General features: G+C 60.3%; 217 protein-coding genes, 2 tRNA genes, 4 rRNA genes and 1 riboswitch (2 of these 224 only partly in view). Of the genes, 74 read left to right on the plus strand and 149 right to left on the minus strand.

Going from position 1 to position 229,042, the window contains the following annotated elements:
* Positions 1-437: the 3' portion of a 3-oxoacyl-ACP reductase family protein gene (locus tag SSARUM_RS21515; RefSeq protein ID WP_039569629.1), read on the plus strand. It extends 313 nt beyond the left edge of the window; the window shows 437 of its 750 coding nt (coding positions 314-750); its start codon lies beyond the left edge, outside the window; its stop codon occupies positions 435-437.
* Between the two features lie 63 nt (positions 438-500).
* Here the strand turns inward: SSARUM_RS21515 and ssb1 are convergent, their stop codons facing one another.
* The gene (ssb1, locus tag SSARUM_RS21520; RefSeq protein WP_004936793.1) at positions 501-1,031 is read right to left on the minus strand and encodes a single-stranded DNA-binding protein SSB1; all 531 of its coding nucleotides are present in this window, start codon (positions 1,029-1,031) and stop codon (positions 501-503) included.
* Between the two features lie 277 nt (positions 1,032-1,308).
* Between ssb1 and uvrA the strand changes: the two genes are divergently transcribed.
* Entirely contained in the window at positions 1,309-4,137 is a 2,829-nt protein-coding gene (gene uvrA, locus SSARUM_RS21525; RefSeq protein WP_033636192.1) for an excinuclease ABC subunit UvrA, read from the plus strand.
* A 229-nt stretch (positions 4,138-4,366) separates the two neighbouring features.
* Complete coding sequence (locus tag SSARUM_RS21530) at positions 4,367-5,419, plus strand: NAD(P)-dependent alcohol dehydrogenase (RefSeq protein WP_049232849.1); 1,053 nt, start codon at positions 4,367-4,369, stop codon at positions 5,417-5,419.
* A 30-nt stretch (positions 5,420-5,449) separates the two neighbouring features.
* Here the strand turns inward: SSARUM_RS21530 and maa are convergent, their stop codons facing one another.
* The 5 genes from maa to SSARUM_RS21555 form a co-directional block, all read right to left on the minus strand.
* Positions 5,450-6,007: a maltose O-acetyltransferase gene (maa, locus tag SSARUM_RS21535; protein ID WP_041036886.1), complete on the minus strand. Its 558-nt coding sequence runs from the start codon at positions 6,005-6,007 to the stop codon at positions 5,450-5,452.
* Positions 6,008-6,156: 149 nt separating this feature from the next.
* Complete coding sequence (locus SSARUM_RS21540; protein WP_019453210.1) at positions 6,157-6,510, minus strand: MmcQ/YjbR family DNA-binding protein; 354 nt, start codon at positions 6,508-6,510, stop codon at positions 6,157-6,159.
* Between the two features lie 4 nt (positions 6,511-6,514).
* Positions 6,515-6,931 carry a secondary thiamine-phosphate synthase enzyme YjbQ gene (locus SSARUM_RS21545; protein WP_016930264.1) on the minus strand — a complete coding sequence of 139 codons (417 nt, stop codon included), beginning with the start codon at positions 6,929-6,931 and terminating at the stop codon, positions 6,515-6,517.
* Positions 6,932-7,057: 126 nt separating this feature from the next.
* Positions 7,058-8,251 (minus strand): amino acid aminotransferase, encoded by a 1,194-nt coding sequence (locus tag SSARUM_RS21550; protein WP_033636195.1) that lies wholly within the window; start codon positions 8,249-8,251, stop codon positions 7,058-7,060.
* An 86-nt stretch (positions 8,252-8,337) separates the two neighbouring features.
* Positions 8,338-8,805, minus strand: coding sequence for an Lrp/AsnC family transcriptional regulator (locus SSARUM_RS21555; protein ID WP_004936775.1), 468 nt, complete (start codon positions 8,803-8,805; stop codon positions 8,338-8,340).
* Between the two features lie 215 nt (positions 8,806-9,020).
* Between SSARUM_RS21555 and SSARUM_RS21560 the strand changes: the two genes are divergently transcribed.
* Positions 9,021-9,788, plus strand: coding sequence for a transporter substrate-binding domain-containing protein (locus tag SSARUM_RS21560; RefSeq protein ID WP_033636197.1), 768 nt, complete (start codon positions 9,021-9,023; stop codon positions 9,786-9,788).
* Between the two features lie 44 nt (positions 9,789-9,832).
* Here SSARUM_RS21560 and alr read toward each other — a convergent pair whose 3' ends face one another.
* Complete coding sequence (gene alr / locus SSARUM_RS21565) at positions 9,833-10,912, minus strand: alanine racemase (protein ID WP_039569648.1); 1,080 nt, start codon at positions 10,910-10,912, stop codon at positions 9,833-9,835.
* A gap of 17 nt (positions 10,913-10,929) precedes the next feature.
* Positions 10,930-12,354: a replicative DNA helicase gene (gene dnaB / locus SSARUM_RS21570; RefSeq protein WP_025160134.1), complete on the minus strand. Its 1,425-nt coding sequence runs from the start codon at positions 12,352-12,354 to the stop codon at positions 10,930-10,932.
* Positions 12,355-12,521: 167 nt separating this feature from the next.
* Here dnaB and SSARUM_RS21575 point away from each other — a divergent pair, with 167 nt between their 5' ends.
* A complete protein-coding gene (locus SSARUM_RS21575) occupies positions 12,522-13,505 on the plus strand; it encodes a quinone oxidoreductase (RefSeq protein WP_060430934.1) in 984 nt (327 codons plus the stop codon).
* A gap of 301 nt (positions 13,506-13,806) precedes the next feature.
* On the opposite strand, the gene pspG is transcribed toward SSARUM_RS21575, so the two are convergent.
* The 3 genes from pspG to SSARUM_RS21590 form a co-directional block, all read right to left on the minus strand.
* Positions 13,807-14,025 carry an envelope stress response protein PspG gene (gene pspG / locus SSARUM_RS21580; RefSeq protein WP_033636200.1) on the minus strand — a complete coding sequence of 73 codons (219 nt, stop codon included), beginning with the start codon at positions 14,023-14,025 and terminating at the stop codon, positions 13,807-13,809.
* Positions 14,026-14,182: 157 nt separating this feature from the next.
* Positions 14,183-15,193, minus strand: coding sequence for a tRNA dihydrouridine(20/20a) synthase DusA (gene dusA / locus SSARUM_RS21585; RefSeq protein WP_033636201.1), 1,011 nt, complete (start codon positions 15,191-15,193; stop codon positions 14,183-14,185).
* A 110-nt stretch (positions 15,194-15,303) separates the two neighbouring features.
* Positions 15,304-15,876, minus strand: a complete 573-nt coding sequence (locus SSARUM_RS21590) for a sugar O-acetyltransferase (RefSeq protein ID WP_033654715.1) — start codon at positions 15,874-15,876, stop codon at positions 15,304-15,306.
* Positions 15,877-16,121: 245 nt separating this feature from the next.
* On the opposite strand from SSARUM_RS21590, the gene zur reads away from it, so the two are divergent.
* On the plus strand, positions 16,122-16,634 hold the full coding sequence (gene zur / locus SSARUM_RS21595; protein ID WP_015379223.1) for a zinc uptake transcriptional repressor Zur: 513 nt from the start codon (positions 16,122-16,124) through the stop codon (positions 16,632-16,634).
* Positions 16,635-16,736: 102 nt separating this feature from the next.
* Here the strand turns inward: zur and SSARUM_RS21600 are convergent, their stop codons facing one another.
* The 4 genes from SSARUM_RS21600 to SSARUM_RS21615 all read right to left on the minus strand — a co-directional run bounded on the left by SSARUM_RS21600 (position 16,737) and on the right by SSARUM_RS21615 (position 19,781).
* The gene (locus SSARUM_RS21600; protein ID WP_033636203.1) at positions 16,737-16,946 is read right to left on the minus strand and encodes a CsbD family protein; all 210 of its coding nucleotides are present in this window, start codon (positions 16,944-16,946) and stop codon (positions 16,737-16,739) included.
* A 315-nt stretch (positions 16,947-17,261) separates the two neighbouring features.
* A complete protein-coding gene (gene dinF / locus SSARUM_RS21605) occupies positions 17,262-18,599 on the minus strand; it encodes an MATE family efflux transporter DinF (protein WP_033636205.1) in 1,338 nt (445 codons plus the stop codon).
* A 102-nt stretch (positions 18,600-18,701) separates the two neighbouring features.
* Complete coding sequence (lexA, locus tag SSARUM_RS21610; RefSeq protein ID WP_004936736.1) at positions 18,702-19,310, minus strand: transcriptional repressor LexA; 609 nt, start codon at positions 19,308-19,310, stop codon at positions 18,702-18,704.
* A gap of 102 nt (positions 19,311-19,412) precedes the next feature.
* A complete protein-coding gene (locus SSARUM_RS21615) occupies positions 19,413-19,781 on the minus strand; it encodes a diacylglycerol kinase (RefSeq protein WP_015379225.1) in 369 nt (122 codons plus the stop codon).
* Between the two features lie 148 nt (positions 19,782-19,929).
* On the opposite strand from SSARUM_RS21615, the gene plsB reads away from it, so the two are divergent.
* A complete protein-coding gene (gene plsB, locus SSARUM_RS21620; RefSeq protein ID WP_033649708.1) occupies positions 19,930-22,395 on the plus strand; it encodes a glycerol-3-phosphate 1-O-acyltransferase PlsB in 2,466 nt (821 codons plus the stop codon).
* Between the two features lie 65 nt (positions 22,396-22,460).
* Here plsB and ubiA read toward each other — a convergent pair whose 3' ends face one another.
* On the minus strand, positions 22,461-23,333 hold the full coding sequence (ubiA, locus tag SSARUM_RS21625; protein WP_033636207.1) for a 4-hydroxybenzoate octaprenyltransferase: 873 nt from the start codon (positions 23,331-23,333) through the stop codon (positions 22,461-22,463).
* Between the two features lie 17 nt (positions 23,334-23,350).
* Positions 23,351-23,866, minus strand: a complete 516-nt coding sequence (gene ubiC, locus SSARUM_RS21630; RefSeq protein ID WP_033636208.1) for a chorismate lyase — start codon at positions 23,864-23,866, stop codon at positions 23,351-23,353.
* A gap of 392 nt (positions 23,867-24,258) precedes the next feature.
* On the opposite strand from ubiC, the gene SSARUM_RS21635 reads away from it, so the two are divergent.
* The 3 genes from SSARUM_RS21635 to SSARUM_RS21645 are packed head-to-tail and all read left to right on the plus strand — an operon-like array spanning position 24,259 to position 27,672.
* Positions 24,259-25,641, plus strand: a complete 1,383-nt coding sequence (locus tag SSARUM_RS21635; protein WP_033654718.1) for an MFS transporter — start codon at positions 24,259-24,261, stop codon at positions 25,639-25,641.
* 24 nt (positions 25,642-25,665) lie between these two features.
* Positions 25,666-26,667 carry a LacI family DNA-binding transcriptional regulator gene (locus SSARUM_RS21640; protein WP_033649706.1) on the plus strand — a complete coding sequence of 334 codons (1,002 nt, stop codon included), beginning with the start codon at positions 25,666-25,668 and terminating at the stop codon, positions 26,665-26,667.
* Positions 26,668-26,688: 21 nt separating this feature from the next.
* Entirely contained in the window at positions 26,689-27,672 is a 984-nt protein-coding gene (locus SSARUM_RS21645; protein WP_039569666.1) for a nucleoside hydrolase, read from the plus strand.
* Positions 27,673-27,727: 55 nt separating this feature from the next.
* Here the strand turns inward: SSARUM_RS21645 and malM are convergent, their stop codons facing one another.
* The 4 genes from malM to SSARUM_RS24605 form a co-directional block, all read right to left on the minus strand.
* Complete coding sequence (gene malM, locus SSARUM_RS21650) at positions 27,728-28,633, minus strand: maltose operon protein MalM (protein ID WP_060430932.1); 906 nt, start codon at positions 28,631-28,633, stop codon at positions 27,728-27,730.
* Positions 28,634-28,733: 100 nt separating this feature from the next.
* On the minus strand, positions 28,734-30,023 hold the full coding sequence (locus SSARUM_RS21655; RefSeq protein WP_033649704.1) for a maltoporin: 1,290 nt from the start codon (positions 30,021-30,023) through the stop codon (positions 28,734-28,736).
* A 32-nt stretch (positions 30,024-30,055) separates the two neighbouring features.
* On the minus strand, positions 30,056-31,165 hold the full coding sequence (gene malK / locus SSARUM_RS21660; RefSeq protein ID WP_033636214.1) for a maltose/maltodextrin ABC transporter ATP-binding protein MalK: 1,110 nt from the start codon (positions 31,163-31,165) through the stop codon (positions 30,056-30,058).
* Positions 31,158-32,129 (minus strand): alpha-amylase family glycosyl hydrolase, encoded by a 972-nt coding sequence (locus SSARUM_RS24605; protein WP_033638605.1) that lies wholly within the window; start codon positions 32,127-32,129, stop codon positions 31,158-31,160. Before SSARUM_RS24605 ends, malK begins: the two co-directional genes overlap by 8 nt.
* 358 nt (positions 32,130-32,487) lie before the next feature.
* Between SSARUM_RS24605 and malE the strand changes: the two genes are divergently transcribed.
* Genes malE through malG form a run of 3 tightly spaced genes read left to right on the plus strand, consistent with a single transcriptional unit; the run spans position 32,488 to position 36,218 of the window.
* On the plus strand, positions 32,488-33,681 hold the full coding sequence (malE, locus tag SSARUM_RS21675) for a maltose/maltodextrin ABC transporter substrate-binding protein MalE (RefSeq protein WP_033636215.1): 1,194 nt from the start codon (positions 32,488-32,490) through the stop codon (positions 33,679-33,681).
* Between the two features lie 57 nt (positions 33,682-33,738).
* Positions 33,739-35,316, plus strand: coding sequence for a maltose ABC transporter permease MalF (malF, locus tag SSARUM_RS21680; RefSeq protein ID WP_033649703.1), 1,578 nt, complete (start codon positions 33,739-33,741; stop codon positions 35,314-35,316).
* An 11-nt stretch (positions 35,317-35,327) separates the two neighbouring features.
* A complete protein-coding gene (gene malG, locus SSARUM_RS21685; protein ID WP_021505147.1) occupies positions 35,328-36,218 on the plus strand; it encodes a maltose ABC transporter permease MalG in 891 nt (296 codons plus the stop codon).
* A gap of 88 nt (positions 36,219-36,306) precedes the next feature.
* Here malG and psiE read toward each other — a convergent pair whose 3' ends face one another.
* Positions 36,307-36,714 carry a phosphate-starvation-inducible protein PsiE gene (gene psiE, locus SSARUM_RS21690; RefSeq protein WP_033636217.1) on the minus strand — a complete coding sequence of 136 codons (408 nt, stop codon included), beginning with the start codon at positions 36,712-36,714 and terminating at the stop codon, positions 36,307-36,309.
* 225 nt (positions 36,715-36,939) lie between these two features.
* On the opposite strand from psiE, the gene SSARUM_RS21695 reads away from it, so the two are divergent.
* Positions 36,940-38,373, plus strand: a complete 1,434-nt coding sequence (locus SSARUM_RS21695) for a capsule assembly Wzi family protein (protein ID WP_033636218.1) — start codon at positions 36,940-36,942, stop codon at positions 38,371-38,373.
* 61 nt (positions 38,374-38,434) lie between these two features.
* On the opposite strand, the gene pgi is transcribed toward SSARUM_RS21695, so the two are convergent.
* Positions 38,435-40,081, minus strand: a complete 1,647-nt coding sequence (gene pgi, locus SSARUM_RS21700) for a glucose-6-phosphate isomerase (protein ID WP_033636219.1) — start codon at positions 40,079-40,081, stop codon at positions 38,435-38,437.
* Positions 40,082-40,309: 228 nt separating this feature from the next.
* Between pgi and SSARUM_RS21705 the strand changes: the two genes are divergently transcribed.
* The 5 genes from SSARUM_RS21705 (at position 40,310) to SSARUM_RS21725 (ending at position 51,754) form a co-directional block, all read left to right on the plus strand.
* The gene (locus tag SSARUM_RS21705) at positions 40,310-42,118 is read left to right on the plus strand and encodes a cation:proton antiporter (protein ID WP_033636220.1); all 1,809 of its coding nucleotides are present in this window, start codon (positions 40,310-40,312) and stop codon (positions 42,116-42,118) included.
* Between the two features lie 52 nt (positions 42,119-42,170).
* Positions 42,171-42,365: riboswitch (Lysine riboswitch) on the plus strand.
* A 108-nt stretch (positions 42,366-42,473) separates the two neighbouring features.
* Positions 42,474-43,841, plus strand: a complete 1,368-nt coding sequence (gene lysC / locus SSARUM_RS21710; protein WP_033649702.1) for a lysine-sensitive aspartokinase 3 — start codon at positions 42,474-42,476, stop codon at positions 43,839-43,841.
* Positions 43,842-43,983: 142 nt separating this feature from the next.
* A complete protein-coding gene (gene panS / locus SSARUM_RS21715; protein WP_025304471.1) occupies positions 43,984-44,901 on the plus strand; it encodes a ketopantoate/pantoate/pantothenate transporter PanS in 918 nt (305 codons plus the stop codon).
* 385 nt (positions 44,902-45,286) lie between these two features.
* Positions 45,287-46,966, plus strand: a complete 1,680-nt coding sequence (locus SSARUM_RS21720) for a ShlB/FhaC/HecB family hemolysin secretion/activation protein (RefSeq protein ID WP_033649701.1) — start codon at positions 45,287-45,289, stop codon at positions 46,964-46,966.
* A gap of 45 nt (positions 46,967-47,011) precedes the next feature.
* On the plus strand, positions 47,012-51,754 hold the full coding sequence (locus SSARUM_RS21725) for a hemagglutinin repeat-containing protein (protein WP_140926758.1): 4,743 nt from the start codon (positions 47,012-47,014) through the stop codon (positions 51,752-51,754).
* Positions 51,755-51,802: 48 nt separating this feature from the next.
* Here SSARUM_RS21725 and SSARUM_RS21730 read toward each other — a convergent pair whose 3' ends face one another.
* The 6 genes from SSARUM_RS21730 to SSARUM_RS21755 form a co-directional block, all read right to left on the minus strand.
* A complete protein-coding gene (locus tag SSARUM_RS21730) occupies positions 51,803-53,452 on the minus strand; it encodes a Na/Pi cotransporter family protein (protein ID WP_060430928.1) in 1,650 nt (549 codons plus the stop codon).
* 240 nt (positions 53,453-53,692) lie between these two features.
* Complete coding sequence (locus tag SSARUM_RS21735) at positions 53,693-54,685, minus strand: ABC transporter ATP-binding protein (protein WP_060428822.1); 993 nt, start codon at positions 54,683-54,685, stop codon at positions 53,693-53,695.
* A 4-nt stretch (positions 54,686-54,689) separates the two neighbouring features.
* Positions 54,690-55,475 (minus strand): ABC transporter permease, encoded by a 786-nt coding sequence (locus tag SSARUM_RS21740; RefSeq protein ID WP_033649697.1) that lies wholly within the window; start codon positions 55,473-55,475, stop codon positions 54,690-54,692.
* A 17-nt stretch (positions 55,476-55,492) separates the two neighbouring features.
* Positions 55,493-56,338 (minus strand): ABC transporter permease, encoded by an 846-nt coding sequence (locus tag SSARUM_RS21745; RefSeq protein WP_033649696.1) that lies wholly within the window; start codon positions 56,336-56,338, stop codon positions 55,493-55,495.
* Entirely contained in the window at positions 56,335-57,144 is an 810-nt protein-coding gene (locus tag SSARUM_RS21750) for an alkaline phosphatase family protein (protein ID WP_033649695.1), read from the minus strand. Before SSARUM_RS21750 ends, SSARUM_RS21745 begins: the two co-directional genes overlap by 4 nt.
* Positions 57,145-57,155: 11 nt before the next feature.
* Positions 57,156-58,217 (minus strand): ABC transporter substrate-binding protein, encoded by a 1,062-nt coding sequence (locus tag SSARUM_RS21755; protein WP_060388478.1) that lies wholly within the window; start codon positions 58,215-58,217, stop codon positions 57,156-57,158.
* A gap of 193 nt (positions 58,218-58,410) precedes the next feature.
* Here SSARUM_RS21755 and SSARUM_RS21760 point away from each other — a divergent pair, with 193 nt between their 5' ends.
* Positions 58,411-59,121, plus strand: coding sequence for a UTRA domain-containing protein (locus SSARUM_RS21760; RefSeq protein ID WP_060388477.1), 711 nt, complete (start codon positions 58,411-58,413; stop codon positions 59,119-59,121).
* Positions 59,122-59,158: 37 nt separating this feature from the next.
* On the opposite strand, the gene metH is transcribed toward SSARUM_RS21760, so the two are convergent.
* Positions 59,159-62,854 (minus strand): methionine synthase, encoded by a 3,696-nt coding sequence (gene metH, locus SSARUM_RS21765; protein ID WP_089185427.1) that lies wholly within the window; start codon positions 62,852-62,854, stop codon positions 59,159-59,161.
* A gap of 196 nt (positions 62,855-63,050) precedes the next feature.
* On the opposite strand from metH, the gene iclR reads away from it, so the two are divergent.
* From iclR to SSARUM_RS21790, 5 genes are all read left to right on the plus strand, one after another.
* Positions 63,051-63,881: a glyoxylate bypass operon transcriptional repressor IclR gene (gene iclR / locus SSARUM_RS21770; protein ID WP_004936648.1), complete on the plus strand. Its 831-nt coding sequence runs from the start codon at positions 63,051-63,053 to the stop codon at positions 63,879-63,881.
* 253 nt (positions 63,882-64,134) lie between these two features.
* Positions 64,135-64,674, plus strand: a complete 540-nt coding sequence (gene gntK / locus SSARUM_RS21775) for a gluconokinase (protein WP_049211601.1) — start codon at positions 64,135-64,137, stop codon at positions 64,672-64,674.
* Complete coding sequence (gntU, locus tag SSARUM_RS21780) at positions 64,671-66,008, plus strand: gluconate transporter (protein ID WP_033649721.1); 1,338 nt, start codon at positions 64,671-64,673, stop codon at positions 66,006-66,008. The genes gntK (SSARUM_RS21775) and gntU overlap by 4 nt, the downstream gene beginning before the upstream one ends.
* Before the next feature lie 98 nt (positions 66,009-66,106).
* The gene (gene edd / locus SSARUM_RS21785) at positions 66,107-67,921 is read left to right on the plus strand and encodes a phosphogluconate dehydratase (RefSeq protein WP_060430924.1); all 1,815 of its coding nucleotides are present in this window, start codon (positions 66,107-66,109) and stop codon (positions 67,919-67,921) included.
* A 54-nt stretch (positions 67,922-67,975) separates the two neighbouring features.
* Complete coding sequence (locus tag SSARUM_RS21790) at positions 67,976-68,617, plus strand: bifunctional 4-hydroxy-2-oxoglutarate aldolase/2-dehydro-3-deoxy-phosphogluconate aldolase (RefSeq protein WP_033649689.1); 642 nt, start codon at positions 67,976-67,978, stop codon at positions 68,615-68,617.
* Position 68,618: 1 nt separating this feature from the next.
* Here the strand turns inward: SSARUM_RS21790 and aceK are convergent, their stop codons facing one another.
* From aceK to SSARUM_RS21840, 10 genes are all read right to left on the minus strand, one after another.
* The gene (gene aceK / locus SSARUM_RS21795) at positions 68,619-70,373 is read right to left on the minus strand and encodes a bifunctional isocitrate dehydrogenase kinase/phosphatase (protein WP_033649688.1); all 1,755 of its coding nucleotides are present in this window, start codon (positions 70,371-70,373) and stop codon (positions 68,619-68,621) included.
* A 69-nt stretch (positions 70,374-70,442) separates the two neighbouring features.
* Entirely contained in the window at positions 70,443-71,750 is a 1,308-nt protein-coding gene (gene aceA, locus SSARUM_RS21800; protein WP_004936630.1) for an isocitrate lyase, read from the minus strand.
* Between the two features lie 41 nt (positions 71,751-71,791).
* Positions 71,792-73,390: a malate synthase A gene (gene aceB, locus SSARUM_RS21805; RefSeq protein ID WP_060430922.1), complete on the minus strand. Its 1,599-nt coding sequence runs from the start codon at positions 73,388-73,390 to the stop codon at positions 71,792-71,794.
* A gap of 374 nt (positions 73,391-73,764) precedes the next feature.
* Positions 73,765-74,694, minus strand: a complete 930-nt coding sequence (gene metA / locus SSARUM_RS21810; RefSeq protein ID WP_033654730.1) for a homoserine O-acetyltransferase MetA — start codon at positions 74,692-74,694, stop codon at positions 73,765-73,767.
* A gap of 200 nt (positions 74,695-74,894) precedes the next feature.
* A 5S ribosomal RNA gene (rrf, locus tag SSARUM_RS21815) occupies positions 74,895-75,010 on the minus strand.
* A 45-nt stretch (positions 75,011-75,055) separates the two neighbouring features.
* Positions 75,056-75,131, minus strand: a tRNA-Thr gene (locus SSARUM_RS21820).
* Positions 75,132-75,145: 14 nt separating this feature from the next.
* Positions 75,146-75,261, minus strand: a 5S ribosomal RNA gene (gene rrf, locus SSARUM_RS21825).
* Between the two features lie 104 nt (positions 75,262-75,365).
* A 23S ribosomal RNA gene (locus tag SSARUM_RS21830) occupies positions 75,366-78,273 on the minus strand.
* Between the two features lie 239 nt (positions 78,274-78,512).
* Positions 78,513-78,588 (minus strand) — tRNA-Glu (locus SSARUM_RS21835).
* Between the two features lie 88 nt (positions 78,589-78,676).
* Positions 78,677-80,218 (minus strand): 16S ribosomal RNA (locus SSARUM_RS21840).
* Together the 16S, 23S and 5S rRNA genes with 2 tRNA genes alongside form the textbook arrangement of a ribosomal RNA operon.
* Before the next feature lie 506 nt (positions 80,219-80,724).
* Here SSARUM_RS21840 and SSARUM_RS21845 point away from each other — a divergent pair.
* Positions 80,725-81,267 (plus strand): gamma carbonic anhydrase family protein, encoded by a 543-nt coding sequence (locus SSARUM_RS21845; RefSeq protein WP_004929699.1) that lies wholly within the window; start codon positions 80,725-80,727, stop codon positions 81,265-81,267.
* Positions 81,268-81,305: 38 nt separating this feature from the next.
* Here the strand turns inward: SSARUM_RS21845 and aroE are convergent, their stop codons facing one another.
* Genes aroE through dprA form a run of 5 tightly spaced genes read right to left on the minus strand, consistent with a single transcriptional unit; the run spans position 81,306 to position 84,850 of the window.
* A complete protein-coding gene (aroE, locus tag SSARUM_RS21850; RefSeq protein ID WP_033650017.1) occupies positions 81,306-82,124 on the minus strand; it encodes a shikimate dehydrogenase in 819 nt (272 codons plus the stop codon).
* Positions 82,125-82,135: 11 nt separating this feature from the next.
* Positions 82,136-82,705 (minus strand): L-threonylcarbamoyladenylate synthase type 1 TsaC, encoded by a 570-nt coding sequence (tsaC, locus tag SSARUM_RS21855; protein WP_033650012.1) that lies wholly within the window; start codon positions 82,703-82,705, stop codon positions 82,136-82,138.
* A 7-nt stretch (positions 82,706-82,712) separates the two neighbouring features.
* Positions 82,713-83,258: a DNA topoisomerase family protein gene (locus tag SSARUM_RS21860; protein WP_004929705.1), complete on the minus strand. Its 546-nt coding sequence runs from the start codon at positions 83,256-83,258 to the stop codon at positions 82,713-82,715.
* Between the two features lie 25 nt (positions 83,259-83,283).
* Positions 83,284-83,757 (minus strand): DUF494 family protein Smg, encoded by a 474-nt coding sequence (gene smg / locus SSARUM_RS21865; RefSeq protein WP_033650013.1) that lies wholly within the window; start codon positions 83,755-83,757, stop codon positions 83,284-83,286.
* On the minus strand, positions 83,729-84,850 hold the full coding sequence (gene dprA, locus SSARUM_RS21870; protein WP_033636243.1) for a DNA-protecting protein DprA: 1,122 nt from the start codon (positions 84,848-84,850) through the stop codon (positions 83,729-83,731). Before dprA ends, smg begins: the two co-directional genes overlap by 29 nt.
* Positions 84,851-84,983: 133 nt before the next feature.
* Here dprA and def point away from each other — a divergent pair, with 133 nt between their 5' ends.
* The 5 genes from def to mscL all read left to right on the plus strand — a co-directional run bounded on the left by def (position 84,984) and on the right by mscL (position 89,803).
* Positions 84,984-85,493, plus strand: coding sequence for a peptide deformylase (gene def, locus SSARUM_RS21875; RefSeq protein ID WP_033636244.1), 510 nt, complete (start codon positions 84,984-84,986; stop codon positions 85,491-85,493).
* 17 nt (positions 85,494-85,510) lie between these two features.
* Positions 85,511-86,455 (plus strand): methionyl-tRNA formyltransferase, encoded by a 945-nt coding sequence (gene fmt, locus SSARUM_RS21880; RefSeq protein ID WP_033650014.1) that lies wholly within the window; start codon positions 85,511-85,513, stop codon positions 86,453-86,455.
* A 72-nt stretch (positions 86,456-86,527) separates the two neighbouring features.
* Positions 86,528-87,817, plus strand: a complete 1,290-nt coding sequence (gene rsmB / locus SSARUM_RS21885) for a 16S rRNA (cytosine(967)-C(5))-methyltransferase RsmB (RefSeq protein WP_033650015.1) — start codon at positions 86,528-86,530, stop codon at positions 87,815-87,817.
* Between the two features lie 55 nt (positions 87,818-87,872).
* Positions 87,873-89,249, plus strand: coding sequence for a Trk system potassium transporter TrkA (trkA, locus tag SSARUM_RS21890; protein WP_033636248.1), 1,377 nt, complete (start codon positions 87,873-87,875; stop codon positions 89,247-89,249).
* Between the two features lie 137 nt (positions 89,250-89,386).
* The gene (gene mscL, locus SSARUM_RS21895) at positions 89,387-89,803 is read left to right on the plus strand and encodes a large-conductance mechanosensitive channel protein MscL (protein WP_025304493.1); all 417 of its coding nucleotides are present in this window, start codon (positions 89,387-89,389) and stop codon (positions 89,801-89,803) included.
* Positions 89,804-89,861: 58 nt separating this feature from the next.
* Here the strand turns inward: mscL and SSARUM_RS21900 are convergent, their stop codons facing one another.
* From SSARUM_RS21900 to fkpA, 42 genes are all read right to left on the minus strand, one after another.
* Entirely contained in the window at positions 89,862-90,068 is a 207-nt protein-coding gene (locus SSARUM_RS21900; RefSeq protein ID WP_033639242.1) for an alternative ribosome-rescue factor A, read from the minus strand.
* A gap of 75 nt (positions 90,069-90,143) precedes the next feature.
* Positions 90,144-90,575 carry a Zn(2+)-responsive transcriptional regulator gene (zntR, locus tag SSARUM_RS21905; RefSeq protein ID WP_033636251.1) on the minus strand — a complete coding sequence of 144 codons (432 nt, stop codon included), beginning with the start codon at positions 90,573-90,575 and terminating at the stop codon, positions 90,144-90,146.
* A complete protein-coding gene (locus SSARUM_RS21910) occupies positions 90,575-90,949 on the minus strand; it encodes a DnaJ family domain-containing protein (protein WP_033636252.1) in 375 nt (124 codons plus the stop codon). The genes zntR and SSARUM_RS21910 overlap by 1 nt, the downstream gene beginning before the upstream one ends.
* Positions 90,950-91,097: 148 nt before the next feature.
* Positions 91,098-91,487 carry a 50S ribosomal protein L17 gene (gene rplQ, locus SSARUM_RS21915; protein WP_004929726.1) on the minus strand — a complete coding sequence of 130 codons (390 nt, stop codon included), beginning with the start codon at positions 91,485-91,487 and terminating at the stop codon, positions 91,098-91,100.
* 40 nt (positions 91,488-91,527) lie between these two features.
* Positions 91,528-92,517: a DNA-directed RNA polymerase subunit alpha gene (locus SSARUM_RS21920; RefSeq protein WP_002919219.1), complete on the minus strand. Its 990-nt coding sequence runs from the start codon at positions 92,515-92,517 to the stop codon at positions 91,528-91,530.
* A 25-nt stretch (positions 92,518-92,542) separates the two neighbouring features.
* On the minus strand, positions 92,543-93,163 hold the full coding sequence (rpsD, locus tag SSARUM_RS21925; protein WP_004929729.1) for a 30S ribosomal protein S4: 621 nt from the start codon (positions 93,161-93,163) through the stop codon (positions 92,543-92,545).
* 30 nt (positions 93,164-93,193) lie between these two features.
* Positions 93,194-93,583, minus strand: coding sequence for a 30S ribosomal protein S11 (gene rpsK / locus SSARUM_RS21930; protein ID WP_004929731.1), 390 nt, complete (start codon positions 93,581-93,583; stop codon positions 93,194-93,196).
* Positions 93,584-93,599: 16 nt separating this feature from the next.
* A complete protein-coding gene (gene rpsM, locus SSARUM_RS21935; protein ID WP_004929734.1) occupies positions 93,600-93,956 on the minus strand; it encodes a 30S ribosomal protein S13 in 357 nt (118 codons plus the stop codon).
* Positions 93,957-94,104: 148 nt separating this feature from the next.
* Positions 94,105-94,221, minus strand: coding sequence for a 50S ribosomal protein L36 (rpmJ, locus tag SSARUM_RS21940; protein ID WP_002227352.1), 117 nt, complete (start codon positions 94,219-94,221; stop codon positions 94,105-94,107).
* Between the two features lie 33 nt (positions 94,222-94,254).
* A complete protein-coding gene (secY, locus tag SSARUM_RS21945) occupies positions 94,255-95,586 on the minus strand; it encodes a preprotein translocase subunit SecY (protein WP_004929740.1) in 1,332 nt (443 codons plus the stop codon).
* Positions 95,587-95,593: 7 nt separating this feature from the next.
* Positions 95,594-96,028, minus strand: coding sequence for a 50S ribosomal protein L15 (rplO, locus tag SSARUM_RS21950; RefSeq protein WP_004929742.1), 435 nt, complete (start codon positions 96,026-96,028; stop codon positions 95,594-95,596).
* 3 nt (positions 96,029-96,031) lie between these two features.
* A complete protein-coding gene (rpmD, locus tag SSARUM_RS21955; protein WP_048232028.1) occupies positions 96,032-96,211 on the minus strand; it encodes a 50S ribosomal protein L30 in 180 nt (59 codons plus the stop codon).
* 6 nt (positions 96,212-96,217) lie between these two features.
* Positions 96,218-96,718 (minus strand): 30S ribosomal protein S5, encoded by a 501-nt coding sequence (rpsE, locus tag SSARUM_RS21960; RefSeq protein WP_004929747.1) that lies wholly within the window; start codon positions 96,716-96,718, stop codon positions 96,218-96,220.
* 14 nt (positions 96,719-96,732) lie between these two features.
* Positions 96,733-97,086, minus strand: coding sequence for a 50S ribosomal protein L18 (gene rplR, locus SSARUM_RS21965; RefSeq protein WP_004929748.1), 354 nt, complete (start codon positions 97,084-97,086; stop codon positions 96,733-96,735).
* Between the two features lie 9 nt (positions 97,087-97,095).
* The gene (gene rplF, locus SSARUM_RS21970; RefSeq protein WP_004929751.1) at positions 97,096-97,629 is read right to left on the minus strand and encodes a 50S ribosomal protein L6; all 534 of its coding nucleotides are present in this window, start codon (positions 97,627-97,629) and stop codon (positions 97,096-97,098) included.
* Positions 97,630-97,643: 14 nt separating this feature from the next.
* Positions 97,644-98,036: a 30S ribosomal protein S8 gene (gene rpsH / locus SSARUM_RS21975; RefSeq protein WP_004929753.1), complete on the minus strand. Its 393-nt coding sequence runs from the start codon at positions 98,034-98,036 to the stop codon at positions 97,644-97,646.
* 30 nt (positions 98,037-98,066) lie between these two features.
* On the minus strand, positions 98,067-98,372 hold the full coding sequence (rpsN, locus tag SSARUM_RS21980) for a 30S ribosomal protein S14 (protein ID WP_004929754.1): 306 nt from the start codon (positions 98,370-98,372) through the stop codon (positions 98,067-98,069).
* A gap of 13 nt (positions 98,373-98,385) precedes the next feature.
* A complete protein-coding gene (rplE, locus tag SSARUM_RS21985) occupies positions 98,386-98,925 on the minus strand; it encodes a 50S ribosomal protein L5 (protein WP_033636253.1) in 540 nt (179 codons plus the stop codon).
* Between the two features lie 14 nt (positions 98,926-98,939).
* The gene (gene rplX, locus SSARUM_RS21990) at positions 98,940-99,254 is read right to left on the minus strand and encodes a 50S ribosomal protein L24 (RefSeq protein ID WP_004929758.1); all 315 of its coding nucleotides are present in this window, start codon (positions 99,252-99,254) and stop codon (positions 98,940-98,942) included.
* A gap of 9 nt (positions 99,255-99,263) precedes the next feature.
* Positions 99,264-99,635, minus strand: a complete 372-nt coding sequence (rplN, locus tag SSARUM_RS21995) for a 50S ribosomal protein L14 (RefSeq protein ID WP_000613954.1) — start codon at positions 99,633-99,635, stop codon at positions 99,264-99,266.
* A gap of 172 nt (positions 99,636-99,807) precedes the next feature.
* Positions 99,808-100,062 (minus strand): 30S ribosomal protein S17, encoded by a 255-nt coding sequence (rpsQ, locus tag SSARUM_RS22000; RefSeq protein ID WP_004929760.1) that lies wholly within the window; start codon positions 100,060-100,062, stop codon positions 99,808-99,810.
* A complete protein-coding gene (gene rpmC, locus SSARUM_RS22005) occupies positions 100,063-100,254 on the minus strand; it encodes a 50S ribosomal protein L29 (RefSeq protein WP_004929762.1) in 192 nt (63 codons plus the stop codon).
* Positions 100,254-100,664, minus strand: coding sequence for a 50S ribosomal protein L16 (rplP, locus tag SSARUM_RS22010; RefSeq protein WP_004929764.1), 411 nt, complete (start codon positions 100,662-100,664; stop codon positions 100,254-100,256). Before rplP ends, rpmC begins: the two co-directional genes overlap by 1 nt.
* A gap of 12 nt (positions 100,665-100,676) precedes the next feature.
* Positions 100,677-101,375, minus strand: coding sequence for a 30S ribosomal protein S3 (gene rpsC, locus SSARUM_RS22015; protein ID WP_004929766.1), 699 nt, complete (start codon positions 101,373-101,375; stop codon positions 100,677-100,679).
* Positions 101,376-101,392: 17 nt separating this feature from the next.
* Entirely contained in the window at positions 101,393-101,725 is a 333-nt protein-coding gene (gene rplV / locus SSARUM_RS22020) for a 50S ribosomal protein L22 (protein WP_002223844.1), read from the minus strand.
* A gap of 14 nt (positions 101,726-101,739) precedes the next feature.
* Entirely contained in the window at positions 101,740-102,018 is a 279-nt protein-coding gene (gene rpsS / locus SSARUM_RS22025) for a 30S ribosomal protein S19 (protein ID WP_004929772.1), read from the minus strand.
* Between the two features lie 14 nt (positions 102,019-102,032).
* Positions 102,033-102,857, minus strand: a complete 825-nt coding sequence (gene rplB, locus SSARUM_RS22030) for a 50S ribosomal protein L2 (RefSeq protein WP_004929775.1) — start codon at positions 102,855-102,857, stop codon at positions 102,033-102,035.
* A gap of 18 nt (positions 102,858-102,875) precedes the next feature.
* Positions 102,876-103,178: a 50S ribosomal protein L23 gene (gene rplW, locus SSARUM_RS22035; protein WP_004951179.1), complete on the minus strand. Its 303-nt coding sequence runs from the start codon at positions 103,176-103,178 to the stop codon at positions 102,876-102,878.
* Entirely contained in the window at positions 103,175-103,780 is a 606-nt protein-coding gene (gene rplD, locus SSARUM_RS22040) for a 50S ribosomal protein L4 (protein ID WP_004929779.1), read from the minus strand. Before rplD ends, rplW begins: the two co-directional genes overlap by 4 nt.
* Positions 103,781-103,790: 10 nt before the next feature.
* Positions 103,791-104,420 carry a 50S ribosomal protein L3 gene (rplC, locus tag SSARUM_RS22045; protein ID WP_015379265.1) on the minus strand — a complete coding sequence of 210 codons (630 nt, stop codon included), beginning with the start codon at positions 104,418-104,420 and terminating at the stop codon, positions 103,791-103,793.
* A gap of 32 nt (positions 104,421-104,452) precedes the next feature.
* Positions 104,453-104,764 carry a 30S ribosomal protein S10 gene (gene rpsJ / locus SSARUM_RS22050; protein ID WP_001181005.1) on the minus strand — a complete coding sequence of 104 codons (312 nt, stop codon included), beginning with the start codon at positions 104,762-104,764 and terminating at the stop codon, positions 104,453-104,455.
* A gap of 379 nt (positions 104,765-105,143) precedes the next feature.
* Positions 105,144-105,623, minus strand: a complete 480-nt coding sequence (gene bfr / locus SSARUM_RS22055; protein ID WP_033636255.1) for a bacterioferritin — start codon at positions 105,621-105,623, stop codon at positions 105,144-105,146.
* Between the two features lie 73 nt (positions 105,624-105,696).
* Positions 105,697-105,891: a bacterioferritin-associated ferredoxin gene (bfd, locus tag SSARUM_RS22060; RefSeq protein WP_015379266.1), complete on the minus strand. Its 195-nt coding sequence runs from the start codon at positions 105,889-105,891 to the stop codon at positions 105,697-105,699.
* A 131-nt stretch (positions 105,892-106,022) separates the two neighbouring features.
* On the minus strand, positions 106,023-107,207 hold the full coding sequence (gene tuf, locus SSARUM_RS22065; RefSeq protein WP_015376315.1) for an elongation factor Tu: 1,185 nt from the start codon (positions 107,205-107,207) through the stop codon (positions 106,023-106,025).
* A gap of 70 nt (positions 107,208-107,277) precedes the next feature.
* Positions 107,278-109,392, minus strand: a complete 2,115-nt coding sequence (gene fusA, locus SSARUM_RS22070; protein WP_033636256.1) for an elongation factor G — start codon at positions 109,390-109,392, stop codon at positions 107,278-107,280.
* Between the two features lie 93 nt (positions 109,393-109,485).
* Complete coding sequence (rpsG, locus tag SSARUM_RS22075; protein ID WP_004956203.1) at positions 109,486-109,956, minus strand: 30S ribosomal protein S7; 471 nt, start codon at positions 109,954-109,956, stop codon at positions 109,486-109,488.
* A gap of 96 nt (positions 109,957-110,052) precedes the next feature.
* On the minus strand, positions 110,053-110,427 hold the full coding sequence (gene rpsL / locus SSARUM_RS22080) for a 30S ribosomal protein S12 (RefSeq protein WP_004930426.1): 375 nt from the start codon (positions 110,425-110,427) through the stop codon (positions 110,053-110,055).
* A 143-nt stretch (positions 110,428-110,570) separates the two neighbouring features.
* Complete coding sequence (gene tusB, locus SSARUM_RS22085; protein WP_033636257.1) at positions 110,571-110,858, minus strand: sulfurtransferase complex subunit TusB; 288 nt, start codon at positions 110,856-110,858, stop codon at positions 110,571-110,573.
* Between the two features lie 9 nt (positions 110,859-110,867).
* Positions 110,868-111,227 carry a sulfurtransferase complex subunit TusC gene (tusC, locus tag SSARUM_RS22090; RefSeq protein ID WP_033636258.1) on the minus strand — a complete coding sequence of 120 codons (360 nt, stop codon included), beginning with the start codon at positions 111,225-111,227 and terminating at the stop codon, positions 110,868-110,870.
* Between the two features lie 7 nt (positions 111,228-111,234).
* The gene (gene tusD / locus SSARUM_RS22095; RefSeq protein WP_033636259.1) at positions 111,235-111,624 is read right to left on the minus strand and encodes a sulfurtransferase complex subunit TusD; all 390 of its coding nucleotides are present in this window, start codon (positions 111,622-111,624) and stop codon (positions 111,235-111,237) included.
* Positions 111,624-112,346, minus strand: a complete 723-nt coding sequence (locus tag SSARUM_RS22100) for a helix-turn-helix transcriptional regulator (RefSeq protein WP_004930418.1) — start codon at positions 112,344-112,346, stop codon at positions 111,624-111,626. The genes tusD and SSARUM_RS22100 overlap by 1 nt, the downstream gene beginning before the upstream one ends.
* A gap of 373 nt (positions 112,347-112,719) precedes the next feature.
* Entirely contained in the window at positions 112,720-113,559 is an 840-nt protein-coding gene (gene fkpA, locus SSARUM_RS22105; RefSeq protein ID WP_016930330.1) for an FKBP-type peptidyl-prolyl cis-trans isomerase, read from the minus strand.
* Positions 113,560-113,915: 356 nt separating this feature from the next.
* On the opposite strand from fkpA, the gene SSARUM_RS22110 reads away from it, so the two are divergent.
* Positions 113,916-114,143 carry a SlyX family protein gene (locus SSARUM_RS22110; protein WP_033649297.1) on the plus strand — a complete coding sequence of 76 codons (228 nt, stop codon included), beginning with the start codon at positions 113,916-113,918 and terminating at the stop codon, positions 114,141-114,143.
* Between the two features lie 15 nt (positions 114,144-114,158).
* On the opposite strand, the gene SSARUM_RS22115 is transcribed toward SSARUM_RS22110, so the two are convergent.
* From SSARUM_RS22115 to kefG, 7 genes are all read right to left on the minus strand, one after another.
* A complete protein-coding gene (locus tag SSARUM_RS22115) occupies positions 114,159-115,331 on the minus strand; it encodes a MalY/PatB family protein (RefSeq protein WP_060431181.1) in 1,173 nt (390 codons plus the stop codon).
* A gap of 1 nt (position 115,332) precedes the next feature.
* A complete protein-coding gene (gene nhaC / locus SSARUM_RS22120) occupies positions 115,333-116,772 on the minus strand; it encodes a Na+/H+ antiporter NhaC (RefSeq protein ID WP_033649299.1) in 1,440 nt (479 codons plus the stop codon).
* Between the two features lie 122 nt (positions 116,773-116,894).
* Positions 116,895-117,923, minus strand: a complete 1,029-nt coding sequence (locus SSARUM_RS22125; protein ID WP_140926902.1) for a LacI family DNA-binding transcriptional regulator — start codon at positions 117,921-117,923, stop codon at positions 116,895-116,897.
* Positions 117,924-118,015: 92 nt separating this feature from the next.
* Positions 118,016-118,603 (minus strand): peptidylprolyl isomerase, encoded by a 588-nt coding sequence (gene slyD / locus SSARUM_RS22130; protein WP_033654873.1) that lies wholly within the window; start codon positions 118,601-118,603, stop codon positions 118,016-118,018.
* 112 nt (positions 118,604-118,715) lie between these two features.
* Positions 118,716-118,919, minus strand: coding sequence for a YheV family putative zinc ribbon protein (locus SSARUM_RS22135; RefSeq protein ID WP_015379274.1), 204 nt, complete (start codon positions 118,917-118,919; stop codon positions 118,716-118,718).
* A 14-nt stretch (positions 118,920-118,933) separates the two neighbouring features.
* A complete protein-coding gene (gene kefB / locus SSARUM_RS22140) occupies positions 118,934-120,742 on the minus strand; it encodes a glutathione-regulated potassium-efflux system protein KefB (RefSeq protein WP_060423678.1) in 1,809 nt (602 codons plus the stop codon).
* A 2-nt stretch (positions 120,743-120,744) separates the two neighbouring features.
* Positions 120,745-121,296 (minus strand): glutathione-regulated potassium-efflux system ancillary protein KefG, encoded by a 552-nt coding sequence (gene kefG, locus SSARUM_RS22145; protein ID WP_025159909.1) that lies wholly within the window; start codon positions 121,294-121,296, stop codon positions 120,745-120,747.
* 129 nt (positions 121,297-121,425) lie between these two features.
* On the opposite strand from kefG, the gene SSARUM_RS22150 reads away from it, so the two are divergent.
* Complete coding sequence (locus tag SSARUM_RS22150) at positions 121,426-123,339, plus strand: ABC transporter ATP-binding protein (RefSeq protein ID WP_033649301.1); 1,914 nt, start codon at positions 121,426-121,428, stop codon at positions 123,337-123,339.
* 3 nt (positions 123,340-123,342) lie between these two features.
* On the opposite strand, the gene tauD is transcribed toward SSARUM_RS22150, so the two are convergent.
* From tauD to SSARUM_RS22180, 6 genes are all read right to left on the minus strand, one after another.
* Positions 123,343-124,191 (minus strand): taurine dioxygenase, encoded by an 849-nt coding sequence (gene tauD, locus SSARUM_RS22155; RefSeq protein WP_039569235.1) that lies wholly within the window; start codon positions 124,189-124,191, stop codon positions 123,343-123,345.
* Positions 124,188-125,024, minus strand: coding sequence for a taurine ABC transporter permease TauC (gene tauC, locus SSARUM_RS22160; RefSeq protein WP_033631937.1), 837 nt, complete (start codon positions 125,022-125,024; stop codon positions 124,188-124,190). Before tauC ends, tauD begins: the two co-directional genes overlap by 4 nt.
* The gene (gene tauB / locus SSARUM_RS22165; RefSeq protein WP_033649303.1) at positions 125,021-125,788 is read right to left on the minus strand and encodes a taurine ABC transporter ATP-binding subunit; all 768 of its coding nucleotides are present in this window, start codon (positions 125,786-125,788) and stop codon (positions 125,021-125,023) included. Before tauB ends, tauC begins: the two co-directional genes overlap by 4 nt.
* Positions 125,789-125,797: 9 nt before the next feature.
* Positions 125,798-126,793 (minus strand): taurine ABC transporter substrate-binding protein, encoded by a 996-nt coding sequence (gene tauA, locus SSARUM_RS22170; RefSeq protein WP_033649304.1) that lies wholly within the window; start codon positions 126,791-126,793, stop codon positions 125,798-125,800.
* Positions 126,794-126,907: 114 nt separating this feature from the next.
* Positions 126,908-127,690, minus strand: a complete 783-nt coding sequence (locus SSARUM_RS22175) for a PhzF family phenazine biosynthesis protein (protein ID WP_033649305.1) — start codon at positions 127,688-127,690, stop codon at positions 126,908-126,910.
* Positions 127,691-127,700: 10 nt separating this feature from the next.
* Positions 127,701-128,303, minus strand: a complete 603-nt coding sequence (locus SSARUM_RS22180; RefSeq protein WP_033649306.1) for a LysE family translocator — start codon at positions 128,301-128,303, stop codon at positions 127,701-127,703.
* Positions 128,304-128,421: 118 nt separating this feature from the next.
* Between SSARUM_RS22180 and SSARUM_RS22185 the strand changes: the two genes are divergently transcribed.
* The 3 genes from SSARUM_RS22185 to SSARUM_RS22195 all read left to right on the plus strand — a co-directional run bounded on the left by SSARUM_RS22185 (position 128,422) and on the right by SSARUM_RS22195 (position 130,653).
* Positions 128,422-129,402, plus strand: a complete 981-nt coding sequence (locus SSARUM_RS22185; RefSeq protein WP_033649307.1) for a hydrolase — start codon at positions 128,422-128,424, stop codon at positions 129,400-129,402.
* Positions 129,399-129,632, plus strand: coding sequence for a YheU family protein (locus SSARUM_RS22190; protein WP_004930376.1), 234 nt, complete (start codon positions 129,399-129,401; stop codon positions 129,630-129,632). Before SSARUM_RS22185 ends, SSARUM_RS22190 begins: the two co-directional genes overlap by 4 nt.
* 151 nt (positions 129,633-129,783) lie before the next feature.
* The gene (locus SSARUM_RS22195; RefSeq protein ID WP_004930374.1) at positions 129,784-130,653 is read left to right on the plus strand and encodes a phosphoribulokinase; all 870 of its coding nucleotides are present in this window, start codon (positions 129,784-129,786) and stop codon (positions 130,651-130,653) included.
* A gap of 38 nt (positions 130,654-130,691) precedes the next feature.
* Here the strand turns inward: SSARUM_RS22195 and SSARUM_RS22200 are convergent, their stop codons facing one another.
* Positions 130,692-131,099, minus strand: a complete 408-nt coding sequence (locus SSARUM_RS22200) for an OsmC family protein (protein ID WP_033649308.1) — start codon at positions 131,097-131,099, stop codon at positions 130,692-130,694.
* A gap of 382 nt (positions 131,100-131,481) precedes the next feature.
* On the opposite strand from SSARUM_RS22200, the gene crp reads away from it, so the two are divergent.
* Entirely contained in the window at positions 131,482-132,114 is a 633-nt protein-coding gene (crp, locus tag SSARUM_RS22205) for a cAMP-activated global transcriptional regulator CRP (RefSeq protein ID WP_004090925.1), read from the plus strand.
* A 51-nt stretch (positions 132,115-132,165) separates the two neighbouring features.
* Positions 132,166-134,244, plus strand: coding sequence for a YccS/YhfK family putative transporter (locus SSARUM_RS22210; protein ID WP_060431178.1), 2,079 nt, complete (start codon positions 132,166-132,168; stop codon positions 134,242-134,244).
* Positions 134,245-134,284: 40 nt separating this feature from the next.
* Here the strand turns inward: SSARUM_RS22210 and argD are convergent, their stop codons facing one another.
* The 3 genes from argD to SSARUM_RS22225 all read right to left on the minus strand — a co-directional run bounded on the left by argD (position 134,285) and on the right by SSARUM_RS22225 (position 137,808).
* Positions 134,285-135,502, minus strand: a complete 1,218-nt coding sequence (gene argD, locus SSARUM_RS22215; protein ID WP_033649310.1) for a bifunctional acetylornithine/succinyldiaminopimelate transaminase — start codon at positions 135,500-135,502, stop codon at positions 134,285-134,287.
* 131 nt (positions 135,503-135,633) lie between these two features.
* On the minus strand, positions 135,634-136,209 hold the full coding sequence (locus SSARUM_RS22220) for an aminodeoxychorismate synthase component II (RefSeq protein WP_033636278.1): 576 nt from the start codon (positions 136,207-136,209) through the stop codon (positions 135,634-135,636).
* A 72-nt stretch (positions 136,210-136,281) separates the two neighbouring features.
* Positions 136,282-137,808 (minus strand): helicase HerA-like domain-containing protein, encoded by a 1,527-nt coding sequence (locus SSARUM_RS22225; RefSeq protein WP_043148392.1) that lies wholly within the window; start codon positions 137,806-137,808, stop codon positions 136,282-136,284.
* A gap of 210 nt (positions 137,809-138,018) precedes the next feature.
* Here SSARUM_RS22225 and SSARUM_RS22230 point away from each other — a divergent pair, with 210 nt between their 5' ends.
* Together SSARUM_RS22230 and SSARUM_RS22235 are read left to right on the plus strand one after the other, a co-directional pair.
* Entirely contained in the window at positions 138,019-138,288 is a 270-nt protein-coding gene (locus SSARUM_RS22230; RefSeq protein WP_043148391.1) for a hypothetical protein, read from the plus strand.
* Positions 138,289-138,305: 17 nt separating this feature from the next.
* On the plus strand, positions 138,306-138,626 hold the full coding sequence (locus tag SSARUM_RS22235) for a type II toxin-antitoxin system RelE/ParE family toxin (protein WP_225845547.1): 321 nt from the start codon (positions 138,306-138,308) through the stop codon (positions 138,624-138,626).
* Here the strand turns inward: SSARUM_RS22235 and btsR are convergent.
* The 3 genes from btsR to ppiA all read right to left on the minus strand — a co-directional run bounded on the left by btsR (position 138,584) and on the right by ppiA (position 141,720).
* Positions 138,584-139,309 (minus strand): two-component system response regulator BtsR, encoded by a 726-nt coding sequence (gene btsR, locus SSARUM_RS22240; RefSeq protein ID WP_048322006.1) that lies wholly within the window; start codon positions 139,307-139,309, stop codon positions 138,584-138,586. The genes SSARUM_RS22235 and btsR overlap by 43 nt on opposite strands.
* A complete protein-coding gene (locus SSARUM_RS22245) occupies positions 139,309-140,994 on the minus strand; it encodes a sensor histidine kinase (protein ID WP_048322007.1) in 1,686 nt (561 codons plus the stop codon). The genes btsR and SSARUM_RS22245 overlap by 1 nt, the downstream gene beginning before the upstream one ends.
* 156 nt (positions 140,995-141,150) lie before the next feature.
* Positions 141,151-141,720 carry a peptidylprolyl isomerase A gene (gene ppiA / locus SSARUM_RS22250; protein ID WP_033636286.1) on the minus strand — a complete coding sequence of 190 codons (570 nt, stop codon included), beginning with the start codon at positions 141,718-141,720 and terminating at the stop codon, positions 141,151-141,153.
* A gap of 353 nt (positions 141,721-142,073) precedes the next feature.
* Here ppiA and SSARUM_RS22255 point away from each other — a divergent pair, with 353 nt between their 5' ends.
* The 4 genes from SSARUM_RS22255 (at position 142,074) to tsgA (ending at position 146,146) form a co-directional block, all read left to right on the plus strand.
* Positions 142,074-142,412, plus strand: coding sequence for a PTS lactose/cellobiose transporter subunit IIA (locus SSARUM_RS22255; protein ID WP_039569261.1), 339 nt, complete (start codon positions 142,074-142,076; stop codon positions 142,410-142,412).
* On the plus strand, positions 142,409-143,716 hold the full coding sequence (locus tag SSARUM_RS22260; protein WP_060431174.1) for a 6-phospho-beta-glucosidase: 1,308 nt from the start codon (positions 142,409-142,411) through the stop codon (positions 143,714-143,716). The genes SSARUM_RS22255 and SSARUM_RS22260 overlap by 4 nt, the downstream gene beginning before the upstream one ends.
* A gap of 73 nt (positions 143,717-143,789) precedes the next feature.
* Positions 143,790-144,770, plus strand: a complete 981-nt coding sequence (locus SSARUM_RS22265; protein WP_033654859.1) for a LacI family DNA-binding transcriptional regulator — start codon at positions 143,790-143,792, stop codon at positions 144,768-144,770.
* 191 nt (positions 144,771-144,961) lie between these two features.
* On the plus strand, positions 144,962-146,146 hold the full coding sequence (tsgA, locus tag SSARUM_RS22270; protein WP_033636290.1) for an MFS transporter TsgA: 1,185 nt from the start codon (positions 144,962-144,964) through the stop codon (positions 146,144-146,146).
* A 54-nt stretch (positions 146,147-146,200) separates the two neighbouring features.
* Here the strand turns inward: tsgA and SSARUM_RS22275 are convergent, their stop codons facing one another.
* Complete coding sequence (locus SSARUM_RS22275; RefSeq protein WP_033649318.1) at positions 146,201-147,469, minus strand: cytosine deaminase; 1,269 nt, start codon at positions 147,467-147,469, stop codon at positions 146,201-146,203.
* A 303-nt stretch (positions 147,470-147,772) separates the two neighbouring features.
* Here SSARUM_RS22275 and nirB point away from each other — a divergent pair, with 303 nt between their 5' ends.
* The 4 genes from nirB to cysG are packed head-to-tail and all read left to right on the plus strand — an operon-like array spanning position 147,773 to position 152,916.
* Positions 147,773-150,322: a nitrite reductase large subunit NirB gene (gene nirB, locus SSARUM_RS22280; protein ID WP_049196117.1), complete on the plus strand. Its 2,550-nt coding sequence runs from the start codon at positions 147,773-147,775 to the stop codon at positions 150,320-150,322.
* On the plus strand, positions 150,319-150,645 hold the full coding sequence (gene nirD / locus SSARUM_RS22285; protein ID WP_049196116.1) for a nitrite reductase small subunit NirD: 327 nt from the start codon (positions 150,319-150,321) through the stop codon (positions 150,643-150,645). The genes nirB and nirD overlap by 4 nt, the downstream gene beginning before the upstream one ends.
* Before the next feature lie 16 nt (positions 150,646-150,661).
* Complete coding sequence (nirC, locus tag SSARUM_RS22290) at positions 150,662-151,462, plus strand: nitrite transporter NirC (protein WP_033636294.1); 801 nt, start codon at positions 150,662-150,664, stop codon at positions 151,460-151,462.
* A 50-nt stretch (positions 151,463-151,512) separates the two neighbouring features.
* A complete protein-coding gene (cysG, locus tag SSARUM_RS22295) occupies positions 151,513-152,916 on the plus strand; it encodes a siroheme synthase CysG (RefSeq protein ID WP_060431172.1) in 1,404 nt (467 codons plus the stop codon).
* Between the two features lie 51 nt (positions 152,917-152,967).
* Here cysG and trpS read toward each other — a convergent pair whose 3' ends face one another.
* From trpS to pilM, 12 genes are all read right to left on the minus strand, one after another.
* Entirely contained in the window at positions 152,968-153,975 is a 1,008-nt protein-coding gene (gene trpS, locus SSARUM_RS22300; RefSeq protein WP_025304534.1) for a tryptophan--tRNA ligase, read from the minus strand.
* Between the two features lie 2 nt (positions 153,976-153,977).
* The gene (locus SSARUM_RS22305) at positions 153,978-154,676 is read right to left on the minus strand and encodes a phosphoglycolate phosphatase (protein WP_015379295.1); all 699 of its coding nucleotides are present in this window, start codon (positions 154,674-154,676) and stop codon (positions 153,978-153,980) included.
* Positions 154,669-155,346: a ribulose-phosphate 3-epimerase gene (gene rpe / locus SSARUM_RS22310; RefSeq protein WP_004930320.1), complete on the minus strand. Its 678-nt coding sequence runs from the start codon at positions 155,344-155,346 to the stop codon at positions 154,669-154,671. The genes SSARUM_RS22305 and rpe overlap by 8 nt, the downstream gene beginning before the upstream one ends.
* 51 nt (positions 155,347-155,397) lie before the next feature.
* Positions 155,398-156,210 (minus strand): adenine-specific DNA-methyltransferase, encoded by an 813-nt coding sequence (gene dam / locus SSARUM_RS22315; RefSeq protein ID WP_004930319.1) that lies wholly within the window; start codon positions 156,208-156,210, stop codon positions 155,398-155,400.
* An 84-nt stretch (positions 156,211-156,294) separates the two neighbouring features.
* Entirely contained in the window at positions 156,295-157,305 is a 1,011-nt protein-coding gene (locus SSARUM_RS22320; RefSeq protein WP_033636298.1) for an SPOR domain-containing protein, read from the minus strand.
* Between the two features lie 156 nt (positions 157,306-157,461).
* Entirely contained in the window at positions 157,462-158,562 is a 1,101-nt protein-coding gene (aroB, locus tag SSARUM_RS22325) for a 3-dehydroquinate synthase (RefSeq protein WP_033636299.1), read from the minus strand.
* Positions 158,563-158,668: 106 nt separating this feature from the next.
* Positions 158,669-159,190 (minus strand): shikimate kinase AroK, encoded by a 522-nt coding sequence (aroK, locus tag SSARUM_RS22330; protein ID WP_004391482.1) that lies wholly within the window; start codon positions 159,188-159,190, stop codon positions 158,669-158,671.
* 349 nt (positions 159,191-159,539) lie between these two features.
* The gene (gene hofQ / locus SSARUM_RS22335; protein WP_049196112.1) at positions 159,540-160,784 is read right to left on the minus strand and encodes a DNA uptake porin HofQ; all 1,245 of its coding nucleotides are present in this window, start codon (positions 160,782-160,784) and stop codon (positions 159,540-159,542) included.
* Positions 160,781-161,143 (minus strand): HofP DNA utilization family protein, encoded by a 363-nt coding sequence (locus SSARUM_RS22340; RefSeq protein ID WP_060431170.1) that lies wholly within the window; start codon positions 161,141-161,143, stop codon positions 160,781-160,783. Before SSARUM_RS22340 ends, hofQ begins: the two co-directional genes overlap by 4 nt.
* Positions 161,136-161,630, minus strand: coding sequence for a hypothetical protein (locus tag SSARUM_RS22345; RefSeq protein ID WP_060431168.1), 495 nt, complete (start codon positions 161,628-161,630; stop codon positions 161,136-161,138). The genes SSARUM_RS22340 and SSARUM_RS22345 overlap by 8 nt, the downstream gene beginning before the upstream one ends.
* Positions 161,623-162,162: a PilN domain-containing protein gene (locus tag SSARUM_RS22350; RefSeq protein ID WP_033636303.1), complete on the minus strand. Its 540-nt coding sequence runs from the start codon at positions 162,160-162,162 to the stop codon at positions 161,623-161,625. Before SSARUM_RS22350 ends, SSARUM_RS22345 begins: the two co-directional genes overlap by 8 nt.
* On the minus strand, positions 162,162-162,995 hold the full coding sequence (gene pilM / locus SSARUM_RS22355; protein ID WP_060431166.1) for a type IV pilus biogenesis protein PilM: 834 nt from the start codon (positions 162,993-162,995) through the stop codon (positions 162,162-162,164). The genes SSARUM_RS22350 and pilM overlap by 1 nt, the downstream gene beginning before the upstream one ends.
* Positions 162,996-163,116: 121 nt before the next feature.
* On the opposite strand from pilM, the gene mrcA reads away from it, so the two are divergent.
* Positions 163,117-165,675: a peptidoglycan glycosyltransferase/peptidoglycan DD-transpeptidase MrcA gene (gene mrcA, locus SSARUM_RS22360; protein WP_033654851.1), complete on the plus strand. Its 2,559-nt coding sequence runs from the start codon at positions 163,117-163,119 to the stop codon at positions 165,673-165,675.
* Positions 165,676-165,726: 51 nt separating this feature from the next.
* On the opposite strand, the gene nudE is transcribed toward mrcA, so the two are convergent.
* Positions 165,727-166,281 carry an ADP compounds hydrolase NudE gene (gene nudE, locus SSARUM_RS22365; RefSeq protein WP_033636306.1) on the minus strand — a complete coding sequence of 185 codons (555 nt, stop codon included), beginning with the start codon at positions 166,279-166,281 and terminating at the stop codon, positions 165,727-165,729.
* 444 nt (positions 166,282-166,725) lie between these two features.
* Between nudE and SSARUM_RS22370 the strand changes: the two genes are divergently transcribed.
* The 7 genes from SSARUM_RS22370 to SSARUM_RS22400 all read left to right on the plus strand — a co-directional run bounded on the left by SSARUM_RS22370 (position 166,726) and on the right by SSARUM_RS22400 (position 173,629).
* Positions 166,726-168,861, plus strand: coding sequence for an intracellular growth attenuator family protein (locus SSARUM_RS22370; protein WP_060427176.1), 2,136 nt, complete (start codon positions 166,726-166,728; stop codon positions 168,859-168,861).
* Positions 168,862-168,959: 98 nt separating this feature from the next.
* Positions 168,960-169,640, plus strand: a complete 681-nt coding sequence (gene yrfG, locus SSARUM_RS22375; protein ID WP_033636308.1) for a GMP/IMP nucleotidase — start codon at positions 168,960-168,962, stop codon at positions 169,638-169,640.
* Positions 169,637-170,044, plus strand: coding sequence for a ribosome-associated heat shock protein Hsp15 (gene hslR, locus SSARUM_RS22380; protein WP_033636309.1), 408 nt, complete (start codon positions 169,637-169,639; stop codon positions 170,042-170,044). The genes yrfG and hslR overlap by 4 nt, the downstream gene beginning before the upstream one ends.
* A 25-nt stretch (positions 170,045-170,069) precedes the next feature.
* On the plus strand, positions 170,070-170,948 hold the full coding sequence (hslO, locus tag SSARUM_RS22385; RefSeq protein WP_033636310.1) for an Hsp33 family molecular chaperone HslO: 879 nt from the start codon (positions 170,070-170,072) through the stop codon (positions 170,946-170,948).
* A gap of 195 nt (positions 170,949-171,143) precedes the next feature.
* Entirely contained in the window at positions 171,144-172,763 is a 1,620-nt protein-coding gene (gene pckA, locus SSARUM_RS22390) for a phosphoenolpyruvate carboxykinase (ATP) (protein ID WP_039569165.1), read from the plus strand.
* Positions 172,764-172,889: 126 nt separating this feature from the next.
* A complete protein-coding gene (locus tag SSARUM_RS22395) occupies positions 172,890-173,153 on the plus strand; it encodes a FitA-like ribbon-helix-helix domain-containing protein (RefSeq protein WP_004930730.1) in 264 nt (87 codons plus the stop codon).
* A complete protein-coding gene (locus tag SSARUM_RS22400) occupies positions 173,150-173,629 on the plus strand; it encodes a type II toxin-antitoxin system VapC family toxin (RefSeq protein WP_033636311.1) in 480 nt (159 codons plus the stop codon). Before SSARUM_RS22395 ends, SSARUM_RS22400 begins: the two co-directional genes overlap by 4 nt.
* 34 nt (positions 173,630-173,663) lie before the next feature.
* Here SSARUM_RS22400 and envZ read toward each other — a convergent pair whose 3' ends face one another.
* The 4 genes from envZ to cbpA all read right to left on the minus strand — a co-directional run bounded on the left by envZ (position 173,664) and on the right by cbpA (position 177,281).
* A complete protein-coding gene (gene envZ, locus SSARUM_RS22405) occupies positions 173,664-175,034 on the minus strand; it encodes a two-component system sensor histidine kinase EnvZ (protein WP_033636312.1) in 1,371 nt (456 codons plus the stop codon).
* The gene (gene ompR / locus SSARUM_RS22410; RefSeq protein ID WP_004709363.1) at positions 175,031-175,750 is read right to left on the minus strand and encodes an osmolarity response regulator transcription factor OmpR; all 720 of its coding nucleotides are present in this window, start codon (positions 175,748-175,750) and stop codon (positions 175,031-175,033) included. Before ompR ends, envZ begins: the two co-directional genes overlap by 4 nt.
* Positions 175,751-176,007: 257 nt before the next feature.
* Positions 176,008-176,313 (minus strand): chaperone modulator CbpM, encoded by a 306-nt coding sequence (locus SSARUM_RS22415; protein ID WP_033636313.1) that lies wholly within the window; start codon positions 176,311-176,313, stop codon positions 176,008-176,010.
* A 5-nt stretch (positions 176,314-176,318) separates the two neighbouring features.
* Complete coding sequence (gene cbpA, locus SSARUM_RS22420) at positions 176,319-177,281, minus strand: curved DNA-binding protein (protein ID WP_033636314.1); 963 nt, start codon at positions 177,279-177,281, stop codon at positions 176,319-176,321.
* 230 nt (positions 177,282-177,511) lie between these two features.
* On the opposite strand from cbpA, the gene greB reads away from it, so the two are divergent.
* The 5 genes from greB to SSARUM_RS22445 all read left to right on the plus strand — a co-directional run bounded on the left by greB (position 177,512) and on the right by SSARUM_RS22445 (position 183,937).
* Positions 177,512-177,985 carry a transcription elongation factor GreB gene (greB, locus tag SSARUM_RS22425; protein ID WP_033636315.1) on the plus strand — a complete coding sequence of 158 codons (474 nt, stop codon included), beginning with the start codon at positions 177,512-177,514 and terminating at the stop codon, positions 177,983-177,985.
* Between the two features lie 157 nt (positions 177,986-178,142).
* The gene (locus tag SSARUM_RS22430; protein ID WP_039569149.1) at positions 178,143-180,476 is read left to right on the plus strand and encodes a Tex family protein; all 2,334 of its coding nucleotides are present in this window, start codon (positions 178,143-178,145) and stop codon (positions 180,474-180,476) included.
* A gap of 609 nt (positions 180,477-181,085) precedes the next feature.
* Complete coding sequence (gene feoA / locus SSARUM_RS22435) at positions 181,086-181,310, plus strand: ferrous iron transporter A (RefSeq protein ID WP_025304553.1); 225 nt, start codon at positions 181,086-181,088, stop codon at positions 181,308-181,310.
* A 72-nt stretch (positions 181,311-181,382) separates the two neighbouring features.
* The gene (feoB, locus tag SSARUM_RS22440; RefSeq protein ID WP_060420158.1) at positions 181,383-183,698 is read left to right on the plus strand and encodes a Fe(2+) transporter permease subunit FeoB; all 2,316 of its coding nucleotides are present in this window, start codon (positions 181,383-181,385) and stop codon (positions 183,696-183,698) included.
* Entirely contained in the window at positions 183,698-183,937 is a 240-nt protein-coding gene (locus SSARUM_RS22445) for a FeoC-like transcriptional regulator (RefSeq protein WP_033649334.1), read from the plus strand. The genes feoB and SSARUM_RS22445 overlap by 1 nt, the downstream gene beginning before the upstream one ends.
* A 43-nt stretch (positions 183,938-183,980) precedes the next feature.
* On the opposite strand, the gene SSARUM_RS22450 is transcribed toward SSARUM_RS22445, so the two are convergent.
* Entirely contained in the window at positions 183,981-184,265 is a 285-nt protein-coding gene (locus SSARUM_RS22450; RefSeq protein ID WP_004930765.1) for a YdgH/BhsA/McbA-like domain containing protein, read from the minus strand.
* A 270-nt stretch (positions 184,266-184,535) separates the two neighbouring features.
* The gene (bioH, locus tag SSARUM_RS22455; protein ID WP_033649335.1) at positions 184,536-185,306 is read right to left on the minus strand and encodes a pimeloyl-ACP methyl ester esterase BioH; all 771 of its coding nucleotides are present in this window, start codon (positions 185,304-185,306) and stop codon (positions 184,536-184,538) included.
* 40 nt (positions 185,307-185,346) lie between these two features.
* Between bioH and gntX the strand changes: the two genes are divergently transcribed.
* Both gntX and nfuA read left to right on the plus strand, forming a co-directional pair.
* Positions 185,347-186,030 (plus strand): DNA utilization protein GntX, encoded by a 684-nt coding sequence (gntX, locus tag SSARUM_RS22460; protein ID WP_033649336.1) that lies wholly within the window; start codon positions 185,347-185,349, stop codon positions 186,028-186,030.
* Between the two features lie 58 nt (positions 186,031-186,088).
* On the plus strand, positions 186,089-186,664 hold the full coding sequence (nfuA, locus tag SSARUM_RS22465) for a Fe-S biogenesis protein NfuA (RefSeq protein ID WP_004930777.1): 576 nt from the start codon (positions 186,089-186,091) through the stop codon (positions 186,662-186,664).
* Between the two features lie 70 nt (positions 186,665-186,734).
* Here nfuA and malQ read toward each other — a convergent pair whose 3' ends face one another.
* Both malQ and malP read right to left on the minus strand, forming a co-directional pair.
* Positions 186,735-188,825 carry a 4-alpha-glucanotransferase gene (gene malQ / locus SSARUM_RS22470; RefSeq protein WP_060431163.1) on the minus strand — a complete coding sequence of 697 codons (2,091 nt, stop codon included), beginning with the start codon at positions 188,823-188,825 and terminating at the stop codon, positions 186,735-186,737.
* A gap of 9 nt (positions 188,826-188,834) precedes the next feature.
* Positions 188,835-191,240: a maltodextrin phosphorylase gene (gene malP / locus SSARUM_RS22475; RefSeq protein WP_033649338.1), complete on the minus strand. Its 2,406-nt coding sequence runs from the start codon at positions 191,238-191,240 to the stop codon at positions 188,835-188,837.
* Positions 191,241-191,700: 460 nt separating this feature from the next.
* Here malP and malT point away from each other — a divergent pair, with 460 nt between their 5' ends.
* Complete coding sequence (gene malT / locus SSARUM_RS22480) at positions 191,701-194,415, plus strand: HTH-type transcriptional regulator MalT (protein ID WP_033649340.1); 2,715 nt, start codon at positions 191,701-191,703, stop codon at positions 194,413-194,415.
* 3 nt (positions 194,416-194,418) lie between these two features.
* Here the strand turns inward: malT and SSARUM_RS22485 are convergent, their stop codons facing one another.
* Genes SSARUM_RS22485 through ulaA form a run of 6 tightly spaced genes read right to left on the minus strand, consistent with a single transcriptional unit; the run spans position 194,419 to position 198,845 of the window.
* On the minus strand, positions 194,419-195,105 hold the full coding sequence (locus tag SSARUM_RS22485; RefSeq protein ID WP_033649394.1) for an L-ribulose-5-phosphate 4-epimerase: 687 nt from the start codon (positions 195,103-195,105) through the stop codon (positions 194,419-194,421).
* Positions 195,056-195,964, minus strand: coding sequence for an L-ribulose-5-phosphate 3-epimerase (locus SSARUM_RS22490; protein WP_060431161.1), 909 nt, complete (start codon positions 195,962-195,964; stop codon positions 195,056-195,058). Before SSARUM_RS22490 ends, SSARUM_RS22485 begins: the two co-directional genes overlap by 50 nt.
* Positions 195,965-195,973: 9 nt before the next feature.
* Complete coding sequence (locus SSARUM_RS22495; RefSeq protein ID WP_033649343.1) at positions 195,974-196,630, minus strand: 3-keto-L-gulonate-6-phosphate decarboxylase UlaD; 657 nt, start codon at positions 196,628-196,630, stop codon at positions 195,974-195,976.
* 16 nt (positions 196,631-196,646) lie between these two features.
* Positions 196,647-197,114, minus strand: coding sequence for a PTS ascorbate transporter subunit IIA (ulaC, locus tag SSARUM_RS22500; RefSeq protein WP_033649344.1), 468 nt, complete (start codon positions 197,112-197,114; stop codon positions 196,647-196,649).
* A gap of 10 nt (positions 197,115-197,124) precedes the next feature.
* Complete coding sequence (ulaB, locus tag SSARUM_RS22505; RefSeq protein ID WP_033636327.1) at positions 197,125-197,433, minus strand: PTS ascorbate transporter subunit IIB; 309 nt, start codon at positions 197,431-197,433, stop codon at positions 197,125-197,127.
* Between the two features lie 14 nt (positions 197,434-197,447).
* On the minus strand, positions 197,448-198,845 hold the full coding sequence (gene ulaA, locus SSARUM_RS22510) for a PTS ascorbate transporter subunit IIC (protein ID WP_060420152.1): 1,398 nt from the start codon (positions 198,843-198,845) through the stop codon (positions 197,448-197,450).
* A gap of 354 nt (positions 198,846-199,199) precedes the next feature.
* Between ulaA and ulaG the strand changes: the two genes are divergently transcribed.
* The 6 genes from ulaG to glpD all read left to right on the plus strand — a co-directional run bounded on the left by ulaG (position 199,200) and on the right by glpD (position 205,116).
* Complete coding sequence (gene ulaG / locus SSARUM_RS22515; protein WP_060388425.1) at positions 199,200-200,264, plus strand: L-ascorbate 6-phosphate lactonase; 1,065 nt, start codon at positions 199,200-199,202, stop codon at positions 200,262-200,264.
* 112 nt (positions 200,265-200,376) lie between these two features.
* On the plus strand, positions 200,377-201,132 hold the full coding sequence (gene ulaR, locus SSARUM_RS22520) for an HTH-type transcriptional regulator UlaR (protein ID WP_033636329.1): 756 nt from the start codon (positions 200,377-200,379) through the stop codon (positions 201,130-201,132).
* An 84-nt stretch (positions 201,133-201,216) separates the two neighbouring features.
* A complete protein-coding gene (glpE, locus tag SSARUM_RS22525; protein ID WP_060431159.1) occupies positions 201,217-201,543 on the plus strand; it encodes a thiosulfate sulfurtransferase GlpE in 327 nt (108 codons plus the stop codon).
* 171 nt (positions 201,544-201,714) lie between these two features.
* Complete coding sequence (gene glpG / locus SSARUM_RS22530) at positions 201,715-202,551, plus strand: rhomboid family intramembrane serine protease GlpG (RefSeq protein WP_041037039.1); 837 nt, start codon at positions 201,715-201,717, stop codon at positions 202,549-202,551.
* Between the two features lie 50 nt (positions 202,552-202,601).
* Positions 202,602-203,360: a DeoR/GlpR family transcriptional regulator gene (locus SSARUM_RS22535; protein WP_004930797.1), complete on the plus strand. Its 759-nt coding sequence runs from the start codon at positions 202,602-202,604 to the stop codon at positions 203,358-203,360.
* 247 nt (positions 203,361-203,607) lie between these two features.
* Positions 203,608-205,116, plus strand: a complete 1,509-nt coding sequence (glpD, locus tag SSARUM_RS22540) for a glycerol-3-phosphate dehydrogenase (RefSeq protein WP_033654445.1) — start codon at positions 203,608-203,610, stop codon at positions 205,114-205,116.
* A 60-nt stretch (positions 205,117-205,176) separates the two neighbouring features.
* Here the strand turns inward: glpD and glgP are convergent, their stop codons facing one another.
* The 6 genes from glgP to asd all read right to left on the minus strand — a co-directional run bounded on the left by glgP (position 205,177) and on the right by asd (position 216,336).
* Positions 205,177-207,624: a glycogen phosphorylase gene (gene glgP, locus SSARUM_RS22545; RefSeq protein WP_033636332.1), complete on the minus strand. Its 2,448-nt coding sequence runs from the start codon at positions 207,622-207,624 to the stop codon at positions 205,177-205,179.
* Between the two features lie 141 nt (positions 207,625-207,765).
* Positions 207,766-209,196, minus strand: coding sequence for a glycogen synthase GlgA (glgA, locus tag SSARUM_RS22550; protein WP_033636333.1), 1,431 nt, complete (start codon positions 209,194-209,196; stop codon positions 207,766-207,768).
* A gap of 135 nt (positions 209,197-209,331) precedes the next feature.
* On the minus strand, positions 209,332-210,609 hold the full coding sequence (glgC, locus tag SSARUM_RS22555) for a glucose-1-phosphate adenylyltransferase (RefSeq protein WP_004930810.1): 1,278 nt from the start codon (positions 210,607-210,609) through the stop codon (positions 209,332-209,334).
* A 15-nt stretch (positions 210,610-210,624) separates the two neighbouring features.
* Positions 210,625-212,607, minus strand: coding sequence for a glycogen debranching protein GlgX (gene glgX, locus SSARUM_RS22560; protein ID WP_039569110.1), 1,983 nt, complete (start codon positions 212,605-212,607; stop codon positions 210,625-210,627).
* Positions 212,604-214,790: a 1,4-alpha-glucan branching enzyme gene (glgB, locus tag SSARUM_RS22565; RefSeq protein ID WP_060431157.1), complete on the minus strand. Its 2,187-nt coding sequence runs from the start codon at positions 214,788-214,790 to the stop codon at positions 212,604-212,606. Before glgB ends, glgX begins: the two co-directional genes overlap by 4 nt.
* 442 nt (positions 214,791-215,232) lie before the next feature.
* The gene (asd, locus tag SSARUM_RS22570) at positions 215,233-216,336 is read right to left on the minus strand and encodes an aspartate-semialdehyde dehydrogenase (RefSeq protein ID WP_033636337.1); all 1,104 of its coding nucleotides are present in this window, start codon (positions 216,334-216,336) and stop codon (positions 215,233-215,235) included.
* 193 nt (positions 216,337-216,529) lie between these two features.
* Between asd and SSARUM_RS22575 the strand changes: the two genes are divergently transcribed.
* On the plus strand, positions 216,530-217,123 hold the full coding sequence (locus SSARUM_RS22575; RefSeq protein ID WP_033654449.1) for a YhgN family NAAT transporter: 594 nt from the start codon (positions 216,530-216,532) through the stop codon (positions 217,121-217,123).
* A gap of 30 nt (positions 217,124-217,153) precedes the next feature.
* Here SSARUM_RS22575 and gntK (SSARUM_RS22580) read toward each other — a convergent pair whose 3' ends face one another.
* The 4 genes from gntK (SSARUM_RS22580) to SSARUM_RS22595 form a co-directional block, all read right to left on the minus strand.
* Positions 217,154-217,681: a gluconokinase gene (gene gntK / locus SSARUM_RS22580; protein ID WP_033649350.1), complete on the minus strand. Its 528-nt coding sequence runs from the start codon at positions 217,679-217,681 to the stop codon at positions 217,154-217,156.
* A 101-nt stretch (positions 217,682-217,782) separates the two neighbouring features.
* The gene (gntT, locus tag SSARUM_RS22585; protein ID WP_033636339.1) at positions 217,783-219,099 is read right to left on the minus strand and encodes a gluconate transporter; all 1,317 of its coding nucleotides are present in this window, start codon (positions 219,097-219,099) and stop codon (positions 217,783-217,785) included.
* Positions 219,100-219,439: 340 nt separating this feature from the next.
* Complete coding sequence (gene gntR, locus SSARUM_RS22590) at positions 219,440-220,435, minus strand: gluconate operon transcriptional repressor GntR (protein WP_004930833.1); 996 nt, start codon at positions 220,433-220,435, stop codon at positions 219,440-219,442.
* A gap of 290 nt (positions 220,436-220,725) precedes the next feature.
* The gene (locus SSARUM_RS22595) at positions 220,726-221,421 is read right to left on the minus strand and encodes a pirin family protein (protein WP_060431155.1); all 696 of its coding nucleotides are present in this window, start codon (positions 221,419-221,421) and stop codon (positions 220,726-220,728) included.
* A 389-nt stretch (positions 221,422-221,810) separates the two neighbouring features.
* Here SSARUM_RS22595 and SSARUM_RS22600 point away from each other — a divergent pair, with 389 nt between their 5' ends.
* Both SSARUM_RS22600 and SSARUM_RS22605 read left to right on the plus strand, forming a co-directional pair.
* A complete protein-coding gene (locus SSARUM_RS22600; RefSeq protein WP_033649352.1) occupies positions 221,811-222,326 on the plus strand; it encodes a GNAT family N-acetyltransferase in 516 nt (171 codons plus the stop codon).
* On the plus strand, positions 222,319-223,500 hold the full coding sequence (locus SSARUM_RS22605; protein WP_060431153.1) for a P1 family peptidase: 1,182 nt from the start codon (positions 222,319-222,321) through the stop codon (positions 223,498-223,500). The genes SSARUM_RS22600 and SSARUM_RS22605 overlap by 8 nt, the downstream gene beginning before the upstream one ends.
* Before the next feature lie 58 nt (positions 223,501-223,558).
* On the opposite strand, the gene iolE is transcribed toward SSARUM_RS22605, so the two are convergent.
* Genes iolE through iolD form a run of 4 tightly spaced genes read right to left on the minus strand, consistent with a single transcriptional unit; the run spans position 223,559 to position 228,429 of the window.
* Positions 223,559-224,455, minus strand: coding sequence for a myo-inosose-2 dehydratase (iolE, locus tag SSARUM_RS22610; protein ID WP_019455194.1), 897 nt, complete (start codon positions 224,453-224,455; stop codon positions 223,559-223,561).
* Between the two features lie 59 nt (positions 224,456-224,514).
* Positions 224,515-225,399, minus strand: a complete 885-nt coding sequence (locus SSARUM_RS22615) for a sugar phosphate isomerase/epimerase family protein (protein ID WP_060431151.1) — start codon at positions 225,397-225,399, stop codon at positions 224,515-224,517.
* 40 nt (positions 225,400-225,439) lie between these two features.
* On the minus strand, positions 225,440-226,453 hold the full coding sequence (gene iolG / locus SSARUM_RS22620) for a bifunctional inositol 2-dehydrogenase/D-chiro-inositol 1-dehydrogenase (RefSeq protein WP_033649354.1): 1,014 nt from the start codon (positions 226,451-226,453) through the stop codon (positions 225,440-225,442).
* Between the two features lie 35 nt (positions 226,454-226,488).
* Positions 226,489-228,429, minus strand: coding sequence for a 3D-(3,5/4)-trihydroxycyclohexane-1,2-dione acylhydrolase (decyclizing) (gene iolD, locus SSARUM_RS22625; protein WP_060431149.1), 1,941 nt, complete (start codon positions 228,427-228,429; stop codon positions 226,489-226,491).
* A gap of 545 nt (positions 228,430-228,974) precedes the next feature.
* Between iolD and SSARUM_RS22630 the strand changes: the two genes are divergently transcribed.
* Positions 228,975-229,042: the start of a bifunctional 5-dehydro-2-deoxygluconokinase/5-dehydro-2-deoxyphosphogluconate aldolase gene (locus SSARUM_RS22630; RefSeq protein WP_060431147.1), read on the plus strand. The gene runs 1,864 nt beyond the window's last position; only the first 68 of its 1,932 coding nucleotides appear in the window; the start codon lies at positions 228,975-228,977; its stop codon lies off the right edge, out of view.

Below are 229,042 nucleotides of genomic sequence, written 5' to 3' on the forward strand. Positions count from 1 at the left end.
AGCTGGCGCTGGACGATCTGGATCGCATGCTGGCGGTCAACGTGCGTAGCGTGTTCGTCGCCAGCCAGGAAGCGGCGCGCCACATGAACGACGGCGGCCGCATCATTCACATCGGCAGCACCAACGCCGAGCGCGTGCCGTTCGGCGGCGCGGCGGTGTATGCGATGAGCAAATCGGCGCTGGTCGGCCTGACCAAAGGCATGGCGCGCGATCTCGGCCCGCGCGGCATCACCGTCAATAACGTGCAGCCCGGCCCGGTAGACACCGAGATGAACCCGGACGCCGGTGAGTTCGCCGAGCAGCTCAAGCAGCTGATGGCGATCGGCCGCTACGGCAAAGATGAAGAGATCGCCGGCTTCGTCGCCTACCTCGCCGGCCCACAGGCGGGTTATATCACCGGCGCCAGCCTGAGCATCGACGGCGGCTTCTCGGCGTAACCATCCCTGAAATGCAAAAAGCCCCGTGAAGGGGCTTTTTTTTTGGCTGCAAACGGCCGGATATCAGAACGGGATATCGTCGTCGAAATCCATTGGCGGTTCGTTGCTGGTCGCCGGAGCGCTGTTCTGCGCCGGGCGCGACTGCTGCTGGCCGCCGCTGAACTGGTTGCCGCCCTGTGGCTGCTGAGGCTGGCCCCAACCGCCCTGGCCGCCGGCAGATTGACCGGCCGGTGCGCCGCCGCCCTGACGGCCGCCCAGCATCTGCATGGTGCCGCCGACGTTAACCACGATCTCGGTGGTGTAGCGATCCTGGCCGCTCTGATCCTGCCATTTACGGGTCTGCAGGGAGCCTTCGATGTAGACCTGAGAGCCTTTACGCAGGTATTCGCCCGCCACTTCGGCCAGTTTGCCGAACAGCACGACGCGGTGCCACTCGGTCTTCTCTTTCTGTTCGCCGGTCGCCTTGTCACGCCAGCTTTCGGAGGTCGCCAGGGTAATGTTGGCCACTGCGCCGCCGTTCGGCATGTAACGGACTTCTGGATCCTGACCCAGATTCCCGACCAGAATTACTTTGTTTACGCCTCTGCTGGCCATGAGCACTTCTCCCGATGATTGATTTCTACACAGTATAAACGCGTCAGTTTACCACGCTGAGTGCGAAACCACACCCGTGTTGATAAGTGCGAATTGCATTCCAGAATTGTCTTTTCGATCGACCTTGTTGCATTCGCATACTGGATATTCATTCAGGTTTTTTTGTGTCATAATTATGCGTTTCGACCTGGCTGTGCCGGTTTTTTGCGAGATCCATCACAAAATCCCCCGCAAAAATCGCGACAGGCGCGGTGTATCATCAAGACGGGAAGTGTAAATGGACAATATCGAAGTTCGTGGTGCTCGAACCCATAATCTGAAAAACATCAACCTGATTATCCCGCGTGACAAACTGATCGTCGTCACCGGCCTGTCCGGTTCCGGCAAGTCATCGCTGGCTTTCGATACGCTGTATGCCGAAGGGCAACGCCGCTACGTCGAATCGCTCTCCGCCTATGCGCGCCAGTTCCTGTCGCTGATGGAAAAACCGGACGTCGATCATATCGAAGGCCTGTCGCCGGCGATCTCCATCGAGCAGAAATCCACCTCGCACAACCCGCGATCCACGGTCGGCACCATCACCGAAATCCACGACTACCTGCGCCTGCTGTTCGCCCGCGTCGGCGAGCCGCGCTGCCCGGATCACCATGTGCCGCTGGCGGCGCAAACCGTCAGCCAGATGGTCGATAACGTGCTGAGCCAGCCGGAAGGCAAACGCCTGATGCTGCTGGCGCCGGTGGTGAAAGACCGCAAGGGCGAGCACACCAAAACGCTGGAAAACCTGGCCGCCCAGGGCTATATCCGCGCGCGCATCGACGGTGAAGTGTGCGATCTGTCCGATCCGCCGAAACTGGAGCTGCAGAAGAAACACACCATCGAAGTGGTGGTCGACCGGTTCAAGGTGCGCGAGGACATGGCGCAGCGCCTGGCCGAATCGTTCGAAACCGCGCTGGAGCTGTCCGGCGGCACCGCGGTGGTGGCGGACATGGACGACGAGAAAGCGGACGAGCTGCTGTTCTCCGCCAACTTCGCCTGCCCGATCTGCGGCTACAGCATGCGCGAGCTGGAACCGCGCCTGTTTTCCTTCAACAACCCGGCCGGCGCCTGCCCAACCTGCGACGGCCTGGGCGTGCAGCAGTTCTTCGATCCGGATCGCGTGGTGCAAAACCCCGAGCTGTCGCTGGCCGGCGGCGCGATCCGCGGCTGGGATCGCCGCAACTTCTATTACTTCCAGATGCTGCGCTCGCTGGCGGAGCACTATGAGTTCGATGTCGAAGCGCCGTTCAACACCCTGAGCGCCGACGTGCAGAAGGCGGTGCTGAGCGGCTCCGGCAAAGAGTCGATCGAGTTCAAATACATCAACGATCGCGGTGATACCACCGTGCGCCGTCATCCGTTCGAAGGCGTGCTACACAACATGGAGCGCCGCTATAAAGAGACCGAATCCAGCGCGGTGCGCGAAGAATTGGCGAAGTTCATCAGCAATCGCCCTTGCGCCTCGTGCCACGGCACCCGCCTGCGCGAAGAAGCGCGCAACGTGTTCGTCGAAGACACCACGCTGCCGGAGATTTCCGATCTGAGCATCGGCCATGCGATGACCTTCTTCCAGAACATGAAGCTCAGCGGCCAACGCGCCAAGATCGCCGAAAAAGTGCTGAAAGAGATCGGCGATCGCCTGAAATTCCTGGTGAACGTCGGCCTGAACTACCTGTCGCTGTCCCGCTCGGCGGAGACGCTCTCCGGCGGCGAAGCGCAGCGCATCCGTCTGGCCAGCCAGATCGGCGCCGGCCTGGTGGGCGTGATGTACGTGCTGGACGAGCCGTCGATCGGCCTGCACCAACGCGACAACGAGCGCCTGCTGGAAACGCTGATCCACCTGCGCAACCTCGGCAATACGGTGATCGTGGTGGAGCATGACGAAGACGCCATCCGCGCCGCCGATCACGTGATCGACATCGGCCCCGGCGCCGGCGTACACGGCGGCCAGGTGGTGGCGGAAGGCACCGTCGACGACATCATGGCGCAGCCGGACTCGCTGACCGGCCAGTTCCTCAGCGGCAAGCGCGAGATCGCCATCCCCGCGCAGCGCGTGCAGGCCGATCCGACCAAGGTGCTGAAGCTGAGCGGCGCGCGCGGCAACAACCTGAAGGACGTGACGCTGACGCTGCCGGTCGGCCTGTTTACCTGCATCACCGGCGTTTCCGGCTCCGGCAAATCGACGCTGATCAACGATACGCTGTTCCCGATCGCCCAGCGCCAGCTCAACGGCGCCACCATCGCCGAACCGGCGCCATTCCGCGAAGTGACCGGCCTGGAGCATTTCGACAAGGTGATCGACATCGATCAGAGCCCGATCGGCCGCACGCCGCGCTCCAACCCGGCCACCTATACCGGCATTTTTACCCCGGTGCGCGAGCTGTTCGCCGGCGTGCCGGAATCGCGCAGCCGCGGTTATACGCCGGGCCGTTTCAGCTTCAACGTCAAGGGCGGGCGCTGTGAAGCCTGCCAGGGCGACGGGGTGATCAAGGTCGAGATGCACTTCCTGCCGGACATCTACGTGCCGTGCGACCAATGCAAGGGCAAGCGCTATAACCGCGAAACGCTGGAAGTGAAGTACAAGGGCAAGAGCATCCACGAAGTGCTGGAGATGACCATCGAAGAGGCGCGCGAGTTCTTCGACGCAGTGCCGGCGCTGGCGCGCAAGCTGCAGACCCTGATGGATGTCGGGCTGTCCTACATCCGCCTCGGCCAGTCGGCCACCACGCTCTCCGGCGGTGAGGCGCAGCGCGTCAAGCTGGCGCGCGAGCTGTCGAAGCGCGGCACCGGCCAGACGCTGTATATCCTCGACGAACCGACCACCGGCCTGCACTTCGCCGATATCCAGCAGCTGTTGGCGGTGCTGCATCAGCTGCGCGATCAGGGCAACACCATCGTGGTCATCGAGCATAACCTGGACGTGATCAAGACCGCCGACTGGATCGTCGATCTGGGGCCGGAAGGCGGCAGTGGCGGCGGCGAGATCCTGGTGGCCGGCACGCCGGAAACCGTGGCCGAGTGTGAAAAATCGCACACCGCACGCTTCCTGAAACCGCTGTTGAAGCCGTAGTGCCGCCGGCGTGCGGGCCGTCGCTCAGGCGGCCCGCACGCCGGCCCGTTTCGCTGCAATCAAACAGAAACAGGCAAGATTTCGACATTTTCAGGCATTTCCCTCCGCGCTCACCGCTTTTATCATCAATGTTCCCTCGGCGGCCGCCCTGTCTGACTCAGGCCGCGTCTCACCGGCACTCCGCTGCCGGCCAAGCGTTGTCCCCCATACATTGATAACTGGAGCGACCATGAACATTACCCATGCCTATGCCGCGCATGACGCGAAGTCTGCGCTGGTGCCTTTCGATTACCCACCGCGCGCCCTGCGCGACCACGATGTGCAAATTCAGGTGTTGTTCTGCGGCGTGTGCCATTCGGATCTGCACCAGGCGCGCAATGAATGGAGCAATACCATTTACCCGGTGGTGCCGGGCCACGAAATCGTCGGCCGCGTTAGCGCCGTCGGCGACCACGTCTCGCGTTACCGGGTCGGCGATCTGGTCGGCGTCGGGTGCATGGTGGATTCCTGCCGCAGCTGCCCGAGCTGCGATGAGGGGCTGGAGCAGTATTGCGAGAACGGCTTCACCGGCACCTATAACGGTCAGGACCGCCAGACCGGCGCCGTGACCTACGGCGGCTACTCCACCGATCTGGTGGTGGATCAGGACTTCGTGCTGCGAGTGCCGGAGAATCTCGATCCGGCCGGGGTCGCGCCGCTGCTGTGCGCCGGCATCACCACCTATTCGCCGCTGCGCCAGTGGGGCGCGGGGCCAGGCAAAAAGGTCGGCATCGTCGGGCTCGGCGGGCTGGGGCACATGGGCGTCAAACTGGCGCGGGCGATGGGCGCGCACGTGGTGCTGTTCACCACCTCGCCGTCGAAAATCGAAGACGCTAAGCGTCTTGGCGCGCATGAAGTGGTGATTTCGCGCAACCCGGAGGAGATGGCGCAGCACGTCAACAGCTTCGACTTCATCCTCAACACGGTAGCGGCCCAGCACGATCTGAATCCGTTCCTCAACCTGCTGCGCCGCGACGGCACCCTGACGCTGGTCGGCGCGCCGGAGCACGATCATCCGTCGCCGCAGGTGTTCAATCTGATCATGAAGCGCCGCCGCATCGCCGGTTCGCTGATCGGCGGCATCGCGGAAACGCAAGAGATGCTGGACTTCTGCGGCCAACACGGCATCACGTCGGATATCGAGCTGATCCCGATGCAGCAGATTAATGAAGCCTATGAGCGCATGCTGAAAAGCGACGTGAAGTACCGCTTCGTGGTGGACATCGACTCGCTGCGGGTCTGATGACGGCGGGCGCCCAACGGCGCCCGTTTTTTATAGCTGCTTGATGATCCTGGCCGGGTTGCCGCCCACCACGCAATTGGCCGGCACGTCTTTGGTTACCACCGCACCGGAGGCAACGACCGCATTGTCGCCGATGGTCACCCCCGGATTGATCACCGCGCGCCCGCCGATCCACACGTTATCGCCAATCCTGACCGGTTTGCCGAACTCCGCCCCACCGACGCGGGTCTCGGCGTCCAGCGGATGGGTCGCGGTGTAGATATGCACGCCCGGCGCCAGCAGGCAGTTGTCGCCGATATGCACCTCGCACACGTCGAGGATCACGCAGTCGAAGTTGGCGTAGAAGTTCTTGCCCAGATAGATGTTATAGCCGTAGTCGCAGCGGAAGGTCGGCTCGATGGTGCCGCCCTGATAGCCGCCCAGCAACTCGCCCAGCCACTGTTTGCGCAGCTCGCCCTCTTCCGGCGAGGAGTGGTTATAGCGATGCGTCAGCTGGCGCGCGCGCCGACGTTCGCTGCGCAGCAGGTCATCGCCGGCGTCGTACAGTTCCCCGGCGATCATCTTGCGCTTTTCTTCGCTGATGGCCATGTCGGCCTCCTTATTTACCCGCGTTTCTTGAATGCCCAAGCGTAGCCGCTTTAGCCCGGCAATAAAAAGGGAACGTTCCCAACTTAAAACCGCGATCACGCTTTAACATGAAAAAGCAGGAGAAAACGGGCGGCGCCGCCGCCCGGCAATCAGGCGCGCAGTTCCTGGCGCACGTGTTCGGGCAGGCCTTCCACCACCAGCTGATAGGAGCTGTCGATCAGCGTGTAAAACTGCGAGTTCGGCAGGTTGCCGTCAAGAAACACCGTGTTCCAGTGCGCCTTGTTCAGGCCGTCGCAGGCGACGATCTCAGGATGGTGTTCACGCAGGCTTTCCGCCAGCTCCGGGCTGGACTTGACCGCTAGCGCCGGCCGCCCTTCGACCTCGCACACCATGGCGAACATCACGTCGCCCACCTTGATCTGGCTGGCCTGCCACTGGTTCTGGTCGCTTTGCTCCGCGCCCGGCTTCGCCATGCAGTACTCCAGCAATGCACTGTTATTCATTGGGTTATTCCCCCTGTAACGTGGCCACAATACGGCGTGCTCCGCCGTGGATGCGGTGCTCCCCCAGCCAGATGCCCTGCCATGTGCCCAACATCAGCCGCCCGTGCCTGACGGGCAGCGTCAGAGAAGCGCCCAGCAGCGAGGATTTGATGTGCGCCGGCATATCGTCCGGCCCTTCGTAGTCATGCTGATAGGGTGCGTTTTCCGGCACCTGACGCAGGAAATGCTGCTCCATATCGGCTCGCACCGTGGGATCGCAGTTCTCGTTGAGCGTCAGCGAGGCCGAGGTATGCTGCAGCAACAGATGCAACAGGCCGGTTTGCAGGCGGTGTAAGTGGGTTAACTGGTTGGTGATCTCGTCGGTAACCAGATGAAAGCCACGCGCTTTTGCGCTGAGGATTAGCGTTTGCTGATGCCACATGAGTGAGCGCCCCTCAATCAGTATATTCTCTCTCCGGTTTGCGGCAACTTCGGCGGCGCGCCGGCAATAAAAAAGGAGCGATATCGCTATCGCTCCCCGATGAACGTCCGTTCAGACTAACAGGCGTTACTGCACCGCGGCAAACGCCTCGGCCACCTGACGCACGTTGTTGTGGTTCAGGCCGGCCACGCACATGCGGCCGCTGTGGATCAGGTAGACGCCGAACTCTTCACGCAGGCGATCGACCTGCGCCGCGCTGAAGCCGGTGTAGCTGAACATGCCGCGCTGCGCCAGCAGGTAATCGAAGTTGCGCTGCGGCAGCGCGCTCTTCAGGGTGTCCACCAGCGCGTGACGCATCTCGAGAATGCGGGTGCGCATGCTCTCCACTTCGTCCAGCCACTGGGTTTTCAGCTGGGCGTCGTTCAGCACCTTGGCCACCAGCTGCGCGCCGAAGTTCGGCGGGCTCGAGTAGTTGCGGCGCACGGTGGCCTTCAGCTGGCCCAGCACGCGCCCGGCCGCCTCTTCGCTTTCGCACACCACCGACAGGCCGCCGACGCGCTCGCCGTACAGCGAGAAGATCTTCGAGAACGAGTTGCTCACCAGGCACGGCAGGCCGGCCGCCGCGATGGCGCGAATGGCGTAGGCATCCTGCTCCATGCCGCCGCCGAAGCCCTGATAGGCGATGTCGAGGAACGGAATGATTTCACGCTCGGCGATCACCTTGACCACCTCATCCCACTGGGCAGGGGTCAGGTCGGAACCGGTCGGGTTGTGGCAGCACGGGTGCAGCAGCGCGATGCTGTGCTTCGGCAGCTGTTTCAGCGCTGCGAGCATGGCGTCGAACTTCACGCCCAGGCTTTCGCCGTCGAAATACGGGTAGGTATTCACCTTGAAACCGGCGCCGCTGAAGATGGCGACGTGGTTTTCCCAGGTGGGATCGCTGACCCACACCTGCGAATCCGGGAAGTAGCTTTTCAGGAAGTCGGCGCCCACTTTCAGCGCGCCGGAACCGCCGACGGTCTGAATGGTGGCGATGCGCCCCTGCTGCAGCATCGGGTGCTGCGCGCCGAACAGCAGCTGCTGGATGGCGGAACGGTAGGGTTGCAGCCCTTCCATCGGCAGGTATACCGAGGCGCCGTGCTCGACGCTGTTCAACTGCGCTTGCGCCGCGGCGACCGCCCGCATCTGCGGGATGATGCCCTGCGCATCGTAGTACAGGCCGATACTCAGGTTCACCTTGTGTGCGCGCGGGTCTTGTTTGAATTTTTCCATCAGCGACAGAATGGGATCGCCGGCATAGGCGTCAACGTTCTGGAACACGGGGGTTTTCTCCTGGTTTATTTATTGTGGTTTGGGCACAGCGTTACGTTCCTAATATAGACGGAAAACCGCATTCGGTTTTAGCTTTATCTCGCCACCGGCAACAAACCGTTTTCCTTGATGCGATTGAGCACCACCGCCGTTTTGATATGCGCCACGCTTTTGTGCGGCGACAGCGTCTGGCTGATGAACTCGCTCAGCGCCGGCAGGTCCGCCACCGCCACTTTCAGCAGGTAATCGGCGTCGCCGGTGGTCTTGTAAGCGTCAAGGATCGCGTCCACCTCCTCCAGCATCTGATGAAAGCTGTCGATCTGCTCCTGCGCGTGCGTGATCAGGCTGACTTCGATCAGCCCCACCAGCCCCAGGCCGACCGCCTCCGGCGCCAGCCGCGCGTGGTAGCCGCGGATCAGCTGCGCCTGCTCCAGGCTGATGCGCCGCCGCGAACATTGGGAGGCGGAGAGCCCGACCAGCTCGCTCAGTTCCTGATTGGTCAGACGGCCGTTGGCCTGTAACAGCGTCAGGATTTTCATATCAAAATCGTCAATGTTGTACATAGCCACCTGTAAACTGTGTTAATAAATGTTGACGTTACAGCCTACCAGTTTTTTTACCGTTGCCGACGTCACACCCTGGCGCTTAAATCGCGTACAGCAGCAACGCCCGGCGTTTTCGCCGGTAAGCGGCATAAAAAACGGCTAACTCATGCAGGTAAACGACAATTAACGGCGAAGTAACGCATAAAACCACGAATGTATAAAAAGGACGCCAGATGAAAAAGCTACTCCCTCTCGCGCTGCTGCTCGCCGCCGGCGGCGCTGGCGCGCAATCCCACCTGGACAAGGTGCTGCAGCAAAAGACCCTGGAGGTCTGCACCACCGGCGACTACAAGCCCTATACCTTCCTCAAGGAAGACGGCGGCTATGAAGGCATCGACATCGATATGGCGGAGTCGCTGGCCAAGAGCCTGGGCGCCAAAGTGAAGTGGGTGAAAACCAGCTGGAAAACCCTGACGCCGGACTTCACCTCCGGCAAGTGCGATATCGCGATGGGCGGCATCTCCGTCACGCTGGAGCGACAAAAACAGGTGTTCTTCGCCGACAAGCTGGATACCGACGGCAAAATCCCGCTGGTGCGCTGCACCGACGTGAAGAAATACCGCACTCTCGAGCAGATCAACAAACCGTCGGTGCGCCTGCTGGAGCCGGCGGGCGGCACCAACGAAGCCTTCGTGCACGCCTATCTGCCGAAGGCCAAGCTGACGCTGACGCACGACAACATGAGCATTTTCCAGCAGTTGGTAGACCGCAAGGCGGACGTGATGATCACCGACGCCTCCGAGGCGCTGTACCAGCAGAAGCGCTATCCGAAGCTGTGCGCGGTGAATCCGAGCAAACCGATGCAGTACGGCGAGAAGGCTTACATGCTGCCGCGCGACGATCTGAGCTGGAAACTGTATGTGGATCAGTGGCTGCACCTGGCCAAGGCGACCGGCGAGTATCAGAAGATTATCGACAAGTGGTTGGCGGTAAAGAAGTAACCCGCTGAGAAACGGGGCCGACGCACGTCGGCCCCTGCTGCGCATCAGTCGCCGATGTATTCCATCGCCACGCGCTGCGTGAGCTTGGTGATAAGTTCGTAAGCGCTGATGCCGGTGCAGGCGGCGATGCGCTCGACCGGCAGCGCCTGGCCCCACAGCACCGCTTCATCCCCCACCTTATCGGCGGCGTCCGGCCCGAGATCGACCGAAATCATGTCCATCGACACCCGGCCGACGATCGGCACTTCGCGGCCGTTGATCAGGATCGGCGTACCGGTCGGCGCGCTGCGCGGGTAGCCGTCGCCGTATCCCATCGCCACCACGCCCAGCCGGGTATCGCGCGGGCTTACCCAGGTGCCGCCGTAGCCGACCGCTTCGCCGGCCTTGTGCTCGCGTACCGCGATCAGGCTGGATTTCAACGTCATCGCCGGCTGCAGCCCATGCTCGGCGCCGCTGCCGTTATCCAGAGGCGACACGCCGTACAAAATGATGCCGGGACGCACCCACTCATTGTGGGCATCCGGCCACAGCAGCGTGCCGCCGGACGCGGCGACCGAGCGCTGGCCCGGTTTGCCGCGCGCGAACTGCTCGAAGCAGGCGATCTGTTTCAGGGTGGCGTCGGATTCCGGCTCATCGGCGCGGCTGAAGTGGCTCATGATATTGACCGGCTGCGCCACGTTGCGGCAGGCGCACAGGCGCTGATAAAACGCTTCCGCCTGTTCGGGGCGCACCCCCAGCCGATGCATGCCGGTATCGAGCTTCATCCACACCGGCACCGGGCGCGCCAGCTCGGCCTGCTCCAGGGCTTCGAGCTGTTCGATGCTGTGTACCGCGGTTTCGATGTTGTTCGCCACCAGCACCGGCAGATCTTCGGCACAGAAGAAGCCTTCCAGCAGCAGGATCGGTTTGACGATGCCGCCGGAGCGCAGCATCAGCGCCTCGCCGATGCGCGCCACGCCGTAGCAGTCGGCGTCTTGCAAGGTGTGGGCTGTTTCCAGCAGGCCATGTCCATAAGCGTTTGCTTTCACAACGGCAATCAGGCGGCTTTGCGGCGCCTGGCGGCGCACCTGTTGCAGATTATGTCGCAGAGCGCGGCGGTCGATTACAGCGGTTGCCGCTTTCATTTCAGTTCCTTAGCTGATTATTCGTCATCGTATTGTGGCCCCGCGTAGTTATCGAAACGCGACCACTGGCCGTTAAAGGTAAGGCGCACGGTGCCGATCGGGCCGTTACGCTGCTTACCGATAATAATTTCCGCGATCCCTTTCAGATCGCTGTTCTCGTGATACACCTCATCACGATAGATGAACATAATCAGGTCGGCATCCTGCTCGATAGAGCCGGACTCACGCAGGTCGGAGTTGACCGGGCGCTTATCGGCGCGCTGCTCCAGGCTTCGGTTCAGCTGCGACAGCGCCACCACCGGCACCTGCAGCTCTTTCGCCAGCGCCTTCAGCGAGCGCGAAATCTCGGCGATCTCCAGCGTACGGTTGTCGGACAGGGCCGGCACGCGCATCAGCTGCAGGTAGTCGATCATGATGAGGCTAAGCCCGTCGTGCTCGCGGAAAATGCGCCGCGCGCGCGAGCGCACTTCGGTCGGCGTCAGGCCGGAGGAGTCGTCGATGTACATGTTGCGCTTCTCCAACAGGATACCCATGGTGCTGGAAATGCGCGCCCAGTCCTCGTCGTCGAGCTGGCCGGTACGGATGCGCGTCTGATCCACGCGCGACAGCGACGCCAGCATACGCATCATGATCTGCTCGCCGGGCATCTCCAGGCTGAAGATCAGCACCGGTTTTTCCTGGGTCATCGCGGCGTTTTCGCACAGGTTCATGGCGAAGGTGGTTTTCCCCATCGATGGACGGGCGGCGACGATGATCAGATCGGACTTTTGCATGCCCGCGGTTTTCTTGTTGAGGTCTTGATAGCCGGTATCGACCCCGGTCACGCCATCGTGCGGCTGCTGATACAGCTGCTCAATGCGCGACACGGTGTCTTCCAGAATACGCTCGATGCCCTTCGGGCCCTCGTCTTTGCTGGCGCGGTTCTCGGCGATTTGGAAGACGCGGGATTCCGCCAGATCGAGCAGGTCTTCGCTGCTGCGCCCCTGCGGATCGTAGCCGGCGTCGGCGATCTCGTTAGCCACCGAGATCATCTCGCGCACCACCGCGCGCTCGCGCACGATGTCGGCGTAGGCGCCGATGTTGGCGGCGCTCGGGGTGTTTTTCGACAGCTCGGCCAGGTAGGCGAAGCCGCCGACCGAGTCCAGTTCGCCCTTTTGTTCGAGCGATTCGGACAGGGTGATGAGGTCGATAGGCTTGCTCATCTCCAGCAGACGCTGCATCTCGGTAAAGATCAGGCGGTGCGGGCGGCTGAAGAAATCGTTGGCGACCACGCGCTCCGCCACGTTGTCCCAGCGCTCGTTATCCAGCATCAAACCGCCCAACACCGACTGCTCGGCCTCCAGCGAGTGCGGCGGCATCTTCAGCCCTTCCATCTGACGATCTCTGGAACGCTCTCTGGTTTCGTCCGCGTTTGTTTTGTTGGTTGGTTTTTTTCCTGCCATGAAACGTAGTCTTTATCCGGTTGCGAATGAAGGATCCTGACGCGAGAGTATACGTGATTTTTGCGCCATAACCGATGCAAAAAAGGTATTGAACCCCGCACGGGCAAACTGGATCTCCGAGACTAAAAAGAATAGGGTGAAATCAGACACTCCAACGAGGTAACGATATGGCCAAGCGCATTCAATTCTCCGCCACCGGCGGGCCGGAAGTCTTGCAATACGTTGATTTTACACCACTCGATCCGGCTGCCGGGGAAGTGCAGATCGAGAACAAGGCGATCGGCATCAACTACATCGACACCTATGTGCGCAGCGGGCTGTACGCGCCGGCCAGCCTGCCGAGCGGCCTCGGCACCGAGGCGGCCGGCGTGGTGGTCAAGGTCGGCGCCGGGGTCAGCGCGATCAAACCGGGCGACCGGGTGGTGTATGCGCAGTCGTCGCTCGGCGCCTACAGCGAGATCCACAACGTGCCGGAAGAAAAAGTGGCGCTGCTGCCGCACAACCTCAGCTTTGAGCAGGGCGCCGCCTCTTTCCTCAAAGGGCTGACGGTGCACTATCTGTTGCGCCAAACCCACGAAGTGCAGCCGGGAGAAGTGTTCCTGTTCCATGCCGCCGCCGGCGGGGTTGGCCTTATTGCCTGCCAATGGGCCAAAGCGCTGGGCGCGCGCCTGATCGGCAGCGTCGGCTCCGACGAGAAGGCCGCCCTGGCGAAACAGGCCGGTGCCTGGGCCACCATCAACTACCACAAAGAGGATATCGCCCAGCGGGTGGCCGAGCTGACGCACGGCGAGAAGGTTGGCGTAGTGTACGATTCGGTGGGGCAAAGCACCTGGCAGGCCTCGCTCAACAGCCTGAAACGCCGCGGCCTGATGGTCAGCTTCGGCAATGCCTCCGGCCCGGTGACCGGCGTCGATCTGGCGCTGCTCAACCAGAAAGGATCGCTGTACGTCACCCGCCCTTCCCTCAACGGCTACGTCACTAACCGCGCCGAACTGCAGTACGCCAGCAACGAGCTGTTCTCGCTGATCGGCAGCGGCGCCATTCGGGTGGAGGTGAGAAACGAGCAGAAATTTGCGCTGGCCGACGCCCAGCGGGCGCACCAGGTGCTGGAAAGCCGCAGCACCAGCGGCTCCAGCCTGCTGATCCCCTGATAGCGGCAAAAGAAAAGGGCTCCTTGCGGAGCCCTTTCTATTACTGCGTTTTGTAGGGGTAGAGCAGAGTCCGCCAGAGACAGGGGGGTTGCTTCAGCAACACGAATTTTGGTTGTCTCTCACGGTGATGAAATCGGTCGCATCACTGCATCGACCCACATCCTAACAGCCCCGTTCGGCAAAAAACACGCTTTATGTGCCACATCGCCGGGGAAAACTGCCAAGCTGTGATCGTTGCCGCATTCGCGGTGCGAAAAATTGTGCAAGTTTCAGTGTGACTGTCTGATTATTCAGCAAAAAATCAGTAACGCCTGGCCTGCGGTTTCTGCATCGCGCGGTAAATCCATACCCCGACCACCGCCAAAATCAGCCACGGCAGCAGCTTGATGACCACCGCGAACAACCCGCCCACCAGCATGAACGCCGCCGCCGCCAACAGCGCAGCGAAGATCCCCAGCAGCGAGATGCCGGTCACCATCAGCATCACCACAAAGCCAATGAGAAAGAAGATTTCCAACATGATTGCTCCTTTGCAACTCAACGTATCTGCAGAGTGAATTACAAGAAGCGTGCCAGAATGGCGGAAGGGCTAACCTATTGAAAAAACGGGGCAGGCATCCAGCAACGTGCCGAATGCCTGGCGAAAAAGACTAACTGTTGGTCAAAATTTTTGTGGGTTACGCCATTTCGACACGCGGCTGACGCACCAGCGCCAGCGCCTGCTCCACCACCCGCGCATCGGCGCCCGGCTTGTGGGCGTTCTCGCTCAGGTGGCGACGCCACTGGCGCGCGCCCGGCACGCCCTGGAACAAACCGAGGATGTGGCGGGTGATGTGGCCGAGATAGGTGCCGTTGGACAGCTCGCGCTCGATATACGGATACAGCGCTTCGACGATCGCCACGCTGTCCGGCACTGCGGTCTGCGCGCCGAACAGTTCGCTGTCGACCCGCGCCAGGATGCCCGGATTCTGGTACGCCTCGCGCCCCATCATCACGCCGTCCAGATGCTGCAGGTGCTGCCGCGCCTCCTCCAGCGTTTTCACCCCGCCGTTGATGGCGATGGTCAGCGCCGGGAAATCCCGCTTCAGCTGATAAACGCGCGGGTAGTCGAGCGGCGGCACTTCGCGGTTCTCTTTCGGGCTGAGGCCGGAGAGCCAGGCCTTGCGCGCGTGGATGGTGAACATGTCGCACTCGCCGCGCCCGGCGACGGTCTCGATAAAGTCGCACAGGAAGGCGTAGCTGTCCTGATCGTCGATGCCGATGCGGGTCTTCACCGTCACCGGGATCGACACCACGTCGCGCATCGCCTTGATGCAGTCGGCGACCAGCGTCGCCTGCCCCATCAAACAGGCGCCGAACATGCCGTTTTGCACGCGATCGGACGGGCAGCCGACGTTGAGGTTAATCTCGTCGTAACCGCGCTGCTCCGCCAGTTTGGCGCAGTGCGCCAGCGCGGCCGGATCGCTACCGCCCAGCTGCAGCGCCACCGGATGCTCTTCTTCGCTGTAGGCCAGGTAGTCGCCTTTGCCGTGGATGATCGCGCCGGTGGTCACCATTTCGGTGTACAGCAGCGTTTCCTTGGTCAGCAGGCGGTGGAAGTAACGGCAATGACGATCGGTCCAGTCGAGCATCGGCGCGATGGAGAAACGATTGGCGGCGTAGGTTGGGGCGTGGTTGTCTTTCGTCATGCTGAGTTACTGGCTACCTGAGTCTGTCTGGGTTCAACGAACGGCGCGCGGCCGCAAACGGCTATTATAACGACAATCGGCGCCGTTGGGAAAACCGCCTTATCTGCGCCCTATTCCAACGCGCGGATAACCCGGCACGGCTGCCCCAGCGCCAGCACGTTGGCCGGGATGTCGCCGGTCACGATGCTGCCCGCGCCGATAGTGGTGCCGTCGCCGATGGTCACGCCCGGCAAGATCACCACGTTACCGCCGATCCACACATTGCTGCCGATGGACACCGGCTGCGCCGAGGTGCGGAAAGGGAAAGCCGGGTCACCGGTAAAGCGTTCACCGGCCTTCAGCGGATGACTCGGCGTGTAGATTTGCACGTTGGGGCCGATCAGCGTGTTGTCGCCGATGGTGATGGTATTGCAGTCGAGGAACACCGCATTGACGTTGATAAAACAGTTCTTGCCGATGCGGACATGTTGCCCGTAGTCGCACCAGAACGGCGTTTCGATCCAGCTCGCCTCGCCCCAGGCGCCGAACAGTTCGCCGAGCAGACGGTTTTTCTCGTCCGCCTGATGCGAACCCAGCTCGCCCAGGCTTTTGGTCAACGCTCTGGCCCGATGGTACATAGCAATCAATTCTTCATCGCGGCTGTTGTACACCTGGCCGCTTAACAGCTTCTCTCTTTCCGTCATCGCACAAGGCTCCTGCTCATCACGCGGGTGAAGCGCGTTATACCGCTCTCGCCCGCCGCTCTCCAGCGCTAAAACCGGCAATGTTGATTTGTCGCCCTGCGGCGGGGAAAAGTTGTGATGCATCTCTCTTTTAGCGCACTCTGCGCGCCTTTCCCTGCGCAATCCTCAGGGGAAAAGGGGGCAACTCTCGGCGATTCGCCGTAATCATGGTAAAATCGGCTTTTTTACGTACCGGGATATTTGCGATGAACTCAACCACCCAGGAAAAGCTGCTGGCGCAGGCGGAACGCCTCTGCCAGCAACGCAATGTGCGATTGACGCCGCAGCGGCTGGAAGTGCTGCGTCTGATGACTCAGCAACCCGGTGCAATCAGCGCTTATGACCTGCTCGATCTGCTGCGCGTCGCAGAACCGCAGGCCAAGCCGCCGACGGTATACCGCGCGCTGGATTTTCTGCTGGAGCAAGGGTTTATCCATAGAGTGGAATCCGCCAACAGCTACGTGCTGTGCCACCATTTCGAACAGCCGATGCACACGTCCGCACTGTTTATCTGCGACCGCTGCGGCCAGGTGACCGAACGCACCACTGAAGGCGTAGAGGAAACGCTGCAGAAGCTGGCGCAGGAAGCCGGATTTGCGCTGCGCCACAGCGTGGTGGAAGCGCACGGTTTGTGCGCCGGCTGCGTGGAGGTTGAGGCGTGCGACAGCAAGCATGACTGCGCCGAACACGATCACAGCATCGCCATCAAGAAGAAGTAAGACGAAGTCAGGTACCTCCCTGTACCTGCGGCCGGGGCGCCAGAGGATGAGAGCGACGCCGGCCTGCGCTGGGCAAGCCGCCTTCAATGGCGGCCCTGCAAATTACCAGCGGTGTTTGGTGTGTTCTTCCCAGGCTTTCACCTCTTTCTCGGCCGCCTCTTTCTGGTAACCGTAGCGCTCCTGGATTTTGCCGACCAGCTGTTCGCGTTTCCCTTCGATGACCGTCAGATCGTCATCGGTCAGCTTGCCCCATTTTTCCTTCACTTTGCCTTTCAGCTGCTTCCAGTTACCGTCGGCTTGATCTTTATTCATAGTCTCTCCGTTAACCTGTGGTGAATCAGTGATCCCTGTCGCCGGCCGGGGTTAACCAGAAATTTTTCTGGCTGATGCTCCCTTCACCTTAAGGAGCACCGTTCCCCTTCATTTACCAGCCACATGATTCATTCTAGTTAAACATGGAAATAAAAAAGCCAAAACACAGAACAAAAAACCATTAACTGACAAAATAAAAACAAAAAACGCCAGCAAACAACGAACTAACGCGAACGGGACCAGGCTGAAAACATGTAAGCAAACATGACAAAAAACATAAGAAAAACTAACCATTACCCCAACAGAACGCCCGGATTAATGTGCGGTAAACCAGCTGCCGCGCACCTGGTGGCGGTGCCAAATCCAGCCCAACGCCACGCCGCGCAACGTCAGAAACACCGCCAGCGCCAGCCAAAGCCCGTGGTTGCCAAGCAGCGGCACGCTGAACAGCGTCAGACCATACCCTGCCGCAGCCACCGCCATGCTGTTACGCATCTCGGCGCCGCGCGTGGCGCCGATAAACATGCCGTCCAGCAAATAGCACCACACCCCGACCAGCGGCAGAATGACCTGCCACGGTAAATAATGGGCAGCCAACGCACGCAGCTCCGGCAAGGAGGTCAACGCCGCCACGATCTGCTGGCCGGTAACGGCATACGCCAGGCCGAAGGCCAACGCGACCAGCCCCGCCTGCCTGCAGGCCGCGTGCCACACCTTACGCAGTTGGCTATCGTCCCGGGCGCCGTAGGCGTGGCCTGAATGGGCCTCCACCGCATAAGCGAAGCCGTCGAGCGCATAGGCGGTGAACGTCAGCAGATTCATCAATACCGCATTGACCGCCACCACCTCGCTCCCCAGGCGAGCGCCGAAAATGGTCAGCGACGCAAAGCACAGTTGCAGCAACAGTGAACGCAGCATGATGTCGCGGTTGAGCGCCAGCAGGCGACGCAGATCGCCGCGCCAAGCCTGGCGCAGCATCGGCAGGGTAATACCGCGCAGGCGCATCACCCGCCACGCCAGCCACAGGCCGAGCAACAGCGTGGCGTATTCGGCGATGGCGGTGGCCGCCGCCGCCCCTCGCACGTTCCAGCCCAGGCCCATCACCAGCCAGATATCCAGTACGATATTCAGCAGGTTGCCGACGATCAGCAGGATCACCGGCGCCCGCACGTACTGCACGCCGAGCAGCCAGCCCAGCAGCACCAGATTGGCCAGCGCCGCCGGGGCGCTGAGCCAGCGGATCTCAAGAAAACGCCGCGCCTGTTCCAGCACTTCGCCATCGCCACCGACGATCCGCAGCGCCAGTTCGATCAGCGGATAACGCAGCAGGACGATCGCCGCTCCGGCCAGCAGCGCCAACAGCAGCGGTTGCATAAAGGCGCGCGCCAGCGCCTGCGGGTTCTGTGCCCCCAGCGCCTGCGCCGCCAGGCCGGTGGTGCTCATGCGCAGGAACAACAGCAGCATGAACAGGAAGCTGGTCGCCACCGCGCCGATCGCGACGCCCCCCAGATAGATCGGGCTGTCGAGGTGGCCGATCACCGCGGTGTCCACCAGCCCGAGCAGCGGCACGGTAATATTGGAGAAAATCATCGGCAGGGCCAGGCGCCACAGAGCTTTATCGGTGTCGCTGGTAAAGGCGGAAATCAAGCGCATGATGAGAAGTTCCCGTAGCGGTGGCGAATGGCAAGGTCAGAAACAAAAACGCCCCAGAACAGGGGCGATTGATACAAGGAGGCGGCACTGAGGGTGCGACGATTAAATCCAGTCGCCGTTGCGGATCACGCCGACCGCCAGCCCTTCGATAGTGAAATTCTGCTGACGCAGATCGACCACGATAGGTTGGAATTCGTTGTTCTCTGGCAGCAGTTCAACCACGTTGCCGTGCTTTTTCAGGCGCTTGACCGTCACTTCGTCTTCGATGCGCGCCACCACGACCTGGCCATTGCGCACGTCTTGCGTTTTGTGCACCGCCAGCAGATCGCCATCCAGAATGCCGATGTCGCGCATCGACATGCCGTTCACCCGCAGCAGGAAATCGGCGCTCGGTTTAAACAGGGAAGGATCCACCTGGTAGTGCCCTTCGATGTGCTGCTGCGCCAGCAGCGGCTCGCCGGCGGCGACGCGGCCGATCAGCGGCAGACCCTCTTCTTCTTCCATCAGCAGGCGGATACCGCGCGAAGCACCGGAGACGATTTCGATCACGCCTTTGCGTGCCAGCGCCTTCAGGTGTTCTTCGGCGGCGTTAGGCGAACGGAACCCCAGACGCATCGCGATCTCGGCACGCGTTGGCGGCATGCCCGTTTGCGAAATGTGCTCGCGAATCAGGTCGTAGACCTCTTGCTGTCTGGTAGTTAGTGCTTTCATTCCGCCCCCTGTTTGTTTATACAGTCTTGCTGTGAGTATATACAGGTAAGCGCGGATTGGGAACCGAAGATTAAATAAAAATCAGTCAGTAGGCGCTTTTCGTCAGCCGAAGTGCTGCCATAAGACCGTGCCCCAAACGAACAGCGCCAGCACGATCGCCAGCGACACCGCCGCCGATCCCATGTCCTTGGCTCGGCCGGACAGCTCGTGATGTTCGCTGCCGATGCGATCCACCACCGCCTCGATCGCGCTGTTCAGGATCTCGACGATCATCACCAGCGCTACCGATCCGATCAATAAAATGCGCGCTATCGCACCCACATCCAGCCAGACAGCCAGTATGATAGCCAGGAGGGTGACCACCAGTTCCTGGCGGAACGCCGCTTCGTGCTGCCAGGCGGCGGAAAGCCCTTTATAGGAATAGCCGGCGGCCTTGATGATGCGGGTCAGTCCGGTTGCTTGGTTTGCCATGTTTTCGTGCCTTTCTCAGAGGTCGGTCATAATAAAAAGAGTCTAGAACAGTCCGCGCTGACGGCTCTCGGTTTTCGAACACCACAGATCTGCTACCCGGTTTCTGGTATGCTTGCGGCGCATTGCTAACAAGAGGCTTCACGTTGTTATGTCAGGTTGGCGTAAAATTTATTATAAAATATTGAATTTACCACTTAAATTGTTGGTAAGAAGTAAGGTCATCCCTTCAGATCCGGTTACCGAGCTAGGGTTGGATCCCTCACGGCCGATTTTGTATGTTTTACCTTACAATTCCAAGGCGGATTTGCTGACGCTGCGCACCCAGTGCCTGGCGCAGGATCTGCCCGATCCGCTCAACTCGCTGGAGATCGACGGCACCGTGCTGCCGAGCTACGTGTTCATTCACGACGGCCCGCGCGTGTTCCGCTATTACACCCCGAAAGAAGAGTCGGTAAAGCTGTTCCACGACTATCTGGATCTGCATCGCAGCAATCCGGATCTCGACATTCAGATGCTGCCGGTTTCGGTGATGTTCGGCCGCTCGCCGGGCCGCGAAGGCCACGGTACGCCGCACCTGCGTCTGTTGAACGGCGTGCAGAAATTCTTCGCCGTGCTGTGGCTCGGCCGCGACAGCTTCGTGCGTTTCTCCAACACCGTTTCGCTGCGCCGCATGGCCACCGAACACGGAACGGATAAAACCATCGCGCAGAAACTGGCGCGCGTGGCGCGCATGCACTTCTCGCGTCAGCGCCTGGCCGCAGTGGGCCCGAGCCTGCCGGCCCGTCAGGATCTGTTTAACAAGCTGTTGGCGTCCAAAGCGATCGAAAAAGCGGTCGAGGACGAAGCGCGCAGCAAGAAGATCTCACACGAGAAGGCCCAGCAAAACGCCATCGCGCTGATGGAAGAGATCGCCGCCGATTTCTCCTACGAAACCGTGCGCCTGTCCGACCGCGTGCTGAGCTGGACCTGGAACCGGCTGTATCAAGGCATCAACGTCACCAACGCCGAGCGCGTGCGCCAGCTGGCGCAGGACGGCCACGAGATCGTCTACGTGCCCTGCCACCGCAGCCACATGGACTATCTGCTGCTGTCCTACGTGCTGTATCACCAGGGCCTGGTGCCGCCGCACATCGCCGCCGGCATCAACCTCAACTTCTGGCCGGCCGGCCCGATCTTCCGTCGCCTGGGCGCGTTCTTCATCCGCCGCACCTTCAAGGGCAACAAGCTGTACTCGACGGTGTTCCGCGAATACCTCGGCGAGCTGTTCACCCGCGGTTACTCGGTGGAATACTTCGTGGAAGGCGGCCGTTCCCGCACCGGGCGCCTGCTGGAGCCGAAGACCGGCACCCTGTCGATGACCATCCAGGCGATGCTGCGCGGCGGCACCCGTCCGATCACGCTGGTGCCGATTTACATCGGTTACGAGCACGTGATGGAAGTGGGTACCTATGCCAAAGAGCTGCGCGGCGCCACCAAGGAAAAAGAGAGCCTGCCGCAGATGCTGCGCGGCCTGCGCAAGCTGCGCAACCTGGGCCAGGGTTACGTCAACTTCGGCGAACCGCTGCCATTGACGGCTTACCTCAACCAGAACGTGCCGCAGTGGCGCGAGTCGATCGATCCGATCGAAGCCCAGCGCCCAAGCTGGCTGACGCCGACGGTCAACGATCTGGCCGGCCAGATCATGGTGCGCATCAACAACGCCGCCGCGGCCAACGCCATGAACCTGTGTTCCACCGCGCTGCTGGCCTCGCGTCAGCGTTCGCTGACCCGCGAGCAGCTGATCGAACAGCTCGAGTGCTACCTGCAGCTGATGCGCAACGCGCCTTACGCGCGTGACGTCACCGTGCCGACGCAAACGCCGGACGAGCTGCTGGATCACGCGCTGAACATGAACAAGTTCGAGGTGGAGAAGGACAGCATCGGCGACATCATCATCCTGCCGCGCGAGCAGGCGGTGCTGATGACCTATTACCGCAACAACATCCACCACCTGCTGGTGCTGCCGTCGCTGATCGCCAGCATCGTGATGCATCACCGCCGGGTATCGCGCGCCGAGCTGCTGCGCCAAATCGGCATGATCTATCCGATGCTGAAAGCCGAGCTGTTCCTGCATAACGACAAGGAACAGCTGCCGGAGGTGCTGCGGCCGGTGATCGACGAGCTGATCCGTCAACAGCTGATCTGCGACAAAGGCGACGAGCTGGTGCTGAACCCGGCGCGCATTCGCCCGCTGCAGCTGCTGGCCGCCGGGGTGCGCGAAACCCTGCAACGCTACGCCATCACCATGTCGATCCTCAGCGCCAACCCGAGCATCAACCGCGGCGCGCTGGAGAAAGAGAGCCGCATCATGGCGCAGCGTCTGTCGGTGCTGCACGGCATCAACGCGCCGGAATTCTTCGACAAGGCGGTGTTCTCCACCCTGGTGGCAACGCTGCGCGAAGAAGGCTATATCAACGACAGCGGCGATGCGATCCGCGAGCACACCCTCGAGGTATACAACATGCTGAGCGATCTGATCACGCCGGAGATCAAGCTGACCATCGAAAGCGTCAACATGCCGGAAGAGACCAACGCCCTGCCGCAATCCGATGCGGAAGAAGAGAAAGACGAGTGATTTCGCCCGGCGCGGAAACACAAAAGGCACCCTCGGGGTGCCTTTTTTCTTGCGGAAGGGAAGCGTTACGTCGGCAGATAGCTCAGCGCGATGCCGATGAACACCACCAGCCCCACATAGTTGTTCTGCAGGAAGGCCTTGAAGCAGGCCTCGCGCTCGCGGCCGGCGATCTGTTTCTGCTGGTGAATGAACAGCGCGCCCGCCAGCAGCAGTGACCAGTAAAACGCCCCGCCGAGCTGCGCCAGATAACCGACCCACACCAGCAGCAGCAGCGTCGCGAACTGCAGCAGCCCGACGATCAGCTTGTCATAACGGCCGAACAGGATAGCGGTGGATTTGATGCCGATCTTCAGGTCATCGTCGCGGTCGACCATCGCATACAGCGTATCGTAGGCCACCGTCCAGCAGATGTTGGCCAGCAGCAGCAGCCAGCAGCTGAGCGGCAGCGATTCGCTGACCGCCGCATAGCCCATCGGAATGCCCCAGCCGAACGCGGCGCCCAGCACGAACTGCGGCAGGTTGGTCACCCGCTTCATGAACGGGTACGCCCAGGCCAGCGCCAGCGCCGCCAGCGACAGCCAAATGGTCATCGCATTGAGCGTCAACACCAGGCAGAACGAAATCAGCACCAGCACCACGAACAGCACCTTGGCCTCTTTCGCGCTCACCCGGCCGCTCGGCATCGGCCGCCCGGCGGTGCGTTTCACGTAGCCGTCCACCGCGCGATCGGCGTAATCATTCACCACGCAACCGGCGGCGCGCATCAGGAACACGCCGAGCACGAACACCAGCAAAATCGACAGCGGCGGCACGCCTTTCCCGGCCAGCCACAGCGCCCACAGCGTCGGCCACAGCAGCAACAGCGTGCCGATCGGTTTATCAATGCGCATCAAATGGCTGTAAGCCCGCCATTTACTTTGAGTCACGCTTCCCTCCAAGGTCTTGCTCTCCTCTCTTATGCAGGAACCGCTGAATACAGCGGCGAAGCCGGTAAAAACAGTTCGGTCAGCAACAGCGGTTTGCCCGCCAGCCGCAGCCGTGAACGGCGCGCCCACAGCGCGTCCTGCCGGCCGATATGAATATAGTCGCGGGTCAGCTCGCCGCTGCTGAACAGGTAGCGCCCCAGCGGCAGCGTGCCCAGATCCACCAGCGCCTGGTCGGGGCCGGTCAGCGTATTTTCCGGGATCACCGTGCGCCCTAGCAGCCAGGGCTGGTCGTCGCCCAGCAGCACCACTTCGCGCAGCCAGTAGCGCGGGCTGTCGGGCAGGTGCTTCGCCTCGTCGCCCAGCGCCTCGCGCGTGACGAAGCATTCGCGCTGCGGTTCGACGCGCACCTGGGCGCAATGGCGTTCAAATCGGCGGGTCATGGAGCCTAACTCCATCAGCCAGTCGCTGACGGCGGCGGGCGCCGGAGGATCCTGTTCGGACAACCACTCCAGCGGCGGCAGGATGGAATCCCTGATGCCAGACATTGCTTTACTCCTCGCCTGAACCGCAGCCGGTACGGCGCGCCAGACGATACAAACTGTTAACAGGCCCCCATTGTAGCGCAGAAATGCGAAAGCGGCAGGCTGATTCGTGGCGAAAACGGCAGGCCTATCGGCCGGAAAAACCGGGGTTCTGTCATCTTTTTGCCATCCGTATTCTCTATCTTCGTTCCCCGGCACGATGACGATTCTGTGATCGCCTGCAAAGTTTCATCTTTGTCGCGTTGTTTTATCTACGCGCGTAGATACTCTGACACCGCAGCGTTGAATCGCCATGCGTCCGACATCATTTGTCGGCACACCTTTGTTGCCGGCACCAGGGAAACCATCTTTAACCGCGCCCCTCCAGGCGCAGAACAAAAGAGGATAGCACCGTCATGAGCGAAACAACGCTTGCCACTCCACAGACCGCCGACGCCGCGCTGGCGGCCGATGAACGCCTGGCAACCAAAGAGGGGCGCAGCCAATTTTGGCGCGCCACCTTCTCCTGCTGGCTCGGCACCGCCATGGAATACGTCGACTTCGCGCTGTACGGCCTGGCGGCCGGCATGGTGTTCGGCGATGTGTTCTTCCCCGAGGCCACGCCGCTGGTCGCTCTGCTGGCCAGCTTCGCTACCTACTCAGTCGGTTTCGTCGCGCGGCCGATCGGCGCGCTGGTGTTCGGCTGGATCGGCGATCGCAAAGGCCGCCGCGTGGTGCTGATCACCACCGTGGCGCTGATGGGCATTTCTACCACGCTGATCGGCCTGATCCCGTCCTATGCGCAAATCGGCGTCTGGGCGCCCACCTGCCTGGTGATCCTGCGCTTCGCGCAGGGATTCGGCGCCGGCGCGGAGCTGTCCGGCGGCGCGGTGATGCTGGCGGAATACGCGCCGGCCAAGCGGCGCGGGCTGGTGGCCTCGATCATCGCCATCGGCTCCAACAGCGGCACCCTGCTGGCGTCGCTGGTATGGCTGCTGGTGCTGCAACTCGACAAGGAAGATCTGATGAGCTGGGGCTGGCGCATTCCGTTCCTCGCCAGCATTCTGATCGCCGGGGTGGCGCTGTACCTGCGCCGTCACGTGCGCGAAACGCCGGTGTTCGAGCGCGAGCTGCAACAAAACCACCAGCGCATGCTGGACGCCGCTCAGGCCGCGCCGGACTCACGCAGCTACCTGCAGCGCACCAAAGCGTTCTGGGTGATGCTCGGCCTGCGCATCGGCGAAAACGGCCCCTCCTATCTGTGCCAGGGCTTTATCGTCGGCTACGTCGCCAAGGTGCTGATGGTCGATAAATCGGTGCCGGCGCTGGCGGTGCTGATCGCCTCGCTGTGCGGTTTTCTGGTGATCCCGCTGGCCGGCTGGCTGTCCGATCGCTTCGGCCGCCGCGTCACCTACCGCTGGTTCTGCCTGCTGCTGGTGCTGTACGCCTTCCCGGCGTTCTGGCTGCTCGACAGCCGTGAACCGGCGATCGTCATCTCGGTGATCGTGGTCGGCATGTGCATCGCATCGCTGGGGATCTTCGGCGTGCAGGCGGCCTACGGCGTCGAACTGTTCGGCGTGAAGAACCGCTACTCCAAGATGGCGTTCGCCAAGGAGCTCGGCTCGATCCTCTCCGGCGGCACCGCGCCGCTGATCGCCACCGCGCTGCTCTCCGGCTTCGGTCACTGGTGGCCTGTCGCCGCCTATTTTGTTGTAATGGCGGGCATCGGCTTAATCACCACCTTCTTTGCTCCCGAAACCCGCGGCCGCGATCTCAATCTGCCGCAGGATGCCGCGTAGCGAGAAGGCGAACAGGATCTCAATTTGGATAATCACTCCGCGCGACGCGTTACCCGCGCCGACGTGGCCCGCGTAGCGGGCACCTCCGTCGCCGTGGTCAGCTACGTGATCAACAACGGCCCGCGCCCGGTGGCGGAAGCCACCCGGCTGCGCGTGCTGGCGGCGATCGAGCAGACCGGCTACCGGCCGAACGACATCGCGCGGGCGCTGGCCTCCGGCAGCACGCAAACCTACGGGCTGGTGGTGCCGGATATTTCCAACCCGTTCTTCGCCACCCTGGCGCGGGCGCTGCAGCAGGAAGCCTTCAGCCGCGGCCGCGTGCTGCTGCTGGGCGATGCCGGCGACGATCGTCAGCGCGAGTATGAGCTTATCAACAACCTGCTGCGCCGCCAGGTCGATGGCCTGCTGTACACCAGCGTCGATCGCCACCCGTGGTTCGATCTGATCCGCGCTTCCGGCACTCCCTGCGTGATGATAGACACCATCGACAGCCAGGCCGGCGTTTGCGCCATCCGCGTCGACGAGCGCGACGCCGCTTGCCAGGCGACCCGCCATCTGCTGCAGCACGGCTATCGCGACATCGGCATTTTTATCGGTCCGCTGACCATGCTCAACGCGCAGGATCGCCTGAACGGCTGGCGCGATGCGCTGCTGGAGGCGGGCATCGCGCCACGCGACGCGTGGATTTTCGAAGCGCCTTACACCCGCCAGGGCGGTTACCAGGCCACCCAGCGCCTGGTGCAAGGCCCGCGCCCGCGCGCCGTTTTCACCTCCAACGAGCAGCAGGCGCTCGGCTGCCTGTCGGCGCTGGCGGAGCATGGGCTGCGCGCGCCGGACGATCTGGCGCTGATCTGTTTTAACGGCACACAGCAATCCGAATTCAGCGTGCCGCCACTCAGCGCGGTCGAGCAGCCGATCGACGCCATGGCCAAGCGGGCCATCGCCATGCTGGCCGCCGGCGCCGCGCCCGCCGAGCTGCATGAATTCGCTTTTCAACTGCGCATCCGCCGTTCGTGCGGCTGTTAGCGGTTTTTCAGGACACCTTATATGCGTTTAATCATTGATTGCGATCCCGGCAACGGCGTTCCCGGCGCCAACGTCGACGACGGCCTGGCGCTGGCCCTGGCGCTGGCAGCCAAACCGCAGCTGCAGCTGGAGTTGATCAGCATCGTGGCCGGCAACACCCCGCGCGAAGTGGGCTTCGCCGTCGCTACCGACCTGCTGGCGCAGAGCGGCTATCAGGTGCCGGTCGCCCTCGGCGCGGCGCGCGCCCTGAGCGAACCGCCGGAGCCGTGGCGCGCACACCTGGACCGCCCGATCGCCGATCCTAAGCTGGCGGCGCTGTGGCGTGACCTGCCCGCGCCCTCGCTGGCCAACGCGCCCGCGCCGGACGCCGCCATCGCCATCGGCGAACTGATCTGCCGGCATCCCGGCGAGATCACGCTGGCGGCGATCGGCCCGCTGACCAACGTTGCGCACGCCATGCAGCTTTACCCGCAGATGGCGCAGGCGGTGAAAGAGATCGTGATCATGGGCGGCGTGTTCAACGTTGAGGGATATATCAAGGACACCAATTTCGGCCTGGATCCGGAAGCGGCGCGGCTGGTGTTGAACAGCGGCGCCGCTATCACGCTGGCGCCGCTGGACGTCACCACCCAGACCATGCTGACCCAGGCGGATCTGGCCGCGTTGACCCAGCCGGATACCCCGCTGTGCCGCTATTTGCGCGCCACGACGCAGCCGTGGATCGACTATTCGCGCCATACGCGGCGCCTGCCGGGCTGCTGGATCCATGATGCGCTGGTGATCGCCTGGCTGCTGGCGCCGCAGCTGGTCACCACCGAGATGTTTCATGTGGATGTGGCGCTGGAAGGGGCGTTGACGCGCGGCAGCTCACGCCGCTGGCGGCCGGACAGCCTGCGCCTGACGGTCGGCATGCCGGCGCCGCAGGGCAAGCCGGTGCGCGTCATGCAGCAGGTGGACAACGCCCGTCTGCTGGCGTTGATCGGCGCAACGCTGGCCCGCGGATGAAAAAAGGTGCGCCAAAGCGCACCAATCATCGAGCCAGCATCGGCAGCGCCGGGTGTTACCCCTTGCCTTTAACGCTGCTGATAAACGTTTTACGCGCGGTGGCCGAGCCCAGTTTCTCGGCCTCATTCATCAGCTTCAGCGCCTTGTCGATATCGCCCGCCTTCACCGCCTGCTTGATGCCGCTATTGAAGTAGCTTTCGGTATCGTTGAGCATCGGCTCCGCCGGTTTCTCCGGCGCAGGCGCAGGCGCCGCCACGGCGGCCGGTGCGGTCGAGCCCACCACCACCGGCGCCACGGTCGGCGCAGGCTGCAGCATGCCGATCATCACGTTGCCGGTGCCCTGTTCCGCGGTCACCTTAAGCTTCAGCGTGCCGGTCGTCGCGTGGCCGGCGATCGGGTCCGGGATATCCGGCACCGCGTTGCCCACGCCCTGCGCGTAGGCCTTGGCCGGGTTGGTCAGCTGCGTGGTTTTCGCCAAGTCCTGGCGGGTGGTGTACACCAGCAGGTAAATCTGTTTTTGACCGAGCGCCGGCGTCAGTTTCAGCGTGCCTTCGAGGCGATCGGAGGACATCGCCCCCGGCGGCTGATACGGGAAATAGCTGCTCGGGTAATACGCCGCCGGGCGCAGATGCTCATCCAGCACCAGTACGCTCGGCGCGTACAGCGAATTGTTTTTGGCGAGGCTGCTCAGCGTCACTTCCAGCGAACCGCGATCGGCCGGCAGCGTATAGGCGGCGATCGCCCCCTGAATTTCGCCCTGATTGAGCTGCGGGCTGACGGCGTCGAGCTTCACCTCTTGCGACACCGGCGGCTGCAGCGGCTGCCACGGCAGGCTTTGCAGCGTGGCGGCGCTGATGGCCGGCGCGACGGAAACGTTGGCCGGCGTGTCGGCGTTGGCCGCCAAAGGCGCGCCGACGGTCAGCGCCAGCGACAGGCAGAGTGACAGCAGATTCTTTTTCATCGTTATATCCTCTTTCAGCGCCGCGGCGGATCAGGCAAGAGATCCGGCCGCGGCGAATGCGGTTGGGGGAGAGCCGATAGCCCTCCCCGCCCTGTCGTCGTTACCACCAAATTTCCATCTGGGCGCCGAAGGTGACTTCGTCATCCTTGCCGCGGCTGAAGGTATGCATGCTGGTGTCGTTGTAAGCGGTGCCGGTGTTATACCCGGTGTCGTCACCGGTGGCGTAGCCCCACTTCTCATCCCACTTGGCGTAGGTGGCGAACAGACGGATGGCCGGACGCGACCAGATGCTGTTGCCCGCCTGCCACTGCTGCGCCAGGGTCACTTTATACTGGCCGTTGCGATCGCCGGTGCGCTGGGATTTGACGTTGTCATAGCCGGCTTCCAGCAGGGTGCTCATGATTGGCGTCCATTTGTACATCGGGCGCACGCCCACGGTGTACCAGGTGGTGCCGTTGTTGTTATCGCGGTCGATGTCCTGGAACATGGCGACGTACATCAGCGCCCATTGATCGTTGAAGTCGATGGCGCCGTGATCCAGCACGCGGATCATCTTGCCGTTGTTATCGATGGTGGCGCCTTCGTTGCGGCCGTTGTTCTGCGAGGTCATCGAGTCGGTGGCATACTGCAGCACGAATTTGTTGTAGCCGTTCAGGATGCTCTGCGTGTGTTCCGCAGTGAACATCCAGCCGTCTTTGCTGGCGCCGTCGGCCAGGCGATAGTTATCCTGCGCATTGGCGCGGCCGTAGTCCACGCCCAGCTCCAGGGTGCCGCCCGGGTTCAGCTCCAGGCCGGCCAGACGCAGATCGAAGGTGTCGTTGACGGTTGGGCGCTGTTTCCATTCGTTATCCAGGTAGCCGTAAGAGCCGCCGGATTCGGAGTTGCGGGTCACGGCGGCGGACAGCTTGCCGAAGCCCAGATCGATGTTTTCCAGACCGGCGCCCGGGCCGGAGATATCCCAGTAGTAGAAGTCGATCATGTGAACGTCATGACGCTGATAGAAGCGCTTACCGGCCCACAGCGTGGAGCCCGGCAGCCAGTCGATCAGGTTTTTACCCTGCACGTTGACTTCGCGGAAGCCCGGGGTCACGTCTTCCCAGTCGGAACGTTGCGAGACCGAATAGGCCAGGTTGGTGTCGAAATAGAAACTCTTGTCGCCTTCTTTCCACACTTCCTGCCCCAGTTTCAGTTCGGCGTAGGTTTCGCATTCGTTGCCGAGACGGTATTTGCTCGCGGCACCGGTGGCCTTGAAGCACTGTTGCTCACCGCCGCTGCCGGTCCAGCCGATGCCGGAACGGGCATAACCGTGAAAATCCACGGCCAGCGCCTGAGTAGAGAGAACACCGGCGGCGACAGCCAGTGCCAGAGGAAGTTTGCGCAGAGTAGTCATCATTATTCTCCTGTTATACCGACTTTGATGCTTTAAACGCCCGGCTCCTGGTGCAGCCGTTTACATGCCGTACCGTCTTCACGGAACAGGTGGCAACGATGAGGCGGCAGGCCGATGGCGAATGTGGCACCTTCTTCTACCAGCACCACGTCATTCTGGCGGTACACCAGGTTTTGACGGATGGCCGGGATTTGGATGTGGATTTGCGTCTCGTTGCCGAGCTGCTCCACCACCTGTACGTCGCCGGTAAGCCGCACTTCTGAGGCTTCGCCGGGCAGCAGATGTTCAGGACGAATGCCCAGTGACAGGTTGGCGCCGGGCTGAACGCCCTCGCCTTCCACCGGCAGCCAGACCAGCTGGCGGTTGGGCAGTTCGACCTGCACCTGTTGCGGCTGCGCCGCGGTCACCTTGACCGGCAGGAAGTTCATCTTCGGCGAGCCGATAAACCCGGCGACGAAGCGGTTGGCCGGGTAGTGGTACAGCTCCAGCGGCTTGCCGACCTGCGCCACGCGACCGGCGTCTAGCACCACGATCTTGTCGGCCAGCGTCATCGCTTCGACCTGATCGTGGGTGACGTAAATCATGGTGCGCTGCAGGCGCTTGTGCAGACGGGAAATCTCGATGCGCATCTGCACCCGCAGCGCGGCGTCGAGGTTGGACAGCGGTTCGTCGAGCAGGAACACGTCCGGCTCGGCCACCAGCGTGCGGCCGATCGCCACGCGCTGACGCTGCCCGCCGGACAGCGCCTTCGGCCGCCGATCGAGCAGGTGCGCCAGCTGCAGCACCTCGGAAACCTGATTCACCCGTTGATTGATTTCCGCTTTCCTGGCGCCGGCCAGCTTCAGGCCGAACGACATGTTGTCCGCCACCGACAGGTGCGGATACAGCGCGTAGGACTGGAACACCATGCCGATGCCGCGCTCGGAAGGCGGCACCTCATTCATGCGTTTCTCGCCGATCAGCAGGTCGCCGGAGGTGATGTCCTCCAGCCCGGCGATCATGCGCAGCAGCGTCGATTTACCGCAGCCCGACGGCCCGACAAACACCACAAACTCGCCGTCTTCGATGGTCAGATTGACGTCTTTGGAAATCACGGCCTCACCGAAGGCCTTATAAACGCTGCGCAGTGTCACGCTAGCCATGCGTTACTCCCCTGCTTTCGCAGTTAACATGTCGTGTGAAAATGGCGGAAGCAAAGCCCGCCAAAACCCATTGATGACCCTCTTGCTGCGCGCCGTGCTGCCATGCCAACGGCAAGGTCGCCTCAGACGGCGCGGCCGCCTGAGTATAAGGCTGCAGGTTTATCAGCGCTTCAAGGCATTGATCCTGATGGGTAATAAGTAAGCGCACCACGCCGTCCCGCTGGCTGATCGCGTTCAATTCGCCACGCTGGATGAGCGGCGAACGGCGCAGGGCCAACAGCGCCTGGCAGTAACGTAAGGTGGAGTGGCTGTCGTGCTGTTGGCGGCTGATGGCCAATGCGCGGTGTTCGATCGCCACCTGTTGATACCAGCTGATTTCGCCGGCGGTGACCTGTTCGGGGGCTTCATGCCACGGCATCGGCGTTTGCGCGCCGCGCGGATCCTGCAGCCCGGCGGCATGCGGCAGCCCCAGTTCCTCGCCCTGGTACAGGCAGATCGGCGCCGGCAACATCGCCAACAGCGTCAAAAAGGCGGCGGCGGAACGCAGGTCGCCCTGCCCCCAGCGGCTGACCACTCTTGGCTGATCGGCGTCGCCGGTGCTCCACAGGCTGTCCGCCAACGTGGCGCGGCGGGCGTGCAGCACCGCCACCAGCTTCTCCGCGCTGAACGGCATCACGTCCAGCGCCAGCGCGCCGTGGACGAACCGCTGTGGCGCAACGGCATTGCGAACGCGGTTGGCTTCATCGCCATACCACAGCGTCAGCCCTTCGGCCGTCACCGTCGCCTCGGCCTCCGGCGCCAGCGTCTGCGGCAGCAACAGGCCGTCGATCGACAGCGCTTTCAGGTACGGCAGCGCCGCCAGCATGCCGTGCGCGTCGCCCACGCCGTCCCCGTTTCCGTCACGGAAACTGGCCGGATGGATCCGGTACAGGGTGGGCTGAGTGGCGATAGGCATTGACGACATAAATCCGATATCCCTGCTGCGCGTGGCGTTAAAAATCAATGGGCCGATAGTGCGGGAGTCGCCGGAAAGGGTAATCATCCGTAACAGGATTTTTCATGGGGGAGGAGGCGGGAGGATGAGAGAACGACCGCGGCGATGAGAAGTTCCGCGCTTAAGGCAAATCTGTGATCCGTCTGGCAAAAATCGCCCCCCTATTTTGTGCCTGACGCCACAGAATAGAGCGCAACGTTAACTGGATCACACTCCTCATCTCAGGGGCGTAGAGGGGGGGAGGATGAGAATATGTCGCGTTGTGACCCACTATTACCGCGAAACGTCACTCCTTGATTTATGTGCCCACAAAAAGAAGGACTGGATTATGACTCGCAGCATTACCCTCGCCCGCACGCTGGCGCTCTCGGCACTGGCCACCCTGGTGCTCTCTTCTTCCGCCTTCGCCAAGATCGAGGAAGGCAAACTGGTTATCTGGATCAATGGCGACAAGGGCTATAACGGCCTGGCCGAAGTCGGCAAGAAATTCGAAAAAGACACCGGCATCAAGGTTACCGTCGAACACCCGGACAAGCTGGAAGAAAAATACCCGCAGGTGGCCGCCACCGGCGACGGCCCTGACATCATTTTCTGGGCCCACGACCGCTTCGGCGGCTATGCGCAGTCCGGCCTGCTGGCCGAAATCCACCCGTCCAAAGCCTTCCAGGACAAGCTGTTTCCGTTCACCTGGGACGCCGTGCGTTATGACGGCAAGCTGATCGGCTACCCGATCGCCGTCGAGGCGCTGTCGCTGATTTACAACAAAGACCTGGTCAAACAGCCGCCGAAGACCTGGGAAGAGATCCCGGCGCTGGACAAGCAGCTGCGCGCCAACGGCAAGAGCGCCATCATGTGGAACCTGCAGGAACCCTACTTCACCTGGCCTATCATCGCCGCCGACGGCGGTTATGCCTTCAAGTATGAAAACGGTAAATACAACATCAAGGATGTCGGCGTCGCCAACGCCGGTTCGCAGGCAGGTCTGCAGTTCATCGTCGATCTGGTGAAAAACAAGCACATCAACGCCGATACCGATTACTCGATCGCCGAAGCCGCGTTCAACAAAGGCCAGACCGCGATGACCATCAACGGGCCGTGGGCCTGGAACAACATCGAGCAGAGCAAAATCAACTACGGCGTGACGCTGCTGCCGACCTTCAAAGGCAAACCGTCCAAGCCGTTCGTCGGCGTGCTGACCGCCGGCATCAACGCCGCCAGCCCGAATAAAGAACTGGCGACCGAGTTCCTCGAGAACTACCTGCTGACCAACGAAGGGCTGGCGGACGTCAACAAAGACAAGCCGCTGGGCGCGGTGGCACTGAAGTCCTACCAGGAAACGCTGGCCAAAGATCCGAAGATCGCCGCCACCATGCAGAACTCGCAAAACGGGGAAATCATGCCGAACATCCCGCAGATGAGCGCCTTCTGGTACGCCGAACGCAGCGCGGTGATCAACGCCGTCAGCGGCCGTCAGACGGTGAAAGCCGCGCTGGACGACGTGCAGACCCGCATCACCAAGTAACGACGTCGTGCGGGGTGCCACGGTGCCCCGCCGTTGCTTCACAGAAAGGAACGCCCTATGCAATTCGCTCACGCCGGGACGCCTGCGCGTAAAAAATCGAAGTGGTGGCAAAGCGACGCGCTGAAATGGCTGGTAGTCAGCCTGTTCAGCCTGGTGACCTGCTACCTGATTGTGTTGATGTATGCACAGGGTGAATACCTGTTCGCCATCCTGACGCTGATCCTGGTCAGCGCCGGGCTTTACGTCTTCGCCAACCGCCGCGCCTACGCCTGGCGCTATGTGTATCCCGGCGTCGCCGGCATGGGGCTGTTCGTCCTGTTCCCGCTGATTTGCACCATCGCCATCGCCTTCACCAACTACAGCAGCACCAACCAACTGACCTTCGAGCGCGCGCAATCGGTGCTGATGCAGCGCCAGTTCCAGAGCGGCAAAACCTTTACCTTCGGCCTCTACCCGGCGGAAAACCAGCAGTGGCGCCTGCAGCTGACGCCGCCGGACGGCGAAGCACCGCTGATCTCCGAGCCTTTCCGCCTCGACGCCGCCGCGCCGCAAACCCTGAAACTGACGGCACAGAGCGCCGCGCCGCAGGGCGAGCGCGCCACGCTGCGGATGATCACCCAGAACCGGCAGGCGCTGAGCCAGCTGGTGGCGCAGCTGCCCGACGGCGGTGAATTGCGCATGAGCTCCCTGCGCCAGTTCTCCGGCACCCGCCCGCTGTATGCGCTGGACCAAGACGGCAGCACGCTGACCAATAACCAGACCCAGGTGCGCTACCGGCCGAACGGCGACACCGGCTTCTATCAGGCGATCAACGCCGACGGCGGCTGGGCGCAGGAAACCCTGAGCCCAGGCTATACCGTCACCACCGGCTGGAAGAACTTCCTGCGGGTGCTGCAGGACGAGGGCATCAAGAAACCGTTCGTGTCGATCTTCATCTGGACCATCGTGTTCTCGGTGATGACGGTGATCCTCACCGTGGCGGTCGGCATGGTGTTGGCCTGCGTGGTGCAGTGGGAGGCGCTGAAAGGCAAGGCGATCTACCGTGTGCTGCTGATCCTGCCCTATGCGGTGCCGTCATTCATCTCGATCCTGATCTTCAAAGGTTTGTTCAACCAGAGCTTCGGCGAGATCAACATGATGCTCAGCCATCTGTTCGGCATCAAACCGGCCTGGTTCAGCGATCCGCTCACCGCCAAGAGCATGATCCTGATCGTCAACACCTGGCTCGGCTACCCGTACATGATGATCCTGTGCATGGGGCTGCTGAAGGCGATCCCGGACGATCTGTACGAGGCCTCGGCGATGGACGGCGCCAACCCGTGGCAAAACTTCTTCCGCATCACCTTACCGCTGCTGATCAAGCCGCTGACGCCGCTGATGATCGCCAGCTTCGCCTTCAACTTTAACAACTTCGTGCTGATCCAGCTGCTGACCAACGGCGGCCCGGACATGATCGGCACCACCACGCCGGCCGGCTATACCGATCTGTTGGTCAGCTACACCTACCGCATCGCCTTCGAAGGCGGCGGCGGGCAAGACTTCGGGCTGGCGGCCGCCATCGCCACGCTGATCTTCCTGTTGGTGGGCGCGCTGGCGATCCTGAATTTGAAAGCCAGCAAGATGAACTTCGATTAGGGAGAATGACGATGGCCATGGTTCAACCCAAATCCCAGCGCCTGCGCCTGTGGATCACCCATATTTTGATGCTGTGCTTTATCGCCCTGATCATGTTCCCGCTGCTGATGGTGGTCGCCATCTCGCTGCGCTCCGGCAACTTCGCCACCGGCAGCCTGATACCGGAAACCCTCTCCTGGGATCACTGGCGGCTGGCGCTCGGCTTCAGCGTCACCCACGCCGACGGCAGCGTGACGCCGCCGCCGTTCCCGGTGCTGCTGTGGCTGTGGAACTCAGTCAAGATCGCGGCGATCACCGCCATCGGCATCGTGACGCTGTCTACCACCTGCGCCTACGCCTTTGCCCGCATGCGCTTTCGCGGCAAGAGCACGCTGCTGAAAAGCATGCTGATCTTCCAGATGTTCCCGGCGGTGCTGTCGCTGGTGGCGCTGTACGCCCTGTTCGATCGCCTGGGCCAGTACATTCCGTTTATCGGCCTGAACACCCACGGCGGCGTGATCTTCGCCTACATGGGTGGCATCGCGCTGCACGTCTGGACCATCAAGGGCTATTTCGAAACCATCGACAACTCGCTGGAAGAGGCGGCGGCGCTGGACGGCGCCACGCCGTGGCAGGCGTTCCGTCTGGTGTTGCTGCCGCTGTCGGTGCCGATTCTGGCGGTGGTATTCATTCTGTCGTTTATCGCCGCCATCACCGAAGTGCCGGTGGCGTCGCTGCTGCTGCGCGATGTGAACAGCTACACGCTGGCGGTGGGGATGCAGCAATATCTCAACCCGCAGAACTACCTGTGGGGCGACTTCGCCGCCGCCGCGGTGCTGTCGGCGATACCGATCACCGCCGTGTTCCTGCTGGCGCAGCGCTGGCTGGTGGGCGGCCTGACGGCCGGCGGCGTGAAGGGGTAATTTGTGCCACTGCAGTGCGTTTGATGTCTTTCCGCGATAGCGGTAATCCTGTGTCTTTGGCGGCCTCTGGCCGCCATTTTTATCTCCGCTACTCCCGTTTCAGCCGATCGGTGTTTGCCAGATAAAGCGTCACCACCAGCACCAATATCGCCGCGGCGTAGATCAGGGTATCGATGGGGTTTTTGTGATCTACGATAATCAAACGAATAATCGCGGTAATGCCAATGTAAATAAAATAGCGCAGCGGGAAATGATAACCCGACTCAAAATACTTGACGATCAAGGCGATAAATTCAAAGTACAGGAAATAAATCACAATGCCTTCAATCAACAGGTAAGAGGACGACTCTTCGCTGTTGATAAATAACACCTTCGCCAGGTGGAGGGTTTCCTTGACCAGAAACACCACCAGAATGGCCGCCAGCAGCAGCAAGCCCACGTTCAGCACCCGCTGCAGCCCCTTCGCTATCATTATCGAACGCGACGTTTTTGCCATAAAACCTCTCTCTGAATACCGCGTATATGATTCAACCGTGCCAATATAGGCATTGTCCTAAAAATTCCACCCCTTGCGAAAGCACTTTAAACCCCATTTAATTCATCACGTTATAATAAGATGTTTCTGACCTATAGATTTGTAGCAAATCGAAATGTCAACTATCATGGGACACAGAGATCTTTACATAAAACCAATAACCTCGAATTAACAAGGGAATTCTTTATGCGCGCTAAACTTAACGGACTGGTCGCTGCGGGCCTGTTTACCTGTGCATTGTCCGGCCACGCCGCCGGCCTGGTAGCCCCTGACAACGATCTGCGTAACGATCTCGCCTGGCTGTCTGACCGCGGCGTCATCAACGTCAGCCTGTCCACCTGGCCGCTGAGCCAGGAAGAGATCAGCTCCGTTATCGCGCAGGCCAAGCCGGTGACCAACACCGAGAAAAACGTTATCGACCGCGTACAACGCCGCGTCGATGCCCTGAAAGCCAACATTCGCGTCAGCGGTTACGCCTCGACCGATAAACCCGGCACCCCGCAGGGCTTCGGCCAAAACGAATACGCCGACGATCGCCTGACCATCGGCGCCGGCGCCAACGGCGAGTTCTGGGACGTGCGTCTGCAGGGCTCGGTGGAAGGCGATCAGCGCGTCAGCGACGGCTCCAAATTCAACATGAACGGCTCCTACGGCGCGGTGAAAATCTGGAACCAATGGCTCTCCTTCGGCGAGGTTTCCCAGTGGTGGGGCCCGGGCTACGACGGCAGCCTGATCCGCTCCGACGCCGCGCGCCCGGTGGCCGGCTTTATGCTGCAGCGCGCCGACCAATCGCCGTTTGAAACCCCGTGGCTGTCGTGGATTGGCCGCTGGCAATACCAGTTGTCCGCCGGCCAACTGTCGCAGTACGCTGCCGTGCCGGACACCAAGCTGATCGGTGGCCGCCTGACCATGATGCCGACCGACTTCCTGGAGTTGGGCGCTTCGCGCGTCATGATGTGGGGTGGTGATGGCCGTCCGCACTCCTGGAGTTCCTTCTGGGATGGCGTCACCGGCAACGACAATACCGGCGATCCGAAAAACGATCCGGGCAACCAGTTGGGCGGTTTTGACTTCAAACTCAAGCTGCAGCCGCTCATCGGCATGCCGGTCAGCCTGTATGGCCAGATCACCGGTGAAGATGAAGCAGGCATGTTGCCTTCGCATAACGCCTACATGCTGGGGCTTGAAGGCCATCCGGAATGGGGCCCGACCACGATCAACTGGCATATCGAAGGTACTGATACCCGCTCTAACGGCAACGCCAACAACGTGATGTACAACCACTACATCTATCGGGGCGGTTACTACCAGCAAGGTTATCCGCTGGGCCATGCGATGGGCGGCGACGGTCAGATGCTGTCCGGCCGCGTGGAAATGGTGCTGGACGACGGCCAGCGTTGGAGCACCCGCCTGGTGTACGCCAAGGTGAATCCGAACAACCAAACCATCAACCGGGCGTTCCCGCGTTCCGATACGCTGAAAGGCATTCAGCTCGGCTGGGGTTACAGCTTCGATTCTCAGGTTAAATTCGATACCAGCCTGTGGTACACCAACAGCGATCACAGCACCGCCGACGACGTGGGTGCCGGCGTCAGCTTCGAAGTGCCGATCAACCTGTAATTTTTTGCAGACGTAAAAAAACCCGCCGCGGCGGGTTTTTTATTGGCTTCAGCTCAGGCGCTTAGCGCCATTCCTTGAAGCGGTTGATCAGCGCATTGGTCGAGCTGTCGTGGCTGCTGATTTTCTCGCTGCCCGCCAGCTCCGGCAGGATGCGGTTAGCCAGCTGTTTACCCAGCTCCACGCCCCACTGATCGAAGGTAAAGATGTTCAGGATCGCGCCCTGGGTGAAGATCTTGTGCTCGTACAGCGCGATCAGGCTGCCCAGGCTGAACGGGGTGATTTCGCGCAGCAGGATCGAGTTGGTCGGGCGGTTGCCTTCAAACACTTTGAACGGCGCCACGTGCTTGACCTGCTCAGGGGTTTTACCCTGCGCCGCGAACTCGGCCTCCACCACGTCCAGCGACTTGCCGAACGCCAGCGCTTCGGTCTGGGCGAAGAAATTGGACAGCAGTTTGGCGTGATGATCGCCCAGCGGATTATGGCTGATGGCCGGCGCGATGAAGTCGCAAGGCACCAGCTTGGTGCCCTGGTGGATCAGCTGGTAGAACGCATGCTGGCCGTTGGTGCCCGGCTCGCCCCAAATGATAGGGCCGGTCTGATAATCCACCGGATTGCCGTTGCGATCGACGTACTTGCCGTTGGATTCCATGTTGCCCTGCTGGAAGTAAGCGGCAAAACGGTGCATGTACTGATCGTACGGCAGAATGGCTTCGGTTTCGGCGCCGAAGAAGTTGTTGTACCAGATACCGATCAGCGCCAGCAGCACCGGCAGGTTCTTCTCCGCCGGCGTTTCGGCGAAGTGCTTGTCCATGGCGTGCGCGCCGCTCAGCAGCTGCTCGAAGTTGTCATAACCGATGGACAGCGCGATCGACAGACCGATCGCCGACCACAGGGAGTAACGGCCCCCTACCCAGTCCCAGAATTCGAACATGTTGTCGGTATCGATGCCGAACTCGGCCACCGCTTTGCCGTTGGTGGACAGCGCGGCGAAGTGCTTGGCCACGTGTTGTTGATCGGCGGCGCTGCTCAGGAACCAGTCGCGCGCGCTGTGGGCGTTGGTCATGGTTTCCTGAGTGGTGAAGGTTTTGGAGGCCACCAGGAACAGCGTGGTTTCCGGGTTCAGCGGCTGCAGCGTTTCGGCGATATGGGTGCCGTCGACGTTGGAGACGAAGTGCATGTTCAGGTGGTTTTTATACGGGCGCAGCGCTTCGGTCACCATGTAAGGGCCGAGATCCGAACCGCCGATGCCGATGTTCACCACGTCGGTGATCGGTTTGCCGGTGTAGCCTTTCCACTCGCCGCCGATGACGCGCGCGCAGAACTGTTTGATCTTGGCCAGCACCGCGTTCACTTCCGGCATCACGTCTTTGCCGTCGACCAGGATCGGGCTGTTGCTGCGGTTGCGCAGGGCAATGTGCAGCACCGCGCGATCTTCGGTGCGGTTGATTTTCTCACCGGCGAACATCGATTTGATGGCGCCTTGCAGATCGGTTTCTTTCGCCAGCGCCTGCAGCTTCTCCAGGGTTTCCTGCGTGATACGGTTCTTGGAATAGTCCACCAACATTTGGTCGTTGAAGGTCGCGGAGAACCTGGAGAAACGATCGCTGTCCTGGGCGAACAGGTCGGCGATCCGTACGTCTTTCATCTGTGCATAATGTTGCTGCAGGGCTTGCCAAGCAGCGGTTTGACTAGGATTGATATTTTTCATAGCAACACTCTTAGGCTTGAGAATAAAAATGACGCGTTGTCCGATTGTAGCCTGTTCGACTGTGATTATGATCTCTTTTCTTGCGATAGGCGCTAACTGTCAACGCAGTGCCGCCTCGTTTCAGCTTTCACTCTATACTTTTGGCTAACGGCCTGTTATCGGGGTTGCCGAATTGTCATCAGGCTGTGTCATCATTGCTTATTTCGTCATTTGAAAGGGATCTCGCTTATGGAATTATCTGCCCCGCTCATGTTGGTGCTTATCGGCCTGGCGTCGCTGCTGGCGCAGTGGTTGGCCTGGCTGCTGCGCCTGCCGGCCATTTTGCCGCTGTTGCTGTTCGGCATCGTGCTCGGCCCGACGGTGCATCTGGTGCAGCCGGATCTGCTGTTCGGCGATCTGCTGTTTCCGCTGGTGTCGCTGTCGGTGGCGATCATCCTGTTCGAAGGGGCGCTGACGCTGCGTTTCGAGGAGATACGCGGCCTCGGCGGCGTGGTGCGCAATCTGGTCACCGTCGGCATGCTGGTCACCTTTCTGGTCATCAGCCTCGCCAGCTGGTGGCTGCTGGATTTCCCGCCGGAGCTGGCGGCGCTGATCGGCGCGGTGACGGTGGTGACCGGGCCGACGGTGATCGCCCCGCTGATGCGCGTGGTGCGGCCGAACGCCAACATTAACCAGGTACTGCGCTGGGAAGGGATCGTCATCGATCCGGTCGGCGCCATCTTCACCCTGCTGGTGTTCGAATTCATCGTGCTGAAACAGAATGCGGAGTCCTATACCCATCTGTTTTGGACGCTGGGCATGACCGCCGCCGTCGGCCTGATTGCCGGCGCACTGTTCGGCTACCTGCTCGGCCTGGCGCTGCGCCGCGTCTGGCTGCCGCGCTACCTGCAGAACCTGGCGGTGCTGGCGATCATGCTGACCGCCTTCGGCGTTTCCAACGCCATCGCCGACGAATCCGGCCTGCTGACCGTCACGGTGATGGGCATCTGGCTGGCCAACATGCGCGACGTGGACACCAGCGATATTCTGGCGTTCAAAGAGGAGCTGTCGGCGATCCTGATCTCGGCGCTGTTCATCATTCTGGCGGCGCGGCTCGATATCCAGGCGCTGTGGAACATGGGTTGGCCGCTGCTCCTGCTGCTGCTGGTGGTGCAGTTCATCGCCCGGCCGCTGTGCATCGCGGTGTCGACCTGGCGCTCTTCCCTGCACTGGCGCGATCGGCTGCTGCTGTGCTGGATCGCCCCGCGCGGCATCGTCGCCGCGGCGGTCAGCTCGCTGTTCGCGCTGACGCTGCAGCGCAGCGGCTACCAGGGCGCCGACCGGCTGGTGACCGTGGTGTTCGCCATCATCATCGGCACCGTGGTGCTGCAAAGCCTGACCAGCGGGATGATGGCGCGCTGGCTGCGGGTGCAGCAGCAAAAGCCGCGCGGCGTGCTGATCGTCGGCGCCAACAGCGTGGCGCGCATGCTGGCGCAGGCGCTGATCAAGCTGAACGTGCCGGTAATCGTCACCGACAGCAGCTGGGAATACTACCGCCAGGCGCGCATGGAAGGCATCCCGGCCTACTATGGCCACGCCTACTCCGAACACGCCGAGAACTATCTCGATCTGAGCAATATCGCCCAGGTGCTGGCGCTGTCGCCCAATCGCCACCAGAACGCGCTGGCGGTCTACCACTTCGGTCATCTCTTCGGCGAGGATCACGTGTTTGCCATCCGTTCGGGAGCGCCGCTGAAAGGGCGCGGCGCCAGCGCGGAAAGCTCGCGTTTCCGCCGGCATGAAATTTTATTTAATCAGGAAGCCACCTACGGCCGCCTGAGCAGCCTGCTCGCCAGGGGAGCCACCATCAAAGCGACCAAATTGAACGAAAATTTCGGTTGGCTGGAGTATTTGGAGAAACATCAGGGCGTTATTCCGTTATTCAGCCAAAAGGAAGACGGTTCTCTGCAACCGATTGGCGCCGGTTCCACGCCCGCGATGCCCTGTACGCTTATCGCGCTGGTGCAAGATGAAAATCCCTCACCGTCTGTACGTTGACAGAATGGCGATAACCGGCTATTCCTAACAGCCTACTTGCGCACCCGGTGCGCAAGCCAGAAGAGGCGCGTCGCCCAGGTAGAGTGTCAGAGGAGCCGTTTCTCCGTTGACGGCACCCGAGGGGGAGCGACGCCGAGGTAGGGTAATGGCCGGCCATTATCCTATCGACTACAGGGGCTGAATCCCCTGGGTTGTCACCAGGGGATCGCCCGCAGGGCGATCGACAAGGTGGGGCGCTTCTGGGTGTATCGTAGCCTGACCTCTACGCCTGCCCCCTGTTTACCGCTCTCCCCTTGTGCCAAGGCTATGGAATTACAGTGCCCCCAAACGGGCATCCCTGACACGAGGTTTCTAGATGAACCAAGCAGCACCCCAGAATTCCACCGTGGTAGCCAAATTCGGCGGCACCAGCGTCGCCGACTTTGAAGCCATGAACCGCAGCGCCGACGTCGTGCTGGCCAACCCGCAGGTCCGCCTGGTGGTGTTGTCCGCCTCGGCGGGCGTCACCAACCTGTTGGTCGCCCTGGCCGAGGGTTGCGAGGCCGACAAGCGCAACTACCGGCTTGATGAGATCCGCCGCATCCAGTACGCCATCCTCGATCGCCTCACGGCGCCGGCGGTGATCCGCGAAGAGATCGACCGCCTGCTGGAAAACATCGCCATGCTGTCGGAAGCCGCGTCGCTGGCCACCTCGACGGCGTTGACCGACGAACTGGTCAGCCATGGGGAGCTGATGTCCACCCTGCTGTTCGTTGAAATCCTGCGCGCCCGCAACGTGCAGGCCGAATGGTTCGACGTGCGCAAAGTGATGCGCACCGACGATCACTTCGGCCGCGCCGTGCCGGACAGCGCCGCGCTCAGCGAACTGGCCCGGGCGCAGTTGCAACCGCGGCTGCAGGAAGCGCTGGTGGTCACCCAGGGCTTTATCGGCAGCGAGCCGAAAGGCCGCACCACCACGCTCGGCCGCGGCGGTAGCGACTATACCGCCGCGCTGCTCGGCGAGGCGCTCGGCGTTGGCCGGGTGGATATCTGGACCGACGTGCCGGGCATCTACACCACCGATCCACGCGTGGTGCCGGCGGCCAAGCGCATCGACAAAATCGGTTTCGAAGAGGCGGCGGAAATGGCCACCTTCGGCGCCAAGGTGCTGCATCCGGCCACCTTGTTGCCGGCGGTGCGCAGCGACATTCCGGTGTTCGTCGGCTCCAGCAAGGATCCGGCGGCCGGCGGCACGCTGGTGTGCAACACCACCGAGAATCCGCCGCTGTTCCGCGCGCTGGCGCTGCGTCGCAAGCAAACGCTGCTGACGCTGCACAGCCTGAACATGCTGCACGCGCGCGGCTTCCTGGCGGAGGTGTTCAACATTCTGGCGCGCCACAACGTCTCCGTCGATCTGATCACCACCTCGGAGGTCAGCATTGCGCTGACCATGGACACCACCGGCGCCACCTCCGTTGGCGGCAGCCTGCTGACCACCTCGCTGCTGACCGAGCTGTCGTCGCTGTGCCGGGTGGAAGTGGAAGAAAACCTGGCACTGGTGGCGATCATCGGCAACCAGCTGTCGCGCGCCTGCGGCGTGGGCAAAGAGGTGTTCGGCGTGCTCGATCCGTTCAATATCCGCCTGATCTGCTACGGCGCCAGCAGCTATAACCTGTGCTTCCTGGTGCCGGGCGAAGAAGCCGAACAGGTGGTGCGTACCCTGCATCACAACCTGTTCGAATAAGTCATTATCCCCGACTGCGGGCGCAGCACGCTGCGCCCCTGCGTCTAAAAAATCCGTTCAAAACCGGCAGGGGTTCAGCATGTTGAACCCGCAAAAAACACAACCACACCCACCGTTCTCAATCTGGCTAAGGAAAACCTGCATGTTGGCATTACTCACGCGTTTATTCCCCCTGTGGGCGATACTGCTGTCCGTCGCCGCCTATTACACGCCGACCACCTTTACCGGCATCGGCCCCTACGTCAGCCCGCTGCTGATGCTGATCATGTTCGCCATGGGCGTCACGCTGCGGCTGGACGACTTCAAACGCGTGCTGGCGCGCCCCGGCCCGGTGGCGGCCGGCATCTTCCTGCACTATCTGATCATGCCGCTGGCGGCCTGGATCCTGGCGATGCTGTTTCGCATGCCGCCGGATCTGTCCGCCGGCATGGTGCTGGTGGGCAGCGTGGCCAGCGGCACCGCCTCCAACGTGATGATCTATCTGGCCAAGGGCGACGTGGCGCTGTCGGTGACCATCTCTGCGGTCTCGACGCTGGTGGGCGTGTTCGCCACGCCGCTGCTGACCCGTTTGTACGTCGACGCCGAAATCAGCGTCGATATCATGGGCATGCTGCTGAGCATTCTGCAGATCGTGGTGATCCCGATCGGCCTGGGCCTGATCGTCCACCATACCCTGACCAAAACGGTGAAACGCATCGAGCCGCTGCTGCCGGCGCTGTCGATGGTGTGCATCCTGGCGATCATCAGCGCGGTGGTGGCGGGCAGCCAAAGCCATATCGCCTCGGTCGGTCTGGTGGTGATCGTCGCGGTGATCCTGCACAACGGCATCGGTCTGCTGAGCGGCTATTGGGGCGGCAAGCTGTTCGGCTTCGACGAATCCACCTGCCGCACGCTGGCGATCGAAGTCGGCATGCAGAACTCCGGGCTGGCGGCCACGCTGGGCAAAATCTACTTCTCGCCGCTGGCCGCGCTGCCGGGCGCACTGTTCTCGGTCTGGCACAACCTTTCCGGTTCGCTGCTGGCGGGTTATTGGTCCGGCCGCCCCATCAAGAAAAAATAAACCGCCTGTAGGGACGCAAACAATTGCGTCCCTTTTCTTTCCTGAGAAATTTCGTATTTCCCACTGGTCGGATTGTCATAATTCCCCTCATACCCTATCATCCGTGAAAAATAAAAATTCAGATTCTTCCTAGCCATGCCGATAATGTTGGCAAGAGGAAGAAACGTTCTACTTTTTTTAATTAATTAAGTCGCCAGGGTTGCCCGCCATAAAAGAAGCAGCCTAATTATTATTTAGATATATACCCACCGTCTTATTTGCCGCGGCAAATCAAGATACCTCGCAATGTGCATGTCGCTCATTATTTCGGGCCGGCCGTCGGCCGCCCGTGGTTAACCTCATGGATTGGGCTGGCTGCCCCGGCGGCCTCTCATAATGGATTACAATGATAAAAAAAATCACCGCTTTGACGCTGTTGGTCAGCACGGCCCTTTCCGCCGAAACCCTGCCGGACGCCCACATGATGCGGGATATGTCGATGGGGGAGTCGCGCCGCGCGCTGCAAGACAGCACGCGTGAAGTCAACCAGTTGATTGAGCAACGCCGCTACCAGCAGCTGAAGCAGCAACGCTTGCTGGCGGAGCCGGAACCGGCCGCGCCCGCCCTGCCGCAGTCCGCGCAGTGCCTGCCGATCGCCGGCGTTTATCTGCAGGGCGTCACCCTGCTCTCGCCGGCCGATTTATCCGCCCTGAGCGCGCTGCCGGAAAACTGTATCAGCAGCAACGATATCAATCGCCTGACCCGTGAATTAACGCGCCTTTATGTGCAAAAAGGCTATATCACCGCGCGCGTGCAAATTGTTCGCCCTAATTCACAGGGAGAATTGGGATTAAGCGTCACCGAAGGATTTATCGAGAAAATAGAAGGCGGCGATCGCTGGGTCAACAGCCGTTTATTATTTCCAGGGCTGGAAGGCAAACCGTTGAAATTAACCGAGCTCGACCAGGGATTGGATCAGGCCAACCGTTTGCAATCGAATACCACCAAGCTGGATATATTGCCCGGCCGCCAGGTTGGCGGTTCGGTCATTCGTTTGCGCAATCAGCATGCCAAGCCCTGGCTGATGACCGTCGGCACGGATAATTACGGCCAAAAAAGCACCGGCCAGTGGCTGGCGCGCGCCACCGCCACGCTGGACAGCCCGTTCGGCCTGTCGGACTTCGTCAGCCTGAACGCCAACAGCACGCTGGAAAACCCGGCTCATCGCTATAACCGCGCCTATACCCTGCTCTATTCGCTGCCGTACGGCGCGTTCACCTTCAGCGGGTTCGCCAGCTTCTCCTCCTACGAGAACCACCAGCAGCTGCCGCACAACCTGGTCAAACTGCACGGCCAGACCCAGCAGTATGGTCTGCGCAGCGACTACGTGTTTTACCGCGATCGCGACCAGATAGACAGCCTGAGCGGTCAGTTGACCTACAAGCGCATCGACAACTACTTCGAAAGCGTGCGCCTCGAGGTCAGCAGCCCCACCCTGACCCTGGCCGAACTGAGCGCCAGCCACCTGCAAATTCTGCCCAACGGGGTATTCAGCGCCAACCTCAGCGTCGAACAGGGCCTGCCGTGGCTGGGGGCCGGTCGCCACCCAAGCTCGGTGCACCTCGACAGCCAGTTCACCAAAGGCAAGCTGTTCGCCAACCTCAGCCAGCGCCTTCACCTGGGTGACGCCACCTATCAGCTCAACAACCTGTTCTACGGCCAGTACAGCCGCGACCCGCTGCCCGGCGTGGAGTGGCTGAGCCTTACCGATCGCAGCGCCGTGCGCGGCTTCAGCCGCAGCACCCAGTCAGGCGACAACGGCTGGTATCTGCAGAACACGCTGTCGCGCAGCTTCAATCTGGGTGCCACCACGCTGACGCCGCGCCTCGGCGCCGACGTCGGCCGCATTTTGCCGCGCCAAGACAGCTCGGGGTGGCGCAGCAGCGCCGGCCTGAGCAGCGGCGCCACGTTGCGCTATCGGCAGGCGCTGGTCGATCTCGAGGTCAGCCGCGGCTGGATCTTGTCGAATCACACCACGCCGGAAGATCCCGTTCAGGTACTGGCGCGCTTTTCTTACACCTTTTAATCAGCAGTTTTGCAGGACCCCACGGCAATATACGGAGAAACATGGATGAAAAATAATAACTTCAGGCTTTCAGCAGCGGGCAAACTGGCCGCCGCGCTGGCGATTATTCTCGCCGCTTCCGCCGGCGCCTACGCCGCGGAGATCGTGGCGGCCAACGGCGCCAACGGCCCCGGCGTTTCCACCGCCGCGACCGGCGCGCAGGTGGTCGACATCGTCGCGCCGAACGGCAACGGGCTGTCGCACAACCAATACCAGGACTTTAACGTCAACCAGCCCGGCGCCGTGCTGAACAACTCCCGCGAAGCGGGGCTGTCGCAGCTGGCCGGTCAACTGGGCGCCAACCCCAATCTGGGCGGGCGCGAAGCCAGCGTGATCCTCAATGAAGTGATCGGCCGCAACCCGTCGCTGCTGCACGGCCAGCAAGAGATCTTCGGCATGGTGGCCGATTACGTGCTGGCCAACCCGAACGGCATCAGCTGCCAGGGCTGCGGGTTCATCAACACCAGCCGCTCCTCGCTGGTGGTCGGCAACCCGCTGGTGGAGAACGGCCTGCTGCAGGGCTACAGCACCCTGGACAACCGCAATACCCTGAGCCTCAACGGCGTCCTGAACGCCGGCGGCGTGCTGGATCTGATCGCGCCGAAGATAGACAGCCGCGGCGACGTGATCGTGCAAGACTTCACCCATCGCAACGGCAGCGTGACGCCGGCGGCGATCAACGCCATCAGCGGCCATAACCGGGTGGCGCGCGACGGCAAGGTGCTGGCCAGCGTACAGCCGACCACGGCGCTGGACAGCTATTACCTCGGCAGCATGCAGGCCGGGCGCATCAACATCATCAACACCGCGCAGGGCAGCGGCGTGAAGCTGGCCGGCACGCTGGCCGCCGGCGACGAGCTCAAGGTGAAAGCCTACGATATTCGCAGCGAAAGCCGCGTTGACGACGCCAGCAGCAACCGCAACGGCGGCGACAACTACCAGAACTACCGCGGCGGCATCTACGTCAACGATCGCAGCAGCAGTCAGAAGCTGACCCGCACCGAGCTGAAAGGCAAGAACATCAGCCTGGTGGCGGATAACCACGCGCACCTCACCGCCACCGATATTCGCGGCGAAGACATCACGCTGCAGGGCGGCAAGCTGACGCTCGACGGCCAGCAGTTGAAACAGACCCAGGGTCACACCGACGACCGCTGGTTCTATTCCTGGCAATACGACGTCACCCGCGAGCATGAGCAACAACAACAGGCGGGCAGCACCGTCGCCGCCAGCGGCAACGCCACACTCGTCAGTACCCGGGAAAACGTGAACCTGTTGGGCGCCAACGTCAGCGCCGATCGGGCGCTGAGCGTCAAAGCGGCGCGCGACGTGCACCTCGCCGGGCTGGTGGAGAAGGATAAGTCCACCGAACGCGGCTACCAGCGCAATCACACTTCCAGCCTGCGCACCGGCAGTTGGAGCAGCAGCGACGAAAGCGAGAGCCTGAAGGCCAGCGAACTGCGTAGCCAGGGCGAACTGACGTTGAAAGCCGGCCGCAATGTCACTACCCAGGGCGCCAAGGTCCACGCCCAGCGCGATCTGACGATCGACGCAGACAACCAGATCCAGGTCGGGGTGCAGAAAACCGCCAACGCCAAAGAGGTACGCGATGACAAAACCTCCTGGGGCGGCATCGGCGGCGGCGACAACAAAAACAACAGCAACCGCCGCGAGATCAGCCACGCCTCCGAGCTGACCAGCGACGGCACCCTGCGCCTGAACGGCCAGCAGGGCGTCACCATCACCGGCAGCAAGGCGCGCGGCAAGGAAGGCGGCCTGGTCACCGCCACCCAGGGCGGCCTGCGCATCGACAACGCGCTGAGCACCACCGTAGACAAAATCGATGCGCGCACCGGCACCGCCTTCAACATCACCAGCAGTTCGCACAAGGCCGACAACAGCTACCAGAGCAGCACCGCCAGCGAGCTGAAGTCTGACACCAACCTGAAGCTGGTCAGCCGTAAGGATACCGACGTCATCGGCAGTCAGGTCACCAGCGGCGGCGAGCTGAGCGTGACGTCGCAGACCGGCAACATCAACGTCAAGGCCGCCGAACAGCAGCAAAAAATCGATGAGCAGAAGACCGCGCTTACCGTCAACGGCTACGCCAAAGAAGCCGGCGACAAGCAATACCGCGCCGGTTTGCGCATCGAACACACCCGCGACAGCGAGAAAACCACCCGCACCGAAAACCGCGCCTCGACCCTCAGCGGCGGCAGCGTGAAGCTCGAGGCGGAGAAGGACGTGACCTTCAGCGGCTCCAAACTGGTCGCCGACAAAGGCGACGCCAGCGTCAGCGGCAACAAGGTTTCGTTCCTGGCGGCCGACGATAAAACCACCTCGAACACCGAGCAGACCAAGATCGGCGGCGGTTTCTATTACACCGGCGGCATCGACAAGCTCGGCAGCGGCGTGGAAGCCGGCTACGAGAACAGCAAAACGCAGGCGCAGAGCAGCAAGGCGGTCACCTCCGGCAGCGACGTCAAAGGCAACCTGACTGTCAACGCCCGTGACAAGCTGACCCAGCAAGGCGCGCAGCACAGCGTCGGCGGCGCCTACAAAGAGAACGCCGCGGGCGTCGATCATTTGGCCGCCGCCGACACCGCCAGCAGCACCACCACCAAAACCGACGTCGGCGTGAACATCGGCGCCAACGTCGATTACAGCGCCGTGACCCGCCCGGTCGAGCGCGCGGTCGGCAAGGCGGCCAAGCTGGACGCCACCGGCGTCATCAACGACATTGGCGGCATCGGCGCGCCTAACGTCGGCCTGGATATCGGCGCGCAGGGCGGCAGCAGCGAAACACGCAGCAGCAGCTCGCAGGCGGTGGTCAGCTCGGTGAAAGCCGGCAGCATCGACATCAACGCCAAAGGCGAAGTGCGCGATCAGGGCACGCAGTATCAGGCGAGCAAAGGCGCGGTCACGCTGACGGCGGACAGCCACCGCAGCGAAGCCGCGACGAACCGCCAGGAAGAGCAGAACCGCGATACCCGCGGCAGCGCCGGCGTACGCGTCTACACCTCCACCGGCAGCGATCTGACCGTAGACGCCAAGGGCGAAGGCGGCACCCAGCGCAGCAGCAGCAACGCCAGCCAGGCGGTGACCGGCACGATCGACGCGGCCAACGGCATCAACGTCAACGTGAAACAAGATGCGGTCTATCAGGGCACCGCGCTGAACGGCGGCAGCGGTAAAACCGCCGTCAACGCCAGCGGCGATATCCGCTTCGATCAGGCCAGCGATAAGCAGAGCGAAAACCACAGCGGTTTCAACGTCAAAGCCTCCGCCAAGGGCGGTTTCACCGCCGACAGCAAAAACTTCGGCGCCGGCTTCGGCGGCGGCACCCGCAGCGGCGAAAGCAACAGCAGCACCGCGCAGGTCGGCAACGTCAGCGGCCAACAGGGCGTGGAGCTGAAGGCGGGCCGCGATCTGACGCTGCAGGGCACCAACGTCAAGAGCCAGGGCGACGTCACCCTGAGCGCGAGCAACAAGGTTGCGCTGCAGGCGGCGGAATCGACCCAAACGCGTAAGGAAAGCCAACTGTCCGGCAATATCGATCTGGGCGCCGGCAGCAGCGACAGCAAGGAAAAAACCGGCGGCAGCCTCTCCGCCGGCGGCGCCTTCGACATCGCCAAGGTGAATGAGTCCGCGACCGAACGCCAGGGCGCCACTCTCGCCTCAGACGGCAAGGTCACCCTGTCCGCCGGCGGCAAAGGCGATGACGCGCTGCATCTGCAGGGCGCCAGGGTCAGCGGCGGCAGCGCCGCGCTCGAGGCGAAAAACGGCGGCATCCTGCTGGAGTCCGCCAAGAACGAGCAGCACAAGGACAACTGGAGCCTGGGCATCAAAGCCAACGCCAAAGGCGGCCAAACGTTCAACAAGGACGCCAACGGCAAGGTCGATCCGAACACCGGCAAAGACACCCATACGCTGGGCGCCGGTCTGAAGGTCGGCGTGGAACAGCAGGATAAAACCACCCACGCCAACACCGGCATCACCGCGGGCGACGTGGCGCTCAACAGCGGCAAGGATACCCGCCTCGCCGGGGCGCGCGTCGATGCCGACAGCGTACAGGGCAAGGTGGGCGGCGATCTGCGCGTTGAAAGCCGCAAGGACGTCGAGAAAGGCGTGAAGGTGGAGGTGGATGCCGGCCTGAGCCACAGCAACGATCCGGGCAGCAGCATCACCTCCAAGCTGTCGAAGGTGGGCACGCCGCGCTACGCCAGCAAGGTGAAAGAGAAACTGGACGCCGGGGTGAATAAAGTGGCCGACGCCACCACCGACAAGTACAACAGCGTGGCGCGTCGTCTCGATCCGCAGGGCCCGCTGTGGGATCGCGGTGCACGCACCGTCGGCGGCGCGGTGAAAGACAGCATCACCGGGCCGGCCGGTCGCCAGGGGCAGCTCAAGGTCAATGCCGACGTGGTGAACAACAACGCGGTCGGCGAGCAGTCGGCGATTACCGGTAAGCACGGCGTGGCGCTGCAGGTCGGCGGCCAAACCCAACTGACCGGCGGCGAGATCCGCAGCCAGCAGGGCAAGGTGGAACTGGGCGGCAGCAAGGTCAGCCAGCAGGACGTCAGCGGCCAACGCTATCAGGGCGGCGGCCGCGTCGATGCGGCGGCTACGGTAGGCGGGCTGTTAGGCGGCGCGGCGAAGCAAAGCGTCGACGGCAACGTGCCGTTCGTCAGCGGCCATGCCTCAACAAAACAGGTGGACGCCAAAGCCGGCGTGTTCAGCGGCAAATAACGCACCTCTCCTGCACAACGCCCCCGATGAAAACCGGGGGCGTTTTTTTTACAGCGTGCTCGGGGTGTCTTCCCAGTCGCGATCGTCGTCCTTGGCATCCTGGTCCAACACGTTGTAAGCCACGGCGCAGAACAGCGAGTTCAGGCGCTTCATGTCCCCCAACAATCCCAAATGCAGCGAGCTGGTCTCGATGCTCTGCACGTTTTGCTGATGCAAGCGATCGACGTGCGCGTGCGCGTAGCGGCGATCCAGAATGCGGAAGCGATGCTTGGAACGGCGCAGGCGCTTGGCGCTGGTGACGTCGCCGGACAGGAACACCGACAGCCCCAGGCGCAGGTTGCCGATCAGCCGCTCGTGCAGCCCGTCCAGTTCCGCCAATCCTTCCGCCGAGAAAGCGCGGCGCGCGGCGTGCGACTTGGCGCCCACGTCGCCGGCCATGCGCTCGATGATGTCGCCCGCCTGTTCCAGGTTAAGCGCCATTTCGATGATCTCCGCCCAGCGGCGCGAGTCTTCCTCGCCCAGATCTTCCTTCTGGATCTGCGCCAGATACAGCTTGATGGCGGTGTACAGCACGTCGACGTCATCGTCGAGGCGCCGCACTTCTTTATCCACCCCTTGCTTGCCGTGCAGCACTTCGCGCTGCAGGATCATCATGTGTTCCACCACGTCGCCCATGCGCAACGTTTCGCGCGCCGCATTGGCCAACGCCAGCGTCGGCGTGTCCAGCGCGCTGGCGTCCAGATGGCGCGGACGCATGCGCGGATCGTCGGCCGCCACGTCGACGATCAGCCGCTCGCACAGCGTCGCCATCGGCCCGGCCAGCGGGATCATCACCAGACAACGGATCAGGTTGTAGAACACGTGGAAGTAGATCACCAGCTCTTCGCTGCCGCCCGGCAGCTGAGCCATCACATCCGCCAGATAGAAAACGAACGGCAGCACCAGCACACAGCCCACCAGCTTGAACAGCAGGCTGCCGAGCGCCACGCGCCGCCCGGCGGCGTTCTGGCCGCTGGCGTTGATCATCGCCAACAGGCCGCTGCCGAGGTTGGCGCCGATCACCAGGCAGAGCGCCACCTTCAGCGAAATCACGCCGGACGCGGTCAGGGTGGCGGTCAGCAGCACCGCCGCCAGGCTGGAATAGCTGACGATGGCGAACAGCGCGCCGGTCAGGGCGTCCAGCATCACGTCGCCGGTCAGCGACGAGAACAGCACTTTCACCCCGGCCGCCTGGGTGATCGGCGTGGCGGCGGCCACGATCAGCTCCAGCGCCAGCACGATCAGCCCAAGGCCGATCAGGACGCGCCCGATCTGGCCGATCCGCATCTGCTTGCGGCTGAGGAACAGGAAGACGCCGATCAGGATCAGCAGCGGCGACAGCCAGGAAAGATCGAAGGTCAGCACGCGCGCCATCAGCGCGGTGCCGACGTCAGCGCCGAGCATGATCACCAGCGCAGGCGCCAGCCCCACCAGCCCCTGCGCAACGAAAGAGGTCACCAGCAGCGCCGTGGCGTTGCTGCTCTGTACCAGCGCGGTCACGCCGATGCCGGAAACGAACGCCAGCGGCTTTTTCTCAACGCTGTCGCTCAACACGCGCCGCAGATTGGCGCCGTAAACCCGCATGATCCCGGTGCGCACGATGTGGGTGCCCCACACCAACAGCGCCACGGAGGAAAGCAGGTGAAGAAGGGTCAGCACGGAAGATACGCTCCATTAACGCCCGGCCAAAGGAGGCTGGTACCCGATGCCTGTCAGGCGGTGCGGAAAGACGGAACGGTTCTGTTCGCCTTAGCCGCAGCCGGTAGACCAAAAGATGACGGGTACAGCGCGCGGTCCCGCCTGCCGGGCGTAGGTCTGGCAGGACAGCGGGCGGGCGGCAGACCGCAGAAGAGAAGGGTTAATGCGGCGGCGGAAAGGCCCCGGCGCCGCGCTGCGAAGTCATGCAACTTCCCGCAATACAACAGGTTCCAAGTGTAGCCCAATTTGCTCGCCGTCGGGCCGCAGGTCGGCCACCGACCGGTTGAGCACGTCAACCAGCAATTCTACACTGCGAACCTGAATCCGATAGCGTACCACATTCCCGAGCAAACTGTGGCCCAGGATCACCCCGCCGATCCCCTGCCCGGCCGGCAACAGGCCGATCGATTCGGGCCGGATCGCCACCTTGCCGACATAGCTGCGCCCGGTCAGCTGGGCGGCCTGTTCGGCGGTCAGCAGATTATAGTTGCCGATAAACCCGGCGGCGAAGGCGTCCGCCGGCTGGGTATATAGGGTTTCCGCATCGCCGCTCTGCACGATCTGCCCCTTGTTCATCAGCACGATGCGATCCGACAAGGTCAGCGCCTCTTCCTGATCGTGGGTGACGAAGATCGCCGTCAGGTTCAGCTCGCGTTGAATGCGCCGGATCTGCTCGCGCAGGTGTTTGCGGATGCGCGCGTCCAGCGCCGACAGCGGTTCATCGAGCAGCAGCAGCCGCGGGCGAGTGACCAGCGATCGCGCCAGCGCCACGCGCTGACACTGGCCGCCCGACAGCTGATGCGGATAGCGCTTCGCCAGATCGCTCAGCTCCACCAGCGCCAGCACCTCCTGCACCCGCTGGCCGATCTGCCCGGCCGCCAGCTTCTGCATTTTCAGCCCGAAGGCCACGTTGCCTTCCACCGTCATATTGGGAAACAGCGCATAGCTTTGGAACACCATGCCGATGCCGCGCTTTTGCGGCGCCAGCGGCACCAGATCCTGACCCTGCAACAAGATTTGCCCGCTGTCGACCGGGGTCAGGCCGGCCAGACAGCGCAGCAGCGTCGATTTGCCGCAGCCGCTCGGCCCCAGCAGGGTGACGAACTCCCCCTCTTCGGCGGTGAAATCGATATCCTGAAACACTTGGGTCTGGCCATAGTGTTTGTTCAGGCGGGTGACGTTGAGATAAGCCATCGGGTTAACCCTTGTTTTTATTCAGCAGGTTCGCCAGCCAGGTGACGAGCAGCACCACGGCGAAATAGGAGATGACCAGCGCGCTGGTGAAGTGCCCGCTGCCGTTGCGCATGTTGTACAGGTAGACCTGCAGCGTTTCATACTGGCTGCCCACCAGCAGGTTGGCGAACACGAACTCGCCGATCAGGAACGAGAACGACAGCAGCACGGCGATCGTTCCACCCTTGCGCAGGTTCGGCAGCACCACCCACAGCGCCGCCTGCCAGGTGCTGGCGCCAAGCAGGTGCGCGGCGTCCATCAGATCGCGCAGGTTGATCGCCTGCATGTTGTTGCTGATGGCGCGGTAGATAAACGGCAGCGCGATGGTGAAATAGCAGCCCACCAAAATCCAGGGAGTGCCGAGCAGCGGCAGCGGATCGGCGGCGAACAGCTGCATCAGCCCCACCGCCGACACCACCGGCGGCACGGCGAACGGCAGCAGAATCAGCACGTTCATCACCGAGTCCAGTTTGGGGAAGTAGTAAGCGATCACAAACATCGCCGGCAGGATCACCACCACCGACAGCAGCAGCGTGCCGAAGCAGATCAGCAGCGAGTGCCACAGCGCCTGCAAAAAGCGCGGGTCGCTCCACAGCGCCGTCAGCCACTTCAGGGTAAAACCGTCCGGTAAAATGGTGGCGCCCCACTGGGTGGCCAGCGCGTAAATCAGCGTCGCCGCCAGCGGCAGCAGCAGGATCAACAGCAGCAGGCCGGTCACCGTGCGATGGTACAGGCGTTCAGCACGCGACATGAGCATTCTCCATCCGATTATGAGCGCGCATTGAGGTAGCTCCTGCGCAGCATCCATTGGTGGATCACCGTGATAAACGCCATCATCACCACCAGCAGCATCGCCAGCGCGCTGGCCAGGTTCGGATCGAGGGAGATGTCCCCCGCCACCAATGCCGAGATGCGGATCGGGATCACGTTGAAGTTGCCGGTGGTCAGCGCGTACACCGTGGCGTAGGCGCCCAGCGCGTTGGCCAGCAGGATGACGAAGGTGCCCATCAGCGCCGGCGCCAGCACCGGCAGGCCGATATGCCGCCAGTAGCGCCAGGGGCCGGCGCCGAGCAGCGCCGCCGACTCGCGCCAGTCGGCGCGCAGCGCGTCGAACGCCGGATACAGCAACAGCACCCCCAGCGGGATCTGGAAATAGGTATACAGCACGATCAGGCCGCTCTTCGAATAGAGATTGAAACTCTCCATCAAACCGTATTTGCGCAGCAACAGCGTCAGGCAACCGTTCAGCCCCAGCAGAATGACGAAGGCGAACGCCAGCGGCACCCCGGCGAAGTTGCTGGTCATGTTGGTGAACGACATCACGAAGTCATGAAATCGGGTCTGGCCGAGCTGGCGCAGCGAGTAACTGCCCACTAACGCAATCAGCAAGCCGTAGACGCTCGACCACAGCGAGATCTCCAGCGAGAACTGAAAGGCCTGCAGGTAGAACGGCGAGGTGAGGATATCGACATAGTTGCCCCATCCCCAGCCGCCGGTCTCGCTGAAAAAGCTGTGAACGGCGATCCACACCAGCGGGGCGATCTGAAACGCGCCGAACAGCACGATAAACGGTAACAGGCACAGCGCGGCGATCCATTTGGTTTTGCCGTTCATCGCGCATCCTGCGCCAGCAGCGCCCGGCAGCGCGGCTTGTCATGCGGCACCTGCAGCAGATCGCAGATCGTACCGCACAGCTCGGTTTGCTGCGGATCGGCGTCGTCCTGGCTGAAGCCCGAGCCGAACACGAACAGCGGCACCTGGCGCTCTTCCGGCAACACGCCGCCGTGGCTGCGATCGTCGTTCATGCCGTGATCGGCGGTGACCAGCACCTGATAACCGGCCGCCAGCCACTCGGGCAGATAGCGCGACAGCGAACCGTCGGCGCGCCGCGCCGCGTTGCGGTACTGCGGCGAAGAGAGACCGAAGCGGTGCCCGGCGTCGTCGATATTCATCGGGTGGATCAGCAGGAAATCCGGCTGATGCCGCAGGCGCAGGCTTTCGGCGTCGTCGAACAGATGGCTGTCGGGATAGCCGTCGTCGTAATAGAAATGCCCGTGCTGGATCGGCAGCTCGGGGGCGTCGGTATGGCGGTCGCGCGCGGCGTCGAACGGCGTGCGGTTATACAATTCGCTGAACCAATGATACGCGGCGGCGGCGGTGGTCAACCCGGCGGCGCGCGCGTAATGAAACACGCTTTGTTGATGAGAAAGGCGCGAGACGTGGTTGTGCACCACGCCGCTCTCCACCGGCGTGACGCCGGTGAGGATGCATTCATACAGCGGCCGGGAGAGCGAGGGCAGCTCGCTCTCCAACAGGTACAACCGTCCGCGTCCCGCCGCGCATTCGGCCTGCAGATAGCCCATGGCGTCGTGCGCCACCCGGTAGTTGAGGCCGTCCAGCAGCACGAGGATCGTTTTCATGGTGCGTTAACTCACTGCTGCATAAACATAATGACGTTTTCCTGCCACAGACGCGGCAGCGCTTTGGCGCTCTGTTCCCAGGCCGCCGGATCGGCGATCGGGTGCGCGTTCTTGTACTGCTCGGCCGGCAGCAGCTTGGCCTTGACGTCGTCCGGCAGCGTCAGATGCTCGGCGCGGATCGGGCGCGCATAGCCGCGCGCCAGGTTGATCTGGCCGGCGTCAGAGAAGATGTATTCGCGCGCCAGCTTGGCGGCGTTCGGGTGCTTGGCGTATTTGTTGATGATGGTGGTGTAGCCGGAGGTGATCGAGCCGTCCGACGGGATCAGCACTTCAAAGCGGGTTTTGTCGATCTGATCGCGGTAATTCAGGCCGTTGAAGTCCCACACCACGCCAACCTGCACTTCCCCTTTTTCCAGCGATGCGATCACCGGGTTACTCAGGCTCAGGCGGCCGGCCTTAGCCAGCTTGCCGAAGAATTCCAGGCCCGGCTTGAGGTTTTTCTCGTTGCCGCCCATGGCGTAGGTGGCCGCCAGCACGCCGCTGGCCGCCTGCGACGCGGTGCCGACGTCGCCGATGGTGACATGATAGCTGCCCTTCAGCAGATCGGCCCAGCTGTGCGGAATGTCTTTCACCTGCTGTTTGTTGATGATGAAGGCGATGGTGCCGGTGTAAGCCAGCGCCCAGTGGCCGTCTTTGTCTTTCGCCCACTCCGGCACCTGATCCCAGGTAGAGGGTTTGTACGGCTGCGTCACGCCCTTCTGCACCGCCACCGGGCCGAAGGCCGCGCCGACGTCACCAATGTCCGCCGTGGCGTTGTTCTTTTCCGCATCGAATTTGGCGATCTCCTGCGCGGAGCTCATGTCGGTATCGACATGCTTCAGGCCATATTTGCTCAACAGATCTTGCCAGGTGCCTTTCCAGTTGGCCCAGCTGTCCGGCATGCCGACGCTGTTGACTTCGCCTTCTTTTTTCGCGGCCTGCTCCAGCGCCGCCAGATCGGTATCCGCGGCCCAGCTCATCTGGCTGGATAACACGATGGCACTGGTTAACACAGAAGCGCACAAACGTTTCATAACTGATGCTCCAGGTGGTAGTGTGGGGAGGGCTGGACTAGTCCAGCAAGGACCAAACCAATCTAACGGACGAATGTGATAATTATATGTCAGCTTAAAAAAGCGACGGTTTTATCACCCATTGCAACGGCGAAAACGCGACGCTGGTCTACCTTAAGGGAGGCCAAACGCACTGAAACGGGACACCCGCTGTATGAGTGAAGCACCGACGACCGTAGCCACCATCTGCCAAACACTGAACGCGCGCATCGCCGCAGGCGAGTTCGCCGTGGGCGGCAAGCTGCCCTCCGAACGCGCCCTGAGCGAACAGTTCGCCACCACCCGCATTACCTTGCAGGAGGCGCTCGGCCAACTGGAGGCGCAGGGGGTCATCTACCGCCAGGTGCGGCGCGGCTGGTTCATTTCGCCCCCGCGTCTTATCTACAACCCGCTGCAGCGCAGCCATTTTCACGCCATGGCGCAGCAACAGGGGCGCGCCGCCTATACCGAGGCGATCGACAGCGCGGTAGTCACGCTCGACGCGCCGCTGGCCGGCCGCCTGGCGCTGCCCCCCGGTGCCGAGGCCTATCGCATTCGCCGGCTGCGCTACATCGACGGGCGCGCGGTGCTGTACTGCGAGCACTACCTCAACCCGGCCTACTTCCCCGGCATACTGGACGAAGATCTGACCCAGTCGCTGACCGCGCTGTACGCCGCGCGCTACGGCATTCACTACGGCCGGGTGCGTTTCGACATGCTGCCCACCCTGCTGCCGCAGCAGGCCGCCGCCATGCTGAAGGTGACCTACGGCAGCCCGGCGCTGTTCATTACGCGGGTGAACCGCGATCAGCACGACCGGGTGATCGATTGCGACCTGGAGTATTGGCGTTACGATGCGCTGCACATCGACGTGGAAGCGCAGTAAATGACAAGGACGCATCGCTGCGCCCTTAAAGAGGAAATCAGTCGGCGTCGTAGCCTAGGTTAGGCGCCAGCCAGCGTTCGACCTCGCTCACGCTCATCCCTTTACGCGCCGCGTAGTCTTCCACCTGATCGCGCTGGATCTGCGCCACCGCGAAGTACTTGCTTTCAGGATGGCTGAAGTACCAGCCGGACACCGCCGCCCCCGGCCACATGGCGAAGGACTCCGTCAGCTCCATGCCGGTGTGGCGGTTGACGTCCAGCAGCTGCCAGATGGTCGCTTTTTCGGTGTGCTCCGGGCAGGCCGGGTAACCCGGCGCCGGCCGGATGCCCTGATAGTTTTCGCGGATCAGCTCTTCGTTGCTCAGTCTCTCGTCGGCGGCATAGCCCCAGTGCAGCTTGCGCACCTGCTCATGCAGGTATTCGGCGAAGGCCTCCGCCAGGCGATCCGCCAGCGCCTTGACCATGATTTTGTTGTAATCGTCGTGCTGCGCGTCGTACGCCGCCGCCAGCGCGTCCTCCTCCAGCCCGCCGGTCACCGCGAAGGCGCCGAAGTAGTCGGCCTTGCCGCTGCTTTTCGGCGCCACAAAGTCCGCCAGGCAGTAGTTCGGGAAGTCGGTTTTTTCCGTCTGCTGGCGCAGATGGCGGCTCACCGCCAGCACCTCGTCACGCCGTTCGTCGCGGTACACCTCCACGTCGTCGCCGACGCGGTTGGCCGGGAACAGACCGTAAACGCCGCGCGGGTTGAGGCTGCGCTCGGCGGCCAGCCGATCCAGCATCTGATTGGCGTCGTGGAACAGGCGTTTGGCCTCTTCCCCCACCACCTCGTCTTCCAGGATGCGCGGGTATTTGCCCGCCAGCGACCAGGTCATGAAGAACGGCGTCCAGTCGATATAGTGGCGCAGCGTCTCGATGCCGGCCGCCACCGGGAACACGCCGAGCTGCCGCGGCGCCGGCGGCTGATAATCGGCCCAGTCCAGCGCCATGGCGTTGGCGCGCGCCTTCTGCAGATCGACCGGCGGCGTGCGCGGCTTTTTGCGCGCATGCTGAATGCGCACCGTTTCATACTCTTTGCGGGTGCGCGCCACAAACTCATCGCGCTGGGTGGCGGACAGCAGCGCCGACACCACGCCCACGGTGCGCGAGGCGTTTTGCACGTAGGTGGTCGGGCCGCTGTAGTTTTGTTCGATCTTCACAGCGGTGTGCGCCTTGGAGGTGGTGGCGCCGCCGATCAGCAGCGGCAGCGTAAAGCCCTGGCGCTCCATCTCTTTGGCCACGTTGACCATCTCGTCCAGCGATGGCGTGATCAGGCCCGACAGGCCGATGATATCGACGTTCTCCTCGCGCGCGGTGCGCAGGATTTTCTCCGTCGGCACCATCACGCCCAGATCGACGATTTCATAGTTGTTACACTGCAGTACCACGCCGACGATGTTCTTGCCGATGTCGTGCACGTCGCCCTTCACCGTCGCCAACAGGATTTTGCCCGCGGAGGTGCCCTGCTGCTTGCTGGCCTCGATGTAGGGTTCCAGGTAGGCCACCGCCTGCTTCATCACGCGGGCGGATTTCACCACCTGCGGCAGGAACATCTTGCCCTCGCCGAACAGATCGCCGACCACGTTCATCCCCGCCATCAGCGGCCCTTCGATCACTTCGATCGGGCGTTCGGCCTGCTGCCGCGCTTCTTCGGTGTCCAGCTCAATAAATTCGGTGATGCCCTTCACCAGCGAATACTCCAGCCGTTTCTCCACCGGCCAGCCGCGCCACTCCGCCTGCTGCACCGCCACGTCATTATCTTTGCTGCCACGGTACTTTTCCGCCAGCTCCAGCAGGCGTTCGGTGCCGTCCTCGCGACGGTTGAGGATCACGTCCTCCACCGCGTCGCGCAGCTCGGCGCTTAAATCGTCATAAATCGCCAGTTGCCCGGCGTTGACGATGCCCATGTCCATGCCGTTGCGAATGGCGTGATACAGGAACACCGCGTGGATCGCTTCACGCACCGGATCGTTGCCGCGGAACGAGAACGACACGTTGGACACGCCGCCGGAGATCATCGCGTGCGGCAGGTGGGTTTTGATGTCGGCACAGGCTTCGATAAAGTCGACGGCGTAGTTGTTGTGCTCTTCGATACCGGTAGCGACGGCGAAAATGTTCGGGTCGAAAATGATGTCTTCCGGCGGGAAGCCGACGCGCTCGGTCAGAATGTTATAGGCGCGGCGGCAGATCTCGAACTTGCGCTGGCGGGTGTCCGCCTGCCCCACTTCGTCGAACGCCATCACCACCACCGCAGCACCGTAGCGGCGCACCAGTTTGGCGTGATGAATGAAAGCCTCTTCGCCTTCCTTCATCGAGATCGAGTTAACGATGCCCTTGCCCTGTATGCACTTCAGGCCTTTCTCGATAACGGACCACTTGGAGGAGTCGATCATGATCGGCACCCGGGCGATATCCGGCTCGCCGGCGATCAGGTTGAGGAAACGCACCATCGCCGCTTCGGCGTCGAGCATCCCCTCGTCCATATTGATGTCGATGATCTGCGCGCCGCTCTCGACCTGCTGGCGCGCCACGTCGAGCGCCTCGTTGTATTTCTCTTCTTTGATCAGGCGCTTGAATCGCGCCGAACCGGTGACGTTGGTGCGCTCGCCGACGTTGACGAACAGGGTGTTGGCGTCGATGGTCAGCGGTTCCAGACCGGCCAGGCGGCAGGCAACCGGGATCTCCGGCAGCCGGCGCGGCGGCACGCCCTCGACCGCGTTGACCATCGCGGCGATATGTTCCGGCGTGGTGCCGCAGCAACCGCCGATGATATTGAGGAAGCCGGCCTGCGCCCATTCCCCGACCTGGCGCGCCATCTCGGCCGCATCCAGATCGTACTCGCCGAAGGCGTTCGGCAAACCGGCATTCGGGTGCGCGGTGACGTAGGTCTCCGAGATGCGCGCCAGCTCGGCGACGTACTGACGCAGTTCGTCCGGGCCCAGGGCGCAGTTCAGGCCGAAGGTCAGCGGCTTGACGTGGCGCAGCGAATTGTAAAACGCTTCGGTGGTTTGGCCGGACAGGGTGCGGCCAGAGGCGTCGGTGATGGTGCCGGAAATCATGATCGGCAGTTCCACCCCCAGCGCTTCGAATTCGGTTTCCACCGCAAAGGCGGCGGCCTTGGCATTCAGGGTGTCGAAGATGGTTTCGATCATGATCAGATCGACGCCGCCCTCCACCAGCGCACGGGTCGATTCGCGGTAAGCCGTCACCAGCTCGTCGAACGAGATGTTGCGGAACGCCGGATCGTTGACGTTCGGCGAGATGGACGCGGTGCGGTTGGTCGGCCCCAACACCCCGGCGACATAGCGCGGTTTTTCCGGCGTGCGCGCCGTCCATTCGTCGGCGCAGGTGCGCGCCAGGCAGGCGGCCTGATAGTTAATCTCGGCGGACAGCGACTCCATGTGGTAGTCGGCCATGGCGATGGAGGTGGAGTTGAAGGTATTGGTTTCAAGGATATCGGCGCCCGCCTCGAGATAGGCGTAATGAATGGCGGCGATCACTTCCGGCTTGGTCAGCACCAGCAGATCGTTATTGCCTTTCAGATCGCTGCGCCAGTCGGCGAAACGCTCACCGCGGAAATCTCGCTCATCCAGACGATAGCTCTGGATCATGGTGCCCATACCGCCGTCCAACACCAAAATGCGCTGCGCTAACTGGCGGCGCAGTTGTTCTACTCGATTCGTCACTGTAACCCCTTCCATTGCCATCCAGCCCATTGCTCAACTGCCGCAAAAACCAACGAGTCATCCTAGCACAGCTTGTAAGGACAAAGGGCCAGACGACAATTGAGAGTTTTTCAGGTTGTGCGCCAACACCTCCGATGAGCTGACGGCGACTTGCAATTCATCGACAAAAAACGAAAATGAATTCCATCATACGGAAAAAGGAATCTCACCCATGGCCACCCCTGCTCCCGCCAAACGCGGCAAGAAGCCCCGCGCAGCAGCCCCGGCCGCCAGTGCGGCGACCGGCCAGGTACAATCGTTGACCCGTGGCCTGAAGCTGTTGGAGTACATTTCGGAAGCCCAGGGCAACGTGGCGCTGACCGATCTGGCCCAGCAGGCCGGCCTGCCGAACTCCACCACTCACCGCCTGCTCACCACCATGCAGCAGCAGGGATTCGTGCGCCAGGTCGGCGATCTCGGCCTGTGGACCATCGGCTCGCACGCCTTTGTGGTCGGCAGCAGCTTCCTGCAAAGCCGCAACCTGCTGGCGATGGTGCACCCGACGCTGCGCCGCCTGATGGAAGAGTCCGGCGAAACCGTCAACCTGGCGGTGCTGGATACCAGCGAGTACCAGGCGATCATCATCGATCAGGTGCAGTGTACGGCGCTGATGCGCATGTCGGCGCCGATCGGCGGCAAACTGCCGATGCACGCCTCCGGCGCCGGCAAGGCGTTCCTCGCCACCCTGCCGGACGATCAGGTAACCAAACTGCTGCACAAGAAAGGCATGCACACCTACACGCCGCACACCCTGACGCCGCACAATCTGAAAGAGGGGCTGGCGCAGATCCGCAAACAGGGCTTCTCCTTTGACGACGAAGAGCACGCGCTCGGCCTGCGCTGCGTGGCGGCCTGCATCTTCGACGAGCACCGCGAAGCCTTCGCCGCCATCTCCATCTCCGGCCCGGTGTCGCGCATCACCGACGATCGCGTGATCGAGCTGGGGGCGCTGGTGATCCACGCGGCCAAAGAGATCAGCCTGGCCTACGGCGGCGTGCGCTGATCCCACCCCTCCGAGGGGCGCCCCTGCGCGCCCTCTCTCCTGATTCCTTGCTCTGTTGTCAGCATGTAACAGGCTATCGGCATCCTGTGTAGCGCACGGGAAAAAAGCTTGAAGCCGATCACAGTTAGCGATCCTCACGGCGAAAGCCCATTGCAACCGCTCAAACTTCCTTCGACAATGTTACCGATAACATGTTACCGGTAACAATCAAGCTGAACGAAGGTAACGTCACCCGGTGTTTTGGAGCCAAGCCATGACCAACAATCAAAATCGCATTTACGTCGTTATGGGCGTTTCCGGCAGCGGCAAGTCCGCCGTCGCCGCCGCCGCGGCCCGCCAACTCTCCGCCGGCTTCCTCGACGGCGACTTCCTGCATCCGCGCAGCAACATCCTGAAGATGGCCGCCGGCGAAGCGTTGAACGACGACGATCGCGCCCCGTGGCTGGCCGCGCTCAACGACGCCGCCTTCGCCATGCAGCGCACCAACAGCGTGTCGATCATCGTCTGCTCAGCGCTGAAAAAGCAGTATCGCGACCGCCTGCGCGCCGGCAACGGCAACCTGTCGTTCATCTATCTGCACGGCGAGTTCCCAGTGATCGAATCCCGCCTGGCGGCGCGTAACGGCCACTTCTTCAAACCGCAGATGCTGGTCACCCAGTTCGCCGCGCTGGAGCAGCCGGGCTCCGACGAGAACGACGTGATGGCGATCGACATCAACCAGCCGCTGGACGCGGTGATCGCCGATACCGTGCGCCATATCCAGAGCTTCCTGCCGCAGGACGTGTGCGCGTGAGTACCGTAACGCTGGTCGGTACCGCAGTCGGCTCGGTTTTACTGCTGTTATTCCTGGTGATGAAGGCGCGCATGCACGCCTTCGTCGCGCTGATGCTGGTGTCCATCGCCGCCGGCATCTTCTCCGGCATGCCGCTGGACCATATTGCCGACACCATGCAAAAAGGCATGGGCGACACGCTGGGCTTCCTGGCGATCGTGGTGGCGCTCGGGGCAATGTTCGGCAAGATCCTGCATGAGGTCGGCGCGCTCGATCAAATTGCGGCGCAATTGCTGAAACGATTCGGACAAAGCAAGGCGCACTACGCGCTCGGCATCGCCGGCCTGATCTGCGCGCTGCCGCTGTTCTTCGACGTGGCGGTGGTGCTGCTGATCGGCATCGTGTTCGCCGTGGCGCGCCGCACCGACGGCAATATCGTCAAGCTGGCCATTCCGCTGTTCGCCGGCGTGGCCGCCGCCGCCTCCTTCCTGCTGCCGGGGCCGGTGCCGATGCTGCTGGCTTCGCAGATGAAGGCCGACTTCGGCTGGATGATCGCCATCGGCCTGGTGGCGGCGGTGATCGGCATGCTGATCGCCGGCCCGCTGTACGGCAGCTTTATCAGCCGCTTCGTCAACTGGCCGATGCCACCGGAAGAGAACGAGCCGACGTTGACCAAGGGCAATCTGCCGTCGTTCGGCTTCAGCCTGGCGCTGGTGCTGTGCCCGCTGGTGCTGGTCGGCATGAAGACCATCGGCGCGCGGCTGGTCACCCCCGGCTCGCAACTGCAGCAGTGGCTGGAGTTTATCGGCCACCCGTTCACCGCCATTCTGCTGGCCTGCCTGATCGTGATTTACGGCCTGGCGAAGCCGCGCGGCATGAGCAACGAACAGACGCTGGCCATCTGCTCCGCCGCGGTGCAACCGGCCGGGATCATCCTGCTGATGACCGGCGCCGGCGGGGTGTTCAAACAGATCCTGGTGGATTCCGGCGTAGGGCCGGCGCTGGGTGACGCGATGATCGGCGCCGGCCTGCCGATCGCCGTGGCCGCCTTTGCGCTCTCCGCCATGGTGCGGGTGATTCAGGGCTCGGCCACCGTCGCCTGTCTGACCACCGTCGGCCTGGTGCTGCCGGTCACCAGCCAGCTCGGGCTGAACGGCGGGCAGCTGGCCGCGCTGGCTATCTGCATCGCCGGCGGCTCCATCGTGCTGAGCCACGTCAACGACGCCGGTTTTTGGCTGTTCGGCAAATTCACCGGCGCCAACGAACTGCAAACGCTGAAAACCTGGACGGTGATGGAAACGATTCTGGGCAGCGTCGGCGGCGCTATCGGCATGATTGCATTCACGATGTTTTAAATCCTAAATCGCCCCCGGCCTTGCACACCAGGGCTGCAAATCATCCCCGGGGGCACCGCCACAGGCGGCGACTATAACAACAGCAATGTGAGGAAGGCATGATTAACCCAACCTTGTCCCGTGTCACGCAGCGCATCATCCACCGTTCCCAGGCCAGCCGCGCCGCCTATCTGGCGCGCATCGAGGCGGCCCGTTCCCAAACCGTCCACCGCGCGCAGCTGGCCTGCGGCAACCTGGCCCACGGCTTCGCCGCCTGTCAGCCCGATGACAAGACGGCGCTGAAAAACATGGTGCGCAGCGATATCGCCATCATCACCGCCTACAACGACATGCTGTCGGCCCACCAGCCGTACGAACACTACCCGCAGCGGCTGAAGCAGGCGCTGAAGGCGGTGGGCGCCGTTGGCCAGGTGGCCGGCGGCGTGCCGGCGATGTGCGACGGCGTGACGCAGGGGCAGGACGGCATGGAACTGTCGCTGATGAGCCGTGACGTGATCGCCATGTCGGCCGCCGTCGGCCTGTCGCACAATATGTTCGACGGCGCGCTGTTCCTCGGCATCTGCGACAAGATCGTGCCGGGGCTGGTGATGGCCGCCCTCTCCTTCGGCCACCTGCCCGCGCTGTTCGTGCCGGCCGGCCCGATGAGCAGCGGCCTGCCGAACAAGGAAAAGGTGCGCGTGCGCCAGCTGTACGCCGAGGGCAAGGCCGATCGTCTGGCGCTGCTGGAAGCCGAGGCCGCCTCCTATCACGGCATCGGCACCTGCACCTTCTACGGCACCGCCAACACCAACCAGATGGTGATGGAAGTGATGGGCCTGCACCTGCCGGGCGCCTCTTTCGTGCATCCGGATACGCCGCTGCGCGACGCGCTGAACGACGCCGCTGCGCGCCAGGTGACGCGACTGACCGACACCGCCGGCAACTACCTGCCGATCGGCCGCCTGGTGGACGAGAAAGTGGTGGTGAACGGCATCGTCTCGCTGCTGGCCACAGGCGGCTCCACCAACCTGACCATGCATCTGGTGGCGATGGCGCGCGCAGCGGGCATCATCATCACCTGGGACGATTTCTCGGAGCTGTCGGAGGCGGTGCCGCTGCTGTGCCGCATCTACCCGAACGGCCCGGCCGACATCAACCAGTTCCAGGCCGCCGGCGGCGTGCCGCTGGTGGTGCGTGAGCTGTTGCAACACGGGCTGCTGCACGAAGACGTGCACACCGTGGCCGGTTTCGGCCTGCACCGTTACACCCAGGAACCCTGGCTGGATAATGGCCAGCTGGTGTGGCGTGAAGGCGTAACCGGTTCGCTCGACGCCAGCGTAATCGCCAGCGTCGCTCAGCCGTTTGAGCATCACGGCGGCACCAAAGTGATGGCCGGCAATCTGGGGCGCGCGGTGATGAAAACCTCGGCGGTGCCCGCCGACAATCAGATCATTGAAGCCCCGGCGGTGGTGTTCGACAGCCAGCACGACATCGTGCCGGCGTTTGAAGCCGGCAAGCTGGATCGCGATTGCGTGGTGGTAGTGCGCTTCCAGGGGCCGCAGGCCAACGGCATGCCGGAGCTGCACAAACTGATGCCGCCGCTGGGCGTGCTGATGGATCGCGGCTTCAAAGTGGCGCTGGTGACCGACGGCCGCCTGTCAGGCGCCTCCGGCAAGGTGCCTTCCGCCATCCACGTCACCCCGGAAGCCTATACCGGCGGCCTGCTGGCGAAAGTGCGCGACGGCGATACGATCCGCGTCAACGGCCGCAGCGGCGAGCTGCAGGTGCTGGTCGACGCCGACGAACTGGCCCAGCGCACGCCGTGCCAACCCGATCTGAGCGCAGAACACATCGGCTGCGGCCGCGAGCTGTTCGGCGCACTGCGCAGCCAGCTGTCCGGCGCCGAGCAGGGCGCCTGCTGCATCACATTTTAATCGATAGCCTGGCCGCATCGCCGCCTGGCGGTGGCCACAAAGGAGAACGTCATCATGAACAAGTGGAAAACAAGTGCCGAGCAGATCCTGACGGCGGGGCCGGTGGTGCCGGTGATCGTGATCAACAAGCTGGAACATGCGGTGCCGTTGGCGAAAGCGCTGGTCGCCGGCGGCGTGCGGGTGTTGGAAGTGACGCTGCGCACCGCCTGCGCCATGGACGCCATTCGCGCCATCGCCCAAGAAGTGCCGGAAGCGATCATCGGCGCCGGTACCGTGATCAATCCGCAGCAGCTGCGTGAAGTGACCGAGGCCGGCGCGCAGTTCGCCATCAGCCCGGGGCTGACCGACGAGCTGCTCAAGGCGGCCACCGCCGGGTCCATTCCGCTTATTCCGGGCATCAGCACCGTTTCCGAACTGATGCTGGGCATGGATTACGGCCTGCGCGAGTTTAAATTCTTCCCGGCGGAAGCCAACGGCGGCGTAAAAGCGCTGCAGGCGATCGGCGGCCCGTTCCCGCAGGTGCGCTTCTGCCCGACCGGCGGCATCTCGCCGGACAACTACCGCAGCTATCTGGCGCTGAAAAGCGTGCTGTGCATCGGCGGCTCCTGGCTGGTGCCGGCGGACGCGCTGGAAAGCGGCGACTACGCGCGCATCACCGAACTGGCGCGCGCCGCCGTCGCGGGCGCCCAGGCCTGATTTACATCGCAGCGGTGGCGGCCGGCAGCGCCGCCCCGCTGCGCTGGCTGAACCGCTGCTTCTTGCGGTAAGCGAACACGTCTTCCACGTGCCCCTCGCGGATGCGCTGCTGTAACCCGCGCCAATACTCCGCGGTAAACAGATCGCTGTGCAATTCTTCAAACACCTGCCGAATGCGCCGATCGCCGCACAGGAAGTGGCGGAACTCCTCCGGGAACACGTCGTTGGGCGCGATGCTGTACCACGGCTCGCTGGCCAGCTCGTCCTCCGGATAGCGCGGCGGCGGAATGTCGCGGAAGTTGACCTCGGTCATGTAGCAAATTTCGTCGTAGTCGTAGAACACCACCCGCCCGTGGCGCGTCACGCCGAAGTTCTTGAACAGCATGTCGCCGGGGAAGATATTGGCGGCGGCCAGCTGCTTGATGGCATTGCCGTACTCTTCGATCGCATCGCGCATCTGCTGGTCGTTGGCCTGCTCCAGATACAGGTTCAGCGGCGTCATGCGCCGTTCCATATACAGATGTTTGATCACGATGCGATCGCCGAGATCTTCCAGCTTGCCCGGCACTTCACGCTGCAGCTCCGCCAACAGCGCCGGGCTGAGGCGCGCCTTGTCGACGACGAAATTCTCGTACTCCTGGGTATCCGCCATGCGCCCGACGCGGTCATGCTCTTTCACCAGCTGATAGCAGGCCATCACCTGTGCCTGCGTCACCTCTTTTTGCGGGGCGAATTCGTCTTTAATCACTTTAAACACCCGATCGAAGGATGGCAGGGTGAACACCAGCATCACCATGCCCTTCACCCCCGGCGCGATAATGAACTGCTCCTGCGACTGCGCCATAAAGGTCAGGTATTCGCGATAGCATTCGGTTTTGCCGTGCTTCTGGCAGCCGATCGCCATGTACAGCTCGGCGGTGGTTTTGCCCGGCAGGATCTCGCGCAGCCACTCCACCATCGCCGCCGGCAGCGGCGCATAGACCATAAAATAAGATCGGGCGAAGCCGAAGACGATGCTGGCCTCGGCCTTACCGGTCAGGCAGGCGTCGATAAACAGCGCGCCCGACTCGCTGTGGTGGATAGGCAGCAAGAACGGATAAACGCCGTCGGCCAGACGCAGCTTGCCGACCAGCCAGGCGGCCTTGTTGCGATAGAACAGTTCGTTGGCGATCTGGAAGGTTGCCCCCGCCAACTGCTGTGCGCTGAAGGCGCGTTGCAGCGCCTGAGTGATGTAGTGAATATCGCGCGTCAAATCCTCCCACGGCAGCCGCAGCGGCAGATCGCTCAGCACGCTGCGCAGCATCGCCGGCAGATCGCCATTGGGGGTGAAATCGCGCGCCAGCGGACGCGGAATGTCGCGAAAGCGCCGCTCCGGCTGCGAACTGAAGACGAACAGCTTGTCCGGCGTCAGATCGCGGTGCTTGAACAGCCGGCAGTAGACCGAGTTAAAGAAGCTTTCGGCGATCTCGAAGCGCGGGTAGTCCGGCAGCAGGTCGATATAGACTGCTTTGACCCGGCTGGGGAAGTCAGCGTCGAAGTATTTCTGCCCGGTGATGCATTTGAGCTGCTCCACCACCAGGCCGACGTGATGGTCATACAGATGGATGCGCTTTTTCATCGCCCGCTGCACCGCCGGCCAGTCCGCCTGCTCGAAGCGCTGCTGCGCGCCGGCGGTCACTTCCAGAAAGCGGCCGTACTGCGCATCGAAGCCTTGCAGGATCGTCTGTGCGATCAACAACTCCAGTTTTGCCGCCATCCTTACCCCCGCCAGAAAAAGAAGCCTGCGCATGCAGGCTCCGGATGAAACGTCTTCAAGCTTGCCGCATCAGAACTGCTGTTCTTCCGTCGAACCGGTCAGCGCAGTGACCGAAGAGGCGCCGCCCTGAATAATGGTGGTGACCTTGTCGAAGTAGCCGGTGCCCACCTCTTGCTGGTGCGACGCGAAGGTGTAACCGCGATCCACCGCGGCGAACTCCGCCTGCTGCACCTTCTCGACGTAGTGTTTCATGCCCTCGCCCTGCGCATAGGCGTGCGCCAGGTCGAACATGTTGAACCACATGCTGTGGATGCCCGCCAGCGTAATGAACTGATACTTGTAGCCCATGTCCGACAGCGCCTGCTGGAAGCGGGCGATGGTCTGGTCGTCGAGGTTCTTCTTCCAGTTGAACGACGGCGAGCAGTTGTAGGCCAGCAGCTTGCCCGGGTATTTGGCGTGGATGGCGTCGGCGAAGCGCTGAGCGGCATCCAGATCCGGCGTTGAGGTTTCGCACCACACCATGTCCGCGTAAGGGGCATAAGCCAGGCCGCGGCTGATCGCCTGCTCGACGCCGGCATGGGTGCGGAAGAAGCCTTCCGCCGTGCGCTCGCCGGTGACGAAGGCGCTGTCATACGGATCGCAATCGGAGGTCAGCAGGTCGGCCGCATCGGCGTCGGTGCGGGCGATCACCAGCGTCGGCACGCCGAGCACGTCGGCCGCCAGGCGCGCGGCGACCAGTTTCTGGATCGCTTCTTGCGTCGGCACCAACACTTTGCCGCCCATATGGCCGCATTTCTTCACCGCCGCCAGCTGGTCTTCAAAGTGCACCCCGGCGGCGCCGGCGGTGATCATCGCTTTCATCAGCTCGAAGGCGTTCAGCACGCCGCCGAAGCCGGCTTCCGCATCGGCGACGATCGGCAGGAAATAATCGGTGTAGCCTTTGCTGCCCGGCTCAATCTGGTTCGCCCATTGGATCTGATCGGCGCGACGGAAGGTATTGTTGATGCGCTCGACCACCTTCGGCACCGAGTCCACCGGATACAGCGACTGGTCAGGGTACATGGCCGCTGCGCTGTTGGCGTCCGCCGCCACCTGCCAACCGGACAGGTAGATAGCCTCGACGCCGGCCTTGGCCTGCTGCAGCGCCTGGCCGCCGGTCAGCGCGCCCAGGCAGTTCACGTAGCCTTTGCGCGCCTTGCCGTTCAGCAACGCCCACAGTTTGGCGGCACCGTTTTGCGCCAGAGTGCATTCCGGGTTGACCGAACCGCGCAGGTTGATCACGTCTTCGGCGCTGTAAGGGCGGGTGATGCCTTCCCAACGGGCCGATTTCCATTCCTGTTCCAGCTGCTGGATCTGTTGAGAGCGAGAGGTAGACATAATTTTTATCCTTTCAGTCGTGTAGGGTTGATTGGGAAAATTCAGGCCAGCAGCTCATAGCCGGGCAGCGTCAGGAAATCGATTAACTCATCTTGCGTGGTGATGCGCTCCATCAGGCGCGCCGCCTCTTCGTACCGGCCGGCGTTAAAGCGCGCTTCCCCCACTTCTTCACGCACCACCAACATCTCTTCTTGCAGCATCTGGCGGAACAGCGCCTTGGTGACCGGGCGCCCGTCGCTCAGGCTCTTCTCGTGGTGGATCCACTGCCAGATAGACGTACGGGAGATTTCCGCCGTGGCCGCATCTTCCATCAAACCGTAAATCGGCACGCAGCCGTTGCCGGAGATCCAGGCTTCGATGTACTGCACCGCCACGCGGATATTGGCGCGCATCCCCGCTTCGGTACGCTCGCCGTCGCACGGTTCCAGCAGCTGTGCGGCGCTGATCGGCGCGTCTTGCTCACGCAGCACCTCCAGCTGGTTTTGGCGATCGCCCAGCGCTTTGCCGAACACTTCCATCACCGTGTCCGCCAGCCCCGGGTGCGCCACCCAGGTGCCGTCGTGGCCGTTGCTGGCCTCCAGCTCTTTGTCCGCCCGCACCTTGTTCAGCACCCAGGCGTTTTTCTCGGCGTCTTTGCTCGGGATAAACGCCGCCATGCCGCCCATGGCGAACGCGCCGCGCTTATGACAGGTTTTGATCAGCAGGCGCGAATAGGCGCTGAGGAAAGGTTTCTCCATGGTCACCGACTGACGATCCGGCAGCACGCGATCGCCGTGATTCTTCAGCGTTTTGATATAGCTGAAGATGTAATCCCAGCGGCCGCAGTTCAGACCCACGATGTGATCGCGCAGGTGGTAGAGGATTTCGTCCATCTGGAACACCGCCGGCAGGGTTTCGATCAGCACGGTCGCTTTGATGGTGCCGCGCGGCAGATCGAAACGATCCTCGGTAAAGCTGAAGACATCGCTCCACCAGGTCGCCTCTTCCCAGGACTGGGTTTTCGGCAGGTAGAAATACGGGCCGCTGCCCTTGGCCAACAGTTGGCGATAGTTGTGGTAGAAGTACAGCGCGAAATCGAACAGGCCGCCGGGAATGGCTTCATCACGCCACAGCACGTGCTTCTCCGGCAGATGCAGGCCGCGCACGCGAGCGATCAATACCGCCGGGTTCGGCTTCAACTGGTAGATCTTGCCGGCTTCATTGGTGTAGGAAATGGTGCCGTTAACCGCATCGTGCAGGTTGATTTGGCCGTCGATGACTTTGTCCCAGCTTGGCGCCAGCGAGTCTTCGAAGTCCGCCATAAACACTTTTACGTTGGCGTTAAGCGCATTGATCACCATCTTGCGCTCGACCGGCCCGGTGATCTCGACCCGGCGGTCACGCAGATCTTGCGGAATGCCGCGGATCTGCCAGTCACCTTCACGAATGGAAGTGGTTTCCGAAATAAAACCCGGCAGTTCGCCGCGATCGATATTTTGCTGCCAGCGGACACGCGCCGCCAGCAGCTCGTTGCGCCGCGGCGTGAATTTCCCCACCAGTTCCGCCAGGAATTCAACCGCTTCATCGGTCAACACCTGGCGCTCCGCTGCGGCGAAACCCTGCGTAAACCTTAACTCCGTGCCTGCTATCTGTTGCGTCATGACCTTGCTCCTTCCCATCGTTGCGCCCGCGCGACCGGCGCATTTTCATCAGAAATCACTGTGGATCAGGGCGGATGAAACGATCCTCAACTGGTCAGATCTCATCCCGATAGCTCTAAGAATACTCAACAAAAAATAAAAATCAAAAACCATTTCCATTTTATTATTAAATATTTTATTAACACTTTATTATCAACTAGTTAGATAAGATAACAATAATGACAGGTAAGGAAATCGCTTCCAGTAAATTGATAAAGATGCACTAACACCTTGTTGAACAAAGAATTTATTGGATAAGTGTCGGATAAAAAGAGGATCTTGCAGAGGATCAACGGAGCGGCGGCCTCGATTCAGCCGCCGGCAGGCAGAAAAGATCAGTCGAGCGTCGGATTCATATGACGCAGATCGTACGGCGTGATCTGGTAGACGTAATAGTTGAGCCAGTTGGAAAACAGCAGATGGCCATGGCTGCGCCAGGTGGCTTTCGGTGTCAGTGCGGGGTTGTCATCCGGGAAGTAGTTGAGCGGAACGGCGGGATCGAGGCCAGCTTCGTGGTCGCGACAATACTCCCCCGCCAGGGTCAGCGCATCATACTCCGGATGGCCGGTGACGAACGCCAGGCGCTTATCCCTGCTGGCGAACAGGTAGGCGCCCGCCTGTTCGGATTCGGCCAGAATATCCAGGTCGGTATATTGGCGAATCACCTCGGTCGGGAAATCGGCATAGCGTGAATGCGGCGCCAGGAAACTTTCGTCGAAGCCGCGCGTCAGCAACGCATGCTGCTGTAGCGTTTGGTGCGGGTAAACGCCGGAGAGCTTCACTTCGCGCGTCATCTTGGGAATGCCATACAGAATATTCAACGCCGCCTGTACCGCCCAGCACACGAACAGCGTGGAGGTAACGTGGTGCTTGGCCCAGTCGATCACGCGCTCGATCTGTGGCCAATAGGCAACATCGCAGAAATCGACCAGCCCCAGCGGCGCGCCGGTGACGATCAGACCATCGAAGTTCTCGTTCTGGATATCCTCGAAGTCGCAGTAGAAGTTATTCAGATGCTCGGCCGGCGTGTTCTTCGATTCGCGGCTGTCGATACGCAGCAGCTGGATATCAATCTGCAGCGGCGAGTTGGACAACAGGCGCAGAAACTGGTTTTCCGTTTCGATCTTCTTTGGCATCAGGTTGAGGATCAGCACTTTCAGTGGCCTGATTTCCTGTGTTTTTGCCCGCGAGGATGTCATCACGAAGACATTCTCACCGCGCAAGAAATTGACCGCAGGTAACTCATCAGGAACACGAATCGGCATTGCTTAACCCTCACACATCCATTTATACGTTTAGACTTCTAGATGCCCGAAGATAGCGTTTTTTTCCGTCGCTGTCGAGCATTCAGCGGAAAGGTGAAAATGTTTCATTGCGCGATCTGCGCCAAGATATGAGTAGAGGGAGTAAAGGGGCTGAAAAGCAAAAAGGCCATCCTTTCGGATGGCCTATTGGCTTATTTGATGCTTGGCAGTGTCCTACTCTCGCATGGGGAGACCCCACACTACCATCGGCGCTACGGCGTTTCACTTCTGAGTTCGGCATGGGGTCAGGTGGGACCACCGCGCTATTGCCGCCAAGCAAATTCTTTTTTCTGCCGAACTTCTAAACCCACTTTAAATAAAGTGGTGCTGATACCCAGAGTCGAACTGGGGACCTCACCCTTACCAAGGGTGCGCTCTACCAACTGAGCCATATCAGCACGCTTAATTTGATGCCTGGCAGTGTCCTACTCTCGCATGGGGAGACCCCACACTACCATCGGCGCTACGGCGTTTCACTTCTGAGTTCGGCATGGGGTCAGGTGGGACCACCGCGCTATTGCCGCCAGGCAAATTCTGTTTCATTCCAACCGCGTCACTCTCGTGTCGCCATCAGAACCAATCTCGGAACTTCGCTGAAAATCTCTTCGTCTCTAAAACACCTTCGGTGTTGTAAGGTTAAGCCTCACGGATCATTAGTACTGGTTAGCTCAATGCATCGCTGCACTTACACACCCAGCCTATCAACGTCTTAGTCTTAAACGTTCCTTCAGGGGCCTTAAAGGCCCAGGGAAGACTCATCTTGAGGCAAGTTTCGCGCTTAGATGCTTTCAGCGCTTATCTTTTCCGCACTTAGCTACCGGGCAATGCCATTGGCATGACAACCCGAACACCAGTGGTGCGTTCACTCCGGTCCTCTCGTACTAGGAGCAACCCCTCTCAATCTTCCAACGCCCACGGCAGATAGGGACCGAACTGTCTCACGACGTTCTAAACCCAGCTCGCGTACCACTTTAAATGGCGAACAGCCATACCCTTGGGACCTACTTCAGCCCCAGGATGTGATGAGCCGACATCGAGGTGCCAAACACCGCCGTCGATATGAACTCTTGGGCGGTATCAGCCTGTTATCCCCGGAGTACCTTTTATCCGTTGAGCGATGGCCCTTCCATTCAGAACCACCGGATCACTAAGACCTACTTTCGTACCTGCTCGAGCCGTCACTCTCGCAGTCAAGCTAGCTTATGCCTTTGCACTAACCTCACGATGTCCGACCGTGATTAGCTAACCTTCGTGCTCCTCCGTTACTCTTTGGGAGGAGACCGCCCCAGTCAAACTACCCACCAGACACTGTCCTCACCCCGGATCACGGGGCCGAGTTAGAACATCAAACATTAAAGGGTGGTATTTCAAGGATGGCTCCACGCAGACTGGCGTCCACGCTTCAAAGCCTCCCACCTATCCTACACATCAAGGCTCAATGTTCAGTGTCAAGCTATAGTAAAGGTTCACGGGGTCTTTCCGTCTTGCCGCGGGTACACTGCATCTTCACAGCGAGTTCAATTTCACTGAGTCTCGGGTGGAGACAGCCTGGCCATCATTACGCCATTCGTGCAGGTCGGAACTTACCCGACAAGGAATTTCGCTACCTTAGGACCGTTATAGTTACGGCCGCCGTTTACTGGGGCTTCGATCAAGAGCTTCGCCTTGCGGCTGACCCCATCAATTAACCTTCCAGCACCGGGCAGGCGTCACACCGTATACGTCCACTTTCGTGTTTGCACAGTGCTGTGTTTTTATTAAACAGTTGCAGCCAGCTGGTATCTTCGACTGGCTTCAGCTCCATCCGCAAGGGACTTCACCTACATGCCAGCGTGCCTTCTCCCGAAGTTACGGCACCATTTTGCCTAGTTCCTTCACCCGAGTTCTCTCAAGCGCCTTGGTATTCTCTACCTGACCACCTGTGTCGGTTTGGGGTACGATTTAATGTTACCTGGAGCTTAGAGGATTTTCCTGGAAGCAGGGCATCAACTACTTCTGCACCGTAGTGCATCGTCATCACGCCTCAGGGTTAACATGCAACCGGATTTACCAGGTCACACCCCCTACACGCTTAAACCGGGACAACCGTCGCCCGGCTAGCCTAGCCTTCTCCGTCCCCCCTTCGCAGTAACACCAAGTACAGGAATATTAACCTGTTTCCCATCGACTACGCTTTTCAGCCTCGCCTTAGGGGTCGACTCACCCTGCCCCGATTAACGTTGGACAGGAACCCTTGGTCTTCCGGCGAGCGGGCTTTTCACCCGCTTTATCGTTACTTATGTCAGCATTCGCACTTCTGATACCTCCAGCAACCCTCACAGGCCACCTTCAACGGCTTACAGAACGCTCCCCTACCCAACAACGCCTAAGCGTCGCTGCCGCAGCTTCGGTGCATGGTTTAGCCCCGTTACATCTTCCGCGCAGGCCGACTCGACCAGTGAGCTATTACGCTTTCTTTAAATGATGGCTGCTTCTAAGCCAACATCCTGGCTGTCTATGCCTTCCCACATCGTTTCCCACTTAACCATGACTTTGGGACCTTAGCTGGCGGTCTGGGTTGTTTCCCTCTTCACGACGGACGTTAGCACCCGCCGTGTGTCTCCCGTGATAACATTCTTCGGTATTCGGAGTTTGCATCGGTTTGGTAAGCCGGGATGGCCCCCTAGCCGAAACAGTGCTCTACCCCCGAAGATGAGTTCACGAGGCGCTACCTAAATAGCTTTCGGGGAGAACCAGCTATCTCCCGGTTTGATTGGCCTTTCACCCCCAGCCACAAGTCATCCGCTAATTTTTCAACATTAGTCGGTTCGGTCCTCCAGTTAGTGTTACCCAACCTTCAACCTGCCCATGGCTAGATCACCGGGTTTCGGGTCTATACCTTGCAACTATTCGCCCAGTTAAGACTCGGTTTCCCTACGGCTCCCCTATACGGTTAACCTTGCTACAAAATATAAGTCGCTGACCCATTATACAAAAGGTACGCAGTCACACCACGAAGGTGCTCCCACTGCTTGTACGTACACGGTTTCAGGTTCTATTTCACTCCCCTCGCCGGGGTTCTTTTCGCCTTTCCCTCACGGTACTGGTTCACTATCGGTCAGTCAGGAGTATTTAGCCTTGGAGGATGGTCCCCCCATATTCAGACAGGATGTCACGTGTCCCGCCCTACTCATCGAACTCACGACCTGTGCATTTTAGTGTACGGGGCTATCACCCTTTGCTGCGCGACTTTCCAGACGCTTCCACTAACACACAAGCCGATTCAGGTTCTGGGCTCCTCCCCGTTCGCTCGCCGCTACTGGGGGAATCTCGGTTGATTTCTTTTCCTCGGGGTACTTAGATGTTTCAGTTCCCCCGGTTCGCCTCATGCCACTATGTATTCATGACATGATAGTGTGTCGAAACACACTGGGTTTCCCCATTCGGGTATCGCCGGTTATAACGGTTCATATCACCTTACCGACGCTTTTCGCAGATTAGCACGCCCTTCATCGCCTCTGACTGCCTAGGCATCCACCGTGTACGCTTAGTCACTTAACCTCACAACCCGAAGATGTTTCCATCGTTCAAGTTGCAAACATTTGAGAGACTCTATGACAGGTTACTCTTCATTCCGGTACTTCTACGGAGGAATGAATTTCAGCCGTCATGTTTCAATTTTCAGCTTGTTCCAGATTGTTAAAGAGCAATATCTTAAACATGACTCGAAAGTCATCTTTAAGATATGGTGTATCGTCAGATACTGAAGACCGCCGCTTTCACCGGGTGGGTCGGAAGCTTGGCGTCCCCTAGGGGATTCGAACCCCTGTTACCGCCGTGAAAGGGCGGTGTCCTAGGCCTCTAGACGAAGGGGACACGACACCGTACTTTTATGACGCTTTTGCTCGTTACTTTTTCATCAGACAATCTGTGTGAGCACGCCACTCGAAGCAATATCTTTAGGTAAGGAGGTGATCCAACCGCAGGTTCCCCTACGGTTACCTTGTTACGACTTCACCCCAGTCATGAATCACAAAGTGGTAAGCGCCCTCCCGAAGGTTAAGCTACCTACTTCTTTTGCAACCCACTCCCATGGTGTGACGGGCGGTGTGTACAAGGCCCGGGAACGTATTCACCGTAGCATTCTGATCTACGATTACTAGCGATTCCGACTTCATGGAGTCGAGTTGCAGACTCCAATCCGGACTACGACGTACTTTATGAGGTCCGCTTGCTCTCGCGAGGTCGCTTCTCTTTGTATACGCCATTGTAGCACGTGTGTAGCCCTACTCGTAAGGGCCATGATGACTTGACGTCATCCCCACCTTCCTCCAGTTTATCACTGGCAGTCTCCTTTGAGTTCCCGGCCGAACCGCTGGCAACAAAGGATAAGGGTTGCGCTCGTTGCGGGACTTAACCCAACATTTCACAACACGAGCTGACGACAGCCATGCAGCACCTGTCTCAGAGTTCCCGAAGGCACCAATCCATCTCTGGAAAGTTCTCTGGATGTCAAGAGTAGGTAAGGTTCTTCGCGTTGCATCGAATTAAACCACATGCTCCACCGCTTGTGCGGGCCCCCGTCAATTCATTTGAGTTTTAACCTTGCGGCCGTACTCCCCAGGCGGTCGATTTAACGCGTTAGCTCCGGAAGCCACGCCTCAAGGGCACAACCTCCAAATCGACATCGTTTACAGCGTGGACTACCAGGGTATCTAATCCTGTTTGCTCCCCACGCTTTCGCACCTGAGCGTCAGTCTTCGTCCAGGGGGCCGCCTTCGCCACCGGTATTCCTCCAGATCTCTACGCATTTCACCGCTACACCTGGAATTCTACCCCCCTCTACGAGACTCTAGCTTGCCAGTTTCAAATGCAGTTCCCAGGTTGAGCCCGGGGATTTCACATCTGACTTAACAAACCGCCTGCGTGCGCTTTACGCCCAGTAATTCCGATTAACGCTTGCACCCTCCGTATTACCGCGGCTGCTGGCACGGAGTTAGCCGGTGCTTCTTCTGCGAGTAACGTCAATTGATGAACGTATTAAGCTCACCACCTTCCTCCTCGCTGAAAGTGCTTTACAACCCGAAGGCCTTCTTCACACACGCGGCATGGCTGCATCAGGCTTGCGCCCATTGTGCAATATTCCCCACTGCTGCCTCCCGTAGGAGTCTGGACCGTGTCTCAGTTCCAGTGTGGCTGGTCATCCTCTCAGACCAGCTAGGGATCGTCGCCTAGGTGAGCCATTACCCCACCTACTAGCTAATCCCATCTGGGCACATCTGATGGCAAGAGGCCCGAAGGTCCCCCTCTTTGGTCTTGCGACGTTATGCGGTATTAGCTACCGTTTCCAGTAGTTATCCCCCTCCATCAGGCAGTTTCCCAGACATTACTCACCCGTCCGCCGCTCGTCACCCAGGGAGCAAGCTCCCCTGTGCTACCGCTCGACTTGCATGTGTTAAGCCTGCCGCCAGCGTTCAATCTGAGCCATGATCAAACTCTTCAATTAAAAGCTTGATGTGCTTCCACTCGAGAAGCGATGCTCAAAGATTTACTGCATGAATTTTACTTCAGTTAGTCACTCTTCAAGACTTGATATTTTTTTGCATCCGAAGATGCTGGATATCGTCTTGTGGAGTGCCCACACAGATTGTCTGATAAATTGTTAAAGAGCAGTGAGTTAGGCGCTTTCGCTTGCTAACTCGAGGTGGCGTATATTACGCTTTCCTCTTTCAGAGTCAACCCTAATTTTCAGGATTTTTTCTCTTTCTTCCCGGCCGCTGTGTGAAGTGAATCACTTGCGCCGTGTCGATGGAGGCGCATTATAGGGATCCGAGTTTTTTGCACAACCCCTTTTTTGATCTTTTCTTTCTGTTTGCACACTTTTCAGCCCTTCCGTGTGGATCTTGTGCGATCAGGGCCATTTTCAGCAGGATCCGGCGCTGCCGTTGGTTGTAATTCCATCGCCAGGGTCTAGTATTGCCGGTAAATATGATCCCGACGTGAGGCAGCACTATGTCCGATGCAGTACGTTCTTATCTTCAATACACCCCCAAACTCGGTCAGCGTGTCTTGATCGATCCTTCCAGCGTCGTGATCGGCGACGTCGATCTGGCGGATGACGTCAGTATCTGGCCGCTGGTCGCTATCCGCGGTGACGTCAATGCGGTAAAGATCGGCGCGCGCAGCAATATTCAGGACGGCAGCGTACTGCATGTGACTCACCGTTCCGAACACAACCCAGACGGTTATCCCCTGCTGATTGGGGAAGACGTGACCGTGGGCCATAAAGCCATGCTGCACGGCTGCGCCATCGGCAACCGGGTGCTGGTCGGTATGGGATCGATCCTGTTGGACGGTGTAGTAGTAGAAGACGACGTAATGATTGGCGCTGGCAGTTTGGTGGCGCCGGGCAAACGGCTGGCCAGCGGCTATCTCTATATGGGGAGCCCGGCACGCCAGGTTCGGCCGTTGACCGCCGCCGAGTTGGAAGGATTGCTTTATTCTTCTAATAACTATGTGCGTTGGAAAGACGAATACCTGTCGGAAGACATCTGACGGCCACCCCGTTCCCTATATAGAGAACGGGGTGGGAATTATGTCGCCAGTTCGCTGCGCAGCTGGCGCAATACCGGCTCGATCTCTGGCATCACTCCGTGCCAAAGCAGGAAAGCATGCGCCGCCTGCCCCACCAGCATGCCCAGCCCATCGGCATATTCCGTTGCCCCTTGCTGCTGCGCCCAGGCCAGGAACGGCGTGACGCCCTGCTGATAGAACATGTCATAGCAACGGGTTTGCGCGTTGACTACGCCCGCGGGCAACGCCGGGATCTCCCCGCTGATGCCGGACGCCGTCGCGTTGATCACCAGATCGAACGCTTGCTGATTCAGTTGATCCATCGGCGCCGCCGAGATCTCTCCCAGATGCCGGAAAGCGTCGGCCAACTCCTCGGCGCGGCTGAAGGTGCGGTTGGTGATCGTGAGCCGGCAGCCGAAAGACAGCAGCGGCAGGATCACGCCGCGCGCCGCGCCGCCGGCCCCCACCAGCAAGATGCGATCCTGCGGCCGAATCAATTGCTGACGCTGCAGATCGGTCAGCAAACCGATGCCGTCGGTGTTGTCCCCCAGCAGACCGCCATTCGGCAATACCTTCAGGGTATTGACCGCGCCGGCCATCGCTGCGCGCTCGCTCAGCTCGGAAGCGGCCTCATAAGCGCGCTCTTTGAAAGGCACCGTGACGTTCGCCCCCAGCCCTCCGGCGTGGATAAACGCCTGCAGGCTGGTTTCAAAACCGTCCAACGGCGCCAACACCGCTCCATAAGGATGCTCAATGCCAGTCTGGGCAGCGAACAGCGCATGAATTCGCGGCGACTTGCTGTGACCAATAGGGTTGCCAAATACCGCAAACTTCTCCATGCCCATTACCTCTAGCCCTGACGGATCTGTTCGCCGGTCAGAGCATCTCTGATTTCGGAAGGATTAAGACGGCCACCCACCTCGCCGGCCAATACCGGGAAAGCAGTGCCGAATTGCCGCGCGACTTCATCCGCACTGCGGCACGGCTCCTGCCCACTGAGATTGGCACTGGTCGATACCAGCGGCTTGCCGTACTGCCGGCACAGTTGCTGCACCAACGGGTGATCGCTAACGCGCACCGCCAGCGAGCTGAAACGCCCGGTCAGCAAGCGCGGCGTCTCCGGCCGGGCAGGCAACACCCAGGTTACCGGCCCAGGCCAGCTGGCGAACATCGTCACGCGCTGCTGTTCGCTGAGCGCGCTGTCGTCGATATAGGGCTTAAGCTGCGTATAGTCGGCGGCGATCAGAATCAGCCCCTTTTCCCACGGCCGCTGTTTCAATGCCAGCAAAGCATTGACCGCCTGTTCGCTGTCGGGATCGCACCCTAGGCCGAATACCGCTTCGGTGGGATAGGCAATCACCTGCTGTTGATGCAAAGCATCGATGATAGATAAAAGGTTCGGGCTTAATTCTGAGTTCATGATGTGATTATTCTGTAGTCGCCACGGGTTTTCCGCACAGCTTGCTGGCACAGCACAGGACGGGGCCTTTTGCCGTACGTTTTTCCATCAGCAGCGGGTAATGGCAATAGGCACATTCACCGGCGACGGGTTTAACATTGAGGGCGAATTGGCATTCCGGATAACGATCGCAGGAATGAAAAACCTTGCCGTAGCGCGATTTACGCTGCAACAGCTTGCCCTGACCGCACTGCGGACAGGTAATGGCGGTTTCATCAGGCTTATCGATCACTTCAGTGTGATCGCACTGCGGATAATCGCTGCAACCGATAAACATGCCATAGCGCCCCTGGCGCAGCACCAACGTCGCCTGACACTTCGGGCACTGCTGCCCATCCAGCACCTTGACGACATGCCCGTCGGCCTGCGCTTTCAGCGGCCGAATATATTGGCATTCAGGGTACTGGGAACAGCCGAGGAAGGGGCCGTGGCGACCGCTACGGATCACCAGCTCGGCCCCGCATTCCGGACAGGGTTCATTTTGCCTGGCGGCAAAAATCGCGTTTTTTGTCATAACGTCTTCTATGCGCGTTATCGGCTCAATGCAGATAACCTTCGTTCACTTCAAACAACAGTTCTTCCATTTGCTGATAGGCGCTTTCATATCCGGGAATATTAAACAGCACCATCAACACGACCCATTTCAGATCTTCGAGATCGAATTCCGCATTATCCAAAGCCATAACGCGGTCGATAACCATTTCACGGGTTTCGAGGTTCAATACCTGAATCTGTTCCAGGAACAGGAGAAAACCACGGCAGCCGGCGTCCAAACGCGCGCTTTCCTCTTCGGTGTAGATCCGCATTGCCAGCGGATCGGCATCCATAAAGTAAGGCGCATTTTGGCCTTCTTGCAGGTCAGCCAGCTTCTCAAGCCAATTCAACGCGTTGTAGATATCATCCCGATGAAACCCCGCCTGGGCGAGATCATCGGTCAGTTGATCCTGATCGACGCGCATCTCTGGTTCATTGTGGATATAAGTTTCAAACAAGTACATGAGTACGTCGAACATGGCTTGCCCTCCTTATTCGGACATAGCCGCCGGGTACAGCTGCGATCCACCCTGCTAACTCCAGTTCGAGTAACTTGATTACCACCACTGGCACAGGTTGGCCGGCACGTTCAGCGACGACGTCAACAGGTGTCACCTCATCTCCTACGTTAGCCAACACATCGGCAAATGGCAATTCAACTTCAGCCTGCGACGCACAAATAGTTGTATTTTCGTTCAGTGGCAGCCATTGAAGGCCGCTTCCCAGCAATTCTGCGATATCTTTCGGCCCGGTAACCAGATGCGCGCCCTGCTGAATTAGCCAGTGCGTGCCTTCGCTCATCGGGTTCCCTAACGGCCCCGGCAAGGCGAATACCTCACGCCCCTGCTCCAGCGCATAGCGGGCCGTCACCAGGGTACCGCTGCGCAACGAGGCTTCTATGACCAGAACGCCCTGGCTCAGCCCGCTGATAATACGGTTGCGGCGCGGAAAATGGTCGGCCAGAGGCAAATCGGTGACCAAATGATCCGAAATCACCGCGCCGCCCTGCTCGACAATCTGCTCCGCGAGCCTGCGGTGCCGGCGTGGATAAACATTGGCCAACCCGCTGCCCAATACCGCTACCGTGCAACCGCCGGCCGCCAGCGCTGCGCGATGGCAAATGCCGTCGATGCCGATCGCCAAACCGCTGGTGATGGTGAAACCGCAACGCGCCAATTCCGCGGCGAAATGATTGGCCCAACGCTCGCCGTAGTGGCTGAACTGCCGGCTGCCAACCATGGCGAGCTGCGGACGCAGCAACGCTTGAGGATCGCCCTCGATCAGCAAAAACAGCGGCGCATCGTCGATCTGGGCCAGGCGTTCCGGATAGCCGGCCGCCCCATAGTTCAGCATACGGTGCGCCGGCAGTTCCAGCCAACGCAGGCTGGCCGCCAGATAAGCGGGATCCGCTTGGTTGAACTGCGCCCGCTGCCGCTCGTTCAACCCCAGTTCACGCAACGCGCTGCGAGGCTCGCGCCCCATTTGCGATAGCTGCCGCACGATCCGGCTGGCCACGACGGTCTGCAGCCCCGTTACCCCTCGCATCCGTAAAGCGATCTCTTCCGGCCGCATCGTCTGTTCCCTCAGCAAAAACGGTGGTATTACCAATCTGAGCAATTGGTGCGCAATGCTGTCAATCAGGCCGGGAAATGTCTAGAATAGAGGTTAAACCTCGTTCATTACTCGGATACAGATCTAAAGATATATGTCAGTCTTGCAGGTATTACATTTCCCAGACGAGCGTCTGCGCAAAATCGCAGCGCCGGTAAAAGAAGTCAATGCAGATATCCAGCGCATCGTGGATGATATGTTTGAAACCATGTACGCAGAGGAAGGCATTGGCTTGGCTGCGACTCAGGTGGATATCCATCAGCGCATTATCGTGATCGACGTCTCCGAGAATCGCGATCAGCGCCTGGTGCTGATCAACCCGGAGCTGCTGGAAAAGAGCGGCGAAACCGGCATCGAGGAAGGCTGTCTTTCCATTCCCGAGCAGCGTGCGTTGGTACCACGTGCCGCGCAGGTGAAGATCCGCGCGCTGGATCGCGAAGGCAAACCTTTCGAACTGGAAGCGGACGATCTGCTGGCGATCTGCATCCAGCACGAGATGGATCACCTGATGGGTAAACTGTTCGTCGATTACCTGTCGCCGCTCAAGCGTCAGCGCATTCGTCAGAAACTGGAAAAAATGGCCAAGCTTCAAGCCCGCGCCTAACCGATCAGGAAATCAACGTGTCTGACTCTTTACGGATTATTTTCGCCGGAACACCAGACTTCGCAGCGCGTCATCTTGACGCGCTGTTGTCATCTGAGCACCAGATTGTCGGCGTTTTTACCCAGCCCGACCGCCCGGCAGGCCGCGGCAACAAGCTGACGCCAAGCCCGGTAAAAGTGCTGGCTGAGCAACACCAACTGCCGGTATTTCAGCCCAAATCGCTGCGCCCCGAAGAGAACCAGCGCCTGGTGGCCGATCTTAACGCCGACGTGATGGTGGTGGTTGCCTACGGGCTGATCCTGCCGCAGGCGGTGCTGGATATGCCGCGTCTAGGTTGCATCAACGTACATGGCTCGCTGCTGCCTCGCTGGCGCGGTGCGGCGCCGATCCAGCGCTCGCTCTGGGCCGGCGACAGCGAAACCGGCGTGACCATCATGCAGATGGACGTCGGTCTCGATACCGGCGACATGATGCACAAGATTGCCTGCCCGATTGAGAGCAGCGATACCAGCGCCAGTCTCTACGACAAGCTGGCGCAGCTCGGCCCGCAGGGCATGCTGACGACGCTGCGCCAAATGGCCGACGGCAGCGCCACCCGCGAAGTGCAAGACGACGCGCTGGTCACCTACGCCGAGAAGCTGAGCAAAGAAGAAGCTCGCCTGGACTGGACGCTGTCCGCCGAACAACTGGAGCGCTGCATCCGCGCCTTCAACCCTTGGCCGATCAGCTACTTCACCATCGACGATCAACCGGTGAAAGTCTGGCAAGCCAGCGTACTGGCGCAAAGCGCCAATGCGGAGCCGGGCACCGTTGTCCATGCCGACAAGCACGGCATTCAGGTGGCGACCGCCGACGGCATCCTCAATCTGATCCAACTGCAGCCCGCCGGCAAGAAACCGATGTCGGCGCAGGACCTGTTAAATTCACGCCGTGAATGGTTTACCCCGGGTAACCGGCTGTAAGTCACCCCACTGCCCGGCCGTTCATCGCCGGGCCGTTATTTTCTTAATGCCGATCGTTATCAGCTTCAGCCTATGAAAAATAATTACAATCTCCGCAGCATCGCTGCCAAAGCCATCGGCCAGGTGCTGGATCAAGGGCAGTCGCTCAGCACTGTCCTGCCGGCGCTGCAAACCGCCATCAGCGATAAGGACCGCGGGTTGCTGCAGGAACTGTGCTTCGGCACATTGCGCGTGCTGCCGCAGCTCGAATGGTGCATTCAACAATTGATGGCCAAGCCGCTGACCGGCAAACAGCGTACGCTGCACTATCTGCTGATGGTCGGCCTGTATCAGCTGCTGTATACCCGTATCCCGCCGCACGCCGTATTGGCCGAAACCGTGGAAGGCGCGGTGGCGCTGAAACGCCCACAGTTGAAAGGCCTGATTAACGGCGTCTTGCGGCAATTCCAACGCCAGCAGGAAGAGCTGCTGCAGCGCGCCGCCAACAATGACAGCCGCTATCTGCACCCGAGCTGGTTGCTGAAACGCATTCAACAAGCCTATCCCGCCAACTGGGAACAGATCGTCGACGCCAATAACCAGAAGCCACCAATGTGGCTGCGCGTCAACCGCCTGCATCACACCCGCGAAGCTTATCTGCAGTTGCTGACCGACGCAGGCATCGCCGCGGAGCCTCATTCAGACTATGCCGACGCGGTGCGTTTGCTGGCACCTTGCGCCGTGACCGATCTGCCTGGGTTCGCCGACGGCTGGGTCACCGTGCAAGATGCCTCAGCCCAGGGCTGTGTCGATCTATTGGATCCGCAAGACGGTGAACAGATCCTCGATTTGTGCGCCGCGCCTGGCGGCAAAACCACGCATATTCTGGAAGCGGCGCCGAAAGCGCACGTCATGGCGGTCGATATCGACGAACAGCGCCTGGCGCGGGTGAAGGAAAACCTGCAGCGCCTGCGTTTGCACGCAGAGGTTAAGCTGGGCGATGGCCGCACCCCGCAGCAATGGTGCGGTGACAAGCAGTTCGACCGGATCCTGCTGGACGCGCCTTGTTCCGCCACCGGCGTGATCCGCCGTCACCCCGACATCAAATGGCTGCGTCGCGATCGCGACATCGCCGAACTCGCCGCGCTGCAGGCCGACATCCTGGAAGCCGTCTGGCCCCATCTGAAATCGGGCGGCGTGATGGTTTACGCTACCTGCTCTATCCTGCCGGATGAAAACAGCAGCCAGATCGCCGCGTTCTTGCAGCGCCACGCCGATGCCAAGCTGGTTGAAACCGGCGATGCGCAGCGGCCGGGGCGGCAGAATATCCCGCATCCCGAGGACGGCGATGGCTTCTTTTACGCTAAGCTGATTAAAATGTAATGCTTCGGGGCGTGCGTGCGCGCCCTAAGTCTTTCAGTGTGAAGCAGAGAACACGATGAAAATAATTATTCTTGGTGCCGGTCAGGTTGGCGGGACGCTGGCGGAAAACCTGGTGGGTGAAAACAACGATATCACCGTCGTCGATACCGATTCCGGCCGGCTGCGTCAGCTGCAGGATAAATTCGATCTGCGGGTGGTTCAGGGGCACGGCTCTCATCCTCGGGTGCTGCGCGAAGCCGGCGCAGAAGACGCTGACATGCTGGTCGCCGTCACCAACTCCGACGAAACCAACATGGTTGCCTGCCAGATCGCCTATTCTCTGTTCAATACCCCCAACCGCATCGCCCGTATCCGCGCGCCGGAATATATCCGCGAGTCGGAGAAACTGTTCCTGCCGGAAGCGGTGCCGATCGACCATCTGATTTCACCGGAGCAGCTGGTCATCGACTATATCTACAAGCTGATTGAATACCCCGGCGCGCTGCAGGTGGTCAACTTCGCCGAAGGCAAGGTCAGCATCGCTGCGGTTAAAGCCTATTACGGCGGCCCGCTGGTCGGCAATGCGCTCTCTTCGATGCGCGAACACATGCCGCATATCGACACCCGCGTCGCCGCTATTTTCCGCCAGGACAGACCAATACGTCCGCAAGGCTCGACCATTATCGAAGCCGGTGATGAAGTCTTCTTCGTCGCCGCATCACAGCACATCCGCGCGGTGATGAGCGAACTGCAGCGGCTGGAAAAACCCTATAAGCGCATCATGATCGTCGGCGGCGGCAACGTCGGCGCCGGCCTGGCCGCCAAGCTGGAAAAAGACTACAACGTCAAACTGATCGAGCGGAACCAGCAACGCGCCGCCGAACTGGCCGAGCAGCTGCACGATACCATCGTGTTCTACGGCGATGCCTCCGACCAGGAGCTGCTGGCCGAAGAGCACGTCGAACAGGTGGATGTCTTCATCGCCATCACCAACGACGATGAGGCCAACATCATGTCCGCCATGCTGGCCAAGCGCATGGGCGCCAAGAAGGTGATGGTCTTGATCCAGCGCCGCGCCTATGTCGATCTGGTGCAGGGCAGCGTGATCGATATCGCCATTTCGCCGCAGCAGGCGACCATCTCCGCCCTGTTGGGGCACGTGCGCAAAGCGGATATCGTCAGCGTCTCGTCGCTGCGCCGCGGCGTGGCGGAAGCGATCGAAGCGATTGCCCACGGCGATGAAAGCACGTCCAAAGTGGTCGGCCGCATCGTCGAAGACATCAAGCTGCCACCGGGCACCACCATCGGCGCGATCGTACGTGGTGACGACGTGATCATCGCCAACGGCAACAGCAAAATCGAACAGGGCGATCACGTCATCATGTTTATTACCGACAAGAAATTCGTGCCGGACGTTGAACGCCTGTTCCAACCGAGCCCGTTCTTCTTGTAGAACAAATTTATTAGGCGGTGGTCTATAATCGCGTAGTTGTTCTCTGCCTTGGGAGGAGATAAAACTTCTCTCCTTTTGTGGCAAAGGGAAATTGCTTTGTTAAACTTGAGTTATTAATTCTGCAAGGGGTGCGTTCTATGAGTATGTTGAAAGAGTTTCGCGAATTTGCCATGCGTGGCAACGTGGTCGATCTGGCCGTCGGTGTGATTATCGGTGCCGCATTCGGCAAGATTGTTTCGTCCTTCGTGGCCGATATCATCATGCCACCACTGGGGTTACTGATCGGCGGCGTCGACTTTAAACAATTCCATCTGGTATTACGTGAAGCTCAGGGCGCCGTACCGGCGGTGGTAATGAACTACGGTTCATTCATTCAAACCGTATTCGACTTCGTGATTGTCGCCTTCGCCATCTTCCTGGCAATTAAATTGATGAACAAAATGCGCCGCAAGCAGGAAGAAGCGCCGGCAGCGCCGCCAGCACCTACCGCAGAAGAGAAACTGCTGACGGAAATCCGTGACCTGCTGAGCCAGCAACAGCAGCCAAAACTGTAAAACAGCGTTTGGTTATGCCAATAAAAAGCCACCTGACGAAGGTGGCTTTTTTAATGCCTTAAAACCAGAAGGCCAGTGGTAAATTATCGCTTGATAGTTTACCACTGGCCTCCCAGTTACCGCCTTTGTTGTGTTTTTCTTTACGCCGATAGCTGCCTTTGCCTTTCACATTCTTTTCTACTCGTTGACGGAATAGCGGATCATGCAGCAGCGCCTCAATGGCGTTATCTTGAATCTGACCTTTAGTGTGACGATATTTCGTCATGATAATGCTCCTGTAAAAGGTGTGGTGATAAAACGGGGCGATAATACTGCCGGCGGTATAAAAATTAAAGTGCCGTCAGCAACCTTTTTTGCCTTTTTCATCGCTGGCGCCCTGTTCCAAGGCTTCCAGAATAGAACAATAATTGCTGGTATGGGCAGTGCCGCAGCAGGCATCACTCAACCGCTTCAGCGATTCGCGCATGCGAGTCAGCTCCGCCAACTTACTTTCCACTTCGCTCAGGCGCGCATCGACGATCGACTTCGACTCCTGGCAGGTATGATGTTCAGGATCGACGCGGATCGACAGCAGCTCAGCGATCGTTTCCAGAGTAAATCCCAGCTGCTTGGCATAGCGAATGAAGCGCAGCCGCTGCAGATCCTGCTCGGTGTAGAGCCGATAACCACCTTCGGTGCGGACATTGTGATCCATCATGCCCTGCTTTTCATAGTAACGCACGGTATCCGGCGTCACTTCGGCAAGCTTGGCCAACTGACCTATCTTGAACATTACTTCTCCTCCCGGGTGAATTTACCGTCCAATGCACGCTGATATTCACCATGCAAGAAATCCGTACTCATCCCAGCCTGACGCAACCGGTGCTCCAGCAGCGCCATGCGTTTGCTGAGTTCGACATAGTCCTGATGCTCACTGTTAATCCCTTGCAGCAAACGAGCAACGGTCAACGCCTCTTTGCGATCTTCCAGCTCCGGCGGCAGGTAACCGGCATTTTTCAGCAAACGGTAACCGGCGCGCAGTTCAGCCGGCACCGCGCTGTCATCTTCCAGCGCCAACGGTTGACCCTGGCCGGGCAGATTGTCGAACTCGCCTTTATCTTGGGCATCAAGGATATGGCGTTCCGCCCATTGATCGAGCAGCCCCATGAAAGACAGCCTCGGTTAGCCTAATGATTAAGCCTTAGCATAGCGGACAGGGGCGGGGATCTTAAGCGCAGCGGGGGAATTACGCACATTTGGCTGGGTTTGGACGTAAAAAAACCGGGCAAGCCCGGTTTTTTTACGCGTCTACAGATTACTCTGCAGTTGCTACTTCTGCTTGAGACTCAGCACGATCAACCAGCTCGATGTATGCCATCGGCGCGTTGTCGCCTGCGCGGAAGCCACACTTCAGAATGCGAGTGTAACCACCGGCACGGCTCGCGAAACGCGGGCCCAGCTCGTTAAACAGTTTTGCCACGATCTCGTTATCACGAGTACGGGCGAATGCCAGACGACGATTAGCTACGCTGTCGGTCTTGGCAAGAGTAATCAGCGGCTCAACAACGCGACGCAGCTCTTTTGCTTTTGGCAGGGTCGTCTTGATGATCTCATGACGAACCAAAGAGCCGGCCATGTTACGGAACATAGCCTGGCGATGGCTGCTGTTACGGTTCAGTTGACGACCACTCTTACGATGGCGCATGACCTTATCCTTCTCAGTAAAACCTTAACCTGTGATCCGGTTACTCGTCAGCAATGCTTGCCGGCGGCCAGTTTTCCAGGCGCATGCCCAGAGACAGACCACGTGAGGCCAGCACGTCTTTAATCTCGGTAAGAGATTTTTTACCCAGGTTTGGCGTTTTCAGCAACTCAACCTCGGTACGCTGTACCAGATCACCGATGTAGTGGATAGCTTCTGCCTTGAGGCAGTTAGCAGAGCGGACAGTCAATTCCAGATCGTCAACAGGGCGCAGCAAGATCGGATCGAATTCCGGTTTCTCTTCTTTAACTTCCGGCTGACGTACATCACGCAGGTCAACGAAAGCTTCAAGTTGTTCAGCCAGAATGGTGGCCGCACGGCGGATCGCCTCTTCAGGATCGATCGTGCCATTGGTCTCCATCTCGATGACCAGCTTATCCAAGTCAGTACGCTGTTCTACACGCGCAGCTTCAACATTGTAGGCGATACGCTCTACAGGGCTGTAGCAGGCGTCAACCAACAGACGACCGATTGGGCGCTCATCTTCTTCCGAATGAATTCGGGCAGAAGCCGGCACATAACCGCGACCGCGCTGAACTTTGATACGCATGCTGATAGCCGCGTTCTCATCAGTCAGGTGGCAGATCACGTGCTGAGGCTTGACGATTTCGACATCACCATCATGGGTGATGTCGGCAGCGGTCACAGGGCCAATGCCAGATTTATTCAGGGTAAGAATAACTTCGTCTTTGCCTTGAACTCTCACCGCCAGCCCTTTCAGGTTGAGCAGGATCTCCAGGATATCTTCCTGTACGCCTTCTTTGGTGCTGTACTCATGCAGTACACCATCAATCTCAACCTCGGTCACCGCGCAACCCGGCATAGATGAAAGCAGAATACGGCGCAGTGCGTTGCCAAGAGTATGGCCAAAGCCACGCTCTAAAGGCTCAAGGGTCACCTTGGCGTGCGTCGAACTGACTTGCTCGATATCTACCAGGCGCGGTTTTAGAAACTCTGTCACAGAACCCTGCATTGTGTCCTCTCTTTGGTACTAAGCTTTACTTGGAGTAAAGCTCGACGATCAGGTGTTCGTTAATGTCCGCAGACAGATCGGTACGTTCAGGCATACGCTTGAACACGCCTTCCATCTTAGCAGCATCAACTTCCAGCCAAGTCGGCTTTTCACGCTGCTCAGCCAGCTCCAGAGAAGCTTTAACACGAGACTGCTTTTTAGCTTTCTCGCGGATGCTGACTACGTCATTCGGAGATACCTGATAAGAAGCGATGTTAACAACGCGACCGTTTACCATAACTGCTTTGTGGCTAACCAGCTGACGTGACTCTGCACGAGTAGCGCCGAAGCCCATACGGTAAACAACGTTGTCCAGACGACCTTCCAGCAGCTGCAACAGGTTTTCACCGGTGTTGCCCTTCAGGCGGGTTGCTTCTTTGTAATAGTTACGGAATTGACGCTCCAGAATGCCGTACATACGGCGAACTTTCTGCTTCTCACGCAACTGAACACCGTAATCAGACAGACGCGGTTTACGCGCACCGTGCTGACCAGGTGCTTGTTCAATTTTACACTTGGAATCGATCGCGCGAACGCCAGACTTAAGGAACAGGTCTGTGCCCTCACGACGGCTCAGCTTGAGCTTAGGACCCAAATATCTTGCCATTTTCTTTCTCCAACAATCCTAAAAGCTGCGTTACACGCGGCGCTTTTTCGGCGGACGACAACCGTTATGAGGGATCGGAGTCACATCAGTAATGTTAGTGATGCGGAAACCAGCCGCGTTCAGAGCGCGGATAGTAGACTCACGACCAGGACCAGGTCCTTTAACCATAACTTCCAGGTTCTTGATACCGTATTCTTTTACTGCGTCAGCACAACGTTCTGCTGCAACCTGTGCTGCGAACGGAGTGGACTTACGAGAACCACGGAAACCGGAACCACCGGCTGTTGCCCAACCCAAAGCATTACCCTGACGATCAGTGATGGTAACGATGGTGTTGTTGAAAGAAGCATGGATATGAGCCACGCCGTCAGAGACTTGCTTTCTTACACGCTTACGTGTACGAACAGGTGCCTTTGCCATTATTCAATAACCCCGATTATTTCTTGATCGGCTTGCGCGGACCCTTACGGGTACGAGCGTTGGTCTTGGTGCGCTGACCGCGTACCGGCAGACCACGACGATGACGCAAACCACGATAGCAACCAAGGTCCATAAGACGCTTGATGCTCAGGGTAATTTCACGACGCAAATCACCCTCAACGGTGTATTTGGCAACTGCATCACGAAGCTTTTCGATTTGCTCTTCAGACAGCTCACTGATCTTAACATTTTCAGCAATACCCGTGGATGCACAGATAGCCTGTGAACGGGTTTTACCGATACCGAAGATCGACGTTAAGGCGATAACGGTATGTTTATGATCAGGAATGTTAATGCCTGCTATACGGGCCACTATGCACTCCTACTATTTTATACAGCAACACCATTCTGAAAAGCCCGTTTTCAGGATACTCAAATAGTGTTGCAGTGCGACATACAAAAGATTGGCTGGCTAATCTAGCCAGCTCAACCCAACTTTGCAAGAAAAATATGCGAGATAATCAGCCTTGACGCTGTTTATGCTTCGGCTCGGCGCTGCAAATCACACGAACGACACCGTTACGCTTAACGATTTTGCAGTTACGACATAATTTCTTGACGGAAGCACGAACTTTCATTTTTACTCTCCGTAACTTCTCAAACGAATCTGACTAGCGGTTATAGCCTTTCAGATTTGCTTTCTTCAATGCAGACTCGTACTGACTTGACATCATCAGAGTTTGCACTTGAGCCATAAAGTCCATGATGACGACAACCACGATCAGTAGCGAGGTACCACCAAAGTAGAATGGTACTTTCATTGCATCACGCATGAACTCCGGGATCAGGCAGATGAAAGTAATGTACATCGCGCCCACCAGGGTTAAACGCGTCATTACTTTATCGATATACTTCGCCGTTTGCTCTCCCGGACGAATTCCTGGTACGAAGGCACCGGACTTCTTCAGGTTATCTGCTGTCTCACGCGGGTTGAAGACCAACGCCGTGTAGAAGAAACAGAAGAAGATGATTGCAGACGCATAGAGTAACACATAAAGCGGTTGCCCTGGCTGCAAATACAGCGAAATCGTAGTCAGCCAGTTCCAACCGGTACCGCCCCCAAACCATGATGCAATCGTGGCCGGGAACAGAATAATGCTGGAAGCGAAAATCGCCGGGATAACACCCGCCATGTTCACTTTCAACGGTAAATGTGTGCTCTGTGCTGCATAAACACGACGACCTTGTTGACGCTTCGCATAGTTAACGACGATACGACGTTGACCACGCTCGATGAAAACAACGAAGAAGGTTACTGCAAACACCAATACTGCAACCAACAGCAGCAGGAGGAAGTGCAGGTCGCCTTGCCGCGCTTGCTCGATAGTATGAGCCACTGCCGGCGGGAGCCCCGCTACAATACCCGCGAAGATAATGATCGAGATACCGTTGCCGATACCGCGTTCAGTAATCTGCTCACCCAGCCACATCAGGAACATTGTCCCGGTTACCAGGCTCACAACCGCAGTAAAGTAGAATGCAAAGCCTGGATTTAACACCAGGCCCTGCATACCAGGCATATTCGGCAGACCGGTAGCAATACCGATCGACTGGAATATGGCCAATACCAGCGTACCGTAACGGGTGTACTGGCTAATCTTGCGACGGCCAGCCTCCCCTTCTTTCTTGATTTCCGCCAACGCTGGATGAACCACCGTCAGCAGCTGGATAATGATCGACGCCGAGATATACGGCATGATCCCCAGAGCAAAGATAGAAGCACGGCTGAGGGCACCACCAGAGAACATGTTAAACATTTCAATGATAGTGCCTCTCTGCTGCTCAAGCAATTTGGCAAGCACAGTGGCATCGATACCAGGAATCGGAATGAAAGAGCCGATGCGGAAGACAATCAGCGCGCCGATGACAAACAAAAGTCTGCGCTTCAGCTCGCCGAGCCCGCCTTTAGCACTTTGAAAATCTAATCCTGGTTGCTTAGCCATCTGCTACTTATTCCTCAATTTTACCGCCAGCAGCCTCGATAGCAGCACGAGCGCCTTTGGTGACACGCAGACCACGCAGGGTTACCGGACGAGCGACTTCGCCAGAAAGTACAACTTTCGCGAATTCGATCTGGACACCAACTACGTTAGCGGCTTTCAGCGCGTTCAGGTCGATAACATCGCCTTCAACCAGAGCCAGTTCAGACAGACGAACTTCTGCCGTGATCATCGCTTTGCGTGAAGTGAAGCCGAATTTCGGCAGACGACGGTACAGAGGCATCTGACCACCTTCGAAACCACGACGTACGCCACCGCCAGAACGAGACTTCTGACCTTTGTGACCACGGCCGCCGGTTTTACCCAGGCCAGAACCAATACCACGACCTACACGCTTAGGCGCATGCTTGGCACCTTCAGCCGGAGACAGAGTATTTAAACGCATCTGTTACTCCTCAACTTTAACCATGTAGGAAACCAGGTTGACCATACCGCGAACAGCAGGAGTATCCTCGCGCTCTACGGTGTGACCAATACGACGCAGACCCAGACCGAGCAGAGTAGCTTTATGCTTCGGCAGACGGCCAATTGAGCTGCGAGTTTGTGTAACTTTAATAGTCTTAGCCATGGTCAATTACCCCAGAATGTCGGCAACGGATTTACCACGCTTAGCAGCGACCATTTCAGGAGACTTCATATTCGCCAGAGCGTCGATAGTTGCACGAACCACGTTGATCGGGTTGGTGGAACCATAAGCTTTAGCCAATACGTTGTGCACCCCAGCAACTTCGAGAACGGCGCGCATTGCACCGCCCGCGATGATACCGGTACCTTCATGAGCAGGCTGCATGAACACGCGAGAACCCGTGTGAGCGCCCTTAACAGGGTGCTGCAGGGTGCCGCTGTTCAGCGCGACGTTCATCATGTTGCGACGGGCTTTTTCCATCGCTTTCTGGATCGCTGCTGGAACTTCGCGTGCTTTGCCGTAGCCAAAACCAACGCGACCGTTACCATCACCAACTACAGTCAGTGCGGTAAAGCTGAAAATACGGCCACCTTTTACGGTTTTAGATACGCGGTTTACCGCGATCAGCTTTTCCTGCAGTTCGCCAGCTTGTTTTTCGATGTGAGCCATCTTAAACCTCTTCCTTAGAACTGAAGGCCAGCTTCACGGGCAGCATCTGCCAGTGCCTGGACTCGACCATGATATTGGAAACCGGAACGGTCAAAGGATACTTTCGCAATCCCTTTTTCCAACGCGCGCTCAGCCAGAGCTTTACCTACGGCTGCTGCTGCGTCTTTGTTACCGGAATACTTCAGTTGCTCCGCGATAGCTTTTTCTAAAGTAGAAGCGGCTACCAGTACTTCAGAACCGTTTGGAGCAATCACCTGTGCGTAAATGTGACGCGGGGTACGATGTACCACCAGGCGGGTTGCACCCAGCTCTTGGAGCTTGCGGCGTGCGCGGGTCGCACGACGGATACGAGCAGATTTCTTATCCATAGTGTTACCTTACTTCTTCTTAGCCTCTTTGGTACGCACGACTTCGTCGGCGTAACGAACACCTTTGCCTTTGTAAGGCTCAGGACGACGGTAAGCACGCAGATCTGCTGCTACCTGGCCAATTACCTGCTTATCAGCGCCTTTCAGCACGATTTCAGTTTGGCTTGGGCATTCAGCAGTGATACCTGCCGGCAGCTGGTGATCGATAGGGTGAGAGAAGCCCAGGGCCAAATTCACCACGTTGCCTTTAACGGCAGCACGATAACCAACACCTACCAGTTGAAGCTTTTTGGTGAAGCCTTCGGTAACACCAACAACCATTGCGTTCAGCAGAGCGCGCGTGGTACCCGCTTGAGCCCATGCGTTAGCAAAACCTTCGCGCGGAGCGAAAGTCAGTGCGTTAGCTTCTTGCTTCACTTCAACGGCGTCGTGGATAGTACGAGTCAACTCGCCGTTTTTACCCTTAATCGAAATAACCTGACCGTTGAGTTTTACCTCTACGCCGGCAGGAATGACGACGGGTGCTTTTGCAACACGAGACATTCTTTCCTCCCGAATTAAGCTACGTAGCAGATAATCTCGCCACCAAGACCAGCCTGGCGAGCTGCACGATCGGTCATAACACCTTTAGAGGTAGAAACAACAGCGATACCCAAACCGGCCATAACTTTTGGCAGCTCATCTTTTTTCTTGTAGATGCGCAGACCTGGACGGCTGATACGTTGAATGCTTTCTACCACAGCTTTGCCCTGGAAGTACTTCAGTACCAGTTCCAGAACAGGCTTGGCGTCGCCTTCGATTTTGAAATCTTCAATAAAACCTTCTTCCTTCAGCACGTTGGCAATTGCCACTTTCAGCTTGGAGGAAGGCATGGTGACCGCAACTTTGTTCGCGGCTTGACCGTTACGGATACGGGTCAGCATATCCGCGATCGGATCTTGCATGCTCATCTGTCTTTACTCCCGTGATTCAATTGGTAATTACCAGCTAGCCTTTTTCAAGCCTGGTACTTCACCGCGCATAGCGGCTTCACGAAGCTTAATACGGCTCAACCCGAATTTGCCCACATAACCATGTGGACGGCCAGTTTGGCGGCAGCGTTTACGCTGACGAGACGGGCTGGAATCACGCGGCAGAGTTTGCAGCTTGAGAACGGCATTCCAACGATCTTCATCGGATGCGTTCACATCAGAGATAATAGCTTTCAGTTCAGCGCGTTTTGCAAAGAACTTGTCAGCTAATTTCACGCGCTTGACTTCGCGTGCTTTCATTGATTGCTTAGCCATCAGTAACCCTGCCTTACTTGCGGAACGGGAAGTTAAAAGCAGCCAGCAGCGCGCGGCCTTCATCATCAGATTTCGCAGTAGTGGTAATGGTAATATCCAAACCACGAACGCGATCGACTTTGTCGTAGTCGATTTCTGGGAAGATGATTTGCTCACGCACGCCCATGCTGTAGTTGCCACGGCCATCGAATGACTTGGCGGACAGGCCACGGAAGTCACGGATACGTGGAACAGCAATGGAGATCAGGCGCTCAAGGAACTCCCACATGCGTTCGCCACGCAGAGTTACTTTACAGCCGATCGGATAGCCCTGACGGATTTTGAAGCCTGCAACAGATTTGCGGGCTTTGGTGATCAACGGTTTTTGACCGGAGATAGCTGTCAGGTCCGCTGCGGCGTTATCCAGCAGTTTCTTGTCAGCAATCGCTTCACCAACACCCATGTTCAGGGTGATCTTCTCGACCCGAGGGACTTGCATGACAGAGTTGTAATCAAACTGAGACATCAGTTGTTTGACTACCTCGTCTTTGTAGTAATCATGCAGTTTCGCCATCGTATTACTCCAAATTACTTGATAGTTTCGCTGTTAGATTTGAAGAAACGGACTTTTTTGCCGTCTTCGAATCTAAAGCCTACACGGTCAGCCTTGCCGGTAGCCGCGTTGAAGATAGCAATGTTAGAAACCTGAATTGCAGCTTCTTTTTCAACAATGCCGCCTGGTTGGTTCAGAGCCGGAACCGGCTTCTGGTGTTTCTTAACCAGGTTGATGCCTTCAACAATGACCTTGCCAGCAGACAGGACATTTTTTACTTTACCGCGCTTACCTTTGTCTTTCCCGGTAATCACGATAACTTCGTCATCACGACGGATCTTCGCTGCCATGTTCGCTCCTTAGAGTACTTCTGGTGCCAGAGAGATAATTTTCATGAACTTCTCATTACGCAGTTCACGAGTTACCGGCCCAAAAATACGCGTACCGATTGGCTGCTCGCTGTTATTGTTCAAAATAACGCATGCATTGCCATCGAAGCGAATGACAGAACCGTCCGGGCGACGTACACCCTTCTTGGTGCGCACCACTACCGCCTTCAGAACATCGCCTTTCTTCACCTTACCGCGAGGAATTGCTTCCTTGATGGTAATTTTGATGATGTCGCCGACGCCTGCGTAGCGACGGTGCGAGCCACCTAGAACCTTGATACACATTACGCGACGTGCACCGGAGTTGTCGGCGACGTTCAGCATAGTCTGTTCTTGGATCATTTTAGTGCTCCGCTAATGTCAACTACTACTTTAAAGACCCAAGTAAAAATTAGGCCGTTGAAAAGCCCCATAACCGAGGGCGCAGCATTATAACACCGCTTACTTGGTATGGGTAGAAAAAATAAACGGCTCATTTTCTGAGCCGTTTATTAAGTGAGAGCCAGCTACTCTATTACAGAATCGCTTTCTCTACAACGCGAACCAGCGTCCAGGACTTGGTCTTGGACAGTGGGCGGCATTCGCGGATTTCCACCACGTCGCCGGTACCACATTCGTTGTTCTCGTCATGTACGTGCAGCTTGGTCGTACGTTTGATGAATTTCCCGTAGATCGGGTGCTTCACAGTACGTTCGATAGCAACAACGATGGATTTCTCCATTTTATCGCTAACAACACGACCCTGCAGGGTACGGATAACTTCAGTCATTTACACACCCGCCTTTTGAGTCAGTAAAGTCTTAACGCGTGCGACGTCACGACGCACTTGTTTCAACAGGTGAGTTTGTTGCAGCTGGCCACTGGCCGCCTGCATGCGCAAGTTGAATTGCTCACGCAGCAGGTTGAGCAGCTCGGCATTCAGCTCTTCAACGCTTTTTTCACGCAGCTCTTGTGCTTTCATTACATCACCGTCTTAGTTACAAAGGTGGTTTTGATCGGCAGTTTCGCTGCTGCCAGTTTGAATGCCTCGCGGGCAACCTCTTCTGGCACGCCGTCCATTTCGTACAGGACCTTACCAGGCTGGATCAGGGCAACCCAATACTCCACGTTACCCTTACCTTTACCCATACGCACTTCCAGCGGCTTCTCGGTGATCGGTTTGTCCGGGAATACACGGATCCAGATCTTGCCTTGACGCTTAACTGCACGAGTCATTGCACGACGAGCTGCTTCGATTTGACGAGCAGTCAGACGGCCACGGCCAACAGCTTTCAGACCGAAAGTGCCGAAGCTAACATCCGTACCTTGCGCCAGACCACGGTTGCGGCCCTTGTGCACCTTACGGAATTTTGTACGCTTTGGTTGTAACATCAGCGACTCTCCTTACTTGCGGCCTTTACGCTGCTGCTTTTTAGGTTGAGCAGCCGGTTCCGGTTGTTCAACTGCAGCCATACCACCCAGGATCTCACCTTTGAAGATCCATACCTTAACGCCGATTACACCATAAGTGGTGTGCGCTTCAGATGTGTTGTAGTCGATGTCCGCACGCAGAGTGTGCAATGGAACACGACCTTCGCGGTACCATTCGGTACGTGCGATTTCAGCGCCGCCAAGACGGCCGCTTACTTCAACTTTGATACCTTTAGCGCCAAGACGCATTGCGTTCTGTACTGCACGCTTCATAGCACGACGGAACATCACGCGACGTTCCAGCTGAGAAGTGATGCTGTCAGCAACCAATTTAGCGTCGAGTTCCGGTTTACGGACTTCGGCGATGTTGATCTGTGCAGGAACGCCAGCGATGTCCGCTACGACCTTGCGCAGTTTTTCGACGTCTTCACCTTTCTTGCCGATAACGATGCCTGGGCGAGCAGTGTGAATGGTCACACGGATGCTCTTCGCAGGACGCTCGATAACGATGCGAGAAACGGAAGCTTTCGACAGTTCCTTAGTCAGGAATTGACGAACTTTAAAGTCGCTGTCCAGGTTGTCAGCGAATTCTTTGGTATTCGCATACCAAGTAGAGTTCCAAGGTTTGACAATACCCAGGCGAATACCATTAGGATGTACTTTCTGACCCATTGCTAGTCTCCAGAGTCTCAGCGATCGGACACAACCACAGTAATGTGGCTGGTGCGCTTCAGGATGCGATCTGCACGACCTTTTGCACGCGGCATAATGCGCTTCATGCTTGGGCCTTCGTCTACGAAGATTTTCGTAACTTTCAGATCATCGATGTCAGCGCCATCGTTGTGTTCTGCGTTAGCAATGGCAGACTCCAGCACTTTCTTAACCAGACCAGCAGCTTTCTTGTTGGTGTAGGTCAGAGTTTCCAGAGCTTGCGACACTTTCTTACCGCGAATCAGGTCAGCAACAAGGCGAACCTTCTGAGCAGAAGAACGAGCGTGGCGATGTTTAGCGATAGTTTCCATCTCTTCCTCCTACCTTAGCGCTTTTTAGCTTTTTTATCAGCCGCATGGCCGCGATAAGTACGAGTCGGCGCGAATTCACCCAGTTTGTGACCGACCATTTCATCGGAAACGAACACTGGTACGTGCTGACGACCATTATGGACAGCGATGGTCAAACCGATCATGTTAGGAAAGATCGTTGAACGACGGGACCAAGTGCGCAAAGGCTTCTTGTCACCGCTTTCCACCGCTTTCTCTACCTTCTTCAGCAAGTGCAGGTCAATAAAAGGACCTTTCTTGAGAGAACGTGGCATGGCTTATCCTCTAATTATTTTTTGCTACGGCGACGTACGATGAACTTATCAGTACGCTTGTTGCTACGGGTCTTCTTACCTTTGGTCTGAACGCCCCACGGAGTTACCGGGTGCTTACCAAAGTTACGACCTTCACCACCACCGTGCGGGTGATCTACCGGGTTCATCGCCGTACCGCGAACGGTAGGACGAACACCACGCCAACGTGCAGCACCTGCTTTACCCAGAACGCGAAGCATGTGTTCAGCGTTACCGACTTCACCCAGGGTGGCGCGGCAATCAGCTGGAACTTTACGCATTTCGCCGGAGCGCAGACGCAGAGTTACGTAGGAACCATCACGAGCAACGATCTGAACGTAGGCACCAGCGGAGCGAGCCATCTGACCGCCTTTACCTGGTTTCATTTCTACGTTGTGAACCGTTGAACCAACTGGAATGTTGCGCATCGGCAGGGTGTTACCCGCTTTGATTGCAGCATCAACGCCAGATTGAATCTGGTCACCAGCTTTCAGGCCTTTCGGCGCCAGGATGTAACGGCGTTCGCCGTCTTTGTACAGAACCAGCGCGATGTTCGCGGAACGGTTCGGATCGTACTCCAGACGCTCAACCACAGCAGGGATACCGTCTTTGTTGCGCTTGAAGTCAACCAGACGATAATGTTGCTTGTGGCCACCACCGATATGACGGGTGGTGATACGGCCATTGTTGTTACGACCACCGCTTTTGCTCAGTTTTTCCAGCAGCGGGGCATAAGGTTTACCCTTGTGCAGCTCAGGGTTAACCACTTTAACAACGTGGCGACGACCCGGAGATGTAGGTTTACATTTAACAATTGCCATTGTTCTTACTCCTCCGACTTACTCTGCGCCGCCGATGAAGTCCAGATTCTGGCCTTCTTTCAGGGTGACGTAAGCTTTTTTCCAGTCGCTACGACGACCAACACGCTGACCGTGACGCTTCACTTTCCCTTTAACTACCAGGGTGTTCACGTCTTCGACTTCGACTTCAAACAGTTTCTGCACTGCAGCTTTAATTTCTGCTTTGGTCGCGTCTTTGGCAACTTTGAGAACGATGGTGTTGCTTTTTTCCATCGCAGCGGATGCTTTTTCAGATACGTGCGGTGCACGCAGCACTTTCAGCAAACGTTCTTCACGGATCATGCCAGCATCTCCTCAACTTGCTTCACAGCATCAGCAGTCATAACCACTTTGTCGAAGGCGATCAGGCTAACCGGATCGATACCTGCTACATCGCGCACGTCAACCTTGTACAGGTTGCGAGCTGCCAGGAACAGATTCTCATCCAGTTCACCGGTCACGATCAGCACGTCTTCCAGAGCCATATCTTTCAGTTTCTGTGCCAGCAGCTTAGTTTTAGGCGCTTCTACAGAGAACTTCTCGACAACGATCAGACGATCTTGACGTACCAGTTCGGACAGGATGCTTTTCAGCGCGCCGCGGTACATCTTTTTGTTTACTTTCTGACTGTGGTCCTGTGGCTTAGCAGCAAAGGTCACGCCGCCTGAACGCCAGATCGGGCTCTTTACAGAACCTGAACGCGCACGGCCGGTGCCTTTCTGACGCCATGGCTTTTTGCCGGAACCAGTTACTTCAGCACGGGTCTTCTGAGCACGGGTACCTTGACGGGCACCTGCTGCATAAGCAACAACAACCTGGTGTACCAGCGCTTCGTTGAAATCACGACCGAAGGTAGTTTCGGAAACAGTCAGCGCGCTTTGCGCGTCTTTCAATACTAATTCCATTGCTATCCCCTTACGCCTTCACAGCTGGTTTAACGATCAGGTTGCCACCGGTTGCGCCCGGTACAGCACCCTTAACCAGCAGCAGGTTGCGCTCAGCGTCAACACGTACTACGTCCAGGCTCTGAACGGTTACGCGCTCATCACCCAGGTGGCCAGCCATTTTCTTGCCTTTGAACACTTTGCCCGGAGTCTGGTTCTGACCGATAGAACCCGGAACGCGGTGAGACAAGGAGTTACCGTGGGTAGCGTCTTGGGTACGGAAGTTCCAGCGCTTAACAGTGCCAGCAAAACCTTTACCTTTAGAAGTACCGGTAACATCGACTTTTTTAACGTCAGCGAAGATTTCTACGCTAATTTCCTGACCTGCAGCGAATTCTTGACCTTCTTCCAGGCGGAATTCCCACAGACCACGGCCAGCTTCAACGCCAGCTTTAGCGAAATGGCCCGCTTCCGGCTTGGTTACACGGTTAGCTTTTTTGCTACCGGTGGTAACCTGAACGGCACGGTAACCGTCGGTGTCCAGGCTTTTAACCTGAGTCACACGGTTCGCTTCAATTTCAATTACGGTTACTGGGATAGAAACGCCATCTTCAGTGAAGATACGGGTCATACCCACTTTTTTACCGACTAAACCAATCATTGTTTCAACCTCTCAATCGCTCAATGACCTGATTAACCCAGGCTGATCTGCACGTCTACACCGGCAGCCAGATCCAGACGCATCAGAGCATCAACGGTTTTCTCGGTTGGCTCAACGATGTCAACCAGACGCTTGTGAGTGCGAATCTCGTACTGATCGCGCGCGTCTTTGTTGACGTGCGGAGAAATCAGAACGGTAAAGCGCTCTTTGCGAGTTGGCAGCGGGATCGGACCACGGACTTGCGCACCAGTGCGCTTTGCAGTCTCGACGATTTCCGCGGTTGATTGATCGATCAGACGATGATCAAACGCTTTCAGGCGGATACGGATTCTTTGGTTCTGCATGAGACCAGAGCTCCAATTATTTATAAACGTAAATAATTACTCCTCACACCCATTTCGATTGATGGGGGAGTGTAATCGTCAACATATAACCCCCATATCGGGAGTATTGTTCGAGAGGCAAAAAAGGCCTGCCAATCGACTGATTCGCTAAAATCAGGCTTACCAAGATTAGGTAAGCCCGCGCATTATACGCAAAATGGCCGAGGAAGCAAGCCACAGTTGGAAATATGCTCAGGAAATCGTCATTTTTGCGCGTTCAGATGCAGTCGCGAGATGAAGGCGGCAAACAGGGTATGAATTATGCTTGGCAGGGACGCTCCCCTGCCCCACCGTAAAAACGGTTGCCGGCAGGAGAAACGATGACGAACAGAAGGCAGGTTTACTCTTTGCGCTCTAGAACCTGGGCCTGGGCATAGTTTTGAATACCGAGGCGAGCGATCAGATCCAGCTCGGTTTCCAGCCAGTCGATATGCTCTTCTTCATCGGCCAGGATGTCGATCATCAAATCGCGGCTGACGTAATCGTGGATCGAGTCGGCATAGGCGATACCTTCGCGCAGGTTTTTGGCACCCGCCAGCTCCAGCGCCAAATCGGAACGCAGCATCTCTTCAATGTCTTCGCCGATGTTCAGCTTGCCGAGATCTTGCAGGTTCGGGATCCCTTCCAGGAACAGGATACGCTCGATGTAGCGATCGGCATGTTTCATTTCGTCGATCGACTCGTGGTACTCCTTGTCGTTGAGGCGCATTAACCCCCAATTCTTGAACATGCGGGCGTGCAGGAAATATTGATTGATGGCAACCAGCTCGTTACCGAGCAGCTTGTTGAGGTGAGCAATGATCTTTTTATCGCCTTTCATAGGTAACTCCTCCTGGCCAGTTCTAAAAGTGTAGAACCTGTAAGCCAAGAGTCAAAAATAACCTTACCCTTTGTTAGGCAACTTCATGCATTGGGATGATAGTTCCGCGTTCCTCCACCATAATCTGTCTTGCCTGACGAATGCACTTTCCACAATCAGTACCAATCGGCACAAGTTCACGCAGCTGCTTCATGGTATGGGGATTGTGCTGACGCACCGCGTTACGGATGGCTTTGTCAGTCACCGCATTACACAGACATACATACATAGAGAGACTCACTTCTTAACCAATGCACTGAGTCTAAATGGGAATGGTTTTTATTTCAATTAAGATTTAAACAAATTGCATAAAAAAAGGGCACCGAAGTGCCCTTTTTTGTGTCGAAAAATTATTCGCGATTAAGCGATAACTTTAGCAACAACGCCCGCGCCAACGGTACGGCCGCCTTCACGGATTGCGAAACGCAGACCGTCGTCCATCGCGATTGGGTGAATCAGGGTTACAACCATGTTCACGTTGTCGCCTGGCATTACCATCTCTACGCCTTCTGGCAGTTCGATGGTACCGGTCACGTCAGTTGTACGGAAGTAGAACTGTGGACGGTAGCCTTTGAAGAATGGAGTGTGACGACCACCTTCATCTTTGCTCAGGATGTACACTTCAGATTCGAACTGGGTGTGTGGCTTGATAGAGCCTGGCTTCGCCAGTACCTGACCACGTTCGATTTCTTCACGCTTGATACCACGCAGCAGAACACCTACGTTCTCACCAGCACGGCCTTCGTCCAGCAGTTTGCGGAACATTTCAACGCCAGTACAGGTAGACTTAACGGTGTCTTTGATACCAACGATTTCAACTTCTTCGCCAACTTTGATGATACCGCGCTCAACACGACCGGTAACAACGGTACCACGACCGGAGATGGAGAATACGTCTTCGATTGGCAGCAGGAACGGCTTGTCGATAGCACGCTCTGGCTCTGGGATGTAGCTGTCCAGCGCTTCGGCCAGTTCGATGATTTTCGCTTCCCACTCAGCTTCGCCTTCCAGCGCTTTCAGCGCGGAACCGCGGATTACTGGCAGGTCGTCGCCTGGGAAGTCGTAAGCGGACAGCAGTTCGCGAACTTCCATTTCTACCAGTTCCAGCAGCTCTTCATCATCAACCATGTCGCATTTGTTCATGAATACGATGATGAAAGGAACGCCAACCTGACGACCCAGCAGGATGTGCTCACGGGTCTGAGGCATTGGGCCGTCAGTCGCAGCAACTACCAGGATCGCGCCGTCCATCTGAGCAGCACCGGTGATCATGTTTTTCACGTAGTCGGCGTGCCCTGGGCAGTCAACGTGCGCGTAGTGACGAGTCGGGGTGTCATACTCAACGTGAGAGGTGTTGATGGTGATACCACGAGCTTTTTCTTCTGGCGCGTTATCGATCTGGTCGAAAGCACGTGCAGAACCGCCGTAGGTTTTAGCCAGAACGGTGGTGATCGCTGCAGTCAGGGTAGTTTTACCGTGGTCAACGTGGCCGATAGTACCAACGTTAACGTGCGGTTTTGTACGTTCAAATTTTTCTTTAGACACGGCTATATTCCTTACTATAGCGCTCTCCCCTTCTGGAGAGAGCACGGGACTTTGGTTTTAACCCTGCGGCTTATTTGCCACGGGCTTCGATTACGGCCTGAGCGACGTTGTTCGGTGCATCATCATACTTCAGGAATTCCATGGTGTATGATGCGCGACCTTTAGTCAGAGAACGCAGCTGAGTTGCGTAGCCGAACATTTCGGACAACGGTACTTCAGCGTGGATCTTAACGCCAGTCACTTCAGATTCCTGACCGCGCAGCATGCCGCGACGACGGCTCAAGTCACCGATAACGTCACCGGTGTTCTCTTCTGGAGTCTCAACTTCAACCTTCATGATAGGCTCAAGCAGAACTGGTTTCGCTTTCTTAAAGCCTTCTTTAAAGGCGATAGACGCGGCCAGTTTAAACGCCAGTTCAGAGGAGTCAACGTCGTGGTAAGAACCGAAGTGCAGACGAATACCCATGTCTACTACCGGGTAACCAGCCAACGGACCAGACTTCAGCTGCTCCTGGATGCCTTTATCAACGGCAGGGATGTATTCGCCAGGAATTACGCCGCCTTTGATGTCGTTGATGAACTCGTAACCTTTCGGGTTAGAGCCCGGCTCCAGTGGGTACATGTCGATCACAACGTGACCGTACTGACCGCGACCACCAGACTGCTTGGCGTGCTTACCTTCAACATCGGTAATCTTCGCGCGAATCGCTTCGCGGTAAGCTACCTGAGGTTTGCCCACGTTAGCTTCAACGTTGAATTCACGCTTCATGCGGTCAACGATGATATCGAGGTGCAGTTCACCCATACCGGCGATGATGGTCTGGTTAGACTCTTCGTCAGTCCATACGCGGAATGACGGGTCTTCTTTAGCCAGACGGCCCAGAGCCAGACCCATTTTTTCCTGGTCAGCTTTGGTTTTCGGTTCAACGGCGATAGAGATTACCGGCTCAGGGAATTCCATACGCTCCAGGATGATTGGAGAGTCTGGATCACACAGGGTGTCCCCGGTGGTCACGTCTTTCAGACCGATCGCAGCGGCGATGTCGCCTGCGCGAACTTCTTTGATCTCTTCACGCTTGTTAGCGTGCATCTGAACGATACGGCCGAAACGCTCGCGCGCAGACTTAACGGAGTTCAGCACGGTGTCGCCGGAGTTAACAACGCCGGAGTACACGCGGAAGAAGGTCAAGTTACCTACGAACGGGTCGGTAGCGATTTTGAACGCCAGAGCAGAGAACGGCTCGTCATCACTTGCGTGACGCTCAGCCGGAGTGTCTTTACCGTCGTCCAGGATACCGTTGATCGCAGGAACGTCAGTTGGTGCCGGCAGGTATTCGATTACCGCATCCAGCATCGCCTGCACGCCTTTGTTCTTGAACGCAGAACCGCAGGTAACCAGGATGATTTCGTTGTTCAGTACGCGCTGACGCAGAGCAGTTTTGATTTCTTCCTCGGTCAGCTCTTCGCCGCCCAAGTATTTTTCCATCAGCTCTTCGGAAGCTTCCGCAGCGGACTCGATCAGGTTCTGGCGCCATTCTTCAGCCAGATCCATCATGTCAGCCGGGACGTCTTCGTATTCGAAGGTTACGCCTGCGTCTTCTTCGTTCCAGTTGATCGCCTTCATTTTCACCAGGTCGATAACGCCGGTGAATTTGTCTTCTGCGCCGATAGCCAGCTGCAGAGGAACAGGGTTGGCGCCCAGACGAGATTTGATCTGGCCTACAACTTTCAGGAAGTTAGCGCCCATACGGTCCATTTTGTTAACGAACGCGATACGTGGCACTTTGTATTTGTTAGCCTGACGCCATACGGTTTCAGACTGTGGCTGAACACCACCAACAGCACAGTAAACCATTACCGCGCCATCCAGCACACGCATGGAACGTTCTACTTCGATGGTGAAGTCAACGTGCCCTGGGGTGTCGATGATGTTTACGCGATGCGGTTCGAACTGCTTGGCCATACCAGACCAGAAGGCAGTAGTCGCTGCAGAAGTGATGGTAATACCACGCTCCTGCTCCTGTTCCATCCAGTCCATGGTGGCAGCGCCGTCATGAACTTCACCGATTTTGTGGTTTACACCGGTGTAGAACAGAATACGTTCGGTAGTGGTGGTTTTACCGGCGTCGATGTGAGCACTGATACCGATGTTGCGGTAGCGTGCAATGGGTGTTGTACGAGCCATTTGATTCCTCTATTCCTAGGGCGTTCAAGTTCAGTTAACCCAAGCGGGCCGATTTGACGCGCCCGCTTGGTTAGCATGACTACAGCCGGGTGATTACCAGCGGTAGTGGGCGAACGCCTTGTTGGCTTCGGCCATACGGTGAACGTCTTCACGCTTCTTAACAGCAGAACCTTTGTTCTCTGCTGCGTCAGACAGCTCGTTCGCCAGGCGCAGAGCCATGGATTTATCACCGCGTTTACGTGCAGCATCAACGATCCAACGCATTGCCAGAGCATTACGACGAACCGGGCGGACTTCAACTGGTACCTGATAAGTAGAACCGCCAACGCGACGCGACTTAACTTCTACAGTCGGGCGAACGTTGTCGAGAGCGACTTCGAAAGCTTCCAGGTGATCTTTACCAGAACGCTGAGCCAGGGTCTCCAGCGCGGTATAGACGATTGCTTCTGCAGTAGATTTTTTACCGTCTACCATCAGGATATTTACAAATTTGGCCAGCAGCTCAGATCCGAACTTAGGATCTGGCAGAATTTTACGTTGGCCGATTACGCGACGACGTGGCATGGAAATACTCCGTTGTTAATTCAGGATTGTCCAAAACTCTACGAGTTTATTTTGACATTAAAGTTAAAACGTTTGGCCTTACTTAACGGAGAACCATTAAGCCTTTGGCTTCTTCACGCCGTACTTGGAACGAGCTTGCTTACGGTCTTTAACACCGGAGCAGTCAAGCGCACCGCGGACGGTGTGGTAACGCACACCTGGCAGGTCTTTTACACGACCGCCACGGATCAGGATTACGGAGTGTTCCTGCAGGTTGTGGCCTTCGCCACCGATGTAGGAGGTCACTTCGAAACCGTTGGTCAAACGCACACGGCAAACTTTACGCAGTGCGGAGTTTGGTTTTTTCGGGGTAGTGGTGTATACGCGGGTGCATACGCCACGTTTCTGCGGGCAGGCTTCCAGCGCTGGAACGTTGCTTTTAGCAGCCTTCACAGAGCGTGGTTTGCGAACCAGCTGGTTAATTGTTGCCATTAAAAAAGCTCCTGGTTTTTGCTTCGTACTAGCTTCGTAAACATGTGATAAATCCCCTCGTATGCACTATTGGCAAAGTACGAGGACGCAGAATTTTAGGGCTGACCAGTATGGGTGTCAAGAAATATACAACATCACTCTCATTACCAGGCCATTTGGCTGCGGTGTTGTTCGGTTAATTCAACGAAGTGATTATAGCCGACGACAGTGATTTTGTGCGAAAAATGACCAACCAATCCCCGGGCTTCCAGGTCGTCCTGCAGCGCATAAAGGGATATGGGGGCGGCGAGCAGCGATTCAAGATGGGCGCTGCCGGCAAGGCCGGCAAGCACGCCGTCCTGCAGCAGCAGCAGCGCGTCACCCTCCGCCGTCAGGCGCAGCAGCGCAGGCAAGTCACATTGGTTTGGCGAGTGGCTCAGGGTATACAGCATCAGAGGATCCTAAAACGTCATCACGGCGTCGTAGCCGGCCAGTTCGCGGCGCAGTTCGTCCGGTGCCAGCACCTCGGCATCCAGCACCCAATCGGTCACCTGGCTCAGGCCACGCTCCTGCAGCGAAGCCTGGCACAGATAGCACCGCTCCACGTCATACAGCGGCAGCACGCCGAAGGTGGCGATGTAATTGCGCGCCAAAATCTTTTCCGGTTGCTGGCCTGGCAACAGCTGCAATACGCCGTCGCCGACAAAAAACACCCCCAAATCTTCACTGAGCGCCGACGTGGCGAGCAGCGCATCCAGCCCTTCCCTGCCGCCGGCGCCGCCGTGTGGCCCGTGGGTGAAAACAAAAGCGACTCGTTTCATCATATCCTCAGAACTGCACCAGACGGTCGCAACTCAGCGACGCTTCGGCCAGGGAACCCAGCCCGCTCAGGGTAAAGCCAGGCTGCAGGTTGGCGCTTGCCAGCCCCTGTTGCGCCGCCTCCTGCTCGTCGGTGACCCCACGGCGCAACGCGGCGGCTACGCAGACGTTGAGCGCTACGCCGTGTTGCTGCGCCAGTTGCGTCCAACCGCGCACCAGGTCGAACTCGTCGCTGGCGGGCGCGGTCAGCTGGTTGGCGTTCAGCACGCCCTCACGGTAGAAAAAGACGCTGGAAAGCCGGTGCCCTTTCGCCAACAAAGCCTGAGCGAACTGATAGGCGCTGCTGGCCTGCTGCGTGCCGTAAGCCGGGCCGGTGACCAACAGGCAATAATCGAGCATCAACGGTCGCTTCCCAACAGATCGCCACTCTTGAACTGGCGGATGTACAGATACACGGTGTGTTTGGAGATGTTCAGGCGATCCGCCACCTGGTTGATCGCATCCTTGATGTCGAAGATGCCTTTCTCATAGAGGTTGAGCACCACCTGGCGGTTCTTGGCGTTATTGGACACCGAGCGGTCGGCGTTCACCTCTTCGATGGTGAACTCCAGCGTCTGCGCCACCAGATCGTCGACGGAAGACGCAAAATTCACCGACGACGGCACGTCCTGCGTGGCCGGCGGCATAAAGGTCTGCATGATCTGCGAAAACGGTACGTCGAGGTTCATGTTGATGCACAGCAAGCCGATCACCCGCTGCTCGCGATTGCGAATGGCGATAGTCACCGACTTCATCAACACGCCGCTCTTGGCGCGGGTAAAGTAGGCTTTCGACACGCTGCTGTCGTCGCCGGCCATGTCGTGCAGCATGCGCAGCGCCAGATCGGTGATCGGCGAGCCGATTTTACGCCCGGTATGTTCACCGTTGGCGATGCGTACCGCTGAGCTGTTCAGGTCTTCCAGCGCGTGCAGTACGATCTCGCAGTGGCCGCCGATCAACATCGCCAGCCCGTCGACCACCGCTTCATAGGATTTCAGGATTTCATGATCCGTTTGAGTAAACGGACGTTCATTCAGCAAATCAAGTTCGCTGGCTTCGCTGGATAAAAGCGAATTCGACATCGAAGATACCACCCTCATAGATCGCCTGTGCCAGGGGGCGCAGCTAAAACCGCTCGAACCGGATCGCTGCCGTCGCCGGCACGCCGCAGCGCGGCCGGCTGAGAGCGCCATCAAACGGCACGATGACATCCGCGGGCGAGGCGGCCGGGAACAATTTTAGGTACACGCCCTAAGGGGCAGACGCATGACTGATAAGTCAGAATTATTAGTCTAGCAAAGCGGCCGGAGCAAAGTCCTTGCGTTTGCGCGTGGTATTGACGTTAAGCCCGATGCCCGGCAGGCGTCAAGCGTTCAATGGAGAGAGAGGCGGCGGCTGCCGAAATGAAAACCGCCGCGGAGGGCATCCGCGGCGGTGGCAAACAAAGCGGCGATGTTATTTCGCTTTGGCGTCTGCTTTCGCGTCCGCCGGTTTTTCGGCTTTAGCGTCGGCTTTCGGCGCCGCTTTCACGTCCAGCAGCTCAACGTCGAAGACCAGCGTGGAGTTAGCCGGGATGCCCGGAACGCCGGTTTTGCCGTAGGCCAGCGCCGGTGGGATCACCAGCTTGATTTTGCCGCCTTTCTTGATGTGCTTCAGGCCTTCGGTCCAGCCTGGGATCACGCCGTCCAGACGGAACGACAGCGGCTCGCCGCGGGTGTAGGAGTTATCGAACTCGGTACCGTCGGTCAGGGTGCCTTTGTAGTTCACCACCACGGTGTCGCTGTCTTTCGGCGCTTCACCCGCGCCCGGCTTCTCTACCTGGTACAGCAGGCCGGATTCGGTTTTCTTCACGCCTTTTTCTTTAGCGAAGCTATCGCGGTACTTGGCGCCTTTGGTTTCGTTGTCCTTGGCGTCCTGCTCCATCTTCGCCTGAGCGGAAGCCTTCACGCGCGCTTCGAAGCCCTGCAGGGTCTTCTCGATGTCGGCGTCGTTCAGTTTGCTCTTGTTGGCGAACGCGTCCTGAACGCCGGCAATCAGCTGATCTTTGTCCAGCTTGATGCCCAGCTTCTCTTGCTCTTTCAGAGAGTTGTCCATGTAACGGCCGAGAGAGGCGCCCAATGCGTAGGCCGCTTGCTCGTCGTCGTTTTTGAACTTGCCGGTGCTCGGTGCTGCTGCCGCGTCCGCTGGTTTAGCGGCTTCTGCCGGCTTGGCGGCATCGGCTGCCATGACCTGGGTCGCATTCAGAGCAAAAGCCATGGTGGTTGCCAGAAGCGTGACTTTAAACAAAGATTTCATCCATTTCTCCAGTGTCTGAAGCAATGCCCCAAACAATCATTAGGTAAGATAACCGGGCTACTATAGCTGCCTGAAACAAAACAAAACAGTCGCACAGGTAACCAATCGAGTCAAAGTGTGACTCCCGCTTTGCCAAGAAGTTTCCCTCTGGGTGCTACTCCCATGATAAATCAGATTTTTCTTGCGGAATATTCGGCCAGGCTCGCAAAAAACGGCAGATCGAGCGTGCAACTTTTCAGCACTTTACACTGTCGATCGCAACGTTGCGCGCCGTCTGGAGAAATAGCGCGAGCAAACCCGGCGCCAGCTGTTACCATAGCGCCGAATCAGGATTTTATCGCGTCAGAGGTAGCCTCATGCACAACGCCGACACTCAACGCCTGCTACAGCGGCTTGAAGAACTGGAGAGCCGTCAGGCCTTCCAAGAGCTCACCATCGAAGAGCTCAACCAGACCGTCATCCAGCATCAAATGGAAATGCTGAAGATGCGCGAACATCTGCGCATGTTGACCGACAAGCTGCGCTCGACCCAAACCTCAATGATCGCCTCGCAATCGGAAGAAACCCCTCCGCCGCACTATTGAGGGCTCGCCATGCGGTTATTTCAGGCGTGCCAACCCTTCGACGGCACGCTCGAGATACCGGCGCGGGCACCCCAGGTTTATGCGGATAAAACCGCGCCCCTGCGGGCCGAAACCGCTGCCCATCGACGGCGCCAGCTTCGCCACCGCCACCAGCGCCTGCTGCAAGTCAGCATCGTTCAAACCCAGCGAGCGGCAATCCAGCCAGGCGAGATAGGTCCCTTCAGCCTGGGTCATCGTGCACCAGGGCGCGGCGTCAGCCAGCGTCTGCTTAAACCAACGCCGGTTCTCCGCCAGGTAGTCGAGCAGCTCATCAAGCCAGGCAGCGCCCCGTTGATAGGCCGCGGTCGCCGCCGTCATCGACAGCGCGTTGAATACATCCAGCCCGTGGGCGTTCAGCCGATCGACAAACGCCTGCCGAAGCCGGGCGTTGGGGATCAGGAAATTCGAAATGCGCAGCGAGGAGAGGCCGAACGTTTTGCTGGCGGACGTCGCCACAATTACCCGATCGCGATATTCCTCGCCCAGATGCAACACCGACGTAAACGTCTCGCCGGGCAGCAGCAGGTCGGCCCAAATTTCATCGGAGATCACCGTGACGTCATGGGCGTGGCAGAGCGCCATGAGCCGCTCCAGTTCATCGCGGCGCCAGCAACGGCCGGTTGGATTGTGCGGGTTGCACAGCAACAACAGCGGCGGTTTACGCTGCGCCAGGCAGGCGGCCAGCTGGTCGAAATCGATCCGGTATCCCTGCGGGGTTTCCCGCAGCGGGTTTTCAATCACCTCTCTGCCGTTCATGGTGACTATCTTGGCGAACGAGCCATAATACGGCCCCTGCACCACCACCCCGTCCCCCGGCTTGCTGAGCAGTTGGATCAGCATCGCCAGCCCCGGCACCACCCCTTCAATCGACGTGAACCACTCGCGCCGCAGCGGCAAGCCGTGCCGCTTGGCAAACCAGTCGATTGCCGCTTGGTAGTAGGCGTCGTCGCGTTCGCTGTAGCCAAAGACGCCGTGGTCCACCCGCTGATGCAGCGCCTGCTGCACCTCTGGCGGGCACGGAAAGTCGAAATCGGACACCCACATCGGCAACAGTTCGCTGCCGTCCAGTTGCAGATAGCGGTCGATGAAGTCCCACTTCACGGAGCCGGTGTTGTGGCGATCGATGATGGCGTTGAAATGACTCGTCATGTCAGGCTTCCTTACGCTGCAAGTCGTTCTGAGGTTGGAGTTTGGCGATACCGAAGCCGGTGAACCCATAAATCAGGGCGAACACCACCGCGGCATAACATTGGATCGCCCACGGCAGCAGATCGAGGGTGCTGACCCCCAGCGTGGTGGCCATGTAAATGCCGGCGGCCGTCCACGGGATCAGCGGTTCGATGACGGTGCCCGCATCTTCGACGGTGCGCGACAGATTTTTGTTGTCCAGCCCCATGCGCCGATAGGCCCCTTTGAACAGCTCCGCCGGGATCAGCAGCGCCAGCTTGCCGTCGCTGGTCGCGCCGGTCACCAGGATAGTGGTGGCAACGGTGGCGGCGATCAGCTGGCCGGTGGTGTGCACCACGTTCAGCAGCCGGCTGATGATCACCGTCAGCGCGCCGGTCAGCGTCAGAGCGCCGGCGAAGGAAAAGGCGCAGAACACCAGCAGGATCGTACTCATCATCGAGAACATGCCGCCGCGGTTCAGCAGGCGCGGCACATCGGCGACGATACCCTCAACGTTGTGGCCCTGAGCGGCAAACATCGACAGATTGAAACCGTCCATCAACGCATTCAGCCCCTGCTGCAGGCTAAAGCCCTGCAGCGCGACGCCGATGGCGATCGCCAGCGCGCAGGCGGCCAGCATGACGGGGATCACCGGCCGTTTGGTCACCGCGCCCCACAGCACCAGCACCGGCGGCAGGATCAGCAGCAGATTGAAGTGGTACAGCCCCTCGAGCGCGCCGACGATTTCGGTCACTTTTTCCGGCGTTGCCACGCTGCCCACCGCACCGGTGTGGCCGGCGATCAGGTACACCACGGCGGCCAGGATGAAGCTCGGCAGCGTCGTGTACATCAGATGCTGGATATGGCTGTAGAGATCGGTATCCGCGACGATGGCCGCGAAGTTGGTCGAATCGGACAACGGCGAAATTTTGTCGCCGAAGTAAGCGCCGGACACCACCGCCCCGGCCGCGGCGGCCAGCGGCACGTCCAGACCGGCGGCCACGCCCATCAGCGCCACGCCCACGGTGCCGGCCGCTCCCCAGGAAGTACCGGTGCACACCGAGATCACGCTGGTGATGAAGAATGCGGCGATCAGAATGTATTGCGGGCTGATCAGCTTCAGCCCCCAGTACACCATGTAAGGGATTGTGCCGCTGATCATCCAGGTGCCGATCAGGCCGCCCACGCAGATCAGGATCAGGATAACCGGCATCGCCTTCGCCAGTTTGGCCACGATGGCCTCGATGATGTCGTCCCAGCGGTAGCCTTGCCACCAGGCCAACGCGGCGGCGATGGCGGCGGAAACCAGCAGCAGCGGTTCAATGCGCAGGCCAAACTGGCCATAGCCGATGATGAGCAGCAACAGCATGGCCACAATCGGCAGCGTCGCCAACCCAAGGTTGAGCGTTTTCTTATTATCCATATACGGCTCCTGTTGAAGATGGGGTACTGCAACAGCGTAATGGCTTCGATAATCGGAGGATGTGAGCGCAGGCAATCGGCCATGTAATCGGTTTCATGAGGTAGCGTTGTGTGAGCCGTCTCTCATTCGCCGCACTTGCTTTGCGCATGCGCCTCACCGTCGGTTACGGAGTCTCGCAGGATAAGTTCGGCCGAAAAGCGGTTGTTCTGCGGCGCGACGTCGCTGCCGCTGTGGATCTGCAGCGCCAAGCGCGCAGCGCGTCGGGCCATTTTCTCGATCGGGTAATGCACGGTGGTCAACGAAGGATGGAGATATTTCGCCAGGGCAATGTCGTCAAAGCCGACGATCGACAGCGCCTGGGGCAGTTGAACTTGCCGTTGATGGCAGGTGCGCATCATGCCGGCGGCCATCACGTCGTTGAACGTCACTGCGGCGGTGAAGCGTTGGTCGCTGGCCAGAACGCGCTCGGCCGCCAGTTCGCCCCCTCGCTCGTTGAAGGGCACGCTGATGATCCAGCTGCCGGGCACCTCAATGCCGGCGGCGGCCATGGCCTGGCGGTAACCCGCTAGCCGCTGCGCGCGATCGTCGATCGGCAGATCCGCCGTCACGCAGGCAATTCTTCGATGCCCCTGGCGTATGAGCAGCTCGGTCGCCGTCTGCGCCGCATTGGCGTTGTCGAGCCAGATGCAACGGTTGGCGATGGCGGGCAGATAACGATTGATCAGCACCAGCGCGGGCGTATGGGCGGCGTAGCGCAGCAGCGCCTCCTCCCCCATGCGCGTGACGTGCGCCACGATGGCTTCACATCCCTGATTGATGAGAAAATCGAGGCCGCTTTTTTCCAGCTCGGCCTGATGCCCGCCGCTGCACAACATCAACCGCACGCCGGCCTGCCGCGTGATGTCTTCCACGCCCCGCGCCAGACGCGAGAAAAACGGATCGTCGAGATTGCCGGTCAGCAATCCCAGCATATTGCCGCTTCTTTTCGCCAGCGCCAGCGCTGCGGCGTTGCGGTGGTAGTTAAACTCGCGCATCGCTTTCTCGACGCGTTCGCGGGTCACCGGTTCAACGTAGGCGGTATTATTGATCACCCGGCTGACGGTGGCCGTGGAAACGCCGGCGCGCCGCGCCACGTCTTTCATGGTGGCCATGGCATGTCCTGTTGTGCCGTTCGGCGCCCGGTGCGCCGCGCATAAAAAAGGGCAGCCGATGGCCGCCCTCTTGTCTCGTCACTGCGATCTGCTTAGTGGCAGCCGCAGCCGCCGTTACCGCAACCGCCTTTACCGTGGTCGTGACCATGGTCGTGATCGTGGCTGTGGCCGTGACCGCCGCAGCAGCCGTCACCGTGTTCGTGGTGATGGTCGTGCTCGCCGTGTACGTGACCGTGCGCCAGTTCTTCTGCGGTCGCTTCGCGGATCGCGACAACTTCCACGTTGAAGTTCAGGTTTTGGCCGGCCAGCATGTGGTTGCCGTCAACCACCACGTGGTCGCCGTCAACTTCGGTGATTTCAACCGGTACCGGGCCCTGATCGGTGTCAGCCAGGAAACGCATGCCGACCTGCAGTTCATCAACGCCCATGAAGACGTCTTTCGGTACGCGCTGCACCAGGTTTTCGTCGTAGTTGCCGTACGCGTCGTTCGCGCCGACGTGAACGTCAAAACGATCGCCAACGTCGTGGCCTTCGAGTGCTTTTTCCAGACCTGCGATCAGAGAACCATGCCCGTGCAGATAGTCCAGCGGTGCGCTCACCGGAGACTCATCAACCAAAACACCGTCTTCTGTACGTACTTGGTAAGCCAGGCTGACCACCAAGTCTTTTGCTACTTTCATGATATCTCCTACCGTTGGCTACTAGGACGCGCACCGTTATCGGGATGCGCGCCTTTTCCGGACAGATTGTAACGGAAATCTGCCTCGCTGTACCCTCCGGGATAAAAAAACGCTACTTCGGCTGGAAAATGCCGATCACCTGCTCTTGCGGGCGAACGTGTTTTTCCACCTGTTGTTCGGTCTGGCGCTGATGGTGGCCGCACTTGACGCACTCCACCACCTCCACCTGATCCTCCCGCCATACCGCCAGCGTATCCATGGCGCTGCAGCTCGGGCACACCGCCCCGGCGATAAATCTCTTACGTGTTGCAGACATCGTTATGCTCCCGCTTATTCGTATTCGTCCCAGCCGTCGAACTGGCGACTTTCTTTTTGCATTTCGCGATGGAACAGCTCTTCCAGCTCGCGCCGCGCCTCTTTCACGCGGGAAATTTGCGCCACGTCGCCCTGATGCGGCGGCATCAGTTCACGCAGCATGCGCATATCCAGGCGGCGGAAATGCTGCTGGGCGCGGAAGGCCTGATGCGGGTGCATGCCCAACTCCATCAGCGCTTTGCGCCCCAGTTCCAGCGCGCTGGAGAAGGTCTCGCGGCTGAACTGCTTCACGCCCGCCTGCAGCAACTCATGCGCCTCCACGCGGCCGCGCGCCCGCGCCAGAATGCTCAGATTCGGGAAGTGCTGCTGGCACAGCCGCACGATCTCCATGGTGTCTTCCGGCTCATTGCAGGTGATCACGATCGACTTGGCCTTCTCGGCGCCCGCCGCGCGCAGCAGCTCCAGCTCGGTGGCGTCGCCGTAATAAACCTGGTAACCGTAACGCCGCAGCACGCCGACGGCGCTGACGTCGCGCTCCAGTACGGTAATGCGCATTTTGTTGGCCATCAACAGGCGGCCGATCACCTGGCCGAAACGCCCGAAGCCGACGATGATCACCTGCGGATCGTCGTCCTCTACGTACGGCGTTTCCTCTTCTTCGCCCTTGGCGTTATAGCGACGCGCCAAAATGCGGTCGATGGCCTGCATCAGCAGCGGCGTGGTCATCATCGACAGCGTCACCACCACCAGCAGCAAGGAGAGTTGATCCGGCTGCAGCACCTTTTGCGCGCCCGCCGCAGAAAACAGCACGAAGGCGAACTCGCCGCCCTGGCTGAGCACCCCGGCGAACTGCAGGCGCACCGAACTGCGCAGGCCGAACAGACGCGACACCCCGTAGAGCACGCCGGATTTGATCGCCACCAGCGCCAGCACGCCGATCAACACCTCGGCCAGATTGGTGTAGAGCACGCCGATATTCAACACCATGCCCACCGAGATAAAGAACAGCCCCAGCAGCAGCCCTTTAAACGGCTCGATGGAAATCTCCAGTTCGTGGCGGTATTCGCTCTCCGCCAGCAGCACCCCGGCGATGAAGGTGCCGAGCGCCATCGACAGGCCAAGCGTCTCCATAAACAGCGCCGAGCCGAGCACCAGCAACAGCGCCGCGGCGGTGAAGATCTCGCGCACGCCGGAAGCGGCGATATAGCGGAACAGCGGTCGCAGCAGGAAGCGGCCGCCGATCAGCATGCCGCCGAACGCCGCCACCTTGAGCGCGATCTTCGCCCAGTCGTCGCTGGTTCCGCCGGCGCCGGCCAGAATGGGGATCAACGCCAACGCCGGGATCACCGCCATATCCTGGAACAGCAGCACCGAGAAGCCGAGCTGCCCCCCTTCGTTGCGGTTCATGCCCTTCTCGCGCATCAGCTGCAGCGCCATGGCGGTGGAAGACATCGCCAGGCCGATACCGCCGATCACCGCCGCCTGCCAGGCGAAGTGCGTCAGATACAGCAACGCGCCCAGCACCGCAGCGGTGATCAACACCTGGCCGGCGCCGGCGCCGAAGATCGAGCGCCGCAGCTCCCACAGCTTGCTGGGGTTCAGCTCCAGGCCGATGATGAACATCAGGAACACCACGCCCAGCTCGGAGAAATGCAGGATCTCGTCGACGTCGCGAATGAAGCCCAATCCCCAGGGGCCGATGGCAATGCCGGCGATCAGATAGCCCAGCACCGCGCCGATCCCCAGGCGACGGGCGATCGGCACCGTCACCACCGCGGCGAACAGGAACAGCAAAATGGCGGTCAGTAAGGTCGATCCTTCCATCGTCACCGCCCTCCGTGCGGCAGCGGGTGGCTCAGCCACTCGCCGTAGGCGTCCGCATGGCTGCGCAGCACCTCCGGCTTCTGCCGCCGCGCCCAATAGACCACGAACGGCGTCAGCCAATGCATATGGCACATCCCGGCGGTCAACTCGAACGGCCGCAGGATATCTTCCATAGGATAGTGGTTATAACCGCCGGTGCGGTAGGCGCCTTCCGGCTCACCGGTGGTGATCACCGAGCGCCAGTATTTACCCGCCAGCGCATTGCCGCCCACCCCGCTGGCGAAGCCGCGCGACAGCACGCGATCCAGCCACTCCTTCAGCAGCGCCGGGCAGCTGTAGGTATACAGCGGGTGCTGAAACACGATGACCTGATGCTCACGCAGCAGCTGTTGTTCGTGATGGATATCGATAAAAAAATCAGGGTAGTGCGCGTAGAGATCGTGCACGGTGACATGTTCCAACTGCTGCGCCGGTCGAAGCAAAACCCGGTTCGCCACCGAGTCATGAGATTCCGGATGGGCATACAGCAGCAAGACCTTGGGCGGCTGCGACATCATTCCCCTCCAAAGCGTCGTCAGGGTAGCGGTTTTCCGTTACCATGCATCGCAAAGACAAAAACAGCGCGCGGTGCGCGTTCTGTTACCTTAATGATAATTTAACATACTCTGAACATACGGCGCTTTATGATTGTATTCTCCTCGCTACAAATCCGACGCGGCATCCGCGTCCTGCTGGACAACGCCACGGCGACGGTTAATCCAGGTCAGAAGGTCGGCCTGGTGGGCAAAAACGGCTGCGGCAAATCCACGCTGCTGTCGCTGCTGAAGGGCGAGATCGCGGCGGATGGCGGCAGCTTTACCTTCCCCGGCAACTGGGCGCTGGCCTGGGTCAACCAGGAGACGCCGGCGCTGGACGTGCCGGCGATCGAGTATGTTATCGACGGCGACCGCGAGTTTCGCCAGCTCGAAGCCGAATTGCAAGCGGCCAACGACCGCAACGACGGCCACGCCATCGCCACCCTGCACGGCAAGCTGGACGCCATCGACGCCTGGACCATCCGTTCCCGCGCCGCCAGCCTGCTGCACGGCCTCGGCTTCTCCAACGAACAGCTGCAAAGCCCGGTGCGCGACTTCTCCGGCGGCTGGCGCATGCGCCTCAACCTGGCGCAGGCGCTGGTGTGCCGTTCCGATCTGCTGCTGCTCGACGAACCGACCAACCACCTGGATCTCGATGCGGTGATCTGGCTGGAACGCTGGCTGAAAAGCTATCCCGGCACGCTGGTACTGATCTCGCACGACCGCGACTTCCTCGATCCGATCGTCGACAAGATCCTGCATATCGAACAGCAGACGATCAATGAATACACCGGCAATTATTCGTCGTTCGAACGCCAGCGCGCCACCAAACTGGCGCAGCAGCAGTCGCTGTATCAGCACCAGCAAGAGAAAGTGGCGCACCTGCAAAGCTATATCGACCGTTTCCGCGCGCAGGCCACCAAGGCCAAGCAGGCGCAGAGCCGCATCAAGATGCTGGAGCGCATGGAGCTGATCGCCCCGGCACACGTCGACAACCCGTTCACCTTCAGCTTCCGTCCGCCGGAAAGCCTGCCGAACCCGCTGCTGCGCATGGACAAAGTCAGCGCCGGGTATGGCGATAAAGTGATCCTGAAGTCAATCAAGCTGAACCTGGTGCCCGGCTCGCGCATTGGCCTGCTCGGCCGCAACGGCGCCGGTAAATCCACGCTGATCAAACTGCTGGCCGGCACCCTGGAACCGCTGAGCGGCGAGATTGGCCTGGCGAAAGGCATCAAGCTGGGTTACTTCGCCCAGCACCAGCTGGAATTCCTGCGCGCCGACGAATCGCCGCTGCAGCACCTGAGCCGCATCGCACCACGGGTGCTGGAGCAGCAGCTGCGCGACTATCTGGGCGGTTTCGGCTTCCAGGGCGACAAGGTCAGCGAAGTGACCGAACGTTTCTCCGGCGGCGAGAAGGCGCGGCTGGTGCTGGCGCTGATCGTCTGGCAGCGCCCTAACCTGCTGCTGCTCGATGAACCGACCAACCACCTGGATCTCGACATGCGCCAGGCGCTGACCGAGGCGCTGATCGATTTCGAAGGCGCGTTGGTGGTGGTCTCGCACGACCGTCACCTGCTGCGCTCCACCACCGACGATCTGTACCTGGTGCACGACGGCCAGGTCGAGCCTTTCGAGGGCGATCTCGACGACTACCAGCAGTGGCTTGTCGACCTGCAGCGCCAGGAAAGCCAGCAGGACACGCCGGAAAAAGAGAGCGGCGGCAACAGCGCGCAGGCGCGCAAGGATCAAAAACGCCGCGAGGCGGAGTTCCGTACGCAGACCCAACCGCTGCGCAAGCAGATCGCCAAGCTGGAACAGCAGATGGAAAAACTGGGCGCCGAACTGGCGGCGGTGGAGGAACAGCTGGCGGATCCCGCGCTGTACGACATCAGCCGCAAGGCCGAGTTAACCGACTGCCTGCAAAAGCAAAGCCAGGCCAAATCCGCGCTGGAAGAGACGGAAATGACCTGGCTGGATGCGCAGGAACAGCTGGAGCAGTTAACGCAGGCGTTCGAAGCCTAAGCCTCAGGCCTTGTAAAAAGGCCTATCCCCCAGAATGGTCGCGCGGTGCATGATGCGCCGCTGCGGCAGATAATCCGCGTTGGCGTAGTGCTGCGTCACGCGGTTATCCCAGATCGCCACGTCATTTTCCTGCCAGCGCCAGCGCACCTGAAACTCCGGTTTGGTGATGTGAGCAAACAGGAAGTTCAGCAAAGCGTCGCTCTCTTTCGGCGCCAGATCGACGATCCGCGTGGTAAACCCTTCATTGACGAACAGCGCCTGCCGGCCGCTGACCGGGTGGGTGCGCACCACCGGATGCAGCAGCGGCGGGTTTTTCTGCACCGCCTGTTGCCAGCGCTGATGCTCCTCTACACTGCCGCGATGTTTGTGTTCCGGGAACGACTTGGTGAAGTCATGCTCCGCACGCAGCCCCGCCAACAGCGTTCTGAACGGCGCCGACAGCGCCTCGTAGGCGGCGATGCCGCTGGCCCACAGCGTATCGCCGCCGGTGGAAGGCAAGGTCTTGGCCGTCAGGATCGCCCCCAGCGGCGGGTTGTCGATAAAGGTCACGTCGGTGTGCCAGTTATCGTTGTCCGGCGGGTTGTCGTCGTGGGTATCGAGCACGATGATCTCTTCCACGTCGGTGGCGTGCGGATAGACCGGATGGATATGCAGATCGCCGAAGCGGCCGGCCAGATCGCGCTGCTGCAGCGGGGTGATCGGCTGATTGCGGAAGAACAGCACCTGATGCTTCAGCAAGGCGTGATAAAGCTGCTCAAACTGGCCGTCGCCCAGCGGCCGGGCCAACTCGACGTTTTCCACCAGCGCCCCGATGTAAGGCCCCAGCGGGGTGATATTCAGACGTTCGTTCATTGCTGTACTCCATGCCACGGGGTCAATCGGCGCTGCAGGGCACGCAGCCCCAGCTCCAGCCCAAATGCAATCACCGCAATCACGCCGATGCCAGCCAACACCACGTCGGTCGCCAGAAACTCACCGGCGGATTGCACCATAAATCCCAGGCCGCGCGTGGCGGCGATCAGTTCGGCGGCCACCAGCGTCGACCAGCCGACGCCCAGCCCGATGCGGATGCCGGTCAGGATCTCCGGCAGCGCGCTCGGCAGCACCACGAAACGCAGCACCTGCCAACGCGTGGCGCCCAACGCCCGGGCGGCACGCACCCTCACCTGCGCCACGCTGCGCACGCCGGCCACGGCAGACAGCGTCACCGGCGCGAAGATCGCCAGATAAATCAGTAAGATCTTTGAGGTTTCGCCGATGCCGAACCAAATCACCATCAGCGGCAGATAGGCCAGCGGCGGCACCGGGCGATAGATTTCAATCAGCGGATCGAGAATGCCGCGCACCGTGTCGTTCAGCCCCATGGCAATGCCCACCGGGATGCCGACGATCACCGCCGCCAACAGCGCTACCAGAATGCGCCCCAGGCTGGCCGCCAGGTGTTGCCACAGCGTGGCGTCCATAAAGCCTTGCGGGCTGGCGATGGTGATCAGCTGGTGCAGCACCTGCTGCGGCGCCGGCAAAAACAGCGGGCTGATCAGCTGCAGCGCCGTCACGCCCCACCAGACGATCAACACCGTCAACAGCGTGGCGCCGCTCAGCCAAACGTTGCGCGGCACGCTGAAACGGCGCGCCGCTTTACCTTGCGGCTGCGCCGCGGCCTTCAGAGTGGAATGCAGGCTCATAGCATGGCCTCGCGCTGTTGGAAAACTTTGCCCAGCACGTATTCGCGCTGCGCGATAAATTCAGGATCGGACTTGATGGCGCGGCAGGCTTCGCCGTCAGCATAGCGTTGGCCGAAGTTCAGCGACAGCCGCTCCACCACCTGCCCCGGCCCCGGCGACAGCAGCAACAGCTCGCTGGCGAGGAACACCGCCTCTTCGATATCGTGGGTGATCAGCAGCACCTGTTTGCCGGTATCGCGCCAAATGGTCAGCAACAGCTCCTGCATCTGCTCGCGGGTGAACGCGTCCAGGGCGCCGAACGGTTCGTCCAGCAACAACAGCCGCGGATCGGCGGCCAGAGCGCGGGCGATGCCGACGCGTTGGCGCATGCCGCCGGAAAGCTGCCAGATAAAGTGCTGTTCATAGCCCGCCAGCCCCACGCGCTGCAGCATCTGCTCCGCCACCTGGCGGCGCTGCGCCTTGCCGACGCCGGCCAGCTGCAGGCCGAACTCGACGTTGTCCACCACGTTGCGCCACGGCAGTAAGCCCTCATGCTGGAACACCACGCCCCGTTCGGCGCTCGGGCCGTGAACGGGCGTTCCATCCAGCGTGATGCTGCCAGCTGAAGGCTCGATAAACCCGGCGATCAAATTCAGCAGCGTGGTCTTGCCGCAGCCCGACGGGCCGAGCACCACCACCAGTTGCCCGGCGGCAATCTGGAACGACACGTCACGCAGCGCGGGCCGCCCCTGATACTCTGCTGAAAGATGATTGACGTTTAGCATCCTGCTTCCTTACGACTGCGGCGCAGCCTGCACCTGTTTCACAAAACGGTCGGTCACGTAAGCGCTGTAGTCGCTGTCGACCTGCGGGATCTTGCCCTGCTGCTTGAGGAATTCGGCGGTATCGCGGATCGCCTTGTCCACCGGCTGGCCGAGCTGGGCAACCTGATCCGCCACCGGCAGATAACGGTTTCCCTTCACCAGCTCCGGCACCTGCGCTTCCGGCACGCCGCTCAGGCGCGCCAGCGTGCTGAGGTGGCTCGGATCTTTCAGCCACTGCTCCGGCGCCGCCAGGTAGGCCTTTTGCGCCTGTAGGGCGCTAGCGGCAAAGGCGGTCACCACGTCGGGATGTTTCTCGGCAAAGTCTTTGCGCACCACCCACACGTCCAGCGTCGGCGAGCCCCATTCGCCCACCTGCGCGGAGTCGGTCAACACCTTGCCCTGTTTGGCCAGTTCGTTGACCACCGGCGCCCAGACGTAAGCGCCGTCGATGTCGCCGCGCTGCCAGGCGGCGGCGATGGCCGGCGGCTGCAGATTGAGGATCTTCACCTGCTCAGGCTTGATGCCCCAATGCTTGAGCGAGGCCAGCAGGCTGTAATGGGTGGTGGAGATAAACGGCACCGCAATGCGCTTGCCGATTAGATCCTGCGGGCTTTTGATGTCATTTTTCACCACCAGCGCTTCGGAGCTGCCGAGCTGCGAAGCGATGAGGAACACTTCGATGGGGAGTTTCTGGCTGGCGGCCACCGCCAGTGGGCTGGAGCCGATATTGCCGATCTGCACGTCGCCGGAGGCCAGCGCACGCAGCACGCTGGAGCCGCTGTCGAACTTACGCCAGTCGACGGTCGCGCCGGACCGTTTGGCGAAGCTGTTTTCCGCCTGCGCCACCTTGGCCGGCTCCGCCGACGTCTGGTACGCCACGGTCACGTCCACCGCGTAGGCGCTGGCTGCGCTGAGCGCCAGCGCCAACAGCGCCGCGTTGCGTAAGGAAAAGAGTTTGCCCGCCATGTTCCGCTCCGTTGATAAAAATCTGTTCAGTTGCTGACAGTTTTATCTGAGCGGTGACGGGCGATAAAAGAATAAAAAAGTCTTCTTTATTACCCTGCGTAATATAAACGCGGATTACAGCGCGATCGTCCCGTGCAGGAACACGTGAGCATAGCCGCCGAGCAGCGTACGATCCCCTTGCAGTTCGCAGAACAGTTCGCCGCCGCGTGCCGAGACCTGCTGCGCCTGCAGCCGATGGCGGCCGAGACGCGCCGTCCAGTAAGGCATCAGCGTGCAGTGCGCGGAGCCGGTAACCGGATCTTCACCGCCGTCGAGCGTGAAATAGCGCGACACGAAGTCCACGGTGTCACCCGGCGCAGTGACGATCACCGCACACCCGGCCAGCGCGATCAGCGCCGGGATGTCCGGCCGCAGCGCACGCACCTGCGCCTCGTTTTCCAGCACCACCAGCAGCGCTTTCGCCTGCCACACCTCCTGCGGCTGCACGCCCAGCAGCGCCGCGAGGCCCGCCGGTTCGGCCACCTTCTGCGGCGGCCGAGCGGGGAAGTCGAGCACCAGCCGTTCCCCGTCCTGCGCATCGCGCTTGACGAACAGTTCGCCGCCGGCCGAGCGGAAGCGAATATCCTGCAGCGCCGGGTTAACCACGCTGAACATCACATGCGCCGCCGCCAGGGTGCCGTGGCCGCAGAGATCGACCTCGCGCTGCGGGGTAAACCAGCGGATGGCGGTCATGTCGCCGTCATCCCAGACAAAGCTGGTTTCCGGCAGGCCGATCTCGTTGGCGATCGCCTGCAGCCGCGCCGCCGGCAGCGGCTGTGTCAGCAGGCAAACCCCGGCCGGGTTGCCGCGCAGCCCTTCGCCGGTAAAGGCAACCACGTGATAATAATTTTCCGCCATCGTTCGCTCCTTAATGCCAGATCAGTAACACACAGGCTGCGGTCAACAACCCCATGGAAACGTTGAAGATAACCCAGGCCTTTTTGCTGCGCAGCAGGCGGCCGATCAGGGTGCCGAACGCCAGCCAGATAATGCCGGCGACGATGTTGACCACCAAAATGCCCAACGCGATCGCCGCAATGGACCCGTTGTACTTATCGCCCGCCAGGCTGAAGCTGGCCACCGCCCCCAGCGCCATCAGCCAGGCTTTCGGGTTGAGGAACTGCAGCAGCCAGCCCTGATACAGCCGCACCGGCTGCGGCGGCGCCACGTCGGTTTCCAGTTTTTCATAGGCGGCGGTGGCGACTTTCCACGCCAGCCACAGCAGGTACAGGCTGCCGAGGATTTTCAGGATCAGGTGCAGCGACGGATAAACCAGGATCAGGCTGCCGACGCCGAAGGCCACCAGCAGCAAAATGCTTTGCATGCCGAGCATGATGCCGATCATCAGCCACAGCGAACGCATAAAGCCGAAGTTGGCGCCGGAAGTGGTCAGCAGCAGGTTATTGGGGCCGGGCGTGATGGCGGCGACCCACAGGAAGCCCAGCATCGAAAGGAATAAACTCGGTTCCATGGCACGGGTGCTCCTCACCCAAGGCGCTTTTTTGCAGTATCATTGTTAATTCTTGGTATTGAAGCTAACAGTGCGCTAGGGATCTCACAATAGCCGCCCACAACATTTTACTCAGCCTATGCCTAACACCTTTCGCCCTCTGACCGGGGCCAGTAACCCGCACCTGCAAACGCTGTTGCCGCGGCTGGTGCGCCGCCGCGTATTATTGAAACCGCATTGGCAGCGGCTGGAATTGCCCGACGGCGATTTCGTCGATCTCGCCTGGAGCGAGGATCCGGCGCAGGCGCGCGACAAACCGCGTGCGGTGCTGTTCCACGGCCTGGAGGGCAGCTTCTACAGCCCCTACGCGCATGGCCTGCTCAACGCCTGGCGCGAGCGCGGCTGGCTCGGCGTGGTGATGCACTTTCGCGGCTGCAGCGGTGTGCCCAATCGCAAGCAGCGCATCTACCACTCCGGTGAAACCGAAGACGCGCGCTTCTTCCTGCGCTGGCTGCGCGACCGCTACGGCGAGGTGCCGACCGCGGCGGTCGGCGTTTCGCTCGGCGGCAACATGCTGGCCTGCTACCTGGCGCAGCAAGGCGCCGACAGCCTGCTGCAGGCGGCGGTGGTGGTCTCGGCGCCGCTGATGCTGGAGCCCTGCGCCTACCGCATGGAGCAAGGCTTTTCCCGCGTTTATCAGCGCTACCTGCTGGGGCAGCTGAAACAAAACGCCACCCGCAAGCTGTTGCACTACCCGGACACCCTGCCGCTCAAGCTGTCCCAACTGAACGGTCTGCGGCGCATCCGCGAATTCGACGACGCCATCACCTCGCGCATTCACGGCTTCAGTGACGCCACCGACTATTATCGCCGCTGCAGCGCCCTGCCGCTGTTGCCGGCTGTCCAAACGCCGCTGCTGATCATCCATGCGAAGGACGATCCCTTCATGACCCCTGAGGTGATCCCCGACGTCGCCGGCCTGCCGCGCAATATCGAATATCAGCTGACCGAGTTCGGCGGCCACGTCGGCTTCGTCGGCGGCACGCTGAAAAAACCATACATGTGGCTGGAGCATCGCATTCCGGCCTGGCTTTCCCCTTATCTGGACATCCCGACGTGATCATTCCCTGGCAAGAACTGGCAACCGACACCCTCAACAGCCTGATCGAATCTTTTGTACTGCGCGAAGGCACCGATTACGGCGAGCACGAACGCTCGCTGGAACAGAAGGTGGAGGACGTGCGCCGCCAGCTAAAAAACGGCGAAGTGGTGCTGGTGTGGTCGGAACTGCACGAGAGCGTCAACATCATGCCGCGCGGCCAGTTCCGCGCCGGGCAGGAAGAAATTTAGTGGCGATCGGTTCTATGACTGACGGAAAAAATCAGGTAACAATGGGGCATTGCAAACCAGCGCGCGCCATTTTTTCCCGAGATAGAGAGCGTCAACAAGAGCCACAATAATCCCCTGACGCCGGCGCATTCAACACGGAGTGACAACCACCATGTCTGCCAAACATCCCGTTATCGCGGTGACCGGTTCCAGCGGCGCCGGCACCACCACCACCAGCGTGGCGTTCCGCAAAATATTCCAACAACTCAACATCCGCGCCGCCGAGCTGGAGGGCGACAGCTTCCACCGCTACACCCGGCCGGAAATGGACGCGGCGATCCGCAAGGCGCGCGATCTGGGCAGACACATCAGCTATTTCGGCCCCGAGGCCAACGACTTCGGCCTGCTGCAGCAGAGCTTCATCGACTACGGCAAGAACGGCACCGGCCGCTCGCGCAAGTATCTGCATACCTACGACGAAGCGGTGCCCTACAATCAGGTGCCGGGCACCTTCACCCCGTGGGAACCGCTGCCGGCGCCGACCGACGTGCTGTTTTACGAGGGGCTGCACGGCGGTGTGGTCACCGAGCACCATGACGTGGCCAAGCACGTCGACCTGCTGGTCGGCGTGGTGCCGATCGTCAACCTGGAGTGGATCCAGAAACTGATCCGCGATACCGGCGAGCGCGGCCACTCCCGCGAAGCGGTAATGGATTCGGTGGTGCGTTCGATGGAAGACTACATCAACTACATCACGCCGCAGTTCTCGCGCACCCACATCAACTTCCAGCGCGTGCCGACGGTGGACACCTCCAACCCGTTCGCCGCCAAGGCGATTCCCTCACTGGACGAAAGCTTCGTGGTGATCCACTTCCGCGGGCTGGATCAAATTGACTTCCCCTATTTGCTGGCGATGCTGCAAGGCTCGTTTATCTCGCACATCAATACGTTAGTGGTGCCGGGCGGCAAGATGGGGCTGGCGATGGAACTGATCATGGCGCCGCTGGTGCAGCGGTTGCTGGAAGGCAAGAAGATCGAATAAACGCGTTGAGCGCGGCGCCGGGCCGCGCTCCGCCTCGATTACGCCGGTTGGCGGATCTCGAAGCTGTGGGTTACCGTGGCGGCCTTGTTGAGCATCAGCGCCACCGAGCAATATTTCTCCGCCGACAGGCTCACCGCTCGCTCGACGATCTTGTCGGTCAGGTCCTGGCCGGTAACGATGAAATGCAGGTTGATATGGGTGAACAACCGCGGAGCTTCTTCGCGGCGCTCGGAGGTCAGCTTCACCTCGCAGTCGCGCACGTCGTTGCGCCCTTTTTGCAGGATGGACACCACGTCGATCGCGCTGCAGCCGCCCACCGACATCAGCACCATCTCCATCGGGCTGGGTGCTTTATCGCCGGCGTTGCCGTCCATCAGCACCTGGTGGCCGGAGGCCGATTCACCCAAAAACGTTAACCCTTCCACCCATTTAACTCTTGCCTGCATTCTGGTCACTCCGGTTGATTTCTTAAAATCAGAGTACGCTTTCGCATAGAAACAGGCAACGTAACCTGATGCTAATCATGCTGAAGCGAGACAACACGAGACACCCGCCTTACTCTGTGCTACAAACAGAGCCGCAATAAATCTTTCCGGGACACTGAATTTCAGGGAAACGCCCAGAGAAAGGCTCCTTTACCGGTATGTTAACAGAATGTAGCTTGCAGCGCTTACGGCAAGTTAATATGCTAGAGCGACAGCGTATTTTTATGACACGCCTCAAAACTTGCCGGTAGCCCTCGCTCATGACTGTGGCTACAGGCGGGTTTTACAGGGAACTCTGACCCCTGTGACACAAGGCAGCGATAACAACAGAGGATAACAGCGAATGGTTCTCGGCAAACCGCAAACAGACCCTACTCTCGAATGGTTCCTGTCTCATTGCCATATCCACAAATATCCATCGAAGAGTACGCTGATTCACCAAGGTGAAAAGGCCGAAACGCTTTACTACATCGTGAAAGGCTCCGTCGCGGTGCTGATCAAGGATGAAGAAGGTAAAGAGATGATCCTGTCCTACCTCAACCAGGGGGATTTCATCGGCGAGCTCGGATTGTTCGAAGAAGGCCAGGAGCGCAGCGCCTGGGTTCGCGCGAAAACCGCCTGTGAAGTGGCCGAAATCTCCTACAAGAAATTCCGCCAGCTGATCCAGGTGAACCCGGACATCCTGATGCGTCTGTCCGCCCAAATGGCGAGCCGCCTGCAGGTCACCTCCGAAAAAGTGGGCAACCTCGCCTTCCTGGACGTTACCGGCCGCATCGCGCAAACCCTGCTGAATCTGGCGAAGCAACCCGACGCCATGACTCACCCGGACGGCATGCAGATCAAGATCACCCGCCAGGAGATCGGCCAGATCGTCGGCTGCTCGCGCGAAACCGTTGGCCGTATTCTGAAAATGCTGGAAGATCAAAACCTGATTTCCGCCCACGGCAAAACCATTGTCGTCTACGGCACCCGTTAATCCCTGAAGAAACGGCGCAATCTGCGCCGTTTTTTTTATCTGCTCTCTGCCATGTGGCGCCGCCTGATCTACCACCCGGAAATCAACTACGCACTGCGACAAACGCTGGTGTTGTGCCTGCCGGTGCTGTTCGGCCTGCTGATAGGCCAGCTGCAGCTCGGCCTGATGTTCTCTCTGGTGCCCGCCTGCTGCAATATCGCCGGTCTGGACACGCCGCATAAGCGCTTCTTTAAACGGCTGGTGGTTGGCGGCTCGCTGTTCGCCTTCAGCAGCGTGCTGCTGCAACAGGCACTGCTGTGGCACGTGCCGCTGCCGGCGCTGATGCTGGGCCTGGCGCTGCTGCTCGGCGTCACCGGTGAAATCAGCCCGCTGCACGCCCGGCTGTTGCCGGCGGCGCTGGTGGCCGCCATCTTCGCCCTCAGCACGGCCGGCACGGTGCCCATCTGGCAGGCGCCGCTGCTGTACGCCATCGGCACCGTCTGGTACGGCTTATTCACCTGGTTCTGGTTCAAGCTGTGGAAAGAGCAGCCGATGCGCGAGACCCTGAGCCAGCTCTACCTGGAACTGGCGGACTATTTCGAAGCCAAATACTCGCTGCTGACCCAGCACACCGATCCGCAAACCGCGCTGCCGCCGCTGCTGGTGCGCCAGCAAAAGGTGATGGATCTGATCAGCCTGTTGTACCAACAGCTTAATTTCCTGCCGCACGCCAACAACCTCGAGCAAAAGCGCCTGCAGCGCGCCTTTCAGGTGGCGATGGATCTGCAGGAGCACATCACCGTCAGCCTGCATCTGCCGGAGGAGGTGCAAAAACTGGTGGAGCAGAGCCAGGCCGAAGCGATCATTCGCCGCAACGCTCAGGTGATCGCCGGCCGGCTGCGCGTAGTGGCGCACGATATTCTCTATCATCAACATTCGAAGCGCTTCTCCATGGCCCACGAGCTGGCGGCGCTGGAAAAAATGGCGGCGCAGCATCCCGATAACCCGGTCGGCCAGTTTTGTTATTACCACTTCAGCCGCATCGCCCGCCTGCTGCGCACCCAGCATCCGCTATACCGCCGCGACCTGATGTCCGGCCAGCACCGCCTGCCGTTTTGGCCGGCGCTGGCCAGCTATCTGTCGTTCAAGTCCACCGCCCTGCGCAACGCCGCGCGGCTGGGCGTGACGCTGGCAGTCGGCAGCAGCCTGGGTGCGGTGTTCAATCTGCCGAAGCCTTACTGGATCCTGCTCACCATCATGCTGGTGAGCCAAAACGGGTATAACGCCACCCGGGTGCGTATTCAGCACCGTGCGCTGGGCACGATTGCCGGGCTTTTGCTGGCGGCCGGGCTGCTGCAGCTGCAGTTGCCGGAAGGCGAAACGCTGAGCATCATGTTGGTGATCACGCTGCTGGCCTACCTGGTTTCGCGCAAGAACTACGGGCTGTCGGTGATTGGCTTTACGGTCACGGCGGTTTACACCCTGCAGCTGCTGGCGCTGAACGGCTCGCATTTTCTGGTGCCGCGCCTGATCGATACGCTGATCGGCTGCGTGTTGGCGTTCGGCGGCACCATTTGGCTATGGCCGCAGTGGCAAAGCGGGCTGCTGCGCAAGAATGCCCATCAGGCGCTGGAGCACGATCAAACCGCGCTGCGGTTGATGCTGGAACAGCCGGAACCGGACGCCACCGCGTTGGCCTATACCCGCATGCAGGTCAACCAGGCGCACAATGCGCTATTCACCTCGCTCAATCAGGCGATGCAGGAGCCGGGGTTCGCGTCGGACTATCTGGCGGACATGCGGCTGTGGGTCACGCATAGCCAGTTCATCGTCGAGCACCTGAACGCCATGACCATTCTGGCGCGCGAACACTACATGCTGACGCCAAAACTGGCGGAAGCGTATCTGCAGGCCTGTGAAATCGCGCTGCAAAGCTGCCAACAGCGGTTGGAATACGACGGCCCGAGCAGCGGCAACAGCGGCATCATGCAGCCGCCGGATCTGCATCCGGAGATGCCCGTTACCGAGATGGAGCGCCATCTGCGGCGCATTCTGTCGCACCTGAGCGTGATGCACACCATTTCTTCGCTGGCCTGGCGCCAGCGCCCGCACCACGGCATTTGGCTCAAGCGCAAACTGCGCGATCAATAAGGGCGCGGCATGCCGCGCCCCGTTATATGCCGCGCGGGCGTCAGGCGTTGATCACATCCTGCACCGCCAGCTCGAACAGCGCCATGCCGGCCTCGATATCCTGCAGCTCCACCACCAGTGACGGCGCGAAACGAATCACGTTCGGCCCGGCATTGAGGATCATCAACCCGCGCGCGGCGGCGGCGGTGAGGAAGTCGCGCGCTCTGCCGTGATAATGCGGCGTCAGCTCGGCGCCAATCAGCAGCCCCATGCCGCGAATCGCGGTGAAAATACCGTATTTATCGCCGATATGCTGCAAAGCCTGCACATACAGCGCATGACGCTGCTCGATGCCGCTCAGCACCTCCGGCGTATTGATCACGTCCAGCGCCGCCTCCGCCACCGCGCAGGCCAGCGGGTTGCCGCCGTAGGTGGTGCCGTGGGTGCCCACCTGCATCACCGACGCAATGTCTTCGGTGGTCAGCATGGCGCTGACCGGGAAACCGCCGCCCAGCGCCTTGGCGGTGGTGAGAATGTCCGGCGTCACGCCATAATGCATATAGGCGAACAGTTTGCCGCTGCGCCCCATGCCGCTTTGCACTTCGTCGAACACCAGCAGCGCCTGATGTTGGTCGCACAGCTCGCGCACGCCTTTGAGGAAGCCGGCATCGACCGGCGTAATGCCGCCCTCGCCCTGAATCGGTTCCATCACCACCGCGCAGGTGTGGTCGTCCATCACCGCCTTCACCGCCGCCAAATCGTTGAACGGCACGTGCACGATGTCGGCCGGCTTCGGCCCGAACCCGTCGGAATATTTGGCCTGCCCGCCCACCGACACGGTGAACAGCGTGCGGCCGTGAAACGCGTTATAGAAGGCGATGATTTTGGTTTTGTAGGGGCTGTGGCGGGTGATGGCGTAATGACGCGCCAGTTTGAACGCCGCCTCGTTGGCCTCTGCGCCGGAGTTGGCGAAGAACACCCGATCGGCGAAGGTGGCGTCGATCAGTTTGCTCGCCAGGCGCAGCGCAGGCTCATTGGTGAAGACGTTGCTGGTATGCCACAGGGTTTCGCCTTGGCGTTTGAGCGCCTCGACCAGCGCCGGATGGCAGTGCCCCAGCGCCGTCACCGCGATGCCGCCGGAAAAATCGATGTACTCTTTTCCCTGTTGATCCCAGACCCGGCTGCCTTGGCCGCGCACCGGCACAAACTGGGCAGGTGCATAAACAGGCAGGATCACCTGGTCAAAGGTGCTGCGGCTCACTGCGGATTTTTCAGTCATTTTCGGCTCCACCCTGAAGGTTTTTCAGCGCTATCGTAATGTCATATTGAAAACATAATCACGAAATATGCATAAAAAACCAATCAAGCGCAAACGCAAAACGCCTGGCGGGCAAAAAAAACGCATCGGGATTAACGCTGGAGGAAATTATCCAGCAGCTGATGGCCCTGCTCGCTGAGCACGCTTTCCGGATGGAACTGCACGCCTTCCAGCGCCAAAGTGCGGTGGCGGATGCCCATAATCTCGTCGCACACGCCGTCGCGTTCGCTCCAGGCGGTCACTTCAAAACAGTCCGGCAGCGTATCGGCCTTCAGCACCAGCGAGTGGTAGCGGGTCACGGTCAGCGGATCGCTCAGGCCGCGAAACACGCCGACGCCCAGGTGACGAATCGCCGAGGTTTTGCCGTGCATCACCGCGCGGGCGCGCACCACCTCGGCGCCGAACGCCTGCCCCAGCGCCTGGTGCCCCAGGCACACGCCGAGGATCGGCAGTTTGCCGGCGAAATGACGAATGGCGGCCAGCGAGATACCCGCTTCGTTCGGGGTGCAGGGGCCAGGGGAAATCACCAGATGCTGCGGCGCCAGCCGCTCGATATCGGCCAGCTGCAGCTCATCGTTGCGCTTCACCAGCACCTCGGCGCCCAATTCGCAGAAGTACTGGTAAAGGTTATAGGTAAAGGAGTCGTAGTTATCGATCAGCAGCAGCATGTTAGGTCCGGCAGAGAAAAATGCCGCCACAGTGTACTGATTTAACCCGCCGCTGCCGACGATAATTTCCGCTTACTTTTTACGGCCGCCGGTGATCGAGCCCAGCACGCCGCGCAGGATCTGGCGGCCGAGATCGCGCGCCATGCTCTTGGCGGCGGTCTGGACAATGCCGTCGCGCTTGCCGCCGCGCGGGCCGGTGGAACCGAACAACAGCTCGCTCAAGCCGTCCATCAGGCCGCCGCCCGCCTGCTGTTGTTGCTGTTGCGCCTGCGGTTGCTGCCCCTGCTGCGGGGTGCCGACGGTGGCAAAACCGCCCGACGACAGCTTCTCGTAGGCGGACTCGCTGTCGATCATATCCTCATAGCGGCCATACAGCGGCGACTTGTTGATCGCACTGTTCAGCCCTTCCGCGCCGAGCATGCCCATTTTGGATTCCGGCGCGATCACCATCGCCCGCTCCACCACGTTCGGCCGGCCCTTCTCGTCGAGGAATGACACCAGCGCTTCACCCACGCCCAGCTCGGTGATCGCCGTTTCGGCATCGAAGGCCGGATTGGCGCGCAGGGTTTGCGCCGCCGTCTTCACCGCCTTCTGATCGCGCGGCGTGAAGGCGCGCAGCGCATGCTGCACGCGGTTACCCAGCTGGCCCAGCACGCTGTCCGGGATGTCCAGCGGGTTCTGGGTGACAAAGTAAATGCCGACGCCTTTGGAGCGGATCAGGCGCACCACCTGTTCGATCTTGGTCAGCAGCGCCGCCGGCGCGTCGTTGAACAGCAGGTGCGCCTCATCGAAGAAGAACACCAGCTTCGGCTGTTCAGGGTCGCCCACTTCCGGCAGGTGCTCGAACAGCTCAGCCAGCAGCCACAGCAGGAACACCGAATACAGCTTCGGCTGATTGATCAGCTTGTCCGCCGCCAGCAGGTTGATCACGCCGTGGCCGTTGGCGTCGGTTTTCATCAGATCGTTGATGTCGAGCATCGGCTCGCCGAAGAACTGGTCAGCGCCCTGCTCTTCCAGCGTCAGCAACCCGCGCTGAATAGCGCCGATCGACGCGGCAGAGATATTGCCGTACTGAGTCTGGAATTGTTTGGCGTTGTCGCCGACGAACTGCAGCATGGTGCGCAAATCCTTCATGTCCAGCAACAGCAGCGCGTTGTCATCGGCGATCTTGAACACCAGCTGCAGCACGCCGCTTTGCACCTCGTTCAGATCCAACAGGCGCCCCAGCAGCAGCGGCCCGAGATCGGAAATCGTGGCGCGGATCGGGTGCCCCTTTTCACCGTAAATATCCCACGGGATAATGGTGCAGGCCTGCGGCTGCCAGTCGCTGACGCCGATCGCCGCCAGGCGCGCCTGCAGTTTCTCGGAAGGCACGCCCTCGGCGCCGATGCCGGACAGATCGCCCTTCACGTCCGCCAGGAACACCGGCACGCCGATGCGCGAGAACTGTTCGGCCATTTTCTGCAGCGTCACCGTCTTGCCGGTGCCGGTTGCCCCGGTGATCAGCCCGTGGCGGTTGGCCAACGCCGGCAAAATCACCAGATCCTGCTCCGGTTTTCCGTCTTTCATCGCTTTGGCGATAATCCGTGGTTCACTCATTTTCTGTTCCTTTGACGCTGACGCGGCGCGAAACGCGCCTGTGGATGCAATAAAGCTATAAGCGCCGCGTAACCCCGTCAAGGACAAACAAAAAGGGCGCCGTCGGGGCCTGATGAATTCAGATTGCGCTTAGCGTCAAAGCGCCTTTGCTTGAACAATAAAGCACCAGTGCTATAGTGAGCATTACGCTGTATATACGAGGTAAATACCATGTCTGAATCTACCGTGGTAATCCGCGTGGATGAAGAGTTAAAAACCGCTTTCGCCAGCGCGGCAAAGGCCGCCGATCGCACGGCTTCGCAACTGCTGCGTGATTTCATGCGCGAGTTTGTCCGCCGCCAGGCGCAACAGGAAGAGTACAACCAGTGGTTAAAGGAAAAGGTCGAGGTAAGCCGCAAGGCGTTGCGTGAAGGCAAATTCGCCGACGATGAAGAGGTGGCCGCTTATTTCGCCGAACGCAGAGCCAAATCAACGCGATAAAACACAAAAGGACTTTTGTGAAACTGACATGGACGGAACCCGCCATCGCCGATCGTCTGGCGATTTATGAATGGTTGGAACTTAAAAATCCGGCCGCCGCCGCAGAAAATGATGCAAAAATCGCTGACGCGGCGGCACGCCTCGTGCATCATCCCGCCAGCGGGAAAACGGGGCGGATAGCGGTACGCGCGAGCTGGTCATCTCCCCGTCCTATTTGCTGGTCTATGAATGGGCGGCTCAACGCGTCATCGTATTGGCCATCGTGCATACTCGCCGTCGGTGGCCGCCGGCATAGTCACCCCCGCAGCCCCAACTGCTCCTTCAGCGCTTTCAAATAGCGCCGGCTGACCGGCACCGGATCGCCTGCCGACATGATCATCTCCGCCGCGCCTCCCTCTTCGAAGCGGATCTCGCGCACCTGCTCCAGATTGACCAGATACTGCCGATGGCAGCGCACCAGCGGCGTACGGCTTTCCAGCGTGCGCAGCGTCAGCTCGGTGAAACACTCCATGCCGTCGCTGCGCACCACGAAGACCCCGCTCAGTTTGGAGCGGATCGCCAGCACTTCGTCGAAGCGCAGCAGATAGATGCGGCTGTGGCCGGTGCAGGGAATGTATTTCAGGTAACCGGCGCTCTCTTCCAGCGCCGCCACGTCCTGCGGCGCACTGCGCTGCCGCAGACGTTGCAGCGTCTTGCTCAGCCGCTTCGGCTCCGCCGGCTTCAGCAGATAGTCGAAGGCGTGCTCCTCGAATGCCTGCACCGCGTATTCGTCGTAGGCGGTCAGAAACACGATGTGCGGCATGCGGTTGGGATCCAGCATGCCGACCATTTCCAGCCCGCTGATGCGCGGCATCTGGATATCGAGAAACACCACGTCCGGCTGCAGCCGGTGGATCTGGCTGATGGCTTCAATGGCGTTGGCGCACTCGCCGATAATCGCGATCCCCGCTTCAGCTTCCAGCAGGTGGCGCAGGTTGTCGCGCGCGGAAGGTTCATCGTCAACAATCAGTGCGTTTAACATCAGGCGGCCCTCTCCATGGGAACATTGAGCGTAATGCGGGTGTAGGCGTCCGGCTGGCAATCCACCTGCACGCCATAGCCTTCGCCGTAGCGCACGCGAATGCGTTTATCCACCAGGTTCATCCCCAGCCCGCTGCAGTTCGGCTTCGGCTGGAACAGCCCGGCGTTGTCCGTCACCTGCAGCAGCAGATGCTCCCCTTCGCAGCAGGCGCCGATTTCGATGCGGCCCACGCCCAGCAGATGCGAGGTGCCATGCTTGATGGCGTTCTCGACGATCGGCTGCAGCGAGAACGCCGGCAGCCGCACCGCCAACAGCGCCTCCGGCAGCGATACCGCGATCTCCAGCCGATCGGCGAAGCGCGCTTTCTCGATCTGCAGGTAGGCGTTCACGTGTTCAATCTCGTCCGCCAGGCTGACTTCGTCATCCGAGCGTTTGAGGTTTTTACGAAAGAAGGTCGAGAGAGACTGCACCAGATCGCAGGCGCGTTCGCCATCGCGGCGGATCACCGCCACCAGAGTATTCAAGGCATTGAACAGGAAATGCGGATTGACCTGCGCATGCAGCAGCTTGATCTCCGACTGCGCCAGCAGCTGCTTGTGGCGCTCGTACTGTCCGGCCATGATCTGCGCCGACAGCAGGCTGGCGATGCCTTCGCCCAGCGTACGGTTGATGGTGCTGAACAGCTGGCTTTTCGGCTCATACAGCTTGATGGTGCCGATCACCCGCTGATTTTCGCCGCGCAGCGGGATCACCAGCGTCGATCCCAGCTTGCAGGCCGGATTGATCGAGCAGCAGTAAGAGAGCTGATTGCCGTCGGCGTACACCACCTCGTTGTTGTCGATGGCGCGATGCGAATGCACCGAGGCGATCGGCGTGCCCGGCAGGTGGTGGTCGTCGCCGATGCCGATAAACGCCAGCAGCTTGTCGCGATCGGTGATCGCCACCGCGCCGATGCCCAGCTCCTGATAGATCACCCGGGCGACCTTCATGCTGTTCTCCTGATCGAAGCCCTGCCGCAGGATGCCCTCGGTGCGCTCGGCGATCTTCAGCGCCTTGGAAGAGAAGGCGCTGGTGTATTTTTCGAACATCGCGCGCCGATCCAGCAGGATTTGCATGAACATCGCCGCACCGACGGTATTGGCGATCATCATCGGCAGCGCGATGTGCTCCACCAGCTGCAACGCTTCGTCGTAGGGGCGCGCCACCGCCAGGATGATCGCCATCTGCAGCACTTCCGCCACCAGCGCCACGCCGCCGACAAACAGCGGATTGAACAGCAGCTCGATGCGCCCGCGGCGCATGGCGATGCTGTGTACGATGCCGCCGACCAGGCCTTCCGACACCGTGGAAATCGCGCAGGCCACGTCGGTCATGCCGCCGAGCGTATAGCGGTGCAGGCCGCCGGTCAGCCCGACCAGAAAGCCCACCGACGGCCCGCCCAGCAGACCGCCCAGGACCGCGCCTATCGCGCGGGTGTTGGCGATCGAATCCTGAATGTGCAGCCCGAAATAGGTGCCCATGATGCAGAACACCGAGAAGATCACGTAGCACAGCAGCTTGTGCGGCAGGCGGATGGTCACCTGCATCAGCGGGATGAACAGCGGGGTTTTGCTCAGCAGATAGGCGATAACGAGATAGACGCACATCTGCTGCAACAGCAACAGCACCTGGTTAAATTCATACATGGCAGCAACTCATCCAGAGACAACAAAGGGCGAACGCCGGATTTCCGGTCTGATTATTGTCTGCAGATTAGAGCATGAGGCGCGGGAGAAAACAGTGATGAAGGCAAGGCTTCGAGAGGAAGGAGCGGCCGACCCCAACGGGATCGGCCAAAAAACTTACGGCAGCACCTTGGCCGACAGAATCACCACCGGTTTGGTCGGCACATTCTGGTAAGGGCCGACGTTGCCGGTTGGCACCTGGGCAATTTTGTCCACCACGTCCATGCCTTTCACCACTTTGCCGAACACCGCGTAGCCGAAGTCACGCTGGCCATGATCCAGGAAGGCGTTATCCGCCACGTTCAGGAAGAACTGGCTGGTGGCGCTGTCCTTGTCGGCGGTGCGCGCCATCGAGATGGTGCCGCGCAGGTTGCGCAAGCCGTTGTCGGCTTCGTTCTTGATCGGCGCCTTGGTGGATTTTTGCTGCATGTCAGCGGTGAAACCGCCGCCCTGGATCATAAAGCCCGGGATCACGCGATGGAAAATGGTGTTGTTGTAGTACCCGCTGTTCACGTAATCGACGAAGTTCTGGGTGGAAACCGGTGCCTTCTGGCTATCGAGCGCCAACTCGATATTCCCCGCCGAGGTCGTCAGCATGACGTGGGTCTCACCGGCGGCGAGTGCGGCTGGCGCCATCGCTGTGAGGGAACACAGCGCGACGAAGGTCACTAAAGTACGTTTGAACATTAACGGGTCCTTTCTCTGAGAGACAAACAACGGAAAAGCGCTTTGATTCTAAAGAGCTGTATCGGCAAGTACCAGCCATTTACCTATATTTACCCAATTACGGGACATATCCTAGGCGGCCCTGAATTTTGCTGCGGAAAGTATGGGCGCAGAAGGCTTTTTTGCCAACCGCATCACGCATTTTTTGCCCCGCGCCGCCCTGGGTTGGTTTTTGCGATCTGCCTCCCAGTTTGCACACGCATTGTCGTTACTCTATATAAATGAGAGCGCTCTCATTATAAAAAGAGCGGATACTGAAGCATCCCACGGCGGCGTCGCCGCGCAACCCCTGGAGAAATGACGTGAGTGAACTGATGACTGAAGTCAGCCCCGAGTTTGAAAGCACCATCATGGAACTGCTGGTGTTCTCCGGCAGCGCGCGCAGCAATGCGCTGATGGCGCTGCGGCAAGCGCGCGCCGGCGATTTCGCCGCCGCGGCCAGGCACATGGCCGAGTCCAAAGAGTGGGTGAAGAAAGCACACCTGATCCAGACCGAGCTGATCGGCCTGGACGAAGGCTGCGGCAAACTGGCGATCAACCTGATCACCGTGCATGCGCAGGATCATCTGATGAACGCCATGGTGATCCAGGATCTGGCCGACGACATGATCGAGCTCTATCGCCGTCAGTCGCAGACGGAGGGCCGCCCATGAGCGCACTCAAAATCGCCGTGATCGGCGGCGGCAGCAGCTACACTCCCGAGCTGGTCGATGGGCTGATCCAGCGCATTGAGGAGCTGCCGGTCACCGAACTGGCGCTGGTGGACGTCGAACCGGGCCGGCAAAAAGTGGAAACCATCGCCGCCCTGACCCGCCGCATGCTGGCGCGCCACGGGCTGGAGCAGGTGAAGGTCAGCGTGCACTTTGCGCTGGACGACGCCATTCGCGGCGCCGCCTTCGTGCTGACCCAGTTCCGCGTCGGGCAACTGCCGGCGCGCGCCGCCGACGAACGGCTGGGCCTGAAATACCAGCTGCTCGGCCAGGAGACCACCGGCGTCGGCGGCTTCGCCAAGGCGCTGCGCACCATCCCGGTGATGCTGGACATCGCTCGCCGGGTGGAAAAACTGGCGCCGGACGCCTGGATCATCAACTTCACCAACCCGGCCGGCATCGTCACCGAGGCGGTGTCCCGCTTTACCAAAGCGAAGATCATCGGCCTGTGCAACGTGCCGATCAGCATGCATCACATGATCGCCAACATGCTGCAGGCGCCTTACGCCGACGTGCAGCTGCGCTTCGCCGGCCTGAACCACATGGTCTGGGTGCATCAGGTCACGCAGCAGGGGCGCGACGTCACCGCCAAGGTGATCGACATGCTGTGCGACGGCGCGGCGCTGACCATGAACAACATCAAGGAAGAGCCCTGGCAGCCGGACTTCCTGCGCGCGATCGGCGCCATCCCCTGCCCCTACCACCGCTATTTTTACCAGACCCGCGAGATGCTGGCGGAAGAGATGGCCGCCGCCGGCGAGCGCGGCACCCGCGCCGAGCAGGTGATGCAGGTGGAGAAAGAGCTGTTCGAGCTGTATGCCGATCCGCAGCTGAACACGAAACCGGAGCAGCTCAGCTTCCGCGGCGGTTCTTTCTATTCCGAAGTTGCGCTGGAGCTGATTCGTGCTATCCATAATAATCTCGGCACGCAATTAGTGGTCAACACCGCAAACCGCGGCGCTATCCATGGCCTGCCGGGCGATGCTGTGATAGAAATCAACTGTATCGTTGATGCTCAGGGCGCGCACCCGCTGACCTTCGGCCCGCTGCCAGAGCCGATGCAGGCCCTAACGCAGCAGGTGAAAGCCTACGAACGTCTGACCATCGAGGCGGCGGTGCACGGCGATCGCCGCAGCGGGTTGCTGGCGCTGATCGCCAACCCGTTGGTGGGCAACGCCAACCTGGCGCAGCCGCTGCTGGAAGAAGTGTTGACGATAAACGCGCCGTATTTACCGCAGTTCAGGTAAGCGGCTATACGCAGCCAGACAGGGGTTCGGCGCGCCGAACCCATTTTTTTAGCCGTAATTCAGGAGTGGGACGATGGTGACACTGGAAGATGTCGCGGCGCTGGCGGGCGTTTCGCGCGCCACCGTATCGCGCGTGGTGAACGGCGACAGCAACGTCAAGGCGCCGACCCGCGAGAAGGTTGAACGCGCCGTTGCCCAGCTCGGTTACACCCCCAACCCGGCGGCCCGCGCGCTCGCCTCCAGCCACAGCAATACCCTTGGGCTGGTCACCACCTCGTACCGCGGCGGCTTTTTCGGCGCGCTGATGGACTTCGTGCAGACCGAGGCCGAATCCCACGGCAAACAGCTGCTGGTGACCCAGGGCCGCAACAGCGCCGAAAACGAATGGCAGGCGGTGCAGCGGCTATTTAGCCTGCGCTGCGACGGCGTGATCCTGCACGTGCGTTTTCTCAGCGACGATCGGCTGCGCCAATTGGCGGCGGAGCAACGTGATTTCGTGTTGCTCGATCGTCTGGTGCCGGGGCTGGAAGACCGCTGCGTCACCTTCGATCACCCGCTCGCCAGCCGCATGGCGACGCAGCAGCTGCTCGATGCCGGGCACCGGCGCATCGCCTGCATCAGCGGCCCGCGTGAACGCCCGTCGAGCCGCCTGCGGCTGCAGGGATTTGAAGAGGCGATGCAGGCGGCGAATATCGATCCGGTGGCCTGCCTGGAGGGCGTCTACGATCTGGAAAGCGGTTACCGCTGCGCCGATCGGCTACTGCGGCAAGCCGCGCGGCCCAGCGCCATCTACTGCTGCAACGAAGAGATGGCGATCGGCGCGCTGCTGGCGATCAACGAACACCGCCTGCGGGTGCCGCAGGATATCTCCTTGATCTGCTACGACAGCGGCGAACGCGCGCCTTTCGTGCGCCCGGCGTTGAGCAGCGTACATTTTCCCATCAGCGAGATGGCCCAATACGCGGCGCGCAGGTTGATCGACCCCGCCACCCCGGCGCACCGGTTTGAGCCGACGATCGTCAACCGTGATTCCGTTGTGACGGTACGCAAATAGATCACAATAATGCACACCGGCCCTTCATGGGTTACATCAAAAAATCGACAGCCATCACAAAAAATCCCGTTGTCTGTGCTAGGATCCGCCCCCTGGTGGCCTGATCGGGACTTTTTTCTGCGTTTGCCAGGAAAAGCCAGCGGCCTTATGCCAGCGTTAAAACCTCTAACAGACATATTCAGGCCTATACAATGAATGACAGTAACCGCATACGGCTTACCTGGATCAGCTTCTTTTCGTACGCGCTGACCGGTGCTTTAGTGATCGTCACAGGGATGGTGATGGGAAACATTGCAGAGTACTTTAATCTGCCGGTTTCCAGCATGAGCAACACCTTTACTTTCCTCAACGCCGGCATTTTGATTTCGATCTTCCTCAATGCCTGGCTGATGGAAATCATCCCGCTGAAGCGTCAGCTGATCTTCGGCTTTGTCCTGATGGTGCTGGCGGTCGCCGGGCTGATGCTCGGCAAGAGCCTGACCATGTTCTCGCTGTGCATGTTTATCCTCGGCGTGGTTAGCGGTATCACCATGTCGATCGGCACCTTCCTGATCACCCACATGTATGCCGGCCGCCAGCGCGGTTCGCGCCTGTTGTTCACCGACTCCTTCTTCAGCATGGCCGGGATGATCTTCCCGATCGTCGCCGCGATGCTGCTGGCCCGCCATATCGGCTGGTACTGGGTTTATGCCTGCATCGGCCTGCTGTACGTGGGGATCTTCGTGCTGACCCTGTGCTCCGAATTCCCGGTGCTGGGCAAGAAAGGCGCCGACGCCGGCCAGCCGGTCGAGAAAGAAAAATGGGGCATCGGCGTGCTGTTCCTGTCGATCGCCGCGCTGTGCTACATCCTCGGCCAGCTGGGCTTCATTCAGTGGGTGCCTGAGTACGCCACCAAGTCGTTCAACATGGACATCGGCCAGGCCGGTAAGCTGGTGAGCGACTTCTGGACCTCTTACATGGTCGGCATGTGGGTGTTCAGCTTCATCCTGCGCTTCTTCGATCTGCAACGCATCGTGACCGTGCTGGCCGCACTGGCTACCGGCGCGATGTACCTGTTCGTCAGCACCGACAACCCGGAGCACCTGGGCTACTACATCATGGCCCTGGGCTTCGTTTCCAGCGCCATCTACACCACGCTGATCACCCTCGGCTCGCTGCAGACCAAGGTCTCCTCGCCGAAGCTGGTCAACTTTATCCTGACCTGCGGCACCATCGGCACCATGTTGACCTTCGTGGTTACCGGCCCGATCGTGGCGAAAGGCGGCGCGCACGCGGCGCTGACCACCGCCAACGGCCTGTATTTGGCGGTGTTCGTGATGTGCCTGCTGCTGGGCTTCGTGACCAAGCACCGCAGCCACGGCCACGTGACGCACTGATTTCTTCGCATCAAAGACATCAGGGGCGCCCGCAAGGCGCCCTTTTTTTGCGCCTTAACGCCGAAAATCCACCGTTTCATCCTGCTGCAGATGCAGCGTGGTTTCCGCCGGCCGCGTTTCGGCGATCACCGCCCCCTGGCGAATCGAGTAGCGCACCGGCGTCTGGCGGCGCACCGCGTCGAAGCCGCTTTCCGCCGGCAGGATCACCAGGTTGGCGCTGTTGCCGGCCGCCAGGCCGTAGTCGCTCAGGTTAAGGGTGCGCGCGCTGTGGCTGGTGATCAGCTTCAGCCCGTCGTCGATCTGGCCATAGCCCATCAGCTGGCACACGTGCAGCCCCATATGCAGCACCTGCAGCATGTTGGCGGTGCCGAGCGGATACCAGGGATCGAACACGTCGTCGTGGCCGAAGCAGACGTTGATCTGCGCCTCCAGCATCTCCTTCACCCGCGTTACGCCGCGCCGTTTCGGGTAGCTGTCGAAACGGCCCTGCAGGTGAATGTTCACCAGCGGATTGGCGACGAAGTTGATGCCGGACATTTTCAGCAGGCGGAACAGCCGCGAGGCGTAAGCGCCGTTGTAAGAGTGCATCGCCGTGGTGTGGCTGGCGGTGACTTTCGCCCCCATCTCCAGCTTCAGCGCCAGCGCCGCCACGGTCTCGACGAAGCGCGATTGCTCGTCGTCGATCTCATCGCAGTGCACGTCCACCAGCCGATCGTATTTTTGCGCCAGCGCAAACGCCTTATGCAGCGATTCCACGCCGTACTCGCGGGTGAATTCGAAATGCGGAATGGCGCCCACCACGTCGGCCCCCAGCCGCAGCGCCTCTTCAAGCAGCGCTTCGCCGTTGGGGTAGGAAAGGATCCCCTCCTGCGGGAAGGCGACGATCTGCAGCGTCACCCAGGGCGCCACCTCCTGTTTCACCTCCAGCATGGCGCGCAGCGCGGTCAGCGTGGGATCGGAAACGTCGACGTGGGTGCGCACATACTGCACGCCGTTGGCGATCTGCCACTTGAGCGTTTGCCAGGCGCGCTGTTTGACATCTTCATGGGTCAGCAACGCTTTGCGTTCGGCCCAGCGCTCAATGCCCTCGAACAGCGTGCCGGACTGGTTCCAAGCCGGCTGACCGGCGGTTTGCGTGGTATCCAGGTGAATATGCGGTTCGACGAACGCCGGCAGCGCCAGCCCGCCCTGCGCATCCAACACGTCGCTGCGCCACTCCTGCCCTTCCGGCTGCGGCACCAGATGCGCGATGCGCCCCTGCTCAATCGCCAGTTGCCACAATCCTTCATGCCCGCTTAAACGCAGGTTATCGATAAACTTCAATGGACGTTTCGCCACCCTTCACCTCTGCCGTTGCGCTGGTTTTCTTCATCATACTGGCAGCGGATCGCGCTGACAAAGTCACCGTTGCCTGCCTACCCCCTGTGTTTACTCCCTGCGGGGTAGTTTGCATGCAAACTGACTCGCTTCAGCTAAAGGTGAATAAAATCCGCAACTTATCAAAAAACGTGAAAAATCATCCATATACCACGTTAGAGGTATATGAGGGTGTGATTGATTTGCATCAATAAATTGCCCATTGGGAGAGATAAGGTAAGCCTAGGAAACCAGAATTTTGAGGCAATAATGAGCAGAGTCAAACTTGCCGTCGTCGGCAATGGCATGGTCGGCCACCGGTTCATCGAAGATCTGTTGGATAAAGCAGACAAAGACCAGTTCGAAATCACCGTATTTTGCGAAGAGCCGCGCATCGCTTACGATCGCGTGCACCTCTCTTCCTACTTCTCGCACCACACCGCCGAAGAGCTGTCGCTGGTGCGCGAAGGCTTTTACGAAAAACACGGCGTGAAGGTGCTGGTCGGCGAGCGCGCCATCACCATCAATCGCGACGAGAAGGTCATCCACTCCAACACCGGCCGCACCGTCTATTACGACAAGCTGATCATGGCCACCGGTTCCTATCCGTGGATCCCGCCGATTAAAGGTTCGGATAGCCAAGACTGCTTCGTTTACCGCACCATCGAAGACCTGAACGCCATCGAAGCCTGCGCGCGCCGCAGCAAACGCGGTGCGGTGGTCGGCGGCGGGCTATTGGGGCTGGAAGCCGCCGGCGCGTTGAAAAGCCTGGGGGTGGAAACGCACGTGATCGAGTTCGCCCCGATGCTGATGGCCGAACAGCTCGACCCGATGGGCGGTGACCAGCTGCGCCGCAAGATCGAGCGCATGGGCGTCAAGGTACACACCGGCAAAAATACCCAGGAGATCGTCAACGGCGGCGGCACCGCGCGCAAAACCATGCATTTCGCCGACGGCAGCCTGCTGGAAGTGGATTTCATCGTGTTCTCCACCGGCATCCGCGCCCAGGACAAGCTGGCGCGCCAGTGCGGGCTGGAGATTGGCCGCCGCGGCGGCATCGCCATCAACGACAGCTGCCAGACGTCGGATCCGGACGTCTACGCCATCGGTGAGTGCGCCGCCTGGCGCGATCGCACCTTCGGCCTGGTGGCGCCGGGTTACAAAATGGCGCAGGTGGCCGTCGATCACCTGCTGGGCCGCGAAAACGGCTTCCAGGGCGCCGACATGAGCGCCAAGCTGAAGCTGCTGGGCGTGGACGTCGGCGGCATCGGCGATGCTCACGGCCGCACCGAGGGCGCCCGCAGCTACGTTTATCTGGATGAAAGCAAAGAAGTCTACAAACGCATCGTGGTCAGCGCCGACAACAAAACCCTGCTCGGCGCGGTGCTGGTGGGCGACACCAGCGATTACGGCAATCTGCTGCAGCTGGCGTTGAACGGCATCGAGCTGCCGGAAAACCCGGACGGCCTGATCCTGCCGGCCCATGCGGGCAGCAAACCGGCCATCGGCGTGGATTCGCTGCCGGAAAGCGCGCAGATCTGCTCCTGCTTCGACGTCAGCAAAGGCGACATCATCCAGGCGGTCAACAAAGGCTGCCACACCGTGGCGGCGCTGAAGGCCGAAACCAAGGCCGGCACCGGCTGCGGCGGCTGCATCCCGCTGCTCACCCAGGTGTTGAACGCCGAGCTGAGCAAGCAAGGCATCGAGGTCAACCATCACCTGTGCGAACACTTCGCCTATTCGCGCCAGGAGCTGTTCCACCTGATCCGCGTCGAAGGCATCAAGTCGTTCGAGGCGCTGCTGGCCAAATACGGCAAAGGCTACGGCTGCGAAGTGTGTAAGCCGACCGTCGGCTCGCTGCTGGCTTCTTGCTGGAACGAATACATCCTCAAGCCGCAGCATACGCCGCTGCAGGATACCAACGACAACTTCCTCGGCAATATCCAGAAAGACGGCACCTACTCGGTGATCCCGCGCTCCGCCGGCGGCGAAATCACCCCGGACGGCCTGCTGGCCATCGGCCAGATCGCCAAGGAGTACAACCTCTACACCAAAATGACCGGTTCGCAGCGCATCGGCATGTTCGGCGCGCAGAAAGACGACCTGCCGGCCATCTGGCGCAAGCTGCTCGCCGCCGGCTTTGAAACCGGCCACGCTTACGCCAAGGCGCTGCGCATGGCGAAAACCTGCGTCGGCAGCACCTGGTGCCGCTACGGCGTCGGCGACAGCGTCGGCTTCGGCGTCACGCTGGAGCATCGCTACAAAGGCATCCGCACCCCGCACAAAATGAAGTTCGGCGTCTCGGGCTGTACCCGTGAATGCGCCGAAGCGCAGGGCAAGGACGTTGGCATCATCGCCACCGAGAACGGCTGGAACCTGTACGTCTGCGGCAACGGCGGCATGAAACCGCGCCACGCCGACCTGCTGGCCGCCGACCTCGATCGCGAGACGCTGGTGCGCTACCTCGACCGCTTCATGATGTTCTATATCCGTACCGCCGATAAGCTGCAGCGCACCTCGGTGTGGCTGGAGAGCCTGGAAGGCGGCATCGATTATCTGCGCAAGGTGATCGTCGACGACAAGCTCGGCATCAACGACCAACTGGAAGCGGAGATCGCCCGCCTGCGCGATGCGGTGATTTGCGAGTGGAAAGAGACCGTCGAGCATCCGGAAACGCAGCTGCGCTTCGCCCACTTCATCAACAGCCCGCTGCGCGATCCGAATGTGCAAGTGGTGGCCGAACGAGACCAGCACCGCCCGGCGCGCCCTGACGAACGCATTCCCGTCACCCTGATCGATACCGAGGAGAGCCACGCATGAGCCAGTGGATTACCGTTTGTCCCGTCGCCGACATTCTGCCCGGCACCGGCGTGTGCGCCCTGATCGGCGAGCGGCAGGTGGCGGTATTCCGCCCCTATGCCGACGAGCAGGTGTTCGCCATCAGCAATATCGACCCGTTCGCCCAGGCCAGCGTGCTGTCGCGCGGCCTCATCGCCGAGCATCAGGGCGAGCTGTGGGTCGCCAGCCCGCTGAAGAAACAGCATTTCCGCCTGTACGACGGCCACTGTCTGGAAGACGACAGCCGTTCCGTCGCCAGCTTCGCCAGCCGGGTGGTCGACGGCATCGTGCAAGTCGCGGCATAACCTTTCGGGAGGCAACATGTTTACCGACACGATCAACAAATGCGCCGCCAACGCGGCGCGCATCGTCCGCCTGGCGAAGGAGAGCCCGCTCGGCTTCTGGATCAGCTCGGCGATGGCCGGCGCCTACGTCGGCCTCGGCATCATCCTGATCTTCACCCTCGGCAACCTGGTCGACCCAAGCGTGCGGCCGCTGGTGATGGGCGCCACCTTCGGCATCGCGCTGACGCTGGTGATCATCGCCGGTTCCGAGCTGTTCACCGGCCATACGATGTTCCTGACGCTCGGCGTCAAGGCCGGCACCATCCGCCAGAGCCAGATGTGGGCGGTGCTGCCGCAAACCTGGCTCGGCAACCTGCTAGGCTCGGTGCTGGTGGCGCTGATGTATTACTACGGCGGCGGCAGCCTGCTGCCGGTGGATACCAGTCTGGTGCACAGCGCCGCGCTGGCGAAAACCACCGCGCCGGCCGAGGTGCTGTTCTTCAAGGGCGTATTGTGCAACTGGCTGGTCTGCCTAGCGATTTGGATGGCGATCCGCGTCGAAGGCGCCGCCAAATTCATCGCCATCTGGTGGTGCCTGCTGGCCTTTATCGCCTCGGGTTACGAACACTCCGTCGCCAACATGACGCTGTTCGCCCTCTCCTGGTTCGGCAACCACAGCGAGGCCTACACCCTCGCCGGCATTGGCCACAACCTGCTGTGGGTGACGCTGGGCAACATCCTGTCCGGCTCGGTGCTGATGGGCCTGGGGTATTGGTACGCTACGCCGCGCGCCGAACGCCCGCAGGCGGCGAAAGCCGCCGCACGTCAGACCGCCTGAGTTTTCGGGGGCGCATTTCGCCCCCACACTGATTCTCCCGAGGAGTGCCTATGGACTACCTGCCGATTTTCTGCCAACTGCAACATAAAGCCTGCCTGCTGGTGGGCGGCGGCGAGATCGCCGAACGCAAGGCGCGCCTGCTGCTGGACGCCGGCGCGGCGCTGACCGTCAACGCCCTGGCATTTAGCCCACAGTTCCACCACTGGGCTGAAGAAGGCCTGCTGACGCTGGCCGAGGGCGAATTCAGCCCGGCCCTGCTGGCGGAAAAATGGCTGGTGATCGCCGCCACCGACCGGCTGGAGGTCAACGCACTGGTGTACCAGTGCGCCAACCAGCAACGGGTGTTCTGCAACGTGGTGGACGATCCGAAACGCGCCAGCTTTATCATGCCGTCGATCATCGACCGTTCGCCGATCATGGTGGCGGTGTCCTCCGGCGGCAAAGCGCCGGTGCTGGCGCGGCTGCTGCGCGAGAAGCTGGAAGCAATGCTGCCGCAGCACCTCGGCAAGCTGGCCCAGCTGGGCGGCTCGCTGCGGCAACGGGTAAAACAACGCTTCAGCAGCCTCGGCGCGCGCCGTCGCTTCTGGGAACGGTTATTCGCCCACGATCGGCTGGCGCAGTCGCTGGCCAACGACGACGCCGCGCTGGCCGAACGCCAGCTCGAGCAGCTGTTCAGCGAACGGCCGGAAGATCGCGGTGAAGTGGTGCTGGTGGGCGCCGGGCCGGGCGATGCCGGCTTGCTGACGCTAAAAGGGCTGCAGCAGATCCAGCAGGCTGACGTGGTGGTTTACGACCGGCTGGTCTCCGAAGAGATCATGACGCTGGTGCGCCGCGACGCCGAACGCATCTTCGTCGGCAAACGCGCCGGCCACCACTGCGTGCCGCAAGAGCAAATCAACCAAATCCTGCTGCAGCAGGCGCTGCAAGGCAAACGCGTGGTGCGCCTGAAGGGCGGCGATCCCTTTATCTTCGGCCGCGGCGGCGAAGAGCTGGAGACGCTGGCGGACGCCAACGTGCCGTTCTCGGTGGTGCCGGGCATTACCGCCGCCTCCGGCTGTTCCGCCTACAGCGGCATCCCGCTCACCCACCGCGACCATGCGCAAAGCGTGCGCCTGGTGACCGGCCACGCCAAGGCCGACGGCGGATTGGACTGGGCGACGCTGGCCGCCGGGCAGCAGACGCTGGTGTTCTATATGGGGCTAACGCAGGCAGCGGAGATCCAGCGCCAGCTGATCGCACACGGCTTGCCGGCCGCCACACCGGTAGCGCTGGTGGAAAACGGAACGTCCTGCCGCCAGCGGGTGATCGAAGGCGAGCTCGGCCAACTGGGCGCCTTGTCCCTGCAGGCCGCCAGCCCCAGCCTGATCATCGTCGGCAGCGTGGTCAGCCTGCGCAGCAAGCTCAATTGGTTCGCCAGCGAGGAACCGCTCGCCGGCCTGGCACAAATGGCGTGATACCGACGTAAAAAAAGCGGCCTTTAGCCGCTTTTTCTATTCGCGCCGGCGTTACGCCTGCGGCGGTACGAAACCGACGGCCTGATAGACCTTCGCCAGAGTTTCCTGCGCGCGCGCGCGGGCCTTGGCGGCGCCGTCACGCATCACCTGCTGCAGATAGGCTTCGTCGTTGCGGAAGCGGTGGTAGCGCTCCTGCAGCTCACCCAGCATGCCGGAGACGGCTTCCGCCACCGCGCCTTTCAGGTGGCCGTACATCTGGCCTTCGAACTCGGCTTCCAGCTGCGCGATGCTCTTGCCGGTCACGCCGGCGAGGATATCCAGCAGGTTGGAGACTCCCGCCTTGTTGACCACGTCGTAACGCACGACAGGCGGCTCTTCCGAGTCGGTCATTGCGCGTTTGATCTTCTTGGTCACCGCTTTCGGATCTTCCAGCAGGCCGATCACGTTGTTGCGGTTGTCGTCCGACTTGGACATCTTCTTGGTCGGCTCCTGCAGCGACATGACGCGCGCGCCGGATTTAGGAATGAACGGCTCAGGCACTTTGAACACGTCGCCGTACAGCGCGTTAAAACGCTGGCCTACGTCGCGGCTCAGTTCCAGGTGCTGTTTCTGGTCTTCGCCCACCGGCACCTGATTGGTTTGATACAGCAGGATATCCGCCGCCATCAGCACCGGATAGCTGAACAGCCCGGCGTTGATGTTCTCCGCGTAGCGCGCGGATTTGTCTTTGAACTGCGTCATGCGGCTCAGTTCGCCGAAATAGGTGTAACAGTTCAGCACCCAGCTCAGCTGCGTGTGCTCAGGCACGTGCGACTGCACGAAGATGGTGCTTTTTTCCGGATCGATACCGCAGGCCAGGTACAGCGCCAGCGTATCCAGCGTGGCCTTGCGCAGCTTCTCGGCGTCCTGGCGCACGGTGATGGCATGCAGATCGACGATGCAGTAGATGCAGTCGTAGTCGTCCTGCATCTGCACCCACTGACGCAGCGCACCCATGTAGTTGCCGATGGTCAGTTCGCCGGACGGCTGCGCGCCGCTAAATACGATGGGCTTACTCATGTTTAAATTTCCTGATTCTCTAAAGATGACAGCCCAAGAGCGGGCAACAAATCGGCGAAGCGCTCCAACACCCGATCGGGGTGGCTCAGGGCGATCGATTCGCCGTAGTTATAACCGTAGGTAAAGCCGACGCTCGGGCAACCGGCACCCTGCGCGGCTTGAATATCGTTGCGTGAATCGCCGACGAACAGCAGTTCATGCGCCCGCAGCCCAAGCTTGCCGAGCACCAGGTACAGCGGCGCCGGATGCGGTTTCTTTTCCGTCACGTCGTCGCCGCCGATCACCAGCGAGAAATAGTCGCCAATGCCCAGCGCCGCCAGCAGCGGTGCCACGAACGGCGTCGGCTTGTTGGTCACCAATGCCATCGGGTAACCGTGCGCGGCCAGTCGGGCCAGCGTCTCTTGCACCTGCGGGAACAGGCGGCTGCCGCTGTCGACGGTCTGCGCGTAGAAATGGTCGAAGCGTTCACGCAGCCGGCTGCACTGCTCCGGCGTGCCTTCCGCTTCCGCCCAGCGCAGCGCGCGCTGCACCAGCACGTCGGCGCCGTTGCCGATCCAGGTGCCAACCCGTTCTTCACCCGCTTGCGGCAGGCCCGTCTCTTCCAGCGCCATATCGATGGCGGCCGCCAGACCCGGCGCGCTGTCGACCAGCGTGCCGTCCAGATCGAAGGCCAATGCGCGGATCGCGCCAAAATCAGCCATGGGTAACCTTCGCCAGCTCGCTGCGCATCTCGTCGATCACCTTGCGGTAGTCCGGCTGGCCAAAGATGGCGGAACCGGCGACGAACATATCGGCGCCCGCGGCGGCGATTTCGGCGATGTTGTCCACCTTCACCCCGCCGTCGACTTCCAGGCGGATATCGCGGCCGCTGTCGTCAATCAGCTTGCGCACCTGGCGCAGCTTGTCCAGAGTGCCGTGAATGAACGACTGGCCGCCGAAGCCCGGGTTAACCGACATCAGCAGGATCACGTCGATTTTATCCATCACGTAATCGAGGTAGCTCAGCGGCGTGGCCGGGTTGAACACCAGGCCGGCTTTACAGCCGTGCTCTTTGATCAGCTGAATGGTGCGATCGACATGCTCAGAAGCTTCGGGGTGGAAAGAGATATAAGACGCGCCGGCCTTGGCGAAATCAGGCACGATGCGATCCACCGGCTTGACCATCAGGTGCACGTCAATCGGTGCGGTAATGCCGTAGTTGCGCAGCGCTTCGCACACCATCGGGCCGATGGTCAGATTGGGCACGTAGTGGTTGTCCATCACGTCGAAGTGCACCACGTCGCCGCCTGCGGCCAGCACGTTGGCGGTATCTTCACCTAACCGGGCAAAATCTGCCGACAGAATGGACGGGGCAATCAAAAACTTTTTCATCCGCTTCTCCAAACGTAGGGTCGAGTTGTTATGCGCCGGGGTGCCCCCGGCTTAGCGATACAGCGCCAAAAGCTCGTTCACTTTGCTGCGGCCGAGAATGTTGCGGCTGATCGTGCGGCGCGCTTTCACCACATACAGCGCGGCATGCTGGTACCAGTCGCGCGTCAGCTCGGTATCGTGATTGGAGATCAATACCGGTACCTGGCTCTCTACCGAGAGCTGGTGCGCCAGATGCGCCAGGCTCTGCTGATCGGCGATGCTGAAGCTGTTGGTGTGGTAGGCGGTGAAATTCGCCGTCGCCGACAGCGGCGCATAAGGCGGATCGCAATACACCACGGCGCCGGCCACGGCCTTCGCCATGGTATCGCGGTAATGCTCGCAGACAAAAGTGGCATTGCGCGATTTTTCGGCAAACCAGTAGAGCTCTTCTTCCGGGAAGTACGGTTTCTTGTACCGGCCAAACGGCACGTTGAACTCGCCGCGCAGGTTATAGCGGCACAGGCCGTTATAGCAGTGGCGGTTCAGGTACAGGAACAGCAGCGCCCGGCGGTAAGGCTCGGTGCTAGTATTGAACTCTTCTCGCAGCAGGTAAAACTGATCCGAGTTATTGAATTCATCGGCGAAAAGCGTGCGGGCATCGCGCACGAAGTCATCCGTGCGCAGCTTAACGATGTTATACAGGTTGATAAGATCGCTATTGATGTCGGCGAGAATGTAGGCGTCGTAATCCGTATTCAGAAAGACGGATCCCGCACCCACGAAGGGCTCGATTAAGCAGTCTCCCGCCGGCAGATGGCGACGAATCTCATCTACCAGCGGGTATTTTCCACCAGCCCATTTTAAAAAAGCGCGGTTTTTCTTCATGCCGTCAATTAGCTACTTATACAATTCAGAGCGGCGGATTGTACTCTGTTTCAGACAGCACATCAGCGCACAAATTTAAATGATTTATTTTTTAAGATCTTGCTGCACTTGGTGTACAGGTCGGACCCACGGTTTTTTCGCCTGCACATCCGCCGGCAACGAAGCAATGGCGCGCTTCGCTTCTGCGGAAGACGCATAGTTGCCGCTTACCAGCACGTACCACGGTTTGCCGTCACGCTTGGTGGCGTACACCAGGTAGTTCTGCAGCTTCTGCTGTTTGGCGTAGGCGTTCAGCGTATCGGAACGCGAAGCGCTGCTCAGCTGCAAGGTATAATGGCTGCCTGGCGCAGACTGCAGCGAACTGCCGCTGCTGGCGACCGCTCCCGCTTTCGCGGTAGAAGACGGCTTGGCAGGCGGCGTATACACCGTGGTCGGTGATTTATGCTGCGTCGCGCTCGGCTTGGCGGCGGTTTTCGCCGGCGTTTTATGCTGTTGCTGCGCGGTGCCCTGCACAGGGCGAGTCGTTTCGCGCGCCGCGGCGCCGCTCATCACCGTCGCCGGTGCGGTCGGCAGCGTCGAGGCTGCGCCGGTCATGCCCTGGGTCGCGGCATCCACCTGCCCTTGCTGCTGCGACAGCGCATCCGCCATGTTGCCAGGCAGATCGACGCGCTGCTGCGCACCGCCCTGCTGAGGCTGAGTTTGCGCTTCGGTCGGCGTGCCTGAGATCGGCGGAACGCTGACGTTCTGCGGTTGCTGCGGCTGAGTCGCGCTCACGCCGTTGTTGTCATGGGTATCCGTGGTGCCGCCCGGCACGCCGTTATTGGCGGTGGTCAGCGACGAAGAACCGGACAGGTTGATATCGCGGGCCGCGCCGTTTTGCGCGCCGCTATCCTGAGCCGCTTCATGCTTGGTCGGCGCCTTCAAGGCGGAACCGATGCCGATAATCAGCAGCAACAGCACCAAAATGCCGATGCCGATCATCAAATGCTGGCGCGAAACGGCGAAGCGCGGCGCGGCGGCCGGCTTGCGCGAACGCGTAGGACGACGATCGCTGCTATCAGGTCTGAGATCGTCTTCCGGTTTAAACTCGTCCATCTGAAACCCTCCAACTAGAGGCAAAAGCCCACCACCGTAGACCTACCGTGGCACGGGCAGATTAACCCGATGATGGCAAAGCGACACCCGTCGTGCTCTGCTCACTGTATTAATATAGATGCAAATGGCGGCTAAGCCACTGTTACTTAGTCCGATTTAATTACGCTGCTGCTCAGGCAGGCAGGCGGCGATCGACGCCAACACCAGCTCATGCCCTACGCCGCCGCGCACTTCCGCCGCACCTATCGCGGTCGGCAGCACCAGACGCAATTCACCCGCCAGCACTTTCTTGTCGCGAAGCATGTGCGGCAGATAGGATTCCGGCGTCATTTCCTGCGGCCCGCAGACCGGCAAGCCGGCGCGCAGCAGCAGCGCTTTGATGCGTTCGATATCTTCAACCGAGAACTGGCCGAGACGGCGCGCGGTTTCCGCCGCCATCACCATGCCCGCAGCCACCGCTTCGCCGTGCAGCCATACGCCGTAGCCCATTTCGGCTTCGATGGCGTGGCCGTAAGTATGGCCCAGATTCAGCAAGGCGCGCAGGCCGCTTTCGCGTTCGTCGGCGGCCACGACCTCGGCCTTCAACTCGCAGCAGCGGCGGATACAGTACGCCAACGCCTGCATATCCAGCGCCATCAGCGCATCGATGTTGTTTTCCAACCAGACGAAGAACTCGCGATCTAGGATGATCCCGTATTTGATGACTTCAGCCAGGCCGGAAGAGAGTTCACGCGTCGGCAACGTTTTCAGGCAATCCAGATCAACCACCACCGAAGCGGGTTGATAGAAAGCGCCGATCATATTTTTGCCGAGCGGGTGGTTGACGGCGGTTTTGCCGCCTACGGAGGAGTCCACCTGCGACAACAGCGTGGTGGGAACCTGAATAAAGCGCACGCCGCGTTGGTAGCACGCGGCGGCGAAGCCGGTCAGATCGCCGACCACGCCCCCGCCGAGGGCGATCAGCGTGGTATCGCGCCCGTGCGGTTTTTCAAGCAGCGCCGAAAACACCTGCTCCAACACCGCCAGAGATTTGTACTGTTCACCATCGGGAAGGATCACCTGATCCACCACGACGCCCCCCTGCTCCAGCACCTGCCGGACACGCTCCAGATAAAGCGGCGCCAGGGTCTGGTTGGTGACCAACATCGCTTGCTCACCCGCCTTCAACGGCATAAAAGAAGCCGGATCGTTAAACAATCCGGCGGCGATGGTAATCGGGTAGCTGCGCTCCCCAAGCGTTACAGTAATTCTCTCCATGTCGCGCTCAGTTCTCTGTATGGTGCGGCGGTGGTTGATCCCCGCAACAGCGGGGAACACAAATCAGTTTTCCGCATTGGCCGACGGCGAACGCGAAAATCGGCAATCAGTTGCTTTCCAGCATGTTGATGATCTGGTTGGCAACCACTTTAGCGCTCTGATCGTCGGTGCGGATGGTGACATCGGCAATCTCTTCATACAACGGATTGCGCTCTTTCGCCAAGGCTTCCAGCACTTCACGCGGCGGAGAATCAACCTGCAGCAGCGGGCGTTTTTTATCACGCTGGGTACGAGCCAGCTGCTTCTCGATCGTGGTTTCCAGATAGACCACCACGCCGCGCGCGGACAGACGGTTGCGCGTTTCGCGCGACTTCACCGAACCGCCGCCGGTCGCCAACACAATCCCTTGTTTTTCCGTCAGTTCATTAATGACTTTTTCTTCACGATCGCGGAAACCTTCTTCCCCTTCCACGTCGAATACCCAGCCCACGTCAGCTCCGGTACGTCGCTCAATTTCTTGATCGGAGTCGAAGAACTCCATATTGAGTTGCTGAGCTAACTGACGGCCAATAGTGCTTTTGCCGGCACCCATAGGCCCAACCAGAAAGATATTGCGTTTCTCTGCCATGTTTTTCGGTATTACTAAGACAATTCGTTAATGTTAACCCGCCCCGCCAATCAAATCAGCGGCGGGACCTAAACTGAAACCTCATGAGCGATAGTGCGAGATCAGACGAAAAATTATCTCAACACTCTTGGTAGTTTGGCAACCGAATAAATCGCAATCCACGCCGCGGGAGGGAAACCATATGTTTTTAACGGCGTCTTGACGCTAACAAAAAACCTCGGTGCTCAATTCGGTAACCCTTGTAAGCTAAATCGGCCGCAGCGTCAAACGCAGATCCCCCCAAGGGGATAAAAAAGTGTATCTGCTCATCAACTTTAGGAGATTTGCCGCCCGGCCGACAGGCAGCCGCTTATCCCTTAATCAGGGTCGGCGTAATGAAGATCACCAGCTCGCGTTTTTTCTGTTGCGCGCCGCTTTGCCGGAACAAGCCCCCCAGCAGTGGTGCATCGCCCAATCCCGGCACCTTGTCCGCCGTCTTGCCGCTATGCCATTGAAAAATACCGCCGAGCACCAGGGTTTCGCCGTTTTTCACCGTGATCTGCGTCTTAATCTCCTGTTTATCGATGGTCAGCGCTTCCCCCGCGCCCCGGCTGATGGCGCGCCCCGGCATATTTTGGCTGATGTGCAGCGTCAGCGTGATGCGTCCGTCCGGCAACACCTTGGGCGTCACCTCCATGCCCAGCACCGCCTCTTTGAACTCGATCGCGGTCGCACCGCTGGCGCCGCTCGACACTTCGTAAGGGATCTCGGTTCCCTGTTTGATACTGGCGGTTTGCAGATGCGCCGTCAGCAGGCGCGGGCTGGCGATGATCTCCACCTGATTCTCCTGCTCCAGCGCCGTCAGCTCGAGGCTCAGCAAACGCCCGCTGATGCGCGCCAGGTGGAAACCGGCGTTCACCGCGCTGCGCTCCAGCGGCAGGTTGACGCCGAGATTGCCCGGCCGCAGCGGCCGCGTCGGCCTGTCGTCGGGCGCCAATCCCCAACGCACGCCGAGTTCACGCAGGCTTTCGCTGTTGATGGTCACGATATGCGCCGCCAGCTGCACCTGTGCCAGCGGCGCGTCCATTTCCGTCACCCGTTTTTTCAACTGCGCCAGGATTGGCGCGGTGTCGCGCAGCAGCAGCGTATTGGTGCGCTTATCCGCCAGCACGCTGCCACGCTCGCTGAGCAAGGTGCCGCGTTGGGCATTGAGGCTTTCGGCAATCTCCGCCGCATCGCCGTTTTGTAACGTCAGGGTGAGGCTGTGCAGCGGTTGCCGCTGCGCCAGCGCTTCTCGCTGCTGTTTTTTTTCCTGCGCGTCCGGCTCCGGGGCGATCAGCATCACGCTCCCCTCCCGCGTCATCGTCAGCTTGCCCATACGCAGAGTCAGCGCCAGCGCCTGAGGCCAGGGCACATTCTCCAGCCGCAGCGTCAGGTTGCCGCTCACGCCGGGCGCGGCGATCAGGTTCATCTGCCGATAATCCGCCAGCGCCTGCAGGATGACCGTCACCGGCGCATCCTGAAACTCCAGGGAAACCTGCTGTTTATCCTGCGCCTGCGCGGCGCCGAGCGCCAGGCACCACAGCGCCACGCCCAATCCAGCGCGTCCTTTCATGGTTTGCCATCCTTGTTGTTGTCCATCATGAGCGAGATGTCGCCCTGGCTCGCCGGGCAATCCGGTTCGACCGCCAGCGCCGTTAACGTCAGGCTGCGCGCCTGCACCTGCGTCACCTGCCAGCGCTCGGCCAGCACCCGCTGCTGCGGCCGCAGGCGTAGCCATTGCCCCGCCGGCGTCACCACCCAGCCATAGCGCAGCGCCGGGTGCCCGATGACGCCTTTCAGTCGCCAGCCCGCCGGCGATGCCTCCGTTTGGGCACAAGCAGGCAGCGGAGGCGACGCAAACGGATCGCGCGGCTCAGCGCATAAGGCCCACGGCCATAGCAGCCACCACCAACGGCCAGGTCTTTTACTCATCGGCCTGCTCCTCGGCGGCATCCTGTAAAACCAACCGCGCCGTCATGCCCTGCGGCGGTGTCTCCACGCTCAGCTGCTGGAGGCGCAAATCGGCGGGCAGCGCCTCCAGCAGCACCAGCAAACCGGCGTAGTCAATGCGCAAGCTCAGCGTTTGCCGCGGCGGTTTTTCCTGCCGCTGCCAGCGCAACAAGGCGCCCCCCGCTCGTTGCAGCACGCTCGCCAGATCGCCGGTGGTGGTCGGCGCAAGCGCCGCTGCAGGGATAGCGGTTTGCGGCGTCTCTTCCAACTGGCTCTGCACCATGGCGATCTGTTGCAACAGGCGCTGTTGCCGCTCCGCCGCGCTTTCCCGCTGACGCCATTCGTCTTGCAGCATCCAGCCGCCGCCCAACAGCGCCAACGCGCCGATGCCCAGCCCTTGCGCCACCAGCAATAGCCAACCCGGCAAGCTCAGCCAGAAACGCAGCCCGGATGACAAACGGCTATCCATCACGCCCCCAGCGCGCCGCCAGGTGAAAGGAGTACAGGCCGTCTTCGCGTTGCGCCACCTCAGCCAAACGCAGCCGTGGCAACGCAGGCATCCCCGCCAGCCGTCGTTCGAACTGCGTGATGGCCGCAGGAGAGCGGCTCAATCCACGCAACCGCAGGCCGTTCGCCGCATCGCTGTCCAGCGCCGTGAGCCACAGCGGGGGAGGAACGCTGGAGGACAATTGCTGCAGCAGCTGCAAATAACGCCGGTTATGTTGGGCGTTGCTCGCCTGCCGTTCGGCGCGGACACTGTGCAACGCTCGCTGCGCCCGCTCTTGCTGCTGCTGGCGGACGAGCAACGTCAATGCCGCCAGCTCTTCACCCAGCATCGCCAGCCGCGCCTGCCGCTGCGCCTGTTGATGCCGCAGCTGGCCGGCGATCAGGAACAGTGCCAGCAGCAGCGCCGCTACCTGCAACAGCAGCACGCCCAGCCAGAAATAGCCGCGCCGCCGCTCGCGGCGTTGTCGCCAGGGCAGAAAGTTGACCTGATACATCAGCGATCCTCCTCGCGCAGCGCCAGACCACCGGCCAACGCGAACGCCGAAGGATGCGCAGGCAACGGCGGACGCAGCTGCGTGAAGGCGCTGAGCGGCGACCAGCCAAGGCAACCGGCGGGCAAGGCTCCCGCCAGCACGCCGCCGGCATAGATCGGCCGATCGTCGCCCAGCGGCATCTGGGCTTGCAGCGCCCGCAGCGCCTGCGCGTCATCGTCGCCCGGCGCCAGACCAAAAGCGAACGCGCCGTCGGCCGGCGCCACCCACAGCCATTCTCGTTCGAGACGGTGCATCAGCCCCGCTGCGGGCGGCACGCCTGCCGCCGTCGCCATCATGCGCAGCGCACAGGGGGTGATATCGACCGCTTGCGGATGCAGGCCAGCCTGACGCAGACAATGCAGCCACTGCTGCAGCTCCTGCCGCCGCGCAGCAGTCAACAGCAGCGCCGCCTCATCCGCCGGCGCGGCGCGATAGTCGAGCGCCAACGTCTGGCCGTCGAGCGGGAACTGCTTCAAACCGTGGCCACCGATATAGTCGCTGCGTTCCGGCTCGCGCAGCCGCGCGTCCGGCTGCGTCATGCGCTGCTGCAACACGCGCTGCGCCGGCAGAGCAATGCGTAAGGAAATATGTCGCGGCAGCTGGACACGCCATTGCCGCAGCGCCCGGATCAGGAATTCGGAAGGTTGCAGGCAGCCATCGCGCAAAACCGCCTGCGGCAGCGCCTGCTGCCACCAGTGGCGCAGCTGCCAGCCGTTGCGGCGGCGTTGGGCCGCCACCGCCCGCACGCAGTCGATTTGTATATCCAGCCCTACCTGCCATGCTTGAGGGAACATGTTTCGCAAGCCTCCATAACATCAGATGATAAAAGAACATATCCATGTCGCAGGCTTGCCTTTATACTACCGCGCGGTTGTTTATAAACTGCCCAAATGACTTAGAAATGGGAAATCTCAGGTGAAGTTCGTAAAGTATTTTCTAATCCTTGCAGTATGTTGCATTGTGCTGGGAGCAGCCTCGATTTTTGGCTTGTACAAATATGTCGAGCCACAGCTGCCCGACGTCGCAACGCTGAAAGATGTGCGGCTGCAGATACCGATGCAGGTCTACAGCGCCGATGGCGAACTGATCGCCCAATACGGCGAGAAGCGCCGCATTCCGCTGAAACTGGATCAAATTCCGCCGGTGATGGTGCACGCATTCATCGCCACCGAAGACAGCCGCTTCTATGATCACCACGGCGTCGATCCGGTCGGCATCTTCCGCGCCGCCTCCATCGCGCTGGTTTCCGGCCACGCTTCACAGGGGGCCAGTACCATTACCCAGCAGCTGGCGCGTAACTTCTTCTTAAGCCCGGAACGCACCCTGATGCGTAAAATCAAGGAAGCTTTCCTGGCGGTGCGCATCGAGCAGATGCTCACCAAAGATGAAATCCTTGAGCTGTATCTGAACAAGATCTATCTGGGTTACCGCGCCTACGGCGTGGGCGCCGCCGCGCAGGTCTATTTCGGCAAAGACGTCAGTCAGCTGACCCTGAGCGAAATGGCGACCATCGCCGGCCTGCCGAAAGCGCCGTCCACCTTCAACCCGCTCTATTCGCACGATCGCGCCGTTGCCCGTCGCAACGTGGTGCTGTCGCGCATGCTGGACGAACACTACATCACGCAGGCGCAGTACGATCAGGCGCGTTCCGAAGATCTGGTCGCCAATTACCATGCGCCGGAAATCAGCTTCTCCGCGCCGTATCTCTCCGAGATGGTGCGTCAGGAGATGATCAAGCGCTACGGTGAAAACGCCTATACCGACGGTTACAAGGTTTACACCACCGTCACCAAACGGCTGCAGCTGGCGGCGCAGGAATCGGTGCGCAACAACGTGCTGGCCTATGACATGCGCCACGGCTATCGCGGCCCGTCCAACGTGTTGTGGAAAGTCGGCGAAGCGGCCTGGGATCGCAAACAGATTGTCGATTCGCTGAAAAACCTGCCGAACTACGGCCCGCTGGCGCCGGCGGTGATTACCGCCGCCAACCCGCAGGAAGCGACGGCGATGCTGGCCGACGGCAGCAGCATTGCCCTGCCGATGGCGACCATGCGCTGGGCGCGGCCATATCGCTCAGACACTCAGCAAGGCCCTACGCCGAAACGCGTCACCGACGTGGTGCAGGCCGGCCAGCAGGTATGGGTGCGCAAAGTGAACGACGCCTGGTGGCTGTCGCAGGTGCCGGACGTCAACTCGGCGCTGGTCTCGATCAACCCGAACGACGGCGCGGTGAAAGCGCTGGTCGGCGGCTTCGATTTCAACCAGAGCAAATTCAACCGCGTCACACAGGCGCTGCGCCAGGTAGGTTCGAACATCAAACCCTTCCTGTACACCGCCGCGATGGATAAAGGCCTGACGCTGGCCACCATCCTGAACGACTTGCCGATCACCCGTTGGGATGCCGGCGCCGGCACAGACTGGCGGCCGAAGAACTCGCCGCCGACCTACGACGGCCCGATTCGTCTGCGGCAGGGGCTGGGGCAATCGAAGAACGTAGTGATGGTGCGCGCGATGCGCGCGATGGGCGTCGACTACGCGGCGGAATATCTGCAGCGCTTCGGCTTCCCGGCGCAGAATATCGTGCATACCGAATCGCTGGCGCTGGGTTCCGCCTCCTTCACCCCGATGCAGCTGGTGCGCGGCTACGCGGTGCTGGCGAACGGCGGTTACCTGGTCGATCCGTACTTCATCACCAAAATTGAAGACGACAACGGCAATACGGTGTTCGAAGCCAAACCGAAAGTGGTGTGCAGCAGCTGCAACCTGCCGGTGATCTACGGCGACACCCACCGCTCGGCGGTGCTGTCCGACGACAACATCGAAAACGTCGCCACCTCGCAGGAAGGCAACAACAGCACGGTGCCGATGCCGCAGCTGGAGCAGGTTACCCCGGCTCAGGTACAGCAGGACGGCGACCAACAGTATGCGCCGCACGTCATCAGCACACAGCTGGCCTTCTTGATCCACGACGCGCTGAACAGCAATATCTTCGGCGAACCGGGTTGGATGGGTACTGCCTGGCGTGCCGGGCGCGATCTGAAGCGTCATGATATCGGCGGCAAAACCGGTACCACCAACAGTTCCAAGGACGCCTGGTTCTCCGGCTATGGCCCGGATACCGTGACCTCGGTGTGGATCGGTTTCGACGATCACCGCCGCGATCTGGGCCGGTCGACGGTATCCGGCGCCATCCCGGATCAAATTTCCGGCGGTGAAGGCGGTGCCAAGAGCGCCCAGCCGGCGTGGGACGACTTCATGAAGACCGCGCTGGAAGGCATCCCGGAGCAAAAAGTCACGCCGCCGCCGGGCATCATCAGCGTCACCATCGACAAGAGCAGCGGCAAGCTCTCTGGCGGCGGCGGCGGCAGCCGTTCCGAGTACTTCATCGAAGGAACGCAGCCGACGGACTACCCATCGCGCGATACCGGCACCACGTTGACCGATCCGGGCGGTGAAAGCCACGAGCTGTTCTGATCGAAAAGGGCCAGAGAAATCTGGCCCTTTTTTTGTTCGGCGCGAAGCGTATCAGCGCGATGCGCGCAAAAACGCCTCGGAGAGGAACAGCGCGCTGACGTTGCGCGCCTCACGGAAATCCGGTTCCGCCAGCAGCGCCATCATGTTGGCGATCGGCCAGCGCACCTGCGGCAGGGGCTCTGGTTCATCCCCTTCCAGGCTCTGCGGATAGAGATCGTGCGCCAGCACGATATTCATTTTGCTGGAAAAGTAGGATGGCGCCATCGTCAGCTTGCTGAGAAAATCAAAGCGCTTCGCGCCGAATCCCACCTCTTCCATCAGCTCGCGGTTGGCCGCCTCCAGCACGCCCTCACCGGGATCGATCAGCCCTTTCGGGAACCCCAGCTCATAGGATTCGGTGCCCACCGCATATTCGCGGATCAGCAGCAGATCATCGCCAATCACCGGCACGATCATCACCGCTTCGCGATCCGAAGGCCGCATGCGCTCATACACCCGCCGAACCCCGTTGCTGAATTCCAAATCGACCGACTCGACGTTGAACAAACGCGAACGCGCGACCGTTTCCACTTTCAGAATTTTAGGTTTTTGCAGGTGTTTATCCATGATTGCCTCAAAAAGGTTACCCAGACGGGGACGGGGCAACCGAAATAATGATTGGCGTAACGCACGGCTCGTAGGCGCTCAAACGCTGACCAAATTCGATCCTGATCACATTGTGCGTTAAGGGCAAGCTCCGCCGCAACGCGCATGAGCAGTAATTTACTTTCTTTTAACAAGCGTAGCCAGCGGCCGGCGATTTTCCGTACTGATTCAGCAAACAGCGTGCAAGAAAATAGGATAATGCCGATATCGACGGCAGAGGCCGGTTGCTAGTATCACGCAGGCAAGAATCAGTGATAAAATGGCCTTGCGTCATGAAGGAATGAGATCCAGAGCGAGAATCTGTTTGTTCCCTCATTAGTTCTGGGTGCCTCCTGGCGGTTTACTCCGTATAATATTCAGCTTTTCATCAGGTTGGCGAAATTCACGGTGTGAGATGGGGATTGCATGAGCACAATAGTGTTGATATTGGCCTTAGTGCTTGTCTGTCTGATTGCCGCCGGTCTGTACCTGTGGTTCAAGGCCCGCAACCCGTCGGCGCTGGCGCACGCGCTGCCGTTTATCAAACCAGCCCACCGCAAGCTGACCGACGAAGAGCGCGCCGCGGTCGAATTCTACCTCAATCAGCAAAACAAGCTGAGCAACAAACTGTTGCCCGGCGGCGGCGCTACGCTGCCCGCGGCCAAGCTGGCGCTCACCCCGCAAAGCGATAACGTTTATCCCGTCACGCACGCCATCACCCGCTACGGGCTGGCCAGCGACGATCCCAATAAATGGCGCTATTACCTCGACGCTGAAGAGGTGCATCTGCCGCCGTTCTGGGAGCCGTATATCACCGCCGACAACCATGTGGAAGTGATCAGAACCCAGACGCTGCCGCTGGTGATTTCGCTCAACGGACATTCGCTGAAAGATCATATTCACGACCGGCCGCAGCCGCCGGTGGTGACCGCCGCGCCGACCAAAAACGCGTCCATCCGCAAGGAGGAGAGCGAGCATGTCGAGCTGGTCAATATTCGCAAGGAAACGCCGGAAGAGCATGCGCTGAACCGGCCGAACGGCATCCGTGAAGCCGTCATCATCTCCGCCGCGCTGCTGCTGCTGTTCTTCAGCCTGATAAGCCCGGTACTGGTGATCCCCTGGATGATTTTCGTGGCGGTGCTGATGATCGCCTGGGGATGCTGGAATCTGTTCCGTCGCCCGGCCTCACGCGAGCTGAAGGAGATCCACTGTCTGCGCGGCACGCCGAAGCGCTGGGGCCTGTTCGGCGAATCCGGCCAGGGGCAGATCAGCAACATTTCGCTCGGCATCATCGATCTTATCTACCCGCCGCATTGGCAGCCTTACCTGACGCAGGACCTGGGCAAGACCACCGACGTGGACGTCTACCTCAATCGGCAGGTGGTGCGCCAGGGGCGCTTCCTCTCGCTGCATGACGAAGTGAAGAACTTCCCGCTGCAGCAGTGGGGCCGCAACGCGGTGCTGGTCGCCAGCTCGGCGCTGGTGCTGCTGTTGCTGCTGATCTATATCCCGCTCAACCTGCCGCTGACCCTCAGCATGGCCTGGCTGCAGGGCGCGCAAAAAGTGGAAGTGACCAGCGTACAGGCGCTGGAGGCCACGCCGCTGCGCATCGGCGACACGCTGAAAGTGCGCGGCAGCGGCATGTGCTATGTGCCGCCGCCGGCCAACGGTGGCGGCGCCGCCAATTTCGCGCCGTTCGACTGCTCCGGCATCTATTGGAACAACGCCGCCCCGCTGCCGCAGCCGGAATCGGAAGTCATAGACAAAGCGACGGCCCTGCTGGCTACGGTCAACAGCCAGCTGCATCCGAGCGGCGCCGATCAGAAGGTCAACCCGCAGTTGGCCAGCGCCATCGAGAAATCCGGCATGATCCTGTTGGATGACTTCTCTGATATCGTTCTGAAAACACAGGATTTGTGTCAGGCAGAAAATGACTGCGTGCGGTTGAAAAACGCCCTGGTCAACCTGGGTAACGCCAAAAACTGGAGCGGCCTGGTGAAACGCGCCAGATCCGGCGCGCTGCAAGGCGTCAACGTGCTGCTGCGCCCGGTGAGTGCCGAATCGCTGGACAGCCTGACCAAAGTGGCCACGTCGTCGTTCATCTTCAATGAAACGCGTCTGGCCGCCGCGGCGCTCAACAGCCCGCCGCCGGGCGGTTTCCTGATCCGCAGCGACGAAGGCCGCCAGTTGGTCAGCCACCCGCAATCCTCGGCGCCGCAGAGCGAATACAACGCCCTCGACCAGTGGAATGAGCTGCAGCGCCTTTCCACTCTGCTGCTGCATACCCCGTTCCAGGCGCAGGGGGTGATCACCAGCCTCAGCGTCGACGCCAACGGCACCCGCCACGTGGCGCTGCACAGCGAACCGGACATGATCACCCTGTGGCGCTACCTCGGTACCAGCCTGCTGTTGCTGGCGGTGGTCATCAGCCTGGGCTATAACGCCTGGCGGCTGGTGCAGCGTCGGCGCATCAATCAGCACCGCGTCGCCGATATCCAGCGTTACTACGACAGCTGCTTCAATCCGCAGCTCAATCCGATGTCGATGCGGCCGATGGCCTGAACCTGGCGTCGGGGCCTCCGCCCTGTCATCTGCTTATGCTACGCTAACGCTATTATTCTCATCTGCGGACCGCCCGTCGGTCCGCCCGTGGAGTTTTTATGGTTCCCGAGTTTGATTGGCCGCAGATCGATACCGTGCTGCTGGATATGGACGGCACCTTGCTGGATCTGGAGTTCGACAGCCACTTTTGGCTTAGCCTGGTGCCGCAGGCGCTGAGCGAAAGGCGCGCCATTCCGTTCGACGAAGCCCGCAATATCATTGAGCGGGAATATCAGGCGGTGCAGCACACCATGAACTGGTATTGCTTCGATTACTGGAGCGAGCGGTTGGATCTGGATATCTACCGCATGACCAGCGAAGTGGGCAGCCGCGCCCGGCTGCGCGAAGACACCGAGCCGTTTTTACAGGCGCTGCGCGACGCCGGCCTGCAAACCATTTTGCTGACCAATGCGCATCCGCACAGCCTGGCGGTGAAAATCGAGCATACCGGCCTCGATCGGCACCTTGATTTATTGTTTTCCACCCACACATTTGGTTATCCGAAAGAAGATCAGCGTCTGTGGCAGGCGGTGCAGCAGCACACCGGATTCAATCCGCAGCGCACGCTGTTCGTCGACGACGGCGAGCCGATCCTCGACGCGGCGCGCGCTTTCGGCATTCGTTACTGCCTGGGCGTGCAAAACCCGGACTCCAGCACGGCGGAAAAAAGCTTCCAGCGCCATCCGTCGATGCGCGACTATCGCCTGCTGATACCGGCGCTGGCCAAGGGGGAAGCATGAAGGAAAAAGCGACGCGCGACGACGCGGTCCGGCTGGACAAGTGGCTGTGGGCCGCACGCTTCTACAAGACCCGCGCGCTGGCGCGCGAAATGATCGACGGCGGCAAGGTGCATTACAACGGCCAGCGCGGCAAGCCGAGCAAGATTGTCGAACTCAACGCCGAGCTCAAGCTGCGGCAGGGTAACGAAGAACGAACCGTGATCGTGCTGGCGCTGAGCAGCCAACGCCGCGGCGCCGGCGAGGCGCAGCAAATGTATCAGGAAACCGAAGCCAGCATCGCCAACCGCGAAAAAATGGCGCTGGCGCGCAAGATGAACGCGTTGACCATGCCGCATCCGGACCGCCGTCCGGACAAAAAGGAGCGGCGCGACCTGATGAAATTTAAATTTGGTGAGCCGGAATAACCCCTCACCGCAATGAGAGAAGATTATGTCCAACCATGACCAATTGCACCGTTACCTGTTTGAAAACTACGCGGTGCGCGGCGAGCTGGTTACCGTCAGCGAAACCTATCAGCAGATCCTGAATAATCACGACTACCCGGCGCCGGTGCAAAAGCTGCTGGGCGAGCTGCTGGTCGCCACCAGTCTGCTGACCGCGACCCTGAAGTTCGACGGCGACATCACCGTGCAGCTGCAGGGCGACGGCCCGCTGAAGCTGGCGGTGATCAACGGCAACAACCGCCAGGAGATGCGCGGCGTTGCGCGCACCCAGGCGCCTATCGCCGACGACAGCACCCTGCATCAGATGATCGGCAACGGCGTCATGGTCATCACCATTTCCCCGACGGAAGGCGAGCGCTATCAGGGCGTGGTCGGCCTGGAAGGTGAAACCCTGGCCGAGTGCCTGGAAGCCTACTTCCGCCAGTCCGAACAGCTGCCAACCCGCCTGTTCATCCGCACCGGCGAAGCGGAAGGCCACGCCGCAGCGGCCGGTATGCTGCTGCAGGTGCTGCCGGCGCAGGACGGCAACCTCGATGATTTCGATCATCTGGTGCAACTGACCAACACGGTAAAAAGCGAAGAGCTGTTCGGCCTGCCGGCCAACGAAGTGCTGTACCGCCTGTATCACCAGGAAGAAGTCACCCTGTACGAACCGCAGGACGTGCAGTTCCGTTGCACCTGTTCACGCCAGCGTTGCGCCGACGCACTGCTGACCCTGCCGACCGACGAAGTGGCGGACATGCTGGAGCAGGACGGCAATATCGACATGCACTGCGACTACTGTGGCAGCCACTATGTCTTTGACCCGGTTGATGTTGCCGCCTTGTATGCGGGTAATACCGGCGAAAGCGACAGGTTGCACTAAGTTATACCCCCTTCGGCGGGCGCGCCCGGCGCCCGCCAACGCCCGCCGTTTGCACGTTTGCTTTTTTCCGTGTGCTATCTCTCAGATCGTAACGAAATACCGCCTAAAACGTTAAATATTTGATACCCATCGCTGTTACGCACCGTTAGATCCCTACAATTGCCGCCAGAAATTCTGTGACCAAGGAGTAGTAACATGCGCGTTAAAGGTATAACCCCTCAGGATCTGGCCGCTTACGGCATTCACGACGTTAGCGAAATCGTTCACAACCCGAGCTATGAACTGCTGTTTAAGGAAGAAACAGACCCATCTCTGGAAGGTTTTGAGCGTGGGGTAGTCACCAAGCTGGGTGCCGTCTCCGTCGATACCGGCATCTTCACCGGCCGCTCGCCGAAAGACAAATACATCGTCCGCGACGACATCACCCGCGATACCGTGTGGTGGGCCGATCAGGGCAAAGGCAAAAACGACAACAAACCCCTCAGCCCGGAAGTGTGGGCCGATCTGAAACACCTGGTCACCGAACAGCTTTCCGGCAAGCGCCTGTTCGTGGTGGATACCTTCTGCGGCGCCAACGCCGACTCGCGCCTGAAAGTGCGCTTCATCACCGAGGTGGCCTGGCAGGCGCACTTCGTGAAAAACATGTTCATCCGCCCGAGCGACGAAGAGCTGGCTGACTTCGAGCCGGACTTCGTGGTGATGAACGGCGCCAAATGCACCAACCCGAACTGGCAGCAGCAAGGCTTGAACTCGGAGAACTTCGTCGCCTTCAACCTGACCGAGCGCATGCAGCTGATCGGCGGCACCTGGTACGGCGGCGAAATGAAGAAAGGCATGTTCTCGATGATGAACTACCTGCTGCCGCTGAAAGGCATCGCCTCAATGCACTGCTCGGCCAACGTGGGCGAGAAAGGCGACGTGGCGGTGTTCTTCGGCCTGTCCGGCACCGGCAAAACCACCCTCTCCACCGATCCTAAGCGTCAGCTGATCGGCGATGACGAGCACGGCTGGGACGACGACGGCGTGTTCAACTTCGAAGGCGGCTGCTACGCCAAGACCATCAAGCTGTCTGAAGAAGCCGAGCCGGACATCTACCACGCCATCAAACGCGACGCGCTGCTGGAAAACGTCACCGTGCTGGCCGACGGCAGCATCGACTTCAACGACGGTTCGAAAACCGAGAATACCCGCGTTTCTTACCCGATCTACCATATCCAGAACATCGTCAAGCCGGTGTCCAAGGCGGGTCACGCCAACAAGGTGATCTTCCTGACCGCCGACGCTTTCGGCGTGCTGCCGCCGGTATCGCGTCTGACCGCCAACCAGACTCAGTACCACTTCCTGTCCGGCTTCACCGCCAAACTGGCCGGCACCGAGCGCGGCGTCACCGAACCGACGCCAACCTTCTCCGCCTGCTTCGGCGCCGCGTTCCTGTCGCTGCACCCGACGCAGTACGCCGAAGTGCTGGTGAAACGCATGCAGGCCGCCGGCGCCCAGGCTTACCTGGTCAACACCGGCTGGAACGGTACCGGCAAGCGCATCTCGATCAAAGATACGCGCGGCATCATCGACGCCATCCTGAGCGGTGAAATCGACAAGGCGGAAACCGTCACCCTGCCGATCTTCGATCTGGCGATGCCGACCGCGCTGCCGGGCGTGAACCCGGAAATCCTCGATCCGCGCAATACCTACGCCAGCCTCGAGCAGTGGCAGGAAAAAGCGCAGGATCTGGCCGAGCGCTTCATCACCAACTTCGACAAATACACCGACACACCTGCGGGTGCCGCGCTGGTCAGCGCCGGCCCTAAGCTGTAATTCGGTAGCGTTACCTCTTCAGCTAAGGCGCGGATCCCGCGCCTTTTTTTATTTTCAGCGATTGCTTTTTAACCAGCAAGGCGAGAAAATAAGTCAATGCAATCATTGATAGCAAAGGAGGTTTCAATGGCTACTATCACCGTCAGAAATCTGGACGACGAAATCAAAGAGCTGCTGCGTATTTCAGCGGCGAAAAACGGCCATTCCATGGAAGAGGAAGCGCGCATGATCCTGAAACAGGCGCTGGTGAAAAAGCCGCCGCGCTATGGATTGGGTACCTGGATGCATCAGCACTTCGCCGAATTTGGCGGCGTCGAGCTGGAGATCCCACCGCGTGACGCCGTGCCACCACGCATCGTCACCTTTGATGATGAAGATGACAACGCATGATCATTCTCGACACCAACGTCATTTCAGAAACGCTGCGCCCCAGCCCGTACTACAACGTCATTAACTGGCTAAATGAAAAGGACAATGACGATCTCTATCTGAGCGCCATTGTCCTGGCCGAACTGTTCAGCGGCGTCGCCTGCATGCCTGACGGCAAGCGCCAGCGGGATCTCAAGCTCAAATTGGCGGACGCTCTTGAATTGAAGTTCGAGGGGCAGATATTGCCGTTTGATGGGCTGTGCGCGATGCAATACGCGGAATTGACGGCAAGGAATCGGCTTCTGGGTAAAGCGATGAGCGTGCCGGATGCCCAAATCGCCGCCACCTGCCTGCATTACGGCGCCGCCCTGGCTACCCGCAATACCAAAGACTTCCTCCACTGCGGCATCGAGTTAATCGATCCGTGGCAGGCGCCGACCGGCCGTCGGTTGCATGAGGATGCGGCGGAATACTACGTGATGAGCAGGAAGTCCTGACGGGGCCGCAACGACGCGGCCCGCGCCAAGCGCGTCAGGCGTTTTCCCTGGCGGTTTGATGGCCGTTGGCCGACTCTTTTTTCTCCATCGGCAACGGAATATACGCGCGGATCAAGAGCCCGCCGCGTTCGCTGGTGCCGATTTCCAACTCACCGTCGTGCGCATCGATAATACGCTGCACGATCGCCAGCCCCAGACCGGTGCCGCTGGTGCTGCGCGCGCTGTCACCGCGGACGAACGGCTGCAGCAGGTGCTTCAACTCTTCCGGCTTGATGCCCGGGCCGTCGTCTTCCACCTGGAACCAGCCGCGCTGCAGCTCGCGGCCGCTGCTCACCTTGATCCAGCCGTTGCCGTAACGCGCCGCGTTCACCACCATGTTCACCGCCGCCCTCTTAATCGACAGCGGGTGCACGTTCATCATCAGCTCACCCGGCGACAGCGCGGTTTCAATCACCCGCTCATAGCCGCTTTCCGCCGCGACCACCTCGCCCAAAATGGCGTTCAGATCGCTGCTTTCGGTCGGCATCTCCTGCCCGGTGCGCAGATAATCGATGAACTGCTCGATGATGGCGTTGCACTCTTCGATGTCTTTATTGATCGACTCGGCCAGATAGCCGTCTTCGGCGCTCATCATCTCCGTCGCCAGCCGGATACGCGTCAACGGCGTGCGCAGATCGTGGCTAACCCCGGCCATCAGCAAGGTGCGGTCATCCGCCAGCTGCTTGACGCCCGACGCCATCTGATTGAATGCGCGAGTCACCGACCGCACTTCGGAAGCGCCATACTCGCGCAGCGGCGGCGGAATAATCCCCTTGCCCACCTGCAGCGCCGCATGTTCCAGCTCCACCAGCGGGCGGTTTTGAATGCGGATAAACAGCCAGGCGCCGCCGATCGCCAGCAGCATGATCGCCAGCGTATAGCGGAACAGCGGAGAGAAGTCGCCCTGGTGGATTTCCGTCAGCGGCACGCGCACCCAGATATCGGGCTGCAGCCAGGTTTTCAGCCACACCACCGGGGAGTTCTTGTTCACCTCCACCCGCACATCGGTCGGCCCGCCGAGCTGCTGCGCCATCTGCTGGCTGAGGAACTGGTAGTGCTGCGCCCAGCGCAGGCCGCTCTCCTCCGCCGCCGAGTTGGTGTAGAGAGAGATGCCCAGTTCGCGGTAGATCTCGCGGCGGAACGCCGGCGGCACTTCCAGCAGCGTGCCGTCCTCCAGCTGCAGCCGATCGGTCATCAGCATACGCACTTCGTAGGCCAATACCTTGTTGAACTGCTGCAGGCTGGGCAGGATGGCGAAGTTCAGCACCACCAGATAGGTCGTCACCAGGCTGACGAACAGCAGGGTGACGATCAACAACAGGGTTCGGGCAAACGAGCTACGCGGTGAAAAGCGCAATCGCCTCATGCCTTGCTGCCGTCCGGGACGAACACGTAGCCGAGACCCCAAACGGTCTGGATATAACGCGGATGCGCCGGATCTTCTTCCACCATGCGGCGCAGGCGAGAGATCTGCACGTCGATGGAGCGCTCCATGGCGCTGTATTCGCGGCCACGCGCCAGGTTCATCAGCTTATCGCGCGACAGCGGTTCACGCGGGTGGCTGACCAGCGCCTTCAGTACCGCGAACTCGCCGCTGGTCAACGGCATCGGTTCGTCTTCGCGGAACATCTCGCGGGTGCCGAGGTTCAGTTTGAATTTGCCGAACGCGATCACCGCTTCTTCCTGCGAAGGCGCGCCCGGCAGCTCGTTAGCCTGGCGGCGCAGCACTGCACGAATGCGAGCCAACAGCTCACGCGGGTTAAACGGTTTAGGAATGTAGTCGTCGGCGCCGATTTCCAGCCCGACGATGCGATCGACCTCTTCACCTTTGGCGGTGACCATAATGATCGGCATCGGGTTGCTCTGGCTGCGCAGGCGGCGGCAGATGGACAGGCCGTCTTCGCCCGGCAACATCAGATCGAGCACCATCAAATGGAAGGATTCACGGGTCAGCAAGCGATCCATTTGCTCAGCGTTGGCAACGCTGCGAACCTGGAAGCCCTGCTCGGTTAAATAACGTTCCAAAAGTGCGCGCAGGCGCATGTCATCATCGACAACCAGGATCTTATGATTCTCTTGCATGGTATTACTCCCAAAGGCTTTATTGCCTGACTCGAATATTGTTAGAAAACCTTGCCATTTGAGACAGCGTTTAATGGTATGTATTCTAGACGAAATTGTTACAAAGCTTATTCTTTTCCCCATTTATCAACAATTTTCAGTGAATGTCGACGGGGGTTCGTCAAAATATCGCCCTTTATCAGCGCAATGTGGGGCCGCGGCCCAATTTTACGCAATTTCGCCACCGGCAAACCGCACGGTGGCGTTTTGACGGCGAGTCAGGAAGTCTGCAGGAAACGCGCCAGCTGCCGGCGCAGCTGCCGGTTCTCTTGCTGCAGCGCCTCAACCCGATCGAGCAACGTCAGCGCCATGGCGATCCCCGGCCAATCCAGATCCAGCTCGGCCCGCAGCCTGCGCGCACGCTGCAGATGGCTCAGCGCCGGGTAGTCGAACTCCCAGCTCGGCTGCGCCGGCTCCAGCGGCACGATCACGCCCAGGCCAACGATCTCGACCAGCTCATCCTCTGAAATCTCCACCCGTTGGCACAGTTCCACCACGGTGAAAGTGATCTCTTTCTTCATCATGTGCTTTACTCCCATTCCGCGCGCGGGTTGAACGCCGCCTGTTCAGCCAGTTCTCGCCACAGGGCGCTGGCCTTCTCGTTCGGCTTCGGCGGCATCACCACCTTGAGAATGACATACAGGTCACCGGGCTCTTTCTTGCCCGCCAGCCCCTTGCCCTTGACCCGCAGCCGTTTGCCGCTCTGGCTGCCGGCCGGCACGGTCAACGCGATTTTGCCGGTCAGCGTTGGCACCTCAATGCTGGCGCCGAGCGCCGCCTCCCAAGGGGCGAGAGGTGCCACGATGCTCAGGTTGTGGCCGTCAATCTCGAACAGCGGGTGCGGCGCGAGGCGGATGACCAGATACAGATCGCCGTTCTGGCCGCCGCCCACGCCGGCCACGCCCTGCCCCTTGAGGCGAATGCGCTCGCCGTCGCCCACCCCGGCCGGGATTTTCACGTTCAGCGTTTTGCTGGCTTCGCTCACCTGCCGCCCCAGCTCGTCGTACACCGGCAGCTTGTAGGAGATCTCGCGGCTTTGGCCATGCAGCGTTTCCTCGAGGAACAGCGGCACCTCCATCTCCAGATCCTGGCCGCGGAAGCCATGCCCGCCGTGCGAGTGCGAAGCGGAGCGATGCCCGCCCGCCGCACGCCCGCCGAACATGCTTTCGAAGAAATCGGAGAAGTCTTGCGCGTCGGCACCGCCGCCGTGCCATGAAGCGCTCTGCTGATAGCCGCCGCGATCGCCGCGCGCCTGGCGGCCAAAGTTCGGATCGTTGCGGTGCAGCCGGATCTGATCGTACTCGGCGCGGCGCTCTTCGTCCTTCAGCACCTCATAGGCTTCGGCCAGCTCCTTGAATTTGCTCTCGGCGTCTTCTTCGGTGCTCACGTCAGGGTGATATTTACGCGCCAGCCGGCGGTAGGCCGTTTTGATGGTTTTCAGATCGGCGTTGGGCTCAACGCCCATCGTTGCGTAGTAATCTTTAAATTCCATGCGGTAATACCTTCAATGTGTTGGGTTGTGCGCCAAAATTCCTTGTCTCTCTCGCCAGATATCCTCCTTTCGTCACATTCCTTTTCCGCTATCGCTAAGCATACTCCCGATTGTTAAAAGCTGCGCAAACTGAATAACAACCGTGCGGCAACGCGCAGGCCCGCGCGCCATTTCTAAAGCCCCCCGCATTCACGTACACTGTGGCGGTGGCCCCATAAAGATAAATCACCATGAGAACTCAACTGATAACCCGTGAAGGGTATGACAAGCTCAAGCAAGAGCTGGATTACCTCTGGCGCGAAGAACGCCCCGAGGTGACCAAGAAAGTGACCTGGGCCGCCAGCCTGGGCGACAGAAGCGAAAACGCCGACTACCAGTACAACAAGAAGCGGCTGCGCGAGATCGACCGCCGCGTCCGCTATCTGACCAAATGCCTGGAGCAATTGAAGATCGTCGATTACTCCCCGCAGCAGGAAGGCAAGGTGTTCTTCGGCGCCTGGGTGGAGGTGGAGAACGACGACGGCGAGACCAAACGCTTTCGCATCGTCGGTTACGACGAGATCTTCGGCCGCAAGGATTACATCTCCATCGACGCGCCGATGGCGCGCGCCCTGCTGAAAAAAGAGGTCGGCGACGTCGCCACCGTCAATACGCCGCTGGGCGAGGCGCAGTGGTACGTTAACGAGATAGACTACCCGAAGTAAGCTTTCAGCTTTTTCCGAACCGCCGCCAACGCCGCCGCCTGCGCAGTTCTCCACGTGGCGGCCGCGCGGCGGCGGCCCGCTCCACTGGCATTTTCCCCGATCAATCCGTATAACTGTCCCCTGTTTATTCACCGTTCTCAATACAGATACCAGACCTATGAATGACCCACTGAGCCGCATTATTGCAACAGAACTGCAGGCCCGGCCGGAGCAAGTCGACTCCGCCATCCGTCTGCTGGATGAAGGTAATACCGTGCCCTTTATTGCACGCTATCGTAAGGAAGTCACCGGGGGCCTGGACGACACCCAACTGCGCCAGCTGGAAACCCGCCTGGGTTATCTGCGTGAACTGGAAGATCGTCGTCAGACCATCCTGAAGTCGATCGATGAACAGGGCAAACTGACCGAACAACTGGCGGGGGCGATCAACGCCACGCTGAGCAAGACCGAACTCGAAGACCTCTACCTGCCGTACAAACCGAAGCGCCGCACCCGCGGCCAGATCGCCATCGAGGCCGGTCTGGAACCGCTGGCGGACGCGCTGTGGCAGGATCCGCAACAGCAGCCGGAACTGCTGGCTGAACGCTACGTCGACGCCGACAAGGGCGTGGCGGACGTCAAAGCCGCCCTCGACGGCGCGCGCTATATCCTGATGGAGCGCTTCGCCGAAGATGCCACGCTGCTGGCCAAGGTGCGCGACTACCTGTGGAAAAACGCCCATCTGGTGTCCAAAGTGGTCGAGGGCAAGGAAGAAGAAGGCGCCAAGTTCCGCGACTATTTCGATCACCACGAACCGATTTCTCAGGTGCCTTCGCACCGCGCGCTGGCGATGTTCCGCGGCCGCAACGAAGGCGTGCTGCAGCTGGCGCTGAACGCCGATCCGCAGTTTGAGGAAGCGCCGCGCGAAAGCCAGGCGGAGCTGATCATCATCAATCACCTCAACCTGCGCCTGAACAACGCCCCGGCCGACGCCTGGCGCAAGGCGGTGGTCAACTGGACCTGGCGCATCAAGGTGTTGCTGCACCTGGAAACCGAGCTGATGGGCACGGTGCGCGAGCGCGCGGAAGATGAAGCGATCAACGTTTTCGCCCGCAACATGCACGATCTGCTGATGGCCGCGCCGGCCGGCATGCGCGCCACCATGGGCCTCGATCCGGGCCTGCGCACCGGGGTGAAAGTCGCCGTGGTCGACGCGACTGGCAAGCTGGTCGCCACCGACACCGTCTACCCGCACACCGGGCAAGCGGCCAAAGCCGCCGCCATCGTCGCGGCGCTGTGCATCAAACATAACGTGGAGCTGGTGGCCATCGGCAACGGCACCGCTTCGCGTGAAACCGAGCGTTTCTATCTCGACCTGCAAAAGCAATTCGGCGAGGTCCGGGCGCAGAAAGTGATCGTCAGCGAAGCGGGCGCGTCGGTGTATTCCGCGTCAGAACTGGCGGCGCAGGAGTTCCCGGATCTCGACGTGTCGCTGCGCGGTGCGGTGTCCATCGCCCGTCGTCTGCAGGATCCGCTGGCGGAGCTGGTGAAAATCGACCCGAAATCCATCGGCGTCGGCCAGTATCAGCACGACGTCAGCCAGAGCCAGCTGGCGAAGAAGCTGGACTCGGTGGTGGAAGACTGCGTGAACGCCGTCGGCGTCGATCTGAACACCGCGTCGGTGCCGTTGCTGACCCGCGTGGCCGGCCTGACGCGCATGATGGCGCAGAACATCGTCAACTGGCGCGACGAGAACGGCCGCTTCAGCAACCGTGAACAGCTGCTGAAAGTCAGCCGCCTGGGGCCGAAGGCCTTCGAACAGTGCGCCGGCTTCCTGCGCATCAACCACGGCGACAACCCGCTGGATGCTTCCACCGTTCACCCGGAAGCCTACCCGGTGGTGCAGCGCATTCTGGCCGCCACCGAGCAGGCGCTGCAGGACCTGATGGGCAACGCCTCGGCGGTGCGCAGCCTGAAAGCGGTCGACTTCACCGACGACAAGTTCGGCGTGCCGACGGTCACCGACATCCTGAAAGAGCTGGAGAAGCCGGGCCGCGATCCACGTCCGGAGTTCAAAACCGCCACCTTCGCCGAAGGCGTGGAAACCCTCAACGATCTGCAGGTGGGCATGATCCTGGAAGGCTCGGTGACCAACGTCACCAACTTCGGCGCCTTCGTGGATATCGGCGTGCATCAGGATGGCCTGGTGCACATCTCCTCGCTGGCGGACAAGTTCGTTGAAGATCCGCACACCGTGGTGAAGGCCGGCGACATCGTCAAAGTGAAGGTGATGGAAGTCGATCTGCAGCGTAAACGCATCGCGCTGAGCATGCGCCTGGATGAGCAGCCGGGCGAAGGTTCACCGCGCCGCGGCGGCAACGCGCCTGCACAGACGCGCGACCACGCCAACCGTTCGGCGGGCGGCAACAAGGCCAAACCGCGCAACGCGGCGCCGGCCGGCAACAGCGCCATGGGCGACGCGCTGGCGGCGGCATTCGGCAAGAAACGCTAAGTCAGATCCAACAGGGGGCGGAGCCTGCTCCGCCCCTTTCTGATGAATAAAACTTGCGGCATTTCTTGACCCGCCTCAATAAACCGTCATCTTTTTATTTCCCGCGCCTGCGTGACCACCCTCCCATTATTCAGGCAACAACAATCCCTTCTGCAGCCATTTATTAACAACTTCGTTAACACGCATTTTTCATCTCGCGAATTGTGAGAGAAACACAAATGGTTACCGCTCGCATTACGGCGGAATAATGTTATTGAATTGCCTTTCGGTGGAAATAAATAAAGGGAAAAAACCATCTATATTTGCAAACAAGAAAACTCGGCTACAAATACGTAACTGATTTAACTCGCCATTCTCATTTGTTCCCCAGCGCAACCGGTGGTAAAACGTCGTTAATCAAGACAACGCCATCAAAAACTGTCGACGCCATAATAATTGGTTACAATACCCTTACTTTTTGTATTGAACGCGATAATGATAATTACTATTATTTGCGCTCACTTTATTGCATGACCTTATGGATGAATACCGCCGACGGCGTGGCATTTTCGCCGGCAACGTCCAATTATCATCAGCCCGATGCTCATCGGCACCCGGAAGGTTAATCACATGCAGCTCCAACCTAAACGCACGTATAAGATTGTCGGCTTTTCCGGTGAAATTGCGCCGGCCTACCGCCAGAAACTGTTATCGCTCGGCATGCTGCCCGGCTCTTCGTTCGACGTGGTGCGCGTCGCACCGCTGGGCGATCCGATAGAAATTAAAACTCGCCGCGTCAGCCTGGTGCTGCGCAGGAAGGATCTGGCGCTGCTGCAGCTCGACGGCCAGCCCTGAGCCGACGCGCTCTCCGTTTGCCGACGCGCCTTTGCGCCGGCGCTGTTCTCCTTGAAGACGACACGCTGAACTATGAAAAAACTCACCATCGGCTTAATCGGTAACCCGAACTCCGGCAAAACCACGCTGTTCAACCAGCTGACCGGCGCACGCCAACGGGTCGGCAACTGGGCGGGCGTGACGGTCGAACGCAAAGAAGGCCATTTCACCACCCCGCAGTCCGACGTACGGCTGGTCGATTTGCCCGGCACCTACTCCCTGACCACCATTTCAGAGCAAACCTCGCTCGACGAGCAGATCGCCTGCCACTACATTTTGAGCGGCGACGCCGATCTGCTGATCAACGTGGTCGACGCCTCCAACCTGGAGCGCAACCTCTACCTGACGCTGCAGCTGCTGGAGCTGGGCATTCCCTGCATCGTGGCGCTGAACATGCTCGACATCGCCAAAAGTCAGCATATCGATATCGACGTCGCCGCGCTGTCGGCGCGCCTCGGCTGCCCGGTAGTGCCGATGGTCTCCACCCGCGCCGACGGCATCGGCGTGCTGAAACAGATGATCGACAATCATCACATCAACGAACAGCAGGCGCTGGTGAACTACCCACCGCTGTTGCTGAAAGCGGTCGCCACGCTGAGCGACGCCATGCCGCAAACGCTGCCGGCGGTGCAGCGCCGCTGGCTGGCATTGCAAATGCTGGAAGGCGACATCTACAGTCACCGGCTGGCCGGCCCCGCCGTCGCGCTGTTGCCTGCGGCTGCCCAGGCGTTGCAACAGCAGCAGCAGGAAGACCCGGCGCTGGTGATCGCCGACGCGCGCTACCAGTCCATCGCCGCCCTGTGCGATGAGGTCAGCAACTCGCAGCAGGCGATGCCCAACCGCCTGACCGAGCTGCTGGATAAAGTGATCCTCAACCGCTGGCTGGGCGTGCCGATCTTCCTGCTGGTGATGTACCTGATGTTCCTGCTGGCGATCAACATCGGCGGCGCGCTGCAGCCGATCTTCGATATCGGCTCGGCGGCGATCTTCATTCAGGGCATTCAGTGGCTCGGCTACACCCTGCACTTCCCCGACTGGCTGACCGTTTTCCTGGCGCAGGGCGTCGGCGGCGGCATCAATACCGTGCTGCCGCTGGTGCCGCAGATCGGCATGATGTACCTGTTTCTGTCGTTCCTGGAGGATTCCGGCTACATGGCGCGCGCGGCGTTCGTGATGGATCGCCTGATGCAGGCGCTCGGGCTGCCGGGCAAATCCTTCGTGCCGCTGATCGTCGGCTTCGGCTGCAATGTGCCGTCCATCATGGGCGCCCGGACGCTGGATGCCCAGCGCGAGCGCCTGATCACCATCATGATGGCGCCGTTCATGTCCTGCGGCGCCCGTCTGGCGATCTTCGCGGTGTTCGCCGCCGCCTTCTTCGGCCAGGACGGCGCCGGGGTGGTGTTCTCGCTGTACATGCTCGGCATTGCGGTGGCGATCCTCACCGGCCTGGTGCTCAAATACACCCTCATGCGCGGCGAAGCCTCGCCGTTCGTGATGGAGCTGCCGGTCTACCATGTGCCGCACCTGAAAAGCCTGCTGCTGCAAACCTGGCAGCGGCTGAAAGGCTTCGTGCTGCGCGCCGGCAAGGTGATCGTGGTGGCCAGCATATTCATCGGCGGCCTGAACAGCTTCTCGTTCAGCGGCAAGACGGTCGACAACATCAACGACTCCGCGCTGGCCTCGGTCTCCAGGGTGCTGACGCCGCTGCTGCAGCCGATGGGCGTCCACAGCGATAACTGGCAGGCCACCGTCGGGCTGGTGACCGGCGCGATGGCGAAGGAAGTGGTGGTCGGCACGCTGAATACGCTGTACACCGCCGAGCGCATCAACAAAGAGGCGTTCGACGCCGCCAACTTCAACCTGCTCGATGAACTGGGCGGCGCACTGAACGAAACCTGGGACGGCCTGAAAAACACCTTCAGCCTGAGCGTGCTCTCCAACCCGATCGAAGCCAGCAAGGGCGACGGCGAGATGGGCGTCGGCTCAATGGGCGTGATGAGCAGCAAATTCGGCTCCGGCATCTCCGCCTACAGTTATCTGATCTTCGTGCTGCTGTATGTGCCTTGCGTCTCGGTGATGGGCGCCATCGCCCGTGAATCGAGCCGCGGCTGGATGACCTTCTCTATTCTGTGGGGGCTGAACGTGGCCTACTCGCTGGCGACGCTGTTCTATCAGGTGGCCACCTTCAACCAACACCCGCAGTACAGCCTGACGGCGATCCTGGCGGTGGTGCTGGTGAATCTGCTGGTGCTGTTCGGCCTGCGCCGGGCGCGCAGCCGCGTCACGGTGCGCCTGGGCAACGCCACGCCGGCGGCCTGTTGCCAGAGCGCCAAAGGGAGCTGTCACTGATGGCCGGGCTGCTGCAGGTGCGCGATGCGCTGGCGCTGCGCGGCAGCGCCCAGGCGCAGCAGCTCAGCCACTCGCTGGCGACGCCGCTGCCGCTGGTGCAAGCGATGCTGGACCGTTTGACGGCGATGGGGAAAGTGGAACGCATCGAACAGGATGACGGCGCCTGTCTGAGCGGCAGTTGCAAACGCTGCCCGCAGGGCCAGGGGTGCAGCACGGTGTTCTACCGGCTGAAGGCCTGACGATCAGGGGCGCCATGACGGGCGCCCCTTTGCCGTTCAAGGCTTATTGCTTGTCTTTGTAAACTTCGGCGATGGCGCTGAATTTACCGTGTTCACGGCCTGCCAGGATCACGTAGTATTGACCGCCCTTTTCGTCAGCCAGTTTGGACAGCTCTTCCTTGGCATCCATCGGTGACGTGGTTTCCGCCGTCGTGGTGACGGTGCCGATCTTCTCGTATTTACCCGGGTTCTTATCCAGATCTTCCTTGGTCAGCAGGGTTGCCGCCATGGAGCCGAAAGACACCGAACCCAGCACTGCCGCTGCAATAATCATCTTCAATGATTTCATGACACTAACCTCTCAATGGATAATTTATCTGTTATGAAAGCCGTCAAGGATCCATGCGTAGTACCGCAGGCTGCCGCGACATCCTCAGGCCTCGTTGCTTTCCCTGACGGGGCCTGTTTCCCAGAGACGAAACGCCAAAATGAAAAGCGCCGCACGCGGTCTTTTCATTTTGCAGCCAACGCATTGACTCACTAAGTATCGAACAGCTTTGTCTTTTATCCACCCGGCGGCGTTTTTTTTAGCGCTCTATCGTGCGTTTTCCCACCGGATTCAATGTGCTGCAATAAACGCTTCGATCATCGTCACAAATTCATCGGGATGAGAAATAAACGGCGCATGGGCGGCTTTGGCCACGATCTGCGACGCAGAATGCGGCCAGGCGGTATCGAGCAGCTCGGCGACCTTGCGCGGCACCAGCCCGTCCAGATAACCGTAGATCCGCAGCAGCGGCAGCTCCAGCGCGGCCAACGGCGCACGCAGATCGGTGGTGCGCAGGATCTCCAGCCCGCCGTTCAACACCTCGACGCTCGGCGTCGGCTGGTTGAGCACCACCGCTTTCAGCTGGCGCGCATCCTGACGCGCGCTCTCGGTGCCCAGCGTCTGCAACGCCAGAAAACGCTCGACGGTGCGCTGGAAATCCAGGCTCAACTGATGCTGGAAACCGCTCAGCACGTCCGGGCGGATCCCCGGCCACTCATCGCGGGCGGCAAAGCACGGCGAGGAGGCCACGGTGATCAGCCCCTTGAGTCGCTCGGGCTGCATCAGCGCCGCCTGGCTGGCCACCAGCCCGCCGAGCGACCAACCTAGCCACCAGGCCTGCGGCGGGGCGGCCGCCAGCACGATTTCCGTCATCTGTTCCAGCGACAGGGCACCGAACCCCTGGCTGCGGCCATAACCCGGCAGATCGACCAGGTGCAGGCGAAAATGCGGCGCCAGTCGCGCCTGAATGCAACTCCACACTTCGGCGTTCAATCCCCAGCCGTGCAGCAGCACAAGATCGCGTTCGCCTTCACCTATTGTTTGCCAGTACAGCGCTGTCATTGGTTATTGTCCTTTCATGCTTATCCGTCTCGGAGGCTCTATGCTATCAATCCGCAGCCGCTGTTGGCTATGCCGACAGCCGTTGAGCCTGATGCGCCATGGCATCTGCAGCTGCTGCCTGCGCCATCTGCCGGCCCACCCGCCGTGTTGCCCACGCTGCGGATTGCCCGCCGGGGAAACGCAAATGCCCTGCGGCCGCTGCCTGCAACGGCCGCCGCCCTGGCAGCGGCTGGTGTTCGTCGGCGACTACGTTGCGCCCCTCAGCCAACTGGTAAAGAGGTTCAAGTTTCACCGCGCGCCCGAGCTGGCGCCGACGCTGGCGCGCCTGATGCTGTTGCGGTGGCAGCAGGCGCGCAGAGAGCAGAATCTGAACAGACCCGACCTGATTTTAGCGGTACCCTTGCATGCAACGCGCTGTTGGCACCGTGGTTATAACCAGAGCGATCTGCTGGCCCGGCCGCTGGCGCGCTGGCTGGGCTGTGCCTATCGGCCCGCCGCTTTGCGCCGGGTGCGCAAAACCGCCCTGCAACAGCGGCTGAGCGCCGGGGCACGCAGGCGCAATTTGCAGCGCGCTTTCACCTGCACGGTGCCGGTCGCCGGCCGGCATATCGCCCTGGTGGATGACGTGGTGACCACCGGCAGCACCGTCGCGGAGATCGCGGCGCTGTTGCGGCGGCAAGGCGCCGCCTCGGTGCAGATATGGTGCGTTTGCCGCACGTTGTAGTGCCACGGCAATGGGCGTATTATAACCGACTATAGAAGTCAACTATTGAGCTAATGCTATGATCCGTATAACAGATGCTGCACAGGAACACTTTGCCAAACTGCTGGCAAATCAAGAAGAAGGCACCCAAATCCGCGTATTCGTGATCAACCCGGGCACGCCGACGGCCGAATGCGGTGTCTCTTATTGCCCGCCGGACGCGGTAGAAGCGACGGATACCGAACTGAAGTTCGACAAGCTGTCCGCCTATGTCGATGAGCTGAGCGCGCCGTATCTGGAAGACGCCGAAATCGACTTCGTGACCGACCAGCTGGGCTCTCAGCTGACGCTGAAGGCGCCGAACGCCAAGATGCGCAAGGTCGATGACGACGCGCCGCTGATGGAGCGCGTGGAATACGTGCTGCAGTCGCAGATCAACCCACAGCTGGCGGGCCACGGCGGCCGCGTGACGCTGATGGAGATCACCGACGACAACATGGCGATCCTGCAGTTCGGCGGCGGCTGTAACGGCTGTTCGATGGTCGACGTTACGCTGAAAGAAGGCATCGAGAAAGAGCTGCTGCAGAAATTCCCGGAGCTGAAAGGCGTGCGCGATTTGACCGAGCACCAGCGCGGCGAGCACTCCTATTACTGATCCCCGGCGCTCGCGCCGCGGTGGATAACACAATGCCGGAAGGGGGGAACCCGTTCCGGCATTGTCGTTTTCAGCCCACCGACACCTTGCGCCGCCGTTTGTCCAAATCCTTCAGCAACCGGTTTATCCGCGGATCGGCGAACATCTCCTCCAGCGTTTCGGTCAGCTTGCGCCGCCAGTTAGGGTACTGGTCACTGGTGCCGGGAATATTGACCGGATCGGCCATGTCCAGCCAGTCTTCCGGCTGCAGGCCGAGCAGGGCGCTGGCGCTGTCGGCGACATAGCGCTGCAGGCCGCGGTTGAGCAGCGGGCTCATGCCGAGCAGCGCCGCCTTCTTGCCCACCTTCTGCGGCACGCAGCCATAGCGATGCAACCCGTCCAGCAGCCCCTGCTTGGCGCGTTCCCGATCGGCGAACAGCGCCCGCAGGATCTCCGCATCCGGGTAAAGGCCCAGCCGGTTGCCGAGCGTCAGATCGTCGCTTTGCCAGTAGCCGCGCAGCGTCGGCAGATCGTGGGTGGTGATGGTCGCCATCGCCTGCACCGGATAGGCCTGCGGCGCGCGGAAATGGTGTTCACCGTCGCTTTCGAAATACAGCACTTTGTAGGAATAGACGCCGCTGTCGCGCAGCTTGCCGACGATCTCCACCGGCACCGTGCCGAGATCCTCGCCGATCACCATGCAGCGGTGGCGCTGGCTTTCCAGCGCCAGCACCGCCAGCAGATCGTCCACCGGGTATTTGACGTAGGCGCCGCGATCGGCGGTTTCGCCATAAGGGATCCACCACAGCCGCAGCAGCGCCATGACGTGATCGATGCGCAGCGCGCCGCAGCTGGTCATGTTGGCGCGCAAAAGATCGATGAACGGCTGATAACCGCGCGCCGCCATCACGTGCGGATCCATCGGCGGCAAGCCCCAGTTTTGCCCCAGCGGCCCCAGGATGTCCGGCGGCGCGCCGACCGACGCTTTCAGGCAGTACAGTTCGCGGTCACACCAGGTTTCCGCCCCGCCTTCCGCCACCCCGACCGCCAGATCGCGATACAGGCCAATCGGCATCTGCTGCTGCCGGCTCTGTTCGAAACACTGCGCGAACTGCGTGGCCGCCAGCCACTGCAGCCACAGGTAAAAGCGGACCGCGTCCTGATGCTCATCGCAGAACTGCCGCACCGCTTCGCTCTGCCCACGCCGATAGCGCTCGGGCCAGGCCGGCCAGCCCCACTGGCTGGCGTCTTTGGCCGCTAGGTGGGCATGCAGCGCATCGAACGCCGCCTGCTGATACAGGCTTTCGCCGCCCTCAATCACGAACCGTTCGAACGCCTGACGCTGCGCGTCGTTCGGCTTGCGCGCCTGAAACAGCGGGAACGCCAGCTTCAGCCCCGCCAGCTTCAGCTGCATCACGGCGGTGTAATCCACCCACTCCGCGGCGCGCGCCTTGGCCAGCTGCTTCTGCGTCGCCGGCTTCTGCCACCAGCGCTGCGCCGCGTCGCTGCGCTGGAAATCCTCCACCGCGTTGACGTCGATATACGCCAGATTCAGCCAGCGGCGCGACGAGGGGCTGTAGGGGCTGGCGCTCTCCGGGTTGGCCGGATACAGCGCATGGATCGGATTGAGGCCGACGAAAGCGCCGCCGCGTTCCCCCACCTGCTCCACCATCAGGCGCAGATCGCCGAAATCGCCGATGCCCCAGTTGCGATCGGAACGCAGCGTATACAGCTGAACGCAGGCGCCCCACAGCTTCTTGCCGGTCAGCAAGGCGTTCGGCTCGAAGCAGCGCCTCGGCGCGACGATCACTCGGCATGACCACTGCCGCATGCCCTGGCTCAGCGTCAATTGGTGATAGCCCGCTGGCAGATCGCCCGGCAGCGTCAGGGTCTTGCGCGCGCCGACGCGCCCCTGCAGGCATTCGCCGTCTTCACGCTGCAGCGCCCACAGGTACTCGCCTTCGCCCGCCGGGGTCAACGCCAACGGCGCGCCCTGATAGAACACCTTGACCGCCGGTAACGGCGACGCAGCCCCTTCCTGCGCGGCTTCGGCCCGACTCATGGCCGCCAGCAGCTTGCGCTTGGTCTCCGGTTCAATCGCCTGCCGCTTGCCGTGGGCATTGATGAAATCGGCGGCGATACCCGCCTGTGCCGCCGCCTGATCGATACGCTTGCGATCCATTCGTTCTCCTTAACGTTTGGCTTGCCAGATGCGCTGCTGGTAATCGCGGATCGAACGATCCGAGCTGAACATGCCGACGCGCGCGGTGTTAAGGATAGTCCGCCGCGTCCATTCGTCCCGATCGCGGTACAGTTCATCGACCCGGCTTTGCGCCTGGCAATACGAGGCGAAGTCCGCCAACACCAGATAAGGATCGCCGCCCTCCAGCAGGCTGTGCAGCATCATGTCGAACGCGTGCTTGTCGCCGTGGCTGAACGCGCCGCTCGCCAGCTCATCCAAAATCGCCTTCAGGTGCTTGTCTTTCTTTCGGTAGCTGAGCGGATCATAGCCCTTCGCCAGTATCGCCTTCACCTGCTCCACGGTATTGCCGAAGATAAAGATATTGTCTTCGCCCACCTGCTCGGCGATTTCGACGTTGGCGCCGTCCAGCGTGCCGACCGTCAGCGCGCCGTTCAGCGCCAGCTTCATATTGCCGGTGCCGGAGGCCTCTTTGCCAGCGGTGGAGATCTGCTCGGAGATATCCGCCGCCGGGATCATCAGTTCGGCCACCGACACGCGGTAGTCGGGAATGAACGCCACTTTCAGGCGGTCTTTCACCAGCGGATCGTTATTGATCTTCTCGGCCGCCTGGTTGATCGCGTAAATGATGTTCTTCGCCAGGTAGTAGCCCGGCGCCGCCTTGGCGCCGAACAGGAAGACGCGCGGCACGATGTCCAGATTCGGGTTGTCGCGCAGCTGGCGATACAGCGACAGGATGTGCAGCAGGTTCAGGTGCTGGCGTTTGTACTCGTGCAGGCGCTTGATCTGCACGTCGAAAATCGCGTCCGGGTCGAGCGTCAACCCCATCACACCGTGCACGTAATGGGCCAGCGCCACCTTGTTGTCGCGTTTGATCTGCTGATAACGCTGGCGGAACGCCGCGTCGTCGGCGAATTTTTCCAGCCCGCGCAACGCGTCGAGATCGTTCGCCCATTCCACCTTCAGCGTCTCGTCGATCAGGCCCGACAGCGCCGGGTTGCACTGTTTCAGCCAGCGGCGCGGCGTGATGCCGTTGGTGACGTTATGGAATTTGTTCGGCCACAGCTGGTGATATTCCGGGAACAGATCCTTCACCACCAAATCCGAGTGCAGCTGCGCCACGCCGTTGACCGCAAAGCCGCTGACCACGCACAGGTTGGCCATGCGCACCTGCTTGTTGTGGTGCACCGCCAGTTTGGCCCACACCGCCTCGTCGCCCGGCCAGTGCTTATCCACCAGCTTTTTGAACCTGGCGTTGATCTGTTTGATGATGGAGAAATGGCGCGGCAGCAGGCTGCGCACCAGTTTTTCATCCCAGCACTCCAGCGCTTCCGGCATCAGGGTGTGGTTGGTATAGGCGAAAGTGTTGCTGGTGATCGCCCAGGCCGCCTCCCACTCCAGCTGGTGTTCGTCCAGCAGAATGCGCAGCATTTCCGGAATGGCGATGGTCGGGTGGGTGTCGTTCAGCTGGATCACTTCGTACTTCGGCAGCTCTTCAATCTTGCGGCCGGCCTGATGGTGCTTGCGCAAAATGTCCGCCACCGAGCAGGCGCACTGGAAATACTGCTGCATCAGGCGCAGGCGCTTGCCGGCCTGATGGTTGTCGTTCGGGTAGAGCACCTTGGTCAGCTTGTCGGCTTCTACGCCCTGCTTCTCCGCCTGCAGGAATTTGCCGTCGTTGAAATCGCTCAGGTTGAACGGATGCTGATGGGTCGCCTGCCACAGGCGCAGCGGCTGCGCCACGCCGTTGCGATACCCCAGCACCGGCAGATCCCAGGCTTCGCCGCGCAGGGTGAAGGCCGGGCGCCACAGTTCGCGGCCGTCGGCCTGCTTTTCCAGCTTGCCGCCGATGCCCACGTCCACCGCCAGCGCGGCGTTGTGGCGGAACCACGGGTAGCTCTCGCGCTGCCAGTTATCCGGCGCCTCTTGCTGCTGCCCACCCTGGAACGACTGACGGAACAGCCCGTACTGGTAGTTCAGCCCATACCCGGTGGCCGGTTGCTCCACCGTCGCCATCGAGTCAAGGAAACAGGCCGCCAGCCGCCCCAGCCCGCCGTTGCCCAGCGCCGGATCGGTTTCCTGCTCCAGCAGATCCGCCAGCTTGACGTTCTGCTCCGCCAGCGCCTGCTCGACGGTGTCGTACCAGCCCAGGTTGATCAGGTTGTTCGCCGTCAGCCGGCCGATCAGAAACTCCATCGAGATGTAGTTCACGTGGCGCAGCGGTTTGGCGCTTTTGCGCGGCGCCGGCTGTGCGGCCAGCTGCTCGGCCAGCGCCGCACTGACGGCTTCCCACCATTGATGTTGCGTCATCTGCTGTGCGGAACTGAGGCCGAACCGTTGCCACTGACGGGCAAGCGCCGCCAGAAAAGCATCCTTCTTGAGCGTAGGCTGTGACATAAGGAAAACTCTCTATCCAGTAAGTGGGTCAAATTGCCGCTATCGTGCCGGTGAGAAAGCCTGACGGCATCATCCCGCCTGGGGATTAGCTGGGGAGGAGGATTGGGGCGTAGCTGGAATTGTGATCTCAGGCACTGTTTGACTCCCTTGCAACGATGCAAAAAAGCCCGCCAACGCGTGCGGCGAGCACTGAGAACGTTAGCCATGACGTTAGCACAAGTATTCGCACTGCTGAAGTTTTGTGCATGGCCGGAAATGCGATCTGCAACCGCAACGCCGCGCGCCGACGCCAAACGTAAAAAAGTGTGATCGATAGCAACTTAACTCCAAGCCGATGCGGAAGCTTGTTGCAATACGTTTAGGGTTGGCAGAAGTTAGGGGGAGCTATTAATTACGAACCATAAAATAATTAGCGCCACTCCAATCCCGGCGGGAACCGCGATTTATACCCTGGAATACTATGCTGATCCCATCAAAACTGAGCCGCCCGGTACGGCTGCAAAATACCGTGATCCGCGATCGCCTGCTGGCCAAACTGGCCAGCGCGGGCAACTATCGCCTGACACTGGTCAATTGCCCGGCGGGATACGGAAAAACCACGCTGATCGCCCAATGGGCGGCCGGCAAGGCCGATCTGGGCTGGTATTCGCTGGACGAGAGCGACAACCAACCGGAGCGCTTCGCCAGCTACCTGATCGCCGCGCTGCAGCAGGCCAGCGGCGGCCGCTGCGTCAAGAGCGAGGCGCTGAGCCAGAAACACCAGTACGCCAGCCTGTCGGCGCTGTTCGCCCAGCTGTTTATCGAGCTGGCCGACTGGCACCAGCCGCTGTACCTGGTGATCGACGACTACCATCTGATCACCAACGACGCCATTCACGAAGCCATGCGCTTCTTCCTGCGCCATCAGCCGGAAAACCTGACGCTGATCCTGCTCTCGCGCACCCTGCCGCCGCTCGGCATCGCCAATCTGCGGGTGCGCGATCAGCTGCTGGAAATGGGCACGCAGCAGCTAGCGTTTACCCATCAGGAAGCCAAACAATTCTTCGACTGCCGCCTGGCGGCGCCGATGGAACAGCAGGACAGCAGCCGCCTGTGCGACGAAGTCGAAGGCTGGGCCACCGCGCTGCAGCTGATCGCGCTGTCGGCCCGCCAGTCTGCCTCGTCGGCTCAGCTGTCGGCCAAGCGGCTGGCGGGGCTGAACGCCAGCCACCTGTCCGACTATCTGGTGGACGAAGTGCTGGATCACGTCGATGCCGAGGCGCGCGCCTTCCTGCTGCGCTGTTCGGTGCTGCGCTCGATGAACGACGCGCTGATCGTGCGGCTGACCGGCGAAGACAACGGCCAGCAGCGGCTGGAGGAGCTGGAGCGCCAGGGGCTGTTTATCCATCGCATGGACGACACCGGCGAATGGTTCAACTTCCATCCGCTGTTCGCTTCTTTCCTGCGCCAGCGTTGCCAGTGGGAGCTGGCGCTGGAGCTGCCGGGGTTGCACCGCGCCGCCGCCGAGGGCTGGCTGGCGCTGGGGTATCCGGCGGAGGCCATTCACCATGCGCTGGCGGCCAGCGACGTCAGCATGCTGCGCGATATCCTGCTGCAACACGCCTGGTCGCTGTTCCACCACAGCGAACTGGCCTTGCTGGAGGAGTGCCTCAACGCGCTGCCTTATGAGCGCCTGATCCAAAATCCCAAGCTGGCGCTGCTGCAGGCCTGGCTGGCGCAGAGCCAGCACCGCTACGGCGAGGTCAACACCCTGCTGGAGCGCGCCGAGCGCACCATGCGCGAGCAGAAAATCGAGATAGACCAAACGCTGCACGCCGAGTTCGACGCCTTGCGCGCCCAGGTGGCAATCAACGCCGGTAAACCGGAAGAGGCCGAGCGGCTGGCGACCGAAGCGTTGAAATTCCTGCCGCTGTCCAGCTATTACAGCCGCATCGTCGCCACCTCGGTGACCGGCGAAGTGCACCACTGCAAGGGCGAACTGGCGCGCGCGCTGCCGATGATGCAGCAAACCGAGCAGATGGCGCGTCGTCATCAGGCCAACCATTACGCGCTCTGGGCGCTGCTGCAGCAGAGCGAAATCCTCATCGCCCAGGGCTTCCTGCAGGCCGCTTACGAAACCCAGGACAAGGCGTTCGAACTGATCCGCGAGCAACACCTGGAACAGCTGCCGATGCACGAGTTCCTGCTGCGCATTCGCGCGCAGATCCTGTGGTCGTGGTCGCGGCTGGACGAGGCGGAAGACGCGGCGCGCACCGGGCTGAAAATCCTGGCGAACTACCAGCCGCAACAGCAGCTGCAGTGTATCGCCATGCTGGCCAAATGCTCGCTGGCGCGCGGCGATCTGGACAACGCCAATACCCATCTGCAGCGCTGCGAAACCCTGCTGCACGGCGCCCACTACCATCGCGACTGGCTGACCAACACCGACAAGTCGCGGGTGATCCACTGGCAGATGACCGGCGACACCGCCGCCGCTGCCCAGTGGCTGCGCCACACCGAAAAGCCCGGCATGGCGGACAACCACTTCACGCAGGGCCAGTGGCGCAACATCGCGCGGGTGCAGATCCTGCTCGGCCAGTATGAAGAGGCCGGCGTGGTGCTGGATGAGCTGAACGAAAACGCCCGCCGCCTGCGGCTGGTGAGCGATCTCAACCGCAACCTGCTGCTCAGCAACCAGCTCTACTGGCTGCAAGAGCGCAAGGGCGAAGCGCAGCAGGCGCTGATCGAAGCGCTGTCGCTGGCCAACCGCACCGGCTTTATCAGCCACTTCGTCATCGAGGGCGAAGCGATGGCGCAGCAGCTGCGCCAGCTGATCCAGCTCAACACGCTGCCGGAGCTGGAACAGCATCGCGCCCAGCGCATCCTGCGCGACATCAACCAGCATCATCGGCACAAGTTCGCGCATTTTGACGAGAACTTCGTCGATAAGCTGCTGACCCATCCGCAGGTGCCGGAGCTGATCCGCACCAGCCCGCTCACCCAGCGCGAATGGCAGGTGCTGGGGCTGATCTATTCCGGCTACAGCAACGACCAGATCGCCGGCGAGTTGGACGTGGCGGCCACCACCATCAAGACGCACATCCGCAACCTGTATCAGAAACTGGGCGTGGCCCATCGCCAGGAAGCGGTGCAGCAAGCGCAGCAGCTGTTGAAGATGATGGGGTACGGCGCCTGAGAGTCAGCGCTGGCCGTAATAGGCGCCGGCGCCATGTTTGCGGCTGAAATGCTTTTCCAGCAGATAGTCATCGATCCGTTTCAGGCCGGGGTTAATATCCCGGCTGATCCACGCCATTTTCGCCACCTCCTCCAACACCACGGCGTTATGCACCGCCTCATCCGGCGTCCTTCCCCAACTGAACGGGCCATGCTGATACGCCAGGATGCCGGGAATGTGCAGCGGTTCACGCCCTTTCAGGGTTTCGATAATCACCCGACCGGTGTTCAGCTCATATTCCCGCGCCACCTCTTCCGCCGTCAGCCCACGGGTACAAGGAATGTCGCCGGAAAAATAGTCGGCGTGGGTGGTGCCGAGCGCCGGTATCGCTTCACCCGCCTGCGCCCAGGCGGTGGCATGGGTAGAGTGCGTATGCACCACACCGCCGAGTTGGGGGAACGCCCGATACAGCGCCAAATGTGTCGGCGTATCGGACGAAGGCCGCAGTTGCCCCTCGACAACCTCACCTCGCGCATTCACCACCACCATATCCTCAGCCCGCATCGTTTCATAAGGTACGCCGCTGGGTTTGATCACCACCAGCCCACTGGCCCGATCGATGCCGCTGACATTGCCCCAGGTATAGGTCACCAGCCCGTGCTCAGGCAACGCCATATTGGCTCGGTACACCTGACTTTTCAGTTGATCCAGCATGCTCCCCCCTTATTTCCAACCCGGCCTCGACCATGCGTTCAATCACCCAGGCTCGCGCCTCCCGCACCGCCCGCAGCGGATCGTCCGCTTTCTCGCTCCACATCTCGAGCAGATAGGGGCCGCGATAGCCGCTCTGCAACAGCGTTTCGAAACAGCGCACGAAATCGACCACGCCCTCGCCGAACGGCACATTCTTAAACTCCCCCGGCCGCGTATCCTTAACGTGTACCGCCACGATATGTCCGCGCCCGACCATGAGCTCCATCGGCACATCGTTGTCCCAGGCAGACAAGTTGCCGATGTCCGGGTACAGCTGAAACCACGGGTTATTCAGGTAGTGGGCATAGCCCAGCGCCTTGCTGATCGAGTTCATCAGCGGATAGTCCATGATTTCCATCGCCAGCATGACCTGCGCACGGCTGGCCATCTCCACCGCCTGCGCCAATCCGGCACGGAACCGGGCGCGGGTCTGTGCAGTTGACTGCTGGTAATAAACGTCATACCCGGCCAGTTGGATCACCCGGATACCGGTATCCTGCGCCAGCCGAATAGCTTTTCGCACGATCTCCAGTCCCCGGTCGCGCGTGGTGTCGTCTGCACTGCCCAACGGAAAACGCCGGTGGGCGCTGAGGCATAAAGAAGGGACGCGCACACCGCTCGCCGCAACGGCGCTAACCAAGGCGAGCCGCTGTTCAGCGCTCCAGTCCAGCCGCGCCAGGCGGCCGTCGCTTTCATCGATCGACATTTCAACGAAATCGAATCCCAACTCACCCGCCAGTTGCAGGCGCGTCAGCCAGTCCTCGCCCGGCGGCAACGCTTTCTCATAGATGCCCAACGGCACGGATTTGTGCAACATAACCGCTCCTCAGCCCCACAGCTGGGCAATGACGGATTTAAATTCCCGCGCCGCCGCGACCGGATCGGCGGCATCGCGAATGCTGCGTCCGGCGATAAAGACGTGGATGGGAATGCCCTGGAACAGAGGCAAATCCTCCAGCGCCAGTCCGCCGGTGACCGTCACCTTAAAACCCATCTCGCTCAGGCGACGCACCGCGCGGATATCGTCTTCGCTCCATGCGACCCCTGCGGCCTGCGCATCGCGGCTGCGGTGGTACACCACCTGACCCATTCCCGCTTCACGCCACGCCTGCGCCTGTTCCCAGGTCCAGAACCCCGTCAGTTCGATCTGCACGTCGCCACCGAACTCATGCGCTACCTGCAGGGCGCCCTTGACCGTATTGATGTCGGCACAGCAGATCACCGTGATCCAATCGGCATGCGCCTCGAAGCACATTCGCGCCAAAATCTGACCCGCATCGGCGATTTTTGCGTCCGCCAACACGATGCGATCCGGATACAGCGCTTTCAGATCGCGCACGGCGCGCACGCCTTCCGCCACGCACAAAATAGTGCCGACTTCGATGATGTCGACTTCGGCCGCGATCAGGCGAGTCGTATCGTAAGCCGCGGCCATGGACAGGTTATCCAGCGCCACCTGCAACATCGGTAACTGCGTGTTCATTGTTTGTCTCCTTCAATCAATTCGCCGCCGTAGACGTTTTGTCGATCAACGCCAATACCTCGCTCGCGTGGCGACAGGCCCGCAAGCGATCGAAGTTCGCCTCATCTTCAAACAGATTCACCACTTGCATGATCCCCACCTCCTGATGCGTTTTGGCGTCCACCGCCGCCAGGGTGATCAAGATGTCTATCGGATCGTTGTCCTCATCGCCGAAACACACCGGCGTTTTCAAGGTGACCAAGGCGAAGCCGGTTTTCAGCACCCCTTCCTCCGGCCGGCCGTGCGGCATCGCCAGGCCCGGCGCCAGCACGAAGTAAGGGCCGTGCCGGTCGACGCCGGCCAAAATGGCGTCGAAATAGCGCGGTTCCACCACCCCGGCAGCCACCAGCAAATCGACGCCCAACCGCACCGCCTGCCGCCAGTCAGCAGCCTCCGCCTGCAGTTGGATGGCGTTGTTTTGCGCCAACGAATCGCTCAGCTTCATCACTCGCTCCTTACTGCTTCAAATCTTGCGGAAAATGCGTGCCGATAACTTCCATCAGCTTCGGGCCGAAGTCCGCCGCCGAGAGCATATTGCGCACCCCAACCACATATTTGTTGCCGCTCACGACGATTTCGTCGGCGACATGGGTGGAAGCAATGATGATGTCGGCCCCGTTCAACTCGGATTTGTATTCCCCCACCGCACAGCTGTTGACCGAATGATTCACACCTTGCTGCGTTAAAAATTGGTCGACTTTCATTTTCATGATCATGGAACTGCCTTGCCCGCAACCGCATACCGCCAGGATTCGTACCGTCATAATCTGCACTCCTATTAACGTGACGCTGGTTCAACCGATTGTTTTTCAGCATCTTCTTCCGCACGCAGGGTGCGTCCGGCGAAGAACATGTACAGCAGGGCGATAACGATCACCACCCCCATAAACCACAGGCCCAGACTCAGCCCCTGCATCAGCGGCGGCGCCAGAATCGACCAGTCCGCCATGCCCATCCAGGCGCTTAGCCCGGTCAGTTTGATGGCCCACACGCAGCCGAAGATCTCTATCATTCCCATCACCAGACAGATCTTCATCGCCGCGCGCCAGCCGCCGAAGTGGTTAGCGAATACGCCGATGGTGGCGTTAGAAAAGAACATGGGAATGAAACCGGGAATGATCATGATGGAAGAGCCGAGCGCCAACAGTATGCCGACGGCGATCAGTTGGCCGATGGTGCCCCACATAAAACCCCACACCACGGCGTTGGGCGCGAAGCTATAAATGGCGGCGCAGTCGATGGCCAGTACCGCGCCGGGGATCAGACGTTGGGATATGCCGTTAAAGGCCTCGGTCAATTCGGCGACGAACATGCGCACGCCCTGCACGATGATGAAAATCGCCACCGCGAACATCAGCCCGGTTTGCAGGATATAAATGCTCCAGTGGGTTTTACCGGCCATCGCCTGCAGAGTGTCCAAGCCGAACGAGCACAGAATGATGCCGAAAAACAGCGTCATCACGATGGCGGTGGACACGATGTTGTCATGGAAAATGTTCAGCCACCCGGGCAGCTTCAGATCTTCCACGCTGTCCTCTTTTTTACCGAGATACGGTGCGGCCTTGTAGGCCAGCCACGAAGCGAACTGCTGTTGATGCCCGATCGAGAAGCCGCTGTTTTCCGTTACCGCCTGCGTCGGCTTGAACATCATGTTGGAGGTGATGCCCCAGTACAGTGAAGCCAATAGCGCGCTGCACAATACCGTCGTCCACATGCCGTAACCCAGAATGTAGAAAAATACCGCGATCAGCCCGACCTGCTGAAACATGATGTGGCCGGTGAGCATGATGGTACGAATCCCGGTAATACGCCGCAGCAGTACGTAGAGAATGTTCAGCGCCAATGCCAGCAATACCGCGTAGCCGACCCAGCTGTAGGCGTCCCCCATACGTTCGATGGTGGCCATCATCGAAGCATAGGTGTCCGAAATCGCCCCGTTGATGCCGTATACCTCGGACAACTTCGCCACAACGGGTTTGAACGTGCCGGTCAGGATGCCGGAGCCGGCCTGCAATAACATGAAACCGATAATGGTCTTGATGGTGCCTTTGATGATGACCGCCGCGCTTTTGCGCAGCAACGTGTAACCCAGCAGTGTAACCAGCCCCAGCAGCAGCGGTGCATTGGTCATCACCTGGTTAAAAAAGACGATGAAGATGGTGTAAAGAGTTTCCATACGGCTCTCCCGAAAAGGTTGGCATGCAGGTAACGCCTTCACCATACCAATCACAATAAATCACAAAAAGATCATAAATGATTATTTGTGAACAACCTCGCAAGTTAAAAATCAATTCCACTAACATTCAATGAATTAGACGACTTACACTTTATTACCCATTGAATTTAATAGCAGTTAATCAAACGAAAAGGGGAGAAAACGCCGGCACAGCGCGTAAATTCGGCGGCGTTTACGTGTATTTCGATCGTTGTCAGTTGAAAAAAACGGTGCTAGATTCGATCAAAACAAATCACATAAAATCCTTAAATGATTATTTGTGATTTTATTATCACCACCAACGAGGAAAGACCCATGAGTAAAGTCAACGACATCACCCGCGAGTCCTGGATATTGAACACCTTTCCCGAATGGGGCACCTGGCTGAACGAAGAGATAGAGCAGGAGAACGTCGCGCCCGGTACTTTCGCCATGTGGTGGCTGGGCTGCACCGGCATCTGGCTCAAGTCTGAAGAAGGCGCCAACCTGTGCGTCGATTTCTGGTGCGGCACCGGCAAGCAGAGTCACGGCAACCCGCTGATGAAAACCGGCCACCAAATGCAGCGCATGGCCGGGGTGCGTAAACTGCAACCGAACCTGCGCACCACCCCATTCGTGCTCGATCCGTTCGCCATTACGCAGCTCGACGCCGTCTTGGCCACTCACGATCACAATGACCATATCGATGTGAACGTCGCGGCGGCAGTGCTGCAGAACTGCGCCCCCACCGTCCCGTTTATCGGGCCGCAAAGCTGCGTAGATATCTGGATCGGCTGGGGCGTGCCGCCGGAGCGCTGCATCACCGTCAAACCTGGCGACGTGATAAAAATCAAAGACGTCGAAATTCATGCGTTGGATGCTTTCGATCGCACGGCGCTGATCACATTACCGGTGGAACAAAAGGCCGCGGGCGTACTGCCGGACGGCATGGATCTGCGTGCGGTCAACTACCTGTTCAAAACGCCGGGCGGCAACCTTTATCACAGCGGCGATTCTCACTACTCCAACTATTACGCCAAGCACGGCAACGATCACCACATTGATGTCGCCCTCGGCTCCTACGGCGAGAACCCACGCGGCATTACCGACAAGATGACCAGCGCCGACATCTTGCGCATGGCGGAATCGTTGAACGCCAAGGTCGTGATCCCCTTCCACCACGATATTTGGTCGAATTTCCAGGCAGACCCGCAGGAGATCCGCGTGTTGTGGGACATGAAAAAGGATCGGCTCAAGTACGGTTTCAAACCCTTTATCTGGCAGGTTGGCGGCAAGTTCATCTGGCCGCAGGACAAAGACAATCTGGAATATCACTATCCGCGCGGGTTCGATGATTGTTTCACCCAGGAACCCGACCTGCCCTTCAAGTCTTTCTTGTAATCAACCGGTGTTGCATACTGATGCGCGCTTTTGAACGGCAATGATTCAAATCGTCAAACGGCGCGCATATAATCGAAAGCAACGACGTTCTTCTCACCCTGATGGAGCCCGCATGACAGAGTCCCAACGCCACAATGCCATTCTCGATCTCTTGCATCGCAAGGGGCAAATCTCCGTGGCGGACGTGATCGCGGCGTTTGACATCTCTCCGGCCACCGCGCGCCGGGACATCAACAAACTGAATGAAATTGGCAAATTGCGCAAAGTGCGCAACGGCGCCGAAGCCACGCAAACCCCGCGCCCGGCCTGGACGCCGCTCAACATCCATCAAACCCAGCATCTCGATGAAAAAATGCGCATCGCGGCAGCGGCGGCGCAACTCTGTCAGCCGGGCGAAAGCGTGGTGATCAACTGCGGTTCCACCGCATTTCTGCTGGGGCGTGAAATTTGCGGCAAGCCGGTTCAGGTGATCACCAACTACCTGCCGCTGGCCAACTACCTGATCGAACAGGACCATGACAGCGTGGTGATCATGGGTGGCCAGTACAACAAGACTCAGTCGATTACCCTGGCGCCTCAGGACGGCGACGCGACGCTGTACGCCGGGCACTGGATGTTCACCAGCGGTATCGGCCTTACCGCCGAGGGTTTGTATAAAACGGATATGCTGACCGCCATGGCGGAGCAAAAGATGCTCAACTACGTCGGTAAACTGGTGGTGCTGGTCGACAGCAGCAAAGTCGGCCAACGCGCCGGCATGCTGTTCAGCCGCACCGAGCAAATCGCCATGGTGATCACCGGCCGCGCTGCCAATCCGGCGATCGTTGAGCAACTGCGTCAACAGGGCGTTGAAGTGCTGCTGGTGTGACAAAACCACACCCTTGCTCTGGTCTTAAACGCCGCAGAGTTGGTTACAATAGCGGCGTCCCCCAATTACGAGGCAGTCAGCAGTATGGAACAGTTCGAAGCGATCAACGTTGAGCAAGCGTACGCCTGCTGGAAAGAGGGCAGCGCCGCCCTGGTCGACATCCGCGATCCGCAAAGTTTTGAAGCCGGGCATACGCCGGGCGCCTTTCACCTCACCAATGCCACCCTGTCGGCCTTTATGCAGCAAAACGACTTCGAGCGGCCGGTAATGGTGATGTGCTACCACGGCAACAGCAGCCGCAGCGCGGCGCAGTACCTGCTGCACCAGGGGTTCGACGCGGTCTACAGCATCGACGGCGGCTTCGAGGCCTGGGCCCGCCAGTATCCGCAAGACGTGGAAACCTCTGCCTGATCCCCGCCGCCCGCCGTGCGTCGGCGGGCTTCCCCTTCGATTTTGTGCGCGTTTTCGCGGGTTTTTCGCAGATCCGTTTGCCAGCGCTCAGGATTTCGACGTTATAATCGGCCGTCAGGGTCGCCGGCGGGCAAGCCGCGGCCAAAATCATTCACTTACGACGGAAGAGCAATGGTTAGAGTAATCGCCGTATCCAACCCGCGCCTGGCGCTGGCCTTTGTCGACTATATGGCGACCCAGGGCATCCGGCTTGAGCTGCGCAACAGCGGCGAGGCGGCGGAAATCTGGCTGGCCGACGACGTTCACCTCGAGCAGGTGCAACACGAGCTGCAGCAGTTTCTGACCGATCCGCTCAACCGCCGTTATCAGGCCGCCAGTTGGCAGACCGGCCATACCGACGCCGGCCTGCACTATCAGAGCGAATCCTATTTGCACACCCTGCGCAGCAAGGCCGGGCCGCTGACGCTCGGCGTGATGGTGCTGTGCATCGCGGTCTATATTCTGATGCAGGCGCTGGGCGACGACACCGTGATGTACTGGCTCTCCTGGCCGCAAAACAGCAGCCAATACACGCAGCTGTGGCGCTGGGTCAGCCATGCGTTCCTGCACTTCTCCCTGCTGCATATTCTGTTTAACCTGATGTGGTGGTGGTATCTCGGCGGCCAGATGGAAAAACGCCTCGGTGCCGGCAAGCTGTTCGTGCTGGCGGTGGTGTCGGCCTTCTTCAGCGGCTGGGCGCAATCGCTGTTCAGCGGCGCGCTGTTCGGCGGGCTGTCGGGCGTGGTTTATGCGCTGATGGGCTATGTCTGGCTGTCGGGCGAACGGGCGCCGGAGCGCGGCCTGATGCTGCCGCGCGGCCTGATGGCGTTCTCGGTGCTGTGGCTGGTGGCCGGATATTTCGATATTTTAGGAATGTCGATCGCCAACGCGGCACACGTAGCCGGTTTAGTGTTAGGGTTATTGATGGCATTTTGGGATACGCGTCATCGCGCACACAACGAACAATAACAGCCGGGAGCTGTGCCCAGCGGGCATAGCGGGCGTTTTAGGGGATTATCGTGAAGCAAACACAGCGTCATGACGCAATTATCGAGCTGGTGCGCCTGCAGGGTTACGTCAGCACGGAAGAGCTGGTGGAACATTTTGACGTCAGCCCGCAAACGATTCGCCGCGATTTGAATGACCTGGCCGACCAGAACAAGATCCAGCGTCACCACGGCGGCGCGGCGCTGCCTTCCAGCTCGGTCAACGCTGCCTATAACGATCGCAAGGTGATGTGGTCGGAAGAGAAGGCCCGCATCGCGCAGCGCGTCGCCAGCCAGATCCCGGACGGCGCCACGCTGTTCATCGATATCGGCACCACGCCGGAAGCGGTGGCCCATGCGCTGATGAACCACAAGAACCTGCGCGTGGTCACCAACAACCTCAACGTCGCCACCCTGCTGACCGCCAAGGAAGACTTCCGTCTGATCCTGGCCGGCGGCGAAGTGCGCACCCGCGACGGCGGCATCATGGGCGAAGCCACCCTGGACTTTATCTCCCAATTCCGCCTCGATTACGGCATTCTCGGCATCAGCGGCATCGATATGGACGGCTCGCTGCTCGAATTCGACTATCACGAAGTGCGCACCAAACGCGCGATTATAGAAAATTCCCGCTGCGTAATGCTGGTCACCGACCACTCCAAATTCGGCCGCAACGCCATGGTCAACCTGGGCAACATGAATCTGATCGACTACCTGTTTACCGACCAGTTGCCGCCGCCGAGCGTGATGAAAATCATCGAGCAGTACGACGTGCAGCTGGAGCTGTGCTGATCCGCCGTTAATCCGCGGGGCGCGCCGCCGCCCCGTTTCCCACCCCCGACGCCCCCTTTTCGACAGCCGTTTGCCCGCCCGCGCAATATCCTTATCATTTATGTGCCTATCATCACCAAACTGTTACCTTTATCACGCCTAAATGTTTTTGTTTGGTTAAGTCTTGGCTTGCTTGTTGGTTTTTGATTACAATCATGAGCGAAAACGAACATGAAAGAGCTATTTCGAACATCTGGAGGAAGATGACGTGGAAACCAAAGACTTGATCGTTATCGGTGGCGGCATCAACGGTGCCGGCATCGCGGCGGATGCTGCCGGGCGCGGGCTGTCGGTACTGCTACTGGAAGCGCAAGACTTGGCCTGTGCTACGTCTTCCGCCAGTTCCAAACTGATCCACGGTGGCCTGCGCTACCTGGAACACTACGAATTCCGTTTGGTGAGCGAAGCGCTGGCCGAACGTGAAGTGCTGCTGAAGCTGGCGCCGCACATCGCGTTCCCAATGCGTTTCCGCCTGCCGCACCAGCCGCACCTGCGCCCGGCCTGGATGATCCGTATCGGCCTGTTCCTGTACGATCACCTGGGCAAACGCACCAGCCTGCCGGGCAGCAAGGGCTTGCGCTTTGGACCAGAGTCGGTGCTGAAGCCTGAATTGAAGCGCGGTTTCGAATATTCCGACTGCTGGGTCGACGATGCTCGCCTGGTGGTGCTGAACGCGCAGGAAGTGGAAAAACGCGGCGGCGAAGTGCGCACCCGCACCAAAGTGACCCGCGCATGGCGTGAAAACGGCATGTGGATGGTGGAAGCGGTCGATATCGACAGCGGCAAAACCTTCACCTGGCGCGCCAAAGGCCTGGTGAACGCCACCGGCCCGTGGGTGAAAAACTTCTTCGACGACGGCCTGAAGCTGAAATCGCCTTACGGCATCCGCCTGATCAAAGGCAGCCACATCGTGGTGCCGCGCGTACACGATCAGCCGCAGTCTTACATTCTGCAGAACGAAGACCACCGCATCGTGTTCGTGATCCCGTGGAATGACGAGTTCTCCATCATCGGCACCACCGACGTGGAGTACAAAGGCGATCCGAAGGACGTGAAGATCGACGAGAACGAAATCGCTTATCTGCTGAAAGTGTACAACGATCACTTCAAGAAGCAGCTGGGCCGCGACGACATCGTCTGGACTTACTCCGGCGTGCGTCCGCTGTGCGACGACGAATCCGATTCGCCGCAGGCGATCACCCGCGATTACACGCTGGACGTGCACGACGAACAAGGCAAGGCGCCGCTGCTGTCGGTCTTCGGCGGCAAGCTGACCACCTACCGCAAGCTGGCCGAGCACGCGATGGAAAAACTGGCCCACTACTACCCAGGCTGCGGCCCGGCGTGGACCAAAAACGCCACGCTGCCGGGCGGTGACATCGGCGGCGATCGCGACGGCTACGCGGCCAAACTGCGCCGCGCCCACGGCTGGTTGCCGGAAGCGCTGGCGCGCCGCTATGCCCGCACCTACGGCAGCCAGAGCGAGCTGATCCTGGCCGGCGCCAACGGCCTCGCCGATCTGGGCGAAGATTTCGGCCACGGTCTGTATGAAGCCGAACTGCGCTACCTGACCGAGAAAGAGTGGGTCGTAGAGCTGGACGACGCCATCTGGCGCCGCACCAAGCTGGGCATGTGGCTGGACGAAGCGCAGCAGGCGCGAGTGAAAGCCTGGCTGGCGGAACACGCGAAAACGAAAACGCTGTCTCTGGCTTCCTGAGCCGCAGCGTAACGAAGAAAGGGCCGGTTATCCGGCCCTTTGCTTTTTTTATCTCCCGCTTTACAGCTTCACCGGCTGAATGTGCCAGATTTCATCCGCATATTCCTGAATGGTGCGATCGGAGGAGAAGTAGCCCATGTTGGCGATATTCAGCACCGCGCGCCGCGTCCACTCGTCCTGATTGAGATACACCTCGTCCACCTTGTCCTGCGTGTCCACGTAGCTGCGGTAATCCGCCAGCAGCTGGTAGTGATCGCCCAGGTTGACCAGCGAGTCGAACAAATTGCCATAGCGTTTCGGCTCTTCCGGGCTGAACACGCCGGTGGCGATCTGCGTCAGCGCCTGATGCAGCTCCGGGTCTTGCTCATAGTACTGGCGCGGGTTGTAACCGTTGCGGCGCAGTTCCTCCACCTGTTCGGCGGTATTGCCGAAGATAAAGATATTCTCCTCCCCCACGTGCTCGCGCATCTCGACGTTGGCGCCGTCCAGCGTACCGATGGTCAGCGCGCCGTTCAGCGCGAACTTCATGTTGCTGGTGCCCGAGGCCTCGGTGCCCGCCAGCGAGATCTGTTCCGACAGATCCGCCGCCGGGATAATGATCTGCGCCAGGCTGACGCCGTAGTTCGGAATGAACACCACCTTCAGTTGGGTATGCACGCGCGGATCGTTGTTGATCACTTTGGCCACGTCGTTGATCAAGCGGATGATCTGCTTGGCGGCATAGTAGGCCGAGGCCGCCTTGCCGGCGAAGATCACCACCCGCGGCACGCGCTCGATCTCCGGATCGTCCAGCAGACGGTTATACAGCGTGATGACGTGCAACACGTTGAGCAGCTGCCGTTTGTACTCGTGGATGCGCTTGATCTGCACGTCGAACAGCGCATCCGGGTTGACCACCACGTTGAGCGTTTTGGCGATGTACAGCGCCAGCCGCTCCTTGTTCTGCCGCTTGGCGCGCTGCACCGCCTGCAGGAAACTCGGGTAATCGACGTTGGCTTTGATCTCGCTCAGCTGGCTGAGATCGGTGCGCCAGGTTTGGCCGATGCAGTCGTCCAACACCGCCGCCAGCGGCGGGTTGGCCAGCGCCAGCCAACGGCGCGGCGTCACCCCGTTGGTTTTGTTGCAGAAACGATTGGGGAACAGCCGGGCGAAGTCGGCGAACAGCGACTGCACCATCAGCTCGGAATGCAGGGCGGAAACGCCGTTGACCTTGTGGCTGGCCACCACCGCCAGCCACGCCATGCGCACCCGGCGGCCGTTGGTTTCGTCGATGATCGAGACCCGCGCCAGCAGGTCGTTGTCGCCCGGCGCCACTTCCTGCACCATCTTGAGGAAGTGATCGTTGATTTCGAAAATCAGCTGCAGGTGGCGCGGCAAGATGCGGCCAATCATGTCCAGCGGCCAGGTTTCCAGCGCCTCGCTCATCAGCGTGTGGTTGGTGTAAGAAAACACCTGCTCCACCACTTCCCAGGCGTCGAGCCACTTGAATTTGTGCTCGTCGATCAGCCGGTGCATCAGCTCGGGAATCGACAAGACCGGGTGAGTGTCGTTGAGGTGAATGGCGATCTTGTCCGCCAGGTTGTCGAAGGTTTTGTGCATCAGCCAATGGCGGTTGAGGATGTCCTGCACCGTCGCCGACACCAGGAAATACTCCTGCCGCAGCCGCAGCTCGCGCCCGGAGGAGGTCGAGTCGTCCGGATACAGCACGCGCGACACGTTCTCCGAGTGGTTTTTATCCTCCACCGCGGCGAAATAATCGCCCTGGTTGAACTTGCCGAGGTTGATCTCGTTACTGGCCTGTGCGCCCCACAGCCGCAGGGTGTTGGTGGCGTCGGTGTCGAAACCGGGGATCACCTGATCGTAGGCGATGGCCACGACCTCTTCGGTCTCCAGCCAACGCGCCTTGGCGCCCTCCTGCTGCACGCGGCCGCCGAAGCGCACCTTGTAGCGGGTGTTGTGGCGCGGAAACTCCCACGGATTGCCGTACTCCAGCCAGTAGTCCGGCGACTCCATCTGTTGACCGTTGACGATGTTCTGCTTGAACATGCCGTACTCGTAGCGAATGCCGTAGCCGCGCCCCGGCAGCGCCAGCGTCGCCAGCGAATCGAGGAAGCAGGCCGCCAGGCGGCCCAGACCGCCGTTGCCGAGGCCAGGGTCGTTCTCTTCTTCCAGCAGTTCACCCAGGCTCAACCCCATTTCGTTCAGCGCGTTGTCGATATCCTGATAGATGCCCATCGACAGCAGCGCGTTCGACAGGGTGCGGCCGATCAGAAACTCCATCGACAGGTAATAGACCTGCCGCACGTCTTGAGACAGCTGGGCGCGGTTGGAACGCAGCCAGCGTTCAACCATGCGATCGCGCACCGCGAACAGCACGGCGTTCAGCCAGTCGTGCCGGTTGGCGATGGCCGGATCCTTGCCGACGATAAACATCAGCTTATAGGCGATGGAGTGTTTCAGCGCTTCCACACTGACCGTAGGTGAGGTGTAACTAAACGGTGAAGTCATGGCTTTTTAATCCCTTGTAGGGAGCCCAGCCATTCGCCGCGGAATAGCGAGCCCCGCTGAACATGGACGCGACACGCCGCGCCCCGACAATCAACCCAAACGGCTGCCCGCCGCGCGTCAACCCGAGACGCGAAACGCGGGCTACAAACGTTGATAAAGCGATAAATACTCTTTCGCCGCCACCGGCCAGCCGAAGTCCACGCTCATGGCGTGGCGCTGAACGTGGCGCCAGTGTTTCGGCCGGCTCCACAGCACCATGGCGCGGCGGATGGCGTTGCCCAGCGCGACGGCGTCGCAATCGTCGAACACGAAGCCGCTGGCGGTGCCGTCGGCCAGGTTCTCCAGCGCGCAGTCCACCACCGTGTCCGCCAGCCCGCCGGTGCGGCGCACCAGCGGCAGCGTGCCGTATTTAAGGCCGTAGAGCTGCGTCAGGCCGCAGGGCTCGAAGCGGCTCGGCACCAGAATCACGTCGGCGCCGCCGATGATGCGGTGGGAGAAGGATTCGTGATAGCCGATCTGCACCCCTACCTGCTCGGGATAATCGGCAGCTGCGGCCAGAAACGCCTGTTGCAGCACCGCATCGCCGGCGCCCAGCAGCGCCAGCTGCCCGCCCTGCGCCAGCAGTTCAGGCAGTGCCTGCAGCACCAGATCCAGGCCTTTTTGGCTGGTCAATCGGCTCACCACCGCGAACACCGGCAGCGATTCATCCACCTTCAGCCCCATGGCCTTTTGCAGATGCAGCTTGTTTTTGACCTTGCTTTTCAGATCGTCAGCGTCGTAGCGGGCGCTCAGCCGCGGGTCGCGGGCCGGATCCCAAATGTTGTCGTCCACCCCGTTGAGGATGCCGCTCAGCCTGCCCTGCCGCTGCCGCTCCTGCAGCAGCCCCTCCATGCCGTAGCCGAACTCCGGCCGGGTGATCTCGCGCGCATAGGTCGGGCTGACGGCGGTCACGTGGTCGGCATAAAACAGCCCGGCCTTGAGGAACGACATCTGGCCGTAGAACTCCAGGCCATAAACATCGTAAAACGACGCAGGCAGCCACAGCTCGGTCACGTGATGGGCAGAGAACAGCCCTTGATAGGCCAGGTTGTGCACCGTAAACACCGAGCGCGCCGGGTGGCCGTTGGCGGCCAGATAGGCGCAGCTCAGGCCGGCGTGCCAGTCGTGGGCATGCACCAGTTGCGGCCGCCAGTAGCGATCCAGCCCCTTGGCCAGCTCGCAGGCCATCCAGCCCAGCAGCGCAAAGCGGCGGTGGTTGTCGGGATAGGCGTACATGGACTGATCGTGGTACGGGCTGCCCGGCCGGTCATACAGCCAGGGCGCATCGATGAGATAGATGCCCACGCCATGGTAGGTGCCGTAACGCAGGCCGACCCGGCCGGCGAACGAGTCGATTTCCGCCACCAGCGAGGTGTCGGGGATGCCGTTGCGTACGTCAGGGAAAGCGGGCAATAGCACCCGAACATCGGCGCCTTCGGCGATTTGCGCCGCCGGCAGCGCGCCAACCACGTCTGCGAGTCCGCCCGTTTTCAGCAGGGGGAACATTTCAGAACATACGTGTAAGACCTGCATTATCACTCCTGAAAGTCGGCCGAAGGCCTCTGGATAAGAAATAAAGCAGGCTTGCCGCTGTTATGCGTGCCGCGTTGCGCAAGCCATCGAACCGTTCATCAGGCGGCAGGCTATCGTTCTGCCGCCCACGTTAACTCACAATTTTGACAACATTTCGCGCGTCACCAGCACGATGCCGCCTTCCGAGCGATAAAAACGCTTGCTGTCCTCATCGGCGTTTTCCCCGATCACCATGCCTTCCGGAATGTGGCAGGCGCGGTCGATGATGCAGCGCCGCAGGCGGCAGGAACGGCCGACGTTCACGTCCGGCAACAATACGGTAGAGTCGATGGTGCAGAACGAGTTCACTCGCACGCGCGGGAACAGCACCGAATGCACCACCACCGAGCCCGAGACGATACAGCCGCCGGACACCAGCGAGTTCATGGTCATGCCGTGGCTGCCGGAGCGATCTTGCACGAACTTGGCCGGCGGCAGCGGCTCCATGTGGGTGCGGATCGGCCAGGCGCGGTCGTACATGTCCAGCTCCGGCGTCACCGACGCCAGATCGAGGTTGGCGCGCCAGTAGGCGTCCAGCGTGCCCACATCGCGCCAGTACGGCGGCAGATCGGGGTTGGAGGTCACGCAGGACAAGGTAAACGGATGCGCCCACGCCGCCTGCTGCGCGGTGATTTTCGGGATCAGATCCTTGCCGAAATCGTGGCTGGAGCCGGGGGTCGACATATCCTCTTCCAGCAGCTGAAACAGGTAGGCGGCATTAAAAATATAGATGCCCATGCTGGCCAGCGACATATCCGGGTTGCCCGGCATCGCCGGCGGATCGGCGGGCTTTTCCAGGAACTCGATGATGCGGTCGCTTTCATCCACCTTCATCACGCCGAATTCGCCGGCTTCGCTGCGCGGCACCGGCAGGCAGGCCACGGTGCACTGGGCGCCCTTCTCGACGTGGTCTATCAGCATGCGCGAGTAATCCATCTTGTAGATATGGTCGCCCGCCAGGATCACCACGTATTCGGCCTCATAGCGGCGGATGATGTCCAGGTTCTGATACACCGCGTCGGCGGTGCCTTTGTACCAATGCTCGGTGCTGAGGCGCTGCTGGGCCGGCAGCAGATCGACGAACTCGTTCATTTCCTCGTTGAGAAACGACCAGCCGCGCTGAATGTGCTGCACCAGCGTGTGCGACTGGTATTGGGTGATCACGCCGATGCGGCGAATGCCGGAGTTCAGGCAGTTCGACAGGGCGAAATCGATGATGCGGAACTTGCCGCCAAAGTGGACGGCGGGCTTGGCGCGGGTGGAGGTCAAATCTTTCAGGCGCGAGCCGCGGCCGCCGGCCAGGATCAGCGCTACGGATTTAATCGGCAGCTGGCGCGCCAACATCAGGGGGTCTTTATTTTCAAACCTAACCATAGCGGACTCCTTTTATTATTTCCGTACCAGAACGCAAAGCGAGCGCGCGGCCTGGTGCCAGGCGGGTAACACCGCCCGTGAGTCTTCCTGAGTGAACGGGGCGACAACCTGCCAATCGCCTTCCGGCAACCTCATCTCCACCGTTTGCGGCGTGGCGTTGACCAGCAGCAGCCAGCGCTGCGACAGCAGGATCTGCATGAGCAGATCGCCTTGCTCCCACTGCTGCGCGTCGAGCGGCTGCCCTTGCGCGTTCAGCCACTGCACGCTGCCGTCGTCCTGCTGCCACCAGCGGTCCTGTTGCAACGCGGGGATCTGGCGGCGCAGCGCGATCAGCGCCGCGACGTAATCGGTCAACGCGTCATCCGCCGTGGCCCAATCGAGCCAGGTGATGGCGTTGTCCTGACAATAGGCGTTGTTGTTCCCCTGCTGGCTATGTCCCTGTTCATCGCCGGCCAGCAGCATCGGCGTTCCCTGGGACAGCAACAGCGTGGCGAGCATCGCCCGCTGGCTGGCCCTACGGCGTTGCACAATGGCGTTGTCGGCGACCAGGCCTTCCACGCCGTGGTTGTTGCTGAAATTGCGATCGCTGCCGTCACGGTTGCCTTCGCCGTTCGGCTGGTTGTGTTTCTCGTTGAAGCTGACCACGTCCTGCAGGGTAAAACCGTCATGGGCGGTCAGCATGTTGACGGTGGCGTAAGGCGCCCGCCCGCGCTGGTTGTACAGATCGCTGGAGGCGGCGAAACGCCGGGCGAACTGGCCGAGCGACACGCCGCTCTGCAGCCAGAAACGGCGCATGTCGTCGCGATAATGGTCGTTCCATTCGGCGAAGCGGCCGGGGAACGCCCCCACCTGATAGCCGCCGGGGCCAACGTCCCAGGGTTCGGCGATCAGCTTGCAGCGCGACAGCACATCGTCCGCCAGCATCGCCTGGAACAGCGGCGCATCGCGATCGAACCCCGGCGTGCGGCCGAGCACGCTGCCCAGATCGAAGCGGAAACCGTCGACGTGGCACTCCCGTACCCAAAAACGCAGGCAATCCATCACCCAAGCCACGCCCTGCGGCTGATCCAATCGCAGGGTGTTGCCGCAGCCGGTGTCGTTGACGTAGTCCCCTTCCGGCGTCAGCCAGTAGTAGCTCTGGTTATCGATGCCGCTCAGCGACAGCATCGGCCCGTCCCTGTCCAGCTCGGCGCTGTGGTTGAACACCACGTCGAGGATCACCTCAATGCCGGCTTGGTGCAGCGCCTTGACCGCATCGCGAAATTCGTTCAGCGGCGTGCCGTCGGTGCTCAGGCTGGCGTAGCGGTTGTCCGGCGCATAGGGCGCCAGCACGTTATAGCCCCAGTAGTTGATCAGCCCCAGCCGCTGCAGCCGCGGTTCGGAGGTATGTTGCTGCACCGGCAGCAGTTCCAGCGCGGTGATGCCGAGGCGTTTGAAGTGGGCGATCATCACCGGGTGCCCCAGCGCGGCGAAACTGCCGCGCAGCGCCGGCGGGATCTTCGGGTGCAGCAGCGTCAGGCCGCGCACGTGCGCTTCGTAAATCACCGTCTGCCCCCAGGGCGTGGCGGGCGGGCGATCGTCCTGCCAGTCGTACTGTTCGTCCACCACCACGCATTTCGGCATCAGCTCGGCGCTGTCGTGCGGATCAGGCTGTTCGTAACCGCCGTGCAGGTGCGGGTGATCCGCCACCGGCCCCTCCACCGCGCGCGCGGCCGGATCGAGCGCCAGCTTGTTGGGGTTGAAACGCTGCCCGTTCGCCGGGTCGAACGGGCCGTAGACCCGGTAACCGTAACGTTGCCCCGGCCTGCCGCCCGGCAAATAGCCATGCCAGATATCGCCGCTGCGCGCCGGCAGCGGCAGGCGCACTTCGCGTTGCTGGCCGTCGAACAGGCACAGCTCCACCCGCTCGGCGTGCGCCGAGTACAGGGTAAAGTTGATGCCTTCGCCGTCGTAATGCGCGCCCAGCGGCGCGGCGAGGCCGGCCGTCAGCTCCGTCATGGCGCCTCCCGCAGCAGATAAATGGTCGCCAGCGGCGGCAGCGTCACGCAGATGGAAAAGTCGCGGCCGTGGCTGCCGACCGCTTCGGAAGAGACCCGCCCCTGATTGCCGGCGTTGCTGCCGTGATAGTGGTGCGAATCGGTATTGAGGATCTCGCGATAGTCGCCGGCGCGTGAGAGGCCGATGAGGTAGCGGTAGCGCGGCACCGGGGTAAAGTTGCTGATGGCGATCAGCTCATTGCCCTGCGAATCGTAGCGCGCGAACGCGAACACCGAGTTGTCGTGATCGTCGACCACCAGCCACTCGAAGCCGTCCGGGCGGTAGTCGCGCTCATACAGCGGCGCCTGCTGCCGGTAGCAGTGGTTCAGATCGCGTACCAGCCGCTGCACGCCGTTGTGCCAGTTATCCAGCCCCTCCAGCAAATGCCAATCGAGGCTGGTATCGAAATTCCACTCGCGCCCCTGCGCGAACTCGCAGCCCATAAACAGCAGCTTTTTGCCCGGATGCGCCCACATAAACCCATAGTAGGCGCGCAGGTTGGCGAACTTTTGCCAGGCGTCGCCCGGCATGCGGTCGAGGATCGATTTTTTGCCGTGCACCACTTCATCGTGCGAGATAGGCAACACGAAGTTCTCGGTATAGGCATACAGCATCCCGAAGGTCATCTGGTTGTGGTGATACTTGCGGTGCACCGGATCGCACTTCATGTAATTGAGCGTGTCGTGCATCCAGCCGAGGTTCCACTTGTAGTGGAATCCCAGGCCGTTGGCGTCCGGCGGCAGGGTGACGCCGGGATAGTCGGTGGACTCCTCCGCCAATGTCACCGCGCCCGGCTGCGCCTGGCCGATAGTCTGGTTGGTATAACGCAGGAAGGCGATCGCCTCCAGGTTCTCGTTGCCGCCGTAGTAATTCGGCACCCACTCGCCGTCGGCGCGGCTGTAGTCGCGATAGATCATCGACGCCACCGCATCGACCCGCAGCGCATCGATACCGAAACGCTCCAGCCAATACAGCGCGTTGCCCGCCAGGTAGTTGCGCACCTCGTGGCGGCCGTAGTTGTAGATCAGCGTATTCCAGTCCTGGTGGTAGCCTTCGCGCGGATCGGCGTATTCATACAGCGCGGTGCCGTCAAAATTCGCCAGGCCGTAGGCGTCGCTCGGGAAATGCCCCGGCACCCAGTCGAGGATCACGTTGATGCCCGCCTCATGCGCCGCCGCCACGAACGCCCGGAAATCGGCCGGCGTGCCGAAGCGCCGGGTCGGCGCATACAGCCCCAGCGGCTGGTAGCCCCAGCTGCCGTCGAACGGGTGCTCGTTGATCGGCAGCAGCTCGATATGGGTGAATCCCATGTCCTTCACATAGTCGATAAGCTGCACCGCCAGCTCGCCGTAGCTGAGCCAGAAATGGTTGTCGGTGTGGCGGCGCCATGAGCCGAGATGCACCTCGTAGATGGCGATCGGCTGGTCAAAATCGTTGGCGCGGCGGCGCGCCTGCGTCGACGGCACCACCTCCGGCAGCGGCGCCACCAGCGAGGCGGTGTCCGGGCGCATCTGCGCCTCGAAGGCGTAAGGATCGGCTTTCAGCTGGGTATTGCCGTAGCAATCGACGATTTCATATTTGTACAGCTGACCGGCCCGCACGCCGGGCAGGAACAGCTCCCAGATGCCGTTTTCACGCCGCAGACGCATCGGATGGCGGCGGCCGTCCCAGAAGTTGAACTCCCCCACCACCGAGACGCGCTGGGCGTTGGGCGCCCAAACGGCAAAGCTGACGCCGTCGACGTCATCCAAAGTGGCGAGGTGAGATCCCAGGCGTTCATAGGGGCGCAGGTGCGTGCCCTCGGCCAATAGCCAGCTGTCGATGTCCTGCAGCAGCGGGCCGAACCGATAGGGATCGTCGATGGTCTGTTGATGATCGCGCCAGCTGACCTGCAGCTGATAGCGGAAAGGATTTTTGCGCCGCGGCACCACGGCGCTGAAGAAGCCGCGCGGATCGTCGCAGTTCAACTGCACCAGCCGCCGGCCGGTTTGCTGTTCCACCAGCCAGACTGCGCCAGCGTCCGGCAGCAGCGCGCGCACCTGCAGACCGTTATCGGTCGCATGCATGCCAAGCAGAGCAAAGGGGTCGGCGTAATGGCCGGAGATGATCTGATCAATCACGTCACGATCGGGAAGTACAGGCATAGTCTTCTTCCTTAGATTAACAGCATGATCTAAGCACGGCTTGTTGGTTATTCCTTGGCCGTTTTGGTCATCATGCAATGCATTCGGTATCCAAAGCGTGATTGCGGTCGGTTATTGACCAATCTTTACTCTGCCGACCTGAATTTCGCTCTTTATGCTTATTTTTAGAAATATTTCAGTCATGGTGAAAAATTGTTCGCCCATGCGTTAAGCATAGCCAATGTCTGTTAAAAACTGCTCAGCATTGCTCAGGAAAATTCTTCATTAAGAAAACTGCCAGCCTGGCGGCGCCGGCATGCGGCGGCCGACGAGGAGATATGCGGGGTACAGCTCATTGAAGCAGGGCTTGCGATGACGTTGCCCGACGCGGACGCGGCGAACAAAAAAGTGGAAAATAAGGCTTTAGGGGGCTGAAAGTAGCCAGCCCCCAGGAAGTGCGGGTTTACAGCAGAATACGCAGCATGCGGCGCAGCGGCTCGGCCGCGCCCCACAGCAGCTGGTCGCCCACGGTGAACGCCGACAGGTACTCCGGCCCCATATTCAGCTTGCGCAGACGGCCGACCGGCGTATTCAGCGTGCCGGTCACCGCCGCCGGCGTCAGTTCGCGCATGGTCAGCTCACGGTCGTTCGGGATCACGCGCACCCAGTCGTTGTGCGTCGCCAGCATCTGCTCGATTTCCGGCAGCGACACGTCTTTTTTCAGCTTCAGGGTGAACGCCTGGCTGTGGCAGCGCAGCGCGCCGACGCGCACGCACAGGCCATCAACCGGGATCACGCTGCCGGTGTTCAGAATCTTGTTGGTTTCCGCCTGGCCTTTCCACTCTTCGCGGCTCTGGCCGTTGTCGAGCTGCTTGTCGATCCACGGGATCAGGCTGCCGGCCAGCGGCACGCCGAAGTTATCGGTCGGCAGTTTGCCGCTGCGGGTGGCCTCGGTCACCTTACGCTCGATATCCAGAATGGCGGAAGCCGGATCCTGCAGCTCTTTCGCCACGTCGGCATGCAGCATGCCCATCTGGGTCAACAGTTCGCGCATGTGGCGCGCGCCGCCGCCGGAGGCCGCCTGATAAGTGGCGACCGACGCCCACTCCACCAGATCGTTGGCGAACAGGCCGCCGAGCGACATCAGCATCAGGCTGACGGTGCAGTTGCCGCCGACGAAGGTTTTGATGCCGTTGTCCAGGCCCTGCTGAATCACCGCGTGGTTGACCGGATCCAGGATGATGATGGCGTCGTCCTGCATGCGCAGCGAAGAGGCCGCGTCGATCCAGTACCCCTGCCAACCGCTGGCGCGCAGCTTAGGATAAACTTCGTTGGTATAATCGCCGCCCTGACAGGTAATAATGATATCGAGCGCGCTCAGCGCGTCGATGTCATACGCATCCTGCAGCGTGCCCTGCTGGCCGCCGAAGGCCGGCGCGGCGGAACCGTGCTGCGAGGTGGAGAAAAAGACCGGGCGAATGGCATCGAAATCGCGCTCTTCCGTCATGCGTTGCATGAGAACCGAGCCGACCATTCCGCGCCAACCGATGAAACCAACGTTTTTCATAATATCTGTGTCCCGCCCGGATAAGGGCTTATGTAGGTGATAACGAGTTGTGTGCAATATCTCCTCACCTTACAAAATGTCGGCGCGGGCGCAAAGTGAATTTATTCGATGGCTGGGGATTTCTCAGCAATCCTTCTTATAGGCAAGGACGCGGCCGGAAAGGCCGAGGCGTTTTCCCGATCACGAGGTCACCATGACAGAGATGATTTCCGCTACGGTATTGCTGTTTTTAATTATGGATCCGCTGGGCAACCTGCCGATTTTCATGTCGGTGCTCAAGCATCTGGAACCGCGCCGCCGCCGGGTAGTGCTGATCCGCGAGCTGCTGATCGCCCTGCTGCTGATGCTGATCTTCCTGTTCGCCGGCGAGAAAATTCTGGCGTTCCTCAACCTGCGCACCGAAACCGTCTCCATTTCCGGCGGCATCATTCTGTTTCTGATCGCCATCAAGATGATTTTCCCCACGCAGGAGGGCAACAGCTCCGGGCTGTCCGCCGGCGAAGAGCCGTTCCTGGTGCCGCTGGCGATCCCGCTGGTGGCCGGGCCGTCGATTCTGGCGGCGCTGATGCTGCTGTCGCACCAGTATCCGCATCAGCTGCCCCATCTGGTGGCGGCGCTGTTGATCGCCTGGGGCCTCTCTGCGGCCATTTTGCTGATGTCGAACCTGTTCCTGCGCCTGCTGGGCAGCAAAGGCGTCAGCGCGCTGGAACGGTTGATGGGGCTGATTCTGGTGATGCTGTCGACCCAGATGTTCCTGGACGGCATACGGGCTTACATGAAGCTGTAGGCGCCTGGCGGCGCCGACGACGGCCCGCGCTCAGCGGGCGGTGATGCGGTTGATGCAGGCGAGCGTGTCGGCGACCACGCCGTCCAGCGGCTGGTTGATGTCGATCGCCTGCACATCCGGCTCCTGCTCGCCCGGCTCTTCCAGCGTGGCGAACTGCGAAACCAGCATCTGCGGTTTGAAGAAGTGGCCCTTGCGCTGTTTCAGGCGCTCCTCAATCACCGTCTTGTCCCCTTTCAGGTAGAGGAAATGCAGGTTGCGATTGCCTTCGCGCAGGCGGTCGCGATAGCTTTTTTTCAGCGCCGAACACACCAGCAGTGACACCGGATTGGTGCGTTGCATGGCGAAGATGGCGTCGTTCAAGGCCGCCAGCCACGGGGCGCGATCGTTGTCGTCCAGCGCGTGCCCGGCGGCCATTTTGTTGATGTTGGCGCGCGGGTGCAGGTAATCGCCGTCCAGCATGGCGGCATCGGCCTCGCGGGCGACGGCGCTGGCCACGGCGGATTTGCCGCTGCCGGATACGCCCATCAGGATAAATACGTGATTCTGTGGATTACTCATTGTGTCATGCCCTTATGGGAACTGGCGCGAGCGCGCCAAATGCGTCCCGACTGATAAAAATACTCTGGAACGCCGACGCCCCGCAGGGCGCCGGATAAAGATTATACGACCGTCGCCAGCAGCAAGCAGCCCACCAGGCCGCACACCGAGATGATGGTTTCCAGCACCGACCAGGATTTGATGGTTTCCATGATGCTCAGGTTGAAGTACTCCTTGAACAGCCAGAAGCCCGGATCGTTAACGTGCGAGAAGATAACGCTGCCGGAACCGACCGCAATCACCATCAGCTCAGGGCTGACGCCGGTGGTGGCGATCAGCGGGGCGACGATGCCGCCGGCGGTGATCGCCGCTACGGTGGCGGAACCCAGCGCCAGACGCAGCGCGGCGGCGATCGACCAGGCCATCAGAATCGGCGAAACGTTGCTGCCTTCCATCAGGCCGGCGATGTACTGCTCGACGCCGCTGTCCACCAGCACCTGCTTGAAGGCGCCGCCGCCGCCGATGATCAACAGCATCATGGCGATGATTTTAATCGAATCGGTGATGGTGCCCATCACTTCATCCATGGTGCGGCCGCGGTTCAGGCCGAAGGTGAAGATAGCGATCAGCACGGCGATCAGGGTCGCCATCACCGGGTCGCCGAAGAACTCGGCGAAGCGCAGCAGGCTGTGGCCCTTCGGCAACACCATTTCAGCGACCGCGCGCAGCGCCATCAGGATCACCGGCACCAGCGACGTGGCGACGCTGACGCCAAAGCTCGGCATCTCCGCTTCGGTAAAGGTTTTCGGGTTGTACAGGCCTTCCGGTACCGGCTTGTCGATGCCTTTCAGGAAGCGGGCATAAACCGGGCCGGCCAGGATCACCGTCGGGATCGCCAGCAGCGTGCCGTACAGCAGGGTTTTACCCATATCGGCATGGAAGATGGTGGCGATGGCGGTCGGGCCAGGGTGCGGCGGCAGGAAGCCGTGGGTCACCGACAGCGCGGCGGCCATCGGCACGCCGACGTACAGCAGCGGGATGCGCGCGGAAGCGGCGATGGTGAACACCAGCGGCAGCAGCAGCACGAAGCCCACTTCGTAGAACAGCGCGAAGCCGACGGTGAAGCCGGTCAGCACCACCGCCCATTGAATGTGTTTTCTGCCGAACTTGTCGATCAGCGTGGTGGCGATGCGCTGCGCGCCGCCGCAGTCCGCCAGCAGCTTGCCGAGCATGGCGCCGAAGCCCATGATCAGCGCCAGGCTGCCCAACGTGCCGCCCACGCCGGCCTTGATGGAGCCGATGACTTTATCGACCGGCATGCCCTGTGCGATCCCGACCGCCAGGGCAACCAGCACCAGAGAGATAAAGCCGTTCAGCTTGAAGCGAATCATCAGCAGCAGCAGCAGCGCTACGCCGCCTGCAACAATCACTAATGGCATAATTTTTCTCCAACCTTTTATCGCGACTCTCTTTACGATAGGCGTAAAGCGTGCGGTTGTTTTATTTTTAGGCTCTTTCCCGGTGTTTAAGAAGAGCTGTAGGTGTTGTTGAGTCAGAGGTTCAGTCTTGCAGCAAGATGACCGCACACTCGTTGTTACCGGTATCATGATACCGGTAACAACATGAGCGCCGGAACCGGGTAAGCGGCTAAAATTCGCGTTCTGGGACAGAGATCAAACTTATACCGGCAACGAGCGGCGGGCTTACAGGCGGGATAACCCGCGCGCCTCAGGGCGCGCTGCAAAAAGAAAGGGTGTTAAAACAGAACGTTAAAAGGGCTCAGATACTGCCGCCGGGGATCACGGTGAAACCGACGTCCACCATGCGCGGGCACACCGTTTCGCCGCGCAGCCGGGCCAGCAAGCGCTCGGCGCCGATCTGCCCCATGCGTTCGCGCGGCGTCAGCACGCTGGCCAACTTCGGCACCATCACCTGGCCGATATCATGGCCGTGGAAACCGGCGATCGCCATGTCCTGCGGGATCGACAGCCCCTGCCGCTGGCACTCGAAGGCCGCGCCGATCGCCAGGTCATCGTTGGTGCAAAAGATACTGTCGATCTGCGGATAGTCGCGCTGCGCCTGGCGCAGCAGCTCGCCGCCGGCGGAATAGGAGGAAGAGCGTGCGGTCATGATGCTGTATGGCTCCAGGCCGGATTCGCGCATCGCCTGCTCATACCCCTGCTGTTTGATGATGGTACGTTCATCCTGTCGGGCGCCGAAATAGACCACGTGACGGTGGCCGTGCGCGATGATCTGCTGGGTCATCTGGCGCGCCGCCTCAAAGTTGTTGAAGCCCACCGCCAGATCGATGCACGGCGAGACGCAGTCCATCAGCTCCACCACCGGAATGCCCGCCACCTCGATCATTTTCAGGGTGCGTGGCGTGTGATGGCGCTCAGACAGGATCAGGCCGTCGATATTGTAAGAAAGCAGCGAGGTCAGACGTTCTTCTTCACGCTCCGGCAGGTAGCCATAGTGCGCCAGCATGGTCTGGTAGTTGTGCGCGTCGGTGACGCTTTCGATGCCGCGCAGCACTTCGGCGAACACCTGGTTGGTCAGCGACGGCAACAGCACGCCAATCGCCCGGCTGGTGGCGTTGGAGAGGATGTCCGGCGCGCGGTTGGGGATGTAACCCAGCTCATCCAGCGCGACGGCGATTTTTTGCTGCAGGGCGGCAGAAACCTGGTCGGGATTGCGCAGATAACGGCTCACCGTCATCTTGGTCACGCCCACCTTGTCCGCCACATCCTGGAGTACCGGCCGTTTTTTCTTCATTATCAATGAACTGACTAACCGTGAATGGGCAGTCATTTTAGCAAAAAAAACGGCGTGCCGATATTGTCGGTTATGCGACGGCCAACGCAAAAAGGGCTCACAGCGTGAGCCCTTCATACGGTGACAAAGGGGAAAAAGCGTGGTTTTTCCCCTTTGTGATTGTCAGCCGAAAATCAATAAATTGATTTTCCTTGTTTTTATATGCTGCCGGCTTTCAGTCGGGCAACGTCATCAGGCTTGTCGTTAACCTCAAGGGCTCACAGCGTGAGCCCTTGAAATTTACCGCCTAATCACACCGGCGGCAGATCGAACAGCAGGATTTCGCTCTCTTCGTCGGCCTGAATCGTCAGACTCGATTCATCCCACACCGCGAACGCGTCGCTGATGCCGGCGGCTTGGCCGTTGACCGAGACCTTGCCGCGCACCACCTGGATCCAAATGCGACGGCCGGCGGCGATCGGATACTCACCCTGCTCGCCTTTATTCAGCGCCCAACGCGACAACGTCATATCCTGGAACACCTTCAGCGAACCGTCGCGCGCATCCGGCGACAGCACCAGCTGACGGCCCTGCGGCGCGTCGAACATACGCTGCTCGTAGCGCGGCTCCAGCCCGACCTGATCCGGAATGATCCAAATCTGGTACAGGTGCAGCGGACGATCCTGATTGGCGTTGTACTCGGAGTGACGTACCCCGGTGCCCGCGCTCATGATCTGGAATTCGCCGGCCTGGATCTGCTCCTTGTTGCCCATGCTGTCCTGATGCTCCACCGTGCCGCTCAGCACATAGGTCAGGATTTCCATGTCCTTATGCGGGTGGGTGCCGAAACCCTGCCCGGCGTCGATCACATCTTCGTTGATCACACGCAGCGCCGAGAACCCCATAAAGTTCGGATCGTAGTAGTCGGCAAATGAGAAGGTGTGCCAGCTATCCAGCCAGCCATGATTGGCGTGGCCGCGGTCTTCCGCTTTACGTACATAAATCATATTCAACTCTCCTCAATGTTTTTTTACAGTCTAGTCCTGCGGGCAGAATAAGAAAGCGTAAAAAACTCATGCCTCTGTTCAAAAATTTCGATGGAATGAAACGGCGGATGGGCAACGGATTTGTTGAAGGCGGAAGCGGTTGAAAAAGGGCAAAAAAAAAGCCAGCACCCGAGCTGGCTAAGTAAACACTGGAAGCAATGTGAGCAATGTCGTGCCTTCGCAGCGAGAGTATCAAGGGTTGATGCCCTCCCCGGAACGCATCGCAATAATAATCATTATCATTCGCACCTGTAAAGCGTTTTTTTTGACCCGTTGAAATAATATTGACTCAAGGCAGTAAACGGATAAATTCAGAGGTTATTCAACCGGTAAGCAACAGGAGCAGCGAGATGAGCGAGATCGTGATACGCCACGTGGAAACGACGGATGCGCAAGCCCTGCATCATCTTTATTCTCAGACGCCCGTCTACCGCGATACGCTGCAGCTTCCTCTACCGTCCGTCGAGTCCTGGCAGAAGCGCCTCGCCAATCCCGAACCGGGTACGCATAACCTGGCGGCCTTCATCGACGGGCAGCTTACCGGCCAGCTGGCCGTCATGCTGAATCAGCGCGTGCGCCGCCGCCACGTGGCCACCTTCGGCATCGGCGTCGATCCGCGCTACCACGGCAAAGGCGTCGGCAGCCGCCTGATGCAGGCGATGATCGACCTGTGCGACAACTGGGCGGCCATCGAGCGCATCGAACTGGAGGTATTCACCGACAACCCGGCAGCCATCGCGCTATACCGCAAATTCGGTTTCGAGATAGAGGGCACCAGCCGCGCCTATGCCATGCGCGACGGTGTGCTGGTCGATGCCTACCATATGGCGCGTTTGCGCTCCGGGCAGCCGCGCGGCGATGCGTAATCGTCCCCACCCGCAGGGGCCGCTGCGCCGGCCCCTGAACATCAACCGCCGAACCTTTTTACAAGCGCTGGCCGGCCTGACCGCCGCCGTCGGCATATTCTCTCCTCTCACCCCATTAGGTGCCGCTATGCCAACTTCCGCCGCCGGGCGCCCAGGCGCCCGCAACCTGATTACCGATGTGCCGGGCCTGAAGGTCGGCGTGGCGCAGGACAGCCGGGTGCGCACCGGCGCGACGGTTATCCTGCCGGACAGCCCGGCGATCGCCGCCGTGGACGTGCGCGGCGGCGGCCCCGCCACCCGGGAAACCGACGCGCTGGGCGAAGACAATTTGGTGCAGACCGTCGATGCGCTGACGTTCAGCGGCGGCTCGGTTTACGGTCTGGCGGCAGCGGACGGCGTCGCAGCCTGGCTGGGGCAACAGGGCCGAGGCTACGCGCTGCGCCCGGCCCCCGGCGTGCCGGTCTCCCCTATCGTGCCCACCGCCTGCCTGTACGATCTGGCCAACGGCGGCGACAAAAACTGGCAGCTCACGCCGCCGTATCGCCAACTGGGCATCGATGCGGTCGGCAAGGCCGGATTGGACTTTCCGCTGGGCACCGTCGGCGCCGGCTACGGTGCCATGACCGGCATGGGTAAGCTGAAAGGCGGCCTCGGCTCGGCATCTATCATTGCCGCCAATGGCGCTACCGTCGGCGCACTGGTGGCGGTCAACAGTTTGGGTGCGGTGGTCGCACCCGGCACCCGCGCCTTCTGGGCGACCCCCTATGAAATTGACGGTGAATTCGGCAACGGCGGCGCAGCGGCGCTGGCACAACTGCGCGCGCAGGGCGAAGATTGGATGGAACAAGAGCCGCAGGGCGGCAGAAAGAACACCACCCTGGCCTGCATCGCCACCGACCTGGCGCTGACGCGGGTGGAGTTGAAACGGGTGGCCATCATGGCGCAAGACGGCATGGCGCGCGCCATCCGCCCGCTGCACAGCCCGTTTGACGGCGACGTGGTGTTCGCCCTGTCCACCGGGCAGCGCGAGGTTCAGGGCAGCCGCGAACTGGCGGTGCTGCAGATCGGCGCGCTGGCGGCGGACACCCTGGCCCGGGCGATCGCCCGTGGCGTACATGCCGCCACGCCGTGGCCCGGCAGCCAGGTCGCAACCTGGCAAACGCTCGGCGGCTAACACGCCGCCACCAAAAAAGGGGCGCTGGCGCCCCTTAATCATGATTAACCCTCGTCGCTTAAATGCCAGCGGTTTCCCGAATATAACGGCGCGCTTTTACCGCATACTCGAACGGGTTGGCCAGCGCCGGATCCTGCTCGGCCTCCACCACCATCCACCCTTTGTAACCGCGCTCGTCCAGTAGCTTGAACACCGGCCTGAAGTCGATCACGCCATCACCCGGCACGGTGAAGGTGCCCTTCTTCACGCCGTCGAGGAAGCTCAGCTTGTTGGCTTTCACTTCCGCCACCACCTCATCGCGCACGTCCTTCAGATGGACGTGGTTGATGCGCGGCAGATACTTCTCCAGGATCGCCATCATCGCCTGCTGGCTGCCTTCCGAATAGTAGGCGTGGCCGGTATCGAACAGCAGGTAGACGTCGTCGTTGACCATGCTCATGTAGCGATCGATTTCGGCCGTGGTCTGAATGCCGGTGCCCATGTGGTGGTGCAGACACACCTGCATGCCTTTGCCGGCGGCGATCTTCGCCAGCTCGTTGTAACCGTCGGCCACGCGCTGCCACTCTTCATCGCTGAAGTACGGCTTCTCTTCGAACACGCCTTTGGTGGTGCCCTGAATGCTCTTGCTCTGCTCGGAGCAGCCGATCACCCTGGCGCCCATGGCATGCAGGAAATTCATGTGGTTGATAAATTCATCGATGGTTTTGTCTTTCTGGCCGTCGGCGAAAAAGGTGCTGAACCAGGCGTTGCAGATCTGGATGCCGCGAATATCCAGCATCGGTTTCAGCACCGCCGGATCGCGCGGGTATTTGCTGCCCACTTCGCTGCCGGTGAAGCCGGCCAGCGCCATTTCGCTGACGCACTGCTGGAAGGTGTTTTCCTTGCCCAGATCGGGCATGTCGTCGTTGGTCCAGCCGATCGGCGCAATGGCCAATTTCACGTTGTCTTTATTCATGGTCTGCCTCGGTCCTTGGAGGGCCGCCGGTGCAAACGCCGCCGGCGAGCCGAATAAGATTATTTGCCCAACAGCTCTCTTTCGATGCGCTCTCTGGTCGCCACCGCCTGGCTCGGCATCTTTTCCGGGTAGCCGAACAGCGAGGTGCAGATGATCGATTCGCCGCCGACCTTGAAGCTGCGGTTGGCAAATTCCATGTCGCGCAGCGTCTGGAACAGGGCGTCGAAATTCACCTCGCCTTCGCCGATGCCGACGTGCTGATGCACCGCGGCGTCAACGCCCGGCGGGTTGACGATATAACGGCAATGCTTGGTGTGATTCATGGTGTCGGCGATCAGCACGTGGGAAAGATCGTCCCCGGCGTACTGCAGCATGCCGGCCACGTCACCCAGCCCCTTGTCGTAGTAGAAGGTGTGCGGCACGCTGTAGAGGTATTTGACGTGGTCGCTGCGCAGCGATTTCACCAGATCGGCGGTTTCGTTGCTCAGCTCGCAAAAGTCCCACGGGTGCGACTGGATCTCCATACGGATACCCTCGCGCTCGACGATCGGCAGCAGCTCCTCCATCGAGCGATACCACAGCTCCTCGCAGATCTCCGGTTCGTTGGGGTTACCCGCCAGTTCGGTGTTAATCACCTGCACGCCCATTTCCACCGCGATTTCGATCATCCGCCGCCAGTTTTTGACCGCCGCCTGGCGGCGATCTTCCCCTGGCCCGGACCAGCGATACACCACGATAAATGAGGAGATCTCCACGCCGGTCGCTTTCAGGGCGTTTTTATACTCCGCCATGATTTCGCGACTGGCCTTCGGATGCTTGTAAAACGGGTTGATCTGCGGGTGCGGCGACTGCTCGATATATTTGTAGCCCCAGTCCGCCACCTGCTGAACCATTTTGGTGACGCCCAAATCCCGGATAACGTCAACATCAAAAGCGATCTTCATGGTCACTCCTCTGCAATCGTGGGTAGGTGGTGCAAGCCGGCTATTTGTTGTAAAACGCCGGGCGCGCCGGCAAGGTCACCGGCACGATTTCGCCGCTGAGCTGGGCCGCCACGCAGGCGTCGGCGGTCACCGCGGCGGCGTAGCCGTCCCAGGCGGAAGGCCCGGTCAACTTGCCCGCGGCCACGTCGTTGATGAAGCCCTGTAGCTCAACGTCATAAGCGTCGATAAAACGATCCTTCCAGTCGGTCAGGATTTCAGTCGACAGGCGGGCGCCGCTGCGCATCTGCACCGAAGACGGCTCCGGCAGTTTGGCGATGCCGGTTTCCCCTACCACTTCACACTGAATGTCGTAGCCGTACTGGCAGTTGACGAAGATTTCGACGTCAATGCGCGTGCCTTTGGCGGTTTCGAACAGCACAATCTGCGGATCTTTCAGGTGTGGGAACGCCTTCGGGCTCTTGCGCGGGAACACCACCTGCACCGACACATAGTCGTCGTCGAGCAGCCAGCGCAGCACGTCGATTTCGTGGATCAGGGTGTCGGTGATCGCCATATCGGTGGTGTAGGCCTCGCCGACCGTCGGGTTGCGGTGCGCGCAGTGCAGCATCAGCGGCTCGCCGATCTGGCCGCTGGTCAGCACCTGTTTCAGCGCACGATAGCCCTGGTCATAGGGGCGCATAAAGCCGACCTGCACCAGCCGTTTGCCGTGCTTCGCTTCGGCATCGACGATGTTTTTGCAGCCCTGCGCGGTCACCGCCAGCGGCTTCTCGCAGAACACCGGTTTGCCGGCGGCGATGGCCGCCAGCACGAACTCTTCGTGGCTCGGCCCCCAGGAAGTCACCAGCACCGCCTGCACGTCGGCGGCCTTAATCAGATCGTGGCCGTTGTCATACACCCGCGCATCCAGCTGCAGATCGCTCACCACCTTGGCGGCGTTGTCGCGGTTAATGTCATTCACCGCCACCACCCGTGCGCCCTGCAACACTTTGCTGCAGCGACGGATATGATCGCGGCCGATGGCGCCGGTGCCGATAACCCCAATGTTCAATGTCATTTTCGCTACCCTCGAGATTTATGTATGAAAACGAATCAGTAATCGCGCGCCTTATCGATGTTTTCCTGCAGCTTGCGCGCCACTGCGACGATTTTCTCGCTGTCGGCCACCTGAGCGCCGCCCACGCGCCACCAGCTGAGATACTTGTGCACCATGGTCTTCGGCAGCACCTTGATGTCCAGCAGCGTGGACACGGTCTGCCTGCGGGCGTCGGCCAGCGCATCGAGCAGCTGCTGCTCGGTGGTGACGCGATAGGTTTTGCAACCGTAAGCCGCCGCCAGCATGGCGAAATCGACCGGCACCAGTTTGCCGTCGAGCTTGCCGCCCTGTGGATTACGGAAGCGGAATTCGGTGGTGTAGCTGTCCATGCCGTGTTCCATCTGCAGGTTGTTGATGCAGCCGTTGGTCATGTTGTCGAACAGCATCACGTTGATCTTGCAGCTTTCCTGAATCGAAGTGACCAGTTCGGAATGCAGCATCATGAAGGCGCCGTCGCCCACCATCGCGTACACCTCGCGCTGCGGCTCTGCCAGCTTGACCCCCAATGCGGCGTTCACCTCATACCCCATGCAGGAGTAACCGTACTCCACGTGATAACCGTGCTCGCCGCGGTTGTGCCACACCCGCTGCAAATCGCCCGGCAGGCTACCGGCGGCGGCGACGATCACGCTGTCCGCCGGCAGCTCGCGGTTCAGCACCCCCAGCACCCGGCTCTGGGTCAGCGCGGAATCGGTCTGGGCGATAAATTCGGCGAACACCCGCTCGCGATCGAGGTGATCGTCTATCTCCGGCACAAAGCCTGCGCCGCCGTATTCCACCGCGTAAACGCGCTCGGTCTCTTCACGCTGGGCGCTGCGCGCCGCGGCGATGGCGTCGCCCCAGCCGGCGCGGTACTCGGCCTGCGCCAGCAGCGCGCCCAGTTCGCTCAGGGCCTCGCGGGCGTCCGCCAGCACCTGCACGCCGTCGAGCTTGCCGGCGTCAAAGGCGCTGACGTTGATATTGAGGAAGCTGACGTCCGGATTTTGGAACAGCCATTTGGACGAGGTGGTGAAATCGGTGTAACGGGTGCCGACACCGATCACCAGATCGGCCTGACGAGCCAGCGTATTGGCCGCCAGGCAGCCGGTTTCGCCAATGCCGCCGAGGTTGAATTCATGGTCGCTCGGCACCGTGCCTTTGCCGGCCTGGGTTTCGGCGAACGGAATGCCGAAGCGCTCGGCGAATTCGCGCAGCGCCCGCCCGGCCTGCGAGTATTTCACGCCGCCGCCGCACACCAGCAGCGGTTTGCGTTTGGCCGCCAGCAGCGCCAACGCGTCCGCCAACATGCCGTCGGTCGCCAGGCGGCGATCGAGCCGATGCACGCGTTTTTGGAAGAAATAGTCGGGATAGTCGTAGGCTTCACCCTGCACGTCCTGCGGCAGACACAGCGTCACCGCGCCGGTATCCGCCGGATCGGTCAGCACGCGCATCGCGTTGATGCAGGCGCTCATCAGCTGCTCCGGCCGCACGATGCGATCCCAGTATTTGCTCACCGCGCGGAACGCGTCGTTGGTGCTGATGCTGAGATCGTAAGGCTGCTCGATTTGCTGCAGCACCGGATCCGGCTGGCGGGAGGCGTAAACGTCGCCCGGCAGCAGCAATAAAGGAATGCGGTTGGCGGTAGCGGTGGCCGCGGCGGTGATCATGTTGGCGGCGCCGGGGCCGACCGATGAGGTGCAGGCGTAGATCTGCCGGCGCAGCTTCTGTTTGGCGAAGCCAATCGCCGCGTGGGCCATGCCCTGCTCGTTGCGGCCCTGATGTACCCGCAGCTCGCCGCTATCCTGTTCCAGCGCTTGCCCCAGCCCCAGCACATTGCCGTGGCCGAAAATCGCGAAAATGCCCGCGACGAATTTGGTTTCCACGCCGTCGGCCAGCAGATACTGGTTATCGAGAAATCTGACGAGCGCCTGCGCCATGGTTAGCCTGATCTTGCCCATTTACTCACCCTTTAGATTGAGGGCCGCCCCGGAAAGTGCTCGCGCCGAGCCGACAATCCCGTGTTTGTGTTACGCGGCGGCAGCTATTATCTTGAGCAGGCGATGCCCGCTGCTCACGAAGTCGACAACCTGAAACGTGAAGCGATTATAAACAAATATATTTTTCATAAAATCACATTACAGAAGAAACATTTCATTTTGCGATAAAGATCGCATATTGCATGAAAAGCCCGTTTCATCTCGTGCTTCAGCCTTCACTGGCTTCGCGCCGCGCACCGGCCAATAAAAGCCGTTGGCTCATGGGTTGACCGCCTTTTACCCTGTCATTTCCCCTCTTTTATGCGCGCCCCGGCCCCCCTCCCGTAGCCGTTTCACCGCCTTTTCCCACGCCTCTGTCGATGTTTTAAACGCATCACATTTTTGGGGTGTAAATTTCATTCTATATTGAAATTGAAATTTTCATTCCCCATACTGTCCACATGCTTCCTGCAGGGCGCCACGCTCGGGCCGCCGCCGGAGTTTTGCTTAAACAGAAGGAAACGGGTATGGCTACACAAGAAAAACAGCTTGATGTCATTTGTCTCGGGCGCATCGCCGTCGATTTCTATGCTCA

Origin of the sequence: Serratia sarumanii (assembly GCF_029962605.1) — a bacterium.
GTDB lineage: Bacteria > Pseudomonadota > Gammaproteobacteria > Enterobacterales > Enterobacteriaceae > Serratia > Serratia sarumanii.

Coding starts and splice junctions, on each gene's coding strand:
- ssb1 (WP_004936793.1), bottom strand. CDS start 1,031: ATGGCCAGCAGAGGCGTAAACAAAGTAATTCTGGTCGGGAATCTGGGT.
- uvrA (WP_033636192.1), top strand. CDS start 1,309: ATGGACAATATCGAAGTTCGTGGTGCTCGAACCCATAATCTGAAAAAC.
- SSARUM_RS21530 (WP_049232849.1), top strand. CDS start 4,367: ATGAACATTACCCATGCCTATGCCGCGCATGACGCGAAGTCTGCGCTG.
- maa (WP_041036886.1), bottom strand. CDS start 6,007: ATGGCCATCAGCGAAGAAAAGCGCAAGATGATCGCCGGGGAACTGTAC.
- SSARUM_RS21540 (WP_019453210.1), bottom strand. CDS start 6,510: ATGAATAACAGTGCATTGCTGGAGTACTGCATGGCGAAGCCGGGCGCG.
- SSARUM_RS21545 (WP_016930264.1), bottom strand. CDS start 6,931: ATGTGGCATCAGCAAACGCTAATCCTCAGCGCAAAAGCGCGTGGCTTT.
- SSARUM_RS21555 (WP_004936775.1), bottom strand. CDS start 8,805: ATGTACAACATTGACGATTTTGATATGAAAATCCTGACGCTGTTACAG.
- SSARUM_RS21560 (WP_033636197.1), top strand. CDS start 9,021: ATGAAAAAGCTACTCCCTCTCGCGCTGCTGCTCGCCGCCGGCGGCGCT.
- alr (WP_039569648.1), bottom strand. CDS start 10,912: ATGAAAGCGGCAACCGCTGTAATCGACCGCCGCGCTCTGCGACATAAT.
- dnaB (WP_025160134.1), bottom strand. CDS start 12,354: ATGGCAGGAAAAAAACCAACCAACAAAACAAACGCGGACGAAACCAGA.
- SSARUM_RS21575 (WP_060430934.1), top strand. CDS start 12,522: ATGGCCAAGCGCATTCAATTCTCCGCCACCGGCGGGCCGGAAGTCTTG.
- pspG (WP_033636200.1), bottom strand. CDS start 14,025: ATGTTGGAAATCTTCTTTCTCATTGGCTTTGTGGTGATGCTGATGGTG.
- dusA (WP_033636201.1), bottom strand. CDS start 15,193: ATGACGAAAGACAACCACGCCCCAACCTACGCCGCCAATCGTTTCTCC.
- SSARUM_RS21590 (WP_033654715.1), bottom strand. CDS start 15,876: ATGACGGAAAGAGAGAAGCTGTTAAGCGGCCAGGTGTACAACAGCCGC.
- zur (WP_015379223.1), top strand. CDS start 16,122: ATGAACTCAACCACCCAGGAAAAGCTGCTGGCGCAGGCGGAACGCCTC.
- SSARUM_RS21600 (WP_033636203.1), bottom strand. CDS start 16,946: ATGAATAAAGATCAAGCCGACGGTAACTGGAAGCAGCTGAAAGGCAAA.
- dinF (WP_033636205.1), bottom strand. CDS start 18,599: ATGCGCTTGATTTCCGCCTTTACCAGCGACACCGATAAAGCTCTGTGG.
- lexA (WP_004936736.1), bottom strand. CDS start 19,310: ATGAAAGCACTAACTACCAGACAGCAAGAGGTCTACGACCTGATTCGC.
- SSARUM_RS21615 (WP_015379225.1), bottom strand. CDS start 19,781: ATGGCAAACCAAGCAACCGGACTGACCCGCATCATCAAGGCCGCCGGC.
- plsB (WP_033649708.1), top strand. CDS start 19,930: ATGTCAGGTTGGCGTAAAATTTATTATAAAATATTGAATTTACCACTT.
- ubiC (WP_033636208.1), bottom strand. CDS start 23,866: ATGTCTGGCATCAGGGATTCCATCCTGCCGCCGCTGGAGTGGTTGTCC.
- SSARUM_RS21635 (WP_033654718.1), top strand. CDS start 24,259: ATGAGCGAAACAACGCTTGCCACTCCACAGACCGCCGACGCCGCGCTG.
- SSARUM_RS21645 (WP_039569666.1), top strand. CDS start 26,689: ATGCGTTTAATCATTGATTGCGATCCCGGCAACGGCGTTCCCGGCGCC.
- malM (WP_060430932.1), bottom strand. CDS start 28,633: ATGAAAAAGAATCTGCTGTCACTCTGCCTGTCGCTGGCGCTGACCGTC.
- SSARUM_RS21655 (WP_033649704.1), bottom strand. CDS start 30,023: ATGACTACTCTGCGCAAACTTCCTCTGGCACTGGCTGTCGCCGCCGGT.
- malK (WP_033636214.1), bottom strand. CDS start 31,165: ATGGCTAGCGTGACACTGCGCAGCGTTTATAAGGCCTTCGGTGAGGCC.
- SSARUM_RS24605 (WP_033638605.1), bottom strand. CDS start 32,129: ATGTCGTCAATGCCTATCGCCACTCAGCCCACCCTGTACCGGATCCAT.
- malE (WP_033636215.1), top strand. CDS start 32,488: ATGACTCGCAGCATTACCCTCGCCCGCACGCTGGCGCTCTCGGCACTG.
- malF (WP_033649703.1), top strand. CDS start 33,739: ATGCAATTCGCTCACGCCGGGACGCCTGCGCGTAAAAAATCGAAGTGG.
- malG (WP_021505147.1), top strand. CDS start 35,328: ATGGCCATGGTTCAACCCAAATCCCAGCGCCTGCGCCTGTGGATCACC.
- psiE (WP_033636217.1), bottom strand. CDS start 36,714: ATGGCAAAAACGTCGCGTTCGATAATGATAGCGAAGGGGCTGCAGCGG.
- SSARUM_RS21695 (WP_033636218.1), top strand. CDS start 36,940: ATGCGCGCTAAACTTAACGGACTGGTCGCTGCGGGCCTGTTTACCTGT.
- pgi (WP_033636219.1), bottom strand. CDS start 40,081: ATGAAAAATATCAATCCTAGTCAAACCGCTGCTTGGCAAGCCCTGCAG.
- SSARUM_RS21705 (WP_033636220.1), top strand. CDS start 40,310: ATGGAATTATCTGCCCCGCTCATGTTGGTGCTTATCGGCCTGGCGTCG.
- lysC (WP_033649702.1), top strand. CDS start 42,474: ATGAACCAAGCAGCACCCCAGAATTCCACCGTGGTAGCCAAATTCGGC.
- panS (WP_025304471.1), top strand. CDS start 43,984: ATGTTGGCATTACTCACGCGTTTATTCCCCCTGTGGGCGATACTGCTG.
- SSARUM_RS21720 (WP_033649701.1), top strand. CDS start 45,287: ATGATAAAAAAAATCACCGCTTTGACGCTGTTGGTCAGCACGGCCCTT.
- SSARUM_RS21725 (WP_140926758.1), top strand. CDS start 47,012: ATGAAAAATAATAACTTCAGGCTTTCAGCAGCGGGCAAACTGGCCGCC.
- SSARUM_RS21735 (WP_060428822.1), bottom strand. CDS start 54,685: ATGGCTTATCTCAACGTCACCCGCCTGAACAAACACTATGGCCAGACC.
- SSARUM_RS21740 (WP_033649697.1), bottom strand. CDS start 55,475: ATGTCGCGTGCTGAACGCCTGTACCATCGCACGGTGACCGGCCTGCTG.
- SSARUM_RS21745 (WP_033649696.1), bottom strand. CDS start 56,338: ATGAACGGCAAAACCAAATGGATCGCCGCGCTGTGCCTGTTACCGTTT.
- SSARUM_RS21750 (WP_033649695.1), bottom strand. CDS start 57,144: ATGAAAACGATCCTCGTGCTGCTGGACGGCCTCAACTACCGGGTGGCG.
- SSARUM_RS21755 (WP_060388478.1), bottom strand. CDS start 58,217: ATGAAACGTTTGTGCGCTTCTGTGTTAACCAGTGCCATCGTGTTATCC.
- SSARUM_RS21760 (WP_060388477.1), top strand. CDS start 58,411: ATGAGTGAAGCACCGACGACCGTAGCCACCATCTGCCAAACACTGAAC.
- metH (WP_089185427.1), bottom strand. CDS start 62,854: ATGGAAGGGGTTACAGTGACGAATCGAGTAGAACAACTGCGCCGCCAG.
- iclR (WP_004936648.1), top strand. CDS start 63,051: ATGGCCACCCCTGCTCCCGCCAAACGCGGCAAGAAGCCCCGCGCAGCA.
- gntK (WP_049211601.1), top strand. CDS start 64,135: ATGACCAACAATCAAAATCGCATTTACGTCGTTATGGGCGTTTCCGGC.
- edd (WP_060430924.1), top strand. CDS start 66,107: ATGATTAACCCAACCTTGTCCCGTGTCACGCAGCGCATCATCCACCGT.
- SSARUM_RS21790 (WP_033649689.1), top strand. CDS start 67,976: ATGAACAAGTGGAAAACAAGTGCCGAGCAGATCCTGACGGCGGGGCCG.
- aceK (WP_033649688.1), bottom strand. CDS start 70,373: ATGGCGGCAAAACTGGAGTTGTTGATCGCACAGACGATCCTGCAAGGC.
- aceA (WP_004936630.1), bottom strand. CDS start 71,750: ATGTCTACCTCTCGCTCTCAACAGATCCAGCAGCTGGAACAGGAATGG.
- aceB (WP_060430922.1), bottom strand. CDS start 73,390: ATGACGCAACAGATAGCAGGCACGGAGTTAAGGTTTACGCAGGGTTTC.
- metA (WP_033654730.1), bottom strand. CDS start 74,694: ATGCCGATTCGTGTTCCTGATGAGTTACCTGCGGTCAATTTCTTGCGC.
- SSARUM_RS21845 (WP_004929699.1), top strand. CDS start 80,725: ATGTCCGATGCAGTACGTTCTTATCTTCAATACACCCCCAAACTCGGT.
- aroE (WP_033650017.1), bottom strand. CDS start 82,124: ATGGAGAAGTTTGCGGTATTTGGCAACCCTATTGGTCACAGCAAGTCG.
- tsaC (WP_033650012.1), bottom strand. CDS start 82,705: ATGAACTCAGAATTAAGCCCGAACCTTTTATCTATCATCGATGCTTTG.
- SSARUM_RS21860 (WP_004929705.1), bottom strand. CDS start 83,258: ATGACAAAAAACGCGATTTTTGCCGCCAGGCAAAATGAACCCTGTCCG.
- smg (WP_033650013.1), bottom strand. CDS start 83,757: ATGTTCGACGTACTCATGTACTTGTTTGAAACTTATATCCACAATGAA.
- dprA (WP_033636243.1), bottom strand. CDS start 84,850: ATGCGGCCGGAAGAGATCGCTTTACGGATGCGAGGGGTAACGGGGCTG.
- def (WP_033636244.1), top strand. CDS start 84,984: ATGTCAGTCTTGCAGGTATTACATTTCCCAGACGAGCGTCTGCGCAAA.
- rsmB (WP_033650015.1), top strand. CDS start 86,528: ATGAAAAATAATTACAATCTCCGCAGCATCGCTGCCAAAGCCATCGGC.
- trkA (WP_033636248.1), top strand. CDS start 87,873: ATGAAAATAATTATTCTTGGTGCCGGTCAGGTTGGCGGGACGCTGGCG.
- mscL (WP_025304493.1), top strand. CDS start 89,387: ATGAGTATGTTGAAAGAGTTTCGCGAATTTGCCATGCGTGGCAACGTG.
- SSARUM_RS21900 (WP_033639242.1), bottom strand. CDS start 90,068: ATGACGAAATATCGTCACACTAAAGGTCAGATTCAAGATAACGCCATT.
- zntR (WP_033636251.1), bottom strand. CDS start 90,575: ATGTTCAAGATAGGTCAGTTGGCCAAGCTTGCCGAAGTGACGCCGGAT.
- SSARUM_RS21910 (WP_033636252.1), bottom strand. CDS start 90,949: ATGGGGCTGCTCGATCAATGGGCGGAACGCCATATCCTTGATGCCCAA.
- rplQ (WP_004929726.1), bottom strand. CDS start 91,487: ATGCGCCATCGTAAGAGTGGTCGTCAACTGAACCGTAACAGCAGCCAT.
- SSARUM_RS21920 (WP_002919219.1), bottom strand. CDS start 92,517: ATGCAGGGTTCTGTGACAGAGTTTCTAAAACCGCGCCTGGTAGATATC.
- rpsD (WP_004929729.1), bottom strand. CDS start 93,163: ATGGCAAGATATTTGGGTCCTAAGCTCAAGCTGAGCCGTCGTGAGGGC.
- rpsK (WP_004929731.1), bottom strand. CDS start 93,583: ATGGCAAAGGCACCTGTTCGTACACGTAAGCGTGTAAGAAAGCAAGTC.
- rpmJ (WP_002227352.1), bottom strand. CDS start 94,221: ATGAAAGTTCGTGCTTCCGTCAAGAAATTATGTCGTAACTGCAAAATC.
- secY (WP_004929740.1), bottom strand. CDS start 95,586: ATGGCTAAGCAACCAGGATTAGATTTTCAAAGTGCTAAAGGCGGGCTC.
- rplO (WP_004929742.1), bottom strand. CDS start 96,028: ATGCGTTTAAATACTCTGTCTCCGGCTGAAGGTGCCAAGCATGCGCCT.
- rpmD (WP_048232028.1), bottom strand. CDS start 96,211: ATGGCTAAGACTATTAAAGTTACACAAACTCGCAGCTCAATTGGCCGT.
- rpsE (WP_004929747.1), bottom strand. CDS start 96,718: ATGGCTCACATCGAAAAACAAGCTGGCGAACTGCAGGAAAAGCTGATC.
- rplR (WP_004929748.1), bottom strand. CDS start 97,086: ATGGATAAGAAATCTGCTCGTATCCGTCGTGCGACCCGCGCACGCCGC.
- rplF (WP_004929751.1), bottom strand. CDS start 97,629: ATGTCTCGTGTTGCAAAAGCACCCGTCGTCATTCCTGCCGGCGTAGAG.
- rpsH (WP_004929753.1), bottom strand. CDS start 98,036: ATGAGCATGCAAGATCCGATCGCGGATATGCTGACCCGTATCCGTAAC.
- rpsN (WP_004929754.1), bottom strand. CDS start 98,372: ATGGCTAAGCAATCAATGAAAGCACGCGAAGTCAAGCGCGTGAAATTA.
- rplE (WP_033636253.1), bottom strand. CDS start 98,925: ATGGCGAAACTGCATGATTACTACAAAGACGAGGTAGTCAAACAACTG.
- rplX (WP_004929758.1), bottom strand. CDS start 99,254: ATGGCAGCGAAGATCCGTCGTGATGACGAAGTTATCGTGATTACCGGG.
- rplN (WP_000613954.1), bottom strand. CDS start 99,635: ATGATCCAAGAACAGACTATGCTGAACGTCGCCGACAACTCCGGTGCA.
- rpsQ (WP_004929760.1), bottom strand. CDS start 100,062: ATGACTGAAGTTATCCGTACCCTGCAGGGTCGTGTTGTTAGCGATAAA.
- rpmC (WP_004929762.1), bottom strand. CDS start 100,254: ATGAAAGCACAAGAGCTGCGTGAAAAAAGCGTTGAAGAGCTGAATGCC.
- rplP (WP_004929764.1), bottom strand. CDS start 100,664: ATGTTACAACCAAAGCGTACAAAATTCCGTAAGGTGCACAAGGGCCGC.
- rpsC (WP_004929766.1), bottom strand. CDS start 101,375: ATGGGTCAGAAAGTACATCCTAATGGTATTCGCCTGGGTATTGTCAAA.
- rplV (WP_002223844.1), bottom strand. CDS start 101,725: ATGGAAACTATCGCTAAACATCGCCACGCTCGTTCTTCTGCTCAGAAG.
- rpsS (WP_004929772.1), bottom strand. CDS start 102,018: ATGCCACGTTCTCTCAAGAAAGGTCCTTTTATTGACCTGCACTTGCTG.
- rplB (WP_004929775.1), bottom strand. CDS start 102,857: ATGGCAATTGTTAAATGTAAACCTACATCTCCGGGTCGTCGCCACGTT.
- rplW (WP_004951179.1), bottom strand. CDS start 103,178: ATGATCCGTGAAGAACGTTTGCTGAAAGTGCTGCGTGCACCGCACGTA.
- rplD (WP_004929779.1), bottom strand. CDS start 103,780: ATGGAATTAGTATTGAAAGACGCGCAAAGCGCGCTGACTGTTTCCGAA.
- rplC (WP_015379265.1), bottom strand. CDS start 104,420: ATGATTGGTTTAGTCGGTAAAAAAGTGGGTATGACCCGTATCTTCACT.
- rpsJ (WP_001181005.1), bottom strand. CDS start 104,764: ATGCAGAACCAAAGAATCCGTATCCGCCTGAAAGCGTTTGATCATCGT.
- bfr (WP_033636255.1), bottom strand. CDS start 105,623: ATGAAAGGCGATAAAAAGATCATTGCTCACCTCAACAAGCTGCTCGGT.
- bfd (WP_015379266.1), bottom strand. CDS start 105,891: ATGTATGTATGTCTGTGTAATGCGGTGACTGACAAAGCCATCCGTAAC.
- fusA (WP_033636256.1), bottom strand. CDS start 109,392: ATGGCTCGTACAACACCCATTGCACGCTACCGCAACATCGGTATCAGT.
- rpsG (WP_004956203.1), bottom strand. CDS start 109,956: ATGCCACGTCGTCGCGTAATCGGCCAACGTAAAATTCTGCCAGATCCT.
- rpsL (WP_004930426.1), bottom strand. CDS start 110,427: ATGGCAACAATTAACCAGCTGGTTCGCAAACCACGCTCTGTGAAGGCT.
- tusB (WP_033636257.1), bottom strand. CDS start 110,858: ATGCTGTATACCCTGAGCCACTCGCCAAACCAATGTGACTTGCCTGCG.
- tusC (WP_033636258.1), bottom strand. CDS start 111,227: ATGAAACGAGTCGCTTTTGTTTTCACCCACGGGCCACACGGCGGCGCC.
- tusD (WP_033636259.1), bottom strand. CDS start 111,624: ATGCTCGATTATTGCCTGTTGGTCACCGGCCCGGCTTACGGCACGCAG.
- SSARUM_RS22100 (WP_004930418.1), bottom strand. CDS start 112,346: ATGTCGAATTCGCTTTTATCCAGCGAAGCCAGCGAACTTGATTTGCTG.
- fkpA (WP_016930330.1), bottom strand. CDS start 113,559: ATGAAATCTTTGTTTAAAGTCACGCTTCTGGCAACCACCATGGCTTTT.
- SSARUM_RS22110 (WP_033649297.1), top strand. CDS start 113,916: ATGCACAACGCCGACACTCAACGCCTGCTACAGCGGCTTGAAGAACTG.
- SSARUM_RS22115 (WP_060431181.1), bottom strand. CDS start 115,331: ATGACGAGTCATTTCAACGCCATCATCGATCGCCACAACACCGGCTCC.
- nhaC (WP_033649299.1), bottom strand. CDS start 116,772: ATGGATAATAAGAAAACGCTCAACCTTGGGTTGGCGACGCTGCCGATT.
- SSARUM_RS22125 (WP_140926902.1), bottom strand. CDS start 117,923: ATGGCCACCATGAAAGACGTGGCGCGGCGCGCCGGCGTTTCCACGGCC.
- slyD (WP_033654873.1), bottom strand. CDS start 118,603: ATGAAAGTAGCAAAAGACTTGGTGGTCAGCCTGGCTTACCAAGTACGT.
- SSARUM_RS22135 (WP_015379274.1), bottom strand. CDS start 118,919: ATGTCTGCAACACGTAAGAGATTTATCGCCGGGGCGGTGTGCCCGAGC.
- kefB (WP_060423678.1), bottom strand. CDS start 120,742: ATGGAAGGATCGACCTTACTGACCGCCATTTTGCTGTTCCTGTTCGCC.
- kefG (WP_025159909.1), bottom strand. CDS start 121,296: ATGTCGCAGCCGCCCAAGGTCTTGCTGCTGTATGCCCATCCGGAATCT.
- SSARUM_RS22150 (WP_033649301.1), top strand. CDS start 121,426: ATGATTGTATTCTCCTCGCTACAAATCCGACGCGGCATCCGCGTCCTG.
- tauD (WP_039569235.1), bottom strand. CDS start 124,191: ATGAACGAACGTCTGAATATCACCCCGCTGGGGCCTTACATCGGGGCG.
- tauC (WP_033631937.1), bottom strand. CDS start 125,024: ATGAGCCTGCATTCCACTCTGAAGGCCGCGGCGCAGCCGCAAGGTAAA.
- tauB (WP_033649303.1), bottom strand. CDS start 125,788: ATGCTAAACGTCAATCATCTTTCAGCAGAGTATCAGGGGCGGCCCGCG.
- tauA (WP_033649304.1), bottom strand. CDS start 126,793: ATGGCGGGCAAACTCTTTTCCTTACGCAACGCGGCGCTGTTGGCGCTG.
- SSARUM_RS22175 (WP_033649305.1), bottom strand. CDS start 127,690: ATGGCGGAAAATTATTATCACGTGGTTGCCTTTACCGGCGAAGGGCTG.
- SSARUM_RS22180 (WP_033649306.1), bottom strand. CDS start 128,303: ATGGAACCGAGTTTATTCCTTTCGATGCTGGGCTTCCTGTGGGTCGCC.
- SSARUM_RS22185 (WP_033649307.1), top strand. CDS start 128,422: ATGCCTAACACCTTTCGCCCTCTGACCGGGGCCAGTAACCCGCACCTG.
- SSARUM_RS22195 (WP_004930374.1), top strand. CDS start 129,784: ATGTCTGCCAAACATCCCGTTATCGCGGTGACCGGTTCCAGCGGCGCC.
- SSARUM_RS22200 (WP_033649308.1), bottom strand. CDS start 131,099: ATGCAGGCAAGAGTTAAATGGGTGGAAGGGTTAACGTTTTTGGGTGAA.
- crp (WP_004090925.1), top strand. CDS start 131,482: ATGGTTCTCGGCAAACCGCAAACAGACCCTACTCTCGAATGGTTCCTG.
- SSARUM_RS22210 (WP_060431178.1), top strand. CDS start 132,166: ATGTGGCGCCGCCTGATCTACCACCCGGAAATCAACTACGCACTGCGA.
- argD (WP_033649310.1), bottom strand. CDS start 135,502: ATGACTGAAAAATCCGCAGTGAGCCGCAGCACCTTTGACCAGGTGATC.
- SSARUM_RS22220 (WP_033636278.1), bottom strand. CDS start 136,209: ATGCTGCTGCTGATCGATAACTACGACTCCTTTACCTATAACCTTTAC.
- SSARUM_RS22225 (WP_043148392.1), bottom strand. CDS start 137,808: ATGAGTGAACCACGGATTATCGCCAAAGCGATGAAAGACGGAAAACCG.
- SSARUM_RS22230 (WP_043148391.1), top strand. CDS start 138,019: ATGTCTGAATCTACCGTGGTAATCCGCGTGGATGAAGAGTTAAAAACC.
- btsR (WP_048322006.1), bottom strand. CDS start 139,309: ATGTTAAACGCACTGATTGTTGACGATGAACCTTCCGCGCGCGACAAC.
- SSARUM_RS22245 (WP_048322007.1), bottom strand. CDS start 140,994: ATGTATGAATTTAACCAGGTGCTGTTGCTGTTGCAGCAGATGTGCGTC.
- ppiA (WP_033636286.1), bottom strand. CDS start 141,720: ATGTTCAAACGTACTTTAGTGACCTTCGTCGCGCTGTGTTCCCTCACA.
- SSARUM_RS22255 (WP_039569261.1), top strand. CDS start 142,074: ATGACTGAAGTCAGCCCCGAGTTTGAAAGCACCATCATGGAACTGCTG.
- SSARUM_RS22260 (WP_060431174.1), top strand. CDS start 142,409: ATGAGCGCACTCAAAATCGCCGTGATCGGCGGCGGCAGCAGCTACACT.
- SSARUM_RS22265 (WP_033654859.1), top strand. CDS start 143,790: ATGGTGACACTGGAAGATGTCGCGGCGCTGGCGGGCGTTTCGCGCGCC.
- tsgA (WP_033636290.1), top strand. CDS start 144,962: ATGAATGACAGTAACCGCATACGGCTTACCTGGATCAGCTTCTTTTCG.
- nirB (WP_049196117.1), top strand. CDS start 147,773: ATGAGCAGAGTCAAACTTGCCGTCGTCGGCAATGGCATGGTCGGCCAC.
- nirD (WP_049196116.1), top strand. CDS start 150,319: ATGAGCCAGTGGATTACCGTTTGTCCCGTCGCCGACATTCTGCCCGGC.
- nirC (WP_033636294.1), top strand. CDS start 150,662: ATGTTTACCGACACGATCAACAAATGCGCCGCCAACGCGGCGCGCATC.
- cysG (WP_060431172.1), top strand. CDS start 151,513: ATGGACTACCTGCCGATTTTCTGCCAACTGCAACATAAAGCCTGCCTG.
- trpS (WP_025304534.1), bottom strand. CDS start 153,975: ATGAGTAAGCCCATCGTATTTAGCGGCGCGCAGCCGTCCGGCGAACTG.
- SSARUM_RS22305 (WP_015379295.1), bottom strand. CDS start 154,676: ATGGCTGATTTTGGCGCGATCCGCGCATTGGCCTTCGATCTGGACGGC.
- rpe (WP_004930320.1), bottom strand. CDS start 155,346: ATGAAAAAGTTTTTGATTGCCCCGTCCATTCTGTCGGCAGATTTTGCC.
- dam (WP_004930319.1), bottom strand. CDS start 156,210: ATGAAGAAAAACCGCGCTTTTTTAAAATGGGCTGGTGGAAAATACCCG.
- SSARUM_RS22320 (WP_033636298.1), bottom strand. CDS start 157,305: ATGGACGAGTTTAAACCGGAAGACGATCTCAGACCTGATAGCAGCGAT.
- aroB (WP_033636299.1), bottom strand. CDS start 158,562: ATGGAGAGAATTACTGTAACGCTTGGGGAGCGCAGCTACCCGATTACC.
- aroK (WP_004391482.1), bottom strand. CDS start 159,190: ATGGCAGAGAAACGCAATATCTTTCTGGTTGGGCCTATGGGTGCCGGC.
- hofQ (WP_049196112.1), bottom strand. CDS start 160,784: ATGAAAGGACGCGCTGGATTGGGCGTGGCGCTGTGGTGCCTGGCGCTC.
- SSARUM_RS22340 (WP_060431170.1), bottom strand. CDS start 161,143: ATGAGTAAAAGACCTGGCCGTTGGTGGTGGCTGCTATGGCCGTGGGCC.
- SSARUM_RS22345 (WP_060431168.1), bottom strand. CDS start 161,630: ATGGATAGCCGTTTGTCATCCGGGCTGCGTTTCTGGCTGAGCTTGCCG.
- SSARUM_RS22350 (WP_033636303.1), bottom strand. CDS start 162,162: ATGTATCAGGTCAACTTTCTGCCCTGGCGACAACGCCGCGAGCGGCGG.
- pilM (WP_060431166.1), bottom strand. CDS start 162,995: ATGTTCCCTCAAGCATGGCAGGTAGGGCTGGATATACAAATCGACTGC.
- nudE (WP_033636306.1), bottom strand. CDS start 166,281: ATGGATAAACACCTGCAAAAACCTAAAATTCTGAAAGTGGAAACGGTC.
- SSARUM_RS22370 (WP_060427176.1), top strand. CDS start 166,726: ATGAGCACAATAGTGTTGATATTGGCCTTAGTGCTTGTCTGTCTGATT.
- yrfG (WP_033636308.1), top strand. CDS start 168,960: ATGGTTCCCGAGTTTGATTGGCCGCAGATCGATACCGTGCTGCTGGAT.
- hslR (WP_033636309.1), top strand. CDS start 169,637: ATGAAGGAAAAAGCGACGCGCGACGACGCGGTCCGGCTGGACAAGTGG.
- hslO (WP_033636310.1), top strand. CDS start 170,070: ATGTCCAACCATGACCAATTGCACCGTTACCTGTTTGAAAACTACGCG.
- pckA (WP_039569165.1), top strand. CDS start 171,144: ATGCGCGTTAAAGGTATAACCCCTCAGGATCTGGCCGCTTACGGCATT.
- SSARUM_RS22395 (WP_004930730.1), top strand. CDS start 172,890: ATGGCTACTATCACCGTCAGAAATCTGGACGACGAAATCAAAGAGCTG.
- SSARUM_RS22400 (WP_033636311.1), top strand. CDS start 173,150: ATGATCATTCTCGACACCAACGTCATTTCAGAAACGCTGCGCCCCAGC.
- envZ (WP_033636312.1), bottom strand. CDS start 175,034: ATGAGGCGATTGCGCTTTTCACCGCGTAGCTCGTTTGCCCGAACCCTG.
- ompR (WP_004709363.1), bottom strand. CDS start 175,750: ATGCAAGAGAATCATAAGATCCTGGTTGTCGATGATGACATGCGCCTG.
- SSARUM_RS22415 (WP_033636313.1), bottom strand. CDS start 176,313: ATGATGAAGAAAGAGATCACTTTCACCGTGGTGGAACTGTGCCAACGG.
- cbpA (WP_033636314.1), bottom strand. CDS start 177,281: ATGGAATTTAAAGATTACTACGCAACGATGGGCGTTGAGCCCAACGCC.
- greB (WP_033636315.1), top strand. CDS start 177,512: ATGAGAACTCAACTGATAACCCGTGAAGGGTATGACAAGCTCAAGCAA.
- SSARUM_RS22430 (WP_039569149.1), top strand. CDS start 178,143: ATGAATGACCCACTGAGCCGCATTATTGCAACAGAACTGCAGGCCCGG.
- feoA (WP_025304553.1), top strand. CDS start 181,086: ATGCAGCTCCAACCTAAACGCACGTATAAGATTGTCGGCTTTTCCGGT.
- feoB (WP_060420158.1), top strand. CDS start 181,383: ATGAAAAAACTCACCATCGGCTTAATCGGTAACCCGAACTCCGGCAAA.
- SSARUM_RS22445 (WP_033649334.1), top strand. CDS start 183,698: ATGGCCGGGCTGCTGCAGGTGCGCGATGCGCTGGCGCTGCGCGGCAGC.
- SSARUM_RS22450 (WP_004930765.1), bottom strand. CDS start 184,265: ATGAAATCATTGAAGATGATTATTGCAGCGGCAGTGCTGGGTTCGGTG.
- bioH (WP_033649335.1), bottom strand. CDS start 185,306: ATGACAGCGCTGTACTGGCAAACAATAGGTGAAGGCGAACGCGATCTT.
- gntX (WP_033649336.1), top strand. CDS start 185,347: ATGCTATCAATCCGCAGCCGCTGTTGGCTATGCCGACAGCCGTTGAGC.
- nfuA (WP_004930777.1), top strand. CDS start 186,089: ATGATCCGTATAACAGATGCTGCACAGGAACACTTTGCCAAACTGCTG.
- malQ (WP_060431163.1), bottom strand. CDS start 188,825: ATGGATCGCAAGCGTATCGATCAGGCGGCGGCACAGGCGGGTATCGCC.
- malP (WP_033649338.1), bottom strand. CDS start 191,240: ATGTCACAGCCTACGCTCAAGAAGGATGCTTTTCTGGCGGCGCTTGCC.
- malT (WP_033649340.1), top strand. CDS start 191,701: ATGCTGATCCCATCAAAACTGAGCCGCCCGGTACGGCTGCAAAATACC.
- SSARUM_RS22490 (WP_060431161.1), bottom strand. CDS start 195,964: ATGTTGCACAAATCCGTGCCGTTGGGCATCTATGAGAAAGCGTTGCCG.
- SSARUM_RS22495 (WP_033649343.1), bottom strand. CDS start 196,630: ATGAACACGCAGTTACCGATGTTGCAGGTGGCGCTGGATAACCTGTCC.
- ulaC (WP_033649344.1), bottom strand. CDS start 197,114: ATGAAGCTGAGCGATTCGTTGGCGCAAAACAACGCCATCCAACTGCAG.
- ulaB (WP_033636327.1), bottom strand. CDS start 197,433: ATGACGGTACGAATCCTGGCGGTATGCGGTTGCGGGCAAGGCAGTTCC.
- ulaA (WP_060420152.1), bottom strand. CDS start 198,845: ATGGAAACTCTTTACACCATCTTCATCGTCTTTTTTAACCAGGTGATG.
- ulaG (WP_060388425.1), top strand. CDS start 199,200: ATGAGTAAAGTCAACGACATCACCCGCGAGTCCTGGATATTGAACACC.
- ulaR (WP_033636329.1), top strand. CDS start 200,377: ATGACAGAGTCCCAACGCCACAATGCCATTCTCGATCTCTTGCATCGC.
- glpE (WP_060431159.1), top strand. CDS start 201,217: ATGGAACAGTTCGAAGCGATCAACGTTGAGCAAGCGTACGCCTGCTGG.
- glpG (WP_041037039.1), top strand. CDS start 201,715: ATGGTTAGAGTAATCGCCGTATCCAACCCGCGCCTGGCGCTGGCCTTT.
- glgP (WP_033636332.1), bottom strand. CDS start 207,624: ATGACTTCACCGTTTAGTTACACCTCACCTACGGTCAGTGTGGAAGCG.
- glgA (WP_033636333.1), bottom strand. CDS start 209,196: ATGCAGGTCTTACACGTATGTTCTGAAATGTTCCCCCTGCTGAAAACG.
- glgC (WP_004930810.1), bottom strand. CDS start 210,609: ATGGTTAGGTTTGAAAATAAAGACCCCCTGATGTTGGCGCGCCAGCTG.
- glgX (WP_039569110.1), bottom strand. CDS start 212,607: ATGACGGAGCTGACGGCCGGCCTCGCCGCGCCGCTGGGCGCGCATTAC.
- glgB (WP_060431157.1), bottom strand. CDS start 214,790: ATGCCTGTACTTCCCGATCGTGACGTGATTGATCAGATCATCTCCGGC.
- asd (WP_033636337.1), bottom strand. CDS start 216,336: ATGAAAAACGTTGGTTTCATCGGTTGGCGCGGAATGGTCGGCTCGGTT.
- SSARUM_RS22575 (WP_033654449.1), top strand. CDS start 216,530: ATGACAGAGATGATTTCCGCTACGGTATTGCTGTTTTTAATTATGGAT.
- gntK (WP_033649350.1), bottom strand. CDS start 217,681: ATGAGTAATCCACAGAATCACGTATTTATCCTGATGGGCGTATCCGGC.
- gntT (WP_033636339.1), bottom strand. CDS start 219,099: ATGCCATTAGTGATTGTTGCAGGCGGCGTAGCGCTGCTGCTGCTGCTG.
- gntR (WP_004930833.1), bottom strand. CDS start 220,435: ATGAAGAAAAAACGGCCGGTACTCCAGGATGTGGCGGACAAGGTGGGC.
- SSARUM_RS22595 (WP_060431155.1), bottom strand. CDS start 221,421: ATGATTTATGTACGTAAAGCGGAAGACCGCGGCCACGCCAATCATGGC.
- SSARUM_RS22600 (WP_033649352.1), top strand. CDS start 221,811: ATGAGCGAGATCGTGATACGCCACGTGGAAACGACGGATGCGCAAGCC.
- SSARUM_RS22605 (WP_060431153.1), top strand. CDS start 222,319: ATGCGTAATCGTCCCCACCCGCAGGGGCCGCTGCGCCGGCCCCTGAAC.
- iolE (WP_019455194.1), bottom strand. CDS start 224,455: ATGAATAAAGACAACGTGAAATTGGCCATTGCGCCGATCGGCTGGACC.
- SSARUM_RS22615 (WP_060431151.1), bottom strand. CDS start 225,399: ATGAAGATCGCTTTTGATGTTGACGTTATCCGGGATTTGGGCGTCACC.
- iolG (WP_033649354.1), bottom strand. CDS start 226,453: ATGACATTGAACATTGGGGTTATCGGCACCGGCGCCATCGGCCGCGAT.
- iolD (WP_060431149.1), bottom strand. CDS start 228,429: ATGGGCAAGATCAGGCTAACCATGGCGCAGGCGCTCGTCAGATTTCTC.